A 225,538-nucleotide genomic window follows, 5' to 3' on the forward strand; every position below is an offset into this window, starting at 1 on the left:
ATCAGCGGGTCCGGGGTTCGAGTCCCTGGCGGCGCACCGACAGTGAAGGCCTCTCGCAAGCGCGGGGGGCCTTCGCATTTTGGGATGGCTTCCCCGACGCCACAGCGGCGGCTGGGGGTCCGGGGGTCACCCCCCGGAAGATGCAGCATCAGCGGGTCCGGGGTTCGAGTCCCTGGCGGCGCACCGACAGTGAAGGCCTCTCGCAAGCGCGGGGGGCCTTCGCATTTTGGGATGGCTTCCCCGGCGCCACAGCGGCGGCTGGGGGTCTGCGCGGCTGCGCCGCGCGTTGCGGGGGCTCCGCCACCCACACCCCCGTCGGACCGGAAGCCCCTCGTGCAAGCGAGGGGCTTCCGGCGTGTTTGGCCGGATACTCTCTGGCCATGGCAGCTCGTGACCTGCAGGAGCGGATCAAGAAGCTCATCATCGACCGGCGGCTGGCCTCGGGGGCCCCGCTGCCGACGGAGCCGGAGCTGATGGCGCACCTCGGTGCCAGCCGGAACTCCGTGCGCGAGGCGCTCAAGGGGCTGCAGGCGATGGGCATCGTCGAGATACGGCACGGGTTCGGGACCTACGTCGGCACGATGTCGCTCGCGCCGATGGTCGAGGGCCTCGCCTTCCGCACGGTCGCCGGGCACCACCGGGGCGAGGACACCCTGCTCCAACTGCTGCAGCTGCGGGAGGCCGTGGAGACCGGGCTGGTGTCGCGGCTCGCGGGGCGAATACCGGACGCCGACCTCGTTGAACTCGACGCGCTCGTCGGCCGTATGGAAGAGCAGGCCGCGCGAGGCGGCGACGGGATCGCCGAGACCGACCGGGCGTTTCACGCCACCCTCTACCGGGGGCTGGACAACGCGCTGCTGGGCGAGGTGATGGAGGCGTTCTGGGACGCCTTCCACCGCGTCCACACCGATCTCGGCGGCGCGCCACAGGATCCACTGGTCACCTGCCGGCAGCACCGGGAGATCGTGGACGCGGTGCGGTCGGGCGACGCGGTACGGGCGGAGGAGGCCATAAGCGAGCACTTCGGCAACATCCGCGCCCGCGTGTCCACAACGGGTACACAACACCCCCACAGGTGCCACAATGAGCGCGTATGACCGGTAAACACCTCGTTTCGCATCTTGCGATCATGTGGAACGACGGAGACCCTGGTGATTGGTTTTTCAAGATGCTGCGGATTCGCGGCAGTTGGGGGGCAAGGAGCCGGTTGCCGGTTTTCGACGGGGAGTAGGGGGCCCTGTTCATGGCCGCATGCCGAGGGGGGCATGATGCAACCGGAAGGTCGCTGTTCCATGTCTAAGGTGGAGAAGATGTGGTGACTGCGGCCCACCACTGATACGGCCGTGAAGGTCGAGGGGGACCGGAGCGGCCGTAAAGGAACCGACAGACACGCGGTTGAACCGCGTGTGGGGGGATGACTCATGACGTCGACGCCGACGGGCGCCCGGCAGAACTTCGACCCGTCTCAGACCGCCCAGTTGAGGGTGCCTTCGCTGACCCGGACCGGGGCCTTCCGCCGGATAAAGAAGACGCTGCCGAAGTACGACTACGAGCACTACAGCCGGCTGGCCGGCCCCCTCACCCAGCCCGACCCGAACAAGCCGTACCGGGTCGAGTACCGCTCGCTGATCTCCCAGGAGCCGCACCGCATCAGGGTCGCACTGATGCTGGCCGCCGCCCCGGTGCTCTCCCTGGTCCTGCTGTTCTGGCTGCTGCAGCCCGAGCACTGGACCGAACGGGACTATCCCGCCTATGACTTCCTGCCGGCGCTCGACATGGTGATGCTCGTCTCGATCGGTCTGATCGAGTTCTTCCGCTGCATGAACGTGGTGTCCAACGCGCACGCCACGCTGGTCGCCCGCGACCCGATCCCGGTGGTGCCGGAGACGGGCACGAGAGTGGCCTTCCTCACCTCCTTCGTGCCCGGCAAGGAGCCGCTGGAGATGGTGACGAAGACCCTGGAGGCGGCCGTCAAGCTGCGCCACCGGGGCCTTCTGCACGTATGGCTGCTCGACGAGGGCGACGACCCCGAGGTCAAGGAGGTGTGCGCGCGGCTCGGCGTGCACCACTTCTCCCGCAAGGGCGTCGCCAAGTGGAACCAGGCCAAGGGCCCGCACCGCGCCAAGACCAAGCACGGCAACTACAACGCCTGGCTCGACGCCCACGGCGACGACTACGACTTCTTCGCCTCGGTCGACACCGACCACGTGCCGCTGCCGAACTACCTGGAGCGGATGCTCGGCTTCTTCCGCGACCCGAACGTCGGCTTCGTCATCGGCCCGCAGGTGTACGGCAACTACGACAACTTCGTCACCAAGGCCGCCGAGTCCCAGCAGTTCCTCTTCCACGCCCTCATCCAGCGCGCGGGCAACCGCTACGGCGCGCCGATGTTCGTGGGTACGTCGAACGCCGTACGCATCAAGGCGCTCAAGCAGATCGGCGGTCTGTACGACTCGATCACCGAGGACATGGCGACCGGCTTCGAGATCCACCGCCACAAGAACCCGGCCACGGGCAAGAAGTGGCGGTCCGTGTACACGCCGGACGTGCTCGCCGTCGGTGAGGGGCCGAGCGCCTGGACGGACTTCTTCACCCAGCAGATGCGCTGGTCGCGAGGGACGTACGAGACGATCCTCAAGCAGTACTGGAAGGGCTGGTACTCGCTGCCGCCGAGCAAGCTCTTCAACTACACGATGATGATCATCTTCTATCCGATGTCCGCCCTCAACTGGATCCTGGCCGCGCTGAGTTGTGCGCTGTTCCTGGGCCTGGGCGCCTCGGGTGTGAACATCGACCCCACGATCTGGCTGATGCTGTACGGCAACGCCTCCGCGCTCCAGATCGGCCTCTACGTCTGGAACCGCCGCCACAACGTCTCGCCGCACGAGCCGGAGGGCTCCGGTGGTGTGGCCGGCATGGTGATGTCCGCGCTGTCGGCGCCGCTGTACGCGAAGGCGCTGATCGACTCGGTGCTGCGCAAGAAGAGCAAGTTCGTGGTGACGCCCAAGGGCGATTCGGCCAGCCCCGACAGGTGGTTCGGGACCTTCCGGTACCACTGGTACTTCATCGTGATCTTCGGTGCGTCGATCGCCGCCGGGTTCGTGTACGGTCACTCGCACCCCGCGATGATCATCTGGGCGACCTTCGCCATGCTGATCACCGCGACGCCGATCTTCGCCTGGCGCTACATGCTGCGGCAGGACAAGAAGAGGTCGGCCGCGACGGTGCCTGCGCAACCGGCGTCGTACCAGCCGACGTCGTACCAGCCGACGTCGCACCAGCCGGAACCGCAGCCGCTGCCCACGCAGCAGGCGCCCACGCCGCACGCGCACGCGCCGCACGCCCGGCACGCGCCGCAGCACAAGCCGAGTTGGGCCGCCGCGTCGAACAGCGGCGGTGGCGGTGGCGATGGCGGTGGCACCGGAGGCAACGACCAGACCATGCAGATCGCCCTTGGTGGACTTGGGGGACGTAAGGAATGAACGACCGTGCAGGCCGCCGCCGCGCCCGTCGACTCGCGATAGGTACGGCGGTGGTACTCGCGCTGGCCGGAATGAACGGGCCGTGGCTCTATCGCGTCGGCACCGAGAAATACCACCAGTACCAAATCAACAGACCCGAGTACAAAGCCGAGAACGGCAAGTGGGAGATCGTCGAATTCCCCGAGGAGTACCGCCAGAACACCATCCACGCGGCGCTCCTGCACACCGGCAAGGTGCTGTTGATCGCGGGCTCGGGAAACAATCAGGACAACTTCGACGCGAAGAAGTACGACACGCGGATCTGGGACCCGGTCAAGGGCACGATCAAGAAGGTGCCGACGCCGAACGACCTGTTCTGCACCGGCCACACCCAGCTGGCCAGCGGCAATCTGCTGATCGCGGGCGGCACGAAGCGGTACGAGAAGCTCAAGGGTGATGTGAAGAAGGCCGGCGGCCTGATGATCATCCACAACGAGAACCCGGACAAGCCGATCACCCTGCCCGCGGGCACCAAGTTCACGGGCAAGGAGAACGGCAAGACCTTCGTGTCGAAGGACTCGGCGCTGGTGCCGCGCGCCAAGAAGAAGTTCGACCCGGAGACCGGCAAGTTCCTGGGCAACACCCCCGGTATCTACCGGGTGTACGTCGAGGCGCAGAAGGAAGGCGCCAAGTACGAGACCGGCACCCAGGACAACTACCGCGTCCAGGGCCTGACGGGTGCCGACGCGCGCAACACGTACGGCATCGCGCAGAAGCTCGCCCTCGACAAGAAGGACTTCCAGGGCATCCGGGACGCCTACGAGTTCGATCCGGTCGCCGAGAAGTACATCAAGGTCGACCCGATGAAGGAGGCCCGCTGGTACCCGACGCTCACCACCCTGAGCGACGGCAGGATCCTCAGCGTCTCCGGCCTCGACGACATCGGCCAGCTGGTGCCGGGCAAGAACGAGGTGTACGACCCGAAGACCAAGACGTGGACCTACACGGCGAAGGAGCGGCAGTTCCCGACGTACCCGGCGCTGTTCCCGATGCAGAACGGCAAGATCTTCTACTCGGGTTCCAACGCGGGCTACGGCCCTGACGACGTGGGGCGCGACCCGGGCATCTGGGACGTCGACACCGACAAGTTCACCAAGCTGCCCGGGCTGAGCGATCCCAAGCTGATGGAGACCTCGGGCACGGTGCTGCTGCCGCCGGCGCAGGACGAGAAGTACATGGTGATCGGTGGTGGCGGCGTCGGCGAGTCCAAGGAGTCCAGCGAGAAGACGCGGATCATCGACCTGAAGGCGGACGACCCGAGGTTCGTGGACGGGCCGTCGCTGGAGAAGGGCACGCGGTATCCGCAGGCGTCGGTGCTGCCGGACGATTCCGTGCTGGTGTCGGGCGGTTCCGAGGACTACCGGGGGCGCGGCGACTCCAACATCCTGCAGGCGCACCTCTACCACCCGGACTCGAAGGAGCTCGACCGGGTCGCCGACCCGCTGGTGGGCCGCAACTACCACTCCGGGTCGATCCTGCTGCCCGACGGCCGGGTGATGTTCTTCGGCTCCGACTCGCTGTTCAGCGACAAGGCCAACACCAAGCCGGGCAAGTTCGAGCAGCGGATCGAGATCTACACGCCGCCGTATCTCTACGGGGACGCGCAGCCGACGCTGTCGGGCGGCCCGCAGACCATCAAGCGCGGCGGGACGGGCACGTTCACCTCGCAGCACGCCTCGTCCATCGAGAACGTACGGCTGATCCGGCCGAGTGCGTCGACGCACGTCACGGATGTGGATCAGCGGTCGGTGGCGCTGGACTTCAAGAAGTCCGGCGACAAGATCACGGTGACGGTGCCGACGAACCGGAATCTGGTTCCGTCGGGGTGGTACATGCTGTTCGTGACGGACGATCAGGGGACGCCGAGCAAGGCGCAGTGGGTCAAGGTCCCGTAGGGCCTGTCCGGCGGACATGCGATCGGGGGTGCCCTTCGTCATGAAGGGCACCCCCGATGCGCGCAAGAGCTACTTGCTGGCCTTCGCCAGGTTCAGGGCGTACTCCGCCCACCACTCCCCCGCCTTCGGACCGCCCTTGCACTCGCCGTCCGACTCACCGGGGCGCTTGACCCAAACATACGCGTCGACCAGCGGGTCCGGCGTCTTCGTCGTCGGGGTCTCGCCCAGCGCGCGGCCGGGCGGGTTGCACCAGCGCTCGTCCGGGTTGCCCTCGGTGTAGGGGCCGTTGCCGTTGCGGCTGGTGTCGATCACGAACGGCTTGTTGCCCACCTTGGCGGAGAGCTCCTTGCCGTAGGCGATCGAGTCCTGGGTCGTGTAGAAGTTGGAGACGTTGACCGAGAAGCCGTCGGCCTGGTCGATGCCGGCGCGCTTCAGGGGCTCGAAGATCTGGTCGGGGTGACCCCAGCCGGCGTTGCCGGCGTCCAGGTAGACCTTGGTGTTCTTCAGGGACTTGAGCTTGCTGACGGCGCCCTTGAGGAGGTCGTAGCGCTCCTCGTGGTACTCCGGGGCCGTGCAGTTGTCCACCATGTGCAGCACCGCGTCCGGCTCCAGGATGACCGTCGCCGCACGGTCGCCGATGCCCTTGGCGACGCCGTCGACGAACGCCCGGTACGCGTTGCCGTCCGCGGCGCCGCCCTCGGAGAACTGGCCGCAGTCGCGGTGCGGGATGTTGTAGAGGACGAGCAGCGCCGTGCGGCCCGCCTTGTCGGCGGCCTCGGTGAAGCCGCGTGCCTGTTCCTCCGGGCTCTCGGGGCTGATCCACTCGCCCGTCGGCTGCTGAGCTATCTTGCGGATCTGCTCGGCGTCCTCCTTCTGGCCGGCCTTCTGGTAGGCCACGACCTGCTGCGCCGCGTTCCCGTCCGGGTTCACCCAGAACGGGTCGGTGTCCTTGGGCTGCTGACTGATCCCGGCACCTGCGCCGTCCTCCGGCTCTTCGCCGCCCCCGTCGGACGAACAACCCGCGACCAGCAGTGCCGCCCCAAGCACCACCGCGGACGTCCGAGCGCGAGCCCCCCTCCGGGCCCCCCTCTTCAGGTACATCCAACTCCCCCTTGGGTGCACTGTTCCAAGGCTCAATCCTGACATACCCGCCGTGGGGCACACGAGGTCGCCGAGCCTTGTCGGGGACCTGTTACAGCCGCCCTTACCGCTCCGATGAGCAGAATGGGTTTGCGCGTCCGTAAAGCTCGGTCGACAGGGGACACAGGGGAAGGGGCGTGCGGTCATGCACCGGTCCACCCGGGACATACGGCTGGCGGAGGCGTTGGTGGAGACGGCGGACACCCTCGTCGACGGGTTCGAAGCCGTGCACTACTTACCTCGCGTCGCGGATCACTGTGTGCGGTTACTGGCCGCGCGGGCGGCCGGGTTCATGCTGATCGACGAGGACGGGACGGTGTCGCTGACGGCGAGCGGCACGCATCGGGAGGTCGCGCTCGATCTGCTGCGGGCCCAGCGGGGCGGGGGACCGTGCCTGGACAGCTACAGCTCCGGCCGGCCGGTGCCGCCGGTCTCGATCGGGGCGGCCCGGGCCGCCGCGCGCTGGCCGGAGTTCACGGAGCGGGCGCTGGCCCACGACATCGCCGGCACCTTCGCGGTCCCACTGCGCCGCCACGAGCGGCTGCTCGGCGCGCTCAACGTCTTCGTGGCCACGCTGCCCCCCGAGACCGCCTCGCCCGACGACGCCGCTTCCGACGACGGCACCGAACTGCGCCTGGCCCAGCTCATCGCCGACTGCGCCGCCCTCGGACTGCAGAACCACACGGCGTACGTCCAATGCCGCACCCTCGCCGGTCAGTTGCAGCAGGCGCTGTCCAGCAGGGTGCGCATCGAGCAGGCCAAGGGCATGCTCGCCGAGCGCTGGAACACCCCGGCCGACCACGCCTTCGTGGCGCTGCGCCAGTACGCGCGCCGCCACCAACTGCCCCTGGACCGGGTCGCGCAGGCGGTCATCGACCGGGTCGCGGACGACGCCGAGCTGCGCCGGGGGGCGAGGGGCGGGGACGACGGGGGACGCGCGTAACACGCCGTCGCGCGGTGGGTGCGCCCCCCTGCCACCTGGCCCTCTAGGCCCCGGCGGCCATCCGTTCTAGAGTCGTTTCCGGACGACCCCAGCCCCCGGTCGGACCATCCCCACTGGTCACACCAGACCTCCCGCGCCGGTCGCCGGGTTACTCCCGCAGCCCGTGCGCGCGCGGTTGAGGACCAGCCCGGTCGGCGACTTCGGGGGAGCGAGTCGTCGACCGGGCCAGGTGAGCTCGCGCAGTCCCCACCGCGTGTCACGTCACCAGGTCACATGGCGACCACGTCACAGCCCCGTGCCCGTGAGGTACGCCGACACGATCACGTTCGCCGTGTAGCTGCGCGTCGTGCGGTCGAAGGTGCCGCCGCAGGTGATGAGGCGGAGTTCGGACCGGCCGAAGTGGCGGGCGCCGTACGCCTGGTGGGCGTCGAAGCGGTCGCGGGCCACGACGCGTACGTTCTCCACGGTGAACTCGGCGACCCTGCCGTCGTCGCGGAGCACCCGGACCGTGGCGCCCGGCCGCAGTGCGCCGATCCGGTGGAAGACGGCCGGCCGGGTCTCGGTGTCGAGGTGCCCCACCATCAGCGCTGCCCCGGCGGCCCCCGGTTTCACCCCGGCCGCGTACCAGCCGACGGCGTCGGCCCGGTCGTAGGGCGGCGGATCGACGGCGCCCCGCGCGTCGAGCCCCCGGGCGACGACCGGTGCCCGCACGCCGAGCCCCGGGATGTCGAGGCGCTGTGGCAGCGCGTCCCCCATCGGTGGTGCGGCGATCGGCAGCCGCACCTGCTGGGGCCGGCCGACCGCGGCGACGTCGCCGGACACCGGCGCGGACACGGCCTGCCGTACGTCGGTGATCTCCCGCCCCCACAGCCACAGCCCGACCAGCAGCAGTGCCCAGGTCACGCCCATGAGGAGGCGGCCGCCGTGGGAGGTGCGTTCTTGGCCGGACATGGTCAGCGCGACCCGTCTCGCGATCGAGCGTCCTTCACCGCTGCCCACCCGCCTCCCGGCTGAACGCCTCGCGCTGCTGCCGGCTCCGGCGTGCGCTCCTGAGCGCCACGGCCGTGGCCGCGACGCCCGCGAGGACCAGGCCGGTCACGGTGTGCGCGGTGCCGGGGCCGGCCGCGCGGGCGTCCACGACGGCGAGTTGTGCGGTGCCGCCGCCGCCCGCCCGGACCGGGGCCACGGGAGAGGCCGGCGCCGACGGCTGCGACCCGTGCCGCCCGGACCGTTCCGGCCCCTTCCGTACGACGGTGACGGCGCCCTCGGCGGCCGTGTCCCCGCAGGCGACCCGCACCTCGTACGTCCCCGCCGTCAGCGTGGAGCGGACGCGGCTCTCGCCGGCGAGCGTGCCGTCGTCGGCGACCGTGAGGCGGGCGTCGGCGACGAACGCCGCGGAGACGGCCGTCGCGGTCTTCCCCGGACACCCGCTCACCCGCAGCGCGATGTCGCTGCCGGGGTGCGGGGACGACGGACTGACCGAGACACCCCCGTCCGCCGCGTATGCCGCCGGGGTGACGGCCACCGCCCCCAGAGCGGCGATCGCACAGAGAGTGACTCGCAGTGATCCCATCGTGAACCTCCAGATATCTGGAGATTCCCTCCGGAGCACCGGACCTGCACCTCAAACTGGTCCGTAATGCTCCGTATGGGTCGTTTTTCGGGCATATGAGGTTTCGAAACCGGTCAGATCCGGTCGACGAGGTCCGCGATCGAGTCCACGACCTTGGACGGCCGGTACGGGAAGTTCTCCACCTGCTCGGGACGGGTCAGGCCGGTGAGCACCAGGAACGTCTGCATGCCGGCCTCCATGCCGGCCAGCACGTCGGTGTCCATACGGTCGCCGATCATCGCGCTGGTCTCGGAGTGGGCGCCGATCGCGTTCAGGCCGGTCCGCATCATCAGCGGGTTCGGCTTGCCCGCGAAGTACGGCTGCTTGCCGGTCGCCTTGGTGATCAGCGCGGCGACGGCGCCGGTCGCGGGCAGCGGGCCCTCGGCGGAGGGGCCGGTCTCGTCGGGGTTGGTGCAGATGAAGCGGGCGCCGTCGTTGATGAGGCGGACCGCCTTGGTCATGGCCTCGAAGGAGTAGGTGCGGGTCTCGCCGAGGACGACGTAGTCCGGGTCGTGGTCGGTGAGGATGTAGCCGATGTCGTGCAGCGCGGTGGTCAGGCCCGCCTCGCCGATGACGTACGCCGAGCCGCCCGGGCGCTGGTCGCCCAGGAACTGCGCGGTGGCCAGCGCCGACGTCCAGATGTTCTCGATCGGCACCTCCAGGCCCATGCGGTTCAGCCGGGCGTGCAGGTCGCGCGGGGTGTAGATCGAGTTGTTGGTGAGGACGAGGAAGGGCTTGCCGGAATCGCGCAGCTTCTTGATGAAGGCATCGGCGCCGGGGATGGGAATGCCCTCGTGGATGAGCACACCGTCCATGTCGGTGAGCCATGACTCGATGGGCTTGCGGTCTGCCATGGTGCTGGGTCTCTCCTGGCCTGCGTACGGGATGAGCGGGAGGGCGCCGGAACCACGCCGTGCCGACGCCCCCAGGGTAGTCAGGAGAGGCTGATTCCGACCCCGTCGATCACCCAGTACCAGTTGTTGGACCCGGTGTAGCGGAACCGGAAGTGAACGGTGGTGGCCCCGGAGGGGACGTCGACGGTCAGCGACTGCGGCTGCGAGACGACGTCGGAGGTGTAGCTCCTGACGACCGAGGGGGTGCCGCCGTTGAAGGACGCGAGGACCTGGGCACTCTGGGAGCCCTCCTGCCGGTAGAGGGTCGTGAAGTCCAGCCGGACCTTCGCCTTCCCCGTGACGTCGTACGCGGGCGTGACCAGCGTCGAGTCGTACGTACCGGAGAAGGACCTGTCCGCCCACTCGTCGGAGTCGGCGACCGCGAAGACGCCCCGCGCGCGGACGTTGAGCTCACGCCACTGGTCGCGTTGGGTGCGGGACCAGAACTCGTCGGTGGCGAAGGCCCAGCCGCGCCATTCGGTCATCCCGCCGCTGCCCATGGCGTCGTTGATGACGGACCAGCCGCTGGGCGGGGTGTGGGTGTGGCCGAGGACGGTCGACGGGATGCCCGTCTCGTCCGTGCGGGCGGACAGGGTGAGCGCGTCGAAGGGGTCGGCGGACCGCTCCTGGATCGGCTTGCCGTCCAGTCCCCAGGCGGGGTCGACGGGGATGCCGAGCTGCTTGAGGACCGTGGGGACGACGTCGACGAGGCGGGTGTCGAGGGGACGCGCGCCCGCGGCGATCCCGGGACCGGTGGCCAGGACGAAGGTGCGCCGTTCCTCGATCGCCGAACCGCCGTGGCCGCCCGCGTCGAGGTGGCCGTGGTCGGTGGCGACGATGACCGTCCAGCGCTCCGTGGCATAGCTCGGCCGGGCCCTGATCGCGGCGCGCAGCCGGCCGAGGTAGTCGTCCTGGACGGCGATCTGGTCGAGGTAGGCCTGGCTCCCGGCACCGGAGCTGTGGCCGACGATGTCGGACTGGCCGAAGTAGACGAACAGGACGTCCGGGTTCTGGTCGCGGATGATCGTCTCGGCGTCGGCGGCGATGGTGGCGTCGTGCCTGGTGTAGCCGTCGGCGTCACCGTCGAGGACGAGCTTCGCGTCGGCGCCCGGGGTGACGGTGCCCTCGGTGTCCAGCGGCTTCCAGTCGACGGCGGCGTAGGTGGCCAGCGCGGGCCGGAGCTGGGCGAGACGGGCGAGGAAGCCGGGATACCGGTCGTACCTCTTGCCGGCGAAGGTGTTGTCCCTGACGCCGTGTTTGTCGGGCCAGACCCCGGTGGAGATCGTGGACCAGCCGGGGCCCGAGGAGGTGGCGGCCATCGGGCTCGCGTACAGCAGCGAGGTGCCGTATGTGCCCTCGCGCATCATGGCCTTCAGGTGCGGGGCGTTCGCCGCGTCGATGCGGTCGTGGCGGAGCCCGTCCATGCCGATGACCAGCACCTTGTCCTTGCTGGTGCCGTTAGGGAGGGTGGGGACGGCATGGGCGCCGGGGGCGGTGGAGGCGCCCAGTGCCATGGTGGCGGCGGTCGCCGCGGTGGTGGTGAGGACGGTGCGGCGGGACGGGTGTGACGTCACGTGATCCTCCTGGGACAGGTGGGCGCGGGCATGGCAGGCGCCCCCGGTTGTGCTGCCCAGGGGCGTTGCTCATGGGAGAAGCGGGGGAGTTGCTCGAGGGAAGAGAGGGAGAAGTCCCGCGGCTCCCGCGGGTGCCGGCTGCCGGTCGCGGGGTGTCAGCTGCCGGTGGCCGACTTCCAGGCGTCGACGTACGACGTCAGGTTCTCGTCGATGTCGTCCCAGTCGGGCTCGAAGACCTCGACGCCCTCCATGGTCTTCGTGAGGGCGATGGCGTTGGCGTCGGTGGCCTTGACGTCCTGTCGGGAGCTGAAGCCGCCGCCGATCTCGCTGACCTGCTGCTGGGCGCCCTGGCTCAGCATGAAGTCGAGGAGCTTCCTGCCGTTCTCGCTGTGCGGGGCGCCGGTGACGAGGCCGGCTGCGTAGGGCAGGGCGAAGGTGGTGGGCCTGCCGCCTTCGCGGGCGGGGAACCAGATGCCGAGGTTCGGCATGGTCTTGGACTGGGCGTAGTTCATCTGGACATCGCCGTTGGCGACGAGCAGTTCGCCCTTGTCGACCTTGGGGGCGAGCTTGCCGGTGGAGGCGGAGGGGCCGACGTTGTTGGACTGGAGCCTGCCGAGGTAGTCCATGGCCGGCTGCTCGCCGCCGAAGTCGTGCATCGCCTTGATGAGGACGGCGGTTCCGTCGCCGGCGACGCCCGGGGTGGAGTACTGCAGCCTGTTCCGGTACGAGTCGTCCAGCAGCTCCTCCCACGTCGTGGGCGCCTGCTTCAGCTCCCGCTTGTTGTAGATGAACCCGAAGTAGTTGTTCACCACGGACGTCCAGGTGCCGTCGGCTGCCTTGTCGGCGCCGCTGACCTGGTCGGAGCCCTTCGGGGCGTACTTCTGGAGCAGGCCCTTGCCGTCGGCCTGCTGGATGAACGGCGGGAGCGTGACGAGCAGGTCGGCCTGCGGGTTGCTCTTCTCGCGGGCGGCACGCTGCACCATCTCGCCGGAGCCGCCCTCGACGTACTCGACCTTGATACCGGTCTGCTTCTCGAAGTCCTTGAAGATCCGGTCGTACCAGCCGTCGCCGTTCTCACCCTTGAGGCCGTCGGCGCTGTAGACGGTGACGGCCTTCTCGTCGGAGGCGGCGGAGTCGCCGCCGCAGGCGGACAGAAGCGGGGTGGCGAGGAGGGAGAGGGCGATCGCGAGCTGGAGGCTGTTCACGGGCTTGGTTCTGGGCATGGCGGGGTGAACTCCTTGCGGGCTGAGGGTCTCTGGCGACGTGGGCTTCGGCTTGCGGGATCAGCGGTACGAGGCTCTGGTGCGCAGGCGGGACACGACGAACAGCGCGATCAGCGTCGCCGCCATGAGGACCACCGCGAGGGCGGAGCCGGCGAAGAGGGCGCCGCGGTCGGTGGCCGCGTAGATCAGGACGGGCAGCGGGGTCCAGTCGGGCGGGTAGAGCATCATCGTGGCGCTCAACTCGCCCATGGACAGGGCGAAGCAGAGGCCGGCGGCGGCGGTGAGCGAGGGCAGGAGGAGCGGAAGCCTGACCCGCCACAGGACGTAGGCGGGCCGGGCGCCGAGGGAGGCGGCGGCCTGTTCGCAGGCCGGGTCGAGGCGGGCGAGGGCGGCGGACACGGACTGGTGGGCGAAGGCGGTGACCAGGACGGCGTGGGCGAGGATCACGATCTCCCGGGTGCCGTTGAGCAGGAACGGCGGTTGGGAGAAGGCGACGAGGATCGCGAGGCCGACGACCACGGAGGGGACGGCGACCGGGAGGACGAAGAGCGCGTCGAGCACCCGGCGATACCGCCGCTTCAGCCCGGCCGCCGCGAGGGCGGCCCAGGTCCCGGCCGCCAGGGCGAGCAGGCTCGCGGCCGCGGCCGTGAGGAGGCTGGTGGTGAGGGCCTGGAGGGCCTCGCCGCGGGTGGCGGCGCCGTAGTGGCCGGTCGTGAAGCCGGACGGCAGCACGCTGGACCAGGTGGTGGCGAGGGACGCGCCGAGGACGACGAGGAGCGGCAGCGCGAACAGCGGCAGGAACAGAACGAAGAACAGCAGCCATACGGCCCACCGCGCCCCGCGGCTATGCACCAGCACGTCGGCTCACCACCCGGTAGAGGCCGTAAAGCCCCACGGAGATCAGGACGTTGACGACGGCGACCACGCACGCGCCCGGGTAGTCGGACTCCAGGATCGCCTTGCTGTAGACGAGCATCGGCAGAGTCGTGACTCCTTTCGCGCCGGTGAACAGGACGATCCCGAACTCGTTGAGACACAGGACCAGCACGAGGCTGCCGCCCGCCGCGAGGGCCGGCAGCGCCTCGGGGAGGATCACCCGGCGGACGATGCGCGCAGGGCGCGCGCCGAGCGAACCGGCCGCCTCCAGCTGGGCGGTGTCCAGCTGGGAGAAGGCCGCGAGCAGCGGTCGTACGACGAAGGGCGTGAAGTAGGTGATCTCCGCGAGGAGCACTCCCCACGGGGTGGTGAGGAACTGGAACGGGCCGTCCGGGGCTCCGGTGACGTCGGTCCACAGGCCGTTGGCCATGCCGACCGAGCCGTAGATGAAGAGGAGGGCCAGTGTGATCAGGAAGGACGGGAAGGACAGGAAGACGTCGATGAAGCGGGCCACCGCGCGTGCTCCGGGGAACGGCACGAAGGCGATGACCAGCGCGATCACGAACCCGAGGACCAGGCATCCGGCGGTCGATCCGGCCGCCAGCCAGACGGTGGTCCACAACGCGTCGCGGAAGGCGTCGGAGGCGAAGACGTCGGCGTAGGGCTTCAGGGACGTGCCGCCGGTGTCGGGCTGGAGGGACTGCTGGACGACGAGGGCGAGCGGGTAGAGGAAGACGAGCGCGAGGAGGGCGACGGGCGGGCAGGCCCACAGCAGCCTGCTGGTCGTGCCTCTAGTCATGGGTGACTCCGGCGGTCAGCAGCACGGCGTCCTCGGGGGCGAAGTGCAGGGTCACCTCGTCGCCGTGAGCGGGCGGCGCCTTCAGTTCCCGCAGGTCGGCGATGACCCGGTGGCCGTCGACCTCGACGTACAGCCGGTGTGTGGCGCCGCGCCACTGGATCTCCCGTACGGTCCCGGAGAGCCGGTTGGGCCCGTCGCCGAGGCCGACGAGGTGGGGCCGTACGCACAGCGTGGCCTTCGCGCCCGGTGCCGCGCCCTCCGTGTCCACCTTGATCTCGCCGCCCCCGAAGGCCACACCGCCACCGGAACCGACCGTCACCGGCAGCAGGTTGGCGTTGCCGACGAAGGACGCCGTGAACTCGTCGGCCGGGGACCGGTACAACTCCCTCGGCGTCCCGCAGGCCTGGAGCCGGGCGCTGTCCATCACCGCGACGCGGTCGGCGAGGGTGAGCGCCTCGACCTGGTCGTGGGTGACGTAGAGGATCGTCATGTCGGGCAACTCGCGGTGCAGTCGAGCGAGTTCCGCGAGCATGCCGGAACGGAGCCGGGCGTCGAGGGCGGAGAGCGGTTCGTCGAGGAGGAGGACGCCGGGGCGGATGGCGAGCGCACGGGCGATGGCGACGCGCTGCTGCTGGCCGCCGGACAGCTCGCGCGGATAGCGGCGGGCGTAGCCGGCCATGCCGGTCATCTCCAGGGCCTCGGCGACCCGCGTGCGGATCTCGGTCCTGGAGACCTTGGGGGCCTTTCGCGCCCGGTCCGCCCGCTGCGCCTTCAGCCCGAAGGCGACGTTCTCCTCGACCCGCATGTGCGGGAACAGGGCGTACTGCTGGACGACCATCCCGATGCCCCGCCGGTACGGCGGCAGGTCCGTCACATCCAGCCCGCCGAGGAACACCCGCCCGGAGACGGGCCGCGCGAACCCGGCGACCGCCCGCAGCGCGGTGGTCTTGCCGGAGCCCGACGGCCCGAGCAGCGCCATGACTTCGCCGGGTTCGACGGTGAGGTCGAGGGCGTCGAGGACGACGTTGCCGTCGTGGGCGACGGTGACGGAGTCGAAGCGGATGCCACCACTCATGCGAGCACTCCGGGCAACTCCGCGACGGAGCCAAGGACATGGGTCGCGCCGGCCGCCCGCAGCGCGTCCGCGTCGTGCGCGCCGGTCAGGACGCCGGCGACGACGCCCGCGCCCGCGCGGACCCCGCTGAGCATGTCGTACGAGGTGTCGCCCACGACGACGATCTCCCGGACGTCGTCGGCGGCCGCCGTACGCAGTAGGGCGGTGAGGACCATGTCCGGGTACGGCCGCCCCCGGCCCCCGGCGTCGGCGGGGCACAGGGTGAGGGGCACCAGGTCGCGCCAGCCGAGCGCGGCCAGGATCGCGTCCTGGGTGGGGCGGGCGAAGCCGGTGGTCAGCACGACCGTACGGCCTTGGGAGGTCAGTTCCTCGATGGTCTCGCGCGCGCCGGGCAGGGCCGCGACCCGGCCGCCGTCGACGAGTTCGGCGTACGCCGCCTCGAAGGCCTTGTTGGCCTCCTGGGCCCTCGCCTCCTCCCCGAACAGCTGACGGAAGACGGAGATCTTGGACTCGCCCATGGTGGCTCGGACGTAGTCCAGCATCGAGTCGGGGTCGGCGCCGAGGTGGCGTGCGGCCGCCGCGAAGGCGCTCTCGACGAGGCCGCCGTCGGCGACGGTCGTACCGGCCATGTCGAGCACGACCAGCCTCGACGGCGGTTTGTTCTGCTGACCGGGACATTCCTGCGGATGGGGACTGCCCTGCTGACTGCTCGTCATTTTCCTCACCAGCCCAGTTCGTTCGCGGTCGTCTCGGCTATCGCGGGCGAGCAGGTCATGCCGCGCCCGCCGGGCCCGGTGACCAGCCACACCCCGTCGCGCACCTGCTGGCGGTGCACGACCCGTCCCGGGTCGGCGCACTGCGCGTACACCCCCGCCCAGCGGCGCCTGATCTTCGGCAGCGGGCGGCCGAGGAGCGACTCGACGACCTCGGTGAGGTGGTCGTAGGGGCCCTCGGCGGTGTCGAAGGCGAAGGGGTGCTCGTACTCGTGGGTGTCGCCGATGGTCAGGCCGCCGTCGGCGCGCTGCACCATGAGCAGTTGCATGCGGTGCGCCGCCGCGGTCTCGGACTGCGGCTGACCGGCGTTGAGCTCGTCCAGGGCGGCGGAGGCGTACGCCGGGTAGTAGCGGAAGCTGTCCGCGTCGGCGACCGACGTGGTGAGCGGTTCGCCGAGCGGGTCGGTCTGCATCATCTGGAGGCGTACGCGGCGGACGGGGAGTTCGGGCCCGGCCAGCTCGCGGACCAGGCCGCCGAGCCAGGCGCCGGTGCACAGGACGACGACGTCCCCGCTGTGCACGTCGCCGTGGTCGTCGCGGACGGCGCTGCGGCCGATGACCTCGCGGACCTCGCGGCCGGGCTGGAAGGTGTAGTTCGGGGACTTCAGGAGCTCCTCGCGCAGGGCGAGCTGTGCGGTGCGCGGCTCGACGGCCGCGTCGCGCTCGCAGTACAGGGCGGCGGTGAACTCGCCGCGCAGGGCGGGGTTCAGGGCACGCGCCTCGTCGCGGGTCAGCAGTTTGTGGCCGCGGGCTGCGGCATCCTCCCGGGCCAGCGCGGTCTCGGCGACTGCGAGTTCGAGGTCGCCGCGCACGGGGGTGAGGGAGCCGTTCGCCCGGAAGCCGAGACCCGGCACGCGGGCCCCGATCTCCTCCCACAGCTGCCGCGCCCGCAGCGCGGCCTGAAGTTCCTCACCACCGGCCCGGCCACTCACCCAGATCTGGCCGAAGTTGCGCAGCGAGGCGCCGCGAGCCTCCGTCTCGCGCTCGATCTGTACGACCTCGTGGCCGCGTTCCACTGCCTGCCAGGCGTGCATGGTGCCCACCACGCCGGCTCCGACGACTATCACTCTCACGACGGCCACGCTCCTCGGGATCGGGGAACCGGAAAGGTCCGACTGCCAACGAGAGCGTGAACTGGCCATCACGTTTGGGCTAGACCCGTTATCTGTTCGTGATGCACGAGCAGGCACAAAGTGGGTGCATTTCTGGACTTTTCAGCCGCCCAGATGCGTGGTGAACGAGAACCTGTCCCCGCGGTAGAGGGACCGCACGCGCTCCAGCGGAACCCCCTCCGAGTCCCTCGACACCCGGTGGATCAGCAGCATCGGGAGGGCCGGCGGGGTGCCGATGAGGAGGGCCTCGCGCGGGGTGGCGAGGACGGTCTCGATGCGCTCGTCCGCGTCGCCGAAGGTGATGCCCTGACCGTGCAGGTAGGCGTAGAAGGAGGAGTCGGGTTCGAAGTCGGCGTCCAGGCGCGGCACCCTGGTCACGGCGACGTACGTGCTCTCCAGGCCGACCCGCTCGTCGTCGGCGAGCAGGACGCGCTCCATGTGCCAGACGGGCTCGCCGCGTTCGAGGCCGGTCTCGGCGGCGAGGGCGGCGGGGCAGGGGAAGCGGTCGAGGGTGACGAGGTTACGGCCGGGCGTGCGCCCCTGGCGGCGTACGCCCTCGGTGTAGCTGGCGAGGGAGAGGGGCTGTTCGAGCTTGGGCCCGGCCACGACCGTGCCCCGCCCCTGCCGCCGTAGCTTGCCCTCCAGCACCAGCTCGCGGATCGCCTGCCGGACGGTCTCGCGGGCGACCTCGTACTGCTCGGAGAGGTCCCGTTCGGTGGGGAGCGCGTCACCCTCGCCGAGTTCACCGATGAGGCCGTCGAGCCGGGCCTTCACCGCGTAGTACTTGGGGATACGGCCGTGCTCGGGGATGCCGTGGCGCACGGGGGCGCCGGGGGCCTGGTCGTTCGGGTAGTCCACGCAGGGATCGTCGCAGACGGGGCTGGGGGTGTGGCGGCGCCTACCGATGACTGTCCCGACAGCCCCGCCTCAGCGACGCCGCCGGGCGAGCAGGAACCCCGCGCCGATCAGGAGGAGGGAGATGGTGGCGGCGAGGGCGGCGCCGGGGGTCGAGGTGAGGCCGGTGCGGGCGAGTTCGTCGGCGAGGGTGAGGTGGTTGCGGGCGGTGTCGGTGCCGGGCGAGGCGTTCGGGTCCGCCGTGGCGTTCTGGTCGGCGGGGGCGTTCGGGGCTGCCGTGCCGGAGGGGTCGGCGTCGATGGTGAAGCGGTAGTCGTTGGACTGGCCGACCCAGTCGCCGTCGCCTTCGTGGCGCTGGACGACGGCCGCGTTGGCGATGACCTCGTTCGGTACGGCGTCCGAGGTGATGGCGAGCCGTACCTTCACGGTGACGGTCCCGCGGGGGCCGACGGTGAAGCCGGGGAAACCGTCGATGGCGCCGAAGGCACCGACGAGTTCGTGCTGGTCGGTGGTCTCGAAGCGGACCGCGTGGGGACGGGTGTCGTTCCGGGCGCCGTAGAACTCCAGGCGGGGCTGGGACGGCTTGAGGGTGCGTTCGGAATCGACGAGGACGACCACGGGGTGGATGCCGGTGCAGGTCCGCCCGGTCGTATTGGTGAGCTCCAGGTACCAGGTGCCGAAGCCGCCACCGGCCACGTAGGAGTCGGGGCCGCCGTGGAGACGGGTGGCGAGGGGGAAGTCCCGGTCGCCGGTGGCGCAGCTGGGCAGCTCCGCCGGGGGTTCCGCACGCACCGGGGGCGCTGCGGCGAGGAGGGCGGCTGCTGCGAGGCAGAGGGCGGCAGGTGAATGCGGTCGCATAATCACATGACCATGCCGGGTGGCTACGGCTTCCTCAGGACGCCATTCCGTACGGCGCCGCAAGTCCCCTCGATCAGCGGACGCCGGGCAGCCCACCCGGAGCACGCTCGCGGGCGGGGGCGCCTGTCGCGTGGGGCCGGCTGCCACGGCGGGGGGCGCCTCTCACGCGGGGGGGGCCGCCTGTCGCGTGGGGCCCCACCTGTCACGCCGCGGGTCCGCCACTCATTGCGCGGGCCCACCCCTCAACGCGCCGACCCACCTCCCCTGGCCCGGCACATCTGTCACGCGCCGGCCCACCCTCTACGCGCCGACCCACCCCTCACGCCTCGGCCCGCCCGAACAGCGGCGCCAGCAGCAGCTGGGCCGCCCCTTCGGCAACCCCGTACTCCCCCTGCTCGCCACGCTTCCCGCACTCCCCCGGTCCCCCGCCGGAGGCAACCCGCACCGGCACCGCGTCCCCGCCCGCGCGCCGGGCACGTTCCTCGAGGACGGCGGCGACCCCGCGTACGAAGGTGTCCGGGGCCGCGGCGACCGTACGGCCGCCCAGCAGCACCAGATCGACGTCGAGCAGCGCGACCAGGTTGCCGGCCGCGGTGCCGAGCACCCGGGCCGCCTCCGCCAGGTCGCCCCGCGCCACGGCGGCCAGGCACAGCGCCTCGACACAGCCACGGTTGCCGCACCCGCAGGGCGGACCGTCCAGCTGGACGACCTGGTGCCCGAACTCTCCCGCGCCCGTACGGGTCCCCCGGTGCACCGCTCCCCCGATCACGAGCCCCCCGCCGAGCCCCGCCCCGAAGTGCAGGTACGCGAAGGACGAGACGGGCGCGACCGCTCCCCCGACCGCGAGTCCGAGGGCGGCGGCGTTGGTGTCCTTGTCGACGACGACCGGCAGCGAGAGCCGCCGCGCGAGCACGTCCCGCAGCGGGAAACCGTTCCACTCCGGGAATCCGGTGACCCGGTGCAGTACCCCGCGCCGATGGTCGAGCGGGCCGGGCAGCGCCACGCCGACGCCGAGCAAGGCCCCGGGCCGATCTCGCCGGCCACCTCGACCGCCCCCGGCCACCAGCTCCCCCACCTCACGCACAGCCCGCTCGACGACCGTCTGCGCACCGGCCCCGAGATCCAGCGGAGTCCTGCGCAGGGCCACCACGGCACCCGTCAGATCGCAGAGCACGGCCGTCAGCTCGTCCCGGTCCAGATGTACCCCCACCGCATGCCCGGCCTCCGGCACCAGCCGCAGCACGGTACGCGGCTTGCCCCCGGTCGACGCCCGCCGCCCAGCCTCCGCCACCAGGCCGTCCTCGCGCAGCCGCGCGGTGATCTTGCTGACCGCCTGCGGGGTGAGACCGGTGCGCTCGGCGAGTTCGAGCCGACTGATGCCCTCGGGACCGGCGGTGCGCAGCAGGTCGAGCACGAGCGCGGTGTTGTGACTGCGCAGGGCACCCAGATTCACACCCCCACCGGCACCGCCCCCGACACCGCTGCCGGCACCAACCGCGACACCGCTGCCGGCACCAACCGCGACGCTTCCGCCGGCACCACCCGCGACACTGCCGTCCGCACCACCGGTCACGGCACCGGCCACGGCACCGGCCACGGCACCCGTCACCCCATCGCCACCACGGCCCTTCGCCCTGCTCACACCACCGTCCACACCATCCACCCGGCCATTCTCCCCCGCGCTTGCACTTTGGCAACAGCGTTGCGAAAGTGGGAGGCATGACTGCTGCTCCCCTCCGCGTCGGCCTGATCGGCTACGGCCTCGCAGGCTCCGTCTTCCACGCCCCGCTGATCGCCACCACCGAGGGGCTCACCCTGGACACGGTGGTCACGTCCAACCTCGAACGGCAGAAGCAGGCCCGCGCCGAGCACCCGGACGCACACCTCGCCGCCACCCCCGAGGACCTCTTCGCCCGCGCCGCCGACCTCGACCTGGTCGTCATCGCGTCCCCCAACAAGACGCACGTCCCGCTCGCCACCGCCGCCCTGAAGGCGGGCCTCCCGGTCGTCGTGGACAAGCCGATCGCCGGCACGGCGACCGAGGCGCGCGAGCTGGCGGCGCTGGCCGAGGAGCGCGGCCTGCTCCTCTCCGTCTTCCAGAACCGCCGCTGGGACAACGACTTCCTGACGCTCCGCCGGCTCCTGGCCGAGGGCGAGCTGGGCGACGTATGGCGCTTCGAGTCCCGCTTCGAACGCTGGCGGCCGCAACTCAAGGGCGGCTGGCGGGAGTCCGGCGCCCCGGAAGAGATCGGAGGTCTGCTGTACGACCTCGGCAGCCATGTCGTCGACCAGGCGCTGGTCCTCTTCGGCCCCGTCACACAGGTGTACGCCGAGGCCGACACTCGCCGCCCCGGCGCCGAGACGGACGACGACACCTTCATCGCCCTCACCCACGCCGGCGGCGTCCGCTCCCACCTCTACGTCTCGGCGACGACCGCCCAACTCGGCCCCCGCTTCCGGGTGCTGGGCTCGAAGGCGGGCTACGTCAAGTACGGCCTCGACCCGCAGGAGGCGGCACTGCGGGAGGGACAGCGCCCGGGTACGGCGGCGGCCGACTGGGGCACGGAACCCGAGTCGATGTGGGGCCGAGTGGGCTCCGGAGAGTCCCCCCTGACGGGCGGCGGCCGCGCCGAACCGACCCTCCCCGGCGACTACCCCGCCTACTATGCGGCCGTGGCAAAGGCACTGCTGGACGGCGGCCCCAACCCGGTGACGGCCCTGGAGGCCGCCGCCGCCCTCGACGTACTGGAGGCGGCGCGCCGTTCGGCACATGACGGATCGGCGGTGAAGCTGTGATGACGCACAAGACTCACAACCCGGAGATCACCCCGAAGTTCCACCCGGAGCTCACCCCGCCCCTGGAGGAGCTGGAGGCCCAGGAACGCCGGCTGGTCTTCCGCCAGTTCACCCACGACGACGCCTGGGCCCTCGGCTCGCTGCTGGTCGAGATGGCCCGCGAGCGCCAGGCCCCGGTCGCCATCGACATCCACCGCGCCGGCCAGCAGCTCTTCCACGCCGCCCTCCCCGGCTCCACCCCCGACAACGACGCCTGGATCGAGCGCAAGCGCCGGGTGGTGGAGCGCTACGCCACCTCCTCGTACGTCGTCGGCGCCCGCTTCCGGGCCAAGGGCACGACGTTCGAGGACTCGTCGCGCCTGGACCCCGACACATACGCGGCGCACGGGGGCTCGTTCCCGATCAACGTGGAGGGGGTCGGGGTCATCGGATCGGTGACGGTGAGCGGGCTTCCGCAGCTGGAGGACCACAGGTTCGTGGTGGAGGCGCTGGAGACCTTCTTGAGCAAGCATTAAGGGCAACGCCCTGCTTTTAGGGGCGCGGGGAACTGCGCGAGCAACCACGACCCACCCGCGGTCGCGGAACAAGCGCAGTCCCCCACCCTTCAGGCGTCTTTGAATTCCTGTCGCTGACGACCAAGTCCAGCGATCTCCAGCTCAACAACATCCCCGGCCCGCAGGAACGGCTTGGGCTCAGGCTGCCCGAGCGCAACCCCCGCCGGCGTACCCGTGTTGATCACGTCCCCGGGATACAGCGTCATGAACTGACTGACGTACCGCACGACCTCCCCCACCGGAAAGATCTGCTCCGCGGTCGTACCGTCCTGCTTCAGCTCACCGTTGACCCACAGCTTCAGCGCGAGGTTCTGCGGATCCGGCACCTCGTCCGCCGTCACCAGCCACGGCCCCAGCGGATTGAACGTCTCGCAGTTCTTGCCCTTGTCCCAGGTCCCGCCCCGCTCGATCTGGAACTCCCGCTCGGACACGTCGTGCGCCACCGCGTACCCGGCGACATGCGCGAGCGCCTCCTCGGCGGAGTCCACATAACGAGCCGTACGCCCGATGACGACCGCGAGCTCGACCTCCCAGTCGGTCTTCACCGAGCCGCGAGGAACGAGCACCGTGTCGTTCGGCCCGACGACCGTGTCCGCGGCCTTGAAGAAGATGACCGGCTCGGCGGGCGGCTCGGCGCCGGTCTCGCGGGCGTGGTCGTGGTAGTTCAGCCCGATGCACACGATCTTGCCGATGCGTGCGAGGGGCGGCCCGATCCGCAGCCCGGTGGCGTCCAGCGCGGGCAGCTCACCGGCGTCCGCGGCGGCACGGATCCGCCCCAGCGCCGCACCGTCGGCGAGCAGCGCTCCATCGATGTCCGGCACAACACCGGAGAGGTCCCGCAAGACCCCCTCGGTGTCGAGCAGCGCAGGCGTCTCCGCTCCCGCCGTACCGACTCGCAGCAGCTTCATGATCACAATCTCCCTCGATCGCGGGGCGCCCGCCGATGTGTGCAGCCATCGGAGGACTGGTCGATCCTCCAAGGTCCACGGCCAGTCCGCAATACCCGGTTCACGTACTGGACCGTAGGAGCGCGCCCGGACCCGTACCACTCAGCGCCGGAGCACAGCCGATGGTGCTCGAACAGAGCCGTCAGCGATACAGCACAGCCCGCTCGACCGCGCTCCACGTCGTGCTGGTCACCACGTACAGGGCGGCGGCCAGCGGCACCACCGCCACGGTGAAGAGCGTGAAGAAGGACATGAACGGCATGACCTTGGTCATGGCCCCCATCCCCGGCACCGGCTCCCCGTCGACCACCGGTACCGCCGGATTCGCGGCCATCATCCGCTTCGTACGGCGGTAGTTGAACGCGGCGACGCAGGCGACGACCACGAACAGCCCGACGTACACGAGCCCCGCGCCACCGAACGCACCGCCGTCACCGAGCGCGTCCGCCCAGCGGTCGCCGAGGGGCGCGTCGAGCAACCGGTGCGTGAGCAGTTCGTTGGCCTGCCCGCCGATCGTCGTGTTCGAGAACAGGTGGTAGAGGAGGAAGAACGCGGGCAACTGGAACAGGCTGGGCAGACACCCGGACAGCGGCGACACCTTCTCCTCGGCGTGCAGTTCCATGACGGCCCGCTGGAGCTTCTCGGGGTTCTTGCCGTGCTTCTTGCGCAGCTCGGCGATCTTCGGCTGCAGCTCGGCCCGCGCCTTCTGGCCGCGCGCGGCCGCCCGGGACAGCGGATGCACGAGCAGTCGTACGAACGCGGTGAACAGGACGATCGCGGCGGCGGCCGCGGAGGCGCCGAACAGCGGGGCGAGCAGATCGGCCAGCCGCTGAACAAGGTCGGCGAAAACGGACATGGGTGAGCCCTCCGAGGGTCTCGTCGTGCCGGAGTGATGAGGAGAGATGAGGAGAGATGCCGGGACGGGAAGTTCCGGCATGGCGGCATGACGACACGCGCGGGGTCACACGCTTTTGCAGGGAGGGGTCACACGCTTTGCGCGAACGTACCCGAGTTTCGGTGTGTGCCCTACGCGAAGGTCGCCGGGAGGGCGTGACCAGGCGCCCTGGGCCGTGGCCGGCCCGAGGCGTCGGGATCGCGTTGGGGCAGGAAGGCCGTACGGCGGGCCCGGTCGCGGATGGCCGTACGCACCCGGGTGGGCGCCACGGCGGGCGCGGCACGCGAGGCGAGCAGCGAGCAGACGGCGAACGCGGAGCTCGCGGCGGCGGTCGCGGCGAGCGCGACGGTCGCGGAGAGGCTGCCGGTGTCGAGCAGCGCGATCTCGAGGAAGAGCAGCACCATCACGGCGGTGGGACGCAGACTCGCCCGACTCCGCATCATCGGCGCCCCCTCCCCTCGTACGGCTCGTTCATCGCGCACGGCGCTCGACCTGAGGTTCACGATGTTACCCGGGCGGCACGGCGGCCACCGGGGCGGCACGGCGGCTACCGGGCCGCATGGAGGCTACCGGGGCCGCATGGAAACGAGCTTGCCCCACACCACCAGCCGGTACTTCGACGTGTACTCCGGCGTGCAGGTGGTGAGCGTGAGGTAGTAGCCGGGTTCGGTGTAGCCGTGGCCGGGCCTGACCGTGGAGCGCGGGACCGGTCCGATGACGCTCCCGTCGTGGGCCGCGGTCCGCGCCAGGGTTCTGTCGACGGCGTACGTGTACGTCGCGCTCCGCGTCTCGACCCGGACGGTGTCCCCGCGCGCGAGCCGGTTGATGTACCGGAAGGGCTCGCCGTGGGTGTTGCGGTGCCCGGCGAGCGCGAAGTTGCCCGCCTGGCCCGGCTGTTGGGTGCCGGGGTAGTGACCGACGTAGCCCTTGTCGAGCACACCGCTCTTGCTGACGCCCTCGGCGACGGGGACGCGGAGGTGGAGGCGGGGGATGGTGAGGATGGCGTAGGCCTGCGACCAGTCTGCGGAGGGGGCGGCCGCGGACTGTCGCCGGGAGCCGGCGGCTCGCTCGGTGGACCGGGGCTGGGGCTCGGCCCCGGGCTCGGGCGTAGCGGTCGCCGCTTGTACGGCCGTACGGGCGTCACCGCCTCCCTCGTCCCAGGTCCGCTCCAGCGCGCGGACCTCCCGCTCGGCGCCCTCCCTGGCCTCCCGGTTGGTCCACCACACCTGATGAACGACCAGCAGCAGAAGCACCACCCCGACGGTGGCGAGCACCTCCCCGCCGCCCCACAGCACTCGCCGCCGCAGGGCACGCCGCCGAAGCCCGCTGTGCTGCACGACGCGAACCCGCACCATCCGCAAGCCTCCTCCACCGGGCCGCCCGCACGATAGGGGCGGGGGCGCGAGGTCTCCAGACCCGTGCGCGCCCAGCCCGCCGGAACCGCCCCTGTCCGGCACCCGAAGCCGTCCCTGTCCGGCACCCGAAGCCGCCCCTGTCCGGCCCCGGAACCGCCCCTGTCCGGCCCTCCGAACACTTCCTCCCACTTCCTCCGCTCCCACTTCCTCCACAGGTTTGAGAAAGGGCTGTCGGAACCCTCGACAACCTCATACGCCACACCTGATGCTTCCTGTCGGCATGTACGGGACAGGCCACGACGCCGGTTCGACGACGACCGGCCGTTGAGCGAAGCGGAGAAGTCATGATCCGACGCAGAACTCTGCTGGCGGCGACAGGCGGCGCACTCCTCGGCAGCGCCCTGGCGACGGGCACCGCACACGCGGACGCGACCATCGCCGTCAACCCCGGCACGTCGTACGGCACCTGGGAGGGCTGGGGCACCTCCCTGGCCTGGTGGGCCAACGTCTTCGGCAACCGGAACGACTTCGCCGCCCTCTTCTTCACCACCAACTCGGTGACCTACAACGGCACGACACTGCCCGGCCTCGGCCTCAACATCGCCCGCTACAACCTCGGCGCGTGCAGCTGGAACAGCGTGAACGGCGAATCGATGGTCGCGTCGCCGAACATCCCCGGCTTCAAGCAGATCGAGGGCTTCTGGCAGGACTGGAACAACGAGGACCCCACGTCCTCGGCCTGGGACTGGACGGCGGACGCGAACCAGCGCGCGATGCTGCAGAAGGCGACGGCGCGCGGCGCGACGACCGAACTCTTCGCCAACTCCCCCATGTGGTGGATGTGCAGCAACCACAACCCGTCGGGCGCGGCGGGCGGCGGCAACAACCTCCAGACCTGGAACTACCGCCAGCACGCCTCCCACCTGGCGGCCACGGCCCTCTACGCCAGGAACAACTGGGGCGTGAACTTCGCGACGGTCGACCCCTTCAACGAGCCGGCCTCCACCTGGTGGACCGCCACCGGCACCCAGGAGGGCTGCCACATGGACCCGGCGGTCCAGGCGGCCGTACTCCCGTACATGCGCAGCGAGTTGGACAAGCGCGGCCTGACGGGAATCCGCATCTCGGCGTCGGACGAGACGAACTACGACACGGCCCGCTCGACGTGGTCCTCCTTCAACTCCTCCACCAAGGCCCTGGTCAGCCAGGTCAACGTGCACGGCTACCAGGGCTCGGGCGGCCGCCGCGACCTCCTCTACACGGACGTGGTCACCACCTCCGGCAAGAAGCTGTGGAACTCGGAGACGGGCGACGGCGACGGCACCGGCCTCACCATGGCCTCCAACCTCTGCTACGACTTCCGCTGGCTGCACCCGACGGCCTGGTGCTACTGGCAGGTCATGGACCCGACGGCGGGCTGGGCGCTGATCGCGTACGACGCGAACACCCTCCAGCCGACGACGATCCAGACCAAGTACTACGTAATGGCCCAATTCAGCCGCCACATCCGCCCAGGGATGCGCATCCTGGACACGGGCGTGAGCTACGCGGCGGCGGCGTACGACGCGTCGGCACGCCGCCTGGTGATCGTGGCGGTGAACACCTCCACATCCGCCCAGACCTTCACCTTCGACCTGTCCCGTTTCACCACGGTCTCCGGCGGCTCGGGCGGCGTCGTCCCGCGCTGGAACACGGTGACGACGGGCGGCGACCAATACCGGTCGTACTCGAACACGTTCCTGAGCGGAAAGTCGGTGGCGGTGCCGTTCGCGGCGAAGGCGGTGCAGACGCTGCAGATCGACGGGGTGGTGATCTGACACCACGCACGTGAACGCAACCGGAGGTGATTCCGGTACGTCCTGTGCCACGTGACGAAATCAGTCGTAGAAGCGGCGGCAGAAGGAGAAGGAGAAGGAGAAGGAGCGGGAGGGGGAGGGGGAGGGGGAGGGGGAGGGGGAGGGGGAGAAGGAGCGGGAGCGGGAGAGCACGGGCGCCGAGCCGGGCACCGACAGGGCCTGCTGGCTCCCGCGCTGGCGAACCTGGCCCTCGGGGTGCCCGCGATCATCCCCTCCTACCTGGCGTACTGGCTGCTGACCAAGTACCTGCCCATGGACTGCAGGGACATCAAGGACATGGCCCGGCCGGACGTGCGGAACTGCGACTTCCACACGCTCGACCACGCGGGCCCGGTGATGTTCCTCCTGGCGCTGACGGGGTCGCTGCTGCTGGCGCTCGTGGTGGCGGTGGACGTACTGCGCCCACTCGCCCGCGACGACGACCGCCCGGCCCGGTGGCTGGCCATGGCGACGCTGATCCCGGTCCCGTTCCTGGTGCTGCTGTGCCTGGCGAAGGCGTGAGGCCAACGACCGGACGCTTCCGCGACGGCCTCGACTCCGTGACGTCCTCGACTCCGTGACGTCCTCGACTCCGTGACGTCTTCGACCAGGCAATATCTGCACCCTCTTCTCCCCTCTGTTCTCTCCTCCGTCAGCCATGGGCAGTACGGTGTCCCCCATGCGCCCCGACACGCCTGCCGAAAACGTCGACCACCCCGCCGAAGCGGCACGCCTGGAGCGAACCGCCGGCCTCTACCCAGAGGACGCCGAGGCCCTGCTCCTCCAGGCCGCGGCCCACCTGGAACTGGCCGGCGACCGCCCCGCCGCGACAGCGCTCTACGACCGCCTGCTGTCGTCCTCCCTCACCTTGGAGAACCCGTACCTGGTACGGGCCCTCAAGGCGTCGAACCTCTGGGAGTACGGCCACGAGGCGGAGGCGAGGGCGATCATCGAGGGCGTCCGCGCGGCCTCCCCGAGGGACCCGGCGCCGTGGGTGATCGTCGCGGAGGCCCTGGAGTCCCACGACGAACTGGAACAGGCGCAGGAGACCTTCACCGAGGGAGCCCGCCTCCTCCTGACGGACGTGCCGGAACCCCCGTACTCCACGCACCCGCTGCTGATCGGCCGCCACCGGGTGAGGCGCATGCTGGGCGTGGCCCACGACGAGTGGGACACCCTGGCCGACACCCTCCACTCCATGCCGATCTCCCTGGACGAACTCCACGACCCCAAGCGCGTCTGGTCCCTGGGCTCGGACAACCCGGCGGAACTGGAGGCGGAAATCTCGCGGCTCCGGGCAGAACTGGGCGCCTATCGCGAGGCCCTGTCCCGCCCGTTCCCGGTGGCGGTACTGCACTGGACGGCGGACGAACTGACGGAACTGGTGGCCGCGTACCCGTCGCTGGCGCTGGAGTACCCCTCCCATGAGGAGCACCTCGCGACGATAGAGGGGTCGCTGCGGGAGCTGTCGACGTCCGGCACCCCGAACCTGGGGATCGTGACGGGGACGGTCCCGTCGTACGAGGCCTTCGCGGCCTCGGAGGGCGCGTCGCCGGAGGACGCGACGCTGCTGCCGCAGTACGCGACGACGCTGGCGGCGAGGGGGCGGGCTGTGGCTTGGCCGCCGCAGCGGGGGGCGGTGTGCTGGTGTGGGTCGGGGCTGGCTTACGAGGAGTGCCACGGGGTGGCGTCACAGTTCTGACGACACGAGCCCGACAACCCCACGCATGACTTGAAGCGAGGCAGTCCGAAGACAGGTTGTCACACTGATCCGGACTCCCTCGCCCTCATGAGCTCGCCGACCGTCTACAACTACGGACTCCCCGCATCGCTCACCTTCAGGTGACAGACGCCGACGTCGACCTCCGACGCCCAGAGGCACGTAACGGCGGATCCGTCGACGTGCGGGTAGCACTGCAGCACCCGGGTGCCCTCAGGCGCTCCGGTGCCGTCGATAAGGGCCTGGCCGCGGGAAAGCGCGGTCTCCAGGTTCAAGATCTTGTGCTGGACCACGACGTACATGGGGTCCTCCTTGGATGGGGACAGTGCGGCAAGGGCACCTGCGCGCAACCTCGCCCACCCCACAGCCGACCCAGCCCCCACTCCACCTGGGCCACCCGTCTCCCCTGGGCCGTCCGCTCGCTTCTCCCCCGTGGAAGCAAGACACTGCCAAAGAAGCGGGCGGCCCAGCGGCACTTCCAATGAAACTGAAGTAGTCCATGAGGATTGCCACTGTCACCTGCTAAAACAGAGCCACTGCTGTGTGTCAGGGATTGGGGAAGCAGCGTGGCTCAGCCGGGGGATCTGTCGCAACCTGTCGCGGGTGTTTACGAGGAACTCGTCACCCAACGCATGCAGGAGCAAATGGGGCAATTGAGCGCAGCAGGCTGGAAGGCCATCGACGACGAGGTCAGCGAAGAATCGTCACCCCATGTTCTCGCCCGACACATCAGTCAGGCCGTAAGCCGGCGGCTCAGTCAACTGCCGCATGACAAGCGCGTCGCTGTAGCCAACCAGATCATCGAGTCCCTCTCATCCGAATCAGCCGACCTCGATGGCAGCGTCCCGTCCGACCTCATCGCCGAGGGTCCTCGCCAACTCCTCGCTCTGGCTGAGAAGGAAGCCCCCGGCGTCTACGCGATGCGCCCGCTGACCCCTCTGTCGGAGACTGCTCTCATAACCAACTCCCCCGAGGACCCAAGTCTGGGCAGTGAGCTCCGCGCTGAGCTAGCCACAGCGGATCGCATTGACCTGCTCTGTGCCTTTGTGAAGTGGTACGGCATTCGCGTCCTCGAAGACTCTCTTCGCGCTGCCAGGGATCGCGGCGTCCCGATCAGAGTCATCACAACCACCTACATTGGCGCAACCGACCGCCATGCACTCGACCGACTCGTCCGCGACTTCGGCGCCGAGGTGAAGGTCAACTACGAGACTCGCTCGACTCGCCTCCACGCAAAGGCCTGGCTGTTCCGACGCAATAGCGGTTTCGACACGGCGTACGTCGGCAGTTCCAACCTCTCTAAGGCCGCCCTACTCGACGGCCTGGAGTGGAACGTACGCCTGTCATCAGTGGCCACTCCGGTAGTGCTCAACAAGTTCGAGGCCACCTTCGACGCATACTGGAACGACATCGCTTTTGAGCGTTACGACCCCGATCGTGACGCCCACAAACTGGACGAAGCGCTGACCGTGGCGGGCGGTTCGCCATCCCATCACGACTCCAAGATCAGTCTCTCTGGTCTTGAGGTTCGCCCGCATCCGCACCAGGCCGACATGCTCGAGCGACTGCGAGTCGAGCGTGAGGTACGTGGTCACCAGCAGAACCTGCTGGTCGCAGCAACCGGTACGGGCAAAACAGTCATGGCCGCCCTTGATTACCGCAACCTGCACAAAGAATGGGGCGGGAAGCGGTACCCACGGCTGCTCTTCGTGGCACACCGCAAGGAGATCTTGAGGCAGTCGCTCCGCATGTACCGCGAAGTACTCGACGACGCGTCCTTCGGCGAAGCGCTCTTCAGTGGCGAGCTACCGCGCGACTGGGAGCACGTATTCGCCAGCGTTCAGTCACTCACCGACCAGCGACTCGACCAGTTCGACCCGGAACACTTCGACATCATCGTCATCGACGAGTTCCACCACGCTACGGCGACGACATATCGCCGCGTTCTCGACCACTTCAAGCCGAAACAGCTCCTCGGTCTGACGGCCACTCCCGAGCGCGCAGATGGCCTAAATGTGCAGGACGAGTTCTTCGGAGGCCGGATCGCCGCCGAGATGCGGCTGTGGGAAGCCCTCGACAACGACCTCCTCTGTCCGTTCCACTACTTCGGAGTGCCCGACGGCACGGACCTCACCCGCCTCAACTGGCGCTCGGGGACGTACGACCAGAGCCAGCTCGGCGACTTGTTCTCCGCCGACCATGCACGTGCCCGTATCGTCATCAAGCAAGTGCGGGACAAAGTGTCCGACCCAATGAACATGCGGGCGCTTGGCTTCTGCGTCAGCAGGAAACACGCTCACTTCATGGCGAAGTGCTTCCAAGATGCAGGCTTCAAGGCTGCGGCCTTGGACAGCGCCTCAAAGCCCGAGCTTCGTGACCAGGTACTGTCACAGCTCAAGTCCGGAGACATCCAAGTCATCTTCTCCGTGGACCTCTTCAACGAGGGCCTGGACATCCCCGACGTCGACACGCTGCTCCTGCTGCGCCCCACGAACAGCGCCACCGTCTTCCTTCAGCAACTTGGTCGGGGTTTGCGCCGCACGCCAGACAAGCCGGTGCTCACTGTGCTCGACTTCATCGGCCAGCATCGTGCCGAGTTCCGGTTCGAGGAGCAGTTCCGCGCGATGACCAACCTGTCGCGAAACCGTCTCCTTGACCACGCGGAGCACGACTTCCCTCTGCTTCCGTCCGGCTGCCAGATCATCCTTGAAGGCAAGTCCAAGGACCTCGTCCTGGACAACATCCGCACCCAGATCAAGGCGACCGTGCAGACCCTCGCCAAGGAAGTGAAAGCCTTCGACACGCCGCTCCTCGCCGACTATCTCAAGGAGAGTCGCCGTGAAGTCCGGGAGCTGTACAAGTCAAGCAACTCGTGGACGACAGTCCTACGCCGCGCTGGCCTGGCCGATCTACCTGAACAAGCCGGCGAGCAAGACCTACTGAAGCGCGTACACGCGTTCCTGCACATAGACGACCGCGAACGCGCAAACGCATACGCGCGCTTGTTGAGCGATGACGCACCGACTTACGGGGCGCTCAGCCCGAAGGATCAAACGTACGCGCGCATGCTTTTCTTCAACCTCTGGGACAAGGCTGGCGGGTTCAACTCCTACGAGGAGGGGCTTGAATCGCTCCGCGAGCAGCGAGCCTTCCGTAGCGAACTGCGACAGGTGCTCGACCACGTGATGGGACAAGCCGACCACTTCCCCATCCCTCTGGAAGGTCCGCACAGCCACATCCCCCTGAAGATCCACAGTGCTTACAACCGTTCGGAGATCCTGGCCGCGCTGGGTGTCGCCCGCCTCGGCGGCCAGATGCCCGGATCCTTTGCACAGGGCGTTCTGTGGGACGAGCAGAACCAGACGGACGCGCTACTGATCACCCTTGAAAAGAACGAGAAGGACTTCTCCCCCACGGTCCGGTACAAGGACTACGCGTTGAGCCCCTCACTCTTCCACTGGGAGTCACAAAGCACGACCGCAGCCGCTTCTCCCACAGGTCTGCGCTACCAGCAGCACAAGCAACGTGGGAGCCATGTCCTGCTGTTCATGCGGCGCTACAAGGACACCGACATCGGCAAAGCCCAACCTTGGATGCTGCTCGGCCCAGCTACCTATGTCCGGCATGAAGGCAGCAAGCCCATGGCCATCACCTGGCAGCTACATCATGAGCTGCCTGCGGATGTGTGGTCTTTCTCGGGTATCACCGCCGGGTAGCCACCTCAACGCTCAGATCCGCAATGTTCTACCAGGAAAGCAGCGTTAACTAACCGACTGCATAGGGTCGCGAATTATCTCTCCGGCCCTCTGAAGGAAGGTGGCATAGGCCTCGGTCATGCCACCCCTTTCCTCGTCATAGTTCGACCATTCCGGGATGCGCCCTTCGGAAGTTGCCCGCTCCACTTGAAGCAGTGCGCTGACCGCCGCAACCGCCTTCCGCGTCAAGGCGTATGCCAGCGCCCTTGCCTCATCTGGGCCCCACAACGCCAAGAGGCTTGTCTTGTCTTGCAGGGCAAGCGCAGCGCGCCGCAGTTCATCTCTAGTTGCTACGTCAAGTGGGACTGCGCCCCTGACCTCAGGCGTGATGCGCGCGAGCACTTCATCAAGAGCTGTGTAGGCCGCGAGGAGAGAAGCAATGGACTGGTATCGCTGGCTACGCACCCACTGCCAGTGCTCCGCCGCAGCTTGCCCCTGAACCTGGGTGAGCGCAGCCTCAACCGCCTTGCGCCCACCGGCCTTTGCTCCCCGCTCCGCATACCTCCCCGCGATCACAGCCCCGATGACTGCTGCCATGAGACCGATGCCACCAGCTATGACCGTCGCCGTCGCGTCACCCATGGCGCCATCCTCACCTGCGCTGTGCACTCATCACAACGTCATCGCAAGGAACCTGCGTCAGATCTGTCACTCTGTGCCCACTGAAACCACTAGTCTCGGATCATGACGACCCACGCTTCCGGGTTTCGCCCCGGCCAGATCCTCACACGCGCAGAAATACATCCTGTACTCGGCGGCGCCGGCTACGCCGGAATCTGCCCAGCAGTTGAGAAGAAGAACATCATCATCTTCTCTGACAGCAAGGTCGGCGAGCGCTTCGGATACCGCGACGGATGGCTCGCCGAGGATGACGACATCGGCCCAATATTCACCTATACCGGCGCTGGGAAGCGCGGCGATCAAGCCTTAGAAGGCGGCAACAAGTCGATCCTGGAGCACGTCGACAAGGGTCGCACCCTGCACCTATTTATCGCCGTGGGCAAGGTTCCTGGCAGCGACACCCGGACACACATATACATAGGGGAATTCAAGCTCGACGAGCGCAAGTCGTTCGAAATTCGGGAGGCCAGGGATGAACTAGGCGCAGATCGCAATGTAATCGTCTTTCGCCTGCGCCCCACCGGCCCGCACATCCGACGTGAAGAAGACACTCTCCCGCGCGCCACGAATGCCCGCTCACGGTTCAACCGCACCGCGGCCAAGCTCACCCGCACCTATCGACGCCAGAGGCGACAGCAGACGCAACTGTCTGACGCCGACCGAGTTGCCGCTGCTCGCGATGACTTGGCGGATACCTTCGAAGAGAGCTCCCTCGCTGCAGGAGAAACGATCGGCCAGCTTGAGGTGTCGATGCGTGATGCAACGGCTCAACTCATGGTCGAGCTCTACAACCCAGCGAACAACACGGTCTATGAGCCGACAGGGAGTGCAGCCAACGAGTCGATCGCCGAGGCAATGACTCAACTCCTGATAGCTCGCCACTACTTACGAAACATCGCTCACAGCCAACCGCTCCACCTGATGGTTCTCACCCCCGAGCTTCCCCGCGAGGATCTCCGTAACCTGCTGGCCGAACACGGGATTGGCGTGGTGTATCGCAACGAGAGCGGAGGCTTCTCTGAGTTCGAGGCAAGCACCACCTCAGGCAGCGCCTCTCGAGCCTTCCGCTGCTTGGATTGCCCCGTGCCCGCCTAGAGCCTGAGGCGTCCGTTCGGCATCTCCAGTCTCAGCCAGCTTCGCGCCGGAGGATCAACGCGTCATACAACGGGGCATCAGGGAACGGCACCACCTCGCCAAACCACTCGTACCCCCACGCCTCGTACAGCACCCGAACTTTGGGATGGTTCCGCTCGACCAGCAGCGTGACGCGTTCCTCCGGGCGGTCACGCAGCAACTCGTCGTGAATCTGGCGAGCCACGCCCGCGCCGCGCATCTTCTCGATGACCATGAGCTCCGAGAGCGCGAAGGTTCGGGTGCCTGTCTCTGTTGCGTCGCCGTTGGGCACTGGAGTGCGCAGGCCGTTCCACCATCGTGTCGTCGGCTGAAGTGTGCAGCCGTACGCGTAGCCGACAGGAGTGTCGTCGACGTAGCCCACGACTGCGGCGAACCCGGGTACTTCGGTGTTCCAGCCGAGCCGTTCGTCGAACCGCTCGACGCTGTGGAAATCCTCGCTCAACCTGTCCGCATAGATCTCCGCGTAGACGTCGAGAAGCTGCTGTCGGATGTCGCCGAGACCGGCCGCATCCCGTCGTTCCAGCCGCAACCCTTCCACTCTCATGCTCCCGTCTGTCGAGTCAGTTCCAGGAAGTCTGCAGCTGCCGGAACATGCGCGAATCGCTGGAGGTGCTGCCGCAGGTCACCAAGCTTGTCTTGGATGCGCTCGCTCTGAACGCGCCCTGCTATGGCGGCGGCTCGGCAGGCTTGATTAGCGGCGTGCTCGATCTCCTCGCCGTCGAGGAGTGCCTGAGCATGTTGGATCGTGTAGTAGACCCGGTTGCGTTCAAAGCGCGGCTCAAGCATCTGGAGTGCGGAGGCGGTGAGTTGTTCGGCTCGTCGGTGTTGTCCGAGGGCCTGGTGCGCTGCGCCCGCTAAACCCGTCAGCTCTGCAGGGGTGAGAAACGACAGCCAGGCTGCGGGCTGCCCTTGGGTTCGCTCGTAGGCGGTCTCGGCTCGGGCGAGGGAGCGCTGGGCACGCGCGCGGTCTCCGGTCCTTGCGTGGCCCACAGCCTGGCGGCAGTGGAGCAGCGCCATCAGCCATGGGTCGCTCTTCGCATGGCGTGTTTCGACGGCCGCGCGACCGATACGCAGGGCCTCCTTGTCGCGGTTGAGGAGGCGGGCCTGCATCGCAAGGTTGGACCAGACCCGGGCCTGCAGCATCCCGTCCTTGGAGAGCATGCCGGCCTGCAGGGCATCGTTGTACAGCGCAGTCGCGTCTCGCTGTCGTCCCGCGTCGTATGCGAACCATCCGGCAGAGGCCGCCAGATCCCCCATTGCTGAGTACAGGAGACGCTCAACACGCTCCCCATAGGTGCAGTGGTTGAGGGCGCTCTGCACGCGGCGAAGCGCTTCGGTCGCCGCGTCGTGCAGGGCGCCGCCGCCCAAGGAGTGGTCGTACTTGTACAGCGTAGGAATGATGGCCCGAATTCGCTCGATATCGCTGGTGCCGAGGCGGCCGACCGAGGGAATGCGGTCCAGGCCGAGCGTTGCAACAAGTCCGACCGCAATGAACTCCCTGCGTGGCATGACGTGTCGGGCATGTTGATCTCTCGCAAGCGTCGGCCTACGAGGTGGAGGCGGAACGGGTGAAGACTGGCGCGGCTTGAATCCCATGTCCTCCGGGCTTCGCCCGAAGATGTGCTGAAGGGGCAGAAGGTACCGCTGCCAGGGCCACTGCACATCGCCTGCGATCCATCGGCGCACATGGCGGTCGGTGCAGTTGGCGGGCCTGCCCAACAGCTCCTCCGCTGCCCTGTTCACTTCTTGCGCAAGTTGTTCGTGGGTGTAGCCGAACTCAGCTAACAGGCCTTCGAGCTGGGTGTTTCTCCTGTTGCCCACTGCCTCCCCCTCGCACGCGTGGTCCCTCGACGGTAGTCCTACCGGCGTCCGTCGCTGGATAAAACTGTCCGGACGGCGGCGAGTAACTCCCCAAGATCTGTCCTGATGGCCGGTAGGTCACCTCCGGTTTCCTCGTGGATGTGAACAGCGCACTCGACCGAGGAGCTACGGTGCTGACGCCGACCGACATGGACAGACTGATCTCCGAGTGGCTCGCCCAGGCAAACCCGGCACCACAACAGGCGTTCACGGAATGGACAGACCAGGGCGTCGCCTTACTCCCACTCGGCAAGTTGTTCGCCGCGATCCGCATCCCCGGTGACCTCGTGTACGCCGCTGTCGGCGGCGAGGAGTCAGAGCAGGTTGCCGACATCCTGAGGATGTGGCTGCGCGGCCCCGTCATCCACGACCACCGAAGCATGGGACCGACGTACTACGCCCTCATCCAGTGGCATGCCGGCCTTGTCTGGGACTACGGCGAGGTTGCGCCATGTCTGCACGGCGACACGTATCTGGGAGTGCCGCGTATCGACCGGCGTGAGCCTCCAGGCACCTACTGGGCGGTTCCGCCGCGCTTTGAGGGCAACCTGTGCAGACCTCAAGCGGTACGCGAGCTGATCGACGCCGGACGTCGGCAACTCGCCTTGCCCGCCTCGGCTTGACGCCGTTGCCGCCGGCCCCCGCCGCCACGAGCCGTCGCTCGTCGCGTGGCAGGCCACGAAATCCCCCTCCCCGAGCACACGACTGGCATTCGGCACTCCGGGAGAGGGCTACCCGAAGGTCCTCCAACTGTGAGGTGAAACCGTGCACTGCACAACCCTGTTCGGCCTGGCCCGGCACCTGATCCCGACGCCGCCCGTCAGCGGCCCTGTCGCCCAGGAGGTCGCGCGATGACAACCGCTGTCGCCCCCGACACCCGCTCCGGCCGTTCCCTGGTCACCGACGCCGACTTCGAGATGCTCACCGCGTTCTGCGCCGACGAATAGGGCCTGGAGCGGTGCATCGCCGACCGAGTGATCGACCAAGCGCTCGCCTTGGTCCACGTGATGGGAACGACGGGCGAGGGAGCGTCCATGGCACCCTCCCAGCTGGTCGACCCCGGCTGGCACACGCTCATCCTGCACACCGGCTGGTACGCCGACTGGTGTCAGCAGCACTTCGGTTACTTCCTGCACCACCAGCCCAACTCCAAGGTCCGCACCCGCGGCCTGATGACGGACGTCGTCGCCAAGATCCGGGCCGCCGGCTTCGAGGTCGACGACCGCCTGTGGGGCACCGCCGCCGACTGCAACCCACCCGCCTGCTGCGGCGACGGCCCCTGCTGCTGAATCGGCCTCCCAGATCTCCCCCTGCAGGGCGGGTCGGCCTTCAGCGGGCCGACCCGCCCCACGCGCCCTGCGCCAGAACGGAACCCGCCCCGTGCCACTCACCGCGCTGACCGGGACCAGCCGCGTGACCGTCTTCCCCCTCGAAAACCTCACGGTCGCCTATACGACGCAGTCCACCGACCGGCGTGGCCTGGGTGACATCGCCCTCGTCACCGTCGTCGACGCACAGAGCGACGGAGAAGAATTGTGGAAGCTGGCCGCGGAACTCGGCGGCCGTACCGCCGACCAGGACCGGGCTCGGTGGATCCTCACCCAGGCAAGCCGTGCCCGAATGGTCAACGCCTATACGAACCTGTCCGACGCATCTTGGAAAGCGCACGTACGTCGACGCTTCGAACTCGACGCCCTCTTCGCGAACCACGACGTCCTCATGACCGGCCGGATCGACCCGGGGGTGCTGTGAGCAAGTGTGCTGCCTCTGCGAGCACTTGGCCTGGCCATCGACAGTGGGCCCGACGAGGTCAACGCGATCTTCAAGCAGTGGCAGTCGAAGGGCGTCACGATCCTGCAGGAGCCTTACGATGCGGGGTTCGGACTGACCTTCCTCGCAGCCGATCCTGACGGGAACCGTATCCGCGTCGCACCGCAGGACTGAAAGGCCGTAATGCGGCAGGCGCGCACGACAGGTGGCGCGCCTGCCGCCGTCTGATTTCGAGAGGACTACGAGTGCCCCACGCGAATGCGCCCCTGAGCGTCGAGGGCCGTAGGCGGCTCGTGAAGCGGTACCAGACACGTCCCATCGCCCACGTCGCCGCTGAGCTGGGTATGTCGCGCATGCGCCGGCAAGTGGTAAATCGTCGGCGGCTTCTTCGCGTACTCGCTCAGATCGGTCAACGGCGCACCCGATAACGCAGGTGAAGCACCCGGTTGCCCTGAATCACCACGTCAGGATCCTCCAACAGGTGCTGCGCGTCGACCGACCCGAAGTAGCGCTTGCCGGACCCGAACACGACGGGTACGACGTCCATGCGCACCTCGTCGACCAGACCCGCGGCAAGCACCTGGCCACCGACGTCGCCGGCGGCGACCTCGACCAGGCGGTCACCCGCAAGCTCCTGCGCCTTGGCCACGGCTGCCTCGACGCCGTCGACGAAGTGAAACGGCGCCTCGGGGTCCCAGCCCTCGGGCATCGGCCGGTGCGTCACGACGACCACGTGGTCGATCCCGCTCGGAGGCTTTCCGTCCCAGCCGTCCGTGATGTCGAAGACGTGGCGGCCGGCGATTGTCGCCCCGATCTGGTCCCAGTACGGCCGCGTGTAGTCGTAGGACGTCTGTGACACCTTCAGCTCGCCGCTCTCGTCCAACGGCACGTCACCGCTGAGCAACCAGTCGAACAGCGGTCCGGGCTGGTCGTTCTCGTCCGCGATGAAGCCGTCGACCGACACCGAGCTGTACATGACCACTTTGCCCACGAGGCTCTCCTCTGCTTTGGGGTGCGCCCAAGCTAGCGTGTCGTGAGCTGTCGCTCTTGTAAGAAATCAATCGGCCGGCAGCGGCCAGCTGTCCAACACGTGGCCGGGATGTTCGCGCAGGAACCGCCGCCGGACTTCGACGTACCGGGTCGGCGTGAACCCGGTGAACGCCCGGAACTCGTGGCCGAAGTGGGCCTGGTCGAAGTAGCCTGCGCTACCGGCGAGGTCGGCCCAGTCGATCGGTTCGGCGAAGTTGATCGCGAACACGGTGGCGGCGAAGCGGTAGGTGCGGGCCAGCCGCTTCGGCGTGACGCCGATGAGCTCCTTGAACCGCTGTGCCAGATGAGTGCTGCTGACACCGGCTGCCATGCTCAGGTCGCCGATCGCCACCGCCCCCCTGGTCGCCGCGATGGTGCTGCTCGTACAGCGGACCAGCCCCAGGCCGGCGGTCTCGCACAGCCGTCGCATCAGCTCCTCCTCGAGCAGCGTCAGCATCTCCTGCGGCCGGTCCGCCGTGGCCAGCCGGTCTCGCAGCTCAGCGATGGCGGGCCGCCCCCAAACCTGCTCTATGGTCACCGGCCGGTCTCGCAGCTCGGCCGCGGGCATCGGCAGGAACGGCGCCAGCCCCCACGGCTTGAAGTGCACGCCGACGGACCGGGTCCGGAGCGGGTAGCCGAACTCCCACGCGCGGGTGGGCATGGTGACCACGCAGCCGTCGGCGTACTCGGCCGCCTCGATGTCGGTGCCGGCGCGGATGCGGAACGGCGCCCCGAGGTTGACGATGAGCAATGCCGACGGCGGCGGCAGCGTCAGCCGGGCGTACGGCGGCGCACCCTCCAGGTAGTAGAGGTCGTCGATCAGCCCGTCCAGGGGCGGTCGCGGCACTCTGGACACGTACTCCATGCCCACAGCATCGCCGATGCCCCGCCGACATCGCGCGAAGGAAGGGTCCAGCCGCGCTGCCGCCGGCATCGAGCCGGCGCCGATCCCGGCCGAGCGCCCGGCCGCGGACATTTGCGTGGGTCGAACACGTCCGGCGGGATGCGGAGTTCGTCGGTTGCGTAGGCGCCGGACGGAGAATGTGGGAGGTCAGGTAGGGCGAGAGCTGGGCCAGATCTCAGCGGTCACCTGCCGTCCCTCGGCAACCAGCTGCCGGATGACCTCCCGGAACGCCTTGTAGTTCTGGTTTTTGCGCGAGTTCGACGACGATCGGCGCATCAGCGTCACCGACGACACTTCGCATTGCGAAGAGCCGGACATCTGTTATCTGACGCGTGTTCAGGCGCGGAATTGCCTCTGCTGGACTGTGACTTCTGGCTCTTCGACTTCAAGATTCTCACCGCCCGTGGGCGTGTACGTCACCCATGACCGGGCCGAGGTCCTCGCCTGCATCCGTTCAACACTTCACCCGGTACCGGCTACGAACGGGTCTTCGACCACTTTTCCGGGCGCACGTGTGCGGGGAGCTCGGTGAGAGAGTCGCTCGTCTAATGGGCTGACTTTTTCAGGTCCGTCACTGACTGGTTGTCAGCAGTTTCTGAACGCGGAAACAGCCGCCACCTCTCGTGATCTGGGCCACACAGGGCGCTCGTAAGTTCCTGATATGTTCACGGCGACCAAACACCCGGAAGGATGCCTTCCGGTTATCTCTGTGCATTCGCACAAGGGGGAAAACCGAAATGTTCGCGAGGAAACTCGCTGTGCTCACCTTGGGCGCCTGCGCTGTCGCGGGCCTCGTCAATGTGCCTGTTTCGCAGGCGGCGACGGGGGATCCGGTGGCCTTCACCGGGGAGATCGATTCGGAGATACCGCTGGACAGGGCGCTGTTCACGCTGCGTGCCGATCTTCCTGCCACGCAGACGGCCGACCTTGCCGACGGTGAGGAGGTCGAGATGCTGAAGCTGCCCACCGCGGGGATCAGCACCAGTGGCAAGACGTTCAGCGTCGCGGTCGATCCGGACGATGTGCCTGCCCGCTACGTCGGGTCCAACGGCCTGGTGTCGCTGGAGCTGGAGATCTACGACCCGACGACCGACAGCTACGCGTGGACCACGCAGTCCGTGCGTCTCGTCGGCGAGGCAGGCGCAGGGGTCGCCCAGACCGCCCGGTCCGCGTCGGCCAAGAGCTGGGCGAACCCGCTCGCCGGCGGGCAGGCCGGGGCCGTTCGCTCCGCCATGAGCGGGGCGCCGAAAGTCACGGTGCGCCTGGACAAGGCTCCCAAGGGCGTGAAGAACGCCTTCGTCTCCCGTGCCGACACCTGCCGTACGACGAAGATCGGGCAGAACGACGCCTGGGCCACCATCGGCGAGGGCTACCCGGCGGCCCCCGGCTACGGCACCACGCGCGGCAAGGCATGGATGACCCATCGAAACGGTGCCGAGGTCACATACGGCGCGGCGATCAGCAAGGACGGGCACAAGTGGTCCGCGTCCGGCAGCGCCGCGGTGGCCAACACCAAGAGCTTCGACTTCACGTGGGATCCCGACAGCCACCCGATGATGTCGTACCGGACCGAGGTTCGTTACTACAAGTACCAGTACGACTGCGGTGGCGTGATCATCAACCGGAAGCTGAAGGCAGTGTCGGAGACCGGCGGTGTGAAGACCGTCCGCGCAACCTCCGGCCTTCCGCCGCGCTGGCTGTCCCGCACGAAGTGCACGTTCGACATGCCCGCCGGAACGTGGACCAAGACCACCGGCAAGACCTACTCCAACTCCGGCGGCGTGAAGATCAGCACCGTGATCGGTATCGAGCTGAGCACCGCTCGGGCCTACACCACAGGCTCCACGCTCAGCTACAAGATGGACGCGGGGCACGACTCCCTGTGCGGCAACACGGACAAGCCGAACTACGCGTCCAAGGTGCAGCAGTACTACAACCGCATTCAAGAGGAACTGTGACCAGCGGTACGAGGAGTGAGGAGGCCGCCGAGCCCGCGCGGCGGTCCCTCCGCCCACGCAACGGACGCAAGGGAAGAGTCACGCTGATCCTGACCGCCGCGGCGGCAGCGCTGGCTCTTGTGGCCGGTTGGCTCTACTACAACGACAACTCTCGCGTGGAACACATCAACGGCGAGGGTCCGCTTCAGTCCGACACCGCCCAGGGCACCACGTCGGTGTACGCGCCGAAAGACGTGCCGTGGGCAGTGACCTTCGGCAGTTATCTGCTCTGCTCGACCAGCGGTGAGCCGATCGTTCTCGACGGCGTCCGCTACGACACCGCGGTCGAGCCGCGGTCCGTCTCCGTCAAGCTGCGGACGGTCACCCCGCAGATGTGGAAGGCCGACGTCGACGCGGGCTACATCGGCGCCGCGCTCGGTGAACCCCCGCATTTCCAGAACCGGAAGGCGCCTGGCCGTTACGCGGACGTCCGCGCCGGCAGCCGAATCACGCAGAGCTGCGCCGAACAGGACCGGGAAGGGGCCGGGTACACCGAGCTGTTGTTCGTCCTGGACGTCGGTGAGCAGGGTGGGTTCATCGATGCCGCGTGGATCGACTACCACGTGGGCGGGAAGCCGTACACGCTGCGGCTGGACTGGAAGATGGTCGCCTGCGGGGCGAAGGTTCCGCGCACGGTCGACGGGACCGTCGTGTGTGACGGGGAGCAGGCATAGCGGCGCCGACGAGATTCGGGCGCGGTCAACTCCGCTTCGATCGCGGACGACTCGCGTCTTGTTGATCAACAGTGAACCACCGTTGTCGGCACGGTTGTTGAGTGCCGCTTCGATTCGGCGGTGGTTCTCTTCTCGGTTTGCGGCTCGGCGAGTGCGATGCGGCTGTGGTGTAACCGTCTTGATGGCGTGCGCCGAATCGCTTTCCTTTCCCCTGTGCCGGTGGGCAGCCCGTCGTGGCGCGGGGGTGGGACTGTGATTTCGGTTCGTGCTGCGGGAGGAGTACGTAACCGGTTCGGCCCACGGCCCCGGATGGCGGCTCCGATGAGCGGTGTGGGAGATATCGGCATAGCCTCCGAAATGAGCGCGATGTGGATCTTTGGTGGTGCGCGCTCTACTCAACTAAGGAGGAGAAATGCGTAAGCTTCAGAAGGCCGCTGTCGCGGCCGCCATGATCGGTGGTCTGACCCTCATAGCCAGCGGCACCGCCACCGCCCAGCCGTCGGGTGGCCACGGCCACGGAGGCGGTCACTGCAAGTCTCACGACTTCAACATCGACATCCTCGGCCAGGTCGGCATCCTCAACGGCCTTCTGGGCAATGCGCTCAACGGCGAGGGCAATGCCGGTGGGCAAGTCACCGATTTCGGCGGCACCTGCTGAGACCGATCAACAGGAATTGTGTGAGGTAGCTCGCCGATATGGGTCTCGGCGCCCGGGTCTTCGACTCGGGCGCCGGGCCCTGTCTTCGTTTGCGGGCGGACAACCAAAGTTGCAGGTGCCGTAGACCATCGGCCGATGACAGTGGGCGGGGGCCTGCCTGGAGAATTGGCGCCGGAAGCCGAGACGGCAAGCGTAGGCCGGAAGCATGGGCATGGGGGACATGAGGGGTACGGGGGATCTTTCGGGGCAGGGCCGCAGGGAGGGCCGTCCGTCGGCCGGTGCGTCGCAGCACGACGCCGCCGTCGTGATCGCGGAGTCGGCCTGGGTTCTGGTGCTCTTCTGGGTTGGGTGCGGGGCCGTGGTCGGCGGGCTGGCCCCGCTGCTCGCGGACTGGCTCGTGACTCTGCCCTGGGCGCCCTTGGACGGGCCGGCCGAGTTGCTGAACTCCATCCCGGAGCCGGGGCGCACCATCGGGGCCCTTGGAGTGGGGGTGCTGCTGGGGCTGGCCGTCGGGTTCATCGTGGTGCATGAGTCGTTGGCGGTCAGCGTCTCCCGTGGTCGCGTGGTTCTCACCGTCAGGGACACCTCGCAGGAGTTCGGGTGCGATGAGGTCGGCCTGGTGGTACGGGACGGGAAGCAGCTCGTGCTGCTCGGTCCGGACGGTATGGAGATCGCGCGGGAGGACTGTCATCTGACGTGGCAGCGGCTTTCCGACGCCTTCGTCGGGCATGGGTATCGCTGGGCGGGCGAGGATCCGCACCGGGAGGAGTTCCGGCGCTGGGTTCCCGGGATGCCTGGGCTGCCCGAAGGGGCGGACGCGCTGCTCAGGGCTCGTGCGGCGGCGCGGGAGAAGGATGCAGGCGGCGAGGACGCCCGGGAGCTGCGCGGGGAGCTGCTGCGGCTCGGTGTCGTCGTACGGGATGAGAAGAAGCGGCAGTACTGGCGTATGCATCGGCGGCCGTCCTGACGTTGCTCCGGATCCGCTCTCCTGATTGCTCCGGTTAGCTGACGGCAAGGAAGCTGACAGGCCAGCAGCTGACGTGTCGATACCTGACATGTCGACACCTGATGGAGTGGCACCTGACGGAGGGGCACATGACGGGCCGAAGCCTGTCGTCCCTCTGCGGGGGGCAGGTGACGCCTCCTCTCACCTGTTCGGTCGAGCAGGTCGTCGGTGGTCTCGCGGTCTCCCCCGAGCTCGACCTGCCGCTTGCCGGGTCCCGCCTGGAGCGAGGTGCGGTTCGAGGAACTGTTGTGCGGGCTGAGAGGATTGCGCGGACCTGAAAGAAGGGGGGACGGGCATGTTCGAGCTTGTCGTTCTGTCGTGCGTTCTCGCGCTCGTCGTGGGCGGGTGTGTCTGCGTCGTGTGGGCGGCGCGGGGCGGGCCGCGCTGGGTGCGAGGGGTGGCCGCTGTGACCATCGGACTCGGCCAGGTGGTGCGCGCGCTGGCGCGTTCGAGTCGCTCGTCGAGGTCGGGCTCGGGGTCGAACTCGGACGGGGACGGCTGACGACGCGGAACTCCGCAACCTGCGGCTGCCCCTTCCGGCTCTTCGGCACGTAGGCCGCGGGCCGCGGGCCGCGGGCCGCGCCGAGAAGGAGACGTTCCTCGGGGCGGCCCGCGTGGACCTTGCCTGTGGTGGTGCGCGGAGGTCCGCGGCGGCCGTCAGCGGGCCGCCGTGCCTCGGGTCAGCCGGTCGTCTTCGCGGGGCTCGTTGTCGCCGATCCCTCTCCGGCCGACAGCAGCCACTCTCGATGCAGTGCGCCCAACGGGATCTTCTTCTGGAGTACGGGCGTGCCGAAGATGGTCAATTGGAGCTGGAGTGAGCCGGTCAGGTCCACTCCGCCGTAGAGGGCGTAGGCGCCGGTCGCTGTTCCGGTGCCGTCGGCGGAGCCCTCGGCCGACGCGTCCGCGTGGGCGCGGACATAGGGGGCGAGGTCGGCGGTGACGCCCACCGTGCCGTAGAGGCCGACGGTGGCCTCGGCGCCCAAAGCCGCCTTGACGTCACCGGCCGCCGTGACGCGGGCCTTCAGCGGCTCGCCCGTCATGTCGGACTCGCTGACCGGGGTCCAGCCCTCGGCCCAGGAGAAGGTACCGCCGACGCGGAAGTCGCCCTTGAGGTCCTGTTCGACGTCGACGGTGACCCGGCCGTCCGCGTTCACCTGGATGTAGCAGGTCAGGTCCAGATTTACGACGACGGGGACGGGGCCTACCTGGATCACCGGGTCGGCGTGGAGCTCGGCGAACGGGATGCGGATCGGCTGTCCCTCGGTCGAGCCTGCCGCGCGGCCCTTCAGGGACCACTGGGAGGCCCAGTCGCCGGACAGGCCCAGGAAGGCGGCTCCCGGCGATGAGCCCGTGCCGCCCGCACCGTCGTATGAGAACGCGACCTCGGGGGCCAGCTGGACGAAGCCCTGCACGGACGCCGACGCCGACGCCGGGGAACCCTCGGCCGTGGCGATCGCCGCGCCCACGTCGATACGCAGGCTGCCGAGCGGGAGCTTCGCGCCCTCGGGGCCGAAGCGGACGTCGCCCGCCTTGGCCCAGGAGACCTTCACTCCCTGGACGAGCGGCTCGACCTCCATGGCCGACGGGTCCACGGGCACGGTGCCCTGGGCCCTGCTCTCGCCGAGGACGGAGTTGAGCTTCGCCGGTTCGGTCGTGACGGTCGTGTCGCCGTCCGCCGTGGTGCCCACCACCTGGGTGACCTCGGCCAGTACGCCGTCGGGGGCACCGGGGGCGGGAGCGCTGGCGATGATGTCGCCGACGGCCACCGACGGGTGCTTCGACGGGTCGCCCGCGGGGCCGTCCGAGGGACCGCCCGAGGGACCGCCCGAGGGACCGTCCGACGCGCCGGGTGAGGGAGTCGGCGAAGGGGCCGTGGTCGGGTTCGCGGCCGAGGGCTCGACCGAGGGTGCGACCGAGGGCGCCTTTATGACGGCCCGTCCGCTCTTCCGGTCGTACGAGGCGACCTTGAGGGAGGACTTTCTCGCCGTTGCTCTCTCAGCTCCGTCGGCCACCGCCGTGGGGGTGGCCGTACCGGAGGGAGCCGACACGACGGCGAGTTGTTCCTGGACCACGGCGGTCCCTGACGGCTCGGCCGCCGTCGCCGCCGGTGTTCCGGTGGGGGTGGTCGGGGGGCTGGTGGAGCAGCCGGTGGACAGCAGGGCCGCGATGGCTACTGCCGGCAGTAAGGCATGGCTCTTGAGCCTGGGTCGGTGCACGCTTGTTCCTCGGGAGCGGTGTATGGGGGTGCGCTGCATGAGGTGACAGGTGGGGAGCAGGCGTGCTGCGGCGCGCGGGCGGGCGTATCGGGGCATGCCGAGGTCAGCCTTCGAGGCTTTCAAGGTGTGCTGGTACGGCCGGTCCCGCGCTGTGCGCAGACGGTGGTTACCCCCCAGTAGTCATGCATGAGCATGCCAGCACCGCCTGCACAGCATCCGCTTTCTTTGTCGCGTGATCCCGGTGACGTGAGTCACACCGATGTCCATCAGGGACACGCGGTGGAGGCAGGGCCGGGCGGGTGATTTTTCCGCCCGGTCTCTGGGGTCAGTTGCCGCAGCCGTGTCCCGGATCTCCCGGTGTGGGCTGCGGGGCCGGGGCGGGGACGGGTGCGGGGTCGGGGGTTGGTGCGGGGTCGGGAGCGGGTGCCGGGTCGGGAGCGGGTGCCGGGTCCGGGGCGGGTGCCGGGTCCGGGGCGGGTGCCGGGTCCGGGGCGGGCTCGGGCGTGCCCGGCGCCTCCTCAACCGGCGTCGGTTCTGCGGGAGTTGAGGTCGGCGGTTCGGGCGTCGTGTTCCCCTGGCCCGGCTCCTCCTGTCCGGGCTCCTCCTGCCCCGGCTCCTCGTACCCGGGATTCTCCGGCGTGGGCTCCCCCGGCTGTTCGCCCACCGGATCGGCCGGCGCTGGCGCAGGCGCTGGAACCGGCACAGGCGCAGGCACAGGTCCAGGCGCAGGCGCGGACGGTGACGGCTCATCACCTCCCGGCGCCGGCTCCTCCTGCGAGGGCGGCTCGACAGCCGGAGGCTCAGGCGCCGGCTCGGCGACGGGCGGTACGGGCTCGTTGACGTCGGGCGTCTCCACCTCCGCCTGCGCGTCCGCCCCCGCGTCCGCGCCCGTCTCCACCTCCGCCACCGGCCCGCTCACCGCCGTATCAGAACCCGGGGCATCGGCAGCGAAAGCCTCATCGCCGACCCCGTCGACCCCGTCGCCCGCGCCGCCCCCCTCACCAGCACCGCCGTCCATCCCGCGCGGCCCGTCCTGCTTCGCCCGGGCCTCCACCGCGGCCACGTCCCCCGGCTCCCCCGGCCCGCCCGGAGCCTGCGCCGCCGCGACAGGACCCTCCGACGGCCGTGCGGCCACCGGCGACTCCGCGAGCGGTACGCGCGGTGAAAGCGGCGTCGCAGAGGGGTCGTTCACGCCCAGCGCGATCATCATCGCGAGGGCCGCGCCGGCGACCGTCGCGCCCGCCGCGATCGCCGTCGGCACCTTCGCGCCGCCCCCGCCGGTCACCGCCTGGCGGGCCGTGTGCAGCGCGCTGCCCAGCTGGCCGCCCAGGGTGGTCGTGGCGGCGGCGGACCCGGCGACGAAGGGCAGCAGGAGCTTGCCCGCGCCGCCGACGGCGAAGACCAGCAGGGCCGGGCCGACCAGTGCGGGCAGGCGGTCGTTGGCGCGCATGAGCACCGCGAGCCGGCCGCGGCAGTCGTCGCAGGCGTCCACGTGGGCGAGCAGGCGTTCCGACTGGCGGGGCGTCGCACTGCCGCGCACGTACGCCGGCATGCGCACCCAGTGGACCTCGCAGGCGGGGTCGTCGGGGGCGCCGGTCTGGTTGCGCAGGAAGGCCTGGCGCATGCCCTCGCGGGCCCGGTGCAGGAGTACGGCCGTCGCTCCCTGCTTGGCGCCGATGCGCCGGCCGACCGTCTCCAGCGGCTGCCCCTCGGCCTCCGCGAGCCACAGGGCCTGCACCCAGCGCTCGGGGAGTTGGCCCAGTACGCGCACCAACAGGTCGACGGAGGAGACCTGTTCGGCCGGGTCCGCCGAGTCCTCCGCGTGCGCGGCGATCTCCGTGCGCTCGGCGGAGCTCGGGTCGTGCGGGGTCTCGCGCGCCTCGCCCACGGCCGACGCCGCCAGATGCCGCACCGTCGTCATCAGGTACGCCGGCACGTTCTCGATCTCGTGCCCCTCCGACAGCCGCCGCCAGACACGGAAGTGCGCCTCGGCGACGAGGTCCTCGGCGGCCCAGGAGTTGTTGCGCGTGAGCGAGCGAGCGAAGGCGACCAGGCGCGGCTGCTGTTCCTCGTAGATACGGGCGTACGAGGCAGTGGCAGACGCACTCACGGAAGCGGTCGCGGACGCGGACGCGGGAGGTGACGCCTGGGCGGGCACCTTGGGGAAACCGTCGGACATGGCAGGAACGCTCCAGTTGCCTGCGGGGCTGATGGGACTGGTGGGGCTGAGGGGGCCGAGCGAGTTTGTCAGCGTAGATGACTAAAATCTCAACTAAATGGTTCGAGTGAGTTAGATCACAGGCAGTGGGTTCCGGTTCGGCGTAATCGGAGGGGGCGCCGCCGGGTCGAGAACACACGTTGTCCCCTGTACTGGAGAAGACCGACCATGCGCCTCAGCACCCTCGAACAGCCCGTCCGCGCCCGCCTCGTCACCCCCGGCTACGCGGAGCTGCCGGTACGCCCCACCCTGCGTTACGCCGCCGCCGAGCCCTTCGCCGTGCACATCGGCTTCCCCGCCCACGTCTCTGACGACGGGCTGGGGGTCACATGGACCTTCGCCCGCTCACTCCTGGCGGAGGGGCTCGACGGCGCGGCCGCCGGGATCGGGGACGTCCGGATCGTGCCGTGCGGGCGGTCCCGTACGGTCGTGGAGTTCCACGCGCCGCACGGCATGGCCGCGGTGCGGTTCGGTACGGCCCCTCTCCGGCGGTTTCTGCAACGGTCGTACGCCGTCGTCGAGCCGGGGAGAGAGGACCTCGGACCGGAACTGGACCACGGCCTCACGTCCCTACTGGGCGGAGTCTGAGGCTCAGTCGGCCTCCGCGTTCATCGGTGCCAGTACGCGCGTCCCCGACTGCCGGTAGATCACCGAGCTGCGGAAGCTCACCACCTCGCGGCGGGCGCTGAAGCGGTCCATGAGGAAGGCGTGCAGGTGCTCGATGTCCGGGACGGCCACATGGACGAGGAAGTCGTCGTCGCCGGAGACCACGAAGACCGAGACGACCTCGGGGAGTTGGGTCAGATAGCTCTCGAAGTCGTAGATCACCTCCCGGCTGAGCGGGCGCAGTCGGGCGAAGACCAGCGCCTGGAGCGAGCGGCCCAGCAGGCGTGGCTGTACGGCCGCGTGGTAGCCGGTGATCACGCCGCGGGCGCGCAGGGCGCGGACCCGTTCCAGGCAGGTGGAGGGTGCGATGCCGATCCTGCGGGCGAGTTCGCGGTTGGTGAGCCGCGCATCGCGCTGGAGATGGGTGAGGATCGCCGAATCAATGTCGTCCATGGCCGTCATCTTTCCCAGGGCGCCGAATTTAGTTCGGGTCGGCCGCTCAACTCCCGTACCACGTCCTACATTTCCCTCGTCCTCCGGACCGAAGGGAGCCATCGCCCCATGACGACCGCCACCGCTGCCACTGCCACCGCCACCGAAGCTGCCGCTGCCGCTGCCGCTGTCGGGCTGTCCGTGGACCAGGCCGTCCACCACTACGACCGCTTCCTAGCCGAGCACTACACCTGGATGCTCGGCGGCGATCTAGACGCGCTCGCCGCCGTGCAGCGTGCCTCCCTGTCGGCGTGGGGCGTGACCGCGGAGTCGGCGGCCGGGCCGGCGGGCGGGGCGCTCGCCGTGGATCTGGGGTGCGGGCCGGGGCACGCCAGCCTCGCGCTGGCCGGGCTGGGCTTCGACTCCGTCCTCGCGGTCGACCTGAGCCGACCGTTGCTGGACGAACTCGCCGCACACGCCGCCGACTTGCCCGGGGTACGGCCCGTGCGGGCGGATGTGCGGACGGCTCTGCGGGAGCTGGTGCGGCCGGGGTCGGCGGCAGCCGTCGTATGTCTGGGGGACACGTTGACGCATCTGCCGACGCGCGGTGACGTGGCCGCGCTCTTCGCCGATGCCGCCGCCGCGCTGGCGCCCGGCGGGACGGCCGTGTTCGGCTACCGCGACCTGACCGTTCCGCTCACCGGCACCGACCGCTTCCTCCCGGTCCGGGCCACCGAGGACCGGATCATGACCTGCTTCCTGGAGTACCCGGACGACTACAACGACTACACGGTCGTCGTGCACGACCTGATCCACACCCGGGACCGTACCGACGCCGACTGGACTCTCACCGCCCACAGTTACCGCAAACTGCGGCTCTCCCACGCCTGGGTGCTGGAGCAACTCCGCATCGCCGGGCTGCGCGTCCGGCAGGAGGAGAGCGGGCCCGGGGGCATGCGGACGGTCGTACTCGAACGGGCCAGCGCGCGGCCGGGGGCGTGACGACAGCCGGCCACGGTCGGCGAAAGCCCAGGCCGGAAGGCATACGGCTGCCGTCCGGCCTGGGCTTTCTCATGTCACGGGAAGGTCAGGCGTCGTACCAGTAGACGCCGTTGAGGCCGTCCTGGGCGATGGTCTTGGCCATGACGTTGCCGTCCAGCGCGTAGCGCCGGTGGACGTCGGTGAGGAAGAAGTCGAGGGCGGCCACGGGCGTCGTGGCGTCGCAGGCGAGGTCACCGCGGATGCAGAAGCGGGCGACCGGGATGCCCGGGAACTCCCTCGGGCCGGGCCCGGTGGAGGTGAAGCCGAGGGCGCCCAGGCCCTGGGGGACCTTGGCCCACATGCCGGTGTCGGGCTGCTTCGGGTCGGCGTACAGCTTGCCGTCGACCTGCTCGCGCGGGATGTCGGTGCCGCCGTTCGCGATCGTCTCCAGTACGGCGTCGGCGGCCTGTGCGCCCTGGGAGTAGCCGACGATCGTCAGACGTGCGGCGGGGTCCTTGCGGTGGGTCTCCTCGGCGGCGGCCAGGAGGTTCCGGTAGCCCTGCGCGACGCTGCTGTCGTAGCTCGGCGCGGTGAGGTCCGGCGCGTTCTGGCCGTTGAGCCAGGGGCCGGCGCTGGCCGGGTAGCAGACCGGGACGACCTCGGCGCCCGGCTCCAGGTACTGGTTGGCGTAGCCGTAGGTCTTGGTGCAGTGGGGCGCGGGCAGCGCGGAGCCGGTGCCGCCGATCTCGATGTAGTAGTGGCGCGGGGCGTCGTCGGCCTGCGCGGCGGTGGGTGTGAGTGCGGCGACGGCGGCCGTCATCGCCGCCGTGAGGGCGACGGTCTTGGCGCGGCGCAGGAGTCGGTTCTTGTACGGCATGGGTGTTTCCCCCTGGGTCCGGTGGTGCCTATGACGACGCCGGTGACGCCCATGACGCCCGGGACGCTTGTGACGCCCAGGACGCTCATGGCGCCTGTGACACCGATGACGTGCAGGCACGCTCTGGTCTGTTGCTGTGGTTCGGGACGCTAGGGAGGAGCGATGAAATCGTCGTGAAAGCCGGAGGGGCGCTCCTGCCGCGGGACTCGGCGGCTCCCGTGGTGCCGGGCGAGATGGTGCTGCAGTCGGGCGTGGCGGAACTGGTAGACCGCGCCGGCCTGGCGCAGTACCCCGCGCTGGTAGGCGTCCTCCAGGAAGGTGACGACGGCCCAGGGCAGGCGTCCCGTCAACGGCAGCCAGATCCGGGCGAGGACCAGCCACTGGCCCCAGGCGGTCAGCGTGAGGGCGTAGCCGAGGGCGCCGCCCAGGCCGCTGATGACGCCGAGCAGCAGGCTGGCGCCGGAGGGCCAGGTGAGGGGGCCCAGCGGTCCCTGCAGCAGGTCGACCGCCACTCCGCTGCCGACACCTACCACGACCCCGAAAGTGGGCGCCCAGACGAGCAGTTGGGTGGTCACGGTACGGCGGTTGGTTGTCAGGAGGGTGCGTGGGTTGACCGCGGAGCCGAGGTCGAGGGGGGTTTCGAGGAGGCCGAGGAGGCAGAAGGTCAGGCCGGCACCGGCGCTGAAGACCAGGCCGTAGACGAGCCCGTCGACGAACCCGATGCGCAGCATGGCCGTGGTGTCGTCCGTCCAGGCGTACGACTTGACCAAGCCGACCAGGAACCCGTACGCGAACCCGAACATCGCCCCGCCGAAGGTGCCGATCACCAGGCGGGGGCCGGCCGTCCATGCGGTGCTCTCCGGCCTGCCCCGGATCCGCAGACGTACCGCGGACGGGGTGATGTCCTTGCCCTTGGCCGTGTACGTCAGCCAGTGCACGAGCCCGAACATGAGCCCGGCGAGGAGCCCGACGAGGAGCCCGTCCACGAGGGAGCCGGCGAGCCGGCCGTGGAAGGCGACACTCGCCGCGCCGTCGATGAGGCCGATGGCGAGTCCCGTCACGAGGGCGGTGACGAACGCGCGTGCCGTGCGGCTCGGTCCGTTGCCCAGTCGCCACCACGCGAGGTCGGGTGTCCTGTGCCGGGTCAGATGAACGGCGAGGTAGCCGAGCCAGTGGCGGGCGCGGTCCGGGTCGCGGTCGCGGGGACCGTTGCGGGGGCGGTGACGGTAGACGGTGGGGATGAAGTTGTCGAGGAGGTGGTCCTCCAGCTCCTCGGGGGTGCCGAAGCGTCGGGTGTCGAGGAGGTCGGACGGGTCGCGGTCGGGGGTGTCGCTGTAGATGGTGCGGGCGAGCGACACCATCAGGGGGGTCGTGAGGACCGTGGCGAGCGGGGACGCGGGGTCGGCCGCCGGCTGCTCCCGCTCCCGCTCCGCCGAGTTACCCGGTTCCCTCAGCTCGCCCTGTGCACTCTGCTCGGCCAGTTCGGCCAGTTCGCCCTGTGCACTCTGCTCGGCCAGTTCGGCCAGTACGGGGTCCCACGCGCCCTGGGTGGGGTTCGCGCGGGCGGGCTTGCGGGTGGTGCGGGGCAGGTACGCGGCCAGGTCGTCGAGGGTGAGGTCGGTGAGTTCGAGCGCGGCCGCTGCGGTCAGTACGTCGGTCTCCTTGACCGCGGCGGCGTACTGGCCGGGGCGGCTGGTGAGCACCAGGGGCAGGGTGGTGGCGTTGAGGGCCTCCAGCGCGGGGCGGCGCAGGCGGTCGGCGATCTCGTCGAAGCCGTCCAGTACCGGGAGGACACGGCCGGAGTCGACCAGTGCGGAGGCCAGGTTCGCGCTGCCGGGGGCCCGGGCGGCCGTACCGGGGTGGTCGCGCATCAGCTGTTCGGTCAGCCAGTCGCGCAGGGTAATGGCGGTGGGGTCCCAGGCGCCGATGCTGAAGATGACCGGGACGGGCTCGTCGGGAGTGCGCGTCCTCACGTGGTCGAGGACGAAGCGCAGGGTCAGGATCGTCTTGCCGGAGCCCGAGCGGCCGAGCACCACCAGCCGTCGGGAGGGGATGTCCCGGTACTTCTCCGCGATCTGCTCCAGCCGCCCGCTCAGGTCCAGGGGGTCGTTCGCGGCTCCCGGCGGGAGGCGGCGGATGTTGGTCCAGTGGTCGATGAGTCCCTCGTCCGCCACCTTCCAGCGGACGGGCAGGGGGTACGGGTCCTGGATCTGCCGTTGCTCCTCCTCGCGCCGCCAGCGGGCGGCCACCGCCTTCGCGAGTTGTTCGGTCGCGTCCGCGAGGGGGTCGTGGGTGGGCGACGGCGGCTTTCCCGGGGTGGGCTCCGGCTTTTCCGGGATGGGCTCCGGTTGTTCCGGGATGGGCTCCGGTTGTTCCTGGATGGGCTCCGGTTGTTCCTGGATTGGCTCCGGCTGTTCCGGGATGGGCTCCGGCTGTTCCCGGGCTGGTTCCTGCGGGCCGGGAACAGCGGCGCGTATCAACTCCTCGCGGTCCTCCGGCCCCAGGCCGAGCGCGTCGGCCAGCGACTGGACGGTCGTCATGCGCGGGTTGGACCGCTTGCCGGTCTCCAGGCCGCGGATGGTGCTCACGCTGACGTCGGAACGCCGCTCCAGCTCGTCCTGTGTCAGCCCCTGCCGGACGCGTAACCGCCGCAGGACCGTGCCGAACTCACTGGCCACAAGTCACGGCCCTTCCCCTTCAGTTGTGGTCTTTCCGCAGGTGAGGGACTTTAGCCGGGTCACCGGTCACATATGACCGGTTCAATGCCCTGTCCACGTTTCCTCCACGTCGGCCAGCTTCGAAGCCATCGAGGTGATCGACCGGGACGACCTGCGCGACCGGTCCGGAGAACGGGGAACATCATGCCGACGACCACAGCACCCCAACGACGCCGGGACCGCCAAGACGGCACAGACGGCCAAGACGGCCAGGGACTCACGGGTGCCGCCGCCCTCACCCCTCAGGAACGCGAGGTGCTCGCCGCGCTCGGCTGCGGTATGGAGGACGCCGAGATCGCCGAGGCCCTCGCGCTGCCCGAGCGGGAGGTGGCCGGGCAACTGGAGTGCATCCTGGCGAAGTTGGGGCTGCGTGACCGCGCGGCGGCCATCGTGCACGCCTTCGACTGCGGTCTGGTCGTGCCGGGACAGGGGCCGCGCAGGCAGGCCGCGTCCTTGGTGACCACCGTCCACGGGCCGACCGGCCCCGCGCCCGGCGCACGGCTCCGGGTCTCCCTGCTCGGCCCGTTGCGGGCCCGGCTCGACGGGCGCCCCATGGACGTCGGACCGGTCCGGCAGCAGGCGGTGCTGGCGGCACTGGCGCTGAGCCGGGAGCGGTCGGTCAGCCGGCAGGAACTGCTGGACGGTGTATGGGGGATGGAGTCACCCGGCGCGAACGTCGTACCGGTCTATGTCTACCGGCTGCGCAAGTGCCTGCCGCTCGGGGAGTGCCCGGAGTCGGTGATCGGGCGGGACCGGTACGGCTATCGGCTGGTGCCCGGCGTGGTCGAGGTCGACGTCACGTACATGGAGGAACTCGTCACCGCGGCCGGTGCCGCCGAGCGGGCCGGGGATCCGGCCGAGGCGGTACGGCTGTGCGCGCGGGCGCTGAAGCTGTTCCGTGGTGAGCCGCTGGCCGGACTGCCCGGTCCCTTGGCCGAGTTGGAGCGGCTGCGGCTGGTGGAGCGGCGGGTCGCCCTGGCGCAGCGGAAGGCGCAGTGGCAGCTGCGGCTGGGCCGGATCGCCGAGGCGGCCACGGACCTGTCCGCCCTCGCCCTGGAGCAGCCCCTGAACGAACCGGTCGCCGCACTGCTGATGCACGCACTGCACCGCTGCGGGCGGCGGGCCGAGGCACTGGCCGTGTTCGAGCGCACCGCCAGGCGGCTCGACGACGACCTGGGCGTGGCTCCGGGCGAACTGCTGCGCCGGGCACGGTGGTCGGTCCTTCGCGGCGAGGACGCGGGTGGCGACCGCGAGCAGATCAAAGGTCGCGAACGCGTCCGCGGTCGCGAACAGGTACGTGGTCGCCAACAGGTGCGTGGTCGCGAACAGGTGCGTGGTCGCGAACAGGTACCCGGTCGCGAACGCGTCCACGGTCGCGGGCCCGGTCGGGCGGGTGCGGCGTGAGCGACGGTAGTCACCGGGAGGGCCGCGCCGACGAGTTGCTGTTGGCGAAGGTCTCCGAAGCCGCGGGCCGGGCACGGCTGGGCAGGCGGCGTGCCACGTATCCGGCCCCTGTCGCCGAAACCGGGGTGTGGCGGGCCGCCGTGGCAGGCGTACGTCGTCTGCTGCGGGCCGGCGGACGATCGGGGACGGGCACGGGTCGCGCACGGCTGGACCTGTACGAACACGGGCTGACGGCCGCCGGCGCCGGGCGGATCCGTGTCGTCCGCTACGACACGACGGTGGTGCGCCGACGCCGGGTGCTGTCCCCGCAGGGCATCGTCCGCGCCCTTGAGCTCGTCGATGTCGACGATGAGCGGATCGTGCTGCGCTGCGGCGACTTCGCCCGAGCCGAGGTGTGGGGAGCCGAGATCCGCCGGGCCGTCACCGCCGCCCAGCTGCCGCGGGCCCTGGCCGCGCTGGCCGAGGGGGCGCGGCTCGACTTCGGCCCCGTGTGGATCACCCGGGACGAGATCGGCTCCCGGGGGACGTCCCTGCGGTGGGCGCGGGTCCAGCGGATCGAGGTCCTCAACGGCTCCGTCGCCGTCCGCTCCGCCGACCGCTGGCAGGTGTGGGGAACCGTCGCGTCCGGGATCCCGAACCTCGGTGTCCTCCATGCCCTCGCGGAGCGGCTGACGGCTGCCGAGCGGGACGAGGGCTGACGTACGGCGCCGGGTTCGACGGACCGGCGTACCACTCCACCCATCACTGAGCACAACACCCACTGAGCCAACCCACTGACCACAGAAGGAGACTCCGACATGGCCGACAGCTACCGATTCCGCTGCGGCGAGTGCGGGCACCGCACCGCCTGGGCGAGCGAGTCCCAGGGCGAGCAGTCGATCGAGAACCACTACGCCCGACGCCATCCGCGCATCGCCCCCGGCGGGATGGTCGAGTTCCGCAAGGGCTCCTCCGGCGGCGGCACCGGATGCCTGATCGCCCTGGCCATCGTGGTCCTGCTGCTGATCATCGCTTCCCGCAACTGACGAACCCCTTCAACGCCCCCGACCCCGAGGGCCGTCGGCCGTCGTGGGAAATGGTTTGTCCCGCGAAGTCGGCTCGTCCTACAGTGAGCCGACTTCGAAGAGACGTTCCCCCGGAAACACGCCGCAGAGCGGGAGCGTCCCACCTCGCAGAGGTGCCGGAGGGGCGGCAACTGTCCTTGTCGACCCCTCATTTCGGAGGTCCCCTCCATGAACGTCCCCACGAACGTGGGCCTCGGCCTGCCCATCGGCGATCCGGCCGCCCTGCTCACCTGGGCCCGGCGCGCCGACGCCGGTCCCTTCAGCGCGCTCGGCCTGCTCGACCGGCTCGTGTACGACAACCCCGAGCCGCTGGTCGCCCTGTCCGTCCTCGCGGGCGCCACCACCCGCATCCGCGTCCAGACCGAGGTGCTGCTCGCCCCGCTGCGTGACACCGCCCTGCTGGCCAAGCAGGCCGCCACCCTGGACCGGATGACCGGTGGCCGCCTCACCCTCGGTCTGGGCATCGGCGGCCGCGACGACGACCACCGGGCCACGGGCACCGACCTGCGCACCCGGGGCCGCCGCCTGGACGAGCAGATGGCGACGATGTGCCGCCTGTGGCAAGGCGAGCCCTATGACGACGGCGACGGCGGCGATGACGGCGACGGCGACTGCGTCCGCGTCGGTCCCATCGGCCCCGTGCCCGCCCGACTCGGCGGCCCGGAGATCCTCTTCGGCGGCTTCAAGCCCGCCGCGCTCGAACGCGTCGCCCGCTGGGGTGACGGCTTCCTCGCGGCGGCGGCGCCCTCCTGGGCGGGAGGCCTCTTCGACACCGTCCGCGGCTTCTGGAAGGAGTACGGCCGCGACGGCGAGCCCCGTCTGGTGGCCCAGGTGAACGTCGCGCTGGGTCCGCGGCACGTGCTCGACGACGCGCGGGCCCGCATGCACGCGTACTACGCCTTCACCGGCATGCCCGACCGCATGGTGGCCGGCATGCTCACCACCCCGGCCGAGATCCGCGCCGCGCTCACCGCGTTCGCCGATCTGGGCGCCGACGAGGTCATGCTCTACTGCTACGGCCTCGATCCGGACCAGGTGTACCGCCTCGCGGACGTGCTGTGAGAATGGTCGGCCGACCTGCGTGGAGCTTGGAGGCAGACATGGCGAAGATCCCCAGCGCGGCCGTCGCGGCAGGCGGCCTCGTCGGTGGCTACTGTGTGGCCCGCTGGACGAAGAAGCGGCAGCTCGGCGGGGCCGTACTGGCCGTCGCGGGGGCCGCGGCCGCCAAGCAGTGGCGGCAGCAGGCGGGCGGCGGGGCCGCCGGGGCGCTGACCGCCGCGTATGTCGCCGCCTTCGCCGGGTCGCATCCGCTGGCCAAGAAGGTGGGCGCCTGGCCCGCCGTGTTCGGGGTGGCGGGGGCGGTGGCCCTGGCGTCCTGGGCGGTGGCGGACCGGCGGGGGTGAGCTACGCCGGGCGGTGGGTCAGGACATTCACCACCCGCCCGTTCGGGTCCCGTACGAAGAACCGCCGTACGCCCCACTCCTCGTCCCGAAGCTCCCGTACGACCTCCGCGCCCGATGCCACCACCCGCGCGTACACGGCGTCGACGTCCTCGACCTCCACACTCAGGTCGGGGACGACGGGCGCGGTGCGTTCCTCGGTGAAGAAGCTGATCTGGGCGGTGGGGTTGACGGGGGACGCCATGGTCGTCACCCAGCCCATGCCCATCACCTCCTCGAAGCCGAGCAGGCCGTAGAAGTCCCTGTTCGTCCCCATCCCCTCCGCCGACTCGACATGGACGTTGGGGACGATCCTGCGGATGGTCATGGGCACGGCTCCTGATCGACTGACCGGCATCCTGAGGTTTTTGTTATCCCCGGCAGTGTTCCCCCGTCTCCTCACCGTCCCCAGCCGCAGGCACGCGAGGAATTGACGACGTGACACGACAGATCAGCCGCCGGAGCATGCTCAAGGCCGCGGGCGTGGCAGCCGGAGCCGTCGGAATCGGTACGGCCGTGCTGCCCGCCGCCCCTGCCTTGGCGGCCGGCGCCCACGCGCACCCCGGCCTTCTGCACACCCGCGCCGACCTGGACCGTATGGCCGCCAAGGTGAAGGCCGGCGCCGCTCCCTACACGGCCGGGTTCGCCAAGCTGACCGCCAACCGGCACGCGCAGAGCGGTTGGACGGCCAACCCGCAGACGACCGTCATCCGGGGAGGCGACGGCCAGAACTACGGGATCCTCTTCCGGGACGTGCACGCCGCCTACCAGAACGCCCTGCGCGGACACGTCAGCGGTGAGGACGCGCATCTCGACACCGCCGTGGCGATCCTCAACGCCTGGTCGGCCAAGCTGACCACGATCGGCGGCAACGCCGACCGGTTCCTCTGCGCCGGCCTGCAGGGCTACCAGATCGCCAACGCCGCCGAGCTCGTCCGCGACCACCCGGACTTCGAGCTCGGCCGGTTCCAGGAGATGCTGACCAAGGTCTTCGCGTCGGTCAGCGACGACTTCCTGGTCAGGCACAACGGCGCCGTCGTCTCCAACTACTGGACCAACTGGGACCTCGCCGCGATGTGCTGTGTCCTGGCGACCGGCATCTTCTGCGACGACAGGGACCAGGTCGCCCGTGCCGTGGAGTACTTCAAGCACGGCGAGGGGCTGGGCTCCATCAGGAACGCCATCCCCGTCGTGCACGAGGACGGGCTCGCCGAGTGGCTGGAGGCCGGCCGCGACCAGGGGCACGCCCTGCTCGGCGTCGGTCTGATGGGCACGTTCTGCGAGATGGCCTGGAACCAGGGCGTCGACCTGTACGGCTACGACGACAGCCGCTTCCTCAAGGGCGCCCAGTACGTCGCCAAGTGGGCCATGGGCGGCGACGTGCCGTTCACCGCGAACACCCGGAAGAAGGGCGCGATCAACGGCTGGTCGGGGTCGGAGACCGTGACCGAGGCGGCGCCCGTGGACCCGGCGATGACCCGCCCGATCTGGGCGATGATCGCCAACCACTACACCAAGCGCCGGGGCCTGCCGGCGTCGTACCTCACCCGGATCGCCGCGAAGTCCGCGCCGGAGGGCGGCGGCGGGGACTACGGCCCGAACAGCGGCGGCTACGACCAGCTGGGCTTCGGCACGCTGGCGTTCACGCGGGACAAGGCCACGGGGACGGGCACGGGCGGCTCGCCCGGTCCGGCGGCGTCGGGGGCGGCATCCACGGCGGCCGGTTCGGGGGCGGGGTCGGCGTCGGGGTCGGATGCCCGGCCGCAGCCGGCGACCCCCTCTTCCCCCTCCGCGTCCGCCTCCCCCGCCACGGGCGACCTCGCCGCCACCGGCTCCAGCGAGATCCTCGGCTGGACCGCCGCGACCGGCGTCACCGCCCTCGCGGGCGGCCTGCTCCTGCTGCGCCGCCGCGGCCGGGTCCGGGGCGAGTCCCGGTAGGGCCGCGCGAAGGGGAATGATCTCCGGTCCCGGCGCCCGCCACGAGGGGCGCCGGGACCGGTCCGCCCCGTGGGCCGCCTACGCCCCGAGCGCCCGCGACACGGTGTAGATCAGCAGCCCGGCCAGCGAGCCGACCACCGTGCCGTTGATCCGGATGAACTGCAGGTCGCGCCCGATGTGCGCCTCGATCTTCCGCGTCGTGTGCGAGGGGTCCCAGCTCGCCACGGTGTCGGTGATCAGCAAGGTGATCTCCTTGCGGTACGTCGTCACGACGTGCACCGCCGCGTCCTCGACCCAGCGGTCCACCTTGTTCTGCATCGCGGTCTCGGCGGCCATGCGGGCACCCAGGGACAGCAGGGAGGACCGCACGCGCAGCCGCAGCTCGCTGCGCTCGTCCTCGGCCGCCGACACGATCATGGCGCGGACGGCGGTCCAGGCGGACGCGATCAGGTCCTGAACCTCGCCCCGGGCCAGCACCTCGCCCTTGAGCCGCTCCACGCGCGCGCGTGTGTCGGTGTCGGACTGCAGGTCGGAGGCGAAGTCGATGAGGAACCGGTCGAGGGCGCCACGGGCCGGGTGGGAGGGCATGTCGCGCATCTCGGCGCAGAAGCGGACCAGCTCCTTGTAGACCCGCTCGCCGACCTTCCGGTCGACGAACTTCGGCGTCCAGCCGGGCGCGCCGCCCTGGACCGCGCCCATGATCTCGTCGTCGTGCAGGATCAGCCAGTCGTGCGCCTTGGTCACGATCAGGTCGACGGCCCGCTTGTGGCCGCCGTCGGCGACGATCCCCTCCAGCATCTTGCCTATGCCGGGCGCGATCTCGCGGGCGTCGGCCCGCCGGGTGATCGCCTCGCCGACCACGGCCTGGACGTCGGAGTCGCGCAGCACCGTCAGGGCGCCCCTGAGCGCCGTCGCCAGTTCGGCGGTCACCCGGTCGGCGTGCTCCGGTTCCGCCAGCCAGGCGCCGAGCCTGCTGCCGATGCCGACGGAGCGCAGCCGCTGCCGTACGACGTCCTCGGAGAGGAAGTTCTCGCCGACGAACTCGCCCAGGGAGACGCCCAGCTGGTCCTTCTTGTTCGGGATGATCGCGGTGTGCGGGATGGGGATGCCCAGCGGATGGCGGAACAGGGCCGTGACCGCGAACCAGTCGGCGAGCGCGCCGACCATGCCGGCCTCGGCGGCCGCGGCCACATAGTTCGCCCACGCGCCGGCGCCCTGGTTCGACGCCACCTTGGCGAGGACGTACACCAGCGCCACGAACAGCAGCAGCCCGGTCGCGGTGATCTTCATCCGCCGTACGCCGCGCTGCTTCTCCTCGTCGGCGGCGCTGAACGTCGTCATCGCACGTACGGCCGACGCGGGGACGCCCCGGTTATCGGCGGCGTCGGGCCGGGCATGCTGATCTACGACACTCGCACCCGTTTCATCCGGATTCGTACGTTCCATCCGCTCCACCCGTCCAGGATCCCCCGCACACATTGTCCCTACCTGACCGACTCCTGGAACGAACCAGGAGTTCCCGGCGTCTGTCCGGTGGGGGAGGTCGACGGTGAACTCCGAACTGCGAACTCCGGATGAACTTCGGCGGCCCAACGGGGGGTCTGTGCAACTCCCCTCCGCCTTATGACGCATCATGAGGTGATCACATCGGAGCCTCGGGCTCCCATCCGCCCGAGGAGACACGCACCGCATGACCAGGCGAAACGGTTATGCCCTGCTATCTGGGATCATCGCCCTGATCGTGGCGGTTTCGGCCGCAATCTACGTCGGAGTCGCCTCCGACGACGGAACGACCACCGCGCAGAGCACCCTCGACCGGGAAGGCCCCCAGCGCGGCCCCGCCGCCCCGGCCTCCACCGGCATCTGGGTCGGCGCCTGGTCCGCCTCCCCCGTCGGTGCCGAGCCCGGCACCGAGGTCGGGGGCCTGGCGGGCCGCTCGGTGCGCAACGTCGTGCACACCAGTGTCGGCGGTACGAGTGCCCGGGTCACGCTGTCCAACCTGTACGGCCAGTCGCCGCTGACGATCACGCACGCGTCGATCGCCGTGGCCGCCGGAACCGGCACCGCGGCCGCCGTCGCGGACACCATGCGGCGGCTGACCTTCGGCGGCAACCCCACGGTCGTCATCCCGCCGGGGCAGCAGGTGCTGAGCGACGCCGTGCGCCTGGCGATCCAGGCGGAGGCCGACGTCCTGGTCACCACCTACTCCCCCACGCCGTCCGGCCCGGTGACCTACCACCCCCACTCACGCCAGACCAGCTACGTGGCCGAGGGCGACCTCACCGAGGACGCGACCGGCGTGGCGTACACCGGGCAGGTCGAGTCCTGGCGGTACCTGACCGCGCTGGACGTGCTCAGCAACGAGTCCGACGGCACCGTCGTGGTCTTCGGCGACTCGCTGACCGACGGCATCACGTCCACCGAGAACGCCAACCGCCGCTGGACGGACTTCCTGTCGCGCCGACTGCGCGAGGCGGTCGCGGCCGGCGAGGACGTGCCGCGCTACAGCGTCGTCAACCAGGGGATCAGCGGCAACCAGATCCTCGCCAGCGGCTCCGGGCGCCCCGCGGACAACCAGGCGGGCGTCGGCCGCTTCCACCGCGACGTGCTCTCCCGCACGAACGTCAAGGTCGTCGTCATCGACCTCGGCGTCAACGACATCCTGCGCAACCCGAACCTGGCCGACCCGAACCGCATCCTCGACGGCCTGCGCACCCTGGTCCGCCAGGCCCACGCCCGCGGCCTGAAGGTCGTCGGCGCGACCCTGATGCCGTTCCAGGGCCACCGCGGCTACACCGACGCCCGCGAGGGCGTACGCCAGCAGATCAACGCCGAGATCCGCGCGGGCGAGGTCTTCGACGCGGTCGCCGACTTCGACAAGGCCGTCCGCGACCCGTACAACCCCCGCAAGTTCCGCCCCGACTACGACTCGGGCGACCACCTCCACCCGAGCGACAAGGGCTACGAACAGATGGCCCGGTCCTTCAACCTGGAGGACCTGAAGGGCGCGGCTCCGGCGGAGCTGTGACGGGCTCGGCCTGCGGGCAGTCGTGCCGCTGGGGCGGACGGCCAACGGCGGCTCAGTCCAGCTCCCGCCGCTCAGCCCTCCGCTCCAGCTTCTCCCGCCGCCGCTCCTCCCGGAGCTCCTGCCGCTGGGCCCGCGTCATCTTCCGCTCGACCCCGACCCCGCCCCAGAAGGCGAACCCGGTCACGATCACCCGAGGCGCCCCGGGATCCCCCGGCACCCCGTCCTCACGCTGGTCGAAGCCCCCCATGATCCCGATCCCCCGCACCACGACCTCGACCCCGGGCGGCACGATCACTTGCACCCCGCCCATGATCGCGACGCAGTTGATCTCGATCTCCCGGTCCGCGAAGTTCGCCTCCCGCAGATCGATCTCCCCGCCGCCCCAGAAGGCGAAGCAGTTGAACCGCCTCGGCGCGGTCCACCGCCCCTTGCGCTGGAACCCCGCCATGACGGCGACACCCCACGTCGACGACCCCTCGCCGCCGACGATCCGGTCGGCCCAACTCCCCTTCAGGGACCCGGGCTTCTTCAGCATGTCGACCTTCGGGGCGGCCACCGTCCCGACCGGCAGATCCCGGGTGATCGGCGCCAGCTCACCGTACGTACGAGCCTTGTACGTCGCGTCGAGCCGTTCCTCGAACTCCTCCATGTCCAGCCGCCCCTCCGCGAGGGCGTCCTGCAGGACCTCGGCGACTCGTTCACGATCGGCGTCGGAAGCGCGCAGCTCCGGGGCATCGTCGGTCATGTACAGCAGCCTACGAGCAACCCCGGCCCGGTGCTACGAGACCGCTCTTTCCGCCTGCTCGGCGTACATCTTCGCGATCACGGCCTCGATGTCCGGCTCCCGCACCGACAGATCCACCAGCGGATACTCCGCCGCGATCCGCGCCACCAGCACCGCCGCCGACTCGGCCGCCGGGAACGCCAGCCACTGCCGCGGTCCCTCCACCTTCACCACGCGCGCGGGCGCCGCCTCGATCGGCGGCAGCTCGCGCTCCAGGTCCACCACGAGGATGCGCTCGCTCTCCCCCACCTCGTGCAGCCCGGCGAGCGGACCGTCGTACATCAACCGCCCGTGGTCGATGACCATCACCCGTGAGCACAACTGCTCGATGTCCTGCAGGTCGTGCGTGGTCAGCAGGACCGTCGTGCCGCGCTCGGCGTTCACCTCCCGCAGGAACTCCCGCACCTTCGCCTTGGAGATGACGTCGAGCCCGATCGTCGGCTCGTCCAGGTACAGCACCTCGGGATCGTGCAGCAGCGCCGCCGCGATGTCGCCGCGCATCCGCTGGCCGAGGGAGAGCTGGCGCACGGGGACGTCCAACAGTGCGCCCAGGTCCAGGAGTTCCACCAGGCGGTCGAGGTTCTCTCGGTAACGCCCGTCCGGGATGCGGTACATGCGGTGCATCAGCTTGTACGAGTCGATCAGCGGCAGGTCCCACCACAGCGTCGTACGCTGCCCGAACACCACCCCGATGCGGTGCGCCAGGCGTTTGCGCTCGCGGGAGGGGTCGATGCCCGCCACGCGGAGCCGTCCGCCGCTCGGTGTCAGGATCCCCGTCAGCATCTTGATCGTGGTCGACTTGCCCGCGCCGTTCGGGCCGATGTAGCCGACCATCTCGCCGCGCGCCACGGTGAAGGAGATCGAGTCGACGGCCCGCACCTGGCGCCGCTCCCGCTTCAGAAAGCCCGTCTTCTTGCGTACGTCGAAGACCTTCTCGACGCCGTCGAGTTCGATGAACGCCTCGTCCCTGTCCGCCATCGCCTGCCCCTAACTCCCCGTACTCCGATACGACCGCAGCCCGCCCCGCCACGCCAGACCGGCCAGCGCACAGCACACCCCCGCCACCAGCGGCGAGGCGAAGGCCGTCCACTCGGGCAGGCCGATCGGGTACGGCCGTCCCAACACGTAGGCGGCGGGCACCCAGTTGACGAAGGCGAGCGGCAGCATGAAGGTCACCCCGCGCACCAGGTCCTTGCCGAACACGGTCGGCGGATACTGCAGCAGCGTGGTCCCGCCGTACGTGAAGGCGTTCTGCACCTCGGCGGCGTCCTGCGCGAAGATCTGGAAGGCCGCGCCCGCCACGAACACCGCCGAGAAGATCGCCGCGCCGCTGACCACCATCACCGGCACGAGCAGCACCTTCGGCACGCTCCAGTCGACGTCGACCGCGACCAGCGCGTACCCGAGGACGACCGCGCCCTGGGTGATCCGGCCCAGGCGGCGCAGCGCGAAGTGGTCCGCGCCGACCTGGGCGAGCACCGGCGCGGGACGCACCAGCAGCGTGTCGAACGAGCCGTCGCGCATCCGGGCGCCCAGGACGTCCATCGAGCCGAGCACCAGGTCGGCGATCCCGAACGCCGTCGCCGACAGCCCGTACAGGAAGGCGACTTCGGGCAGCGACCAGCCGCCGAGGGAGTCGACCTGCGAGAACATCAGCAGGATCGCCACGAAGTCCAGGCCGGTCACCAGCAGGTTGCCCAACACCGTGACCACGAAGGAGGTGCGGTAGGTCATGCTGGACCGCACCCACATCCCGGCGATCAGCCGGTAGGCCCGCAGCCCCTCGAGCACAGCGCTCCGCTCAGCCACCCTGCACCACCACCCGCCGTGTCGCCGCCGACTGCAGCAGCCGCCCCGCCGCCAGCAGCACCACCGCCCACGCCGCCTGGAAGGCGAACGCCGCGAGCGGATCGGTCTCCCCCATCAGCACGTCGGCCGGCATCTGGATCTGGGCCGCCCAGGGCAGCACCCGCACGATGTCGCCGAAGACGCCGGGGAAGGCGTTCAGGGGCAGCACCATGCCCGAGAAGAAGATGCCGGTGATCATCAGGACCTGGTTGACGCCCATGCCGTCCAGCAGCCAGAACACGCTCAGCGCCGCCAGATAGCGGATCGCGAAGCTGACGATCATCGCGAGCAGGAGGGCGACCAGACAGGCCGGCCAGGCGGCAGGCTCCGTGGGCAGCGCCATCGGGAAGAACAGCGCGCCGAACCCGAACGGGATCACGCCCCGCCCCAGCAGCTGGAACAGTGCCCGCCCCATGTCGCCCGCCAGCCACCACAGTTGGAGATCGGCCGGCCGGTACAGGTCGACGGCGATCTCCCCGGTGCGGATACGCCCCATCAGGTCCTTTTCCGCACCGCCGCCCTGGATGGCCAGCGTGGCGTAGAGGCACTGCCCCAGCCACACATAAGTGACCGCCTGCGCCTGGTCGTAGCCCCCGAGGTGCGGCTTCTCGTCCCACAGCGCCAGATACGTGTAGACGAGGATCACGCCGAAGACGGTGTTGGTGAACACCCCGGCCGCCGTAGCCGCCCGATATGTCGCGTATCGTCTGAACCCGCCCACCGCGACGGCTAAGTACAACCGCCCCGATCCCACATCCACGGCCCTCCTCGCCCGCGCCCGGCACCGAAGCGCAGGAGCCTAGTGCGCGGACGAGTAGAGCTGCCAGCGGATTTCGGGCGGGTTTTCCGGGGACGCCGGCGGGAGAGTCTGCTCACTTTCGGCTGACGCCCGCCGGTTTCCGGGAACGGAACGACCGGTGCGAGAGTCTTCAATGGGGGCGCAGTAGGCGTACGAGGCGTACGGGAACGTACGACGCGAAACAGGAGTCCGTGCACGACATGAGCGACGAGCAGCAGCCGCCACAGCAGCCGACCCAGCGATCGGGGCGGCCGAGACGGACGGGCTGGCGGCGGATCATCCCGACCTGGCGGACGGTGCTCGGCACCTTCGTCATCGGCGCGCTGCTGCTGTTCGGGTTGTTCTTCCTCGGCTACTCCATGGTCAAGATCCCGCCGGCCAACGCCCTCGCCACCAAGCAGGCCAACGTCTATCTGTACGCGGACGGCTCAGTGATCGCCCGCGACGGCCAGGTCAACCGGGAGAACGTCACCATCGGGCAGATCTCCAAGGACGGCCGGCACGCGATCCTGGCCGCCGAGGACCGTGACTTCTACACCGAGTCCGCGGTCGACCCCAAGGCGATGCTCCGCGCCGCGTGGAACACGGCCACCGGCAAGGGCAAGCAGTCCGGCTCCACGATCACCCAGCAGTACGTGAAGAACTACTACCTGCGCCAGGAGCAGACCGTCACCCGCAAGGTGAAGGAGTTCTTCATCTCGATCAAGCTGGACCGCGAGAAGAGCAAGGACGAGATCCTCGAGGGCTACCTCAACACCAGCTTCTTCGGCCGCAACGCCTACGGCATCCAGGCCGCCGCGCAGGCCTACTACGGCATCGACGCGGCGGACCTCGACCCGGCCCGCGCCGCCTATCTGGCCGCACTGGTCAACGCGCCCAGCGAGTACGACGTCGTCGCCCACCCGGAGAACAAGGGCGCGGCCGTGGCCCGCTGGAACTACGTCCTGGACGGCATGGTGACCAAGGGCTGGCTGTCCGAGAAGGACCGGGCGGGCATGAAGTTCCCGATGCCCAAGGAGGCCACGGTCTCCACCAACCTCTCCGGGCAGCGCGGGTACATCGTGCGGATCGTGAAGGACTACCTGATCAAGAACAAGATCGCCACCGAGGCGGATCTGGAGGCCGGCGGCTACCGCATCACCACCACGCTGCAGAAGGACAAGCAGGACGCCTTCGTCGACGCCGTCAACGACCAGCTGATGTCCAAGCTGGACAAGAAGAACAACAAGGTCGACACCTACGTCCGCGCGGGCGGCGCCTCCGTCGACCCGAAGACCGGCAAGGTCGTGGCGATGTACAACGGCATCGACTACGTGAAGCAGTACACCCCGAACGCCACCCGCCGGGACTACCAGGTCGGCTCCACCTTCAAGCCGTTCGTGCTCACCTCGGCCGTGGAGAACGACTCGATCACGCAGGACGGCCGCCCGATCACCCCGAACACGATCTACGACGGCACCAACAAGCGCCCTGTGCAGGGCTGGTCGGGCGGCGGCTACGCCCCCGAGAACGAGGACCAGATCTCCTACGGCGACATCAGCGTGCGTACGGCCACCGACAAGTCCGTCAACTCGGTGTACGCGCAGATGGCCGTGGACGTGGGCCCGGAAAAGGTGAAGGACACCGCGATCGAGCTCGGCCTGCCCGCCGACACCCCCGAACTCCAGGGCGTCCCGTCGGTCGCGCTCGGCACCGCCACCGCCAGCGTCCTGGACATGGCGGAGGCCTACGCGACCCTCGCCAACCACGGCAAGCACGGCACGTACACCATGATCGAGCGGGTCACCAAGGACGGCGCCGACGTCATCGAGCTGCCGAAGCGCAAGACCACCCAGGTCATCAGCCGCGAGGCCGCCGACACCACCACCTCGGTCCTGCAGAGCGTCGTCGAGAACGGCACCGGCACGCCCGCCCAGGCCGCGGGCCGTCCGGCGGCGGGCAAGACCGGCACGGCGGAGAACGACAAGGCCGCCTGGTTCGCCGGGTACACCCCCGAACTCGCCACCGTCGTCGCCGTCATGGGCCAGGACCCCGACACGGCCGAACAGAAGCCCCTGTACGGCGCGCTGGGCGCAGAGCGCATGAACGGCAGCGGCCCGCCCACCGCGATCTGGGCCCAGTTCACCGAGGAGGCCCTGAAGGGCAAGCCGGTCACCGACTTCGACCTGGAACTCCAGGAGGGCGCGGAGGTGCCCCAGTACCCGACGACCGACCCGACCAAGGGCGACCCCGGCACCGGCGGCCAGGACAACGGCGGCGCCACCGGGGACACGACCACGGGCGGCCAGGACAGCGAGGGCCAGACCGGCGGCGAGACCCCGGGCCAGACGGACGGCGGCGCCACCGGCGACACGACGACCGGCGGCACCACCGACGGAGGCACCACCTCCGACGGCGGCACCACGGGCGACACGACGACCGGCGGCAGCGACGACGGGGGCACGACCTCCGGCGGCGCGACCGGCGAGATCATCGGCGGGATGGACACCGGCGGCAGTACGGGCGGCGACACCTCCTCCGGCGGCACGGACACCGGCGCAGGAGGGTCCTCGGCAAGCGGGGGCGGGGAGGATCAGTGACCGCCGGCCGGCCGCGTCAGTGACCGCTGGTCGCCTTCAGCCCCACCACGGCGACCAGCAGCAGACAGACGAAGAAGATCCGCGCGGCGGTGACCGGCTCGCCCAGCACCGCCATCCCGACCACCGCCGCGCCGGCCGCGCCGATGCCCACCCAGACGCCGTAGGCGGTACCGATGGGCAGGGACTTCGCGGCGTACGACAGCAGCAGCATGCTGGCGACGATGCCGGCGCCGGTGAACAGGCTGGGGACGAGCCGGGTGAAGCCGTCGGTGTACTTCATGCCGATCGACCAGCCGACCTCGAGCAGACCGGCGACGACGAGCAGAACCCAGGCCATGACAGGCACCTCCGAGACGTGACGACGTTGAGCGGGGGTGCGTCGTCTTTGCCTGCTTCCCTGCGGGGATCCCGGTACGGCGCGTCTCGTCGGGCTCCTTCAAAGCTAGCAAAAGGCAAGGAAAAGGGGCTGGTGACGATGGTCACCAGCCCCTGCAACCACTGATTCAGAGGTAGAGCCCCGTGGAGTCCTCCGACCCCTCGAACCGGTCGGCGGCCACGGCGTGCAGATCGCGCTCGCGCATGAGCACGTACGCGACTCCGCGCACCTCGACCTCGGCGCGGTCCTCGGGGTCGTACAGGACCCGGTCGCCGGGCTCCACCGTCCGTACGTTCTGCCCCACCGCGACGACCTCGGCCCAGGCCAGCCGACGGCCGACCGCCGCCGTGGCGGGGATCAGGATGCCGCCACCGGAACGCCGCTCACCCTCGTTGGTGTCCTGCCGCACGAGTACACGGTCGTGCAGCATCCGGATGGGCAGCTTGTCGTGGTGGGTGCTGTGCTCGTTTCTGTTGGCGCTCACGCCTTGAACCTACCTGCCTTTGCCGCGTTCGTACGCCGCCGGGTCCGCCGTCGCTCAGCCCTTGCGGCGCCGGGTGCCGAGCGCCAGCAGCCCCACGAGGCCGACGGCGACGAGTGCGACGGGCACGATCCGCTCCAGGCGGGGCGCCCCGTCCTCGTGGGTGAACTTGCCCTTGACGTCGCTCACGGCCCGGTTGACCCCGACGTAGGCCCGTCCGAGCGTGTGGTCGATGTTCGACACGACCTTGGCCTTGGCGTCGCCGACGATCGTCTTCGGGTGCACCCGCACCCCGATCTCGTCGAGCGTCTCGGCCAGCGCTGCGCGGCGGGCCCTGATGTCCGCCTCGATCTGCGCCGGTGTTCTGGTGTCCGACGTGTCCGCCACCGTACGGCCTCCGAAGTGAAGCTGATGCTGTTTCCGGACAGTCTGTCAGCTCCACGCCGAACCGCACCGTCAGGCTCCCCGGTTACGCTGGTCCGATGAGCGAGCGACTCCAAGCGGGGGACGTGGCCCCCGCCTTCACCCTGCCCGACGCCGACGGCAACGAGGTGTCCCTGTCGGACCACAAGGGCCGCAAGGTCATCGTCTACTTCTACCCGGCCGCCCTGACGCCCGGCTGCACCAAGCAGGCCTGCGACTTCACGGACAACCTGGAACTGCTGGCCGGCGCCGGCTACGACGTGATCGGCGTCTCCCCCGACAAGCCGGAGAAGCTCGCCAAGTTCCGCGACCAGGAGTCCCTGAAGGTCACCCTGGTGGCGGACCCGGACAAGAAGGTCCTGGAGGCATACGGCGCCTTCGGCGAGAAGAAGCTCTACGGCAAGACCGTCGTGGGCGTCATCCGCTCGACGGTGGTCGTCGACGAGGACGGCAAGGTCGAGCGGGCCCTGTACAACGTCAAGGCGACCGGTCACGTGGCGAAGATCATCAAGGACCTGGGGATCTGAGCACCCGGCCCGGCCAGTAGCATGGCCGGGCAAGGTCACGCGGCCGTGGTGGAATTGGCAGTCACGCTGGGTTTAGGTCCCAGTGGGGTAACACCCGTGAGGGTTCGAGTCCCTCCGGCCGCACCGATCACTGCGTGAGCAGTTCCCGTACGACCGGCACCAATGCCCGGAACGCCTTGCCCCGGTGGCTGATCGCGTTCTTCTCCTCGGGACTCAGCTCGGCGCAGGTCCGGCTCTCGCCCTCCGGCTGGAGGATCGGGTCGTACCCGAAGCCGTTGGTGCCGACGGGAGCCTGCCGCAGGGTGCCCCGCAGCTGCCCCTCGACCACGCGCTCCGTGCCGTCCGGCAGGGCGAGCGCCGCCGCGCACGCGAAGTGCGCCCCCCGGTGCGCGTCGTCGATGTCGGACAGCTGGGCCAGCAGCAGCTCCAGGTTGGCCCGGTCGTCCCCGTGCTTGCCCGCCCAGCGGGCGGAGAAGATGCCGGGTGCGCCGTTCAGGACGTCGACGCACAGGCCGGAGTCGTCGGCGACCGCCGGCAGCCCCGTCGCCCGGGCCAGGGCGTGGGCCTTCAGCAGGGCGTTCTCGGCGAAGGTGACGCCGGTCTCCTTGACGTCGGGGATGTCCGGGTAGGCGTCGGCGCCGACGAGTTCGTGGTGCAGCCCCGCGTCGGCGAGGATCGCCCGGAGCTCGGTGATCTTTCCGGCGTTGCGGGTGGCGAGGATGAGGCGGGTCATGGGGTCCAGTATCCCGGGGGTGCGAGACGCGCCCCAAAGGGGCGCGGGGCTGTATCGACATGCGGCTCCGCCGCGTGGGCGCGACCAGCCAGACTCAGCCGGCAGCCTGCATGACCCGGCAGACGAGTAGCACCCGCCCAGCCGGCGGCAGCTACGACGTGCAGACCTTGGTCAGTTCACCGGCCGCGTCCGTGACCCCGCTGATGTCAGGGGTCTTGTCGCCGTTCTCGATGTCCCCCTGGAACTGGACCAGGGCCGCGCGCATGTCCTCGGTGGCCTTGTCGAGGTCGGCGTTGTCCGTCTTGTCGCCGATCTTGTCGAGGTTCTCACCGATGGTGTCGATGGACTCCTGGAGCTGCGTCGGGTCGTTCGACGCGTTCTCCACGGCCTGCTGGAGTTCGGTCACGCTGTCGGCGATGGTCTCGGCCGTCTGGACGCAGTCCAGCGCCTTGTTGACGGCGTCACAGCCGGTGGTCAGCCCGACCGTCAGCCCGACTGCCGCGACGGCTGCGGCGACTGTGGCGATACGGCTCCGGCGGCGTCGGCTCGTGGCCATGGTTGACGTTCCCTCCCTGCCTCAGGCCTCGCGGGCCCCCGTTGTGCGTTGGCCGGGCGTACAGCGGTGTGCCGTACGCCCGTACCCCTAGTGACGCCGGGAACGGCGGCGCGGTTGCCCGAAGCTGCGGCTGTTCTTGGTGTGGCCTTTACTTTTCGAGGACCGTATCAAGTGCCTTGCGCTGGAGGTCCGCCAGCTCCCCGCATCCGGAAACGGCGAGGTCCAGAAGGGAGTTGAGCTCCTCGCGGGCGAAGGGCTCGGCCTCGGCGGTGCCCTGGACCTCGACGAAGCGGCCGTCGCCGGTGCAGACGACGTTCATGTCGGTGTCGGCCTTCACGTCCTCCTCGTAGCAGAGGTCGAGGAGCGGAACGCCGCCGACGATGCCGACCGAGACGGCGCTGACCGTGCCGGTGAGCGGCTTGCGGCCGGGCTTGATCAGCTTCCTGCCCTGGGCCCAGGCGACGGCGTCGGCCAACGCCACATACGCGCCGGTGATGGCCGCCGTACGCGTCCCGCCGTCGGCCTGGAGGACGTCGCAGTCGAGGACGATGGTGTTCTCGCCGAGCGCCTTGTAGTCGATGACCGCGCGCAGGGAGCGGCCGATGAGGCGGCTGATCTCGTGGGTGCGGCCGCCGATCTTGCCGCGCACGGACTCGCGGTCGCCGCGGGTGTTGGTGGCGCGGGGCAGCATGGCGTACTCCGCGGTGACCCAGCCCTCACCACTGCCCTTGCGCCAGCGCGGGACGCCTTCGGTGAAGGAGGCGGTGCACAGGACCTTCGTGTCGCCGAAGGAGACGAGGACGGAGCCCTCTGCGTGCTTGCTCCAGGCGCGTTCGATGGTGATGGGGCGGAGCTGTTCGGGGGTGCGGCCGTCGAATCGAGACATGCCGAGAGCCTAGCCGCAGTCACGGATACGGAAGGGGCCGCTCCCCTGGCGGGAACGGCCCCTGCGGTGAGTCCGCAGGCTCACATCATGTCTTCGATCTCCGCCGCGATCGGGTCGGCGTCGGTGCCGATGACGACCTGGATGGCGGTGCCCATCTTCACGACGCCGTGGGCGCCGGCGGCCTTCAGGGCGGTCTCGTCGACCAGCGAGGCGTCGCTGACCTCGGTGCGGAGCCGGGTGATGCAGCCCTCGATCTCCTCGATGTTGTCGATGCCGCCGAGCCCGGCGACGATCTTCTCAGCCTTGCTGGCCATTTCGGTCTCCTCACGCACTGTTGGCCCAACTTCACGAGCGGTTGCGTCGTGCGTACCGAAGGATGACGTCACAGCAACCCAATCGTCGATAACTGGTCTACACCACCCGACAGGCGGCCGCCAACCCATGACTGCCGAGACCGAGATCTCCCCCGCACGCCGGCGGTGGCAGGCGGCGTTTCAGGGCCTGCAGAAGATGGGCCGCAGCCTTCAGCTGCCCATCGCCGTACTGCCCGCCGCCGGCATCCTCAACCGGCTCGGGCAGCCGGATGTGTTCGGGGACGAGGGGCTGGGCTGGGACAACGTCTCGAAGGTGATGGACGGCGCGGGCGGGGCGCTGCTGGACGGTTCGCTCGGGCTGCCGCTGCTGTTCTGCGTCGGCGTGGCCATCGGCATGGCGAAGAAGGCGGACGGTTCGACCGCGCTCGCGGCGGTGGCGGGGTTCCTCGTCTACTACAGCGTGCTGCGCGGGTTCCCGGAGGACTGCCCGGAGGGGACCAAGGAGATCCCCGACATCGGCTGCGCCGCGGCCGAAGGGGCGGTGAGCGCGTACACGTACCAGAACCCGGGTGTCTTCGGCGGTATCGTCATCGGCCTGCTGGCGGCCTTCTTCTGGCAGCGCTACCACCGGACGAAGCTGGTGGACTGGCTGGGCTTCTTCAACGGCCGGCGTCTCGTGCCGATCATCATGGCGTTCGTGGCGACCGCCTTCGCGGTGCTGTGCCTGTGGATCTGGCCGCCGATCGGTGACGCGCTGGAGAGCTTCAGCGACTGGATGGACGGCCTGGACGCCTGGGGTGCGGGCGTGTTCGGCGTCGCCAACCGCGCCCTGCTGGTCGTGGGGTTGCACCAGTTCCTCAACGTGCCCATCTGGTTCCAGTTCGGCAGCTACACCAAGCCGGACGGCGAGGTGGTGCACGGCGACATCAACATGTTCCTCGCGGGCGACCCCGACGCCGGCCAGTTCACCTCCGGTTTCTTCCCGATCATGATGTTCGCCCTGCCCGCGGCGGCCCTCGCGATCACGCACTGCGCCAGGCCGAGCCGGCGCAAGGAGGTCGGCGGCCTGATGCTGTCGGTGGCGCTGACGTCCTTCGTCACCGGCATCACGGAACCGATCGAGTACTCGTTCCTGTTCATCGCGCCCGCGCTGTACGCGGTGCACGCGCTGCTGACGGGTGTCTCGATGGCGGTGACGTGGGGGCTGGGGGTGCACGACGGGTTCAGCTTCTCGGCCGGGCTGATCGACTACATCATCAACTGGAACCTGGCGACGAGACCCTGGGCGATCATTCCCATCGGCCTGAGCTTCGCCGTCGTCTATTACGCGATCTTCCGTTTCGCGATCACGAAGTTCGATCTCAAGACCCCGGGAAGGGAGCCGGAGGAGGAGATCGAGGACGTCACAAAGGTCTGAGGACGGCAGAAGGCCCCAGGAGATACGGCCCTGGAAGATCCGGAAAATCCCGCGGGAATCGCGGGTTCCTTATCTCGCCTTCATCGTGCTACAACAGGTCTACACCACTGAGTGGTTTAGACCAGAGACGTTGCCGTCCCCCTCCCAGTCCCCGGGCGGCGCCTTGCCCAATGGAGGAAGTTGTGACCACGGCTAGCGCCGCTCCCGCGGCCGACAAGAAGAAGGGCGCCGGCGCGATGGCTGTTCTGCAGCGTATCGGCCGCAGCCTGATGCTGCCGGTGGCGGTCCTGCCCGCCGCCGCCCTCCTGGTGCGCTTCGGCAACAACGACATGCTGGGAGACCCGTCCTACCCCGCGTTCCTCACCAAGATCGCGGGCTTCATGGCGGCCGGCGGCAACGCGATCCTCGACAACATGGCGCTGCTGTTCGCCGTGGGCATCGCGATCGGCTTCGCCAAGAAGTCGGACGGCTCGACGGCCCTGGCGGCCGTGGTCGGCTACCTGGTCTTCAAGAACGTGCTGGCCACGTTCACCGACAAGAACCTGCCGCAGGTGGAGAAGGCCGTCGAAGGCAAGGTCGTGATGGTCGACGCCCCCGTGGACGCCAAGGTCCTCGGCGGCGTGGTGATGGGCATCGTCGTGGCCCTGCTCTACCAGCGCTTCTACCGCACCAAGCTGCCGGACTGGGCGGGCTTCTTCGGCGGCCGTCGGCTGGTCCCGATCCTGTCGGCCTTCGCGGGCCTGGTCATCGGCATAGTCTTCGGCTACATCTGGCCGGTCCTCGGCACGGCTCTGCACAACTTCGGCGAGTGGCTGGTCGGCTCCGGGGCCGTCGGTGCCGGCATCTTCGGTGTCGCCAACCGTGCGCTGATCCCGATCGGCATGCACCACCTGCTGAACTCCTTCCCCTGGTTCCAGGCCGGTGAGTACGAGGGCAAGAGCGGCGACATCGCCCGGTTCCTGGCCGGCGACCCGACGGCGGGCCAGTTCATGACCGGCTTCTTCCCGATCATGATGTTCGCGCTGCCCGCCGCCTGCCTCGCGATCGTCCACTGCGCCCGCCCCGAGCGCCGCAAGGTCGTCGGCGGCATGATGTTCTCGCTCGCGCTGACCTCGTTCGTCACGGGCGTCACCGAGCCGATCGAGTTCACCTTCATGTTCATCGCCCCGGTGCTGTACGCCATCCACGCCGTGCTCACGGGTGTCTCGATGGCGCTGACCTGGGCCCTGGGGATGAGGGACGGCTTCGGTTTCTCGGCCGGCGCGGTCGACTTCGGCCTGAACCTGGGCATCGCGACCAACCCGTGGGGCCTGGCCCTGGTGGGCCTGTGCTTCGCCGCGGTCTACTACGTGATCTTCCGGTTCGCGATCACCAAGTTCAACCTGCCGACGCCGGGCCGCGAGTCCGACGAGGAACTCGCCGAACTGCAGAAGGCGGAGGCGAAGTAGGCCGACGGCCCCGCAAAGAACGACGAAGGCCCCGGAACCGGGAAGGTTCCGGGGCCTTCGCGCGCATACGGGCCTGAACCCCGTACAGGCTGTTTCGGCCGAGCGGTCAGATCTCGTACGTCTGCCTCGGCGCCGCGAGCTCCACCGGACCGTCGTAGACCGCGCGCGCGTCGGCCACGTTGACCTGCGGGTCGGTCCACGGCGGGATGTGGGTGAGGACCAGGCGGCGGGCGTTCGCGCGGGCCGCCGTCTGGCCCGCCTCGCGGCCGTTGAGGTGCAGGTCGGGGATGTTCTCCTTGCCGTGCGTGAAGGCCGCCTCGCACAGGAACAGGTCGGCGTCCAGGGCGAGTTCGTCCAGGGCCGTGCTGATGCCCGTGTCGCCCGAGTAGGTCAGGACCTTGCCCCCGTGCTCGATCCGGATGCCGTACGCCTCCACCGGATGGGCCACGCGCTCCGTGTGCACCGTGAACGGGCCGATCTCGAAGGTGGACGGCTTGACCGTGTGGAAGTCGAAGACCTCGCTCATGGACGAGGCGGTGGGGGTGTCGGCGTAGGCGGTGGTCAGGCGCTGTTCCGTGCCCTCGGGTCCGTAGACCGGGAGCGGGTCGCACCGGCCGCCGTCGTGCCGGTAGTAGCGCGCCACGAAGTACGCGCACATGTCGATGCAGTGGTCGGCGTGCAGATGGCTGAGGAAGATCGCGTCGAGGTCGTAGAGACCGCAGTGGCGCTGCAGCTCGCCCAGGGCGCCGTTGCCCATGTCGAGGAGCAGCCGGAAGCCGTCGGCCTCTACGAGGTAGCTCGAGCAGGCCGATTCCGCGGACGGGAACGACCCCGAGCAGCCGACGACGGTGAGCTTCATGAAACAGAAACCTCCGCTGGCGGATATCCAGAGAATCCAGAAGATCGGGAATGGGGCGTCGGGGGTCGTGCGGTTTGTCGAGCGTAAGGCGCAAAACCTCCGGTCGCTCCTCCGCCAGGGGCTGTTGTGGGCGAACTCACCTGTGGTGTCAGCCGTTCGGCTGCCGACCCTGTCCAGGTGTTCGGTGTGCGGCCATCTCCACTCGCTACCACACAAAAGTGGACGTAACGTCGGAAACAGGTGTCGCCTTCTGTGAATCGAGGGATCCGAACATGGCCGTGTTGGTCGTCAACCAGGGCGCCGAGTGGACCCAGGAGCTCTACCAGGCAACGTTCGACCGGGCGATCCCGGACCGCACGAATCCGCCCGCCGGTATGGTCGCCCACTACGCGGCGCCGAGCGAGGGCGGAGGGTGGCAGGTCATCGACGTATGGGAGTCGGAGGAGGCGTTCCGGCGCTTCCTGGAGGAGTCGGTCGTCCCGGCCGCGAAGGAGCTCGGAGCGCCCCCGTTCGAGAGCCATGTGACCGAGCTGTACAACTCCCTGGTCGCGTAAGGCGCCGTGGGGCCGGAGGCCGGTAACGTCATCCCATGGACACGTCATGGTGGCTGGCGCTCGCGGCGGTGGTACTGCTCGCGCTAGTTGCCGCACTCGTGGACGGGTGGGGGCGCGGGCGGCGTCCCGAGGGGCGGCGGACGCGGCCGCCGGGGCGGCCCCGGGGGCGGGCGCGCGGGCCCGCTTCGGCTCGTCCGGAGCCTGCGGAGATCTGGTGGGCGAGGGTGCCGTACGAGGACGGGCCGGGCGCCAAGGACCGGCCCTGTCTGGTGCTCGCGGTGCGGGGACAGCAGGTCACCGTCGCGAAGATCACCAGTAAGTACCGCGACGAGCGGCGCGGGGTGATTCCGTTGCCGCCGGGCTCGGTCGGGGACACCCGCGGGCGGGCGAGCTTTCTGGAGACGGGTGAGCTGCGGGACGTACCGGTGTGGGAGTTCCGGCGGCGGGTCGGGGTGATGGACCCGGTCGTGTGGGACCAGGTCCGTCACCTGTCGAACTGAGGCCGCCCGGCGGTCAGGCCCAGAGCTGGCCCTGCAGGGTCTCGATCGCTTCCTCTGTCGTGGCCGCCGTGTAGACGCCGGTCGAGAGGTACTTCCAGCCGCCGTCGGCGACGACGAACACGATGTCGGCGGGCTCTCCCGCCTTCAGCGCCTTCTTGCCGACCCCGATCGCGGCGTGCAGCGCGGCGCCCGTGGAGATGCCCGCGAAGATGCCCTCCTGCTGGAGGAGTTCGCGGGTGCGGGTGACCGCGTCGGCCGAACCGACCGAGAAGCGGGTGGTCAGGACGGAGGCGTCGTACAGCTCGGGGACGAAGCCCTCGTCGAGGTTGCGCAGGCCGTAGACGAGGTCGTCGTAGCGCGGTTCCGCGGCGACGATCTTGACGTCCGGCTTGTGCTCGCGCAGGTAGCGGCCGACGCCCATCAGGGTGCCCGTGGTGCCGAGGCCGGCGACGAAGTGGGTGATGGAGGGGAGGTCGGCGAGGATCTCCGGGCCGGTCGTGGCGTAGTGGGCGCCGGCGTTGTCCGGGTTGCCGTACTGGTAGAGCATCACCCAGTCGGGGTGTTCGGCCGCCAGTTCCTTGGCGACGCGTACGGCGGTGTTGGAGCCGCCCGCGGCCGGGGACGAGATGATCTCCGCGCCCCACATGGCGAGCAGGTCCCGGCGCTCCTGCGAGGTGTTCTCGGGCATCACGCACACGATGCGGTAGCCCTTGAGCTTGGCCGCCATGGCGAGGGAGATGCCGGTGTTGCCGCTGGTCGGCTCCAGGATCGTGCAGCCCGGGGTCAGCCGGCCGTCCTTCTCCGCCTGCTCGATCATGTGCAGGGCGGGGCGGTCCTTGACCGAGCCGGTGGGGTTGCGGTCCTCCAGCTTGGCCCAGATGCGGACGTCCTCGGACGGCGACAACCGCGGCAGGCACACCAGGGGGGTGTTGCCGACCGCGGCGAGCGGGGAGTCGTAGCGCATCCGGATCAGGCCATACCGCCGGCCACGGCCGGCAGGATCGTGACGTTGTCGCCGTCGGAGAGCTTGGTGTTGATGCCGTCGAGGAAGCGGACGTCCTCGTCGTTCAGGTAGACGTTGACGAAGCGGCGCAGCTCGCCACCGTCCACGATGCGGGCCTGGATGCCCGTGTGCCGGGTCTCGAGGTCGGCGAACAGCTCGGCGAGGGTGTCACCGCTGCCCTCCACCGCCTTCTGACCGTCGGTGTACTGGCGGAGGATGGTCGGGATGCGGACCTCGATGGCCATGGCTCAGGGCTCCTGTCGGGAGTAGTCAGTCGGGGCGCGCGGCAGCGCAAGTACAGCATGTGGTGGTGCGTGAGTGCAGCGCCGCGGCTCACGGCCGTACGGCGGCAGGTGTCGCGTCAACAGATGGCGCTGGCGAGCCTGCACAGATCGACGTGCAGCCGCGCCACGAGCAGCATGCCCGGCGTCTTTTCGCTCACGTCGTGGAAAACCATGGGCTCATCGTATCGATTCCCGGTCCGGCTTTTGGAATGTGATCCCACATCGCGGACGGTTGAGGGCCGGGGAGTGAGACCGCGCTGTTCAGGCGGACGCTCGCACCACGAGGTGGGTCGGCGTGACGACGGACGGGACCTGCGGGCCTTCGCACAGCAGCCGGGCCATATCGCGTCCAGGTCGGGACACCGCGCGAGCAGCGCCGCCATGGCCGCGGCGCCGCCCTGCTGCGTGTAGTCGCCCTTCTCGATCAGCTCGGGTGGGCTGTCGAGCAGGATCCCGGTAGCCGTCGAGGCGGTCGACGGCGGAGGCCTCCTGGTCGTACGGGCCGGCGCTGGTGGCGATGCGCTCGCGGCCGAGGGAGACCAGGTGGCGTACGGCCTGGCGGGCGCCGCCGCGGTTGTCGACGTCGACGTGGACATGGCCGGGCACGGGGCTCGCCCTCGCGCAGCATCGGACGGTCGCCGAAGACCGCGGGCAGGCCCGGGCGCCGGATCATCGCGGGCAGCGGGTCGTCGGCGCGCGGGGAGAACAGCAGGGCCCCGTCGACATGGCCGCCGCCCAGGAAGTCGGCGACGCGCGGGTAGTCGTCGGGCTCCTCCAGGAACAGCAGGACGGGCTGGACCCCGTGCCCCACCAGGTTCTTGCGGATGCCGCGCAGGTGGCGGTCGAAGAACGGGTCGATGAACAGCCGGTCCTGCGACTGGGTGGCGACGACCGCGACGGCGTTGTTCCGGCGGGTGACCCTGACGTGCGGCGTGTTTGGGGACTTCCACGCTCGAACAACCTCGCGCGGGGCCACCCCCATCGCGTCGCCCGCCGCGGAAGCGGCCGATCGACACGGCTCCTCCGCCTTGCAACTGCACGCTCCCCATCGCCCCCCGCTCGGGTCGGCTGAAGGGCAGCACGCCTCACAGCCGGCCTGATCCGAACGACAGGGCCTGGCCGAGCTCGGCGATCACCTCGCGGACGCGGTCGGCGACCTCCGCGCGCACCCTGGGCTCGCCGTTGATCACCCGTGACACCGTGGACTTCGAGACCTTGGACCGGCCGGCGACGTCCTCCAGTGTGGGCGCCGCCCGTTCGACTGCTGCGTCAACACCATCTCTGTTACGGCGAGTTGTTCGCGTACGCCTAGGCGAAACGGTATCTCCGGCGGCCCCTTCGCGCCCCGGAGTCGTGGATCAGTAGGCCTCGACGATCTTGACCTCCTCCTCGGTCACCTCGCCCTCGACGATCCGGAAGGAGCGGAACTGGAACTCGCCGAGGCCGTCGGTGTCGGCGGTGGAGACCAGGACGTAGTGCGCGCCGGGCTCGTTGGCGTAGGAGATGTCGGTGCGGGAGGGGTAGGCCTCGGTGGCGGTGTGGGAGTGGTAGATGACCACCGGGTCCTCGTCGCGGTCGTCCAGCTCGCGGTACAGCTTGAGGAGATCACCGGAGTCGAACTCGTAGAACGTGGGCGACATGGCCGCGTTCAGCATCGGGATGAAGCGCTCGGGGCGGTCCGAGCCGGCCGGCCCCGCCACGACGCCGCACGCTTCGTCGGGGTGGTCCTTGCGCGCGTGGGCGACGATCTGGTCGACGAGGGCCTGGGTGATGGTCAGCATGCTCGTCAGGATAAGCAGAGGGCCGTCCCGTACCGAAGGGTGGTACGGGACGGCCCATATGCCGGACGCCCTGAGCGGCAGCGGCAGGGGGCGCCACGAGAGCTCCCTGCCGCTGGACGTCCGGCCTTTCGGCGAAGTGTCTAACCGACCTTCTCGAACTCCGGCTCGTCACCGCGCTCGGCGACCTGCGGGTTGCGGCTCTTGAGGACCGCCCAGCCGATGCCGAGGGCGGCGGCCCAGCCGGCCATGACGTAGAGGCAGACGCGGGCGTCGGCGTCGTACGCGATCAGACCGGTCACGAAGAGCAGGAACACGATGGCGATCCAGCTGCACACCGAGCCGCCCGGCGCCGGGAAGGACGAGGCGGGCAGGCGGCCCGCGACGACCTGGCGGCGGTAGAGGACGTGGCTGATCAGGATCATCAGCCAGGTCCAGATGCCGGCCGCGGTGGCGATGGAGGTGACGTAGCCGAACGCCTTCTCCGGGACGACGTAGTTGAGGACCACGCCGATGCCCATGAACAGCACCGAGACGAAGATGCCGAAGGCCGGGGTCTTGGTGGCGGACAGCCGGGAGAAGACCTTGGGGGCCTCGCCGCTCTCGGCCAGGTTCCGCAGCATGCGGCCCGTGGAGTACATGCCGGAGTTGCAGGACGACAGGGCGGCCGTGAGCACCACGAAGTTGACGATGCCGGCGGCGGCCGGGATGCCGATCACCGCGAACGCCTTCACGAACGGGCTGACGCCCTCGGCGAACTCGGTCCACTTCACGACGCAGAGGATGACGGTGAGCGCGCCGACGTAGAACAGCGCGATGCGCCACGGGAGCGTGTTGATCGCCTTGGGGAGGGTCTTCTCCGGGTTCTCCGACTCACCGGCCGTGACACCCACCAGCTCGACCGCGAGGTAGGCGAACATGACGCCCTGCAGGGTCATCAGGGACGAGCCGATGCCCTTGGGGAAGAAGCCGTCGAAGGCCCAGAGGTTGGAGACGGCGGCGGTGTCACCGGCGGCGCTGAAGCCGAAGGTGAGGACACCGAGGCCGATGACGATCATGCCGATGAGGGCGGTGACCTTGACCATCGAGAACCAGAACTCCAGCTCACCGAAGAGCTTCACGGAGATCAGGTTGACACCGAAGAGGATCACCAGGAAGACCAGCGCGGTGACCCACCGCGGGATCTCCGGGAACCAGTAGTTGACGTAGATCGCGGCGGCCGTGAGCTCGGCCATGCCGGTGACGACCCACATCAGCCAGTACGTCCAGCCGGTGAAGTAGCCGAAGAACGGGCCGAGGAACTCCCGGGAGTACTCGGCGAACGAGCCCGAGACCGGGCGGTAGAGCAGGAGCTCACCGAGCGCCCGCATGATGAAGAAGACGATGACGCCGGCGAGGGCGTACATCACGATGAGGCTGGGACCGGCCTTGGCGATGTTCGCGCCGGCGCCCAGGAACAGGCCGACGCCGATGGCGCCGCCGATCGCGATCATCTGTACCTGACGGCTGCCGAGGCCGCGCTCGTAGCCCTCTTCGGGAGCGTCCGCGGCCTTCGTGTCAGTGACCTTCGAAGAGGTCATGTGTAGTGCGCCTTTCTCCATGCCGACCCGGGCCTTTCGTCGGCCTCGGATCGGGTCTCGATCCCCCCGGATTGCTGGAGTTGAGCGAACTCGCGAGCCCGCTCGTGCCTGACCGGCGATCCGCCGGCCGCATGGCGCACCCGGCCGAACATTCGGGTGGTGTTCGCCGGGCGTCGTGAAGATTTATCACGGCCGTCACAGTGATCGGGCAGGGGACATGTGGCGCATCGCACAGGAAGAACCGGACAAACGAACCGCCGGCACCCAGAGCGGGCGACGGCGGTGACACGATCGTTATCCGGATTTGAGCGTCCGCTGAGCGAACACAAAACCGTCACATACAGACACAGGATGGTCGCAGGGACGGTCGCGAGCTACGGCATCAGCGTCGCGACCAGCGTCTCCTGGAGCCCGCCCAGCCACAGATACGCCATCACCATCGGCTTGCGCGGGTCCTCGTCCGGGAGCCGGTAGAGCAGGTCGGTGTCGTCCTCGTCGGTGATGTCCAGGCGGGAGCCGATGGCCAGACGCAGATCGTTGAGGGCGCGCAGCCACTGCTGGGACTGCTCGGCGGAGAGCTTGAGCACCGCGCCGCCCTCCCCGGCCGAGGCGGCGCTGAGTTCGTCCAGGGAGCGGACCACCGCGAGCGCGTTGTCCCGCTTGCCGGCGCGCAGGTCGTTCTCGGTGTAGCGCCGGAACTCCGCGGAGTACGCCCGCTGCTCCTCGGCCTCCTTGGCCTGCGGGGCGCCCTCGGGGTCGCTGTAGGCGTCCGGGAACAGGCGCTTGAGCACCGGGTCGGCCGGCGGTTCACTGGGGCCCTCGGCGAAGAGCTCGGCGAGCGGGTCGTCGGGGGCGTCCTCGGCGGGTCCGGGGCCGATGAGCTCCAGGAGCTGGACGGCCAGCGACCGGATGATGGAGATCTCGACGTCGTCGAGGGCGACGGCCGCGCCGCCGCCGGGGAGCGGTTCGAAGGTTCCTGGCATGGAGACGGTTCGCTACTTCCGGTCCTGTTGGAGGGTGGCCCACAGCCCGTAGCCGTGCATCGCCTGCACGTCGCGCTCCATCTCCTCGCGAGTACCGCTGGAGACGACCGCCCGGCCCTTGTGGTGGACATCGAGCATGAGCTTGGTGGCCTTGTCCTTGCTGTACCCGAAGTACGCCTGGAAGACATAGGTCACATAGCTCATGAGGTTGACCGGGTCGTTGTGAACGATCGTGACCCAGGGGACGTCCGGCTCAGGTACGGCGAAGACTTCCTCCGCCGACTCGGTGCGTTCGATCTCTACGGGAGCGGGTGACGTCACAGTGCCCATGCTGCCACCCGAGGGGGGTGGTCGCACAAATCCTCGTCGAACCCCGGAGCAAGCCGTCGGAGCAAATCGTCAAACTGACGAAATGGGGGTAGCATTCATTGCCATGCTGCATACACCGGGGGACAACCCCCGGACCCCCGGCCGGTCTCGGGGGACCCGGAGAGTCACGGCTAGGAGAGCTTTCGTGGATGTAGCGGACCTTGGGCTGCCGGTGGACGTTCCCTCGACGGCGCTCTTCACGGACCAGTACGAGCTGACGATGCTGCAGGCCGCCCTGAAGGCGGGCACCGCCGAGCGGCGGAGCGTGTTCGAGGTCTTCACGCGCCGGCTGCCGAACGGGCGCCGGTACGGCGTGGTCGCGGGCACCGGCCGGGTGCTGGACGCCGTCGAGAACTTCCGCTTCGACGCGGGCGTCCTCGGCTTCCTGCGCGAGCGGAAGATCGTCGACGAGGACACCCTTCAGTGGCTCGCCGGCTACCGCTTCTCCGGCGACGTCTGGGGCTACCCCGAGGGCGAGGTCTACTTCCCGGGCTCGCCGATCATGCGGGTCGAGGGCACCTTCGCCGAGTGCGTGCTGCTGGAGACCGTGATCCTCTCCATCCTCAACCACGACTCCGCGATCGCCGCGGCCGCCTCCCGTATGTCCTCGGCCGCCGGGGGGCGCCCGCTCATCGAGATGGGCGCCCGGCGCACCCACGAGCTGGCCGCGGTGGCCGCCTCCAGGGCCGCGTACGTCGGCGGCTTCGCCTCCACCTCCGACCTGGCGGCCGGCTTCCGTTACGGCATCCCCACCGTCGGCACCAGCGCCCACGCCTTCACCCTCCTGCACGACCGCGAGCGGGACGCCTTCCAGGCCCAGGTGGCCACCATGGGCCGCGGCACCACGCTGCTCGTGGACACCTACGACGTCGCCGAGGCGGTCCGTACGGCCGTGGAGGTCGCCGGGCCCGAGCTGGGCGCCGTCCGGATCGACTCCGGCGACCTGCTGCTGGTCGCGCACCGGGTGCGGCAGCAGCTGGACGAGCTGGGCGCGACGGGCACGAGGATCATCGTGACCTCCGACCTGGACGAGTACGCCATCGCCTCCCTCGCGGCGGCGCCGGTGGACGCGTACGGCGTCGGCACCCAGCTGGTGACCGGGTCCGGGCACCCCACCTGCTCGATGGTCTACAAGCTGGTCGCCCGCGCCGAGTCCGCCGACCCGCAGGCCCCGCTGGTGCCGGTGGCCAAGAAGTCCAGCGGCGGCAAGACCTCCATCGGCGGCCGCAAGTGGGCCGCGCGGCGCCTCGACGAGTACGGCGTCGCGGAGGCCGAGGTCGTCGGCACGGGGGCGGTTCCGGACGAACTCGCCGACCGGCAGCTGCTGGTCGAGCTGGTCAAGGGCGGTGACGTGGTGGCCCGTGAGCCGCTGGACGTCGTACGGGACCGGCACACGGCCGCCCGGGCGGGCCTGCCGATGTCCGCGACCCAGCTCTCGCGGGGGGAACCGGTCATTCCGACGGAGTATGTCAACGGGCGCTCGGAGAGCCGGACGGGGTCGTGAAGCGAGTGCGCCCGGCGCGCTCACTCCATGCCCCCTCCCGTACCGCACGCGAAGTCTCTAGGCTCGGAAGTTCACGGCCGGGCCCGCACGCTTTCACCGTCCCGACCTCAGCGTCCATAACCGAAGGACACCGACCATGCGCCGCGCCTTGATCGTCGTAGACGTGCAGAACGACTTCTGCGAGGGGGGCAGCCTCGCGGTGGCCGGCGGTGCCGATGTGGCCGCCGCCGTCACCGAGCTGATCGGGCAGGCGGCCGGCTCCGGCTACCAGCACGTGGTAGCCACCCGCGACCACCACATCGCCCCCGGCGGCCACTTCTCCACACACCCCGACTTCGCCCACTCCTGGCCCGCGCACTGCGTCGCCGGCACGGAGGGCGTCGGCTTCCACCCGAACTTCGCCCCGGCGGTCGCCTCGGGCGCGATCGACGCCGTGTTCGACAAGGGGGCGTACGCGGCGGCGTACAGCGGGTTCGAGGGGGCCGACGAGAACGGGGTGAAGCTGGCCGACTGGCTGCGGGCGAGGGAGGTCTCGGAGGTGGACGTGGTGGGCATCGCCACGGACCACTGCGTGCGGGCGACCGCGCTGGACGCGGTGCGGGAGGGGTTCCGTACGCAGGTCCTGCTGGACCTGACCGCGGGTGTGGCCACGGAGACCACCGAGCGGGCGCTGGAGGAGATGCGGGACGCGGGGGTCGAGCTGTCCGGGAAGCCGGTCGTCGCGTAGGTCTGTGGGCTACCCGGCCTGTCGGCTACGCCGGTGCCGCCGGGCGTCTCAGCAGAGCCCTGATCGGGTGCCACAGCTCCTGCGCCGGCTCGGGGCCCAGGGCGACACCGTTGTCGGGTGCTGTTCGCCATATCAGGCCGTCCGGGTGGTGCAGGACCGCCGTGATCTCGTCCGGGGTGGGCGGGGCGGCGTTGCCGCGCAGGTAGACGGCGCGCATGCCCAGGTTGCGGAGCCTGGTCAGGGCTCGGGCGCGGTTCTGGGCGTGGACGAGGACACGGACGCAGCCCGTGCGGTCGGCGGTGGGTCTGGGCAGGTTCAGCGCCACCACCACGCTGCCGGTCGGCAGCTTGCAGAAACCTCCTGCGGCCATGCGGTCACACCCCCGTGCGAGTCGGTGTCAGGGTCGGGGCCGGTGCCTGCGCCGGCTCCGGTGTCAATAACGGAAGCACAGGGTGCACCTAAACACGACCGGCGGCAACCCCGCCAGGGGGTTGCCGCCGGTAGCGCTCTGACCTGCGAAAACGCGAGCTACTTCACAGCGGGGCCGACCTCGACGGTGATCGTCGAGCCGTTCTCGGCCTCTTTGAGGATCTTGATCTTCGTGTTGGTGTCAGTGATCTTGACACCGGCCGCCGGGGTCGCCGCGTCGTAGTACGTGTTGGTGTGGTCGTTGAAGACCGGCACCCCCGCACGCGACGGGATCCGCATCGCGACGTCCGCGTTGTGCAGCGTCATACCGTCCGTGCGGTACCGGCTGAACGGCGCGTCGTAGGACTGGATGCGGTTGCGCATCAGCGTGCCGTCGGCCCACTTCAGCGGGGTCGGGTGGGAGTCCACCGGGAGGACCAGGCCGACACCGGGGTGCTTGCTGGTGTTGTTGTCCGCCTGGGAGGTGTCCCACTTCCAGATCAACAGGCCGTTCTGGTACGCGTAGTGCTCCACCCAGTCCGGACGGGTCCCCGAGAAGCCGAAGTTGTACGGGCCGGTCTTCAGGACCTTGTCGTACGACACGTACTGGCGGTTCTCGGCGATGTAGTACTGCGCGTAGTCGTCCGTGATGGACGCGCCGATGCGGGAGAAGCCCTTGGCCGTCCAAGCGGCGTCCGCGCTCTCGGCGTTGTCCGAGAACACGGCCGTGCCGTCGGCGGTCACGGTGATCTGGTCGGCCGCGAAGCCCTTCTGGGCCACGCCGCCGTCCGTCTGGTAGCGGAACCGCAGGTCGATCTTCTTGCCGGCGTAGGCGTCGAGCGGGAAGACCAGCTTCTTGTACGCGTCCACCGTGCCGGTCAGCGCCGGCTTGCCGCTGGCGTCCTTCGGGAGCGCCGCGCCGTCGACGGTGCCGTCGACGGCGGTCCAGTTGGCGCCGCCGTCGGTGGAGACCTCGGTGTAGAGGTAGTCGTACTCGGCCTCGATGTCGTACCAGCCGTCGAGGGTCAGCGACGCCTTGGACTTGCCGGTGAGGTCCACGGAACGGGTCAGCGTGTTGGCGAGGTTGTCGCCGCTGCCGCTCCACCACTGGTTCGCGCCCTGGGCCGGTACCACGATCTCGGTGGTGACCTTCTTCTTGGGCAGCTCGACCACGAGGGCCTGCTTGTGCCGGGTGTTGTACTCGGCGACGCCCAGCTTGTGCTCGGACTCCGTCGCGGCCTTGGCCCGGTCGTAGTTCAGCCAGCCCAGCTGCAGCTTGTCCCAGGCGGTCATGTCGCCGGGCAGGTCGCCGATCTCGCCCTTGCCGGTGCCGAGCCAGGAGCCGGACGACATCAGGGTCCAGAAGCCGGTGGAGTTCTCGCCGCCGGCGGTGTCGTAGTGGTCCGGCAGACCGAGGTCGTGGCCGTACTCGTGGGCGAAGACGCCGAGTCCGCCGTTCTCCGGCTGGACGGTGTAGTCGCCGACCCAGATTCCGGTGGAGCCGATCTGCGCGCCGCCCAGCTTGTTGCCGTCGGGGCCGGTGGCACCCGCGTCGGTGCCGAACGCGTACCAGCGGTGGGCCCAGATCGCGTCGGTGCCCTGGGCGCCGCCGCCCGCGGACTCGTCCTCACCGGCGTGCACGACCTGGAAGTGGTCGATGTAGCCGTCGGCCTCGTTGAAGTCGCCGTCGCCGTCGAAGTCGTAGCGGTCCCACTGGTCGTACTGGGTGACGGCGGCCTTGATCTCGGCGTCGGTCTTCCCAGCTGCCTTCTGCTGGGCGACCCACGCGTTCAGACCGTCGCTGACGACGTTCCAGACGCTGGAGCAGTTGGTCTGGCCGCAGGCGTTGTTGCCGTAGCGGGCCTCGTTGTAGGGGACCTTGACCCAGTCGGTGACCTCGCCCTCGACCGAGTAGCGGCCCGAGGACTGCTTCTCGTAGTACTTCTTCAGCGACTCGGTCTTGCTGCCGGTGCCGAAGTAGAGGTCCTGGTAGTGCTTGCGGTCGTAGTCCGCCTGCCAGGCCGTGGAGTTGTCCTTGCTGCGGTCGGGCTCGGCTATCTGGTTGTGGGCCGGGCCGGGTGTGCCGCCGAACTCGCTGATCTGGTCGCCGAACTCGACCAGGATCGTGAATATCTTGTCGGTCTTCTCGCGGCCCAGCTCGACGTACTTGCTGTCGCCCTTCTTGCTCTTGAGCTCGACGACCTGCGAGCCCTCGCGCTCCTTCACCTTGGTCTTGCCGGATATGACCTGGTTCAGGGCTTCTTCGCGCTGAGCCTCCTGGGTCTTGCTCAGGGGGCCTTCCAGGTCGTGGTCGACGTGAGTGTGCTCCGCCGGGTCGTGTCGCTCGACGGACACCGCCGACTCGCCCTCGTCGGCCTGAGCCACCGCGAAGGTCGAGAACGTCGCCGCCGCCGTCGCGAGCGCGACGGTGGTCGCCGCCGCTCTGAACGTCCAGGGTCTACTGGTCACTTGCTTCCTCCCCCGCGTCCGGGCGCGCGGAATGAAGGGTCCTGGTCATGGAGGGTCCGCGCGCGCCTGATCAACGCGTGTAGTCAAGTGACGACATTTGACTAGAGGTTAACCAGAAAAAACAGACCTTGACTTGAACAGGTCAAGTGCACTATGCGGAGTCGATGTTCATTTAGCGGACAACCACTCTCCCTCAACAGGCGCGTGCCCCTGTCCACTTGGTGGACGGTATGAACCAGTGCGCCCCCCGTGCTCCGGCACTGTTGGTTAGGTCACGCTTACGGTTTGTTCCCCTCGGGCATGCACGCGGTTAGAGTCGGATGGCGGAACGCCCGGACGTCGGCGGAAAGCCAGGCCGAAGCCCCCCGTGCACCCCCGAATCCGAGGACACGATGATCATGCCTCGTCCGACTGCCGCACAGCTCGCCTACGGCTCGTGCACCGTGATCTTCTCCACGCTCGCCATGCTGCTGCTGTCACAGACGAGTTCGGGCGCGGGGATCGCGGTCATCGCCGTCGCGGCGCTCCTGCTCGGGCTGCTGGTCGCCATGACGGTGCCCATGCCGAAGAGGTCCCGCGTGGTGACGGTGCGCAAGCCCGCCGTCGACCGGGAACAGACCGAGGAACCTGTGCTGACCCAGTCCTGACGCACCTCCTCACCGCACTCCCGGCGGGCGTCAGCCGCTGGTGCTGACCACCACCGTCTTCGCCGACTTGTCGTGCAGCCCCTGCTTGTAGGGCTTGTCGAAGAAGCTCCAGCCGCCGCAGATCGCGGTCCAGATACAGGCGCAGCAGAACGCGAACGGGATCCACAGCACCGCCGCCCGGATCAGCGAGGTCTGCACGGACGGTGTGGCGCCGTTGTCGAGGTTGGCCACCCGCATGTTGAGCAGCTTCTTGCCGAGCGTCTGCCCCGTCCTGGCGGTCAGGACGGTGTCGTAGCCCATGAAGAGCACGGCGGCGACCACCGACTGCACGACGGACTTGCTGTACTCCACCTCGTCGGTGTTCACGTCGTACTCGGTGACGCCGAACCCCCAGGTGAGCAGCCAGACGACGACGCCCACGAGGATCATGTCGATGATGCGCGCCAGCGTGCGCTTGCCGCTGTCGGCGAGCGGCGGCATCCCGGCGAGCGGGTCGGTGGGATAACCGCCGCCGCCGTACGGATCACCGCCACCTCCGTAGGGCGGTGGCGGCTGGCTGCCGTACGGCGGCTGATCGCCGTACGGCGAACCCGAGCCCCCGGGCGGCGGGGGCTGCTTCCTGAACGGGTCGTCTTCCGGGGGCGGCTGACCGGAGCCGGGAGGCGGTTCACTGCTCATGGCCCGAGTCGACCGCGAACCCCGCGGCTTCGCATCCGGCGCGGGGCCGTCCGGAGTACGGAATCCTCCCGGCCGTTCGCCTCATGGGGTGACCCCATGACAGGCGTAGGACGGACGTACGGCAGCCCTCGGGACGCCGTCGGCCGACCGCTCAGCCTGCGACGAACGTGCGTGCCGCCTTGTCGTGCAGGCACTGGTGCCAGGGCCGGTCGAACAGGCACCAGGCCACGCCGACCACGCCGACGACGAGCAGGTTGGGGACGGTGAAGACGAGCCAGCGGCGCAGGGCCGCGCCGAACTCCGGCGGCTCGTGGGCCTCGATGTCCCGCACCTCCAGGCCGAGCAGCTTCTTGCCCAGCGTGCGGCCCCACTTGGCGGTGGGCAGGACCTCGTAGACGAGCCCGACCACCAGCAGGACGGCCAGGATGATGCCCAGGTACACCGACGTCGTGCCGTCCAGCAGCCACACGGTGACCGTCTCGCCGGACAGCTTGGCTTCGTCGATCTTCCCGTTGACATGGTCGATCGCCTTGATGCCGAACGGCACGGCGACGGCCGAGGTGACGGCGGCCACCACGAAGTTGTCGAGCATCCGGGCCGCCAGCCGCTTGCCGAGGTTCGCCGGACGGGCGGCGGCCTGACGCCGCGCGGCGGCCTGGAAAAGGTCCTCGACCGGCGGCTTCCAGGGGGCGACCGGCTGGTCCTCACCGGCGAGCCGGTGGACCTGCTGGGCCCAGGACGACTGGCCGCCACCGGGCCCGGCCGTCATGGGGGCCTGGGACGCGGCGACCGCGGGCTGCGGGCCGCCCTGCTGGGGGACGCCCGGGGAGGCCTGCTGCGGGCCCGAGGGAGCATTCGCGGGGGCGGCCGCGGACGGGGTGCCGGCGGCGGCCTGAGCGCCCGCCTGAGCCTGTGCCTGGGCCCCCGCGGCGCGCTCGGCGGCGGCCTTCCCGGCGCCGAAGCCGGGGCCTTGCGGGGCGCCGGCCGCCGGGGGGTGGCCCGCGTCCGGACGTGCGGCGCCCGGGCCGGCGGACGCGCCCGTGCTTCCGGCCTGCGCCCCGGCCGCCCCGCCCTGCTGCCCCGTGCGCGGGGACAGCGCGCGGATGGCCATGGTGCCGTCGACGGGCGCGGGGCCCGCGGGGTTCGGGATGTGCGGAGCGGCCTGCCCGGACGGGCCGGCGGACGGTGCTCCCGCGGCCCCGGCGACGGGCCGGCGGATCATGAACGTGTCGCCGGAGGCGAGGCCCGCGGCGTCCGCGTCCGGCTCGGCAGGGGCGTTCGTCGCCGTGCCGTCCGTACGGGCGGCGTGACCTTCCGGCTGGGCCGCGCGCGGGTCGGCGCCCTGCTGGGCGCCCCAGGAGACGCGGTGGTCCTGGTCGCCGCCGAAGCCGGACTGGCGCGAGGGGTCGGCGCCCCAGGCGGACGCCGGCTCGGGGCGGTTGCCGTGCTGGGCGCCGTCCGACGCGGGTTCCTGGGCCGGCTCCTCGTCGAAGAAGTGCGGGCCGGTCTCCTCGACCGCGGCGGCCGGGGTCGCGGGGTTGGCCGGCGTGGCAGGGGTGGCCGCGGCGGCCGCGGGCCGGTCCGGCCGCACGCCCGGCGGCGGGGCGAGCGTTTCGCCGTCCGTCGGTGCCGGACGGCTGGTGCCCGGCACCCAGGAGGCGCCGTTCCAGTACCGGACATATCCAGGAATGGACGGGTCCGGGTAATACCCTTCGCGGGGCCTGTCGTCACCGGGGGCCGGGGTTGGGGCGCTCATGTCCGTCGTCCGGTATCTGCTCGAGGGTCTATTGGGGGCCTCCACATCTATCAGACGCACGCAACAAGCACCGCCGGTCCCGCAGGACCCACCCCTTTCCGGGCAACCTCGTACACGGACTTCACAACGATCGGAAGCGTGCGGGAACAGGCCCGGAAAAAATCTTCGCGAACCCGCGTAATGATCCGCCGCCCCACGCCCTCTCCACTCGTACGGGCCCGTCCTCAGGGTCCGCACACGACACGGGAGAGGACATCCACGCCATGCACTACACCGTCATCGAGCGCGAACTGGAGCTGAGGCTCGTCCTGTCGCCGGAGCGCGGGGTCGCCGTGCCGGCTCGGCTGAGTTATCACAGCGACGATCCGTACGCGGTGCACATCACGTTCCACATCAACTCCGAGAACCCCGTGTACTGGACCTTCTCCCGCGATCTGCTCGTCGAGGGCGTGTTCCGGCCGTGCGGGCACGGCGACGTGCGGGTGTGGCCGACGAAGGTCGAGGGGCGCGGCGTCGTGCTGATGGCGCTGAGTTCGCCGGACGGGGACGCCCTGCTGGAGGCGCCGGCGGCCCCGCTGTCGGCCTGGCTGGAGCGGACGCTGCGGGTGGTGCCCCCGGGGACCGAGGGCGAGCAGCTGGGGATCGACGACGCGCTCGCCGAGCTGCTCGCCCCCTCCAGTGAGTGAGCCGCAACCATCAATTGAGGAACCACAACGGCGATCAGCCACGTCCGCGAGAGCGGCGGCGGTTCAGCCGCAAGGAGGGGTCAGAACAGCTTGCCCGGGTTGAGGATGCCCAGCGGGTCGAAGACCTGCTTGATGCCCCGCTGCAGCTCGATCCCGACCGGGCCGATCTCGCGCGCCAGCCACTCCTTCTTCAGCACGCCCACGCCGTGCTCGCCGGTGATCGTGCCGCCGAGTTCCAGGCCGAGGGCCATGATCTCGTCGAAGGACTCGCGGGCGCGCCGGGACTCGTCGGGGTCGGCCGCGTCGAAGCACACGGTCGGGTGGGTGTTGCCGTCACCGGCGTGCGCGACGACGCCGATGGTCAGCTGGTGCTTCTCGGCGATCCGCTCGACGCCCTCGATCAGATCGCCGAGGCGCGAGCGGGGCACGCACACGTCGTCGATCATCGTCACGCCGCGCACCGCCTCCAGCGCGGTCAGGGACAACCGCCGCGCCTGGAGCAGGAGTTCGGACTCGGCCGCGTCGTCCGCCGGGACCACCTGGGTGGCGCCGGCCGCCTCGCACAGCGCACCGACGGCGGCGAGGTCGGCGGCCGGGTCCGGGGTGTCGAAGGCGGCCAGGAGCAGGGCCTCGGTCGACTCCGGCAGTCCCATGTTCGCCATGTCGTTGACGGCCTTGACCGTCGTACGGTCCATCAGTTCGAGCAGTGACGGGACGTGCCCGCCGGCCATGATCCGGCACACCGCGTCGCAGGCTTCGGCCGCGGACGCGAACTCGGCGGCGAGGACCAGTTGCTGCGGCGGCTGCGGCTTGAGCGCCAGGACGGCCCGTACGACGATGCCGAGCGAGCCCTCGGAGCCGACGAAGAGGCGGGTCATGTCGTATCCGGCGACGCCCTTGGCGGTACGGCGGCCGGTGGACATCAGGCGTCCGTCGGCGAGGACGACGTCGAGGCCGAGGACGTACTCCGCCGTCACCCCGTACTTCACACAGCACAGGCCGCCGGATGCGGTGCCGATGTTGCCGCCGATCGTGCACATCTCCCAGCTGGACGGGTCCGGCGGGTAGTACAGGCCCAGTTCGTTCACCGCGCGGGACAGGGCCGCGTTGATCACGCCGGGTTCGACGACCGCGATGCGGTCGACCGGGTTGATCTCCAGGATGCGGTCCATCTTGGTCAGGGACAGCACGATGCAGCCGTCGGAGGCGTTGGCGCCGCCCGACAGGCCCGTGCGGGCGCCCTGCGGGACGACCGGGACACGCAGCTCGGTGGCGGTGCGCATGACGTGCTGGACCTCTTCGACGGTCCGCGGCAGCACGACCACGGCGGGGGCGCCGGCCGGGCAGAAGCTGGCCATGTCGTTGGCGTAGGAGGCGGTGACGTCGGGATCGGTCAGGACGGCCTCGGCGGGCAGACCCGCGAGCAGCCGCTCGGTGAGGTCACCCCGGGCCTGGTCGGGTGCGGCTTCGATACGGCTCATGATCACAGCGTGACACCCGGGGCCATCGGTGTGAACCCCGTGTACGGCAGCCGACGTAAGGCGGGTGTGGTCGTCGTATTGACGCCGCCTTTCACGCACAGTGAGCGCCATGGAGAACGACGCCTCGCAGATCGAACAGGGCACGCCGAGCCGCCGCCCGCGCGTCCGGCGACGGGTGCTGATCGCCTCGGTGGCGGGGTGTGCCGTGCTCGGCGGGCTGCTGACGCTGCTGTGGGGGCCGGGCGGGACTCGGGCGCCCGGGCCGGCACCGGGGTCGCAGGCGCTCACCGCGGTGACGACGGGGGTGCCGGCCGCGCTGCCCGAGCTGGCGGTGCTGATCGACGAGCGCGAGGCCCATCTGCGGACCCATCCCCGGGACGCGAAGGCGTGGGCGGTGCTGGGGGCGGCGTATGTGGAGCAGGGGCGGCGGACCGCGCAGCCGGAGAACTACCCGAAGGCGGAGAGGGCGTTGCGTATGTCGCTGAGGGTGCGGTCGAAGAACGCCGCGGCGCTGGACGGGATGGCGGCGCTGGCGAACGCGCGGCGGGACTTCCTGGCGGCGCGGACCTGGGGCGAGGCGGCGCTGGCGCTGGACCGCAAGCGGTGGACGACGTATCCGCAGCTGATCGACGCGTACACGGGGCTGGGTGACCACAAGGCGGCCAAGCGGACCCTGGAGCGGCTGCTCGAGCTGAACTCGGGGCCTGCGGTGCGGGCGCGGGCGGCGGCCGTCTACCGGGACCGGGGCCGGCGAGAGGACGCGGCGGCCGCGCTGTCCGACGCGGCGGCGGCAGCGCAGGCCCCCGCCGAGCGGGCGGCGTATCTCGAACGTGCCGGGCAACTCGCCTGGGAACGCGGCGACCTGGGGGTCGCCCTGCGGTACTTCCAGGAGGCCGTACGCCTCGATCCCGACCAGCGGGCCGCGCTCGCCGGGCAGGGGCGGACGCTGGCCGCGCTGGGCCGCACGACGGAGGCGCTGAACGCGTACCGGGTGGCCCTCGCCAAGCAGCCGCGTCCCGAGTACGCCCTGGAACTGGGCGAGTTGTACGAGTCGCTGGGGCTGGGGCAGGCGGCGCGGGTGCAGTACGACCTGCTGCGGGAGCGGGTGGCGCGGGCCGCGTCGGCCGGCGTCGACGAGGAGCTCGTCCTGGGCCTCTTCGAGGCCGACCACGGCGACGCGGCGTCCGCCGTACGGCGGCTGCGGGCCGAGTGGCGCCGCCAGCCGGGCATCGCGGTGGCCGACGCGCTGGGCTGGGCGCTGCACCGGGCCGGGAAGGACGAGGAGGCCCTGAAGTTCGCCAGGGTGGCGACCGACCGGGAGCGTGGGGGGAAGGTGCGCAGCGCGCTGTACGCGTACCACCGGGGCATGATCGAGCGGGAGTTGGGGATGGTGTGGCCCGCGCGACGCCATCTGCAGGAGGCGCTGCGGATCAACCCGTATTTCTCGCCGGTGCGGGTGCCGGTGGCCGAGGCGGTGTTGCGGGGGCTGGGAGAGCCGCCGGCGGTGGGGGTGCCGGAGGCGGACGCCAAGGCCGGCCGGGAGTGACTCCGGTCCGGGCGCGGGCCGGGCTCCTGTCCGGGGGCGGTCCGGGGAGGCGGACCGGGGTCGCCCTGGGGCGGAGGTGAGCTCTACAGCACCGCCGTACCGATCAGCGCGTTGCGTGTCACCAGCCCCGCCAGCTCCTCCTCACCCATCCCCTCCGTGCCCTCCGGCCTGCGCGGCAGCACCATGTAGCGGGTCTCCGCGCTGGAGTCCCAGACCGTGATCCGGGTGCCGGCCGGCAGGTGGAGGCCGAACTCGGCGAGGACCTCGCGGGGTTCGCGGACCACGCGGGAGCGGTAGGCCTCGGACTTGTACCAGCTGGGCGAGGGGCCGAGGAGGCGCAGGGGGTAGCAGGAGCAGAGGGTGCAGACGACGACGTTGTGGGTCGTCGCCGTGTTCTCCACCACCCGCAGGCGCTGGTACGAGCCCTCCATGCAGCCGAGTTCCCGGACGGCCGCCGTCCCGTCCCGCAGCAGACGGGACCGGAACGCCGCGTCGGTCCAGGCACGTGCCACGACCCGCGCCCCGTTCGCCGGAGAGGCCCCCGCGAGGAAAGCGTCGATCGCCTCGTCGAGCTCCCCGCCCGTGAGCACGCCCTTCTCCTCCAGCAGGGTCTCCAGGCGCCGCACCCGGCGGGCGATCGTCGCGTCGGAGTGGTGGTCACCGCTCATCGTCACGGTCCTCTTCCAAGTAGCTCTCCCACAGGTCCAGTACGACCTGGTGGTCGCCTTCACCCCACAGGTCACGCGCCTCGAACCGCACCGCGTACACCTGCTCCACCGGCGCGTCCGCACTCCCCCGCGCGCTGACGTCGGCCAGTTCGGCCGGCCCCTCCGGCTCGACCACGACGCCCCGCTTGCCCCGCGCGTACCGGGGCAGCCGGGTGTGGTGCGGCGGGTCGTGGAGGTACGTCACCACGCGCGACCCCGGTGCGAAGCGGTCAGTCATCCAGCTCACCCGGCTCGATCACGCCCTTGCGCTCCAGGAGGGCGCAGATCGCCACGAACCAGCGCTCGTAGTACGACGCCGCCAGGTACTCCCGCGGCGGCATCGACTCGATGACATCCCGGAACTCGTTGAGGTTGAAGATCTCCTGCGCGCGCAGGGCGTTCCAGATCCCGAAGACGCGCGCTTCCCAGTCCGCGTGGAAGGGCTCGGAGTCGTCGGCGGTGTCGACGGGTCCGAAGCCCTCGACGCCGCCGACGTCGTTGATCCTGGCCATGCGGTCAGACTACGGCTCGTCCCGGTCCTTGTCCTTGACAAAGATCGAGAAGCGGCGGGCTCCCAGCGGTCCGGACGCGAACCCGAGGTACACCCGCGGTTCGGCTCCGCCGCGCACGGCCACTCCCTCCGGCTCACGGTGCTCGAGGGTGTGCCCGGCCTCAGTGCGTTCCTGCTGAAGCAGCTCGCCGGTGCGGATGTCGAGGCAGGAGACGTAGGCGTTGCCCCGCCCGCCGGGCGGGTTGTTCTTCGGGTCGTACGCCGTGCCCGCCAGCTGGTACACGCAGTCACGGTGCAGGGCGTAGCCCTGGAAGGGGATCTTCGGGTCGGGGTGGGCGCCGGTCTGGGCGAAGTCCGCGAGGGGGTCGCCGTAGTCGCGGGCGACGAAGGCGTCGAGGTCCCAGACGCGGTAGCGGGGCCGGCCGGCGGCGTCACGGTAGCGGACGGCCATGCGCCCCGACGCCATGCAGACCGAGGGCTGGTTGTTGGTGGAGTCCGCCATGGGGTGGCGGATCTTGACGTCGGCGTTGGTGCGGACGGCCCCGTTCCTGAAGTGGAAGCGGGTGACGCCCCGGCCGTAGCCGTTCCTGGCGTCGGCCTCGGTCCAGATCCAGGTGCTGCCGTCGGACGGGTCGCGCTGCACACCCATGCTGACCCCGTGGCCGAAGCCCTTGAGGTACATGTGGCCGAGCCGGTTGCCCTGGTGGTCGAGCTTGTTCAGGCACAGGTCGCCGGCCGCGTGGCCGTGTGCGGTGACCTGGAGGACGTACAGGTGCTTGTTCGCCTCGTCGAAGGCGAACGACTGCAGGACCGTCGGCTCCTTGAGGGTGTTCTTCCGCCACAGCCAACGGGCCGACCGCACGGCGAGGTCGATGCTGCTCGTGGTCACTGTCTCCCCCGAGTCCTGTGGGTGCCCCCGTGGCACCCACAGGACATGAGAGCGTCAACCGCCGCCCGTTGGTTGCATGTTCTACAAATTCACAGGCGTCCCACAGGCCTCAGGTCCCGTACCGGCCTCAGAGGTTGCCGCGCTTCGCCTGCTCCCGCTCGATCGCCTCGAACAGCGCCTTGAAGTTGCCCTTGCCGAAGCCCATCGAGCCGTGCCGCTCGATGAGTTCGAAGAACACGGTCGGGCGGTCCTGGACCGGCTTGGTGAAGATCTGCAGCAGATAGCCGTCCTCGTCGCGGTCGGCGAGGATCTTCAGCTCGCGCAGGGTCTCGACGGGCACGCGGGTGTCGCCGACCCACTCGCCGAGGGTGTCGTAGTACGAGTCGGGGGTGTCGAGGAACTGGACGCCGGCCGCGCGCATGGTGCGGACCGTGGCCACGATGTCGTTGGTGTTCAGCGCGATGTGCTGGACGCCGGCGCCGCCGTAGAACTCCAGGTACTCGTCGATCTGGGACTTCTTCTTGGCGATGGCGGGCTCGTTGATCGGGAACTTGACCTTGAGCGTGCCGTCGGCCACGACCTTCGACATCAGCGCGCTGTACTCGGTCGCGATGTCGTCGCCCACGAACTCCTTCATGTTCGTGAAGCCCATGACCTTGTTGTAGAAGCCGACCCATTCGTTCATGCGGCCGAGCTCGACGTTGCCGACGCAGTGGTCGATGGCCTGGAAGGTGCGCTGGGCGGGCGGCTCGACCATCGGCGCGGCGGCGACGTAGCCGGGCAGGTACGGGCCCTCGTAGCCGGTGCGCTCGACGAGGGTGTGGCGGGTCTCGCCGTAGGTCGCGATGGCGGCCAGGACGACGGTGCCGTGCTCGTCCTTCAGTTCGTACGGCTCGGTCACCGAGCGGGCGCCGTGCTCGAGGGCGTAGGCGTACGCGCGGCGCGCGTCCGGGACCTCGATGGCGAGGTCGATGACGCCGTCGCCGTGCTCGGCCACGTGCTGGGCGAGGAAGTGGCCCCAGGTGGTGGCTGGCTTGATCACCGAGGTGAGGACGAACCGGGCGGAGCCGTTCTCCAGCACGTAGCTCGCGGTCTCGCGGCTGCCGTTCTCCGGTCCGGAGTAGGCGACGAGCCGCATGCCGAAGGCGGTCGAGTAGTAGTGCGCGGCCTGCTTGGCGTTGCCCACGGCGAAGACGACCGCGTCCATTCCCTTGACCGGGAAGGGGTCGGCCTGCCGGGCGGTGTCGGGAGTGTGGTGTGTGGTCTGCGTCATAGGCGCAGCCTCACTCCGATGCGGCAAGGTGCGCAATAGTTGGCTTTTTCACTGGGCAATATGTTCAGTGGAGTGTCCGTTTCTGCGGGCTGTCTGTACAGGATGACCACCCCACCAGGGAGGCTGCCGTGGCGATCGATCATCTGGACGGGCGGATCATCGTGCTGCTGGCGCGCGAGCCCCGGATCGGGGTGCTGGAGATGTCCCGGCGGCTGGGGGTGGCCCGGGGGACGGTGCAGGCGCGGCTGGACCGTCTTCAGTCGAACGGAGTCATCCGGGGATTCGGCCCGGAGGTGGATCCGGCGGCCCTCGGGTATCCGGTCACCGCCTTCGCCACCCTGCAGATCCGGCAGGGGCAAGGCGCCGACGTGCGGGCGCACTTGGCGACGGTGCCGGAGGTGCTGGAGCTGCACACGACCACCGGGACCGGGGACATGATGTGCCGTCTCGTGGCGCGTTCCAACGCCGATCTCCAGCGTGTGATCGACCGGGTTGTCGGTTTCGATGGGATCGTCCGGGCCTCCACCGCGATCGTGATGGAGAACCCCGTCCCGCTGCGGATCATCCCGCTGGTGGAGCAGGCGGCGGAGGACCGGGAAGGGCGACCTGGCGGACCTGGGTGAGCGGGTGAGCGGATGTGAGCTTCTGGGAGTACCTGGGCAACCGCCACCAGCAGCTGCTCACCGACGCCTACCAGCACGCCAGTGCCGTCTTCCAGTGCATGGTCGTGGCCACCCTGCTCGGGGTGCTGATCGGGGTCGCCACCTATCAGAGCGGGTGGGCCGGCAATCTCGCCACCCTGTCCACCTCGACCATTCTGACCATTCCCTCGCTCGCCATGATCGGTCTGCTCATCCCGGTCGTGGGGCTCGGCGTGCCGCCCACGGTGATCGCGCTGACGCTGTACGGGCTGCTGCCGATCGTGCGCAACGCGATCGTCGGCCTGCGCGGGGTCGATCCGTCGCTGGTGGACGCCGCCCGGGGCATCGGGATGTCCCGGCTCGCCCGGCTGCTGCGGGTGGAGCTGCCGCTGGCCTGGCCGCCGATCCTGACCGGGATCCGGGTCTCGACGCAGATGCTGATGGGCATCGCGGCGATCGCGGCGTACGCCTCCGGACCCGGCCTCGGCAATGTGATCTTCCGCGGCCTCGCCTCGCTGGGCAGCGCGAACGCGCTCAACCAGGTGCTCGCGGGCACGCTCGGGATCATCGCCTTGGCGCTGCTGTTCGACGCTGCGTACGTCCTGCTCGGCCGGCTGACCATTCCCAGGGGGATCCGTGGCTGAGACGAGCCATGCCGACGGCGATCACGGCGCCTCCATCGAGCTGGAGAACCTGACCAAGCGGTATCCCGGCAATCCGCAGCCGGCCGTGGACAACGTGAGCATGGAGATCAAGGCGGGCGAGGTGGTCATCTTCGTCGGACCGTCGGGCTGCGGGAAGTCGACCACGCTCAAGATGATCAACCGGCTGATCGAACCGACCGGCGGCCGCATCCGCATCGGCGGCGAGGACGTCACCGACATCGACCCGGTGAAGCTGCGCCGCAAGGTCGGCTACGCGATCCAGTCCGCCGGGCTCTTCCCGCACATGACGGTCGCGCAGAACATCGCCCTCGTACCGAAGATGATCGGCTGGCCGAAGCCGCGTATCGGCTCGCGGGTGGAGGAGCTGCTCGACCTGGTCGGCCTCGATCCGGGTGAGTTCCACGGCCGCTATCCGCGCGCGCTCTCCGGCGGTCAGCAGCAACGGGTGGGCGTGGCCCGGGCGTTGGCGGCGGATCCCCCGGTGCTGCTGATGGACGAGCCGTTCGGCGCGGTCGACCCGATCACCCGCGACCACCTCCAGGACGAGTTGATCAGGCTGCAGCACGAGCTGCACAAGACGATCGTCTTCGTCACGCACGACTTCGACGAGGCGATCAAGCTCGGCGACCGTATCGCCGTGCTGCGCGAACGGTCGCACATCGCCCAGTTCGACACCCCGGAGGCGATCCTCACCAACCCGGCCGACGACTTCGTCTCGGGCTTCGTCGGAGCCGGCGCGGCACTCAAGCGGCTGAATCTCACCCGCGTACGCGATGTGGCGATCACCGACTACCCGACGGCGGGCGTCGACGACCCGCTCCAGGAGATCTTCAACCGGCTGCGGGCGAGCGGCACGAACGAGGTCCTGCTGCTCGACCGGCGCCGACGGCCGTACAAGTGGCTCAGGCGCGGCGACATGATGCGGGCCAAGGGTTCGCTGGCGCGGGCGGGCACGCTCGTGCACGACACGGTGACCCGGGACGCGACCCTGCGGGACGCGCTGGAGGCGGTGCTGACGGACAGTGCCGGCCGGGTGGCGGTGACCGGGCGGCGCGGCGAGTACACGGGTGTCGTCGACATGGAGACGCTCATGAACTCCGTGCACGAGCTGCTGGAGGCCGACCGGCTGGAGGCCCTGGAGGCCCAGCACGAGCTGGAGGTCGCCCGGTCCGACCGCACGCACGCCGAGCAGGAGGGCGAGGGAGGGGGGAGGAAGGCGTGAGCGCTCCCGAGGCCCCCGACCTGGCGGAAACGGCGGAGGGGACGCAGGAGGGAGGGGCGGAGGAGGCCGCGCGTGCCCCCGCTCCGCCGAAACCGGCTGCCCGCAGGGTGACCTGGCAGAAGCTGACCTTCGTGCCGGCCTTCCTGGTCGCCATGCTGCTCGCCACCTGGCTGTGGTTCCAGCAGGCCGACCTCGACCCGGTCTCGGAGAACGCGCTGTCGAACGGGCAGGTCTCCCAGGCGCTGTGGGAGCACATCGAACTGACGGCGATCTCCACGTTCTTCGTGCTGATCATCGCGATCCCGCTGGGCGTCCTGCTCACCAGGCGGGCGTTCCGGAAGGCCACCCCCGTGGCCATGGCGGTCGCCAACATGGGCCAGGCGACCCCCGCGATCGGCCTGCTCGCCCTGCTGGTGATCTGGCTGGGCATCGGCCGCAGGGCCGCCTTGATCGGCATGGTCGCGTACGCCGTGCTGCCCGTGCTGTCCAACACCATCGCCGGCCTCAAGGCGAACGACCCGAGCCTGCTGGAGGCGGCGCGCGGCATCGGTATGTCCCCGGCGGGGGCGCTGACGCGGGTGGAGCTGCCGCTGGCGGTCCCGCTCATCCTCGCGGGCGTCCGTACGGCCCTGGTCCTGAACGTCGGTACGGCGACCCTGGCGGTCTTCGGCGGGGGCGGCGGCCTGGGCGTGCTGATCACGGCCGGCATCACCAACCAGCGCATGCCGGTGCTGGTGCTGGGCTCGATCCTCACGGTCGCGCTCGCCCTGCTGGTGGACTGGCTGGCGTCGCTGGCCGAAGTGCTGCTGCGGCCGCGGGGGTTGGAGACGTGAGGCGGGGTGCGGCTGCGGCCCTGCTGGCCGCGGGGCTGCTGGTGGTGGCCCCGGGGTGCGGCCTGACGAGCGGCTCCCCCATGGTCGACGACGTACGGCCCGGCACGATCGGACGGGGGGAACCCCTGGAGGGCGCCGAACTGACGGTGACGTCGAAGTCGTTCACCGAGCAGCTCATCCTCGGGGCGATCATGGGCATCGCCTTCGAGGCGGCCGGCGCGGAGGTGCTCGACCGCACCGGCATCCAGGGCTCCATCGGCAGCCGCGAGGCGGTCAGGAAGGGCGACGCGGACGCCGGGTACGAGTACACGGGCACGGCCTGGATCACATACCTGGGGCACAGCGATCCGATCACCGACCCGCACGAGCAGTGGGAGGCGGTGCGCAAGGAGGACGCGAAGAACGGCCTGACCTGGCTCGCGCCGTCCGCGCTGGACAACACCTACGCCCTGGCGATGAACCAGGAGAACCACCGGAAGTACCGCACGAACGACCTCTCCGAGGTCGCCGCCCTGTCGAAGTCCGACCCCGCCGCGGTGACGCTGTGCGTGGAAGTCGAGTTCGCCAACCGGGCGGACGGGCTGCCGGGCATGCAGAAGGCGTACGGGATGAACGTGCCGACCGGGAACATCACCCAGATGGACACCGGGATCATCTACACGCAGGTGGCGAAGGGGAGTTGCGCCTACGGAGAGGTCTTCACGACCGACGGCCGCATCAAGTCCATGAACCTCGTGGTCATGGACGACGACAAGCACTTCTTCCCCAACTACAACGCCGCCCCGGTGATCAACACCAGGACGCTGGAGAAATGGCCGGCCATCCGCGAGGTCCTCGACCCGATCACCAGGAAGCTGAACAACGCGGTGGCGCAGGACCTGAACGCGAAGGTGGATGTGGACGGAGAGGATCCGCATCAGGTGGCGCTGGACTGGATGAAGGAGGAGGGGTTCGTGAAGTAGGCGGACTTGCAAAGAAGTGCTTGCAAAGCATTCTTTGCAACGCTACCTTTGCATGCATGACGGAGCCCGACCAGCCCAAGGTTCACGACCTCGACGCCCGCTCCCTGCGCGGACTCGCCCATCCCCTGCGTATGCGGTTGCTCGATGCGCTGCGCTTCGGCGGACCGGCCACGGCCTCTCAACTCGCCGAGAAACTGGGCGAGTCCAGCGGGGCCACCAGCTATCACCTACGGCAACTCGCGGCACACGGGTTCGTCGAGGACGACCCCGAGCGGGGCAAGGGGCGGGAGCGGTGGTGGAAGGCTGCGGTGCAGGGCCTGCGGTTCGACGACGCGCTTCTGCGCGATCCCAGCCCTGATGTGCGCGGTGCCGCCGACCTGTATCTGCACGAGGTCGCCACCGCGCAGACCCAGGAGCTGTCGACCTGGCTCGGTACCCGCGCGGAGTGGTCGGACGCATGGAACCGCAGCACGGACATGAGCAGCTTCACGCTCCGCCTCACCCCGCAGCTGGCCAGCGAACTGGCCCACAAAATGCACGAGTTGGTCGACAGCTACCGGGACCGGACCGACGTCGAGGACGACCCGGAGGCGAGCACCGTTCGCGTACAGAGCCGCACCTTCCCCATCAGCACGGACTGAAAGGCAGCAACCGATGCAGCACCCCGAGACCCGCCTCGCCCTGCACCACGCCCGCGCCGCCGACCTCCGCGCCCAGGCCTCGGCCCACCGCCTCACCACAGAGGCCAGGCAGCCGTACGACATCCGGACCCGCCTCGGCTGGACCCTCATCGAAGTGGGCCTGCGCCTCACCGCCCCGAGGCCGGTGCTCAACGCCTAGCAGCTCGGAACGGAGCCCTTCCCACTCTCCAGCGCCTCCAGCGCGCTCACCGCGCCCTTGAGCGTGGTCACCGGGATCAGTCGCAGTCCCTTCGGCAGTTCCGCCTCCGCGTCGGAGCACTCCGCCTTGGGCACCAGGAAGACCGTCGCCCCGTCCCGCTTGGCCGCCTGGGTCTTCAGGGACACGCCGCCCACCGCGCCGACCTTGCCGGCGGCGTCGATCGTGCCCGTGCCGGCGATGGTGCGGCCGCCGGTGAGGTCGCCGCCCTCGCCGTCCCCCTCCAGCTTGTCGATGATCCCCAGGGAGAAGAGCAGGCCGGCGCTGGGGCCGCCCACGTCCGCGAGCTTCAGGGTGACCTTGATGTCCTTGTCGGTCGCGTCCAGGTAGTTCAGCGCGGCCTGCGTCGCGTCGTCCTGGGACTCCTTCATCTGCTCGGTGTTGTACTCCTGGATCTCCTTGGTGCTGCGGCCGCTCGGATAGACCGAGTCGCGCGGCATGACCGCCTTGTCCGTACGGAACCAGGCGTCGATCACGTCGCCGAGCCGCACGTCCGTGTCCGGGGAGGTGGCCTCGATGGTCGTCATGCGCAGCTCGCCGCTGGTGTCCCGGGTCGGCGCACCGGAGATGGTGATCACCGGGTCGCCCTTGTCCTCGCCCAGTACGTCCGTGGTCTGGCCGGGCTGCGTCAGCGAGAACGGCAGCGGCGCGAAGGCCGCCGTGGCGAGCAGGGCCACGACCGGCAGGGCGCAGACGGCGACGGCCCGGGGGCGCGTGAGACGAGAGAACACGGGATCAATCTAACGTGACGGCGAGTTCCGGCCAGGCGCAGGTCGGAGCTGCCCAGGTTGCCCCATTCAGGTCACGTACGAGATCTCGTCAGGTCACGTGGAGGTCTCGCCGGGGGCACAGGCATGGGCGGCACAGGCGTGGCGGCTCAGCCCAGGCCGCACGCCCAGACGGCGTAGACCAGACGGCATGGACCAGACGGCACAGCCCCGGCCGCACAGCCCAGGCGGCACGCGCCCCGCCTGCTCAGGCCGGGTAGAGGTCTCGCCGTTCCTTGGTGAAGCGGCGCAGCACCTCCGGGAGCGGCTCCACCCCGATCCCCGGCGACCGCGGGACCGGAAGGTGGCCGTCGACCAGCACGAACGGCTCCGTGATGTCCTCGGCGAAGTAGCGGCCGGACGCCGAGGTGTCCCCGGGCAGCGTGAAACCGGGCAGGGCGGCGAGTGCCAGGTTCGCGGCCCGGCCGATGCCCGTCTCCAGCATGCCGCCGCACCACACCGGCACCCCGTGCGCGTGCGCCACGTCATGCACCCGCCGTGCCTCCAGGTATCCCCCGACCCGTGCGGGCTTCACGTTCACCACCCGGCACGCGTCCATCGCGATCGCCGACGCGGTGTCGCGGGCGTTGTGCAGGGACTCGTCGAGGCAGACGGGGGTCGCCAGGCGCTGCTGGAGGCGGGCGTGGGCGTACAGGTCGTTCTCCGCGAGCGGCTCCTCGATCAGCAGCAGCCCGAACTCGTCCAGCCGCCGCAGGTGCTCGGCGTCCGCGAGGGTGTACGCCGTGTTGGCGTCGACCTGGAGCGGCAGATCGGGCCCGAAGCGCTCGCGCACGGCCCGTACGGGTTCCAGATCCCAGCCGGGCTCGATCTTCAGCTTGATCCGGACGTACCCGTCGGCGAGATACCCCTCCACGTCGTCCAGCAACTCGGCGAGCGTCGGCCGGATGCCCACGGACACCCCGGCCGGCACCCGCTCCCGCACCGCCCCGAGATACGTGGCCAGCGGCATCCCGTACGACCGCAGCTCCGCGTCGAGGACGGCCGTCTCCAGCGCCGCCTTCGCCAGCTCGTGCCCCTTGATCTTCCGCGTCGCCGGGGCGAGGTGGGCCGTACCGAGCACGGGGAGCGCGGCGATCCGGGGCACCAGGTGGTCGCGCAGCACGATCTCGGCGGCGGCCACGAACTCCGGGCAGTACAGCGGCTCGGGGTCGCCGGCGAACTCCGACCAGCCCTCGGCCGAGTCCGTGACGACGTGCAGCAGGAAGGTGTCCTTCGTCGTCATCGTGCCGAAGGAGGTCCGGAAGGGGGTGACCAGGGGGATCGCGAGGTGCACGATCTCGACGCGTTCGAGCTTCATACGGAGGCCTCCTGGCGGGTGAGTGTGTACCACCCGTCCCGGGACATGTCCGTCGCCGTGAACCCGTCGGCGAAGGCCTTGGTGAACACGTCCCGTACGGCCCGCCGCCAGGCCAGCGCCAGCGCGGGATCGGCGGCCCGCAGCGCCACGATGTCGTCCGGGACGCGGCACCAGACGTACCGGCCTCGCGGGTCCCGTCTGGCGAGCGGTCCGCCGTCGGGAGCGGCGTCCGTGGTGGGCGCGGCGTCGCGATCGCGGGTGTCTGCGCTGTCGTGGGCGCTCCCCGGCGCGATCAGGTCCCAGGTCACCGCCAGCCGGTCCGTCTCGTCGCCGTCGTTCACGCCGTCCGCCATGGGGCCGTAGAAGTCGACGAGGTACTCGCTGCCCACGGCGCCCAGCTTGACGAGGTTGAACCGGGCGTTGCGGCCCACCAGCGGGTCGAAGGTCCAGCGCATGGTGCGCGCCCCGTGCTCCACCGCCCAGGCCCGCTGGGCCTGCTTGAGCCGCACCCCGAGCCCCTGCTCGGCGGCGGCCAGCACGGAGTAGATCTCTCTCGACGCGGGCGGCCCGAACACGGCGACGCAGGCCCCGGCGAGCCGTTCCCCGTCGTACGCCGCGTGCACCGCCCCGCCCGCGTGGGCGAGGCTGTGCAGCGTCTCCGGCAGTAACGGCGGCGCGGTGCGGGGCGTCTGCCATACGTCACTGAAGTAGTCGGCGACCGCGGCGAACCCGGCGACGTCGTGGACGGTGCGGATGCTGAGTGAGGTCATGTACCGAGTGTCGGAGCCGGTGCCCGCCCTGCCTAGGGTGCCGCACCGCCACCGGCCCACCCACGTCAGCGCACGACCACCGGCCCGCCCACGTCAGCGCAGCGCGTCCGCGACCTCCCGCGCCGCGTCGACCACCCGCGGCCCCACCCGCTCCGGCACCGCGTCCGCCAGCATCACCACGCCCACGCTGCCCTCGACGCCCGTGACGCCGATCAACGGCGCGGCCGCCCCGCTGGCCCCCGCCTCCAACTCCCCGTGGGTCAGGGTGTACCCGGGCTCCTCCAACGTCTGCTGCCGGGCGGCGAGGATCGCCCGCCCCGCGGCACCACGGTCCAAGGGGTGCCGGAACCCCGCCCGGTAGGCCACGTGATAGTCGGTCCACGTCGGCTCGACGACGGCGACGGCCAGCGCCTCGGTGCCGTCCACCAGCGTCAGATGTGCCGTCGCACCTATGTCCTCGGCCAGCGAACGCAGCGCCGGCAGCGCGGCCTCGCGGACCAGGGGGTGCACCTGCCGCCCCAGTCGCAGCACCCCGAGCCCCACCCGGGCGCGGCCGCCCAGGTCCCGGCGTACGAGTGCGTGCTGTTCGAGCGTGGCGAGCAGCCGGTACACGACGGTCCGGTTCACGCCCAGTTTGTTGGAAAGCTCGGTGACGGTCAGCCCGTGGTCCGTATCGGCCAGCAGCTTGAGGACGCGCAGTCCTCGGTCGAGCGTCTGAGAGGTCTCCGCGGTCACGACGCCCACTCCTTAAGTGGTGAGGTCAGCGGCCCCCTCGCGGCGGGTGCGTCACCGAGTCCCGTCGGTGACGCGCTTCAGAGGCCGCCGATCGGCCGGCGGCCCGGCCTGTACCGGACCGCGTCGCTTCACGGCTGCGCTCCGCGGCGGCGCTGCCACGGGGCGTGTGCGTAGCGGGACTTTAGCGATGCCGGTTCGCTGAGCGGAAGGCTCCGTCCAGAATCCGGGCAAGGGCGGGTCTCTACGACGCCCGTTTGCCCTGATACGCACGGGGCGTGAAGGGCCCCTTCAGGGGCGCGGGGCTGTGTCGATATGCCGCTCCGCCGCGCGGGCGCGACAAGCCCCCGCCGCCCGCAGCCAAAACACGACAGGCCTCCCAAAAAGCCGGCTAAGGCACAGCGCCAGCGTCCGTCACCGCATCCGGGTGGCCCACTCCTGCACCTTCGCGATCCGCTGCCGCAGCTGCCCCGCCGTGGCCTCCGCGCTCGGCGGCCCGCCGCACACGCGCCGCAGCTCGGTGTGGATCACACCGTGCGGCTTGCCGCTCTGATGGACGTACGCGCTGACCATCGTGTTGAGCTGCTTACGGAGCTCCATCATCTCCTTGTGCGAGACGACGGGCCGCCGCTCGGCAGGCAGCTCCAGCAGGTCGGCCTCGGAGTCCGGCTTCTTGCGGCTGTGCGCGATCTGCCGCGCCTGCCGCTTCTGCAGCAGCAACTGGACCTGCTCGGGCTCGAGAAGACCGGGAATCCCGAGGTAGTCCTGCTCCTCCTCGCTGCCCGGGTGGGCCTGCATGCCGAACTCTGCGCCGTCGTAGAGGACCCGGTCGAAGACGGCGTCGGACTCCAGCGCCTCGAACGGCAGCATGTCCTGCTCGCCGGTGTCCTCGTCCTGCTCCTTGTTCGCCTCCTCCATCTCCTTCTCGGACTCGGCGTACGGGTCCTCCTCGCCCTCCTTCTTCGGCTTGTCGAGGGCGTGGTCGCGCTCGACCTCCATCTCGTTGGCGAAGGTGAGCAGGTCGGGGATGGTCGGCAGGAAGACGGACGCGGTCTCGCCGCGCCGCCGGGACCGTACGAAACGGCCGACGGCCTGGGCGAAGAAGAGGGGGGTGGAGATGGTGGTGGCGTAGACGCCGACGGCCAGCCGCGGGACGTCCACCCCCTCGGACACCATCCGGACGGCGACCATCCACCGGTCGTTGTTGTTGCTGAACTCGTCGATACGGCCGGACGCGCCCGCGTCGTCGGAGAGCACGAGGGTGGCCTTGCTGCCGGTGATCTCACGGATGAGCTTGGCGTAGGCGCGCGCGGAGTCCTGGTCGGAGGCGATGACGAGGGCCCCGGCATCCGGAATGGCTTTCCTGACCTCGGTCAGCCGCTGGTCGGCGGCGCGCAGCACGCTCGGCATCCAGTCGCCGCGCGGGTCGAGGGCGGTACGCCAGGCCTGGCTGACCGCGTCCTTGGTCATCGGCTCACCGAGCCGGGCGGCGATCTCGTCCCCCGCCTTGGTCCGCCAGCGCATGTTGCCGCTGTAGGAGAGGAAGATGACCGGCCGCACGACCCCGTCGGAGAGCGCGGACCCGTACCCGTAGGTGTAGTCGGCGGCGGACCGCCGAATCCCGGCGTTGTCCTCCTCGTACGTCACGAAGGGGATGGGGTTGGTGTCGGACCGGAAGGGCGTACCGGTGAGCGCGAGCCGGCGCGTGGCGGGCTCGAATGCCTCCAGACAGGCCTCGCCCCAGGACTTGGAGTCACCGGCGTGATGGATCTCGTCGAGGATGACGAGGGTCTTGCGCTGCTCGACCCGGTTGCGGTGCAGCATCGGCCGTACGCCGACACCCGCGTACGTCACGGCGACGCCCTGGTACTCCTTGCTGAGCGGACCGGCGCTGTACTCGGGATCGAGCCGGATGCCTATCCTTCCGGCCGCCTCGGCCCACTGCTTCTTCAGATGCTCGGTCGGCGCGACCACGGTGACCTGCTGCACGACATGGTGGTGCAGCAGCCAGGAGGCCAGGGTGAGCGCGAACGTCGTCTTCCCGGCGCCGGGCGTGGCGACCGCGAGGAAGTCACGCGGCTGCTCCTGGATGTACTTCTCCATCGCCCCCTGCTGCCAGGCACGCAGCTTGCTGGCGGTGCCCCAGGGGGCGCGGCCGGGGAAGGCGGGCGACAGGTGGTGGGAGTGGGAGGCAGAACTGGAGCTGGCGGCGGTGGTAGTCACGGTCTCCGGAGAGGGGTCGGGCGGCTCGGCGAACGGCGGTGGGCGGCTCGGCTGGGTATGACAACCGGGCCACCCTACCGGCGGGGCGGTGGTGACAAGGGGCCTACGAGGCCGGGTCACGCCCGGGTGGGATCCACGTCACAGCCGCCGCAACCGCCCCGCAATCGCGCCGACATCCCCCTCCGCACCAGAGGCCACGTCGATGACCAGCGCGTACGCCGTGTCCTGGTCGACGTCCGCCAGATCGACGCCGTTGAGCGCGAGGAAGGACGCGGTGGCGAGCCACGCGGTGCGCTTGTTGCCGTCCACGAGGGGATGGTTGGTGGCGATGGCGTGGAGAAGAGCCGCGGCCTGCTCGTGCAGGTCCTGGTAAGCCGCCGTACCGGACATGCGGGCACGGGGCCGGTGCACCGCCGACGCGAGCAGCCCCGGCTCCCGCGCCTCGGGCGCACGGCCGCCGAAGGCGACCTCGGCGAGGGCGGTGACCTCGGCGACGGTGAGGTGACGGGTCATTCGCCGAGCCTCCTCAGCAGGTCGGCGTGCGCGGCGGCGAGGCGTTCGGCGACGGAGCGTACGCGGCCGGCCTCCTCGTCCAGATGGCTGCGTACGGCTTCCTCGGCCAGGTCCTCAACGGTGCGGCCCTGCGCGTCGGCGAGGTCGTCGAGGGACCGCCGGACGGCGGGGGTGAGGCGGAGGGTGAGCTCGTGCATGGCGCGAGGGCAAGGCTCGGGATCACTCGCCTACGACTGGTTTACGACGCTCGCCCGCTCTGCGGCCACCCGCTCCGCGGGCACCCGGCTCACCGCTCCGGTACTCACCGCTGCCGTACTCGCCCTTCCTGCACTCACCGCTCCCGCAACCGCGTGGTCACCCAGGCCCCCACCAACGCCACCCCCGCCATCGGCAGGAACACCGCCGCGAACGCCGCCGGATGCGACCCCGTGCCGGACGCCTCCGTGGCCGCATGACTCACCGCGCCACCACCCAGGGCCGCGAACGCAGCACCACCCACCGCCAGCAGGATCACGTTGGACAGGGCATCGGAGATCTGCAGCGCGGCGGAGTTGGTGCCGGCCTCCTCGGGGGCGGAGAGCTGGAGCAGGAGCACGCTGCTGGAGGAGATCACCAGCCCCATCCCGAAGCAACCGAACGCCCACACCACCGCCACGATCCAGGCGGGCACGGAGTCGATCAGCACGCTCGGCGCGGCGGCGATGGAGGCCGCCACCAGCACCATCCCCACCGTCATCAGACGTTCCCGGTACGGCTCCACCCGCGGCCGCGACTGCACCCACGATCCCAGCGCCCAGGTCACCCCGCCCGCCGCGAGCGAGAACCCGGCGAGCGTCGGCGACAGCCCCCGCTGGGTGACCAGCATCAGCGGCACGAAGGACTCGGCGGCGATGAAGGACCCGGCGGCGACCCCGCGCAACAGCACCACGGAGGGCAGCCCCCGCGCCGCCCGGTACGTGCCGCGCGGGAGCAGCCCGAGCACGGCCGGCACGAGGAGCGCGGCGCCGGCGACGCCGGGGACGAGGGAGAGCCACCGCAGGTCCTGGGCGGCGTACTGGAGCAACCCGGCGCCGAGGGAGATACCGAGGGCGAGCCGGATGCGGCGCCGGTCGAAGGACCCCCTGCCGACCGAGTCTCCGCCGCCGGCCGGGTCGCCGCTGCCGACCGAGTCTCCGCCGCCTGCCGAGTCACGGCTGCCGGCCGGGTCATCGACCGGTCCGCCCGCCCGGCGCCGTATCTGCGGCAGCGCGAGCGCGAGCGGAAAGACGACGAGTACCGGAATCCCGACGAACACCCAGCGCCACCCCAGATGCTCGGTCACCGCCCCGGAGGCCAGCGGCCCCACGATCGACGGCACGACCCAGCTCGCCGCGAACGCCGCCATGATCGCCGGCCGGAGCCGCTCGGGGTAGGCCCGCCCGACGACGACGTACAACGCGACGATGACCAGCCCGCCCCCGAACCCCTGCACGGCCCGCCCGAGGATGAACAGCCACATGACCCCGGCGGTCCCGGCCAGCAGCAACCCGGCGCCGAAGGCGGCGATCCCGCACGTCAGCGCCCCCAGCGGCCCCCGCCGGTCCGACCACTGCCCCGAGAGCACCATCCCGAACAGGCTGGTGGTGAAGTAGCCCGAGAACGCGAAAGCGTAGAGCGACACCCCGTCCAGCTCCCGCGCGGCGACCGGCATGGCCGTCCCGACGGCGGTCGCCTCGAAGGCGATGAGCAGCACGACGGAGACGATCCCGACACTGAGGGCCCGATAGGACCTGCTCAGCACACTCTCCTCGGGCCCCTCACCCGAGGAGACATCGGTTCTCTTCGCCACATCGGCGTCACGCGGCTCAAGGACACTCATGCCCGCCAGCGTAAGGGCCACAACCGACCTTGACCCCTGTCGAGAGACGGCCCCGCGCTGGGACCTTGGTCGTACGACCGCGCGTTTCATGAACGCGGTGTGGCAGTCCCATTGCAGGGCCGCCGATTCCCTTGAGCGGCCCGCATGCCCGCCCGTACGTTCAATGCACCGACCAAGCCCGACCCGACCGGACTTGTCGACGGCCGTGTGCCCGAGTGGTTCAGGGGCTCGCCTGCAAAGCGAGTTACGTGGGTTCGAATCCCGCCACGGCCTCTACCAGCTTGACCAGGCAAAACGAAAGGGTGGCACCCGTCCGGGGGTGCCGCCCTTTCGGTCGTCCGTCTCAGTTCCCGTCTCAGTTTGGGATGCTTCCGCTCCTCCTCCACCATGAAGCACGCGAAACACCCCCCACGAGGGGCGCGAGGTAGCACAATCGACATCGTGGCGCTGTTGGTACACAGCAATACGAGGTCATTGGGGAGGGTGGGGGATGGATCCGGGGTGGTTCTCACTCATAACAGCGTTCGGGGCCTCCGCCGCTGCCCTGTTGATCAGCCAGAAGTTGCGCAGCATCCTGCGAACGATTTTCCAGAGACCGAGAGAGACCTCTCTGCTCGTGAAAGGGCCCGATGGAACGAAAGTCATCGAGATCAGGGGACCAGCGAATCTGAGCCCTGAAGAGGCGGACGCACTCTTCAAGGCGTGGCGCGAGGCTACGGGGAGAGCTGCGTCACTAGATGACACTCAGACGTCGTCCGGTGAGAGCGCCCAGCATGTTGTGGGGGCCGACTCGGATGAGTGAAGGCATGGTCAACCCGGGCACAAGCGTCGACACGACCCAGACGCCACCAGCGGCTACGCCTACCGATGCCGCAACAGTCACCACAGTGAGCGCCCATTTCAAGTTGGTCTTCATCAGCGTGACGGTGATAACCGTGCTTACCCTCGCGGCCAGCCTGTACATAGGAATCTTCGTAGAGAAGCCCACAGAGGCTGCGAAGTCTGCGATGGACACCTGTTCCACGCTCGCCAACCTCGGCTTCGGTGCCATGGTCGGTCTCTTGGGCGGTAAGGCCGTGAACTAGCGAGGGCAGGCTCGAAAGCCTGCCCCTGCGCTCACCGATCCGACACCAGCGCCCCAGTAAGGCCGTCATCGTCGTCGTCCGGGCTAGTTCCGTCTGCGGACGACCGCCAAATCAGCCCGTCTACCTGCTTCGCGATGTCCGTCCGCACCGCATCCACCATGTGCTGATAGCGGGCGGCCATGGCCGTGGTCGACCACCCCATGAGGCCCATGACGGCCCGCTCAGGGACACGTAGGATGAGCAGGACCGTCGCGGCCGTGTGGCGCGCGTCGTGCAGTCGCCCACCCCTCACCTTCGCCTCTGCCAGAAGAGCCTTCCACTCGGACCAGTCCCGGCGGTGGGACGGGCTACGGCCGTGCTCGTCCGGGAAGACCAGACTGTTCTCCTCCCAACGCTTCCCGGCCGCTGCCCGCTCTTCCTCCTGCGCCTTGAGGTGGGCACGCAGCAGGTCAACGAGTTGTTCGGGGAGACCGACGGCGCGGCGGCCTGCCCGCGACTTGGTGGTGGCCAACTCTGGGTTCGTGCGACGCCTCTGCGGGCAGTATCCGGCGGCTTTGCGCCCGCAGGGGTCCACGCACCCGTGGGCGTACTGCGGCCGGTGGCGGCTACGCCGGACCACCAGGAAGCCACCGTCAAGGTCCACGTCCTCCCACCTTAGACCGAGCACTTCCCCTTGGCGCAGCCCGAGGGCGAGGGCGACGGCCCAGCGAGCGGAGTTGCGGTGCCGGTCAGCGGCCTTGAGCAACCGCTGTACCTCTTCGACGCTGTAGGGCTCCACCTCGTGCTCGCCCGTCTTCGGCGCCTTGGCCAACTGAACGGGGTTCCTGCCGAGATGACCGTGCCGCACGGCCTCATTGAGGGCGGTGCGGAGAGTTCGGTGCACCTGGTGAGCGGTCGCGGGCTTACTGCCGTTTACCTGCACCTTGGCGTAGAACGCCTCGATGTGCTCGGGCTTGAGCCTGTCTAGGCGGTGAGCCCCCAAACCCGGGATCAGGTGCTTCCGCACGGCGACGCCGTACCCGACCATCGTGTTGTCGTTGACGGCGAGAGGCGCGACGTTCTCAATCCAGTGCGTCAGCCACGCCTTGACCGTCCACGCCTTGCCGGGCTTCTTCACCGTCTTGGCGTCGCGCTGCTTCTCCAACTCGCGTACAGCGGCAGTTACTTCAGCACGAGTCTTGCGCTCGACATGGCGCCGGTCCGGCGTGCCGTCGTCGCGAGTGCCGACGGTGACGCGGCCGTGCCATTTGCCGTCCTTGCCGAAATAGATCGAGCTGCGACCGTTGGTCTGGCGGGTGCGCTTCTTCTTTTCCTCTGCCGCAGGCAGGCTCCTGTTTCTTGGTGTCGGGATGGAGACCGGGGCGGCGGGCTGTCCTGTCCGGGAGTGCCGCCGCCCCAGGCGTCGTCAAGCTGCTTGGCGGGCGGCGCGGAGTCGAGTCACGTATGCGGCCGGGGCGTCGGCAGGGACGCGGCGGAGACCGCCGACCATGACGGACTCCAGTTCGCCGGTGCGGATGAGGGCGAAGCATGTAGTCCGGCCGATGTGGAGGCGACGCACAGCCTCTTCAACGGTGAGGAGAACCAGGCTCGGGTCTTCGGCGGGGGCGAGGGAGAGGGTTGCGGGTTCGTCCACGGCTCACTCCTGTAGGGCTGAGTTCATGGGCAGGTGCCGCCGCACAAACCGCAAAATCCGCAGAAAAGCCGGGGGAGGTCGTTGACCTGCGGTGATGTGGTTCGGGGGCGGTGGTGGGTGGTGCTCCGCAGAAAACCGCGATATTGCGCAAAAATCAGAGGGCGGCCGGCGGCCGGTCCGCTCGCGGGGTGGTGCTCGGTTTTTTGCGGAATATCGCGGGATTGTGCGACGGGCCCCCGGCCAGGATTGGGCGAGGGTCCCGCCGCAGGTCAGCGGGGGGTCCGGGGTTTTTGCGGATTTCGCGGTTTGTGCGGGAGGGCTTGTAAGCGCGGAACGCGTCACCGGCCGCCCTGGCGCAGGGCAGGGTGGACCTGGAGGCGGGGTGCCGGTGGGCGTCCGCGCTTGCCGGTGCGCTCGGGTTGGTAGGACCGCAGGTATCCGTGGTCTTCCAGCAGGGCGAGCGCGGGTTCGAGGTCGGCGACTGTGGGGACCTCGCTGCGGGACAGGACGGTGAAGACGTCCCGTCGGCTGACGTCCTGCCATCCGTTGTCCCGCAGCGCTTCCAGCACACTGCGGGCGCGGGACAGGACGGGATCGGCGCCCATGACGTCGAACACGGCGAGGGCATGGGCGGTGTAGTACTCCCCCAGCTCGATGGCCGCGCGCATGGTGGCCTCGGTGACGGGGTGGGCGTAGCCACTGCCGCCGTGTTCGGCGAGATGCAGCAGCGCGGCCATGCGGGCGGTCGCCCCGGTCAGCTTTCCGGCCCAGTTGGAGATGTGTCCCAGCTTGCCCCCAGGTGCCTTGAGCTGCGGTTCGATGTGCTTCTGATAGGTGATCAGCGCCGCGTCCGCTTCCGGGGTGAGTTGGATGACGGCCGGGTCGGTCCATTCCGCCAGGGACAGGGCGAGGTCGATGACCCGGGTGGTGTAGGTGGCGGCCGTCTGTTCGGGGACCGGGTCGGTGATGATCTCGCGGTCTCCGACCGTGGACACCGGCAGGGAGTACAGGAAGCGGGCCAGCAGTCCGCGCCCCTCGAACCCCTTCACCTTCCCGATGTCACGCAGCACGTCCGGCTGCACGGCCAGACCGATAGTCAAGGCGGGGGCGTCGATGTACTCGCGGCGGGTCTGCCGGTTGACCCTCAGCCGGTCCCCGGCGTGCCCCTTGAGGAACACTTCCATGTTGGGGGCGCCGGAGTAGCGGCCAGCGATGATGTCGAAGATGCCGCCCTCAGCGCTCATCACCGAGAGCCGCCCGCCCTGTTCGGCCATGAGCGAGGTGACCGCCTCGGGTGTCGAGTCGTCCGCCAACAGCACCGGTTCGGCGGGGACGGCGAGCGTGTCGGCCGTCTGCGCGAGGCCCACGGCGGTCGCCACCATCTCCCCTCGTTTGTCGCCGTCGGCCGACGCAGCCTTGGCTGCGGCCTTGTCCGCCGCTTCCTTGGCCAACCTCGCCGTCAACTCCGCTTCCACGATCACGGGCTTCATAGCCGTCTTGAGTTGCTTCTCAGCCTCATAGAGGGTTGGTCAGCAGCGCGAAGACAGCCGACTTGCGGTTCGCGGGCGGGAGCGCCACCACCGTGTAGAGGTTGGTGGGCTCACGCCAGTTGCCGCGCACGTGGACCACCGACCGGCCGCCGGCCGCCGTGGCGAGCACGGCAAGGGCGATCGAACCGGCAAGGTCCACCGGGGTCTGCGTCTCCTCCGAGACCGCCGCCACGAACTCCCCCAACCAGGCGGGAGGACGTGGGCGGGGAACGGCGGACGCTCACGGCGGCCGGTGAAGGGAATGGGGTCCTCCCACACGTCCGGTGCCGCGTCATCCTCGCCGGGCGGTTCTTCCAGGGCGGGCAGTCCGGTCGGCTCACTGGGACCCCACACCCGCAGTTCAGCGGGCCGTGACGCCGGGCGTGACGGGGGCCGTCACACTCGTCAGCGCCCTGCCCGTGCCCTCACCCTGACGTGCCGTCTCCAGCGTCGACCACGCCTCCGCGAGGGTTGGGAGCCCCCCGGCGGGGTTCTTGAGCTGGACGAACGCCCGGAGGACGGTGCCGTGCGGGAGGTGCTGGAAGAGACGGGTATCCGCGTCTCGGTGGAGCGCCTGACCGGCGTCTACAAGAACATGGCCCGAGGCATTGTGGCCCTCGTCTTTCGGTGCCGGCCAGTGGACGGCGTCGAACGCACGTCGAGCGAATCGACGGCCGTCGAGTGGTTGACTCCCGATGAGGTCGAAAAGTGGATGGGCGAGGTCTACGCAGTGCGCGTACTAGATCCCCTAGCCGCCACAACCACGCCACACATTCGCGCACACGACGGTCGCCGCTTGCTTGAGTCGCCCTAAGCCAAGCAGTGGCAACACCCGCCCTCCAATCCGGCAAGCAGTACGCGAACGCGCTCCGCGAGATTCCGGTTACTGTGCGCAATACGTGGCCGACCCAAGACTTCCTGCATGTTCGGCGCAGAGCCAGCACTCCTGCCCGTTCGATGATCTTCAGGAGACGGGCCACGAGGGGAGTCGGGGGAAACTTCCACAAAAGCCTGCACGGTCACATTCGAGCCTGAGATGATAAGCACCTAAGCCTTCCTGCGAACGAAAGCACTGGCGCGCCCAATGACCACTCCCCCTGTCGACACATTCGACTTCGATGTTGCCCTCTCTTACGCCACAGAGGATCGTGAGTATGTTCAGCACGTTGCTCGCCTACTCCAGGAAAGGAGCGTTCGAATCTTCTATGACGAATACGCCACTGCCGACCTGTGGGGGCGCGATCTATATACCGTCCTAGATGAGGTATACAGGAAGCGCGCACGATTCGCCATCGTCTTCGTATCTTGCCACTATGTCAGTAAGCCCTGGGCGCAGCATGAGCGAATGAGCGCACAGGCGCGGGCACTGACCGAGACAGATCCATACTTCCTTCCCGTGAGACTCGATGATAGCGAACTTCCCGGATTGCGTCCTACTATTGGGTACATCGATGCTCGAAATACTACCCAGGACCAGCTAGTCGCCCTGATTAGCCAAAAGCTTTCGGGTGCCCCTGGAGCAACCAAGCCAGAACCGACAACTCTCCGCGCTCCTCGTACCCCTGATCAGCAACGGGAGCTCCTCGCTCAACGTCCCCCGGCGTGGGAGTACCTTCTCTACGGCGGCGTACTTTGGCAGCGTCGCAACGCATTGGAAGCAAAGTGGCGAGACCATGAATTGGGGTACGCCAGCCGCACGGGCCAACATTACGACACCGCCCAAGCATTTACGTTCCTCCAGAACTCGCTAAGCGACCTTGCGGCTTGCCCCCAAAACCTTCTCAAGATGCTGAGCCCCCAAGCTCAGCAGCGCGCTTTCGGGGCCCGAGGTGAATCCGGAAACGCAGAGCTGATCGAGCACATTGCCACCCGCTTCGTAGGAATCTATGAGCAGATGATGGATGTCGCTTCGGCACTGCGAGGCGCAGGTGTCCCAGAAGAGCTCAGCGAAGTAATGGAGGCAACAGCGCGATTGGCGGACCAGCCCCTGAAAGAGGTTCGCGATTTCATCGATCAATTCGTAGCAGAGGTGGATACCGTTCCAGAACGAATCGCCGATGGTAAACACCTGGAGATTACGATGGAACTAATCATGACAATTGACGATGAAGCGCTGAGGGAACAATCCGAAGCGATGGATCGGGCTAGGCGTCGCTTCGGATTGTAGGGGTCAGCGTCCGGCCCTAGCCTGTTCCTCATCTGCGCAGTCAGCGAGCAACGTTCCTTGTCCTGGTCTTCGTCCAGTGCGCTCGGTTTGCCGAAATCATCGGTCACATGGGCCTGGCCTGGTCGACGCGGTAGAGGTAGGCGGCGAGCGAGTCACGCCGGCGTCGTGGTCACAACACCTCACAACATCGGTGCCGCGACTGCCCGCAGGCCGCAGCCCACGCACCCGGGCTGCCGGAGACATCTGGCTGCGTTTCGCGGAATGGCCAGGTAGACAGCGGTGGTTACTGCACCGAGGCCATCACCGCGTCCCACAGCGACATCCGGCAGTGCGCGAGGGGCCTCCGCGTGCCTACATCCCATATCTGTACGCCATCGGATGACCAAGTCACAAGGCGGCGACGGTCAGGGGCCCACCCGGCTGGGGTGATGTCCTCGTCGTGGACGGTCAGCTCGCGTTTCGTGCCGTCGCCGAGGGACCAAAGACGCAAGGCGCCTCCGGTAGATGCAAGCCATCGGCCGTCGGGAGACCACGCTACCCGAGGTTCGAAGGGGGAGAGAGAACCGTAGGAGAAGCTGCGCTCAGGGGTGCCGTCTATACGCCATACCAGGGCGCGCTTACCCCACCAAGAGGCAGTGGCTAAGCGGCGACCATCCGGGGACCATTGGAGATCGTCAACGAGACCCTGCCAGCCTGGGGAGAGCCGTACGACGCCGCCCTCCTCAAGACGATGAATTAGAAGCGGTGGGTCTTCTTCGTTCAGGCTGGTGATGGCCAGCATTTCACCGTGTGGGGACCAAGCAAGCAAGTCGGCGGAGTGCTGTTCTTGGAAGATACGCAAGGTGTGCAACCGCTCGGACCCGGCACTGACCACTATGGCGTTGTGCATCAGTCTGCCGACGGCCAGACGGTTGCCGTCTGGCGACCAAGACAGGGCGCTCACAGATGAGTTGAAAATCCTGTCACCCACAAGTGCTCCGGTACGAGTGTCCCACACGTGCAGGGTCCCCATGTAGGCACCAGCAGCGATACGCTCTCCGGAGCGCGACCACTCAAGACTATCGATCATGCCTTGGCCTCCGGAGAGGGTACGTAACGGCGTCAGCGTCGCAGGGTTCCATAGGCGTACGTTCCCGTCGGATTGTCCGGTGGCGATCCGACGTCCGTCGGGCGACCAGCGCAGGATCCATACGATCGGGCCGCTGGACTCGGTGCGGGAAGCCAGTTGCGAGCCGCTCCGTGTGTCCCAGAGTCGAATCGTGGTGGCGGTGCCCCAGCCTTGGCCGTGGGCCGATACCGCGTACCGCCCGTCGGGCGAAAGCGCGACGTCGTTGACGACCCGCGCGTCAGCGGCGAATGCCACAAGCCCAACCCAGACGAACGGCAATAGGACAGCCGCTGTGAACGCGGCTACGCCGACCCTGTGTCGTAGCCGCGCAGGGGGCGTCTCGATCAGCTTCGACCGTTCGAGCCGGAAAGAGTCCTCGAACCGCTCTAGAAGCGTATTCAGGTCTTTGCCGAAGTCGGGGCCCGGCCGTAAATGTGTCGCCTGCAAGAAGGGAAACACCTTAAGGGAGTTGGGAAGCTGATCGGCGGCCGGGAGGCCAGCCCCACCGACCAGGACAGGAATTACAGCGATTTTGGCGGCGATCGCTGTTTCGATTTCTGTCCGGACGGGATCGTTCGGCTGGCCGAGCCGCAGCTCGCCTCTCGCGTCGCGGGTTTCGAGCCAGCTCTCTCCGATCAGGGCCAGCATGCAGTCACAGCGCCTGATCAGTGTGGGAAGGTTCTTTGCCCCCAGGGCGTGCAGAAAATTTCTACCGGGGGGCAGCGTCTCCGAATCCTTAAAAACTCGGGTGCGACCATATCGTTTCGACAGAGCGTCGTAGATTTCTTGACACTCACTCAGTGAGTCGCTTTGGCGGTAGTTGATGAAGAACCTCGGTTTGCGTCGCAGTTGGGAGAGATCGCCAAACCATAGCGAAAGTGGGCAACTTAGACCTCCAATGAGTAACCCTGCTGCGGACCCGGTTCCCTCCTCGCCGCGCGCGGAAATACCGCAGGCAAGGCCGAGGATAGTTAACGAAACGAGGTTGAAAATGCAGACTGACGGACGGGTCAACTTTCCGCGAAGAAAGGTCACCTGTACAACTTGCACAAGTCCCGCGCCTGCCAGAAGGAAGCCTAGGATCCCCGCCGCATCACTGCCAGCAAGGCCAGCAAGAAACGTCAACCAGAGCGCCGCTAAATACAGCGGAACAACTAGAAACAAGCGCATACGGGTGGTCACTTCCGCCCCCTCGACCCTCTGTACCGGTTCCCTAGATCGAGATGATAGTCACATCGGGGGGAAGGAAATGGAGTTTTAGGCGAGATAGTAATCCGGGTGGCTCACGAGGCCAGAGCTATCCTGTAATGATCTAGAAGCGTTAGCTAAGCATCGCGAAACCAGTTGCGGGACGATGTGCTGTTCGGTGGCTGACCTCCCCTCTAGCCATGATCTTGCACTTCCGAGCAAATCTCGCCGGTTTTGTCAGTCCCACACGTCCAGCTCCATAACGGTGGCTGACCTGCCCGCAGGCGCCTTAAACCCACTCCGCCCAGACACGGTCTGCCATGGCTGACGGAGACCGAGTCCGCTGCAGCTGCCATCCCTGCCTCCACCTTCAAGGTCACCCGACATGACGCGGCCCTCATGACCCCCCGTATACGGTGGCAGCAGGTGTGAATCGTCGATATCGCAGCAGTCCAGGCAAGGGGGCAAGAGATGGTGCGGGCGCCGAGGAGCGTAGAGGTCAAGCTGAACTTGCGCGTGCTGGAGATCTCCGGCACATGGGAACCGAACGACGCCGAGCGGCGGGCTGCTTGGGAGCTGTACGTCGAGCTGGTGACCCGGGTGTCGGTGGTGCCACTTCGTGAGGAGGAGGGGCTACTGCGGGAAGCCCTCAGCAGCCTGTACTCCCTGTTCACCACGACCCGGGAGGTGCTGCGCAAGTACGGTCCGGAAGTCGCCGAGCCCAAGAAGAACGGCCAGTACAACTTCGGTTACCTGGCCGTCGCGATGCTCAACTACGGCATCCGCCCATTGCTCGCAAGCTGGCACCCCGCGTTGGAGGACTGGGAGACCCACCGCCCCGCAGACCGCTCGCGTCGCGACCACGAACTTGCCTGGTCCCGCGCCAGCGAACTGCGGACCGCGCTGCGCGACACCCGCAACATCCTCACCGCCTACGCTGGTCTCCTTGCCGGCGCCTGCGGTGTCCCCAACCTCCTCGCGGCCGTCCCCACCGGAGATCACTAGGCAGTCTCCAAATCGCCTGTGCTAACGAGCAAGCCGCCCTGTCGACATCCGGCGTCCTCGGGACCTCTGGGAGCCACGTTTCGCTCTGGTGAGGACACAGGGACAACAGCCAGAGGAACTTGCCGCGCCACTGGTCCTCGGCTCCGATCCCCCACCACCGGTGCTGCACAATCACGGCTCAGGTCTCGTTGTCCTGGTCTTTGTCCAGTGCACCGACGGACGCCACCGTTCACCGCCGTACGCACACCACGTCTGACCTGCCCCGTGAACCCCCACGGACGCCTCCGAACGGCCACGCGGACAGTTGGAAAGCGTGTTGGGCACAACCCCTTGCGACGTGCGTACAAGAGCGAAGGTTTCCAGATCAAGCGCTGACCAGCGCGGACGGTCCGGGAGGCGGGGTTCCTGACTGCCAGTCTGCCTGCCACCGTGGGAGCATGACGGACGAGTTACCGGTTCGCATAGTCGATGGACGTGTAGTCAGGGCACCCGGGGTCGGGCCAGTGGCGATGGTGTGGCTCCCCCTGGACGGGCAGGTCATCGCCAAGATCCCGCCCCGCAAAGGCAACCGCCACTGGCTGCATGAGACGGTGGGCATCCGTTCCCCGGAGTTCGATGACGACCGATGGAAGCTGCCACGGAGCAGTCTTGTGCGGCTGGTGACGGCGGCCATCGACCGGTACGGGTTCATCGTGCTCTGGCGTGACATGTCGAGGCTGTCGCAGTGCACCAGGGCATGTCTGGAAGCGACGGGCGTTGAATGCCAGTGCTCGTGCCTCGGGGCGCACCATGGACAGGATGCTGCCGGTTGGTTCGAACGCGTCGGAGACGCGGTGGTGGCCGACCGGGGCGAGTTCACTCGCACCGCGGTCGTCTACGGAGCGAGAGGTAGTGACGCCGATGCTGTGGTGTATGAAGGCAAGCTCGCGGGTGAACGCTACCGCGTGGATCGCGCCGGCCGACGGGACTGGCCCGCCGCCGCACAGTTCATGTGCGCGAGCTGCATGACCGTGAAGGCAGCCGTGTGGGACCACTGCCACACGCATGGCTTCGTACGCGCGCCGCTGTGCAACCGCTGCAACACCCGTTACTGGCGAGGGTGGCGGCCCCAGCACGGCCGGGCAACGCACAACCGCAACTTCGACGACAGCTACTACCGCTGGTGCCCCGAGCACTCCAACGCACGTAGAAGGTGCAGCGCGTAGCAAGCCCGAGGCTGGTGGTTGGTAGGCGGCCTATGCTCCGTCTCAGTTTCCGTCTCGTTCATTGTCGTCCGTCGCGGTCCGGACCGGTTCACACTGCCTCGACGAGCACAGCCTCCGTACGGCGGTGAACGCATGCGAACCCGGCGGGATCACGCTCCAACGAGCGTGACAAACCTGCAAAGCGAGTTACGTGGGTTCGAATCCCGCCACGGCCTCCAGCGCATCGACCTGCCGTTCGCCCGTCCCAGGTTCTTGATCGTTGTGGTGTGACGTCGTCATGCGGCACGCGCATGGAGGCGGGCTCAGCCCAGTCCACGGAGACCCTCTTCCCGACCAATGAACTGCGGCAGCGGGGCGGCGGCCCACCGGCTTCGGCAAGACGGCCCATAAGCGCAGAAACGAAGTCGAGCGGACGATTGATGCCCTCAAGATCTTCCGGGTTGTGGCCGCGAGGTTCGACAAGCGTGCCTATGTCTCCCAGTGCACCGTGACCGTCCCAGCGATCCGGCTCTGGCTTCGGGGGTAGATCCATTATCCCCACGCAGGGAAGCGTCTGTCACCGTTCTCCGGAATGATCTTTACACCCGATTTGCACCTCTAGGCTTGCGGGCGGATACAAAACACAGATGTGACCCGGGAGTTGAAAGTGACGCACGACGCTGCCGCGCTGGCGATGGAACTCACGGACATGGCCGCGACCGATCACCAGTCCGCGGTCCGCGCGAACAGCGATGACCCCGCCGAGCAATTGGCCTGGCGGCGACTGACCGCCCGGCACGGTGACCGGCTCGGTGAGATCATGGACGAGTACGGCTGGCCGACGGCGGAACTCGTCGGCGAGGAGGCCGCACGCGCGGCATGGCTGATCGCCCAGCACGCCGACCGACAGCTCGACGTTCAGCGTCGGGCCCTCCAATTGATGCAGCAAGCGGTGTCGGCAGGCTCGGCCAGCCCCCGAGAACTGGCCTTCCTGCGCGACCGCACGCTGGTCAACGAAGGCCATAAACAGGTCTATGGCACTCAGATCGCCGGCGTGAAGGACGGGGCACCCGTTCCGTGGCCCTGCGAAGAGCCCGAGCGCATGGACGAACTCCGCGCGGAAGCAGGCATCGAGCCCTTCGACGAGTACGTCGCCAAGTTCCCCGTGGCCTGACGCCGGTTCTGCGGCTGCGGTGCAAGCATCCGCACGGAGCTGAACGCCGATGGACGAGACCGGATCACGCCTCGATCAACCGGGACAAACCCGCAAAAAGGCGAGTTACGCGGGTTCGAGTCCCGCCACGACCTCCCCCTCCAACCCCCCTTCCAAGACACGCTTCTGAGTATCTCGACTCATCCCCTGTGCTCACATGCCCGCTAACATGATCGCGTTCAGCTGATGATCAGCTATATAAGTTCAAATCGGTCATATCGGGAGAGTTGGCGTGGCGTCAGATTTCGCACGCTTGATGAAGCAGGACTTTTCGGACTTCGAGGGCGCGGCCAAGGCATGGGAGAAACTCGGCGGCACGATGGAGTCCCTGCAGCAGCGACACCGGCGTAATGTCACGGGTCCGCTGCACGGCCAGTGGACGGGCGAGGACGCGAATTCCGCGCTCTTCTATCTCGAGGACGTCGAGTCCCGTATCGGCATCGCCCGCACCGAGGCCGTGACCATCGCGGAGGTCATGGACGAGACCCGCTTCCGGATGGAGCAGGCGCAGAACGCTCTGCGCAACGCGGTCCGCAGGGCCGAGGAGAACGGCTACGCGGTCGACGACGAGGGCAACGTCACCGACGCCAGCCTCCCCACCGATCAGGGGGCGCGGCACGACCCGGACTACCAGGACCTCGTGCGCGAGCGCAGCGGCCCGCTCGGTGAGTACCGGCAGTGGATAGACCAGGCGCTCAAGGACGCCCGTGAGGCCAGCGACCAGGGGACCAGGGCCCTGTCCGGGCTGAACGGCGACATCATGGACCGCTTCCGCCACGGGGCGGTGGACGAGTCCGGCGACGACGCGAAGGCCGCCATGAAGGCCCTCGGAAACCAGGGGCCGCAGATACCGGACAAGCCCCAGGACGCCGCCGACTGGTGGAAGGCGCTGAGCCCGACGGAACAGCGCGAGTACATGACCATGTACCCGAAGGAGATCGGGTCGACGAACGGCCTCCCCTCCGACGTGCGGAACGAGGCCAACCGCATCGCTCTGGACCAGCAGTACGACGCGCTGGCCAATGGCGACGCCCGCGCGGAGAACCCCGGCGCGAGCAACGACGAGCTCAACAACCGGCAGAACCAACTGGCGTTGCTCCGCGAGGAGCTGGAAAAGAATGACGGCCAGACCGAGGAGCGCAAGCAGCTCTATCTGCTCGACTTCGACGGCAGCGGCAACGGCAGGGCTGTTATCGCGATGGGCAACCCGGACACGGCCGAGCACACCGCCATCCAGGTGCCGGGCACCGACACCACGATGAACAGCGTGCCCGGCCAGTTGGGCCGCATCGGGGACCTGCAGAATTCCGCGTACGCCTACGGCGATCCGAACGGAGACGTCTCCACCATCATCTGGCTGGGCTACGACGCCCCCGAGTTCGAGAACGGCAACCAACTGGTCGGCGGTGGCGTGTACGACGAGGGACGGGCCGAGGAAGCCGCTCCGAGGCTGCGGGACTTCGTCCAGGGCGTCCGGGCCTCGCACGAGGGAGAGCCCTCTCACCTGACCGTGCTAGGACACAGCTACGGATCCACCGTGGTCGGTAACGCGGCGTCCCTGGACGGGGGTCTGGGCGCGGACGACATCGTGGCTGTCGGAAGTCCCGGTATGCACGTCAACAAGGCCGAGGACCTCAACATCGATCCTGACCACGTCTGGATCGGAAAATCCGACAGCGACAACGTCGCCGACGCGTTCTCCGACTTCAACCTCGGCGACAACCCAGCTGAGGAGCCCTTCGGCGGCAACAACTTCAAGGTGGACCACAACGGCGGGCACAGCGATTACTGGAAGGGCGACGCCCTGACGAACCAAGGCCTGATCATCGCTGGCAGACAGCCGGAAACAGAGCCCAAGCAGGACAACGACGTACCACTGCTGCCCTGGTAGACCACAATGAGGAAGACGATGATGATCGCCAAGCGCACGGCTCTTTGCGCACTCAGCGCCGTGCTGCTGTTCTCGGCCACGGCCTGCACATCCGACGGCGCCAGGGACATCAACGACCCACTGCCCCGCAAGGCACGGGACGCCACGCTCGGTCTCGCCCGCGATTTCACCGAGCGAATGGCGAACGATGCCAATGTTGAGCTCAAGCCCAGCGAAGAAATCGTCCACTTCTACGACTGTGTCGGCGAGCATGACGAAGTGGCAGACGACGGCCGCTTCTACCTCAAGTACCACGCGCGAGCGGACCTTCCGCGCGATCAGCACATCCAGATAGTGAGGAAGCTCCGCAAATCCCTCAAGAAGCAGGGATTCAAAGATCTCGGCGGCAACGAGCGCCCGGGCGACGAGCGCCCCATCATCTGGAACTTCGAGGCCGAGGACGGAGGCGAGTGGTACGACCTCGATGTGCACAGCCTGGACGGTCGGCAGGGCAAGGAACCTGACGAGCTGCAATTCAGCGTCAACACCACCTGCTTCCTTCCACCCGGCGCGAAACAGCAGAAGTTCTAGCGCCGAAGACGATGACGATCACTAAGCGCACAGCCCTGGGCGCACTCACCGCCCTGCTGCTGTTCTCGGTCACCGCCTGCGGATCCGACGGTGGCCGGGACATCAACGATCCGCTGCCCCGCCAGACGCGGGACGCCGTGCTGGGTCTCGCCCGCGATTTCACCGAGCAAATGGCGGCTCCTGCCGGCGTGAAGCTCAAGCCCAAGGAAGAAATCATCCGCTTCTACGACTGTGTCGGCGAGCATGACGAAGTCGCGGACGACGGCCGTTTCTACCTCAGGTACCGCGTGAGGGCTGACCTTCCGCGCGATCAGCACATCCAGACCGTGAGAAAGCTCCGCAAGGCCCTCAAGAAGCAGGGATTCAAGGATCTCGGTGGCAACGAGCGGCCGGACGACGAGCGCCCCGTCATCTGGAACTTCGAGGCCGAGGACGGAGGCGAGTGGTACGACCTCGATGTGGACAGCCTCAATGATCTCAAGGGCAAGGAACCTGACGAGCTGCAGTTCAGAGTCAGCACCACCTGCTTCCTCCCACCCGGCGCGAAACAGCAGAAGTTCTAGCCCCGAAGCGATCCCATATCTCCCTCAGGAAGGAAACCGCCTCCATGGCTGGGAATTTGACGGTAAGCCCCAACGAGCTGCGCGGCTCGGCGGGCGCCGCCGACGGCATAGCCGACGACATGAAGGAGCCGTCGGACAAGGCGGTCAGGGAGGCGGCGACGGCCGGCTCCACGATGACGGGATGGTCGATCGGGCCGGCCCTCCAGGAAATCTCCAGCAGTTGGGGCAAGGCTCTGCAGGGGCTCCACGCCCGTACGAAGGCGGGCGCGACCAACCTGCGCAAGTCCGCGGACGGGCACGAGTGGAACGACGACCTGGTCACCCAGGACTTCGAGAAGCTGGACGTGCAGACCGCGTCGGCGAGCGGAGTCGGGGTCGGGGTGATGTCGGCTCCCATGGCGGGCGGCGGCGCGGTGGGGTCGGGTCCGTACCCGAACACCGGCCTCGACCCGAGGTTCCCGGGCAACGGCGGCGGTGACGTGCGACCGCTGGGACCGCATCCGGTCGACAACGGCATCACCCCGTTCGACCGGGGATTCCAGCCACCCGTCGCGAGCGATCCGGGCTTCGCGTCCCCGTTCCCGGGAGAGGACATCCAGGGCGGGCCCCATCTGCTTCCGGACGGCCAGCGCACTCCGATCGACGAGTCGCCGACCCACCAGTTCCCCGAGCCCGACTCGACTGATCTGCCGGCTCCCGGGGAGCAGCGTCCGGCGGGACCCACGGTCGGACAGGAGGGCAGGACTTCGGGCGAGCCGGAAATAGGGACGCGGCCGACTCCCGGGGCGAATCCGTTCGGCTGAGCCCCCAGGCCGCTTCGTGCGGTGCGGTGCGGTGCGGTCACAGGATCTCCCCAAACAGCAGCACAACCCTGGGCACCTTCCGGCTGTCCAGAACATGACTGGAAGGCAAACTCCGGTCGCCGTGCTTCTGTCCCGACGAGGAGACCCATCCGTGCGCCAGCGCATCCGCCCCTCGCACATCCGTCACTCGGCGGCCCTCGTGGCCGCCGCCGCGGCCGTCGCGGCCGTTCCCGTGGCCGTCGCGCCCTCGGCGTACGCCGAGGGGGGCGAGCCCTCCCTGGTGATCTCGAATCTGCCGCGTACGTCTCCCAAGCCCGGCGAGGTGTACGACGAGTCCGTCGTCGTCACCAACAAGGGCACCACGGCCGCGGACGGCGTCACCTTCCGGATCCGGCTGACCCGGGGGCTCGACTTCCCGGAGGCGGTGCAGGGCTGCACCTACTCGACCGTCGAGGACCAGGTCAGGCAGGCGCTCTGCGAACTCGACACGGTCATCGAACCCGGCGCGTCCATCGAGACGCCCGTGCGGTTCAAGGCGCTGCCCAACGCGCTGATGGAGGCCGTCGAGTACGGCACCGGCCCGACCGGCGAGGCCCCGGGCGAGGGATTCGGCGACAGTCACCGGCGACTGACCCTGACCGCCGACAGCTCCGCCGACCTCGTCGCCGTCGGTGATGACACCGAGGCGCTCGCGGGCGACAAGCAGTCCGTCACGGCGACGCTCCGCAACGACGGACCCGGCTGGATCCGGAACCAGGAGAGCGACGACCAGACGGCGCTCATGGTGCAGATCCCGCCGGGCACGGTCGCCGCCGAAGTACCCGAGGAGTGCGCGCCGTTCGGGATCGACGGTCCGTCCGGGCCCGGTGGGACGCCGCGCAAGTCCAAGTACGTCTGCTGGCCCGCCGACCACACCATCGACGTCGGCGAGTCCCTCTCCTTCACCTTCATGCTGGAGATCAAGGACGACGCGAAGACCACCACAGGTGAGGTGAAGGCGACCTCCGTCTACGACATCCGCCCGGCCTTCGACAAGAACCCCGCCAACGACAAGGCGCAGATCCGTATCGCCATCCCCACCGACTACGAACCCGGCCCCTCCCCCTCCGGCGGCTCCGGCAACGGCGGCGGCTCGACGGACGGCGGCTCCACCAACGGCGGGAACGGCAACGACCCCGACGGCCAGTCCACCGGCGGCACGGGCAGCACCGGCTCCACCTCGTCCGGCACCTCGACGGGCGCCACGACCGGCGGCTCCGGCAACTCCGTCGGCGGCAACCTCGCCAGCACCGGCTCCAACGGCACCCCGCTCCTGGCCGGCGCCGCCGCCACCGCGGCGGCCCTCGGCAGCGCCCTGGTCATCGCCGTACGCCGTCGCCGCCGCGCGACCGCCGAGTCCTCCTGACGACACGCGTCCCTGAGGCCGGTGCAGCGGCTCCTCGGCCGGAGGTGCCCGGCCGGTCTCAGGGACGCGGCGTCGCCCTCGCGAGATGCGTCTGGAGCAGGCGCGGCGAGTTTTCGAAGCCCTGACGGGCATACGCCGGGACGGCCCGGGGTGAGGAGTGGACGGTGACCCGCTCCAGTCCGAGGTCCTTCGCCCTGGCCAGCGTCTCGCTGATCAGCCGACCGCCCAGCCCCGCGTCGCGAGCCTCCGGGACCACGTACACGCACTGGAGATCACCGGACGCCCGGTGCAGGGCGTAGGGCGTCGGTACCCGGTGGACGACGGCCAGCCACGCCATGCCGATGATCCCCAGATCACCGCTGACGAGGACCATGCAGCGGTGCGAGGAGACGTTCCGCTCGGCCCAGGCGACGAAATGGCGGACGAAGTCCTCGCGGTCGAGGGCCGTCGGTGCGGTGCCGTCGTGCTCGAGGATCCACCGCCACCGCAGTCCCGCGACAGTCGCCAACTCCCCCGGTTCGGCTGGGCGGACGATCACCTGGTCCATACGCGCACCGTCGATCAGGCCCACCGCCCGGCGCCCACCGACTCCAGCACCCCACTCGCCGTGTCCTGGAACACCTCCGTCCAGTAGTGCCGGCCGTCCCTGCCCGCCGCGGCCACGCCGGTCGGGTCGACCGTCGACAGGACCTGGAGCATCGTCATGGCCAATTGGTCGTAGGTGTCGGTCGTCAGCTCGTGGCCCGACTCCTCGTCGATCGCCTGCTCGCGGTGGAGCAGCCAGAGCGTGAAGGCGAGGGTCGAGACGTCGGTGTTGAGGGGGAACAGCCTCGCCTCGGGCTCGTTCCAGTTCAGGACCGCGCCCGTCGCGCCGTCGACGACCAGGCTGTTGTCCTCGTCGAGGCGGCCGAGGCGTATCAAGTGGTCGGCGCGGTAGGGGAGTTCGGCCGCAGGGTGAACGTCGGCGTAGTGCTCGGTCAGCGTCGGCAGGGGGACGTCCGTGTCGAGGTCGAGGGAGAACAGGTGGGCGCCCTCCGGCAGGCCGATCTCGCGCAGGAAGCGGCGGGTCGGCTCGTGGGTGAGCGTGGCGGGGAAGTCGACCTCCTCGAAGCGCACCACCTTGCGCGGGCCGAACTCCTGGTCCAGGAGGCGCCGCGGCAGGTCCAGGGCGAGGCCCGACTCTCCGGCCCGGCCCGCCACGAGCGCGAGCGGGCGGATCAGGGCCGCCATCTTCCAGAACGGCGCCGGCTCGCCGTCCGTGCCTTCCTCGAAGACCGCCAGCAGGTGCCGGGACGCCTCCGCGACCGCCTTCGGGCCGTAGCGGCCGACGTAGGAGGCGAACTGGCCGCGCAGCCCTGCCAGTTCGTCCGTGGCCTCCGCGAAGCGGACCAGTGTGCGCAGTGACGGGGCGAGCGGACGGCGGTCCATCAGGTCGGGGCGGTCGTGCAGGAAGTGCGTCGTCGAGATCTCGCCCGTCGCCCCGTCCAGCAGGACCGACTCCGTCGGCAGGGCACCGGGGCCCAGCAGTCCGCCTATCACCAGCTGGTCCCGCAGCTCGGCGGCCAGCCGGTCGACCGGGCCGCCCGTGGAGTCCGCCACCGTCCGCAGGCCCTCGCGGCACAGCTCGGCGAAGCTCAACACTCCGCTCTCGCAGGGCAGGCCGGGTCCCGTCAGCCATCGCCGCGTCGACGCGTGCGTGATGTAGGGATCCAGCTCGGTCTCGGTCAGGACGATCGCCGTGTCACCGGCGTAGGTCGTAATGGTCGTGCTCATGGACTCCCCCGCATGTGCTCGCTCACAGCCCCCGGGCAGGACACGGCCGATCGGCCCGCCCGCCGGGTTCGGCGGCCGTCCCACTGCTCAGAACACTACGCGCCACCACTGACAACGCCCCTGGATTTGCACGCCCGCAGACAGCGCTTCACATCGGTAGACGCTCAGCCCACCCTCGCGCGTTCCCGCCCCGCCAGAATCGCCTCCACGGTCTCCCCCACGGTCAGCTCCGAGGAGTCCACCCACAGCCCGATCCGCGGCGTCCGAGCCCGCAGCTCCGCGTCCAACCGCTCGACCGTCCAGGCCCCGTAACCCGTCTTCGCCCGCCCGGCCTCCCGTGCCGCCACGGCCGCGGCGCTCGGCGCCAGCACGACCACGTACAGCGGACGTGTGCGCACCAGCCGTACGTACGCCGCCAGCTCCGGGCCCAGCACCACGTCCTGCACGACGGCCGTGAACCCGGCCTCCGCGTACCCGTCCGCCGCTGCCACCGACAGGCGGTACCGCAGCCGCAGTTGGGCCTCGCCCTCGTCGCCGTCGGCGCCCTCGGCCCCGGGGTCGTACTCCACGCGCCCCGAGACGATCATCCGGCGGAAGGCATCACCGCGGACATGCGCCGCCCTCGGCAACCTCTCCGCCAGCGCCTGCGCGACCGTCGACTTCCCGGCCGCCATCACGCCGGTGACAAGGACAACCCCGCCCATCGGAGACGTAAGGGACATCAGAACGTTCGGCGGGCCGGCCGGAACGCGCTCACTGCCCCGTCACCACCGCCGCCTGCGGCCGGATCGGCAGCCGGTTCACCGGGCGGCCCGTCGCCGCGCGTACGGCCGACGCGATCGCGGCCGGCGAGGTGACCACCGGCACCGCGCTCACCGCCTTCGCGCCGAACGGCGCGACCACGTCCCGCTCCTCGACCAGCTTCACGATCCGGATGTCGGGGGCGTCCAGGGCCGTCGGCAGGGAGTAGCCCGTCAGGTCCGGGTGGCGGATCAGGCCGCGCGCGGAGCGCAGGTTCTCCGTGAGCGCTATGCCCACGCCCTGCGTGACGCCCGCCTCGATCCGCGCCTCCAGCTGGGCCGGGTTCAGCACCCGGCCGACGTCCTGGGCGAGCGCCAGCTCGACCACACGCACGGAGCCCAGCTCGATGTCGACGTCCACCACCGCGCGGATGGCGCAGAAGGCCACGCCGACGAAGGCGTCGCCCTGGCCGGCCTCGTTCAGCGGCTCGGTCGGGTGCGGGCGGCACTGGGCGGTCGCCCACAGCTCCTTGCCGTCCATCGCCTCGGTGACGGTGGTCGACAGGACACCGTCGTACGACGTGATCTTGCCGTCGGTGATCTGAAGCAGCTCCGTGGACATGCCGAACTTGTGCGCCAGGGGCTGCAGCAGTTGCGTACGGACCATCTTGGCGGCCCGTTCCACCGCGCCGCCGGACACCCAGGTGTGGCGGCCGCGGCAGCCCGCGCCCGCGGGGGGCTGGTCGGTGTCGACGGGCGCCACGTGCACCTCGTCGATGCCGAGCGTCTCCTGGACGATCTGCCGGGCGAGGGTGGTGAAGCCCTGGCCCGTCTCGACGGCCGCGCAGAGCACCGTCGCCACGCCGTCGTGGACCTTCACCGTCGCCGTGGAGACCTCGTCCGCGCCCTCGGCGCCGAGCATGTGCACCATGCCCAGGCCGTAGCCGACGCCCCGCCGCACGGCGCCCGGTTCGCCCGCGCCCTCGGGGCCGCCGGGCAGCAGCCACTCGTCCTCGGGCGTGTCCTTGGGGAGGGCGGGCAGGGGGTAGTCCCGCACGGCCTGCAGCAGCTCCGCGACGGGGGCCGGGCAGGTCACCGTCTGGCCGGTCGGGAGTACGTCGCCCGTCGCCATGGCGTTGCGCAGGCGCAGCTCCGCCGGGTCCATGCCGAGCTTCTTGGCCAGCTTGTCCATCTGCGCCTCGTAGGCGGCGCAGACCTGCATGGCGCCCTCGCCGCGGACATGGCCGGAGGGCGGGTTGTTGGTGCGTACGGCCCAGCCCTCGATGAAGGCGTTCGGGACGACGTACGGGCCGCAGGCGAAGGCGACGGCGGCGGCCAGGGCGTCGGAGGACGTGTCGGCGTAGGCGCCCGCGTCGAGCAGGATCTGCGCCTCGACCTTGACCAGCTTGCCCTCGGCGTCCGCGTGGTGGCGGTACCGGAGCAGGGTGGGGTGCCGGTGGGTGTGGCCGAGGAAGGACTCCTCGCGCGTGGCCGTCAGTTTCACCGGGCAGCCGGTCTTGAGCGCCAGCAGGCCGAGCGGGAGCTGGAAGCCCTGGTCCTCGCGGTCGGCGGTGGCGCCGGGGACGCCGGTGACGACGACTTTGACGCGCTCGGGTTCCAGGCCGTAGCAGGCGGCGGCCCGGTCCCGGTCGGTGTGCGGATCGGTCGAGGCCAGGTAGAGCTCGACGCCGCCGTCGGGGCGGGGGACGGCGAGGCCCGCCTCGGCGCCGATGGGGGCCGGGTCCTGGCGGCCGATGCGGTACAGGCCCTCGACGACGATGTCGCCGGCCGCGTCGGGGTCGCCGTGGCGCAGCGGGATGTGGCGGATCAGGTTGCCGTCGGGGTGCAGCGGCTCGGCCTCGAACGCCTGCTCGGGGTCGGTGACCGGGTCGAGCACCTCGTACTCGACGATGACGGCCGCGGCGGCCAGGCGCGCGGTGTCGGGGTGGTCGGCGGCGACGGCGGCGATGGGTTCGCCGTGGTGGCGTACGACCTCGGAGGCGAAGACCGGGCGGTCGGCCTTGCCGCGGCCGAACAGCGGGCTGCCGGGCACGTCCTCGTGGGTGACGACGGCCCGTACGCCGGGCATCTCGCGCGCGTGGGAGGTGTCGATGGACGTGATGCGCGCGTGCGGGTGCGGCGAGCGCAGTACGGCCGCCCACAGCAGGCCCTCGGCCCACAGGTCGGCCGCGTACGGGAACGTGCCCTCGGTCTTGGCGCGGGCGTCGGCGGCCGGCAGGGAGGCGCCGAGGCCGTGCGGGATCGGCTCGGGGGCGGGTGCTGCCTCCGCGGCTGTGGTCGCGGTGGCGGCTTCGTTGCTCACGCCTGGCCTCCGTCCTGGCCGTACGCCTGGTCATGCGGTCCCGCAGGCCTCGGGTTCATGGCCCCGGGCGCCTCGAACGCCGACGGATTGACCCCGCCGGCCCCCGGGCCCGCCTGGTGAGGAATACGCGGCTCGTCGCCGTCGTGTTCGGGCTCGTCGGCCGCCGTGGGGGGGGGGGGGGGGGGGGGGGGGGGGGGGGGGGGGGGGGGGGCCCCGCCGGGGCCGCGCGGGGGGGGGGGGGGGGGGGGGGGGCCGGGGGGGGCGGGGGGGGGGGGGGGGGGGGGGGGGGGGCGGGGGGGGGGGGGGGGGGGGGGGGGGCCCGCCCCCGGCCCCCCCCGCCCCCCCCCCCCCCCCCCCCCCCCCCCCCCCCCCCCCCCCCCCCCCCCCCCCCCCCCCCCCCCCCCCCCCCCCCCGACCCACAACCCACCCGCAGGCGCTACGCGAACCCCCATCCCACCCGCACAGGCGCCGCAGGCATCAAGGCGAACCCCCACCGAACACCAGCAGGCCGCCGCAGGCACCCCCGCCCAACCGCCGGAGGCACCCGCGCGTATTTGGCCCCCACGCGCGCGTGCCCCACCACCAACCCCCACCACGCTCCCTAGCATCGGCGCCATGCCCGCCACCACCTCCACGGCCACGAACCTCCCATCCCCCCTCCGCACCTGGTGGTCGCAACGTCCCCTCACAGCCGGCGCGGCCGTCATGGCAACCGGCATCCTCTCGGTGGCCCTGCACCAGACGAACCACGAGACACTGTCGCGCATCGCCCTCACCCTGGCCGGCGCAGCCTGGCTCGCGCTCGCCGGCGACTTCGTCGCACGGCTCCTGTGGGACCGCACCAGATGGACGAAGGAGGCAGCCACCCCCGCCGCACTGACCGCCATCGCCGCGACAACGGTCCTGGGCACCCGTTTCGCCACCCTCGGCTGGGAAACCCTCGCCAAGGCCCTCCTCGCCCTCGCGGCCCTCCTGTGGCCCGGCCTGCTGATCACCGTCGTACGCCACTGGCACCACCGCATGCCCGGCGCGGTGTTCCTCGGCTGTGTGGCCACCCAGGGCCTCGCCGTCCTGGCCGCGACACTCGCCGCGACCGAGACCTCGGCCTGGCTCGCCCACACGGCACTCGCGTTCTTCTGGCTCGGCCTGCTGCTCTACGCCGTCGCCCTGACCCGCTTCGACCTGCGCGAAGTGGCCCACGGTGCAGGCGACCACTGGGTGGCGGGCGGCGCCCTCGCCATCTCCGCACTCGCCGGCTCGAAACTCATCGCCGCCGACAGCGCCGACCTCTACCTCTGGAACGACGACGACAGCGGCGTCCTGCGCTCCGTGACCGTCGCCCTCCTGGTACTCGACCTGGCCTGGTACGCCGTCCTGCTCATCGCCGAGATCGCATGGCCTCGGCCGCGCTACGACGTCCGCCGCTGGGCAACCGTGTTCCCGATGGGCATGACGGCGGCGGCGACCCTCTCCGTCGCCACCGCCCTCGACATCCCGTGGCTCGAGACCCCCGGCGACGCACTGCTGTGGATCACGGTGGCGGCTTGGCTGGCGGTCACCGCGGGCGCGGTGTCGGCCTACACCCGCCCCTCGTCCGGAGAGGTCACGTCCACAAAACGGCGATGAAGATGTTCGCCGTGGTCAGCAGCCCCACCACCCCGAACAGACTCTTGTCCACCTTCTCCTCGTCCCGCTTCACATACACGAGCCCGAGGATCACGACCAGCAGCGCCAGCTTCACGCCGATCTTGAGGTTGTCGACGGGCTGATCGTCCGCCTGGTTGAGCCCGACGAGGATCACCCCGGTGACCAGCATGGTCAGCGCGCCGTGCAGCATGGCGGGGACGAACCGGGCGGTGCCCTGGCCCATCGCCTTCATCTGGGTGAGGAAACCCCCGAGCAACGCGGCGATGCCGATGATGTGCAGGCCGACGAAGAGATGGATGAGTACGTCCATGGAGCCGGAGCCTAATCACCACCGAACGCCCACCCGACACCACCCCACTCCAAGCCCACAGCGCCGCCCCTCCGATCCCACCACCCCACCCCGCCTCCCGATCTTGCATATATGCGGCCCATAGCACCCTGCTGCCCCGCCGACCCCCGAAACCGCCACATCGGTCATCACCCCGCGTTGACCAGACGCCCGTATCCCGGGATCACGCTCACTTACGGTCATCCCCCGGTCCGCTCCCGGCACTTCCGCACAACGCGTTACCGACCCGACACACCGAGGTTTAGCGTCCTCCACCAGGTGACCGGCTCCCCACCGCCGCCCGGGCCAGGGGCGGCAGTCGGACACCACCGCCGAGAAAGGTCCGGCGGCGGCCCGCTCCCCCTGTGTGGACCGCCGCCGGACGCGTAACCCGCCCGGTGCGGCCGTACCTCCGCTCCCCCGGGCGCTCATACGTCCGCCGCTCTCCCGAGGCGGTCATACGTCCGTCGCCCGACGGACGTGGCAGGACGAGGCGGTCGTACGAAAGGACGTGCAGTCCACATGGCAGCGCACCGAAAGCCCCGTCAGCGTTCGGTCCCCGGCAATACGGCCCGCACGGCATGGACGATCGCGCTGGCGGGCGCGGCGAGCGCGACGGGCTTCGACGGCACCGGACACGCCGAGCCGCAGCTGACACCGGCTCAGGTCAAGGCGAAGGTGGACAAGCTGTACCAGGAGGCCGAGGTCGCCACCGAGAAGTACAACGGCGCCAAGGAGAAGGCGGAGACGGCCCAGCGGCGGATCAGGACACTGCAGGACGAGACCGCGCGCAGGACCGAACGGCTCAACGCGGCGCGGGAGGCGCTGGGTTCGATGGCCGCGGCACAGTACCGCGACGGCGGCGTCGACCCGTCCCTCCAGCTCGCGCTCTCGAACGACCCCGACCGCTATCTCGATGCGGCGGAGTTCGCCGAACGCGCCGGCAACCGCCAGGCGGCGTCCGTCGCCGGCGTCCGCGAGCAGCTACGGGAGATCGAGCAGCTGCGCGGCGCCGCACGCGTCGAACTGGCCTCGCTGCAGTCCCGCCAGGCCGAACTTCGACGGCACAAGAACACGATCACCGGCAAGCTGGGCGCGGCCAGGAGCCTGCTCGCCCGGCTGACCGCCGAGGAGCGCGCCCGCCTCCAGGACAGCGGGGACCGCGCCGCACGCTCCTCGGCGGGCACCCGCGACGCGCTCACGGGCCCCGGTTCCGCTGCCGCACAAGCACCCAACTCCCGTGCGGCGGCCGCTGTTTCCTACGCCCACTCCAAGCTCGGCAGCCCTTATGTCTGGGGCGCGACCGGCCCGGACGCCTTCGACTGCTCCGGCCTCACTCAGGCCGCCTACCGCTCGGCGGGCCTCTCCCTGCCCCGCACCACCTACGCCCAGATCGACGCGGGCCGCCACGTCTCCCGCTCCGAACTGCTGCCGGGCGACCTGGTGTTCTTCTACTCCAGCATCAGCCACGTGGGCCTCTACATCGGCAACGGCCAGATGATCCACGCCCCGAACCCGTCGGCACCGGTCCGGGTCGCGCCGCTCGACGAGATGCCGTTCGCCGGGGCCACGCGGGTGGTGTGAACGAGCGAGCCCTGACCGCAGGGCCCGTCCCTCACGGGTGGACCCTCATGGGTGGACCCTCACTGCTAGACCAGGCGCCGTGCCGTAGCCCACCGCGTCAGCTCGTGCCGGTTGGACAGCTGGAGCTTCCTCAGCACCGCCGAGACATGGGACTCGACCGTCTTCACGGAGATGAAGAGCTGCTTGGCGATCTCCTTGTAGGCATAACCACGGGCGATCAGCCGCAGCACCTCCCGCTCGCGCTGGGTGAGCCGGTCGAGGTCCTCGTCGACCGGCGGCGCGTCGGTCGACGCGAACGCGTCCAGGACGAACCCGGCGAGGCGCGGCGAGAACACCGCGTCGCCGTCCTGGACGCGGAAGATGGAGTCGACCAGGTCGGTGCCGGTGATCGTCTTCGTCACGTATCCGCGCGCACCGCCCCGGATCACGCCGATGACATCCTCCGCCGCGTCCGAGACGGAGAGCGCCAGGAAGCGGACGGGCTGCTCGGTGTCCGCCATCAACGCGGCGCAACGGCGCAGGACTTCGACCCCGCCGCCGCCCGGGAGGTGCACATCGAGGAGGACGACCTCGGGCCGGGTCGCGGTGATGACCGTGACCGCCTGGTCGACGTCCGCGGCCTCGCCCGCCACTTCGACGCCCGTCTGCTCGGTCCGGCCGATCTCGGCCTGGACTCCCGTACGGAACATGCGGTGGTCGTCGACGAGGACCACGCGCACGTGCCGCTCGCCCGCGCTGCCGCCGGTCGACTCCACGGGCTCGTTCGCCTCGGTCGGGTCGCTCATGACGTCTTCTCCGCCCTCTCCATCTCCAACTCGACCTCCGTACCGCCGCCGGGTACCGCCCGGAGCCGGGCCGTACCGCCGTTGCGCTCCATGCGGCCGATGATCGATTCTCTGACACCCATGCGGTCGGCGGGTATCGAATCGAGGTCGAAGCCCGGACCGCGGTCCCGGACGGAGACGAACACGGTCTTCCCCTCCACCTCGGCGTAGACCTGCACGGCGCCGCCCTCGCCACCGTACTTGGCGGCGTTGACCATCGCCTCGCGCGCGGCCTGCATCTGTGCGCCGATCTTCTCGTCGAGCGGGCAGTCGCCGACGACCACGACCTCTATGGGGACGCCGTGCTTGTCCTCGATCTCGGCGGCGTTGCGCCGGACCGCGTCGGCGAGGTTGGTGGGTTCGTCGGCCTCATCCTTGCCGGTGCCCTCGGGTTTGTAGAGCCAGGTGCGCAGGTCGCGCTCCTGGGCGCGGGCGAGACGGCGGACCTCTCCGGCGTTCTCCGCGTTGCGCTGGATCAGGGTCAGGGTGTGCAGCACGGAGTCATGGACGTGCGCGGCGACCTCGGCGCGCTCCTGCGCGCGGATGCGCATCAGGCGCTCCTCGGAGAGGTCCTGCGTCATCCGCACCAGATACGGCCCCGCGAGGAGCGTTATGCCGACGAGGACCGCGAGGGCCGCCTGCAGGACGGAGCCGAGGTGGGCGGCGGAGCCCTGCAGGACGAAGATGCCGGAGACGCCGGCCGTGACCAGGACGACGCCGCCCGCGGCGCGCAGCAGGGTGAGGGTGCGCCGACGCCGGCCGACCTCCATCCAGCGGGCCCGGCGGGCGTTGTCCGCCTGGCGCCAGACCAGGGCGACGCCCGCGCCGACGAGCACGGCGGGCAGGAGGTAGGCCTTGGCTCCGTTGCCCAGGTCGACGCTGCCGACGAAGATCATCGCCACGACGACCATGAGGAGCAGCGCGACGATCTGGCCCTTGTCCGGCTTGCGGGCGACGAGTCTGCGGCGGCCGTCGGCGGCGGTCTCGGTGGCGAAGGGAGAGGGCCGCTGCGCGTCGACACCGCCGACGCCGAGCGGGACGAAGAACCAGAACGCGGCATACAGAAGCGCGCCCAGGCCGTCCGCCATGAACAGGCCGACGAAGACGAGCCGAACCCAGATGACGGGCAGCCCGAGATGCCCGGCGAGCCCCCGCGCCACGCCTCCGAGCCAGCGTCCGTCGCTGCTGCGGTAGAGCTTGCGCGGCGGCCGCGGTTCGACGAGTGGCGCTGCTGCGGCTTCCGGCATGCCATCGATACTCACACGGCCGGAGGACAGGGGCATCAGGGTCGACCCCCGAGACTCCCCTGATCTTCGAAGCCCGCCGCCTCGAACGCTTCCCCGGCCCTCGCCTCAGGGCCGATATCAGGGTCCGACCAGGGTCGTTCCGACTCCCGCTGAGCCGACCCGCCCGTCACCATGGACACATGACTGATCACCAGCACGCCGCGGACTCCGTGCCCGGGCCGGACCCGGTGCCCTCCGCGGGCATCCCGTCCGGCCCGGCATCCGCGAGCGCCGCGGGTGAGGAACCGCGCGCATACGCGGGCGCGGAAACAGAGGCGTCCGCGGAAGCGGGCGTACCCGACCCGCCGCACAGGTTCCGGCGCGACCGGCGGCACAAGCTGCTGGCCGGAGTGTGTGCCGGGCTCGGGCGGCAGTGCGACATGGACCCGGTGATCTTCCGGATCACCCTCGCCGTGCTCTCCGCGACCGGCGGCATCGGCCTCATCTTCTACGGCTTCGCCTGGCTCTTCGTCCCGTACGACGACGAGGAGAACGAGGTCCGCAAACTTCTGACCGGCCGAGTGGACGGCCAGGCGCTGACGGCCGTGCTGTTCGCGCTCGTCGGCTGCGGCGTGTTCCTGACCCTCCTGACCAACGGCGGCGTGCTGGCCTTCGCCGTAGTCCTCTCCCTCCTCCTCGCGGGCGCAGGTTACTGGTCCCGGCACCGCGGCGCCCCCGACGCCGACCTGCTCGCCGCCCAGGCCGTCGCCGACGCCCCGCCGGAGGCCCAGGCACCGCCGGTCCCCGCCGCCTACGGCTCCTGGTGGCGCGACCCCATCGTCAAGGACGGCACCCACGAGGGCGGCACCGGTTATCTCTGGGGCCCCCGCGACTCCCGCGACCGCGACATCGCCGCGGCCGTCAACATCAGCCTCGGCACCACCTGGCACAGCCGCGAGGACATTCGGGCCCGCAGTCCCCGTCCACCGAAGCAGCGCGGTCCCCGCTGGATCGGCGGCTGGGTGTTCCTGCTCGCCCTGCTCGCCGGTGCGCTCGGCACGAGCGCGACCTGGGAGGACCACGCCCTCGGCACCAGCCTGCAGACCGGCCTGTCCTGCGCACTGCTCGTCCTCGGCCTGGGCATAGCGGTGAGCGCGTTCCTGGGCCGCACGGGAGCGGGCTCCATTTTCCTGGCGATCATCACGGCGGGGCTGCTGGCCGCCTCGGCGGCACTGCCGAAGGACATCACCACCCACTGGATCGAGAGGAACTGGCGGCCGGCGGCAGTGGCCGACGTCGAGCCGCAGTACGACCTGGGCACCGGCGTCGGCACTCTGGACCTGACCCGCGTGACGTTCACCGAGGACCGGACCGTGACCACCAGAGCCGATGTGGGCGTGGGCGAGCTGAAGGTGATCGTCCCCAAGGACGTGACCGTCAAGGTGAGCATCGACGTAGGAGTGGGGGACATCCAGTTGCCGGGTGACGACGAACAGGATGTGGATGTGGCACCGGGCAAGCACAAGGAGCTGACCCTGACACCAGCCACAGGCACCAAGTCGGCGGGCACGCTCGACCTCGACCTCAGTGTCGGCGTAGGACAGGCGGAGGTGAGCCGTGCTGCGTCATGAGTTCCAGCCCGGCAGGCTGGTCGCCGGCGCCTTCCTGGCCCTCGCGGGCATCATCTACGCCGGCGACGCGGGCGGCTCCTGGGAGACGCCCTGGTTCGTGGTGATACCACTGGTCGTGGGCGGCCTGTGTCTGGCGGGCATAGCGGCGGCGACGACCCGAGGCATACGCAGACGCCGCCGATCGCACCAGGGAACCGCCACGACACCCCCGGATCCCCAACCGTAGGCACCCCACTGACGTCGCGATGAAGGCATCCCTGACCCCGAACCGAAGACACGCCACTGACCCGAACCGGAGTGATTCCTGCCCGACCAATGGCTCCCCAACGGCCGCGCTCCCGCCCCGCCTCTCCCCCGCACGCCATCGCCCGAAGACCGCACGCGCACCCGACAACCCCCGCACGCGCCACCGGTAGCCCTGCCGGCTGGGGCTACCGGTAGCCTCCCGCCCGCTGTCGTCGCCGGTTGCGCAGGGCGGCGTCCACGGAGTAGAGGGGGGCGCCGGCGAGTACGAGGGGCAGCCACGCCATCAGGTAGGCGAGGTCGTTGCCGTAGTAGTACGGATCGGTGGCCCAGCTCACCGTCAACCACAGGCTCAGCGAGATGAGCGCGCCGCCGAGTGCCGCCAGACGGGCGAGGAGTCCGATGAGCGTGCCGATGCCGACGGCCAGTTCACCGAAGGCGATCGTGTAGCCGAAGCCGACGGGGCTCTCCAGTGCCAGGTCGACCAGGTCCGGGATGGCCGCGGAGTCACGAACGGCACGCATCAGGTCGCCGATCGAGCCCGAACCGGAGTCCTTCAGGAAGGCGCTGTCGGTGAGTTTGTCGAGACCGGCGTAGATGAAGGTGATGCCGAGGAAGACGCGGAGAGGGAGGAGTGCGTATCGGCCGGCGGTGTCCCGCCAGTCCCGGCCGCCGTCGAGATAAGGGGAGTGCGTGTCCGTGTGCATACCGTGAGTCATCGCCGTAGCCGCCTCTCGCCCGCCGTGGGTGACCCCTCAGGGAACGATACGTACGCGGTGACCGCGCCGCTCATTCCGATGCCGCCCCGTATTTTCCGACGCACCGGCGGCTGGAGGAAACCCCGCGTCGACACAGAGACCCTGCACAAGCCACCACAGCAGTGCCGACCCCCGACCGCCGTCACTCACTCAGTCACTCAGTCACTCAGTCACATCAACCACGTACCGATTCGTCTCCACGCCCGCCGCGGTAACGACCTGCACCTCCACCCGCCCCGGCTCCACATCCGCGGGAACCGGCACCGTCAGCACCGCATCCGTCGGATTGCTGAAGCCGCCGGCCACCGGCACCAACGGCACATGGACATGCACCGCCCCGATCCGCACCACCATCCGCGCCAGCCGGTCCGCGCCCTGCGCCCCTGGCGGCACGAAGCCGGCGCCCCGGATCTCGATGTCGTCCCCCGTACGGATCGGCGCGTCCAGATCCCCGGCCTCCCGTGCCCGCACCACCGAGAGAATCACCGGCCGACCCCCCTCCGCGTACTTACCGGCGAGATACGTCGCCGCCGACACCAGCACCACCACCGCCAGCCCCCACGGCAGATCCGGCAGCTGATCCGGACGGCGAGCCAGCCGCACCGCCGCGAACAGCAACGCGACCCCGCCGATCACGACGTACTGGATGTCCGCGAACGTCCCCCGTCCCGCGTCATCCGTCAGCAGGTCCGACGCCCGCGGCCGATCCGCGCGCACCTTCTGCAGCCGCTGCCCGAGCACCCGCACCCCGACCACCCGCCGCACCAGCACCGCGATCGCGCACACCACGGCGAGCACGGTCACCACACCCGCACCCCGCCCGAGTTCGAGTCCGGCGATCAGTGCGTCGCGCTCCCGGTGCCCGGACGCCCCCGCGAGCCGCCCCACCAGCACGAGCACGGCGTACACCACGAACAGCACCCACGCCCCGGCCACCGCGCGGGACGTGGACAGTCGGTTGTCCTCACCGATGACCGGTGCCAGCGCGCCACCCCGCGCCCGGTGGAACCACGACGCCGCGGTGAGTGCCCCGGCCGTGAGCAGCGCCGCCAGGAGCCCGGCCGTACGCGCCGACGTCCACCCCGCGCCGATCGCCGTGAGCGCCTGCACGAGCAGCAGCACCACGACCAGGGCCCAGACCACCGACGCCGTACGAATCCACAGCCGTGCCAGCCAGGCCTGGCCCTCGGCCCGCCCCCGCTCGGCGACCAGTTCCGCGGACTGCGTCAACTCCGTGGAGACCCACTGCCGGGAGGCCGAGGGAGAATGAGCCACGGCGGCCGGCAGCCCCTGCCCCGCGGCGAACCCGTCCCGCTTCAGCAGAAATTCGGCGACCGCCCGCCGATGCCCCGCACGCGCCCCGTGCGGACAGTCCCCACAGGTGCAGCCACCCCCGTGCACGCCCGCTACCGAGCCGCCCTGCCCAGCCTCCTGCACCGCCACGCCCGACGCCCGCCTTCCCAACGACCTCACGACCCAGTGGCCCCACGACCAGTGGCCCCACGACCAGTGGCCCCACGACCAGTGGCCCCACGACCAGTGGCCCCACGACCAGTGATCGGAATGAGTGACCAGTGACCCGAATGACCAATCACCTCATGGCCTTATAGCCTCACGGCCCCACCACCGGCAGCCCGTCTCAGATACCGGCCACCCCGCCGGGCCGAGACGGATTCCGGCCACCTTGCGGACCGGCGCCCGCACCACCGGCAACTCCCTTGCGACGAAAGCGAATTGTGCCCTAACGCCCCCACTCCGCGCCCGGCGGGTCCGGCAGGCGCGGGTGACGTCCGGACCTGCGTGTTGACCCGGCTGCGAGAATTTCCCCATGGCCGAGATCATCCAGCGCGACGGGACCTGGGCCTTCGACGGCACAACGGTCCGGATCACGCCGGGACTCCACCGCTCCGTGCCGCTGTTCCGGCAGACGTACGGAGAGATCGCCGTACCCCTCGAGGCCGTGGCGAGCATCGTCTTCGAACCCGAGCGCAAGCGCGGACGGCTGCGGATGCGGCTGCGCGAGGGCGCGGACCCGCTGCTGCAGGCGACCGGCGGCAGGCTGCCGGACGCGGCGGATCCGTACCGGCTGACGGTGGAGGTCGACCGTGCCGGGGTCGCCGAGTACGTCGCCGAGGAGATCCGCCACGCTCTGCTCCTGGACCAGATCCCGAAGGAACCGACCAAGACCTATCTCCTCCCCGGCCCACCGGTCCCGGTCTCGGTCCGTTCCTCCGACGGCACGGTCTCCTTCGACGGCTCCCAGGTGCGGATCGACTGGTCCGACACCTCCGACCGGGTCAAACGGGCGACCGGCCCGCGGATCATCAGCCTTAGCGACCTCGTCCAGATCGAGTGGCTGCCCAACTCCGGCTACGAGGACGGCTTCCTGCGCTTCGTGACCCGGGAGACGCTGTTCTCCAAACTGCCGCCGGACAAGGACCCGTACGCCCTGGACCTGTGGGGCAGCGCCCGCCGCGATCTGCTCACCGCGCTGGTGGCCACCGCGGTCACGGCCCGCATGCCCCACCCTTCCACCCGCACAGCGGTCGACCGCGCCGACCGCCCCGACCGCCCCCAGCCGGTGGCGTCCGTCCCGCCCCCGGTCGACCATCACGACGTACTGCTGCGCAGGCTGCGGGAGTTGGGGGAACTGCACCGGGACGGCGTCCTCACGGACGAGGAGTTCGCGATGACCAAGGCGGTGGTCCTGCGGGGCTTCTGATACGGCTCAGCTCAACAGGTCGGGCTCACTGCGGCTGATGTCCTGCCACAACGGCTGATAGTTGATCCACGCCACCAGATCCCCGCCCAGCTGCTCCCGCGTGGACACCGCCGGCCGATGCTCGATCAGCACCGGACGCCCCGCCGCCTTCGCGGTCAGCTGCACCTGGCAGGACCGTTCCATCGACAGGAACCACCAGGCGGCTGCGTCCACCGAGTCCCCGACGGTCAGCAGGCCGTGGTTGCGCAGGACGAGGGCCTTGCGGGAGCCGAGCGCGGCCGCGATCCTGCGGCCCTCCTCGGCGTCGACGACGACCCCCGAGTAAGCGTCGTAGAGCGCGTGGTCCTCGTAGAAGGCGCAGCTCTCCTGGGTGATCGGGTCCAGCAGCTCGCCCAGCGCCGCGAGCGCGCGCCCGTGCACCGAGTGGCAGTGGGCGACCGCGACGACGTCGGGGCGGGCGGCGTGGACCTGGGAGTGCACGGTGAAGGCGGCCTGGTTCACGTGGTAGCGGCCGTCGATCACCTGGCCCTCGGAGTTGGCGAGGACGAGGTCGCTGACGGTGACGTGCTTGAACGGCATCCCGAACGGGTTCACCCAGAAGCAGTCGCTGAACTCGGGATCGCGCGCGGTGATGTGCCCGGAGACCCCGTCCTCGAACCCGAGCCGCCCGAAGATCCTGAGCGCCCCCGCGAGCCGTTCCTTGCGGTGCCGGCGCTCGTCCTCGACGGATTCGTGCATCGGCGGCATCGCGAACTGCAGCTGATCGGTCGGCAGCGGCGAGGGCGGAATGGGCCCGAGGGGCGTCCCGTGCATGTGTCCTCCAGCACTGGGTTGCTTACGGGGCGGAAGTTACCGTCGGTCAGCGCAGGAGAACAGAGATGTTCTGTAAAGATCCGACGCCCGGGTCGGCGTAAACCGGACAGCAGCTGTCGGGTATCAGCGCCACACTCACCGTATGGCAGCGAACTGGGCAACCTTCATGGCGGCGCAGCCGGACCTGGCCCGCACCGCGGAACAGCGTTTCGGCGCCTACACCCACCACGTCCTGGCCACCCTCCGCAAGGACGGCTCTCCGCGCACCACCGGCCTGGAGGTCCGCTTCCTGAACGGCGAGCTGTGGCTCGGCATGATGCCGGACTCGCTCAAGGCCCTCGACCTGCGCCGCGACCCGCGCTTCGCGCTCCAGGCGAACCCGGGGGACGGTACCGGAATGGGCGGCGGGGACGTGCGGATCAGCGGACGGGCGGTCGAGGTCGAGGACCCCGAGACCAAGAAGGCGTATACACAAGAGGTGGAACCGCCGGAGCCGTTCCACCTCTTCCGCACCGAGCTGACGGAGGTCGTGCGGACCTACGTGGAGGACGACAAGTACCTCGTCGTCCAGATCTGGAAGCCCGGAGAGCCGGTGCGCACTCTCAAGCGGACCTGACCGGCGGGACTACTCCCACTCGATGGTGCCCGGCGGCTTCGACGTCACGTCGAGCACGACCCGGTTGACGTCCCGCACCTCGTTGGTGATGCGGGTCGAGATCCGCGCCAGCACGTCGTACGGCAGCCGCGACCAGTCGGCGGTCATCGCGTCCTCGGACGAGACGGGGCGCAGGACGATCGGGTGGCCGTAGGTCCGCCCGTCACCCTGCACACCCACGCTGCGGACGTCCGCGAGCAGGACCACCGGGCACTGCCAGATGTCCCGGTCGAGGCCGGCCGCCGTGAGCTCCTCACGGGCGATGGCGTCGGCCTCGCGGAGCAGGTCGAGCCGCTCCTTGGTCACCTCGCCGACGATCCGGATGCCCAGACCAGGGCCCGGGAACGGCTGGCGCTGGACGATCTCCTCCGGCAGTCCGAGCTCCTGGCCGACCATCCGGACCTCGTCCTTGAACAGCTTGCGCAGCGGTTCGATCAGCTGGAACTCGAGGTCCTCGGGCAGGCCGCCCACGTTGTGGTGGGACTTGATGTTCGCCGTGCCGGTGCCGCCACCGGACTCGACCACGTCGGGGTAGAGGGTGCCCTGGACGAGGAACTCCACCGCCGGACCCTCGTCCGCGATGATCTCCGCCTGCGCCTGCTCGAAGACCCGGATGAACTCGCGGCCGATGATCTTCCGCTTCTCCTCGGGGTCCGAGACACCCTTCAGGGCGGTCAGGAACCGCTCCTCCGCGTCGACGACCTTCAGCTGCACGCCGGTCGCGGCCACGAAGTCCTTCTCGACCTGCTCGGTCTCGCCCTTGCGCATCAGGCCGTGGTCGACGTACACGCAGGTCAGCTGGGAGCCGATGGCCTTCTGGACGAGGGCGGCGGCGACGGCGGAGTCCACGCCTCCGGACAGACCGCAGATGGCGCGCTTGTCGCCGACCTGCTCGCGGATGGCCGCGACCTGTTCTTCGATGACGTTCCCGGTGGTCCAGGACGGCGTGAGCCCGGCACCGCGGTACAGGAAGTGCTCAAGCACCTGCTGGCCGTGCGTGGAGTGCATGACCTCGGGGTGGTACTGGACGCCGTAGAGCTTCTTCTCGTCGTTCTCGAAGGCGGCGACCGGGACGACATCGGTGGAGGCCGTCACGGAGAAGCCCTCGGGGGCGGCGGAGCAGGCGTCGCCGTGCGACATCCACACGTGCTGCTCGGCCGGGGTGCCCTCGAAGAGCGTGGAGGACGACTTCGACACGTGGAGATCGGTACGGCCGTACTCGCGCGCACCGGTGTTGTCGACCGTCCCGCCCAGGCTCTGCGCCATGAGCTGGAAGCCATAGCACATGCCGAAGACGGGGACGCCGGCCTCGAAGAGGGCGCGGTCGAGGCGGGGGGCGCCCTCCTCGTACACGGAGGAGGGGCCACCGGAGAGGATGATCGCCGCCGGGTCCTTGGCGAGCATCTCCTCGACGGGCATGGTGCTCGGCACGATCTCGCTGTAGACCCGGGCCTCGCGGACGCGACGGGCGATGAGCTGGGCGTACTGCGCACCGAAGTCGACGACCAGGACGGTGTCGGGGGCGGCGGGGTTCGCTGATGACACGGGTTGCCTTCCGGCGGTGAGCGAGGTGTGGGTGTGAGGCCGAGTCTACCGGGATCCGCGGGAGCACCCCTGGGGCAAGCCCCGTCTCAGGATCCGAACCTGGTTGGACACCTCCACGGGGCCAGGCATACTGACCCCATGCTCACGCACCCGACCTTCCTCTTTACCTATGGCATCCGGCCCGCCGGCTGCCATGGTCGTGCTGCTTGAGCAACTGACAAGCGACTTCCCAGGCGCCCCGGGCCGACAAGGTCCGGGGCGTCTGTCGTTTCCGGGCCCTGTCGCTCCGGGGCACCGCCCCTTCGACTTCGACGAGGAGCCCCGCATGACCGCCATCGACGTGACCGGCGCCCGCACCACCGAGGCCGCGGACGTGATCACCGGTGCCCGTGAACGCATCGACGCCCTGGACGACCGGATCATCGGGCTGATCCAGGAACGCATGGCCGTCTCGGCCGTCATCCAGGAGGCGCGGATCACCTCCGGCGGCCGGCGGGTGAACCTGTCCCGCGAGATGGAGATCCTCAGCCACTACAGCGAGGCGCTGGGCAAGCCGGGCACGTCGCTCGCCATGACGCTGCTCGAACTGTGCCGCGGTCGCATCTGAGTTCGGGGCCCGTCTCACCCGTACGGTGCGTGACGCCTCCCCCAGCCCTTCGTTGGTACCGGTGTCCGTGCCAGCCAGGGGCGGGCCCGAAAGAAACCACGCGTGGCTCACTGGAGCGATGAGGCGTACGGATCACGCCGTATGCCGTGGGACCTCGCTCCAGGTAGGTGACCGGACGGCAGGGGACAGCAGCCCGGTCACCCAGGAAGGTCGGCTCCGGGGACGCCCGGGGCCGGCCGGCGGAAGTGCGAGAAGACCTAACGGAACGCAAGAAGGCGTACAAGACCGGGTCAAGCGGTTGCGGCGGCCGGATCCATCCAGCACGATGCGTAGAAACCGCCGGGTCCCGCCGACCCGGCCCCCGGACAACTGCATTGCCAGAGGTCGAGACCATCCGTGACCAGCGGCGCAACCCCCCGGCGCCGCTCCCCAGGCACCGACGCTGCCCTGACGTCGGTGCTGACGAAAGAAGGGCCCCGCGGCTACAGCCCGCGGGGCCCTTCTCATCCCGTACGGACGATCCCCGACGGTGCTAAGTGCGCGAGAGCGTGCCGCACTCCGCTCCCGCCCCCGCCTTCGCCCCGTCCAGCTCCCTGCTCCGGTCGTACGGATCCACCACCTCACCGGACGGCTCGGGGCTGGCGTCCAGGTCGGCCCGGAACCTCGGATGGATGAAGCCGTCACCCTGCCGGCAGGCGTCGTTGCCGATTTGGCTGCTGTGGTCGAGCAGCCAGATGCGCCCCTCGGTCGCCTGGTACCTGGCGGGGTCGACGACCTCCACCTCGATGGCGCGGCGGACGATCGTGCGCGTGACCTCCTGGCCGCCGCCGGCCCGCGCCACCGGGTACACGAAGGTGTAGTCGGCCCGGATCAGCGCCTTTCCGCTGCCCTCGCCGGGTTCGACCGTCATGCGCCCGCGCACCTTCACCTCCGTGCCCACGAGCTCGATCTCGTCCGGGTCGAAGCGGGTGAACTTCCACTTCGGATCGTTCTGGGCGGTGGGACGGCGCAGGCCCGCACGCAGACGATCGAGGAACTCCTCGGCCAACGGGTCGATGAGCGCCAGCGCCTGCTTCGGCTGGGCGCCGTAGAGCACGTCACGGTCGAGGTTGGAGGCGACGAGGAACTGTTTCGTGAGCCGCAGCGCCGTTTCGATCCGCGCGGCGGAGACTCCCCTGACGGCCTTGGCCTTCGGCACCTCGATGGCGTCCGCGCCTTCCGCCCACCGCTCGGCCGGGGAGCCGGCGAACGGCCGCTTGCGGGTGGGCTGACCTGCCACGTCGGCGGGCGCCCCGCTGGGCCGGGTCGTCTCCGCGCCCAACGGCGAGGCCGACGGAGCGTCCACGTCGACACCCGAGCCGCCGGGCAGCCAGGACAGCGCGGCGGACGGCTTGAGGGCGATCACGGCAACGGCGACGGCGAGCAGCACGCCGAGCACGCTCCACACCTTCCGGCGCCGCGCGGCCCGGCCGTTCATCTCCTGCCATGCCGGGCCGGTACGCCACCCTGCGGGCACTTCTCCCCGCTCGTCCTGTCGGCGCAGGCGCTCGGTGACCATGCGGGCGCGGGCGGAGGGTTCCTTCGGGGCGGCGGAGGCGTGGTCGCGTTCGGCGTCCCGGACGAACTTCTCCCATTCCTCGTCCGGTATGGACGAGGGCTCGGACGGCTTGTCGGTCACGGCGGTTCGCGCTTCCTCTCGGTGGGCTGTCGGCCGGCTGAGCGTACGTCAGCTCCGGGCCTCCGCAAGGGCCGCTCCTGAAGCCATGCAGGTGTGATGCAGGCCACATAAGAAATCCGTCAGGGCAGGCACAACCATTCACAACCTTCACGGATCAAACCCTGCGTACCAACGGCCACACCCGCGCCCCACACGCGGAGGCCTCCCTCCCATACGCGTGTTGCGACGTCGCAGCACTACGGACTTTCGAGGTCTTCATGAAGCTTCGCCGCGCCCTGGCCGCCGCAGCCACGACGGCTGTCATAGCGCCGATCGCGCTGCTGTCCGCGCCGGCCGCGTTCGCCACGGACGACCCGACGTCGGCGCCCACCGAGACGGTGACCGAGGCGCCGACCGACACGCCCACCGAGGACGCGACCACGCCGGCCACCGAGGAGCCGACGCCCACCGAGGACGCGACCACGCCGGGTACCGAGGAGCCGACGCCCACCGAGGACGCGACCACGCCGGCCACCGAAGAGCCGACGCCCACCGAGGAGCCGACGACCTCCGTCTCCCCGTCCCCCTCGGAGAGCACCCCGTCGGAGGACGAGGAGCCCTGGAACCCCTACGAGGACTGCGAGACCTTCGACCTCGACGACAACCTCACGGCCGAGATCTCCGGTCTGCCGAGCAAGATCGTCGCGGGTTCGGGCTGGCACAACTTCGAGTTCGTCGCCACGAACAACTCCGACGACGACCTGGAGAACGTCTGGATCGAGGCGTTCACCGAGTACGCCGGTGTGAACGAGGGGCACTCGCTGTCCGAGGACCTGGCCGAGATCCAGGTCAAGGAGGACGGCGAGTGGACCAGCGCCTACCAGGACCGCTGGGAGTCCGAGGACGGCGAGATCCACTTCACCGGTAGCTTCGTCGCCTCCCTCGACAAGCTGGAGGCGAACTCCTCCGCATCGCTGGACCTCCGCGTCCGCGTGAAGTCCTCGGCCCCGGCCGGCGCGTCCTTCGCGCTGAGCCAGGCGATCTACGCCGGTGAGGACGCCGCGTGCTACGGCAACGGTGAGTTCTACGAGTTCACCGTCCTCGCGGCGGGCAGCGACCCGGGCAACCCCGGCGACGCCAAGCCGAACGGTGAGAAGCCCTCGGGCATCGACGGCAAGAAGCCGCAGGGCGAGGTCCAGGAGATCACCGGCAACCTGGCCGAGACCGGTTCCAGCTCCAACCTCCCGGTCATCGCGACCATCGGTGGCGTCGCCGTTCTCGCGGGTGCGGGCGTCGTGTTCGCCATGAAGCGCCGCAAGGTGGGTGCGGAGGCGTAAGCCTCGGCAGAGCTTGACGCAAGACAGAGAAGGACCTGCGCTCGGAGGGGGGCGCAGGTCCTTCTCTGTTTCCGTCTGTCGCCGCTCGGCTGCTACTTCTTCGGCGGCACGGCCGGCATCCCCAGGAACGGCAGCCTCAGCGCCCCGAACGCCTCCGCCGGTACCGCCGGCGACTTCGGCTCGACCGGCTTCAGGCGTTCGTACGCCGCTCCCTGCGCCGGCCGCGGGTCGGCGTCGCCCTTGTTGGGCCAGTACGACATCGCCCGCTCGGCCTGCGCCGTGATCGTCAGGGACGGGTTGACGCCCAGATTGGCCGAGACCGCCGCGCCGTCGACGACCGAGATGCCGGGGTGGCCGTACAGACGGTGGTACGGGTCGATCACGCCGGTCTCGGGTGAGTCGCCGATCGGGCAGCCGCCCAGGAAGTGGGCGGTGAGGGGGGTGCCCATCAGCTCGCCGACGTTGGAGCCGGCGAAGCCGTTGATGTCGGCGGCGATCGCGGAGGCGGCTTCCGAGGCGGCCTTGATCTGCTTGGGGTTGGGGGCGCCGTGGCCCTGGCGGGCGGTCAGCAGGCCCTTGCCGACGCCGTCCGGCTTCAGATACGTCGTCAGCGAGTTGTCCAGCGACTGCATCACCAGGCCGATGATGGTCCGCTCCGACCAGCGGCGGTTGGAGAGGGAGCGGAGGACGAGGAGGGGGTGGCGGGCGGCGTTGGCCAGCCAGGCCGCGACCCGCGACGAGCCCTCCGCGTAGGGGACCTGGAGGATCGACAGGCCGCCCATCGAGTTGGAGCCCTTGCCGTAGCGGACGGGCTCTATGTGGGTGTTCTCGTCCGGGTGGATGGACGACGTGATGGCGACTCCGCGTGTGAAGTCGACCTTCGGCTCGCCCGTCGCCTTGCGGTAGCGCCGGTTGTCGGTCTGCGCGCCGACCAGGGCCTCGGAGTTGGTGCGGGTCAGCTCGCCCAGCTTCGGGGAGAGGTACGGCAGTTGGCCGCCCGCCTTCATACGGTGCAGGAGGGTCTGGGTGCCGTACGTGCCCGCCGCGATCACCACTCGGCGGGCCTTGAAGAGCCTGCCCTCGCCCTTCTTCCTCCGGTCGGTCGGCAGCGTCGCCACCGCGTAGCCGCCCTGGGAGTCGTCCGTGACGGAGACCACCGTGGTCAGGGGGTGGACGACCGCGCCCGCCTTCTCGGCGAGGTAGAGGTAGTTCTCGTTGAGGGTGTTCTTCGCGCCGTGCCGGCAGCCCGTCATGCACTCACCGCACTCGGTGCACGCCTTGCGGGCCGGGCCCGCCCCGCCGAAGTAGGGGTCGGCGACCTCCTGCCCGGGCCCCGCCTTCGCCTCCCCGTCGGCGTCCTTGCCGTCGCCGAAGAACACGCCGACCGGCGCCATATGGAAGGTGTCGCCGACGCCCATCCGCTCGGCGGCCGCCTTCAGATGGACGTCGGACGGGGTCATCGTCGGGTTGAGCCGTACGCCGAGCATGCGCTGCGCCTGGTCGTAGTACGGCTTCAACTCCTCCTGCCAGTCGGTGATGTCCCGCCACTGGGGGTCGTCGAAGAAGGCCTTCGGCGGTACGTAGAGGGTGTTGGCGTAGTTGAGGGAGCCGCCGCCGACACCCGCGCCGGCCAGGACCATGACGTTGCCCAGCAGGTGGATGCGCTGGATGCCGTACATACCGAGTTTGGGAGCCCAGAGGTAGTTCTTCAGGTCCCAGGAGTTCCTCGGGAGGCTCTCGCGAGTCCAGCGGCGGCCCGCCTCCAGGACGCCGACGCGGTAGCCCTTCTCGGTCAGGCGGAGCGCGGTGACGGAGCCGCCGAAACCCGACCCGACGACGATGACGTCATAGTCGTACCCGGAGCCGTCGTCCTGTTTCTGGGCGGAGTTCTCCTGTGACACGTGCTCTCCTCGTTGAAAGCGGTGGTGCGGGCGGGCTCGACAGCGGCCCTAGCGGAAACGGAACGCCTTCATCACTCGCAGGCTCCGGCTCATGAACTGCGCGTACTTCTCGTCGTCCATGCCCAGCGACGGCGCCATCGGCAGCAGCCGCTGCTGGGCGACCGTCTGGGCCTCCGTGTACTTGAGGATGCCCTCGGAGCCGTGGCGGCGGCCGAGGCCGGAGTCCTTCATGCCGCCCATGGGCGACTGGACGCTGCCGTACGCCGGGGCGTAGCCCTCGTTGACGTTGACGGTGCCGGTGCGCAGACGGGCGGCGACCTCGCGGCCGCGGCGGCCGTCCTTCGTCCAGACCGAGGAGTTGAGGCCGTACGGCGTGGAGTTGGCGAGCTCGATCGCCTCGTCCTCGCTCTTGAAGCGGTAGATGGAGACGACCGGGCCGAAGGTCTCCTCGGTGCACACGGTCATCTCGGGCTCGACGCCGTCGAGGATCGTCGGCTCGAAGAAGTACGGGCCGATGTCGGGGCGGGCCGTGCCGCCGGCGACGAGCTTCGCGCCCTTGGCGACGGCCTCCTCCACGTGCCGGGTCACCGTCTCCAGCTGGCGCTCGCCGACCAGGGAGCCCATGTCTGCGCCGTAGGCGAGGGACTTGCCCAGCCGCATCGACCTGGTGCGGGCGGCGAAGCGCTCGACGAAGGCGTCGGCGATGGCTTCGTGGACGTACAGCCGCTCGATGGAGATGCAGAGTTGACCGGCGGAGGAGAAGCAGGCGCGGACGGCGCCCGCGGCGGCCTTCTCCACATCCGCGTCCTCCAGGACCAGCATGGCGTTCTTGCCGCCGAGTTCGAGGGAGACGCCGACCAGACGGGCGGCGGCGCCCTGGGCGACCTCGCGGCCGGTGCGGGTGGAGCCCGTGAAGGAGACGTAGTCGGCGTGCCGGACGACCTCGGGGCCGACGACCGGGCCCTCGCCGAGCACGACCTGGAACACATCGGCGGGCAGACCGGCCTCTATGAGCAGGTCACGGGCCCAGAGGGCGGTGAGGCAGGTCTCCGTGTCCGGCTTCATGACGACCGCGTTGCCCGCGACGAAAGCCGGGAGCGCGTCCCCGACGGACAGCTCCAGGGGGTAGTTCCAGGGGGCGATCTGGCCTACGACGCCACGCGGGTGGCGCAGTTCGGTGACGCGGGTGAGCGTGGGCATGGCGCCCGCGTGCCGCTTGGGCCTGAGGTAGGCGGGTGCCTTACGGCCGTAATGGCGGGCCGCGACGGCTACGGCCTGCACCTCCTCGTGGGCGTGCAGCCGGGCCTTGCCGGTCTCCAGCTGGATGAGGTCGAGGACCTCGGCCTGGCGTTCGAGCACCAGGTCGTGGAAGCGGAGCAGGACGGCGGCGCGCTGCCGCACCGGAACCTGGGCCCAGACGACCTGTGCCCTGCGGGCCGCCTCGAAGGCCTTCCGCACGTCCTCGGGCGTGGATTCCGGCAGGTCGGCCAGCTTCTCGCCGGTGAACGGCGTGTGGTTGGCGGTACGACCGGAGCCGACCACGCCCTTGGTGAGCTGGGCCACCAGCTCGGGGGTGACCACGTCGGCGGCGGTACGAGCGCCCTCCGGGGCGGGGGCGAGGGGGTTGGTGCCGGTCTTGGCCGGGGCCTGCGCGTCCGTCATGAGCCGCAGGGTATGCCGGAGCGGGGGCTTTGTGTACCCGTCGGTAACGCGGATTCACCGAGTGCTCACATGCCGCCAGTGACCACTGGCAACAAACGCGCTGATCAGGGCGTTGCCGAGTCGGTGCCGAATCGGTGCGGAGTCATCCGATCTCGAGTCGGTCACGGGCGCCCTTGAAGACCGCGGTGCCCTTCTTCTCGTCGGGGGTGCCCTTGGGCATGTCGACGCGGAGTTCGTACATGCGGCTGTCGTCGGTGAGGACGAACAGCTCCAGGGTGCGGGTCAGACTGCCCGAGTCGTCGTAGGTGGTGTCGGCGAGGACGGCGTCGTAGCCCTGGAGGCTGGTGTCGGTGAACTGGGTACTGGCCTTTCCGTACAGCGCCCAGTCCTTCGCGTGCTGCTCCGCCTGGCCCTTCGCGGAAGCCGGCGCCTTGTCCCACTGGGTGAGGCGGACATGGATCTCGCCCTTGGCGTAGATCACGATGCGGGGCTGGTAGCTCGCGGTGCCCTGCCGGGCGAACTCCTTGTAGTCCTTCGGGACCGAGAACACCGCGTTCATGGCCTTCTCGTGGTGCTCGGTCCAGGTGTCGGTGGTGGGGGTGGGGGTGGGGGTTGAGGTCGTGGACGGCCGGGGGGCCAGGGGGGCCGAGGTGTTTGCTGGGTTCATCTCCTTCAGGTCGTCGCCCTTGTCGACGAGGAAGGAGGAGGTGGCGAACCAGGTGCCCGCCACCAGGAGAACACCGAGGACGGCTACGGGCACGGGGCGGAGCAGCCAGGCGCGGCGCCTGGGGTTCGAGGGGGTGGCCGTCGAGGTGGTCGTCGGTTCGGGGGCAGCTTCGGCGGCCGGTACGGGGGGAGCTTCAGGGGTCGGTTCGGATTCGGGCTCTGGCTCTGGCTCGGGCTCGGGTTCGGGTTCGGGCTCCGGCTCGGGTTCGGACTCGGGGGCGGGCTCCGGCGGGGGTTCGGACGCGGGCCTCGGTTCGGGGTCGGGCTCGAGCGCCGGCTCACCCGCCGCTGCCGACGCCGCCCCGCCTCCCAGCCGTACCGTCCCCTCGTCCTCCGCGAACTCCCGCAGTCCAGAGGCGTCCTGGGGCTCCGTGCCGGCCTCTCCCCCGGCGGGCTCCGGCACCGGCCACCCCTCCGACACCGCCTCCAGAACCGCCCCGGCCTCCTCCGCGCCGGGCCGCAGCTCGGGGTCCTTCGCCAGCAGCCGTACGATCAACGGCCCCAGCGGCCCGGCCTGTTTCGGCTCGGGCGGATCGGCGGCGATGATCGCGGCGAGCGTGGACTCCAGAGTCGTACGGCGAAAGGGCGACCAGCCCTCCACGGCGGCGTACAGGAGCACGCCCAGCGACCACAGATCGGAGGCCGGGCCGGCGCCCCGGCCGGACATCCGCTCGGGGGCGATGAACTCCAGGGAGCCGATGAACTCGCCGCTGACGGTGAGGGATTCCTCGCCCTGGATCTGGGCGATGCCGAAGTCGGTGAGGACGACGCGGCGCTGCGGGTGCCCCCGCTTGAGCGAGGTCGAGAGTGAGGGAGGGCCGAGCAGGACGTTGGCGGGCTTGACGTCTCGGTGCACGATGCCGACGTCGTGCGCGGCGCGCAGGGCGCCGAGGACGGCGAGGCCGATGTAGGCGGTCTCGGCGGGACGGAGCGGGCCGCGCTGGAGGACCTCGTGCAGGGATTCGCCGCGGACCAGCTCCATGACGATCCAGGGCAGTCCGTCCTCGACGACGACGTCGTGGATGGAGACGGCGGCCGGATGGTCGACGCGGGCGGCGGCGCGGGCCTCACGGTGGAGCCGGTGGGCGGCGCGCTGATGGGCCGCGTCCTCCGGGTCACCGGGCAACCTCGGCTGTTTGACGGCGACTTCGCGCTCAACCAGTTGGTCGAGCGCCCGCCACACGGTGCCCATGCCGCCGGAGCCGATGCGCTCGACCAGCCGGTAACGCCCGCCGATCACACGCCCCTTGTGGCCGGAGCCTCCCCCGTCGTTGGTCATGTGCCATGCCTACCTTGCGGGGTGGGGACTTGGCCAGTTCAGAGATTGCCGATGTCCACGTTCTCGATCACGGTCCTCGCCACCTCACGTCCGCGGTCGGTGAAGTCGCCCTTGCCCGGATAGCTGATCGTCACCCTGTACATGTCGCCCGTCTTGGTCTTGTAGTAGAAGATCTTCAGCTCATGAGGGCGCGGGTTCTGGCTGTCGGTCGTTTTGTACACGACCGTGTTCTCGGCCGACTGTCTGCCCTGGTACTGGGTCACCTTCGGGTCCGTCTGGGGACCTTCGGGCATGGAGAAGTCGTAGCTGCCCTGTTCCTTGAACTCCTCGTTCTCGGCGTACATCTCGGCCGCGGCGGAGTTCTTGATCTCGTTCGAGGTGTCCTCGGACTTCCTGGTCAGGTTCACGCCGATCCGGATGGCGCCGCTCCAGTCCGAGTAGGTGACCCAGTTCTTGTCGGTGTCGTCGGCGTCCGGCTTGCCGACCTGGTAGGTGGCGGGCACCTGCAGTGTCACACCCAGCCTCGGGTGCGCCCGTTCCGTCCAGCCGTCGGGCAGGGGCCCCGCGAACGGATCCGCGATCACCAGATACGCCGCCACCGCGCCCGCGACGACCGCCGTACCGATCCCGAGCAGCGCCTTGCGGCCGAGCCGGACACCGCCCTTGCCGCCGTCCTCGGCGATCCGCACGACCTGGGTGGCGACCGGCTCCGGCGGGTTGGCCGCCTGTTCCAGCAGCGCACGCGTCTGCGCGGCGTTCGGGCGGCGTGCCGGGTCCTTCTGGAGCAGGCCGTTGATGGCCTCGGCGAGCGGGCCCTGCGCGGCGGCGGGCGGCGCGGGCACGGCGTTCAGGACCGACTGGAGCGTGGCGGGGGTGTTGGTGCGGCGGAACGGGGAGACCCCCTCCGTCGCCGCGTACAGGACGACGCCCAGCGACCACAGGTCGCTCGCGGGTCCCGGCCGCTGGCCCAGCACCCGCTCGGGCGCGATGTACTCGGGCGAGCCGACGAAGCCGCCGGTGTCGGTGAGGTTGGTCTCGCCCTCGATCTGGGCGATGCCGAAGTCGGTGAGGACGACCCGGTCATGGCGGCCGAGGAGGACGTTGTCCGGCTTCACGTCGCGGTGCAGGATGCCCGCCGCGTGGGCGGCCTCCAGCGCACCGAGCACCTCCAGGCCGATTCTCGCCGCTTCACGGGCCCCGAGCGTGCCCTCCTGCAGGGCGTTGCCCAGCGAACGGCCCTGCACCAGCTCCATCACGATCCACGGCCGGTCGTCCACGACGGCCACGTCATGCACGTTCACGACCGCCGGATGATCGAGTCTGGCCGCCGCGCGTGCCTCGCGGCGCATCCGCTCAAAGGCGTTGGCACGTTCGCGTTCGGGAAGATGATCAGGTACGCGGGGCTCCTTGACGGCGACCTCGCGGTCCACCGTCTCGTCCTTCGCCCGCCAGACCGTGCCCATGCCACCGTGCCCGAGCTTGGCGAGCAGCCGGTAGCGGCCGGCTATCAGGCGACCGGTGCCGGGGTCCGGGTCCGGGTCCGGGGGCTGGGAGGGCGTGCCCTGCTGAGGTAGTACGACCTGGGTGGGGGCCGCGTACGGGTTGCCGGGATGCGGCACGGGTGCCGGCGGGTTCGGCTGCGGTGGTTGCAGGCCAAAACTCGTCGGCTCGTCGGACCGGTAAGGGGCTCCCCCGTTGCTGCTCATGCGTCCATCCATATCGCGGCAAGCGCTTCGGCAGCCAGCGGCAACGCTTTCCGGTCACAGAGCCGTGACTCAGGCCGCAACTTATCTCCGCTTTATCCAGGGTTGGCGGGCGTGGGGGTGGGGGTGGAGGTGGAGGTGAGCGTCGGGGTGGGTGTCGGGCGTCGGCTGGGCGAGGCGGATGGGGATGGGGATGGGGATGGGGATGGGGATGGGGATGGGGATGGGCAAGGGGAAGGGGAAGGGGAAGGGGAAGGGGAGGCGCTGGAAGGGCGGGCCGTACCGGAGGAAGTCCCCGGTGACGCCGAACTCGTCGGCACGACACCCCCGTCCCCACCCCCGTTCATCAGCAGAGCCGCCGCCGACACCCCCGCCACCGCCATCGCGGCGACCAGCACCGCGGTGGCCAGCATGCTGCGCGGCGAGTACTGCCGCTCCGCCCTGCCGAACCGTTTCGGCACAGGCGTCCGAAGGGGCACGCCCCCCGACTCCAGGAACTCCCGCAGCATCCGCTCGGCCTCGGCCGCCTCCAGCCGCCGCCCCGGATCGCGCTCCAACAGCCCCTGAACGACGGGCAGTATCGGCGCCGCCTGCGCGGGCGGCCGTATATCGTCCGAGACCACGGCGAGCACGATGCCGCTCAACGAGTCGCGCCGGAACGGCGATTCACCGCTCAGCGCCTCGCACAGCAACGCGCCCAGCGACCACAGATCGGAGGCGGGCCCGGTCCTGGCCCCGGACATCCGCTCGGGCGCGGTGTACTCGGGCGAGCCGACGAAGGCCCCGGACTCGGTGAGCGTGCTGGCGCCCGGCACATGGGCGATGCCGAAGTCGGTGAGGACGACCCGGTCGGTGCCGTTCTCGATGAGCACGTTGTCCGGTTTGATGTCGCGGTGCAGCACCCCGGCCGCGTGGGCCGTGCGCAGCGCGCTCAGCAGATCGACGCCGATCCGGGCGGCCTCCCGCGCGTCGACGGGCCCGCGTGTCGCGATCCGGTCGGCGAGGGAGACGCCGTCGATCAACTCCATGACGATGTACGGGCGTTCGTCGTCCTCCACGACATCGTGCACGACCATGACATGCGGGTGGCTGAGCTGCGCGACCGCCTGTGCCTCGCGGAACGTGCGCTCGCGCTGGCGCCGGGCGTCGGCCGCGGTGAGCGTCTCGTCGAGGGGCAGCTCCTTGACGGCCACCCGCCGTCCGAGCAACTGGTCTGTCGCCCGCCACACGACGCCCATGCCGCCGCGACCGAGCCTCGCCTCGAGGCGGTAACGCCCCGCGATCACACGGAAGTTGGCCCCCTCGGTCCCCATGCGCCCCATCATGCCGCGCCGGACTGATCGACTCCGGGGCGCCGATCGGCCAACTTTGCAAACCGGCAAAGGCTCCGCAACGCGGCAAAGGGCGTCAGGAACCGCTCGCCTGCCAGCCCTTCAGCACCGCCGTGAACTGCTCGCGCGTTTCGGTCCAGTCCGACGCGGGCGAGGACATGTAGATCGCGTACTCCGTGCCGTCCCGGTCGATGTACGCCTGGTCGATGGCGCGCCGCGGCCCGGCGACGTAGGGCTCGTCCTTGGCGAGCGCGTTCCACGTGTACTCCCACAGGGAGCCCTCGCGGTCACGGTAGAGGTTCTTCTCCAGGGACACCGTCTTGTAGTCGACCAGCTTCCGCCCTACCTGGTACTCCAGGTCGCGCTGGTGGTCGTAGGCGTTCGCGAACTGGGGCGAGGTGTCGACGGCGATGCGGATGAAGTGCACGCCGCCGTCGGGTGTGTAGTCGACCTGCTGGAGGCCGTCGAACTCCTTGCCGACCACCTCCCGCTTCCAGTTCTTGCCGGGCAGATAGAGGCTGAAGCCGAGCGGGTCCTCGACGCGGACCCAGGAGGCGGGCACGCCGCCCTGGGGCCTTTCGTCGTCCGTCGCCGAGGGACTCGGGGACGGCGTGGTCGTCGAGCCGGACGCGCCGGGACTGCCCGGCCCCCACTGCTGCAGCACGACCGCGGTGCCTCCGCCGACGATCGCGGCGAGCGCGACGACGAGGGCGAGCATGCGCAGCCGACGACGCTTGGACGGCCGGGCGGGGGCGGCGCCGGCGCCCGTCATGTCGAACGGCCGCCCGAACGTCGTGGGACCGGTCATCGGGGGATACGGCGTGCCCGTCGGCGTCGCCTGCCCGGTGTGCGCCGTCGTTCCGATCGGCGTGGCGCCGGCGTACTCGGGCCCGGTGTGGGTCTCCGCCTCGTACCGGGTGTGCTGCGTCGGCACGAACGCCTGCGCCGCGGTCGGGCTGCGCCCCTCCGCCGCCTCGGCGAGCATCTGCTCCGCCTCGGCCGCGCCGGGCCGGATGGCCGGATCCTTGCGCAGCAGGGCGGTGATCACGGGCCCGAGCGGGCCGGCGTGCCGCGGCTCGGCGACGTCCTCCTCGACCACCGCCTGCATGGTGCTGAGCGGCGAGGTGCGGCGGAACGGCGAGCGGCCCTCCACCGCCGTGTACAGCGTCGCACCGAGCGCCCACAGGTCGGAGGCGGGGCCCGGGTCGTGGCCGCGGACCCGCTCGGGGGCGAGATAGTCGACCGAGCCGACGACCTCTCCGGTGCGGGTGATGGTGGTGTCGCCCTCGATCTGGGCGATGCCGAAGTCGGTCAGCAGGACCCGGCCGTCCTCGGAGAGCAGGACGTTGCCGGGCTTGACGTCGCGGTGCAGGACGCCGGCGGAGTGCGCGGCGCGCAGCGCCCGCAGCACCCACAGGCCGATGCGGGCGGCCTCGGCCGGCTCGACCCGGCCGCGCTCCTTGACCGCGTCGGCCAGCGAGTAGCCCTCCACCAGCTCCATCACGATCCACGGCCGCCCGTCGTGCTCCAGCACGTCATGCACGGTGACCACGGCGGAGTGGTTGATCCGCGCGGCGGCGCGCGCCTCGGCTCGGGTACGGGCGAGCAGCCGCTCCTGGTCGCTCTCGGAGACGTAGAGCGCGGCGGTCAGCTCCTTGATCGCGACGGCCCGGTGCAGCACCTCGTCGTGGGCACGCCAGACCCGGCCCATACCGCCGCTGCCGATCGCGTCGGCGAGCCGGTAGCGCCCCGAAACGAGCTGGCCCTGCATCTGATCCACGTCGCCCCGCAATGCTCTTGACAGGGTCAGACTAAGGACCGGCTGACGGGACCGGAACCACGGGGGTGCCAAGGAGACCGCACTGTGATGGTTGTCGCTTTCGGCATACGGACGCAACCGTCACGCAGGGTTCACCGGCCGAGCCGGCGGGTGACGCTGAATCCGTTGCCCGGGATCAGCCCGTGACCTGGTACGTCACCGAGGCCTGCTCGAACAGCCGCGTCACCTCGTCCCGCTCGGCCTCCGGCCCCCGCAGCTGCACCACGTGGTACCGCCCGTCGATCAGGATCGCGAGGTTGCGCACGAACAGCTCGCGCCCCTGGTCGTCGGTCCAGGTGAACTGCCCCTCGGCCATGACCCGCTCGCCGACCTGGATGGTCTTGAGTCCGCTGGAGGAGGCCCAGCTGGAGTCGCGGTACGGCTGCAGCTCCCGCTCGTGCTCGCGCTGGTAGACCATCGGGTCGCTGCCGTACTCGTCGGCGGTGTCCCGTCCGGGTACGACGATGAGGTCGAAGTCGCCGTGCGCGTACACCACCTGTCCGCGCCCGTTCTCCGGCGTGCGGTTCCACCCGTTGGCGACGGCGACCTGGAACCCGGCCGCGTCCTCGCGCAGGGTGAAACCGTCGGGAACCTCGGGGCCGCCCGCCTGGGTCTCGGTGGAACCGGCCGACTGCGAGGGGCTGTTGCCGGAGTCGGGGGAGGTCTGGTCGGGCCGTGGCTCGCTGCTCGCGTCGGCGGACTGCTCGGGCGCCGCCGGATCGGCCTGGCCCGCGGCGCCGGTGCGATCGGCGTCGGCCGTGGCGCCGTTGCCCTGGTCGGCCTTCGGCATGAACAGCATGGCGTACGCGATCGCCGCCGCCATGCCCAGCAGGACGAGCAACAGCAGCGTACGGCCGAGCCGCCGCGGCGAACGCGCCTCCTGCTTGGCCCGCTTGTGCCGCCCGTGATGCGCGGGCAGCCCCGCCCGCCGCCGGCGCACCAGCTCGCCCCGCCGCCGCACGATCGGCAGCCGGTTGGGGTCGGCCGGCGGGACGGCGACGACATGCGCACCGGCTTCCGGCTCGGGCGCGGACCGCACGAGGGACCGCAGCCAGCCCCTCAACTCCTCGAAGTCGAGCCGTTCGGTGGGGTCCTGACGCAGCAACGACTCCACGACCGGCCGCAGCGGCCCGCACTCCTCGGCGAAGGCGGGCGGCTCCGCGCACACCAGCTGCACCAGCTCGGCCGTCGACTCCTCCGGATACGGCGCGTGTCCCTGCACGGCCCGGAAGAGCAGCGCCCCGAGCGCCCACAGGTCGGTCGCGGGCCCGATGGGCGCGGCCAACTGCCAGTTCTCGTGCACGGGTCCGGCCTGCTCGGGCGCCCACCGCTCGGTCACCGGCCCGACGACAGCCATACGCGCCTGCCGGGCCCGCTCGGCGGCGAGCGCCGTGGTGGGGCCGCGGTGGGTGGGGGTACGGGAGACGAGGTCGTCCCAGCGGGCTGGGGCGTGGGGGGAGTTGGGGGACTCAGGGGCGGGTGGCTGTGCGCCCGGGGTGGCCGAGACGGCCGGATTGGTGGCGGCGGGGGCGGGGAACCCCGGGGTGTTGGAGCCCAATGCGCTGGGGGCGGAACCGGTGGCTCCGGGCCCGGAGCCCGCAGCTCCGTGAGTGAAGCCCTGCGCGGGGACACCGCCCAGGCCCGGGGCGCCGCCCAAGCCGGGGGCGCCGCCCAAGCCGGGCTGGGCAGTCGGGCCCGTCGGCGGAAGTGCCGTACGGCGGTCACGGTCCTCGTCCGTCTGCGCACCGCCGACCGCCCCGCTTCGGGGCGCGGCGCCGTGCCAGGGCGTGGCCTGCACGCCGTACGGGTCGGCGATCTGACCCGGTGGCGTGGCGACGCCGTTGCCGGAGGGGTACGGCTGCTGCGCCGATCCGTTGGTCAGGGCGGCGGGGCCGCCTTCGGGCGCCGATCGGGCCCCGGGCAGCGCCGGCCGTCCGTTCTGCTGTGACTCCTGTACGCGGGCCGCCGCACGGGCCCCCGCCCGATACGCGGCGATCGCTCCGGCCCGCGCGGCCCTGATGTCCCCACCGGTCTCCAGGGTGCCGCGCGGTGCCGCACCAGCTCCCCCGGCCCGTTGGCCCGCATCGGCCCCGGGCACCGGCAGCCCGCCGGCAGCCCGTGCCTCGATCGCGGCACGCCGGGCAGCCTCGGGATCCGCGCCAGCACCGGTTCCGCCACCGGCACCGGGACCACCACCAGCACCGAGTCCACCGGCCCCGCTGAGGGCACCGGAACCGCCGCCCGCACCCTCACCCCCGAATCGGCCGGAACCACCCGGGCCACCCGGGCCACCCGCGCCGCCGAACCCGCCGCCCGACGCCGGGTCGGCGCCGAACGCCCCCGCCTCGCCGTCGCCGTCCTCGACCGGCACCGGGTCATAGCCGCACAGCGCCTCCTCCGCGGCACCGACCGCGAGCCCGGTCAGCATCACCCGGCCGTCGTCGCAGACCAGGACCGTGCGCGCGGTGATGTTCCGGTGGACCCAGCCATGGGCGTGCAGCACCCGCAGCGCCATGAGGACGTCGGAGGCGACCTCGGCCGCCCGGTAGGGAGTCAACGGTTTCTCGGCGAGCAGCGCGGCCAGCGGACGCGCGGCCACCAACTCGCTCACTATCCACAGCGACCCGCCGTCGGCGAACACGTCGAAGACCTGGTCCAGCCGCGGATGGTCGGGGATCCGCGCCGCGGCCTGCGCCGCCTCCACCGCCCGCCGCACGGCGGGATCGCTCGGCCGGCGCGTACTCGAACGCCCCGCAGACCGTCGCCCGGCCCCGCGGTTCCTGGTGTCCCGTGCGGTGAACCCGTCGGGCAGCCCCTCGGCGTCGAGCACCTCCGCCTCGACGACCTCCGGCAACGGCACCTGCCGGACCAGGACTTCCTGACCGCTGTAGGTGTCGAAGGCCCGGCTCTCGGTGAGTTCGTACTCGTCGGAAGGCGGCAACGGCAGGCGGTAGCGGTCGGCGAGAACCCGACCCGCATAGTCGTCCACGTTGCCTCCCCCGGCCGCCCGGTTGGTCATTCCCGCTCGCCCTGCGTCGCATTCCGGGCGCACGACTGGATGCGTTCGGTCCGCAATCATTCACGATACGTGCCGGAGGCAACCCGCAAAGAGGGGTTGCCGTATCTGACGGCTCAAACCCGGCCGTGGCACCCGAACCGAGACACGCTCACTTCACGACTTCGGCTGGAACGAATCCGCCAGCGTCCGCCATGTCCCCTTGCGCAGATCACTGTCCCAGTTCGCACTCTTCGCGGTGTACATCAACGCATATCCGAGTTGGTCGTTCACGACGAACCCCCGGTCGATCGTGCGGTACTTCGTGCCGCCCTCGACATAGGTGAACTCCCAGTCGGCCGTGTTCCAACCGCGGTAGTCCACCGCCGCTATCCGGATCCTCTTGTACTGGGAGCGCTCCATGTACCCTTCCTGGTTCTCCCAGTCCGCCACCGGGTCGTCCTGCGGCGTGGTCGTCCAGGCGACGAGCAGCTTCTGTCCGTCGGGCCCGGTGAACCGGTCGCCCGCCGACCCCGTGGACTGGTACTTCCATCCCGTGGGCAGACCGATCGAGTACCCCTGGCTCCCCTTGTGGGTCGACGTGACCGCGCCGTCGCTCCCGGATCCCGCCTCGGCCCCACTCCCACCGGTCGCGCTCGGCGTACTCCCGGCCCCGGAACCGGACCCCTTCCCCGGGGTCGCGGACGCGGACGCGGCACCGTCCGTGTGCGTACCGCCCTTGTCATCCTGCTTGGTGTCGGCCTTCGCGCTCGCACTGGCCGAAGCCTTGGCGGCCCCGCCGCCCTTCGCCGACGCCTTCGAGTCGCCGTCGTCACCGAAGACGAGGGCCAGCACCACGCCGATCACGGCGACCGCCACGACCACCGCGATGATCACCAGCGTCCGCTTCGGCACCACATCGGTCAGCGGCGCCCTCGGCACGGGCCGCGGCGGCAGATCCGGCGGCGTCATCACGGGCCAGCCCGAACTCCGCCCCTCACTCTGCCCGTTGGCCGCCTTCCCGTCCCGCGCACCGACACCGGCACCGCCGCCGGAGCTGACGGCACTGGCACTGGCAGCAGAACCGGCAGCCGACTTGGACCCGGCAACGGACGGCCCGCCGGAAGTCCCGGCCCCCGCCGACGCCTTGCCGCCTCCCACTCCTGTGGCCGACCCACCGGCCGCGCCCCCGCGACCCTGCGCGCCGGTCTCCGGAACAGCCGTCTCACTCCCGGACTTGCTCCCGGACTTGGCACGAGCCGCGGCCGCCCCGGACGCCCCCGCGCCCACGGCGGCCTTCCGCACGGACCGCAGCGCCCCGAGCAACCGCTCCCCGGCCTCCTCGCCCCGCTTGGCCCCGGACCCGGAACGCCCCTTGTCCTCGGGCGCATCGGGCTGCGGCGGCAACGGCACGACCTTCGTCGCGTCCACCGGCTCCGGCTCGTCCTTGGGCTCGGGCGCATGGATGACGGCGTTGAGCATCGCCCGCGCACCGGCGTCGTCGAGCCGCTTGGCGGGGTCCTTGGTGAGCAGGCCGTAGATGACGTCCTTGAGCGGTCCCGCGTTCTTCGGCTCCTCCATCGGCTCGGTCATCACCGCCGTGAGCGTGGCGATCGCGGAGCCCTTGTCGTACGGCGGCACACCCTCGACCGCCGCGTACAACAGCCCGCCCAGCGACCAGAGGTCGGCCGCCGGGCCCGGCTTGTGGCCGCGGGCCCGCTCCGGGGAGATGTAGGAGGGCGCGCCGACGAGCATGCCGGTCGAGGTGATGGACGGGTCGCCCTCGACCTGGGCGATGCCGAAGTCGGTGAGCACGACGCGGTCGGTGTCGGATTCCAGCAGGACGTTCGACGGCTTCACGTCACGGTGCAGGATGCCCTCGCGATGCGCGGAGCGCAGCACGTCGAGGATGGCCAGACCGACCTCGGCCGCCCGCTTGGGCTCCAGAAGGCCGTCCTCACGAATGACCTCGGCGAGCGACTTGCCCTCGACGAGCTCCATCACGATCCAGGGCCGGTCGTCCTCCTCGACGACATCGAACACCGTCACCGCGCTGTTGTTGCGGATCCGGGCGATCGCCTTGGCCTCACGCAACGTGCGTGTGATCAGCCGCCGCTTCTCCTCCTCGTCGATGTTCGACGGGAACCGCAGTTCCTTGACGGCGACCGTCCGCCCCAGGGTCTCGTCCTCGGCACGCCACACCGTGCCCATGCCGCCCCGGCCGAGCACGCCGCCCAGCCGGTACCGCCCCGCGAGGAGACGCTCGCGGTTGTCCTGACGAGTGTCCTGACGAGATGTCCCCGCCCGCTCCGCCTCCGACATGCGTCCCCTCATACAACCCGCCCTGACAGAGGCTCCATTGTCTCTCACCCGACAAGTGCCCCACGCCCAGGGTGCCCCTCGTACCGCGACACCGCCGCACGGCCCGAACCGCCCGCCCCCGGCGCACCCGAGCCCCGCTGAATCGCACGTTCCACTAACCGGCATGATGGGCCCCGGCAAGGGAAGGAACCCGCAATGGCACGACCGGCGAGGCCGCTGTTCCGGACACTACTGGGCGTTTGCGTCTCCCTGTCCCTGCTCGGCCTGGTGTCCACCGCGCTCCTCGGTCTGGCCCCGATGGCCTCGTCGGCCCCCGCGACACGGGCGACGAGCGCCCTGCTCCCGCTACTCCTCACCCGGGGCAAGGCCCCCGACGCGGCCCTGCTGGCCCGCGAGGAGACCGGCACCCGCTACGCCCAGGCCGGACAGGGCATCGCCGTCACCGACCACTTCCGCGCCGGCAGCATCACGAAGAGCTTCATCGCGACCGTCGTCCTGCAACTCGCCGCCGAAGGCCGGCTGTCCCTCGCCGACACGGTGGAGCGGCATCTGCCGGGGCTGGTGCGGGGGGCGGCAAACGACGGGCGCGCGCTGACCCTCCGTTCCCTGCTGACCCACACCAGTGGCCTGTACGACTTCACCGCCGATACCGGAGGCACCGTCCCCGTCACACCGCTTCAGGCCGTACGCATCGCACTCACCCACCCCCCTGCCGAACACGGCGGATATTCCTACTCGAACACCAACTACGTCCTGCTCGGCCTGGTCATCGAGCAGGTCACCGGCCGCTCCTACGCCACCGAGGCCGAGCACCGCATCATCGCTCCACTGGGCCTGACCGGCACCTCCTTCCCTGGGTCCCGCACCGCTCTTCCCTTCCCGCACGGCCGCGCCTACGCCACCGACGGAACCGACGTCACCGATCTCGACCCGCGGGTGGCCGGCGCCGCGGGCGAGCTGGTGACCACGCTCGCCGACCTCGACCGCTTCTACTCCGCGCTGCTCGGCGGCCGGCTGCTGCCCTCGCACTGGCTGCGCGAGATGCTCGACGCCCGTACCGCACACGGCTCGTACGGCATGGGGCTCATTCCCGTGAAGTTGCCGTGCGGCACCGTCGTCTGGGGGCACAACGGGCGCATTTCCGGCAGCTACGTGCGCTCCGCGGCCACCGTCGGCGGTCGTCGTGTCCTGACCTTCCGGGTGAACACGACGGCGATCGCAGACCCCGGTCTCGAACCCCGGCTGCTCGCCGCCGAGTTCTGCCCTCGCACCTGATAAACGGCCGGGGTTCGAGCAGAGATCCCACCTTGCGCCACCCGTTCGAGTGACGTTCCGTCGCCCCGGCCGGACCGGCTCACGCGACCGATCCGCGCGCGCCGTGGCACCGCATCCCGGCCCACCGCAGCGAGGGGCGCTACGGCGACGCACCACAACCCGGCCCACCGCAACAAACGGCGCTACGGCGACGCACCACAACCCGGCCCACCGCAACAAACGGCGCTACGGCGACGCACCACAACCCGGCCCACCGCAACAAACGGTGCTACGGCGACGCACCGCCACCGGCGGCGCGCTACAGCGGCACGATGTCCGGCGCCCCCAACCGCGCCGCGTCCGCCGTCAGGTCGTCCGGCTGCCGCTGCGACTCCCGCTCGGCCTCCACCCGCTTCTCGTAGTGCTGAACCTCGCGCTCGATCTGGTCCTTGTCCCAGCCCAGCACCGGCGCCATCAGCTCGGCCGCCTCGCGGGCGCACCGGGTTCCCCGGTCGAACGTCTCGATCGAGATGCGCGTCCGTCGCGTCAGCACGTCGTCCAGGTGCCGCGCCCCTTCGTGCGAGGCGGCGTACACGATCTCGGCGCGCAGATAGTCGTCGGCGGAGTGCAGCGGCTCGCCCAGTCCGGGATCGGCGGCGATGAGTTCGAGCACCTCCTCGGCGAGCGACCCGTACCGGTTCAACAGGTGCTCCACTCGCACGACATGAATCCCCGTCCGCACCGCGGTCCGCGCCCGGGCGTTCCACAACGCGCGGTATCCCTCGGCGCCCAGCAGCGGGATGTCCTCCGTCACGCACTCGGCGACCCGCATGTCGAGCCCGTGCACCGCGGCGTCCACCGCGTCCTTGGCCATCACCCGGTACGTCGTGTACTTGCCGCCGGCCACGACGACGAGCCCGGGCACGGGGTGTGCCACGGTGTGCTCGCGCGACAGCTTGCTGGTGGCGTCCGACTCGCCCGCGAGCAGGGGCCGCAGCCCGGCGTACACGCCCTCCACGTCGTCGCGGGTCAGCGGCACCGCGAGCACCGAGTTCACGTGTTCCAGCAGGTAGTCGATGTCGGCGCTGGACGCGGCCGGGTGGGCCTTGTCGAGGTCCCAGTCGGTGTCGGTCGTGCCGACGATCCAGTGCCGGCCCCAGGGGATGACGAACAGCACGGACTTCTCGGTGCGCAGGATCAGGCCCGTCGTGGAGTGGATGCGGTCCTTGGGGACGACCAGGTGGATGCCCTTGGAGGCGCGCACGTGGAACTGCCCGCGCTCACCCACCATCGACTGGGTGTCGTCGGTCCACACACCGGTCGCGTTGACGATCTGCTTGGCGCGGATCTCGTACTCCCCGCCCGCCTCGACGTCCTGCACCCGAGCGCCGACGACCCGCTCGCCCTCGCGCAGGAACCCGGTCACCCGCGCACGGTTCGCCGCTTTCGCGCCGTAGGCCGCCGCCGTACGGACGAGGGTGGCCACATAGCGGGCGTCGTCCATCTGTGCGTCGTAGTACTGCAGGGCGCCGACCAGCGCGTCCTTCTTCAGGGCGGGGGCGACCCGCAGGGCGTGACGGCGGCTCAGGTGGCGGTGCAGGGGCAGGCCGCGGCCGTGGGTGCGGGCCATGGACATGACGTCGTAGAGCAGGACACCGCAGCCCGCGTAGAGGCGCTCCCAGCCCTTGTACTGCAGCGGGTACAGGAAGGGAACCGGCTTCACCAGATGCGGAGCCAGCCGCTCCACCAGCAGCCCGCGCTCCTTCAGCGCCTCCCGCACGAGCGCGAAGTCGAGCATCTCCAGATAGCGCAGGCCGCCGTGGATCAGTTTGCTGGACCTGCTGGACGTGCCCGAAGCCCAGTCACGGGCCTCGACCAGGCCGGTGGACAGTCCGCGGGTCACCGCGTCGAGGGCGGTGCCCGCGCCCACGACGCCGCCGCCCACGACCAGTAGGTCCAGCTCGCGCTCGGCCATTGCCGCCAGTGACTCGGCGCGCTCCACCGGCCCCAGTGTCGCTGTCCTCACCGCTGCCTCCCGCTCATCGGTCGGTCAGGCCGCACCCGTCGGGCGTAGCCCGGTTCGTACCCCCCATGCCCAAATTCTGACCGGCTTGCCCGACTTCAGCCACCACTCGCCCTCAGCCTGTGGACAACACTCAAGAAAACGCGATCATTCAATCCCGCAAATCGGTCATATTTACTCCTAGTCTGACATTGCGCCCCCTCGTTCTGTCCACAGGGCTTGCGCACCTGCATCACTTCGGTTATTGGGAAGGACGGCCCACGCCATGCCCGCAGATCTCGCCGTCATCGGACTGGGCCCGTACGGCCTGCCGCTGGCCAAGGCCGCCGTCGCCGCCGGCATCCACACGCTCGGCTACCGGATCGGATCCGAGGCCGCCTCCCTCAGCCCCGCCGAACTGCGCCGGATGCTCTCGGGGGGCTTCCGGCACGCCACCAACCCCGCCGAGCTCGGCCGCGTGCGCACCGCCGTCATCTGCCCGCCGACCCCGCGCGGCGCGGACGGCGGCCTCGACCTGAGCCGGCTGGAGACCGCCGCCCGCAGCCTGGCCGCGCAGCTGCGCCCGCACACCACCGTCATCCTGGAGTCGCCCGTACCGCCGGGCACCACCGAGAACGTCCTGCGCCCGCTCCTCGAAGACGGCTCGGGGCTGCGCGCGGGCCGCGACTTCCACCTGGCCTACTCCCCCAGCCGCGTCGACCCCGGCAACCGCCACTTCACGCCCGCCAACACCCCCAAGGTGATCGGCGGCCTCACCCCCGCGTGCACCGAGTCGGCCGCCGCCTTCTACGGCCGTCTCACCGACAAGGTGGTACGCGCGCGTGGCCTGCGCGAGGCGGAGACCGTGCAGGTCCTCGAGACCAACTTCCGGCACGTCAACATCGCCCTCGTCAACGAAATGGCCGTCCTCTGCCACGACTTGGGCGTCGACTTCTGGGACGTCATCCGCTGCGCGGAGACCAAGCCGTTCGGCTTCCAGGCCTTCCGCCCCGGCCCCGGCGTCGGCGGCCACGCCGTCCCGCAGGACCTCACCGGCCCGGCCGGGCGCACCCTGCGCATGGTCGAACTGGCTGAGCAGGTCAACAGCCAGATGCCGCGCTACGTCGTCCAGCGCGCCGCCGCCCTCCTCAACGAGCACGGCAAGTCCGTGCGCGCCGCCCGCATCCTCCTCCTCGGCGTCACCTACAAGCCCGATCTCGCCGACCAGCAGTCCACACCCGCCCACGAGGTCGCGATCCGCCTGCTGGAGCTGGGCGCCTGCATCAGCTTCCACGACCCGTACGTCCCGTCCTGGAGCGTCCTGGACCGGCCGGTGCCGCGCGCGGACGCGCTGTACGAGGCTGTGGCGGAGGCCGATCTGACGATTCTGCTTCAGCAGCATCGGACGTATGACTTGCAGGGGCTGTCGGTGAAGGCGCAGCTGTTGCTGGATACGCGGGGGGCGGCGCCTACGGGGGCGGCGCATCGGTTGTGATGGGGGGCGCGTGGGGTGCGTGAGCCGCCGGGGTTGGTGGCGTGGGGGATGCTGCGCCGGTACCGTGTGGAGAGGTGGGGCCCACGCAGCCGGTAATGCAGTACTGCGGAGGCTCCCGGGCGATTCACGGAATGTCCACCCCTAGTTGCTGTAGGGGTGGCCGCTCGCCACTGAAAGGGTGGAGCCCACCGCAGGGGGCACTGCAGCGGGCTCCTGGCCGTTAAGCAGAGTGTCCACCCCTAGTTCTCATAGGGGTGGCCGCTCAGCGGCCGTAAATCCACAAGATGCACCTCCTCCGGAACTTCACCAGCCGAAGCCAAGTGCGATCCCAGCGGGTGGGCTTGCGGTGACGGCCCATGGGCGCGCCCCCTTCCACGATGCCGCCCATATGCCCGGTAGGCGGTCCGTCTGGAGCTCGGGCCGGGCCCCGAGGGCCGGAGTCCGGAACATCTCCTTGGAAGGGGGCGCCCCAGAGAGCTTGGGTCGCCGATCAAGGACACTACCGCCCCCTACGCCCGTTCAGCCCACATTCGCCCCAAACGCAACCACGCGCCCCCGCCCAGCCCCACTTGGGCACACAAAAGGGCGGGCCGGTCACCCCACCCGGGGTGACCGGCCCTTCCCTGACGTCTGACGCCTGACGCGACGAAAACGGCGTAACCGCGTAACGCCTACCGCGTGTGCTGCGAATCCGCCACCGCAACCTCGACCCGCTGGAACTCCTTCAGCTCGCTGTACCCGGTCGTGGCCATGGCCCGCCGCAGCGCCCCGAAGAAGTTCATCGAGCCGTCCGGCGTGTGCGACGGCCCCGTCAGCACCTCCTCGATGGTGCCGACCGTGCCCAGGTGCACCTTCTTGCCGCGCGGCAGCTCCTCGTTCACGGCCTCCATGCCCCAGTGGTGGCCCCGGCCCGGCGCGTCCGTGGCACGCGCGAGCGGCGAGCCCATCATCACGGCGTCCGCACCGCAGGCGATCGCCTTGGGCAGGTCGCCGGACCAGCCGACTCCACCGTCCGCGATCACGTGCACGTACCGGCCACCGGACTCGTCCATGTAGTCCCGGCGGGCCGCCGCGACGTCCGCGACCGCCGTGGCCATCGGCACCCGGATGCCGAGCACGTTGCGCGTGGTGTGCGCGGCGCCGCCGCCGAAGCCGACGAGCACGCCCGCGGCACCCGTCCGCATCAGGTGCAGGGCCGCCGTGTACGTGGCGCAGCCGCCGACGATCACCGGGACGTCGAGCTCGTAGATGAACTGCTTCAGGTTCAGCGGCTCGTGCGAGGACGAGACGTGCTCCGCCGAGACCGTCGTGCCGCGGATGACGAAGATGTCCACGCCCGCGTCGACGACCGCCTTGGAGAACTGGGCCGTGCGCTGCGGGGAGAGCGCGGCGGCCGTGACCACGCCCGAGTCGCGCACCTCCTTGATGCGCTGCCCGATCAGCTCCTCCTTGATCGGAGCGGCGTAGATCTCCTGGAGACGGCGCGTCGCGGCCTCCGTGGGCAGCTCGGCGATCTCGTCGAGCAGCGGCTGCGGGTCCTCGTACCGCGTCCACAGGCCCTCGAGGTTCAGCACGCCGAGGCCGCCGAGCTCGCCGATGCGGATCGCGGTGGCCGGGGAGACGACCGAGTCCATGGGGGCGGCCAGGAAGGGCAGCTCGAAGCGGTAGGCGTCGATCTGCCAGGCGATCGAGACCTCCTTCGGGTCCCGCGTACGGCGGCTGGGGACGACGGCGATGTCGTCGAAGGCGTACGCCCGGCGGCCGCGCTTGCCGCGCCCGATCTCGATCTCAGTCACGTCTGTGGCCTTTCCCTGATGCGTTTCAGCGTCTTCCAGTATCGCCGACGGGTACGACAAGGGCGGCCCCGGTGCTTCCGGGACCGCCCTTGATCAAGCCTCACGCGCGCGTGCGCCTCACTTACGGCTGTAGTTCGGCGCCTCGACCGTCATCTGGATGTCGTGCGGGTGGCTCTCCTTGAGGCCCGCCGAGGTGATCCGGACGAAGCGGCCCTTGGACTCCATCTCGTCGATGGTGGCCGCGCCCACGTAGCCCATGGTCTGGCGCAGACCGCCGACGAGCTGGTGCAGGACGTTGGCCAGCGGGCCGCGGTAGGGCACCTGGCCCTCGACGCCCTCGGGCACGAGCTTGTCGTCGGAGGAGACCTCACCCTGGAAGTAGCGGTCCTTCGAGTACGACTTGGCCTGGCCGCGGGACTGCATGGCGCCCAGCGAGCCCATGCCGCGGTACGACTTGAACTGCTTGCCGTTGATGAAGAGCAGCTCGCCCGGCGACTCCTCGCAGCCCGCGAGCAGGCTGCCCAGCATGACGGTGTCGGCGCCGGCGGCCAGCGCCTTGCCGATGTCGCCGGAGTACTGCAGACCGCCGTCGCCGATCAGCGGGATGCCCGCCGGACGGGCGGCGAGGGAGGCCTCGTAGATGGCGGTGACCTGCGGGACGCCGATGCCGGCGACCACACGGGTCGTACAGATGGAACCGGGGCCCACACCGACCTTGATGCCGTCGACACCGGCGTCGATGAGGGCCTGCGCGCCGTCGCGCGTGGCGACGTTGCCGCCGATCACGTCGACGGAGACGCTGGACTTGATCTTCGCCATCCAGCTGAGGGCGTTGCTGTTGTGACCGTGCGAGGTGTCGACGACCAGGAAGTCCACACCGGCCTCGGCGAGCGCCTGGGCGCGCTCCAGGGCCTCGGGGCTGGCGCCCACGGCGGCGCCGACGAGCAGGCGGCCCTCGGAGTCCTTGGCGGCGTTCGGGTACTTCTCCGCCTTGACGAAGTCCTTGACGGTGATCAGGCCCTTGAGGACGCCCGCCTCGTCGACCAGGGGAAGCTTCTCGATCTTGTGGCGGCGCAGCAGCTCCATGGCGTCACTGCCGGAGATGCCGACCTTGCCGGTGACCAGCGGCATCGGCGTCATGACCTCGCGCACCTGGCGGCTGCGGTCGGTCTCGAAGGCCATGTCGCGGTTGGTCACGATGCCCAGCAGCTTGCCGGCCGGGTCGGTGACGGGGACACCGCTGATCCGGAACTTGGCGCACAGGGCGTCGGCCTCGGCGAGCGTCGCCTCGGGGTGCACCGTGATGGGGTCCGTGACCATGCCGGACTCGGACCGCTTGACCAGGTCGACCTGGTTGACCTGGTCCTCGACGGAGAGGTTGCGGTGCAGCACGCCGACGCCGCCCAGCCGGGCCATCGCGATCGCCATGCGGGACTCGGTCACCTTGTCCATCGCCGCCGAGAGGAGCGGGATGTTGACCCGGACGTTGCGGGAGATTCGGGACGAGGTGTCGACCGCGTTGGGGAGCACCTCGGATGCGCCCGGCAGCAGCAGCACGTCGTCGTAGGTCAGCCCGAGTGTCGCGAATTTACCGGGCACTCCGTCGACGTTGGCAGTCATGACACCTTCCCCAAATGGCCTTGATCGGTGCGGATGTCCATGCTAACGGGAAGCACAGCCAGCAAATTCCACGGTTCTGCATGGCTTGCGGCTTCGTATGTTCGTACGGAATCGAAGAGAAGCCTGTTCATTTGGGGGCGCACTCAAGGGAGTACTGCGCGAGCACTACTGCTCGGCCAGCGCTCGCAGCCTGCTCAGCGCCCTGTGCTGGGCCACCCGGACCGCGCCGGGTGACATTCCCAACATCTGACCCGTCTCCTCCGCGGTCAAGCCCACCGCGATCCTCAGCAGCAACAGCTCCCGCTGGTTCTCGGGCAGGTTGGCCAGCAGCTTCTTGGCCCATTCGGCGTCGCTGCTCAGCAGCGCGCGCTCCTCCGGGCCGAGGGAGTCGTCCGGGCGCTCCGGCATCTCGTCCGACGGAACCGCCGTGGACCCCGGGTGCCGCATCGCGGCCCGCTGCAGGTCGGCCACCTTGTGGGCGGCGATGGCGAAGACGAACGCCTCGAAGGGCCGGCCGGTGTCCTTGTAGCGCGGCAGCGCGAGCAGGACGGCGACGCAGACCTCCTGGGCGAGGTCCTCGACGAAGTGCCGGGCGTCGCCCGGCAGGCGGGACAGGCGGGTGCGGCAGTAGCGCAGCGCCAGGGGGTGGACATGCGCGAGCAGATCGTGCGTGGCCTGCTCGTCCCCGTCCACGGCGCGATGGACGAGTGCACCGATCGCCCCTGCGGCTTTGGCCGCCTCGTCGTCGCGCATCGGTCCATGGTGCCTTGCGGCCGTACGGTCCGTGGCATCGCGCCCGATGTTGTGCACCGAAGCGTTATGAGCAGGTGCGCCGGCACTCATCCCCTGCGCCCTCCCCTTCCGCTCGACCGACTCGTCCCCGAGAGACTCCACACCTCAAGGATGCGGCATCCGCGCCGAAACGAGCAGCGGGCACCGACAGCACCTGTTGACAGGCCTCGCAGCCGCGCCCCGATAGGGGCGCGGGGCTGCATCGATGTGCGACTACCGTCGCGCGGGCGCGACCAGCCACGAACGGCCCGCACCGAAGCGACGGCCCGGGCGCCGGGCTCTTTAACGAACCAGACCCCACCGGAAGCCGAGCGCCACCGCGTGTGCCCGGTCCGACGCACCGAGCTTCTTGAACAACCGCCGGGCATGCGTCTTCACAGTGTCCTCGGAGAGGAACAGCTCGCGACCGATCTCGGCGTTCGAGCGCCCGTGGCTCATGCCCTCCAGCACCTGGATCTCACGAGCCGTGAGCGTCGGCGCCGCACCCATCTCGGCGGACCGCAGCCGCCGCGGGGCCAGCCGCCAGGTCGGGTCGGCAAGGGCCTGCGTGACGGTCGCTCGCAACTCCGCTCGCGATGCGTCCTTGTGAAGGTAGCCCCGCGCGCCCGCGGCGACCGCGAGGGCCACGCCGTCCAGGTCCTCGGCGACGGTGAGCATGATGATGCGCGCACCGGGGTCGGCGGACAGCAGCCGCCGCACGGTCTCGACGCCGCCCAGACCGGGCATGCGTACGTCCATCAGAATCAGGTCCGAGCGGTCGGCGCCCCAGCGGCGGAGGACTTCCTCGCCGTTGGCCGCCGTCGTCACGCGCTCGACGCCGGGCACGGTCGCGACCGCGCGGCGGAGCGCCTCTCGGGCAAGCGGGGAGTCGTCGCAGACGAGGACGGATGTCATGGCCGCCCTCCGCAGCTGATGCACGTCACCTTGAGCCTCCAGGCTGGTACGAAATCGTCACCTGTGCGGTCGACGCCCTCGGACGCCTGCCCGAGCGCTTGTTACTTCAACCGCCTCCGCCCTCTCAACGACGGTCACTCGAAAGAGTTACGGGGCCATATGCCGTCTTCGGCACTCTACGTGAGGGGGCGGACACGGTGCAGACATGAAGGGCGGACCCACAACGTTTCATCACAACCCATGCCCCATTCAGCCCTTTTTCTTCCCGTTTCTTGGCGTTTGGGGCTAGATTCGCAATGAGTCATATTTTCATCTCCTTAGATCGTAGATGTACGGTCGTGGACACCGTATCCGCCAAGAACGGCTACAAGGGGTCACGCAATGGCAGATTTCTCCCGCCTTCCCGGACCGAACGCGGACCTGTGGGACTGGCAGCTCCTGGCCGCCTGTCGCGGGGTGGACAGCTCGCTCTTCTTTCATCCGGAGGGTGAGCGCGGTGCGGCTCGGAGTGCTCGCGAGAACTCGGCCAAGGAGGTCTGCATGAGGTGCCCGGTGCGCGCGCAGTGCGCGGCGCATGCGCTGGCGGTGCGCGAACCGTACGGCGTTTGGGGCGGCTTGACCGAGGACGAGCGCGAAGAGCTCATGGGGCGGGCGCGCAACCGGCTGGTCTCGGCGTCGACGACCAGCTGCGAGACCGGCCCGAACAGCTGAAGGAACGTTTCTGCAACCAGGGCACGCGCACGCGTGCCCTTCTCTTCGTCACACGCTTCCGACTCTCCGTCACGCGCGCGTGGCCTTCTCTCCGCCTTTTGACCACGCGTTGCCGCCCCTTCCCCACGCCGGCGTGGCCTTCTCTCGGCGCTGCCCGGCTATCGCGCGGCGGCCCGCGCCAGTTGCTCCAGCGTCGCCGCCACGGCCGGCACCTGTGCCAGGTCGGGCAGGGTGAGCGCGACGATCTCCCGCCGGACCGCCGGTTCCAGCGTCACCATGCGTGCCCCTCGCGGCCGTACGGACTCGACGGCGAGCTGGGGCAGGACGGCCACGCCCAGGCCGGCGCCCACCAGGCCCACGACCGCCGGATAGTCGTCCGTGGCGAAGTCGATACGGGGCGTGAAGCCGGCGCCCTCGCACACCTCGATCAACTGGCCCCGGCAGCGTGGGCACCCGGCGATCCACGGCTCGGCGGCGAGCTCGCCGATGGCGATGGCACCCGAGGGTGCGGTGCGGGCGAGCCGGTGGCGTTCGGGGACGAGGGCCACGAGCCGGTCGGTCAGCAGCGGGCGTACGACGAGGTCGTCCCACTCCTCTTCCTGGGCCGCACCCTCGTACCGGAAGGCGAGGGCCACGTCGCAGTCGCCCTCGCGCAGCAGTTCGACGGACTGTGGGGGCTCGGCCTCCTCCAGGGAGACGCGGGTGCCGGGGTGTGCGGCGCGCAGGGCGGCGAGGGCGGTCGGGACCAGGGTGGAGCTGCCGCTGGGGAAGGAGACGAGGCGGACCCGCCCGGCGCGCAGCCCGGCGATGGCGGCGACCTCCTCCTCGGCGGCGGTGAGCCCCGCCAGGATTCCGGCGGCGTGCCGGACCAGCGCCTCGCCGGCCTGGGTCAGCCGCATCTCCCGGCCGCTGCGGATGAGCAGGGGTGTGCCGACGGACGCCTCCAGGGCCTTCATCTGCTGGCTGACGGCGGGCTGGGTGCAGCCCAGTTCGCGCCCCGCCGCGGAGAAGGAACCGGTGGCGGCGACGGCGCGCAGCACACGGAGATGTCGGGCCTCGATCACAGCCTGAGCATAAGCGAACCTTGGACATGTCGCCGAATAGCGCATGGACGCTTTGACACCGGTCGCTTACCGTGCGGCTATGAAGCTTCTGTCTGTGAACCTGGGTCGCCGGAAGTACGTGCCGTACACGGACCACCCGGAAGGCGTGACCGGGATAGACAAGCGCCCCGTGGAGGGGCCGGTGCGGATCGCGGCGCCCGGGCCCAAGGGGATCGGGGCGAGCGGGGTGGCCGGGGACGAGGTGTGCAGCACGCTCCATCACGGCGGCGACGACCAGGCGGTGTACGCGGTGGCGCGTGAGGACCTCGACGACTGGGAGCGCGAGCTGGGGCGGCCGCTGGCGAACGGCGGGTTCGGCGAGAACCTCACGACGGAGGGCGTGGACGTCTCCAACGCGCTGATCGGCGAACGCTGGCGGATCGGTGCCGAGGTGGTGCTGGAGGTCACCTGCGGGCGGATTCCCTGTCGCACCTTCCAGGGCCACCTGGGTGAGCGGCAGTGGGTGAAGCGGTTCACCGCGAAGGGGGCGCCGGGTGCGTATCTGCGCGTGATCGAGCCGGGGGAGGTCCGGGCGGGCGACGCTCTGGAGATCGTCCACCGCCCGGATCACGACGTGACGGTGGCGCTGCAGTTCCGGGCGGTCACGACGGAGCGGACGCTGCTGCCGCGGCTGCTGGCGGCGGGGGGCGCGTTGCATCCGGAGTCGTTGGAGGCGGCTCGTGAGTACGCGGCGAAGTACGGGGGCTGACGAGCAGTCAGTCCGGGGACATGACGGGTGCTCATGTCAGAGGTGTCTTCGCCGGGGCTTCACTGATCGGCGGGGCCTGCGCAGTAAGCGGATGCTCCCGGTCCGGGTCACTAATCTTGCGCCATGACAACGGCATTGATTACGGGATCGACCGCGGGCATCGGCGCCGCGTTCGCGCGGCGGCTGGCGGCTGACGGGCACGACCTCGTCCTGGTGGCCCGGGACACCAAGCGGCTGCGGGAGCAGGCGACCGAGCTGCACGACCGGCACGGCATCGAGGCGGAGGTCCTGACGGCCGACCTCGCGGAGGACACCGGCATCGAGACCGTCGCCACCCGCCTCGGCGACCGCCGCAACCCCGTCGACCTGCTGATCAACAACGCCGGTTTCGGCAACAAGGGCCGCTATCTCGAGGTGCCCATGGCCGACGAGCTGAAGATGCTCAAGGTGCACTGCGAGGCGGTTCTGCGGCTGACGTCGGCCGCGACCGAGGCGATGCGGGAGCGCGGTCGGGGCGGTGTCGTGAACGTGGCCTCCGTGGCCGCCTTCGTGCCGCGCGGGACGTACGGCGCGTCCAAGGCGTGGGTCGTGCAGTTCAGCCAGGGGGCGGCACGTGACCTGGCCGGGACCGGGGTGCGGTTGATGGCGCTGTGCCCGGGGTTCGTGCGGACCGAGTTCCATGAGCGGGCCGGGATGGGGACGGACAACATCCCCGGGTGGATGTGGCTCGACGCGGACAAGCTGGTGGCGGCGGCGCTCGACGACCTGGCGCGCGGGAAGGCCGTGTCGATTCCGGATCCCCGGTACAAGGCGTTGATGGGGCTGGTGAAAGTGGTGCCGAGGGGGCTGCTCGGGGGGATCAGTTCCAAGACGGGGCGGAAGTACGGGCCGCAGTGAGCCGCCGCGCGATGCGATTCGGCCGCGCGCAGGCAGCGAGGGTTCTCAACTCGCTGCCGCAGCGGGGTGGTTCAAGGGGCGCGAAACGCGGCGTACCCGTCCCGGGCAGGCCGGGCGCTGCACCGGCGCCCGCCTGACCCGGCTGGGTTTGGGCGCCGTAGCCCCAACAGGCACGGTGTCCCTCCCGCGAGCACAATGGTGCTGTCCGGCCGCACCCAGGAAAGCCGGGAGGCGACGACGTCATGACCTTCGTGCAGCTCATCGATTGCAGGACCAGCCGCTTCGACGAGATGAACCGGCTGATGGACAGGTGGGTCGAGCAGACCAAAGGCAAGCGGACCGCGACGCACGACATCATCGGGAAGGACCGGTCCGACTCGGCGCACTTCATCGAGATCGTGGAGTTTCCGTCGTACGAGGAGGCGATGCGGAACTCCAACCTGCCCGAGACCAACCGGATCTTCGAGGAGATGGTCGCGCTCTGTGACGAGACGCCGACCTTCACCGATCTCGACGTCGTGCGGGACGAGCAGCTGAACATCCTGGCCGCGCAGGCCTTCTTCAGGGACATGGGCAGGATGGAGCCGGATCGGATCGGCGAGCACCTCACGGACGACTACGTGGATCACGATCCGTCGTATCCGCGGCCCGTGCAGGGCATCGACGGGGTGCGCGAGCAGTACGCGGGGTGGCGCAACGCCTTCGACTTCACGTTCCGGATCGACGATCAGCTGGCCCAGGGCGACCAGGTGTGCACGCGGTGGAACTGGACCGCACGGCACAAGGGCGAGTTCCTCGGGATTCCGGCGACCGGACAGGACGTGACCATGCAGGGCATGACCTGGCAGCGGTTCCGGGACGGGAAGATCTGCGAGAGCCACTGGCTCTACGACCGGGCGGGGCTGCTGGAGCAGCTGGGGGTACTCGGTCAGTGACGCCCGCGAAGGGAGAAGCCCCCCGCTGACAGCAGCGGGGGGCTTCTTCAGGTGGTGCGTGAGGTGGTGCGTGCCTCAGTGGGCGTGCCCGTGGCCGTGGCCACCGGCGGCCGCCGGCTCTTCCTCTTCCTTCTTCTCGACGACCAGGGTCTCGGTCGTCAGGAGCAGGGAGGCGATGGAGGCGGCGTTCTCCAGGGCGGAGCGGGTGACCTTGACCGGGTCGATGACGCCGGCCTTGACCAGGTCGCCGTACTCGCCGGTCGCGGCGTTGTAGCCGCTGCCCTTCTCCAGCTCGGCCACCTTGGAGACGATGACGTAGCCCTCGAGGCCGGCGTTCTCGGCGATCCAGCGCAGCGGCTCGACGGCGGCCTTGCGGACCACGGAGACACCCGTCGCCTCGTCGCCGGTCTTGTCGAGGTTGCCCTCGAGGACCTTCACGGCGTGGACGAGCGCGGAGCCACCACCGGAGACGATGCCCTCCTCGACCGCGGCGCGGGTCGCGGAGATGGCGTCCTCCAGACGGTGCTTCTTCTCCTTCAGCTCCACCTCGGTGGCGGCGCCGACCTTGATCACGCACACGCCGCCGGCCAGCTTCGCGAGGCGCTCCTGGAGCTTCTCGCGGTCCCAGTCGGAGTCGGTGTTCTCGATCTCGGCCTTGATCTGGGCGACGCGGCCCTGGACGTCGTCGGACTTGCCGGCGCCGTCGACGATGGTCGTGTCGTCCTTGGTGACCGTCACGCGGCGGGCGGTGCCCAGTACGTCCAGACCGGCCTGGTCGAGCTTGAGGCCGACCTCCTCGGAGATGACCGTGGCGCCGGTGAGGACCGCCATGTCCTGCAGCATCGCCTTGCGGCGGTCACCGAAGCCGGGGGCCTTGACCGCGACCGCGTTGAAGGTGCCGCGGATCTTGTTGACGACCAGGGTCGACAGGGCCTCGCCCTCGACGTCCTCGGCGATGATCAGCAGCGGCTTGGAGGCACCCGCCTGGATGACCTTCTCCAGCAGCGGCAGCAGGTCCTGGATGGAGGAGATCTTGCCCTGGTTGATGAGGATGTACGGGTCCTCCAGGACGGCCTCCATGCGCTCCTGGTCCGTCACGAAGTACGGCGACAGGTAGCCCTTGTCGAAGGCCATGCCCTCGGTGAAGTCCAGCTCCAGACCGAAGGTGTTGGACTCCTCGACGGTGATGACACCGTCCTTGCCGACCTTGTCCATCGCCTCGGCGATGAGCTCGCCGACCTGCTGGTCCTGGGCGGACAGCGCGGCCACGGCGGCGATGTCGGACTTCTCGTCGATCGGGCGGGCCGAGGCCAGGAGGTCCTCGGAGACGGCGGCGACGGCCGCGTCGATGCCCTTCTTCAGCAGCGCCGGGGAGGCACCGGCGGCGACGTTCTTCAGGCCCTCACGCACCAGCGCCTGGGCGAGCACGGTCGCGGTGGTCGTACCGTCACCCGCGATGTCGTTGGTCTTGGTCGCCACCTCCTTCACCAGCTGCGCGCCGAGGTTCTCGTACGGGTCCTCGATCTCGACCTCACGGGCGATCGTGACACCGTCGTTGGTGATGGTGGGGGCGCCGAACTTCTTGTCGATGACGACGTTGCGGCCCTTGGGGCCGATCGTCACCTTGACCGTGTCGGCCAGCTTGTTGACGCCGCGCTCGAGGGCGCGACGGGCGTCCTCGTCGAACTTCAGGATCTTCGCCATGACAGCGGGAGCCCTCTCGGAAATCTGTGGGTGTAAACGGCACTGCGCCCCGGGCGCCCGGCTTCTTATGTGGTCGCGGGGGCCAGGGGCGCAGCGTCAAGCATCAAAAGTGCTCGAGGTGTCTTACTTCTCGATGATCGCGAGGACGTCGCGAGCCGAGAGGACGAGGTACTCCTCGCCGTTGTACTTCACCTCGGTGCCGCCGTACTTGCTGTACAGCACGATGTCGCCGGTCTTGACGTCGAGCGGAAGGCGCTCGCCGTTCTCGAAGCGGCCCGGGCCCACGGCCAGGACGACGCCCTCCTGGGGCTTCTCCTTGGCAGTGTCCGGGATGACCAGGCCAGAGGCCGTGGTCTGCTCGGCGTCCAGCGGCTGGACCACGATGCGGTCCTCGAGCGGCTTGATGGCAACCTTGGAGCTGGCGGTCGTCACGATCCGACCTCCCCCTTCGGAGATCTCACGGGGTTAACTGTCTGAGGTGGCGACCAGGTCGATCCGTCGTCGCGGGTGCCGGACCTGCCCGTCGCGTTGTTGGCACTCTCCAGGGGGGAGTGCCAGACCTGAGACTATGACCGTGATTAGCACTCGGTCAAGCGGACTGCTAATCAGCGGCGGCGCGGCGCACGGCGGCGGCGCCTTCGCAGGCCCGCACTACAGGTAGTCCTCCAGGCGCCCCACCGTCAGCCCACGCCCCTGGATCTCCCGCAGCAGCCGGGTCGTCCGCTCTCTCAGGCTCAGCCCGGCCGGCTCACCCGAAGGGACGGAGACGATGTCACCCGGGCGGAGGCGGCCGGGGCCCTTCGCGTACGTCAGTTCGCCGTCGCCCTCCATCGCCGCGCGCCACAGCACCACGGCCGTCACGCCGCAGTCGGCCGCCGCGCGGAGGGTGGTGGCGTCGTACGTGCCGTAGGGCGGGCGGAAGAGGCGGGGGCGGATGCCGAAGCGGGCGCGCAGCTTGTTCTGCTGGCCGCAGATCTCGGCGCGCTGGCCCGCGTACGGCAGTCCGCGCAGGGCGGCGTGGTCGAGGGTGTGGTTCTGGATCGACGCGCCCACCGAGCGCAGGCGCGCGAAGTGGCCGTAGCCCGGGCCGACCACGCTGTCCGTGAGGAACATGCTGACGGGCAGCCGCAGTTCACGGACCATGTCGACGAAGCGGGGGTCCTTCTCGGCGCCGTCGTCGTAGGTGAGGAAGACGACCTGGTCGCGGGTGGGGACGCGGTCCACGACAGGCAGCGGGCCGCCCGCGCGGGGCACCGGGCGCCGGGCGGGCGGGGCCGGGGGTGCGGGCAGTGGGGCGGTCAGGCCCCAGCGGCGGTACGGCTGTGCCGGGGTCGTCGGGTCCTTCGCCGGCCGTGCGTCGTGCGCCGACGTTCCGCTCGCCCGTGCGTCGTGTGGCGACCACGTTCCGCTCGGCCGTGCGGCCCTGTCGGGGGCGACCCGGTCGGCCGCCTGGGCGCAGCCGGTGAGCAGGGCGTACGCCGTGACGAGGGACGCCAGTGCCCGCACCCCCGGAACCCGCCCCGACCTCACAGGTAGTCCTCCAACCGGGCCACCGCATACCCCTCGGCCGTCACCTTGTTCAGGAATCGGCGGATCATGTCGGGCATTGTGCCTTTCCAGTCCTCCCTGCCCCGGAAGTGACTGAGGACGATGTCACCCGGACGGATCCTCCGGTCCCACTCGCGGTAGTCCCAGCGGTCGACGAAGACCTCCTCGTTCCACAGGGGGACGTACCGGATGCCGCAGCGCTTCGCGGCGCGCAGGGTGTTCCGGTCGTAGTTGCCGAAGGGCGGGCGGAAGAGCAGCGGGCGCTTGCCGTAGCGCTCCTCGATCACCTGCTGCATGCCGCAGATCTCGTGCTTCTGGCGGAGGTAGGACAGGGCGGGGAGGTAGGGGTGGTGAAGGGTGTGGTTGTTCAGGACCACGCCGTTGGCCTGCATCCGCTCGAAGTAGCCGTAGTCCTCCTTGATCAGGTAGTCGCTGAGGAAGGCGGTGTACGGCACCTGCAGGTCGCTCATCATCCGCAGGAACGCCGGGTCCTTCTCGGCGCCGTCGTCGATGGTGAGGAAGACGACCCTCTGCTTGGTGGGGACGGTGGTGAAGACGGGCGGGAGGCCGAGCTCCTCGTGCCCGGCGACCTCGAAGCCCGCGCGGGTGGTGATCGCCGGCTTCCTGGCCGGGGGCGGCGGGGGCGTGAGCGGCACTTCGGCCAGGCGCCAGCGTCTGGCGGCGGCGACTCGGGCGGCGCGGGCGGCCTGGGCGGACCGGAACTTCTCGGGCGGGGCGTCTTTGGCGTGCGGACCCTCGGCGTGCGGGCCCTTGGCGTGCGGGTCCCGGGTGTGCGGGCCCATGGACTGCGGCTCCTTGACGTGGAGGTCCCTGGCGTGGGGTTCCCTCGTGGCCGCACCTGCGGTGCCCCCGTCCGCGGTTCCGGCCGGAGGCGGGGCTTCGAGGGGCTGCCGGCCCCGGGTCGGGAGTCCGGCCTGCGAGCCGGCGTCGCCGGGCGGCGCACAGCCCGCGGCGATGGCGGCGACGGCGAGGAAGGCGATACCGGCACACACTCGCGAACGCCCGGCCGCCCGCTGCCCACGCCCCGCATCGCCGCGTCCTGCGTCGTCACGCTGTGCATCGCCACGCTGCACATCGCCACGCTGCACATCGCCACGCGCCGCATCGCGCGCATCACCACGCCACACATCGCCACGCCACACGTCGCCACGCACTGCACGGCCACGCGTCGCATCGCCACGACCAGCATCGCCACACAACGCGTCGCCACGTCCTGCATCGCCACGCTGCGCATCGCCACGCGCCGCCCGACCACGCGAACCCGCATCGCCACCTCCAGCGTCGCCACGCCCCGCAGCGCCACGCTGCGCATCGCCACGCACTGCACGACCACGCGCCGCATCGCCACCTCCAGCGTCGCCACGCCCCGCGTCGCCACGACCCGCATCGCCACACAACGCGTCGCCACGTCCTGCATCGCCACGCAGCGCATCGCCACGCGCCGCACGACCACGCGCCGCATCGCCACCTCCAGCGTCGCCACGCCCCACGCCGCCACACGCCGCATCGCCACCTCCAGCGTCGCCACGCCCCACGTCGCCACACGCCGCACGGCCACACCCCGCATCGCCCCGCCCCACGACTGCCCCATTGCGGCGACTTTTGTCATTTTGTCCTACTACTCGCATGGAGCCGGATCCTCGCAGCCACCCGCCCCGAAGCCGGGCCGACACCGCCGCCGGGCGACGGACCATCCACCGACTGGCCCACAGGGAGCGGACGAGCGAGCGTGAGCGAACAGCCCACCGGCTGGCCGACAATGACCCGGTGAACGACCTCGCCTCCTTCTCCTCCCTCCTCACGCCCGAGGGCCGCGCGCTACTCGACGCCGTGCGCGACACCGAACCCGCCGACGAACTCGCCGTCGCCACCCGGCTGCGCCGCGAACACCCCGCCGAGCTGGTGTCCGCGGCGCTCGGGCAGGCGCGGTTGCGGCAGCGGGCGGTGGCGAAGTTCGGGGCGGCGGACGCGGGCCGGATGTTCTTCACGCCGAACGGGGTCGAGCAGTCGACGCGGGCGAGCGTCGCGGCGTACCGGGCCGGGCGGATGACGGAGCTGGGGATCGGCTCGGTCGCCGACCTGTGCTGCGGGATCGGGGGCGACGCGATCGCGCTCGCGCGGGCCGGGGTACGGGTGCTGGCCGTGGACCGGGATCCGGTGACGGTGGCGGTGGCGCGGGCGAATGTCGAGGCGCTGGGGCTCGGGGATCTGGTCGAGGTGCGGGAGGCGGACGTCGTCGGAGTGGACACCGGTGGCTACGACGCCGTGTTCGTCGACCCGGCGCGGCGGGGTGGACGCGGCAGGATCTTCGACCCCGAGGCCTACTCACCGCCGCTGTCGTGGGCCGTGGAGGCGGCTCGCAAGGCGCCGCGGGCCGCGCTGAAGATCGCCCCCGGCATTCCCCACGAGGCGATCCCGGACGACGCCGAGGCCGAGTGGATCTCGGACGGCGGCGATGTGAAGGAGGCGGTGCTGTGGTTCGGGACGGAGCCCGGGGCGGTGCGGGCGACGCTGTTGCCGGGACCGCGCACGCTGCTCTCCGAAGGGCTTCCCGACCCTGAGGTCCGGCCCGTCGGACGGTACTTGTACGAGCCGGACGGCGCCGTCATCCGCGCCCATCTGGTCGCCGAGGTCGCCCGGCAGCTCGACGGCGGGCTGATCGACGCGACCATCGCCTACGTCACGGCGGACGAGCCGCGGCCGACGCCGTACGCGACGGCGTACGAGATCACCGACCGACTGCCCTTCAACGTCAAGAAGCTGAAGGCCCTGCTGCGCGAGCGGGAGGTCGGCACGCTGACCGTGAAGAAGCGGGGGTCGGCCGTCGAGCCGGAGGAACTGCGCAAGAAGGTCAGGCCTCAGGGGCCGAACTCGGCGACGGTGTTCCTGACGAGGGTGGCCGGGGCGCCGACGATGCTGGTGGGCCGGCCGGCCTGAGTCACGAGGTCTCGGCGGCCCGGCGCAGCAGCAGCTCCCGCTCCCGCTCGTTCCGCGTCAGTTCCGCCGCCCGCTCGAACTCCGCCCGCGCCTCGGTCGTACGGCCCAGGCGGGCGAGCAGATCCCCGCGCACGCTCGGCAGCAGGTGGTAGTCCCGCAGGGCGGGTTCGGAGGCGAGCGCGTCGACGATCCGCAGGGCGGGCTCCGGGCCCTTGGCCATCGACACGGCGACCGCCCGGTTCAACTCGACCACGGGGGACGGGGATCGGACGGCGAGGAGGCCGTACAGGGTGGCGATCGTCTTCCAGTCCGTCTCCTCGTACGTGTACGCGTGCGCGTGGCACGCGGCGATGGCCGCCTGGAGGGCGTACGGGCCGGGGGCGCCGGTGGCCGTGGCGTCCGCGCGGGACAGCGCCCTGATGCCGCGGGCGATCAGCATGCGGTTCCAGCGGGTGCGGTTCTGGTCCTTGAGGAGGATCGGTTCCCCGGACGGGCCGGTGCGGGCCGCCGTGCGGGACGCCTGGAATTCGAGGAGGGCGGTCAGACCGTGCACCTCCGGCTCCTTCGGCATCAGTCCCGACAGCACGCGGGCCAGGCGCAGCGCGTCCTCGCACAGGGCCGGGCGCAGCCAGTCGTCGCCGGCCGTGGCGGCGTAACCCTCGTTGAAGATCAGGTAGATGACGTCGAGGACCGAGCCGAGGCGGGCCTCGCGGTCGGGGCCGTACGGGACCTCGAAGGCGATGTTCTTCGTGGCGAGCGTGCGCTTGGCGCGGACGATGCGCTGGGCGACGGTCGGTTCCGGGGTCAGGAACGCCCGGGCGATCTCCGGCGTCGACAGGCCGCCGAGCAGACGGAGGGTGAGGGCGATGCGGGCGTCCGGCGACAGGACCGGATGGCAGGTGGTGAAGACGAGGCGGAGCAGGTCGTCGTCGATGTCCTCGGGATCATGGAGGGCGGACGGCTCCTCGGGCGGGGCCGTCGTCTCCAGGTCGCGGCCGATCTCCGCCAGCTTGCGGGCGTAGTTCTCGCGGCGCCGGATCAGGTCGACGGCACGGTGCTTGGCGGTGGCCATGAGCCAGGCGCCGGGATTGTCGGGGACTCCGTCCCGCGGCCACTGCTCCAGCGCGGCGACCAGCGCGTCCTGTGCGAGTTCCTCGGCGATGCCGACGTCGCGGACCATGCGGGCGACGGCGGCGATGACGCGGGGGGACTCGATGCGGAAGACGGTCTCGACGGTCGCCGTCGCGTCCGCGGCTCCGCGCCGGTCCTGGGTGGGCTGCGAGGTCACAGCCCACCATGCAACACCCGTACGGCCGTGGATCCAAGGAGGGCGGGTCAGCCCTCGGCGATCTCCCGGACCTCGCAGGTGACCTGCCATTCCTCCCCGTGGACCTTCAGGAACCGCGAGGCCCACTCCAGCGCCTCGGCCTTGTCCTTGCACTGCATGATCGCGTAGCCGCCGATGACTTCCTTGGACTCGGTGAAGGGACCGTCGGTGACGGAGGTCTTCGCCCCGTCCCAGTGCACGCGGGTGCCCTGCGCCGACGGCGTGAGCCCGGCGGTGTCCAGCATCACGCCGGCCTTGGTGATCTCCTCCAGCAACTCCCCCATGCGCTGCATCAGCTCGGGGCTGGGGCCCTCGGCGGGCGCGGTGGACTCGTCGATCCGGACCAGCGACAGGTAGCGCGGCATGGTGACTCCTCAGGGTCGGTGACCGGGTCCTTCCCGGCCTCTCACACCTTGCGTCGATCGACGGACCCGTGGATCGACACGCCCTCAGGAGTTCTTCGAAGATTTTTTCTCAGCGGCTTTTTCTCAGCGGCTCTTTCTCAGCGGCTCTTTCTCAGCGCAGGGACTCCCACAGCTCCTCCGCCTCCGGCTCCTCGGCGACCACCCGGTTGCGGTCCGACGGCGCCGGCACCACCGGCATCGTCACCGTCCGCACCGCGTCCGACGACAGGCCGCCCAGACTCTGCCCGAGGCTCGTCAGCTCGCCGAGCGAGTCCAGTCCCGTGTCCGTGGTGAGGCTGCCCGTCACCGCGTCGGCGACTCGGTAGAGCCGGGCCGGGTCGGTGAGGAGGGAGGTGGCGGAGATCTGGTCCAGGAGGGCCTTCACCAGCTTCTGCTGCAGGCCGATGCGGCCCAGGTCGCTGCCGTCGCCGATGCCGTGCCGGGTGCGGGCCAGCGCGAGGGCCCGCTCCCCGTCCAGGTGGTGCGTGCCTGCCTCCAGCCGGAGGTGGCTGTCCTCGTCGTCGATGTCCTCGTCCGTGGTGACCGTGACGCCGCCCAGCGCGTCCACCAGCTTCGCGAAGCCCGAGAAGTCGATCTCGATGTAGTGGTCCATGCGGATGTCCGTGATCGACTCGACCGTCTTCACCGCGCAGACGGGGCCGCCGACCGCGTACGCGCTGTTGAACATCGAGTTGTACGCCGCCTCCGTCGAGCCACCCGACGACAGGGGGCAGGACGGCCGGGTGACGAGGGTGTCGCGCGGAATGCTGACGACCGTCGCCTCGCTGCGGCCGGCGTCCAGGTGGACCACCATCGCCGTGTCCGAGCGGGCACCCGTACTGCTGCCGCCGCCCAGCTCCTGGTTCTCCTCGCCACTGCGCGAGTCCGACCCCAGGACCAGGATGTTCAGGGACCCGGTGGGCAGGGGCGACGCGGACGCCGCGGACTGCGGTGCCGTCATCGCCCTGGGCGGGCGGTTGTCGCCGAGGGCACTGTCGATGTCGACGCTCGTGATGTTGTCGTTCAGGCGCCAGTAGGCCCAGCCCGCCGTCCCCACGCCCAGCACCAGGGCTCCCGCCAGGACGAAGCCGGCGGTCTTCAGCATCCTCGACCGCCGGCCCGTCCGTCTGCCGTCGTCCCCGTTCTCGTCTCGTCCAGTCACAGGGAGGAACGTAAGTCCGAATTATTACGGGCAGGAACGTCAGACCAGGTTTTCTTCGGAAAATCTCAGACTTCTCCGGCCCGTCTCAGCCCAGCGTCACCGTCGGCACCGGATTGCTCCCGTTCCACGACCCGTTGAACCCGAACGTCACCGAACCGCCGTCGGGACCGTACCGTTGTACGAGGCGTTGGAACAGGTGACGGTCGCTCCCGACTGCGTGCAGTTCGCGTAGGCCGCGGTGCACGCGTCCGTGGGCGGCGGTGTCGTCGTGCCGCCGCCGAGCGACTCGGCGATCGCGTGGTACGCCGGTTTCGGCGCGTAGTTCTCGTCGTACGGCGTCGCCGCGCCCTGCCCCGGGAAGGTGTCCGGGATCCAGGAGTCGGAGTCGGTGAAGCCCCAGACGGTGACGCCGACGCACCGGGACACGGCGAGGCAGGCGTTCATGACGGCCTTGTAGTCGGCGGCCTGCCGGGTCAGCTTGGCGCCGTCCGCGGGCAGTTGCATACGGATGTCCAGCTCCGTGATGGCCACGTCGACGCCGAGATCGGCGAACCGCTGGATGTTCTGCCGCATGGTCGAGGGCACCTGACCGAGGATCAGATGGGCTTGGAGCCCGACGCCGTCGATCGGTACGCCCCGCTCCTTCAGCGACCTGACCAGGTTGTACAGGGCGGTGCTCTTCGCGTTGACGCCCTCGACGTTGTAGTCGTTGATGTACAGCTTGGCGCTCGGGTCGGCGGCGCGGGCCGCGGTGAGGGCCTGGGCGATGCAGTCGGCGTCGAGGCCGTTGTACCAGAGGGTCTGCCGGTAGGTGCCGTCCTCGTTGAACGGCTCGTTCACCACGTCCCAGGTGGCCAGCCTGCCCTTGTAGCGGCCGACCTCGGTGGCGATGTGGTCGGTCGTCAACCGGCCCAGCTCGGCCCATGACCTTGCCCTTGGCGGCGGCGAGGTCTCGCATGGGTGGGTCGGCGCGCAGGTGACGAGTGCCGCCAGGGACACGCCGGCTCTCAGAGATCTCACAGCGGGCGCCTTCGAAAGTTTCGATTGAACAACCGACTGGCTTCGGTGCAGTGTGCGGCGGTACGAAACACCCGTCAACACAACAACACGCCTCCCCTGCTAAACCGCCGGAGGCTCCCCCGTGCTGCTGCGCACCACCAGACTCGTCGCCAGCTCCACCCGCGTCGCCACCGGCGCCCCCTCCTCCCGCGCCAGGTCGAGGACGAGCTTCGCCGCCGCCTCCGCCATCTCCGTCAGCGGCTGCCGTACGGTCGTCAGCGGCGGCCCCACCAGGCGGGTGACCGGCAGATCGTCGAAGCCGACCACGCTCAGGTCCTCCGGGACCCGCAGCCCCAGTTCGCGCGCGGCCTCGTACAGCCCGAGCGCCTGCAGGTCGTTGCCGGCGAAGACGGCGGTCGGCCGGTCCGGGCGGCGCAGCAGCTCCAGGCCCTGCCGGTAGCCGGTCTCGTGGTGGAAGTCGCCGGGCCGGATCAGGTCCTGGTCGACCGGCAGCCCCGCCGTCTCCAGGGCCGCGCGATAGCCGTCGATGCGGGCGCGGCTGCACATCATCCGGGACGGTCCGGTGATCGCGCCGATCCTGCGATGGCCCAGCTCGACCAGGTGCCGGGTGGCGGCGAGGCCGCCCTGCCAGTTGGTCGCCCCGATGGACGGCACGTCGGCGCCCGGGTCGCCCGCCGGGTCCATCACCACGAACGGGATCGAGCGGCTGGTCAGCAGGGCGCGCTGGGACTCGTCGAGGCCGGACAGCACGAGGACCACGCCGTGCGGGCGGCGGGCGGCGACCTGGTCGGCCCAGGTCCGCCCGGGGGTCAGCCGCCCCGCGCTCTCGCTCAGCACCACGCTCAGCCCGGCGTCCCGGGCGACGTTCTCCACGCCCCGGATGACCTCCATCGCCCAGGCGCTCTCCAACTCGTGGAAGACCAGGTCGATCAGGGGCGAGCGGCTCGCCTCGGCGCGGCGGCGCCGGTAGCCGTGGGCGCGCAGCAGGTCCTCGACGCGGCTGCGGGTGGCCGGGGCGACGTCGGCGCGGCCGTTGAGGACTTTCGAAACGGTCGGCGCGGAGACGCCGGCCTCGCGGGCGATCTCGGCGAGCGTCGCGGTCTGCGCGGACCGGCCGGTCGTCGACGCCGCGGTCGTGGTCGTGGTCGTCCGGGATACCGACGTCACCGACCGGTTCTCCGATTCGGTCGACCGGCTTTCCGACTCTGCCGTCCGGGTTTCAGCGGGCTCACGGGCTGTCATGGCGGCGATCGTATCCCTGCACGCCCCCTTGACGAACCCTTCTTACCGCCCCTAAGTTCCCGGAACATTCGAGGTGAACAACGAAACATTCGCGAGTGGGCCATCGCCCCGACAGGAGTTTCATGACCACCGCCCCCTGGCGCGACCCCGCCCTGCCCGCCGCCGCCCGCGTCGACGACCTCCTCTCCCGGATGACCCTTCAGGAGAAGACCGCCCAGCTATACGGCGTGTGGGTGGGCGCCGCCACGGACGGCGAGGCACGGGCCGAGGGAGTCGCACCGCACCAGCACGACATGACCGCCGACTACGACTGGGCCGAGCTGATCACCCACGGCCTGGGCCAGCTCACCCGCTCCTTCGGCACCGCCCCGGTGGACCCGGCGCTGGGCGCGCAGGCATTGGCCCGCGCCCAGCGCCGTATCGCCGACGCCGGCCGCTTCGGCATCCCGGCGGTGGCCCACGAGGAGTGCCTGGCGGGCTTCACGGCCTGGCAGGCGACGGCCTATCCGGTACCGCTGGCCTGGGGAGCGAGCTTCGACCCGCCACTCGTCGAGGAGATGGCCCGGCACATCGGCCGGGACCTGCGCTCGGTCGGCGTCCACCAGGGCCTCGCGCCGGTCCTGGACGTCGTACGCGATCCGCGCTGGGGCCGGGTGGAGGAGACCATCGGCGAGGACCCGTATCTGACCGGCACCATCGGCGCGGCCTACGTCCGGGGCCTGGAGTCGGCCGGGGTCGTCGCGACGCTCAAGCACTTCGCCGGGTACGCGTCCTCGGCGGGCGCGCGCAACCTGGCGCCGGTCCGGGCGGGCGTCCGGGAGTTCGCGGACATCACCCTCCCGCCGTTCGAGATGGCGCTGCGCGAGGGCGGGGCGCGCTCGGTGATGGCGGCGTACAACGAGACGGACGGCGTGCCGGCCTCGGCGGACCCGGCCCTGCTGACCGAACTCCTCCGCGAACAGTGGGGTTTCACCGGAACCGTCGTGGCCGACTACTTCGGCATCGGCTTCCTCCAGACGCTGCACCGCGTGGCGGGCAGCCCGGCACAGGCGGCGCACGCGGCGCTGGCGGCCGGTATCGACGTGGAGCTCCCGACCGTGAAGTGCTACGGGAAACCGCTGGTGGAGGCGGTACGGGCGGGCGAGGTCCCGGAGGAGCTGGTGGACCGGGCGGCCCGCCGGGTGCTGCTCCAGAAGTGCGAGCTGGGCCTCCTGGACGAGGACTGGAACCCGGAGCCGCCTGCGGAGCGCCTCGACCTGGACTCCCCCGCGAACCGCGCCCTGGCCCGCCGGGTGGCCGAGGAGTCGGTGGTCCTGCTGGACAACCCCGACGGTGCGCTGCCGTTGCCCCCCGACTCCCGTATCGCGGTCGTCGGCCCGCGCGCGGCGGACGCCCTGGCGATGCTGGGCTGCTACTCCTTCCCCTCCCACGTCCTCACGCACCACCCCGAGGTGCCCATGGGCATCGAGATCCCGACGGTCCTGGAGGCGCTGCGCACCGAACTTCCGGACGCCAAGGTCACGTTCGCGGAGGGCTGCGGGGTCTCGGACCCGGACACGGCGGGCTTCGAGGAGGCGGTGGCGCGGGCCTCGGAGGCGGATGTGTGCCTGGCGGTACTGGGCGACCGGGCGGGGCTGTTCGGGCGGGGCACGTCGGGCGAGGGCTGCGATGTGACGGACCTCCAACTGCCGGGAGCGCAGGGCGAGTTGCTGGACCGGCTGGTGGCGACCGGCGTCCCGGTGGTCCTGGTCCTCCTCACCGGCCGCCCGTACGCGCTGGGCCGCTGGCACGGGCGCCTGGCCGCCGTCGTCCAGGCGTTCTTCCCGGGGGAGGAGGGCGGCCCAGCGGTCGCGGGAGTGCTGTCGGGCCGCGTCAACCCGTCGGGGCGCCTGCCGGTGAGCGTGCCGCGGGTGCCCGGCGGGCAGCCGTGGACGTATCTCCAGCCGCCGCTGGGGCTGGCGGGGGAGGTCAGCAACCTGGACCCGACGCCGTTGTACGCGTTCGGGCACGGGCGGTCGTACTCGTCGTTCGCGTGGGAGGCCACGGGGGCCGGGGATGCGGAGATCGGCACGGACGGCTCGTACGACATGGCGGTGACCGTCCGCAACACGGGCGATCGCGCGGGCGCGGAGGTCGTCCAGCTGTACCTGCACGACCCGGTGGCCTCCGTGACCCGCCCGGACGTACGGCTGATCGGCTATCAGCGCGTGGAGCTGGCACCCGGCGAGGCGAGCCGGGTGACCTTCCATTTCCATGCGGATCTGTCGTCGTTCACCGACCGTTCGGGCCGCAGGGTGGTCGAACCCGGCATGCTGGAACTGCGGTTGGCGGCATCCAGCGCGGACGTGCGGCACACCACGCGACTGACGCTGACGGGGCCGACGCGGGTGCTGGGGACGGACCGCCGGCTCATGTGCGGGACGGAGGTGTCCGCGGCGGAGTGAACCGGCCGCTCCCGCGCACGGGGAGCAACGGGGGGACACGATGGACAGGTTGGTGCACCACGAGCTGCGGGCTGCCCTGGCCGCGCTGCTCGCCTTCGTCATCTGCGCGGTGGCGGTGGCCGTCGTGCGGGGGATCCCGACCGCGCCGTTCGGCAGGGCGGCGCTGTACCTCGGAGGCCTGGTCGCCCTCCTGGCGGTGTTCACGCTCCTGGAGGCCACCCGTATCAAGGGGGTCAGCGAGGTGCGCTACTTCGACGCCGCGGTGCCGGTCGACCCCGAGCGCGCCCTGCCTCCCGAGGACTTCTGGCACGACCAGCCCGTCAGCCGGCGCATGTTCTGGTTCATCCTGGTGCCGACGCTGCCCGTGGCCCTCCTCTGGGAGCCGTGGGTCATCGTGTTCCCGCTCGGGTCCGCCTTGAGCTGGGCGGGAAAGGCCGCACTGGTCGCCCACTGGGAGCGCAGGCACGGCCGGTTGCTGTGGCGGGGCCACATCGCGAGCAGGCCCTGGGAGCTGTCGTACTCCCCGCTCAGTCCTCCCCCACCTGCTCGAACCGCCACCGATGCACCGCCCGGGTGACCAGCTCGCCGTCCGGCTCGGGCAGTTCCGGCAGCTCGGCGTCGAGTCCGGCGTCCCACCACGTGATGACGAGCACCCGGTCCTGCGGCGCCCGGAACGTCTCCCGGCGCAGGGGCCGGGCAGCCAGCTCCTGCCTCCGCGCCCAGCCGAGCAGCTCCTCGCCCCGCCCGGGAACCGCCCGCGCCTCCCACATCAACGCGACCGTCACGAGTACAGGTTCTCCTTGCTGACCTCGTGCACATGGTCGTGACCGTGCCCGTGGCTGTGCCCCTGCCCGTGTTCCCGGCCCTCGTCCCCGAAGTCCCCTGGCACATGAGGATCCGTCACCGGCAACGACGAGTCCGCCGACAGGTCCCAGCTGGACGCCGGCCGGCCCCGCGCCACCATCTCCGCGCCCAGCGCCGCCACCATCGCCCCGTTGTCCGTGCACAGCTTCGGCCGGGGCACCCGCAGTCGGATACCGGCCGCCTCGCACCGCTCCTGGGCCAGCGCCCGCAGCCGGGAGTTCGCGGCCACACCGCCGCCGATCATCAGGTGGTCGACACCCTCGTCCTTGCAGGCGCGGACGGCCTTGCGGGTCAGCACGTCCACGACCGCCTCCTGGAAGGAGGCCGCGACATCGCGCACCGGAACCTCCTCGCCCGCCGCCCGCTTGGCCTCGATCCAGCGGGCGACCGCCGTCTTCAGACCGGAGAAGGAGAAGTCGTACGCCGGGTCGCGCGGCCCGGTCAGACCGCGCGGGAACGCGATCGCGTCCGGGTCGCCCTCGCGCGCGTACCGGTCGATGACCGGACCGCCGGGGAAGCCGAGGTTCAGCACCCGGGCGATCTTGTCGAAGGCCTCGCCCGCCGCGTCGTCGATCGTCGCACCCATCGGGCGGACGTCGGAGGTGATGTCGGAGGACAGCAGCAGCGAGCTGTGCCCGCCGGACACCAGCAGCGCCATCGTCGGCTCCGGCAGCGCCCCGTGCTCCAGCTGGTCCACGCAGATGTGCGAGGCCAGGTGGTTGACGCCGTAGAGCGGCTTGCCGAGCGCGTAGGCGTACGCCTTCGCCGCCGATACGCCCACCAGCAGCGCGCCGGCCAGACCGGGACCGGCGGTCACCGCGATGCCGTCCAGGTCGCGGGCGCTCACCCCGGCCTCCTTCAGCGCGCGGTCGATGGTCGGGACCATCGCCTCCAGGTGCGCCCGGGAGGCGACCTCCGGCACGACGCCGCCGAAGCGGGCGTGCTCGTCGACGCTGGAGGCGACGGCGTCGGCGAGCAGCGTGGTGCCTCGGACGATGCCGACGCCGGTCTCGTCGCAGGACGTCTCGATGCCGAGGACGAGGGGTTCGTCAGTCATTGGTCTCGGTTCCTTGTACGGAAGGTGAACCCGCGGCGGAGCCGCTGTCGGATTTGGTGGTCAGTCGCATCACCAGCGCGTCGACGTTCCCCGGCTGGTAGTAGCCGCGCCGGAAGCCGATCGCCTCGAAGCCGTAGCGCTCGTAGAGCTTCTGCGCGCGGACGTTGTCCACGCGGCACTCCAGCATCACCTCGGCGCACTCGAAGTCGGTCGCGGCGCGCAGCAGTTCGGTGAGGAGACGGCCGCCCAGCCCCGTGCCCCAGTGGTCACGGGCGACGGCGATGGTCTGGATGTCGGCGAGGTCCCCCGACGACGCGAGGCCGGCGTAGCCCACGACCCGTTCGGGCGCCTCGGCGACGACATAGCGCCGGGTCGCCTCGGGCCCGCGCGCATGGGCCAGTTCGGACCAGAACATGCCCCGGGACCAGGCGTCCTCGGGGAACAGGTCCTTCTCCAGCTCCAGCACGGAGTCGATGTCCCACCAGCGCATCTCGCGCAGCACGGGACCGGACGGAGTGACGGAAGGGGTCACGGACTCGGTCACTTGGGGGTGACCACCTTGTAGTTCTTGGGGACTTGGGCGTCGGGCCGGCGCAGGTAGAGCGGCCGGGGCGCGGGGAGTTCCTCGCCCGCCGCGAGCTTCTCGGCGGCCAGAGCGGCGAGCGCGGCCGCCGACACGTGCTCGGGCTCGTGGGCGCCCGGGAAGGTGTCGGGGTACAGCAGCGCGCCCGCGCCGACGGCGGGCAGTCCTGCCACCTGGTCGGCGATGTCGGCGGGCCGGTCGACGGCCGGGTCGGTCAGGCGGGTGCGGGAGTCGGCGTACCGCGCCCAGTAGACCTCCTTGCGCCGGGCGTCGGTCGCGACGACGAAGGGACCCTTCTCGATGTCGGCGGCGTAGGCGAGTCCGTCCAGCGTGCACACGCCGTGCACGGGGACGCCGAGGACGAGCCCGAAGGTGTCGGCGGTCATCAGACCGACGCGAAGTCCGGTGTAGGGACCGGGGCCGATGCCTACGACGACGCCGGTGACGGCCTCGAGTTTCACACCGGCCTCGGCGAGGACCCGGTCGACGGCCGGCAGCAACAGCTCACCGTGCCGGCGCGCGTCCACCTGGCTCGACGAGGCGATGACGTCCGTGCCGTCGTGCAGCGCGACGGTGACGGCGGGGGTGGCGGTATCCAGAGCGAGCAAGAGCACGCAAACAGCCTACGGCGCTCGCGCCCCGGGAAGCGCCGCCCCGTTCCGGCGCCGGGTGACTGCTACGGTCGAGCGAAAGCACGACATACGACCGAACAACCGAGGTGGGCGACGGTGGCAAGCGGCAGCGCCGGATTCGTGGCTGGGCTCACCCTGGCGGCCCTCGCGTCCGTCGGCTTCCTCGCATACCAGGCCTCGGCGACCGCCCCGGAAGGACTGGGCGGGCCGCATGCGAAGAGCTCACCCATTGCGGGTACCGCCACGCCCGACGGCCGCAAGGACCCCACCGCGCTGCCCGCCGGTTCCGGTACGGGTGTGCGGGTCGTGTACTCGGTGGGCGGCGACCGGGTGTGGCTGGTCGGTGAGGGCGACACGGTCAAGCGCACGTTCCGCGTCTCCCCCGGATCGGTCGACCCCGCGCCGGGCGTCTACTCGGTGACGTCCCGCTCCAACTCGATCACCGGCACCGACGGCACCCCCGTCGAGCACGTCGTCCGCTTCACCGAGGTGGAGGACATCACCATCGGCTTCAGCGCGGCCGTGGACGGCTCGACCCCGCTGCCCGACCCGACGGTGAAGACGGGCGGCATCCGCGAGTCCCGCGCGGACGGCAACGCGATGTGGGAGTTCGCGACGATCGGCAGACTGGTGGCAGTGATCCCGTAACAGCCCAGCAGACGGTTCGGCAACGCCCTGAAGGGGGCGCGGGGCTGTACTGAATATGCGGCTCCGCCGCGTGGGCGCGACCAGCCACAACGGCGCCGCAGACAACCATCGACACCATCCCGGCACTACCGCAGCGGCCCCACCAGCGGAGCTAAGCCGCTTCGCGATGCCCGTGCCCCGCAGCCCCCCGCTCCGCCTCCGGCTCAGGAGCACGCGGTGGCGTAGAGATCACCTTCGCGGCGACACCGGCCGCCAGCAGATCACGCATGGACACCCCGGCGACGACCTGCGGCCGCTGCTGGACCTTGTTCTCCGAAGCCGACATGGACGCCTCCTGGGGCCGGGGGCGGACGTAGTTAGGTACACCTAACTACGGACTGGATACCATGTGACCACGCGCAAGACCACAAACGCAATATCTTGCCGACGCCTTGTCGGAATGTTCATCCGGTTCAGGCGGACAGCACGCTCAGATCCACCGCGGCCCAGCGCTCCCCGAGCCCGGTCACGGTCACGTGCCGCACCTCGTCGGTCGTGTCCCCCATCGCCCGGTGGATCACGACCTGCAACCGCTCCTCGGTCAGCTCCTCGACCTTGCCCTCGCCCCACTCCACGACGATCACCGACTCGGGCAGCGAGACGTCGAGGTCAAGGTCCTCCATCTCGTCCAGGCCGCCGGACAGCCGATAGGCGTCGACGTGCACGAGCGGCGGCCCGTCGCCGAGGGAGGGGTGCACACGGGCGATCACGAAGGTCGGGGACGTGACCGCGCCCCTCACACCCATGCCCTCGCCGAGCCCCCGGGTCAGTGTCGTCTTGCCCGCGCCGAGCTCCCCGCTGAGCATCAGGAGGTCGCCCGCGCGCAGCAGCTTGGCGAGGCGGCGGCCCAGCTCCCGCATCTGGTCGGGAGAAGTGACGGTGAGCTCGATGTCACCCGCGTTGCGCGGTGCTGCTGGTGCTTCCATAACCACTTACGGTAGCCCCTGCGGGCACGGCACCCGCCCGGGTGAGCAGGTCGGCCAGACGGTCGGTGACCACTTCCGGGTGCTCCAGCATCACCAGGTGCCCGGCGTCCGGCACCAGGACCAGCTCGGCCTCCGGCAGCAGATCGGCGATCGCCTCGCTGTGCTCGCTCGGCGTGACGAGGTCGCCCACCCCGGCCAGGACGAGCACCGGCATGTCGGTGAAGAGGGCGAGCGCCTCGGTCTTGTCGTGGTCGGCGAAGGCCGGGTAGAACTCCGCGACCACGTCGATCGGCGTCCCCTCGATCATCCGCTCGGCGAACCGGGCGACGGCCGGGTCGACGTCCCGGGACGAGAACGAGTACCGCTTGATGATCCCCGCGAACAGGTCGGCGGTGGCCCGGCGCCCCTTCTCCACCAGCTCGGCCCGCTGCCCCAGTGCCCTGAGCACACCCGGCAGCACCCGCCGGATGGCGTTCACTCCGGCGACGGGCAGCCCGAAGTTGACCTCGCCGAGATTCCCGGACGACGTACCGACGAAGGCGGTGGCGACGACGCGGTCGCGGATCAGCTCCGGGTACTGGTCGGCCAGCGCCATGATGGTCATGCCGCCCATGGAGTGCCCGACCAGCACGAGCGGCCCCTCGGGTGCGGCCGCGTCGATGACGGCCTTCAGGTCGCGCCCGAGCTGCTCGATGTCGACGTGCTTGCCCTCCTGCGTCTGGGCGACGCCCCGCCCGGAGCGGCCGTGGCTGCGCTGGTCCCAGTGCACGGTGCGGACGACGCCCCTGAGCGCGGCGCGCTGGAAGTGCCAGGAGTCCTGGCTGAGGCAGTAGCCGTGGCTGAAGACGACGGTGACGGGGGCGGGGGCCTTGCGGCCGAAGAGCCGTCGGCGGCGCGGGGTGAGGGCGGGGGCGGCCTCGGGGTCGATGTCGTCGACCTCGTAGTACAGCTCCGTGCCGTCGTCGGCCTGCGCCTTGCCGGGCGTGCCGCGCAGCGATCCGTACGGTCCCGCCGAATCGAGGGCGAGCCGGGCCTTCTGCCGCATGCCGCGGCCCACCGTCATCCGCTCTATGGCGACGCCGGCCGCCGCGCCCGCCGCGATCACGCCTATCGCCGCACCGGCGATACCGGTCGCCCTGCGCCAGTTCGCGGCCGCCCCCGTGGCGGAGGCGACGGCCGCGACGGCGGCCTCCGCACTGCTCTCGCTCACGTACCGCTCCTCTTCGCTGGGTCTGGTGATGCCTTGTGTGACGTGGATGATGCTGTGTGGCGTGGATGATGCTGTGTCGCGTAGGTGATCGATGGTGCCGGTGTTCGGTTCGGTGTGCCCTACGGGTTACCCGTCTCGTTCCTCATTCACATAGACGCTCTCCTATGGACGCATGCCCGCGCACGCATTCCTAGGACCACAATCACGTAGACATACCGCGTGGCAGCATCACAGGGCCGTGTCACCTGACCGCATCACAGCGAACGCATCACATGGACGCATCCCTGTAGACGCGGGGAACGCGCGTTCCGATCCGGGTGACGATTTCGTACGCGATGGTCCCCGCGGCCTGCGCCCAGTCCTCGGCGGTGGGCTCACCGCGGTCGCCGGGCCCGAACAGGACGGCCTCGGCGCCCGCCTCGGGCTCGTCGCCGCCCAGGTCGACGACGAACTGGTCCATCGCGATCCGTCCCGCGACCGTCCGCCACTTCCCGCCGACCAGGACGGGCCCGGCGCCGGAGGCGTGCCGCGGGATGCCGTCGGCGTAGCCGAGGGGGACGAGGCCGAGGGTGGTCTCGCCGGGGGTGGTGTAGCGGTGCCCGTAACTGACGCCGTGGCCCCCCGGCACGTGCTTGACCAGCGCCAGGGACGCCGACAGCGTCATCACGGGCCGCAGCCCGAAGTCGGCGGGGCTGCCGAGCTCGGGGCTGGGCGAGATGCCGTAGGTCGCGATCCCGGTGCGCACCAGGTCGAAGTGGCTGTCCGGGAGGGTGAGCGTGGCGGGCGAGTTGGCGATGTGCCGCACCTCGGGGCGCACGCCCTGCTCCTCGGCGTACGACACCATCTCCCGGAAGCGGTCCAACTGGGCGGCGATGGAGGGATGCCCGGGCTCGTCGGCGCACGCGAAGTGCGACCAGAGCCCGGTGATCCGGATCAGTCCGTCGGCCTCGGCCCGCAGGGCCTCGCGGACCAGCTCGGCCCAGTCGTCACCCGGCTGGCAGCCGCCCCGCCCGAGCCCGGTGTCGGCCTTGAGCTGCACGCGCGCGGCGGCGCCGGCCTGCCCGGCGGCCTCGGTGACCTCCCGAAGGGCCCACATCCCGCTCACCGAAACGTCCAGATCGGCCTCGATGGCCTCCCGCCAGGGCCCGCCCGGCGTCCACAGCCAGCACATGATCCGTACGCCGTCCAGCCCGGCGGCCCGCAGCACCAGGGCCTCCTCGGGCGTGGCCGTACCCAGCCACTGGGCGCCCGCCTCGACGGCCGCGCGGGCGCACCGCACCGCCCCGTGGCCGTACGCGTCCGACTTGACGACGGCCATCAGGGCCGCGCCGGGCGCGAGGGCGCGCAGGGTCCGCACATTGGCCCGCAGGGCGGCCAGATCGATCTCGGCGCGGGCGCGCAGCGGGGCGGTTCGCAGGGCTGTTGTTTCTGTCATCGCGCCCCCAGTGTCTCAGAGGGGTCCGACAGCGCCGCCGCGCCGGACCCATGAGCTACGTCTGGACGCCGGCCCCGTGCCCTACTCCTGCCCCTACTCCTGCTCCTCCAGGCGATGGCCCCACACGAACACCCGGTCGCCGTTCCGCAACAGCCCCCACAGCTTCCGGGCGTCGTCCAGGGTCATGTTGACGCAGCCCATGGAGCCGACAGCGGTGTGGAGGTTGCCGTAGACCCCGTGGAAGGCCTGGCCGCCGCTGAAGAACTGGGAGTAGGGCATGGGGCTGTGGTACAGCGACGAGACATGGTTCTTGTGCCGCCAGTAGATCGCGTGCCACCCGGTCCGCGTCCCGTACCCCTCCCGTCCGCTCCGGATGGGCACCGGCCCGAACACGACCCCCTTGCCCTTCTGCACCCAGGTCAGCTGCCGGTCGAGATCGACACAGGCGACCCGGTACATCCGCACCGGGCACTTCTTCTCGGCGTTGGGGTTCTTCCGGGCGGAGACGAGCTGCATGGTGGCCCATGTCACAGGCCCGGCGAACCCGCTGGCGGGCTCGATCTTGTGCTTGGTCTGGAAGGCGCGGATGGCCCGGCAGTCGGCGGCCGACTGCTCCCCGTCCGCCTCCAGCTTCAGCCACCGCTCGACCCGCCGCTGATGCGGCCCCGTCCGCTCAGTGCACTCCACGTCCTCGGCGGCCTCCTCGCGAGGGACGTACTCGACGCGGTCGAACGCCCCGTCCGCCGCGTCCTGCGGCTCGACGGCGTCCTCCTCGGGGGTGGGTGTGTACACCTCGGGCGGCAGCGCCTGGTCGGGTGTGTCGGTCTGCCGTGGCGCGAGCGGGTTCAGGGGGATGCCGGGCACGAGTTCGGCCTGCGGGCCGAAAACCGGAGGCGTGGGGTCGGCCTGCGGGTCGGAAGCCGGAGGTGCGGGGTCGGCCTGCTGGCCGGAGGCCAGGGGCGCGGGGTCGGCCTGCGGGCCGGGAGCCGAGGGTGCGGGGTCGGCCTGCGGGCCGGAAGCCGGCGGCGCCGGGTCTTCCAGCGGGCCGGAAGCCGAGGGGGCGAGGTCGGCCTGCGGGTCGGAAGCCAGGGCTTCCGGGTCGACCCGTGGTCCGGAGACCGGGGGCGCCGGGTCGGCCTGGGCGCTGCCGACGGGCAGCAAGGTGGCCGCAGCGAGCACCAAGGCGATGCTCCGACATGCGATACGTCCGCTCATCATGCGCACAGGGAAGCGTGGGGGCCTGCGGTGCGAGGGGTGCCGCGCGGCGGGGTCACTCTTTTGAGCACCCTGTTCCGAGGCCCCATAGGGTGCTCGGCATGAGCATCATCGGGGTCGGAATCGACGTGGCCGAGATCGACAGGTTCGAGGCGGCACTGCAGCGCACCCCCGGGCTGGCCGAACGGCTGTTCCTGGAGAGCGAGTTGCTGCTGCCCAGCGGCGAACGCCGGGGCGTCGCCTCGCTCGCGGCCCGCTTCGCGGCGAAGGAGGCCCTCGCGAAGGCGCTGGGCGCGCCCGCGGGCCTGCTCTGGACGGACGCGGAGGTCTTCGTCGAGGACAGCGGCCGGCCCCGCCTGCGGGTCACGGGGACGGTGGCGGCCCGGGCGGCCGAACTGGGCGTACGGTCCTGGCATGTCTCGCTGAGCCATGACGCCGGGGTGGCGTCGGCGGTGGTGGTGGCGGAGGGCTGAGCCGAGAGGGCCGAGGGCTGAGCCCCCGCCACCGGGCGGGCCGCGTCAGCAGATGGTCTGGCTGGTGTTCACCCGCGTGATGTTCCGGAACGTGGTGTTCTCACCACACGGACTCTCCCTGATGGCCGAGTTGGTCACGGTCAGGTTCTGCACGGTGATGTCCCGGTTGTTCGGGAACTCCGACCGGGCCGCGAGCCGAAGCTCACCGCCGCCGCTGATGGTCCCGCTCTGCGCGGCGAGGTTGACATTGTAGCAGTTCTCGATCAACACCGAGTTGTTGCCGGTGTTGTTGAGGGTCACCCGGTCGATGACGGCGCCGCCGCTCTCGGACACGCAGAACACTCCGCGCCCGCCGCCGCGCGCGACGACCTCGCCGACCCGGATGTTGGTCGGGTAGGAACCGCCGACCCGTCCGTTGCGGTTGGCCATGCGGAAGGCGGCGTACCCGGTACCGGTCCCGGCGTTCTCGGCGTCGACCTTGGTGACGGTGGCGTTGATGGTCTGGTTGAACAACAACCCCGACTCGCCGACGTTCCGCGCGGTGACCGTCCCGATGCTGATGCCGTCGACGCCGTACGTCTCCACGGCGTGGCTGGAGGCCCCGGAGACGTACACGTTGTCGATCCGGACGTTCCGCGTCCACTGGCTGGTGTCCCCGCGGTTGTCGATCCGCACCCCCAGCCCGCCGGACAGCCGCATGTCGATCTGCCCGAGGACGACGTTCTGCACATTCCGCATGAAGACGCCGTACAGCGGACTGCCGGTGAGGTTCAGGTGCTGGACCTCCACGTCCCGGGTGCCGCGCGAGTAGACGGGCGCCTGGTCGCCGGAACCGCTGCCGGTGACGTTGATGGTGCCGCAGACGTCGAGCACGGTGTAGCTGGGCAGCGAGATGCGCGACCCGGCGGACATGGCTCCCGAACCCCGCACCACCACCCGCTCCTTGGCGGTACGCCCCGCGGTGAGGCTGTTCACGGCGGCCTGAACGGCGGCCCGCATGTCACCGCCGGTGTAGACGGTGCTGTTGCCGCGCCGAGCGGTCCAGGTGCTGCCGCTGAGGACGGCTTCGGCCTGGTAGGAGCCTTCGCCGCAGGCGGCGGCCGCGGCCGGGGCGGGCGCGGTGAGGGTTCCGGCGGTGGCGAGGAGAGCGGTGGCGCCGACGGCGGTGAGGAGTGCGGCTCTGCGTCCCATGGGGCCTTCCTCTCATCGAACCGATGACGTCGACCGATGACGTCGACAGGTGACGTCGAACAGGTGACGTCGAACAGGTGACGTCGAACAGATTCGACTGAATCGATTCATCCTGTGGGGGTCGGTGAGTTTGGCAAAGGGACGGCAAAGCGTCAATGGATGCGACGCGCTTCGCCGCGTACGGGAGACTCGGTCGCATGCGGACTGCGTACGGCGTGGAGACGGTAAGGGCGGCCGAACGGGAGCTGATGGCACGGCTTCCGGACGGGGCGCTGATGCAGCGGGCGGCGGCCGGACTCGCCGCCGCCTGCGCGGATCTGCTGGGCCGGGTGTACGGCAGCCGGGTCGTCCTGCTGGTCGGCAGCGGCGACAACGGCGGCGACGCCCTGTACGCCGGGGCCCGACTGGCCAGGCGCGGGGCGGGAGTCACGGCGGTGCTGCTGACGCCGGAGCGGGCGCACGCCGGAGGACTGGCGGCGCTGCGGCGCGCGGGCGGCCGGACTGCCGGCATCGACCGGGCTGAGGAGTTGATCGAGCGGGCGGACCTGGTGGTCGACGGAATCGTCGGCATCGGCGGCAAGGGCGGGCTGCGTCCGCAGGCGGCCCCGCTGGCGGGCGCGGCCGCTCGCTCCCGGGCCGCCGTGGTCGCCGTCGACCTGCCGAGCGGCGTCGACGTGGACACGGGCGAGGTACGCGGCACGGCGATGCGCGCCGACCTGACGGTCACCTTCGGCACGCACAAGCCGGGGCTGCTGATCGATCCGGCACGGGAGTACGCCGGGGTGGTGCGGTTGGTGGACATCGGGCTGGCGCTGCCGGACGACGCGGTCGAGCTGGAGGCGCTGCAACACGCGGACGTGGCACGGCTGTTGCCACTGCCGGCGGCGGAGACGGACAAGTACCGGCGAGGCGTCGTGGGGATCGCGGCCGGTTCGTCGAGGTACCCCGGCGCCGCCGTGCTCGCGGTCGCGGGGGCGTTGCGGGGCGGGGCGGGGGCCGTACGGTACGTCGGCCCGGCCGGGGACGCGGTGATCGCCCGGTTCCCGGAGACGCTGGTGTCGGACCGGGGACCGAAGAAGGCGGGCCGCGTGCAGGCCTGGGTCGTCGGCCCGGGCGCCGGGGACGACGCGGCGACGGTGGCGGAGGTGCTGGCGACGGACGTACCGGTGCTGCTCGACGCGGACGGGCTGCGGCTGGCGGACCCCGAGTCGGTGCGTGAGCGTACGGCACCGACCCTGATGACCCCTCATGCCGGGGAGGCGGCGGCGCTGCTCGGGGTGGCGCGGGAGGAGGTCGAGGGAGCTCGGCTGGCCGCCGTACGGGAGTTGGCGGGTCGCTATGCGGCGACGGTGTTGCTGAAGGGGTCGACGACGCTGGTGGCGCGGGCGGGCGGCGCCGGGGCGGTACGGGTGAATCCCACGGGCACCGGGTGGCTGGCCACGGCCGGCAGCGGGGACGTCCTGTCGGGATTGGCGGGATCACTGCTGGCGGCGGGGCTCGACACGGTGGACGCCGCGAGCGTCGCGGCGTATCTCCATGGCCTGTCGGCGAGGTTCGCGGCGGACGGGGCGCCGGTGGGGGCACATGATGTTGCCGAGGGGATTCCGGGGGCTTGGCGGGATGTACGGGGCTGAGGCGAGGCCGATACGACGACGGGCCTTACGGCGTCAGGTCGAGGGCATGGCATGAGGGCGATCGTCGTAGGAGCGGGCATCGGAGGACTGGCCGCGACCTTGAGCCTGCGCCGGGCGGGCTGCGAGGTCACGCTCCTCGAACAGGCCCCCCACTTCACCGAGGTCGGCGCCGGAATCCAGCTCGCGCCCAACGCCACGCGGGAGCTGCGCCGGCTGGACGTGCTGGACGCGGTCGCCGCCCGGGCCGCCCGCCCCTCGCACGTGAGCTTCCGCACCTGGTCGGAGGGGTCGGAGATCTGCCGCTACGCGCTGGGCCGCGAGGCCGAGGAGGAGTTCGGGGCGCCGTACCTCACGCTCCACCGGGCGGACCTGCACGGCGCCATGTCGGCGGCGGTACCGCCCGAGTCGGTCCGCCTGGGCACAACGGTCGTGGGAATCGACCAGGACGACGACTCCGCCCACGTGAGGACGTCGACGGGTGAGCGCCTGACCGCGGACTTGGTGGTGGCGGCGGACGGGATCCGCTCAGCGGCCCGCGAGTGGCTGTTCGGCAAGGACGAGGCGGCGTTCTCCGGAACCGCCGCGTACCGAGCCCTGCTCCCGTCCGCCGAGGCGGCCGACCTGAACCTGCCGCCGCTCGCCGCCTGGCTCGGCCCGGACCGCCACTTCGTCCACTACTGGGTGCGGCGGGGCGAACTCCTCAACGTCGTGGCCGTGTTCAGCACGCAGGCGGCGGCGCAGGAGTCCTGGACGGCCAAGGCGGAACCCGGAGAGCAACTGCGCGAATTCGCCGACTGGGACCCCCGGGTACGGAACGTCCTGGAACGCGCGGGCCAGGTGTACCGCTACGGCATCCACACCCGCACCCCGCTCATCCGCTGGAACGTCGGCCGGGCAACCCTGCTGGGCGACAGCGCCCACGCCATGGTGCCGTTCCAGGCCCAGGGCGCGGCTCAGGCGATCCTGGACGCGGCGGTACTGGGCGACGTGCTGACGGACGCGACACCCGCCGAGGTTCCCGAAGCCCTCGACCGCTACGTCCACCGCCGCCTCGCCGCCGCCACCGGCATGCAGGCCCGTTCCGCCCGGGCGGGCAGCGACTTCCACCTCCCGGACGGCCCGCAGGCCGAGGCACGCAACGCCCGCATGGCGGCATACGCGGCCGAGCACCGGTTCATGCCTCAGGCCATGGCGTGGAGGGGGGAGGTGACGGCCGATCAGCCGGAACCGTAAGAGTCCCTCACAAGCCGTTGCGCCCGGTCCACCACCAGCCGGCCGGTAAGGAGGGTGAGCGGACACGTGGACCCGTCGTGGCAGTCCGTGCTCCCGGTCGCGGGATCAGACTCCGTCGTCAACGAACAGGTCGTCTGCGGTCGTCGCGCGAACGGCACGCTGGGCCCACACTTCCAGCTGGTCCAGGTCGGCGCAGCCCTTCACCCGGCTGCGCGCGGAGATCGGCACCGAGATACCACGTCACTCGAGGATCCTGAGAACCATCGCCGCGCGTTCCTGCTCCACGCCCAGCTCGATGCCTTCTTCACGGCCCTCTTCACGACCCTCATCCCGCACCCTCTCGGCGACGGGTTTCTTGAAGGATTGGTTCACAGGCGCCATCAGATCCCTCCAAATCGACCGAATCCCCGAACTCACAGAAGACGAGATCGAGTTGCGCGTCCGCCACCGAATGAGGCGGCAGGCGGTCGCAGCCTTCCCGTACGAGAGGGTGATCCATGAAACGGCGCTGCGCATCAGGGTCGGCGACCGCGCGACGTCACGCGCCCAGCTCACCCGCGTCCTGGAGCTGTCCGAAGCGGATCGCAAAACAGTGCGCGTGATCCCCTTCGACCTGGATGGCTTCGGTCTGGCCGCGAGCACCATGACGTACGTGAGTGGCCCTGTCCCCAAGCTGGACACAGTGGTTCGCGACGCTCCACATGGCACCGTCTTCGTCGATTCCGAAGCTCAACTCGGCTCTTTCCGTTGGCCAAAGAGCTGTGAGGTTTCCGTGATCACCCCTGAGAACTGGCGGAAGTCGTCCTACTCCGGCGGTGGCGACGGAAATGACTGCGTGGAAGTCGCGACATCCCCCACCCACACCGCCGTCCGCGACTCGAAGGCCGCCACAACGGCCACCCTCACCTTCCGAACCGCAACCTTCACCCTCTTAATACAAGCCCTCAGCACCCCGACGATCACCACGACCCCCCTCCCCCAGTAATCTTCCCGCTGACCAGTGATCCGCGTCTCCACGCGGAGCGCTATGCACGAAACGGGAGGACACAGCTTTGAAGCTGAAGTCTCTGGGCACCGCGCTGACCACCGCGGCCCTCATAGGTACGGCCCTCACCGGCGCCGTCGCCACCGCCGGTACCGCCGCCGCGGCGACGAAGCCGGACTGCAGCAGCTCGCTCGTCAACGTCAAGCCCAAGGAATCCGTCAACCTGCGCAGCCAGCCGAAGACGAGCGCGACGGCCCTCGGTGTCTGGGGCAAGGGCAAGCCGGGCGGGGTCTGCTTCGGCGACCGCAAGCCCGTCAAGGGCGGCTCCTACACGGCCTGCGGCAAGACGAGCGACAAGTGGTACTACGGCGGCCCCAACAGCACCAGCGTGGAGGGCTGGGTCCCGGCGACCTGCCTGCCCATCTGATCGCTGACCGCCTGACCGGCGCACCGCCGCCGGCCGGCTGATCAAGAGGGGCGAACGGCACCCGGCCGTTCGCCCCTTTCATGCGCCGAGGCCCTGGGCTCAGCTCACTCCACCGTCACCGACTTCGCCAGGTTCCGAGGCTGATCCACCTCGTTGCCACGAGCCGTAGCCAGCTCACACGCGAACACCTGAAGCGGCACCGTGGCCACCAACGGCTGCAGCAAGGTCGGCGTGGCCGGGATCCGGATCAGGTGATCCGCATACGGCACCACCGCCTCGTCCCCCTCCTCCGCGATGACGATGGTCCGCGCACCGCGAGCCCGGATCTCCTGGATGTTGGACACGATCTTGTCGTGCAGAACGGACCGCCCCCGCGGCGAAGGCACCACCACGACCACCGGCAGATCGTCCTCGATCAATGCGATCGGCCCGTGCTTCAACTCCCCCGCCGCAAACCCCTCGGCATGCATATAGGCGAGCTCCTTCAGCTTGAGCGCACCCTCGAGGGCGACCGGATACCCCACATGCCGCCCCAGGAACAGCACCGTGTTCTTCGAGGCCAGCGACCGTGCCAGCTCCCGCACCGGCTCCATGGTCTCCAGCACCCGCTCGACCTCGCGCGAGATCCGCGACAGATCGCGGATGACCGCCCCGATCTCGTCGCCCCACTTGGTGCCCCGCACCTGGCCCAGGTAGAGCGCCACGAGATAACAGGCCACCAACTGCGTCAGGAACGCCTTCGTCGAAGCGACCGCGACCTCCGGCCCGGCATGCGTGTAGAGCACCGCATCCGACTCGCGCGGAATCGTCGAGCCGTTCGTGTTGCAGATCGCCAGCACCCTGGCGCCCTGCTCACGGGCATGCCGTAGCGCCATGAGCGTGTCCATGGTCTCGCCGGACTGGGAGATGGCGATGACGAGGGTCTGCTGATCGAGGATCGGATCCCGGTACCGGAACTCGCTTGCCAGCTCGACCTCGCACGGAATCCGCGTCCAGTGCTCGATGGCGTACTTGGCGATGAGGCCGGCGTGAAAGGCCGTACCGCAGGCGACGATGACGACCTTGTCGACTTCCCGCAGTTGGGAGGCGCTGATCCGCACCTCGTCCAGCGTCAGGGAGCCGGCGGCGTCGATGCGCCCCAGCAACGTATCGGCGACCGCCTTGGGCTGCTCGGCGATCTCCTTGAGCATGAAGTAGTCATAGCCCCCCTTTTCCGCGGCCGACGCATCCCAGTCGACGTGATACGACCGCACATCCGCCGGCCGCCCGTCGAACCCGGTGACGGTCACCCCGTCCCGCCGCAGCTCGACGACCTGGTCCTGCCCCAGCTCGATCGCCGACCGCGTGTGGGCGATGAACGCGGCGACGTCCGAGGCGAGAAAGGCCTCACCCTCCCCAACGCCCACCACCAGCGGCGAGTTCCGCCGCGCCCCGACGACCACATCGGGCTCGTCGGCATGCGCGGCGACCAGGGTGAACGCCCCCTCCAGCCGCCGGCACACCAGCCGCATCGCCTCCGCCAGATCGGCGCAGGCCGAGAACTCCTCGGCCAGCAGATGCGCCACGACCTCGGTATCGGTCTCGGAGGCCAGCTCATGCCCCCGCTCCTCCAACTCGGCCCGCAGCCCGGCGAAGTTCTCGATGATGCCGTTGTGCACGACGGCAACCCGCCCGGCGTTGTCGAGATGCGGATGGGCGTTGGCATCCGTGGGCCCGCCGTGCGTGGCCCACCGCGTGTGCCCGATCCCCGTGGTCCCGGTCGGCAACGGCCGCTCGGCCAGCTCCTTCTCCAGATTCCCCAGCTTCCCGGCCTTCTTGGCCGCCGCCAGCCCCCCGTCCGCCAGCACGGCGACGCCCGCCGAGTCGTACCCCCGGTACTCCAGCCGCTTCAGCCCGGCGGTCACGATCTCGAGCGCCGACTGCGACCCCACGTATCCCACGATTCCGCACATGCGCGGCAGCCTACGACCGAAACGGTGCTCGAAAGGGCCATAGCGTGCCCGAATTCGGAAATCCTGCTTCCCGTTCGGCGCATTCTGACGGGAAGCACGTTCCTATACGGTCAGGGACAGTCATGAGCTACAGCCTGAGCCTGTACCGGTTCGTTGACGGCGAGTTCGCCGCTCCGGTCATCGACTTGGCAACCGGATCGGTTCGGTTCGGTCCTCGTCCCGGATGGGACTCTCCTGTGCCGGGAGGAGATGCGGGAGCATCTCCCGGGCGGCATGGTCGATGACGCGGTGTTCGTTCCAGAGATCAATCTCAAGGCATTCGAGACAGTTGCGGGACCACTCTCCGACCCGCTGACCTGACCAGCGAATTCGGCCCGCCGACGCCCGCGGATGCGTCAGGTCTTCGCCCGATAAGCCCGCATGGCCAACGGATAGAACACCAACGCGATCCCCGCGGCCCAGACCAACGACCACAACACCGGCTCAGCCACAGGACCACCCAGCAGCAACCCCCGGAACGCATCCGACAGATGCGTCACCGGATTCACGTCACTCCACGCCTGCAACCACCCCGGCATCGTGTCCACCATCACGAACGCACTGCTGGTGAAGGTGATCGGGAAGATGATCGTGAACGCGAAGGCCTGCACCTTCTCCGCGTCCCCGGCGAGCATTCCGATCAGCACCGCGCTCCACGACACCGCGGCGGCGAACACCACGACGAGCAGTGTCCCGAGCAGGAAGCCGTCGAGGCCGCCGGTGACCCGAAAGCCGAGCAGCAGGCCGAGGCCGATCATCAGCAGGAGGGCCCACACGTGCTTGGCGAGGTCCGCGGTGATGCGGCCGATGAGCGGGGCGGAGCGGGCTATCGGCAGGCTGCGCAGCCGGTCGAAGACGCCCTTGGTGAGGTCGGTGTTGAGTGCCATGGCCGTGTACATGGTCATGAACAGGGTGTTCTGGACGATGATCCCGGGCAGCGCGTACTTCAGGTACGCCTCCGGCGATCCGGCCATCTGCCCGCCCAGCACATACGTGAAGAGGAACACGAACATGATGGGCGTGATGCTGTAGTCCACCAGCTCCAGCGGGTTGTGCTTGACGGCCACCAGGCTCCGCCACGCCATCGTGAACGTCTGCCGCAGCCCGTCGAGCGGCCGCACCCGGCCCGACTTGGTGATCGGGGCCGTGATGGTCGTCGTCGTGGCGGTCATGACCGGCTCACCGCCTCCTCCAGATCGCTCTCCTCCCCGGGCCGCTCTCCTCCCCGGAGCGCCGCGCCACCGTTCCCCTCGGGCGCACCCGGCTCGGCGCGATGGCCGGTCAGGGCGAGGAAGACCTCGTCCAGCGACGAACGGCGCAGCGCGAGCTCGCCCACCGCTATCCCCTCCCGGTCCAGCGCCCGCACGACGGCCGGCATCAGCTCGGGGTCCTTCACCGGGGCGGTGACCATCTCCCCCTCGATCCGCGCCTCCTCCCCGGCCGCCCCGGCGACCAGCACGTGCGCCCGCGCGAGATCCTGCTCCGCGACCGGCCGCAGCTCCAGCACCTGCCCGCCGACCTGCGACTTCAGCTGGTCGGGCGTGCCCTCGGCGATCACCCGGCCTTTGTCGATCACCACGATGTCGTCGGCGAGCACATCGGCTTCGTTCAGATACTGCGTGGTCAGCAGGGCCGTCGCCCCGTCCGCGACCAGGCCCCGCAGGAGGTCCCACAGCTCACCGCGGCTGTGCGGATCGAGGCCGGTCGTCGGCTCGTCGAGGAAGAGGATGCTGGGCCGGCCCACCAGGCTGGCCGCGAGGTCCAGCCGCCTGCGCATGCCCCCGGAGAAGGTCTTCACGGCCCGGCCGGCCGCGAACGTCAGCTGAAACCGCTCCAGCAGCTCGGCCGCCCGCGCCTTCGCCTCCCGCCGAGGCAGCCCCAGCAGTCGCCCGATGAGCAGCAGGTTCTCCGTACCGGTCAGGTTCTCGTCCACCGCCGCGTACTGCCCGGTCAGGCCGACCATGGCACGTACGACCCCGGCCTCCCGGACCACATCGTGCCCCGCCACATGGGCCCGGCCGCCGTCCGGCCTGAGCAGCGTCGCGAAGATCCGCACCGCGGTCGTCTTCCCCGCGCCGTTGGGCCCGAGCAGCCCGAGCACCGAGCCCTTACGGGCCCCCAGGTCGACCCCTGCCAGTGCCTCGGTCTCCTTGAACCGCTTGACCAGGCCTTCCGCCTCGATCGCATACGTCATGGGTGACCCCCTAGGGGTTGGTGGACCCCGGGCTGGGCCCACCCTTCCCACAACTGTGACGCACGCCACTGACATTCCCCGCCTTGCCCGGATTTCTCCCGGAAACGTCAGCGCGTGACCGATCCCACGCCGCCGCCTGTTCGTACTGCCGTAACAATGGACTGTGATCTCTCCGGTCTCCTCGATGCCCCGGAGCGCCCACCGGCAGCGGCCGGAGGCGACTCCCTACGTCGACCTCACCCGCGCCGAGTGGAGCGCGCTGCGCGACAAGACCCCGCTGCCGCTCACCGCGGAGGAGGTCGAGAAGCTGCGTGGCCTCGGTGACGTCATCGACCTCGACGAGGTCCGCGACATCTACCTCCCGCTCTCCCGGCTCCTCAACCTCTACGTCGGCGCCACGGACGGCCTCAGAGGCGCACTGAACACCTTCCTCGGCGAACAGGGCTCCCAGTCCGGCACGCCGTTCGTCATAGGAGTGGCCGGCTCGGTCGCCGTGGGAAAGTCCACGGTCGCCCGTCTCCTGCAGGCCCTGCTCTCCCGCTGGCCCGAGCACCCGCGCGTCGAACTGGTCACCACGGACGGTTTCCTGCTCCCCACCAGGGAGCTCCAGGCCCGCGGCCTGATGTCGCGGAAGGGTTTCCCCGAGTCCTACGACCGCCGCGCGCTCACCCGTTTCGTCGCCGACATCAAGGCCGGCAAGGACGAGGTCACGGCCCCCGTCTACTCCCACCTGATCTACGACATCGTCCCGGACAAGAGGCTCACCGTCCGCCGACCCGACATCCTGATCGTCGAGGGCCTGAACGTGCTGCAGCCCGCCCTCCCCGGCAACGACGGCCGCACCCGCGTCGGCCTCGCCGACTACTTCGACTTCAGCGTGTACGTCGACGCCCGCACCGAGGACATCGAGCACTGGTACCTCAACCGCTTCAAGCGGCTGCGCGAGACCGCCTTCCAGAACCCGTCGTCCTACTTCCGCAAGTACACGCAGGTCTCCGAGGAGGAGGCCCTCGACTACGCCCGCACGATGTGGCGCACCATCAACAAGCCCAACCTGGTCGAGAACATCGCCCCCACCCGCGGCCGGGCCACCCTCGTCCTCCGCAAGGGCCCCGACCACAAGGTGCAGCGGCTGAGCCTGCGCAAGCTGTAGGCCGTAACGCGCGTCTGTTAGAAAGCCGTCATGCTGCATCTGCGCCTGATCACGCCAACCCACAAGACGGACGACGTGGTCCGCCTGATCGAGAAGACGGTCGGCACCACGCACCTGGTCGTGCTGCCGGGCGCCGCCCGCAACCCCTCCGGGGACGTCGTCCTGTGCGACGTGGCCCGCGAGGCTGGCGATGAACTCATCGGCTCGCTACGGCAGTTGGACCTCGACGAGATCGGCTCGATCGCCGTCGAGAACATCGACCTGTCGCTGTCCAAGCGGGCTGAGAAGGCCGAGGAAGAGGCCCCGGGCGAGGGCGCTGACGCAGTGCTGTGGGAGCACCTCGCGGACGCCACCCACGAGGAGTCGACCTTCTCCATCACCTACGTCGCCTTCATCACGCTCGCCACGATGATCGCGGCCTGCGGCGTCGTACTCGACAACGCGATCCTGATCGTGGGCGCGATGGCGGTCGGACCGGAGTTCGGCCCCCTCGCCGGCCTCAGCACGGCCCTGGTCCAGCGGGCACCCCGACTCGCGCTGCGCTCCCTGATCGCGCTCATCGCCGGTTTCGCCGTCGCCATGGCGGTGACGGTCGGCTTCAGCTGGTTCATGGACGGGCTCGAGTTGTTCTCGAAGGAGCAACTGGACGCCGACCGGCCCAACACCGCGTTCGTCTACGCCCCTGACGAGTTCTCGTTCATCGTCGCGGTCCTCGCCGGCATCGCCGGCACGCTCTCCCTCACGTCCGCCAAGTCCGGCGCCCTGGTCGGCGTGGCCATCTCCGTGACGACCGTCCCGGCCGCCGCCAACGCGGCCGTCGCCCTGAGCTACGGCGACACCAAGCAGACCTGGGGCTCCACGGAACAGCTCCTGCTGAACCTGCTCGGCATCATCCTCGCCGGCACGCTCACGCTGCTTGCCCAGAAGTGGCTGTGGGCCAGGCAGCGCGAGCGTACGGCGAACGCGAGCGGTCTCTAGGCCTCCGGGCCCCTAGTACTGCACTTCACAGTTCTGGACGATGTCGCCGGCGTCGCGGAACACCACGTCGCGGTTGAGGCCACAGTTCACCCTGTCGCCGCCCTCGTCGTCGCTCACGCCGATCGTGTCGGCGCCGGCGCCGGTCACCACACTGTCGGTGCCGGTGCCGGCATCGACGGTGGTACGGAGCGAGATGGTGCCTCCACGGAACGTGTCGTTCAGGTCACCCATTCCGACCGCGAGCCGGGTGAGAGAGCTGACGCTGCCACAGTCGGCACTGGTGGGGGACACCCGAGTGCACCCCGGCCCCAGCGCGACCCCCGTCAGGTCCGAGAGGATCAGACGGCCGGCGGGGGAAACGGTGGCGGACATCTGATTCTCCCGGCCCTCAGCCGCACTGAGGGCCGCGGTACCGAAGATACGGAACGCGACGGAACCCGGGGTCTGGGCCGAGGCGGGCGTGGCGAGCGCGGTGACGAGGAGACCGGCGGCCACCGCCGGACCCACCGCACGCTTCAGAGTGCTGCTCACGATCTTCATGCTGCGTTTCTCACTTTCGTCGAGGCAGGCGTCAAGCAGAGCCCCCCTCGACGAAGTGAAACAACCAGTGATCAGATATGCACTCCGTGTTGCCTATTCGAGTGACCTGGCCCTATCCGAGGGCCGACTTCACCGCATCCGCCAGCCGCCCGGCAACGGACCGGGCCTGATCGATGTCGGCGGCCTCGACCATCACCCGTACCAACGGCTCGGTCCCCGACGGCCGCAGCAACACCCGCCCCGTCGAGCCGAGTTCGCGCTCGGCCTCGGCGACCGCCGCCGTCAGCTCAGCCGACGTCCCGACCCGCGACTTGTCCACGTCCGGCACATTGATCAGCACCTGCGGCAGCCGCTCCATGACCGAGGCGAGGTCCTTGAGCGTACGGCCGGTCTCGGCGACCCGGGCGGCCAGCAGCAACCCGGTCAGCGTGCCGTCACCGGTCGTGGCGTGATCGAGGATGATGACGTGCCCGGACTGCTCGCCGCCCAGGGCGAAGCCGTGCTCCTTCATCTCCTCCAGCACATACCGGTCACCGACCGCGGTCTGCACCAGCGCGATGCCCTCACGCTCCATGGCCAGCTTGAAGCCGAGGTTGGACATCACGGTCGCCACCACGGTGTCGGCCCGCAGCGCGGACCGCTCCCGCATGGCCAGCGCGAGCACGGCCAGGATCTGGTCCCCGTCCACCTCCGCGCCGCTGTGGTCCACGGCGAGGCAACGGTCGGCGTCCCCGTCGTGCGCGATGCCGAGAGCGGCACCGTGCTCGACGACGGCGGCCTTCAACTTCTCCAGGTGGGTGGACCCGCAGCCGTCGTTGATGTTGAGCCCGTCCGGCTCGGCCCCGATGGTGACGACCTCGGCGCCGGCCCGCGAGAAGGCCTCGGGCGAGACGCCCGCCGCGGCGCCGTGCGCCTCGTCGAGGACGATCTTCAGCCCGTCCAGCCGGTTGGGCAGGACGCCGAGAAGGTGGCGGACGTACTCCTCGAACCCCTCCTCGTACGACCGCACCCGCCCGACGGCCGCACCGGTCGGCCGCTCCCACGGCTCACCGTGCCGATGCTCGTCGTAGACCGCCTCGATACGGTCCTCCAGCTCGTCGGCGAGCTTGTGGCCGCCGCGGGCGAAGAACTTGATGCCGTTGTCGGGCATGGCGTTGTGGCTGGCGGAGAGCATGACGCCGAGGTCGGCGCCGAGCGAGCCGGTGAGATGCGCGACGGCGGGCGTCGGCAGCACACCGACCCGCAGCACATCGACACCCGCGCTCGCCAGGCCGGCCACCACGGCGGCCTCCAGGAACTCCCCGGACGCGCGCGGGTCCCGTCCGACCACCGCTGTCGGCCGGTGGCCCTCGAAGGTGCCCGCCTCGGCCAGTACGTGCGCCGCCGCCACGGACAGGCCGAGCGCCATCTCGGCCGTCAGATCCGCGTTGGCGACGCCGCGCACGCCGTCCGTGCCGAAGAGTCGTCCCACTTGTCCTCCTGAGGAAACATCAGTTCCGAAAGCGGAGCCGGCGCGCGCTGTGTCGCTGTGTCGCCGGGGGCTCCCGCCTCCAGGCATTCCATGCCTGGGCATCGGATCACACAAGCCTTTGAACGTCTTGTGCCGTTATACGCCCGAGCCCGGGGATAAAACGAACGCCCCGGCGGCACTGTGCGTGCCGCCGGGGCGTTCGGAGTACCGGAGTACGAGCAGAGGCAGCCTGCGCTTAGCGCTTGCTGTACTGCGGGGCCTTGCGGGCCTTCTTCAGACCGGCCTTCTTGCGCTCGACCGCACGGTCGTCGCGGCGGAGGAAGCCGGCCTTCTTCAGCGGGCCGCGGTTGTTGTCGACGTCGGCCTCGTTCAGCGCGCGGGCGACACCGAGACGGAGCGCACCGGCCTGACCGGAGACACCGCCACCGGCGATGCGGGCGACGACGTCGTAACGGCCCTCGAGCTCGAGAACCTTGAACGGCTCGTTGACTTCCTGCTGGTGCACCTTGTTCGGGAAGTAGTCCTCGAGCGTACGCCCGTTGATCTTCCACTTGCCGGTGCCCGGCACGATGCGAACGCGCGCGATGGCGTTCTTGCGGCGACCCAGGCCGGCGGCGGGCTGGGGCTCACCGAAGCGCGAGGCGAGGGACTCGGAGGTGTACTCACCCTCCACCGGAACCTCGGACTCGGTGGTGTAGCTGTCGATGTCAAGCTCTTCGAGCGGCTGCTCGGCAGTGGTCTCGGCCACGATTCTCCTCAGATTCTCTTCAGTCTTAGGGGGTGGCCGGACTTACTGCGCGACCTGGGTGATCTCGTACGGCTGCGGCTGCTGCGCGCCGTGCGGGTGCTGGTCACCCTTGTAGACCTTCAGCTTCGAGAGCATCTGACGGCCCAGAGTGTTCTTGGGGAGCATGCCCTTGACGGCCTTCTCGATGGCCTTCTCGGGGTTCTTGTCGAGGAGCTCGTCGTAGCGGACGGAGCGCAGACCACCCGGGTAGCCGGAGTGGCGGTACGCCATCTTCTGGGTCCGCTTGTTGCCGGACAGGTGCACCTTGTCGGCGTTGATGATGATGACGAAGTCACCAGCGTCGACGTGCGGCGCGTAGATCGGCTTGTGCTTGCCCCGGAGAAGGGTCGCTGCGGTGGAGGCGAGACGGCCCAGGACGACGTCCTGAGCGTCAATGACGTGCCACTGGCGCGTCACATCGCCGGGCTTGGGGCTGTACGTACGCACGGTTCGTAGCCTTCGCTTCGAGTGAATGGTCCTGAACAGGTCACCGAAACGATCACGACAGCCCTGACCGCACAGCGGCGACGCATACCGCGTAGTGGGGTCGCTGGTCATCGGCCCGGTGGACCGGTGTAAGGGCCCGTCCCGTGAGAATGAGCAAGCCAATACACAACGAACATGCAGGATACCTGCGGCGCCTCGGCCGGGTCAAAACGGGTTGCCTGCGGCGCCTCGGCCGGGTCGAGGACGGCTGCCTGCGGGCGCCCCGGCTGTCCGGCCCCAGCGTAGCCACCCCGCCCGGGGGGCTGCCGCCCCCAGACCCCCCGCTTCGGCCCTCGATGGTCCTCGTCCTCGAACGCCGGACAGACTGGAAGGCCGTGACCAGCACCGATACGGAACGGAAAGAGCGCGCGATCGACGCCGGAGCGTCACCGCGGATCGCCGGACACGGGTGAGCTGCCCTGGAGAGGGGCGCCCGGAGCCACACGAGAAGCGTGACCCGCCGCACCGACCGACGAATGCCCCCCACCCATCACTCCCCGCCCCGCGCTCCCACCCGGCCGCCAGAACCCCGAGGAACGGCGACCACCAACCCGACCGACGAACACCCCCACCGATCACTCCCCGGCCCAGCATCCCCTCCCCCTCCACACCGGAACCCCCTCCCCCCGCCCCCCTTCAATCCCCCACCCCGCCTACCCCCGACGGCCCCGACGCCTCCCCCGACTCCAGGCTCCTGGCCGACCGAGCCGGGTCGGCGGGTGGGCGAAACGCCCGGGGGTCCGGGGGCGGAGCCCCCGGCGGGGTCGAAGGGGCCGCGCCCCTGGAGGACGGGAAGGGCAGGGGCGGCGGGGGCGCGACAACCCGGCCGGACCGAACGCAGTGAACGGCCACCGCCACCGCCAGCCCACACAACGTCGCCGCGTCCCGGAAGGCCCGCCGCTGCACCGCCTCCAGATAAGGCCAGCTCACCCCGGGAACCTGCGGAACCATCGCCACCCAGAACCACACCCCCCGGCCAACCGCCCTCTCACAAGGCACCCCCGCCAGCACCACCGGCACGACAACCAGCAGGTAGTGGTCGTACGACGGCCTGGAGACCAGAAACGCCGAGAGCATCAGCATCGCCCCCGTCTCCACCAGCCGCAGCGAGTCCACACCCCCGCCCCGCCACCGCCGATACGCACACCCCACCCCCACCCCCGCCGCCACCGACGCGACCCCGGCCGCCACCACCCACGGCACCCCCACCCGCGGCAGCACAGCAACCGGCGAGGCCTCATAAAGCCGTACGAAACCGTCGTCCCCGCGCAGCAGAAACGGCAGCGTGCGAGTGAAGAACCCCGCCGGATCCGGCAGCAACGCCGCCGCCCCCGCCGACGCCGCCACCGGCACGACGACCATCACTCCCAACCCCCGCCACCGCCCCGCGAACACGAACAGCAACGCCATCGGCGCCAGCAACGGCTTCAACGCGACCGCCGCCCCGAACACCGCCCCGGCCGAAACCCACCGCCCCCGCCCCGCCAGCAACAGCCCCAACGGCAGCGCGAGCACGGCCGTAGCCGTCCAGTTCCCCAGCAGCACAAGGTGGGCGAACGGCGCGAACCCCACCGCGAGCCCGATCAGTCCGAGCGCCGCGAAGCGGCTGCGCAACGCGACACCGTGCAGACGCAGGGCGCACCCCCAGCCCCCCGCCAGACATCCGACGACCCCCACCGGCACCAGCACACCCAGCACATCCCGCGGAATCAGCACCTGCGGAACCGCCGCCAGCACCGCGCTCGGCAAATAGAGGAAGTGGGAGTCGTCATACGGCGACCCCCCGGCCAGCCAGACCCGCGCAGCCCGCACGACGATGGCGTTGTCCATCCCTCCGTCCGAGGTCACACGAGCCGTACGCACCACGAGTGCCGCCAGCACGGCCCCGAGCACCACCCACAGATGCCACGTCGCCCGTCGTACCAACCACCCGGAGATGTCGCTTTTGTGCTCACTCACCGTGTGAACGCTAGGTGCGCATGCGCCTCTTGGGGCGGAGCGGCACACCCGCGACCCGTCTAAGATGCGCCCCATGAGCTACGGGCAGCAGGGGGGACCCCAGTCCCAGTGGGATCCCTGGAAACCGCATTCCCAGCAGCCGTGGAACGGCGGCGGCGCCGACCAGACCCCGGACTGGGCCGCGCTCGCCGAGGCCTCCGAGTCGCGCAACAAGCGGCGCCGGATGCTGTTCATCGGCGGCGGCGCGTTCGCGACCATCGCGGTCGGCACCGCCGTCGCCGTGGCCGTGGTGTCCGCGAACGACAACGGCTCCTCGAACCAACCGACTTCGGGGCTGTCCGGGGCGGGGAACCTGCCGGGCTCGACCACGCAGCCCCCGTCGTTCGCGTCGACGAGCGCTCCGCCGCCGCTGGACCCGAAGGACTTCGTCTCCGACAAGAGCAAGGACACCGCTCCCCTCGGCGCGCAGATCCTCTTCCCGGGCACGCAGTACACCGTGGGCGAGACGGTGTACAAGAAGGGCCCGACGGACGACACCAAGAGCTGCTCCGCGGCCGCCAAGGGCGGACTGCCGAAGATCCTCACCGACAACGACTGCACCCGCCTCCTGCGTGTCTCCTACGTCAGGGGCGGCATCGCGGTGACGGTCGGCGTGGCCGTCTTCGACACCGAGGCACAGGCCACCAAGGCCGCGAAGAAGGTCGACCCGCAGAAGGACTTCCTCAGGTCGCTCTCCGGCCAGGGCGTCAAGGGCTTCTGCAACTCCACCGTCTGTCTGATGTCCGCCAACTCCTACGGCCGTTACGCCTACTTCACCATCACCGGCTTCACCAGCGGCAAGGACGTGACGGACAAGGACACCGAGGTCTACAAGACCAGCAACAACCTGAACAGCCTCACGTACGAACAGATCCGCAGGCGGGGCGAGACGCAGGCGTCGGCGGCGGCCAACGAGTAGGGCGGCCGGCCGGCCGACGGTAAGGCGAGCGAGACAAGCAACAAGTGAGCCGCGGCGCCGGCCGGCACACAGTCGACCGCCGCCGCGGCTCAGTCGTACTCCCCCGCCCTCACCGGTGCTTGAGGCGCAGCCGAATCGGCACGACGGCCGACTCCAGCTGCGTCCTGAGCGTCATCTTGGACACCCCCTCCGTCCGCTCCTCGAAGCGGATCGGGATCTCCACGGCACTGTGCCCGGCGCGGACGGCCTTGTACTTCAGCTCCACCTGGAAGCTGTAGCCGGCGCTGTCGAGCGTGGCCAGGTCGATGTCCCGCAGGGTCGCCGCCGACCACAGGTTGAAGCCGGCCGTGATGTCCCGGATCTTCGTGCCGAGCACGGCCCGGGCGTAGCGGTTGGCGAACCGGGACAGCAGAACGCGGTGCATTCCCCAGTCCTCGTCCAGCGAGCCGCCCTCGACGTACCGGCTGCCGACGACCAGGCCCACCCCGGAGGCCACCGCCGTACCCAGCATCCGCGGCACCGCCTCCGCCGGGTGGCTGCCGTCGGCGTCCATCTGGACGACGTACTCGGCGCCCTCCTCGAGCGCGGCGCTCATGCCCGCGACGTACGCCCGCCCCAGCCCGTCCTTCTCGGTGCGGTGCAGCACGCTCATCCGGCGCCGCCCGGCCGGCTGGTCGGCGTTGTACTTCTCGGCGAGTTCCTCGGCGAGCCGCCCGGTGCCGTCCGGGCTGGAGTCGTCGACGATCTTCAGGTGCAGTCCGTCGATCGGCAGGCCCAGCACCAGCTCGGCCATCCGCGGCAGATTGGCCGCCTCGTTGTAGGTCGGCATGACCACGGTGACCGGCACACCAGGGTGTCTGTCGAGTTCCGGCATGGCTTTCTCTTTCCCTCCCCTAGGAGCCCCTACCGGGGCCCCTCCCCAACGGACGCGGGCCTCCCCAGCGCCCGGAACTGCCAGCCCGCCGCGGTCCAGCGGTCCGCGTCGAGCACCCCCCGCCCGTCCACGATCCGCGGACGGGAAACCAGCGACCGGGCCCGTGCCGGGTCGATCTCCCGGAACTGCGGCCACTCGGTCAGATGCAGCACGAGATCGGCGCCCCCCAGCGCCTCCTCGGCCGACAGCGCGTACCCGAGCAGCGGGAACGCCTTGCGGGCGTTGTCCATGGCCTCGGGGTCGTAGACGGTGACGTCGGCACCGTCGAGGCGCAGCCGGGCGGCGACGTTGAGCGCGGGTGAGTCCCGGATGTCGTCCGAGTCCGGCTTGAAGGCCGCGCCCAGTACGGCGACACGGGCGCCCAGCACCGCACCGCCGCACAGCTCCCTCGCCAGCTCGACAACCTTGTCGCGGCGCCGCATGTTGATCGCGTCGACCTCGCGCAGGAACGCCAGCGAGACGCCCAGCTCGTCGGCGCGGTGCGCGAAGGCGCGGATGTCCTTGGGCAGACAGCCCCCGCCGAAGCCGACGCCGGCCCGCAGGAACTTGCGGCCGATCCGGTCGTCGTACCCGATCGCCTCGGCGAGCACGCCGACGTCGCCGCCGGCCGCCTCGCAGACCTCCGCCATCGCGTTGATGAAGGAGATCTTGGTGGCGAGGAAGGCGTTGGCGGCCGTCTT

At 70.1% G+C, this 225,538-nt stretch carries 210 protein-coding genes, 2 tRNA genes and 10 pseudogenes (1 of these 222 running past the window's edge); 90 read left to right on the forward strand and 132 right to left on the reverse strand.

Going from position 1 to position 225,538, the window contains the following annotated elements; translation table 11 throughout:
* Positions 1-380: 380 nt before the first annotated feature.
* The 3 genes from ACIBAG_RS21625 to ACIBAG_RS21635 all read left to right on the forward strand — a co-directional run bounded on the left by ACIBAG_RS21625 (position 381) and on the right by ACIBAG_RS21635 (position 5,416).
* The gene (locus ACIBAG_RS21625) at positions 381-1,097 is read left to right on the forward strand and encodes a FadR/GntR family transcriptional regulator (RefSeq protein WP_399107130.1); all 717 of its coding nucleotides are present in this window, start codon (positions 381-383) and stop codon (positions 1,095-1,097) included.
* 324 nt (positions 1,098-1,421) lie between these two features.
* Positions 1,422-3,482 (forward strand): glycosyltransferase family 2 protein, encoded by a 2,061-nt coding sequence (locus ACIBAG_RS21630; protein WP_399107131.1) that lies wholly within the window; start codon positions 1,422-1,424, stop codon positions 3,480-3,482.
* Positions 3,479-5,416, forward strand: a complete 1,938-nt coding sequence (locus tag ACIBAG_RS21635; protein WP_399107132.1) for a galactose oxidase-like domain-containing protein — start codon at positions 3,479-3,481, stop codon at positions 5,414-5,416. Before ACIBAG_RS21630 ends, ACIBAG_RS21635 begins: the two co-directional genes overlap by 4 nt.
* A gap of 69 nt (positions 5,417-5,485) precedes the next feature.
* Here the strand turns inward: ACIBAG_RS21635 and ACIBAG_RS21640 are convergent, their stop codons facing one another.
* Positions 5,486-6,517, reverse strand: coding sequence for a glycoside hydrolase family 6 protein (locus ACIBAG_RS21640; RefSeq protein ID WP_399107133.1), 1,032 nt, complete (start codon positions 6,515-6,517; stop codon positions 5,486-5,488).
* A 184-nt stretch (positions 6,518-6,701) separates the two neighbouring features.
* Between ACIBAG_RS21640 and ACIBAG_RS21645 the strand changes: the two genes are divergently transcribed.
* Positions 6,702-7,499, forward strand: a complete 798-nt coding sequence (locus ACIBAG_RS21645; protein ID WP_399107134.1) for a GAF and ANTAR domain-containing protein — start codon at positions 6,702-6,704, stop codon at positions 7,497-7,499.
* A gap of 285 nt (positions 7,500-7,784) precedes the next feature.
* On the opposite strand, the gene ACIBAG_RS21650 is transcribed toward ACIBAG_RS21645, so the two are convergent.
* The 13 genes from ACIBAG_RS21650 to ACIBAG_RS21710 form a co-directional block, all read right to left on the reverse strand.
* Entirely contained in the window at positions 7,785-8,450 is a 666-nt protein-coding gene (locus ACIBAG_RS21650) for a class F sortase (protein WP_399107135.1), read from the reverse strand.
* Positions 8,451-8,484: 34 nt separating this feature from the next.
* Positions 8,485-9,072, reverse strand: a complete 588-nt coding sequence (locus ACIBAG_RS21655) for a hypothetical protein (RefSeq protein ID WP_399107136.1) — start codon at positions 9,070-9,072, stop codon at positions 8,485-8,487.
* Positions 9,073-9,185: 113 nt separating this feature from the next.
* Positions 9,186-9,965: an HAD-IIA family hydrolase gene (locus tag ACIBAG_RS21660; RefSeq protein WP_399107137.1), complete on the reverse strand. Its 780-nt coding sequence runs from the start codon at positions 9,963-9,965 to the stop codon at positions 9,186-9,188.
* Between the two features lie 80 nt (positions 9,966-10,045).
* Positions 10,046-11,518, reverse strand: a complete 1,473-nt coding sequence (locus tag ACIBAG_RS21665; RefSeq protein WP_399107363.1) for an alkaline phosphatase family protein — start codon at positions 11,516-11,518, stop codon at positions 10,046-10,048.
* 215 nt (positions 11,519-11,733) lie between these two features.
* Positions 11,734-12,801 (reverse strand): 2-aminoethylphosphonate ABC transporter substrate-binding protein, encoded by a 1,068-nt coding sequence (locus ACIBAG_RS21670; RefSeq protein ID WP_399107138.1) that lies wholly within the window; start codon positions 12,799-12,801, stop codon positions 11,734-11,736.
* Between the two features lie 60 nt (positions 12,802-12,861).
* Complete coding sequence (locus ACIBAG_RS21675; RefSeq protein ID WP_399107139.1) at positions 12,862-13,659, reverse strand: ABC transporter permease; 798 nt, start codon at positions 13,657-13,659, stop codon at positions 12,862-12,864.
* Positions 13,646-14,476, reverse strand: a complete 831-nt coding sequence (locus tag ACIBAG_RS21680; protein WP_399107140.1) for a 2-aminoethylphosphonate ABC transporter permease subunit — start codon at positions 14,474-14,476, stop codon at positions 13,646-13,648. The genes ACIBAG_RS21675 and ACIBAG_RS21680 overlap by 14 nt, the downstream gene beginning before the upstream one ends.
* On the reverse strand, positions 14,469-15,551 hold the full coding sequence (locus ACIBAG_RS21685; RefSeq protein WP_399107141.1) for an ABC transporter ATP-binding protein: 1,083 nt from the start codon (positions 15,549-15,551) through the stop codon (positions 14,469-14,471). The genes ACIBAG_RS21680 and ACIBAG_RS21685 overlap by 8 nt, the downstream gene beginning before the upstream one ends.
* Positions 15,548-16,267, reverse strand: a complete 720-nt coding sequence (locus ACIBAG_RS21690; protein WP_399107142.1) for a phosphonatase-like hydrolase — start codon at positions 16,265-16,267, stop codon at positions 15,548-15,550. Before ACIBAG_RS21690 ends, ACIBAG_RS21685 begins: the two co-directional genes overlap by 4 nt.
* A gap of 5 nt (positions 16,268-16,272) precedes the next feature.
* Positions 16,273-17,397 (reverse strand): TIGR03364 family FAD-dependent oxidoreductase, encoded by a 1,125-nt coding sequence (locus ACIBAG_RS21695; RefSeq protein ID WP_399107143.1) that lies wholly within the window; start codon positions 17,395-17,397, stop codon positions 16,273-16,275.
* Between the two features lie 141 nt (positions 17,398-17,538).
* Complete coding sequence (locus ACIBAG_RS21700; RefSeq protein WP_399107144.1) at positions 17,539-18,294, reverse strand: GntR family transcriptional regulator; 756 nt, start codon at positions 18,292-18,294, stop codon at positions 17,539-17,541.
* A gap of 69 nt (positions 18,295-18,363) precedes the next feature.
* The gene (locus tag ACIBAG_RS21705; RefSeq protein ID WP_399107145.1) at positions 18,364-19,155 is read right to left on the reverse strand and encodes a hypothetical protein; all 792 of its coding nucleotides are present in this window, start codon (positions 19,153-19,155) and stop codon (positions 18,364-18,366) included.
* Between the two features lie 313 nt (positions 19,156-19,468).
* Positions 19,469-20,602, reverse strand: coding sequence for an ROK family protein (locus ACIBAG_RS21710; RefSeq protein WP_399107364.1), 1,134 nt, complete (start codon positions 20,600-20,602; stop codon positions 19,469-19,471).
* Positions 20,603-20,868: 266 nt separating this feature from the next.
* Here ACIBAG_RS21710 and ACIBAG_RS21715 point away from each other — a divergent pair, with 266 nt between their 5' ends.
* Positions 20,869-21,945 (forward strand): Gfo/Idh/MocA family oxidoreductase, encoded by a 1,077-nt coding sequence (locus ACIBAG_RS21715; RefSeq protein WP_399107146.1) that lies wholly within the window; start codon positions 20,869-20,871, stop codon positions 21,943-21,945.
* The gene (locus ACIBAG_RS21720) at positions 21,945-22,460 is read left to right on the forward strand and encodes a heme-degrading domain-containing protein (protein WP_399107147.1); all 516 of its coding nucleotides are present in this window, start codon (positions 21,945-21,947) and stop codon (positions 22,458-22,460) included. Before ACIBAG_RS21715 ends, ACIBAG_RS21720 begins: the two co-directional genes overlap by 1 nt.
* A gap of 89 nt (positions 22,461-22,549) precedes the next feature.
* On the opposite strand, the gene ACIBAG_RS21725 is transcribed toward ACIBAG_RS21720, so the two are convergent.
* From ACIBAG_RS21725 to ACIBAG_RS21740, 4 genes are all read right to left on the reverse strand, one after another.
* A complete protein-coding gene (locus tag ACIBAG_RS21725; RefSeq protein ID WP_399107148.1) occupies positions 22,550-23,407 on the reverse strand; it encodes a fumarylacetoacetate hydrolase family protein in 858 nt (285 codons plus the stop codon).
* A gap of 181 nt (positions 23,408-23,588) precedes the next feature.
* Entirely contained in the window at positions 23,589-24,302 is a 714-nt protein-coding gene (locus ACIBAG_RS21730) for a YidC/Oxa1 family membrane protein insertase (RefSeq protein WP_399107149.1), read from the reverse strand.
* Positions 24,303-24,472: 170 nt separating this feature from the next.
* Positions 24,473-24,784, reverse strand: a complete 312-nt coding sequence (locus ACIBAG_RS21735; protein ID WP_399107150.1) for a DUF6412 domain-containing protein — start codon at positions 24,782-24,784, stop codon at positions 24,473-24,475.
* Between the two features lie 123 nt (positions 24,785-24,907).
* Positions 24,908-25,696, reverse strand: a complete 789-nt coding sequence (locus ACIBAG_RS21740; RefSeq protein ID WP_399107151.1) for a class E sortase — start codon at positions 25,694-25,696, stop codon at positions 24,908-24,910.
* A 344-nt stretch (positions 25,697-26,040) separates the two neighbouring features.
* On the opposite strand from ACIBAG_RS21740, the gene ACIBAG_RS21745 reads away from it, so the two are divergent.
* On the forward strand, positions 26,041-27,513 hold the full coding sequence (locus ACIBAG_RS21745) for a glycoside hydrolase (protein WP_399107152.1): 1,473 nt from the start codon (positions 26,041-26,043) through the stop codon (positions 27,511-27,513).
* Positions 27,514-27,573: 60 nt separating this feature from the next.
* Here ACIBAG_RS21745 and ACIBAG_RS21750 read toward each other — a convergent pair whose 3' ends face one another.
* Positions 27,574-27,702: a hypothetical protein gene (locus ACIBAG_RS21750; RefSeq protein WP_399107153.1), complete on the reverse strand. Its 129-nt coding sequence runs from the start codon at positions 27,700-27,702 to the stop codon at positions 27,574-27,576.
* 45 nt (positions 27,703-27,747) lie between these two features.
* Here ACIBAG_RS21750 and ACIBAG_RS21755 point away from each other — a divergent pair, with 45 nt between their 5' ends.
* Together ACIBAG_RS21755 and ACIBAG_RS21760 are read left to right on the forward strand one after the other, a co-directional pair.
* Positions 27,748-28,053 carry a hypothetical protein gene (locus tag ACIBAG_RS21755; RefSeq protein WP_399107154.1) on the forward strand — a complete coding sequence of 102 codons (306 nt, stop codon included), beginning with the start codon at positions 27,748-27,750 and terminating at the stop codon, positions 28,051-28,053.
* Between the two features lie 157 nt (positions 28,054-28,210).
* The gene (locus ACIBAG_RS21760) at positions 28,211-29,233 is read left to right on the forward strand and encodes an SEC-C metal-binding domain-containing protein (protein WP_399107155.1); all 1,023 of its coding nucleotides are present in this window, start codon (positions 28,211-28,213) and stop codon (positions 29,231-29,233) included.
* Positions 29,234-29,343: 110 nt separating this feature from the next.
* On the opposite strand, the gene ACIBAG_RS21765 is transcribed toward ACIBAG_RS21760, so the two are convergent.
* Positions 29,344-29,553 carry a hypothetical protein gene (locus tag ACIBAG_RS21765; RefSeq protein WP_399107156.1) on the reverse strand — a complete coding sequence of 70 codons (210 nt, stop codon included), beginning with the start codon at positions 29,551-29,553 and terminating at the stop codon, positions 29,344-29,346.
* Positions 29,554-29,817: 264 nt separating this feature from the next.
* Between ACIBAG_RS21765 and ACIBAG_RS21770 the strand changes: the two genes are divergently transcribed.
* Positions 29,818-32,967, forward strand: a complete 3,150-nt coding sequence (locus tag ACIBAG_RS21770) for a DUF3427 domain-containing protein (protein WP_399107157.1) — start codon at positions 29,818-29,820, stop codon at positions 32,965-32,967.
* Between the two features lie 45 nt (positions 32,968-33,012).
* On the opposite strand, the gene ACIBAG_RS21775 is transcribed toward ACIBAG_RS21770, so the two are convergent.
* Positions 33,013-33,588 (reverse strand): hypothetical protein, encoded by a 576-nt coding sequence (locus ACIBAG_RS21775; RefSeq protein WP_399107158.1) that lies wholly within the window; start codon positions 33,586-33,588, stop codon positions 33,013-33,015.
* 102 nt (positions 33,589-33,690) lie between these two features.
* Between ACIBAG_RS21775 and ACIBAG_RS21780 the strand changes: the two genes are divergently transcribed.
* Entirely contained in the window at positions 33,691-34,722 is a 1,032-nt protein-coding gene (locus tag ACIBAG_RS21780; protein ID WP_399107159.1) for a hypothetical protein, read from the forward strand.
* Positions 34,723-34,753: 31 nt separating this feature from the next.
* Here the strand turns inward: ACIBAG_RS21780 and ACIBAG_RS21785 are convergent, their stop codons facing one another.
* The gene (locus ACIBAG_RS21785; RefSeq protein WP_399107160.1) at positions 34,754-35,305 is read right to left on the reverse strand and encodes a GNAT family N-acetyltransferase; all 552 of its coding nucleotides are present in this window, start codon (positions 35,303-35,305) and stop codon (positions 34,754-34,756) included.
* On the reverse strand, positions 35,302-36,582 hold the full coding sequence (locus ACIBAG_RS21790) for a hypothetical protein (protein WP_399107161.1): 1,281 nt from the start codon (positions 36,580-36,582) through the stop codon (positions 35,302-35,304). Before ACIBAG_RS21790 ends, ACIBAG_RS21785 begins: the two co-directional genes overlap by 4 nt.
* A gap of 170 nt (positions 36,583-36,752) precedes the next feature.
* On the opposite strand from ACIBAG_RS21790, the gene ACIBAG_RS21795 reads away from it, so the two are divergent.
* From ACIBAG_RS21795 to ACIBAG_RS21815, 5 genes and pseudogenes are all read left to right on the forward strand, one after another.
* Positions 36,753-37,244, forward strand: a complete 492-nt coding sequence (locus tag ACIBAG_RS21795; RefSeq protein ID WP_399107162.1) for a hypothetical protein — start codon at positions 36,753-36,755, stop codon at positions 37,242-37,244.
* A 411-nt stretch (positions 37,245-37,655) separates the two neighbouring features.
* On the forward strand, positions 37,656-37,910 hold the full coding sequence (locus ACIBAG_RS21800) for a hypothetical protein (RefSeq protein ID WP_399107163.1): 255 nt from the start codon (positions 37,656-37,658) through the stop codon (positions 37,908-37,910).
* 91 nt (positions 37,911-38,001) lie between these two features.
* Positions 38,002-38,373, forward strand: a complete 372-nt coding sequence (locus ACIBAG_RS21805) for a hypothetical protein (RefSeq protein ID WP_399107164.1) — start codon at positions 38,002-38,004, stop codon at positions 38,371-38,373.
* Between the two features lie 30 nt (positions 38,374-38,403).
* Positions 38,404-38,565: pseudogene (locus tag ACIBAG_RS21810) on the forward strand (VOC family protein); the annotation flags it as partial.
* 71 nt (positions 38,566-38,636) lie between these two features.
* Positions 38,637-38,760, forward strand: a pseudogene (locus ACIBAG_RS21815) (IS481 family transposase); the annotation flags it as partial.
* A gap of 40 nt (positions 38,761-38,800) precedes the next feature.
* Here ACIBAG_RS21815 and ACIBAG_RS21820 read toward each other — a convergent pair.
* Together ACIBAG_RS21820 and ACIBAG_RS21825 are read right to left on the reverse strand one after the other, a co-directional pair.
* Positions 38,801-39,382 (reverse strand): dihydrofolate reductase family protein, encoded by a 582-nt coding sequence (locus tag ACIBAG_RS21820; protein WP_399107165.1) that lies wholly within the window; start codon positions 39,380-39,382, stop codon positions 38,801-38,803.
* A 66-nt stretch (positions 39,383-39,448) separates the two neighbouring features.
* Positions 39,449-40,285 carry a helix-turn-helix domain-containing protein gene (locus tag ACIBAG_RS21825; protein WP_399107166.1) on the reverse strand — a complete coding sequence of 279 codons (837 nt, stop codon included), beginning with the start codon at positions 40,283-40,285 and terminating at the stop codon, positions 39,449-39,451.
* Positions 40,286-41,082: 797 nt separating this feature from the next.
* On the opposite strand from ACIBAG_RS21825, the gene ACIBAG_RS21830 reads away from it, so the two are divergent.
* From ACIBAG_RS21830 to ACIBAG_RS21850, 5 genes are all read left to right on the forward strand, one after another.
* Positions 41,083-42,282 (forward strand): hypothetical protein, encoded by a 1,200-nt coding sequence (locus tag ACIBAG_RS21830; protein ID WP_399107167.1) that lies wholly within the window; start codon positions 41,083-41,085, stop codon positions 42,280-42,282.
* The gene (locus tag ACIBAG_RS21835; RefSeq protein WP_399107168.1) at positions 42,279-42,995 is read left to right on the forward strand and encodes a hypothetical protein; all 717 of its coding nucleotides are present in this window, start codon (positions 42,279-42,281) and stop codon (positions 42,993-42,995) included. The genes ACIBAG_RS21830 and ACIBAG_RS21835 overlap by 4 nt, the downstream gene beginning before the upstream one ends.
* Positions 42,996-43,407: 412 nt before the next feature.
* The gene (locus tag ACIBAG_RS21840; RefSeq protein ID WP_399107169.1) at positions 43,408-43,653 is read left to right on the forward strand and encodes a hypothetical protein; all 246 of its coding nucleotides are present in this window, start codon (positions 43,408-43,410) and stop codon (positions 43,651-43,653) included.
* A gap of 211 nt (positions 43,654-43,864) precedes the next feature.
* On the forward strand, positions 43,865-44,620 hold the full coding sequence (locus tag ACIBAG_RS21845; RefSeq protein WP_399107170.1) for a hypothetical protein: 756 nt from the start codon (positions 43,865-43,867) through the stop codon (positions 44,618-44,620).
* Positions 44,621-44,954: 334 nt separating this feature from the next.
* On the forward strand, positions 44,955-45,161 hold the full coding sequence (locus tag ACIBAG_RS21850; protein WP_399107171.1) for a hypothetical protein: 207 nt from the start codon (positions 44,955-44,957) through the stop codon (positions 45,159-45,161).
* A gap of 178 nt (positions 45,162-45,339) precedes the next feature.
* Here ACIBAG_RS21850 and ACIBAG_RS21855 read toward each other — a convergent pair whose 3' ends face one another.
* Together ACIBAG_RS21855 and ACIBAG_RS21860 are read right to left on the reverse strand one after the other, a co-directional pair.
* Positions 45,340-46,875, reverse strand: a complete 1,536-nt coding sequence (locus ACIBAG_RS21855; protein ID WP_399107172.1) for a hypothetical protein — start codon at positions 46,873-46,875, stop codon at positions 45,340-45,342.
* 325 nt (positions 46,876-47,200) lie between these two features.
* Positions 47,201-49,054 (reverse strand): sigma-70 family RNA polymerase sigma factor, encoded by a 1,854-nt coding sequence (locus tag ACIBAG_RS21860; RefSeq protein ID WP_399107173.1) that lies wholly within the window; start codon positions 49,052-49,054, stop codon positions 47,201-47,203.
* A 207-nt stretch (positions 49,055-49,261) separates the two neighbouring features.
* Between ACIBAG_RS21860 and ACIBAG_RS21865 the strand changes: the two genes are divergently transcribed.
* The gene (locus tag ACIBAG_RS21865) at positions 49,262-49,681 is read left to right on the forward strand and encodes an SsgA family sporulation/cell division regulator (RefSeq protein WP_399107174.1); all 420 of its coding nucleotides are present in this window, start codon (positions 49,262-49,264) and stop codon (positions 49,679-49,681) included.
* A gap of 3 nt (positions 49,682-49,684) precedes the next feature.
* Here the strand turns inward: ACIBAG_RS21865 and ACIBAG_RS21870 are convergent, their stop codons facing one another.
* Positions 49,685-50,152, reverse strand: coding sequence for an Lrp/AsnC family transcriptional regulator (locus ACIBAG_RS21870; RefSeq protein ID WP_399107175.1), 468 nt, complete (start codon positions 50,150-50,152; stop codon positions 49,685-49,687).
* Positions 50,153-50,260: 108 nt separating this feature from the next.
* Here ACIBAG_RS21870 and ACIBAG_RS21875 point away from each other — a divergent pair, with 108 nt between their 5' ends.
* A complete protein-coding gene (locus ACIBAG_RS21875) occupies positions 50,261-51,133 on the forward strand; it encodes a class I SAM-dependent methyltransferase (RefSeq protein WP_399107176.1) in 873 nt (290 codons plus the stop codon).
* Positions 51,134-51,218: 85 nt separating this feature from the next.
* Here ACIBAG_RS21875 and ACIBAG_RS21880 read toward each other — a convergent pair whose 3' ends face one another.
* Entirely contained in the window at positions 51,219-51,989 is a 771-nt protein-coding gene (locus ACIBAG_RS21880) for a PE-PPE domain-containing protein (RefSeq protein ID WP_399107177.1), read from the reverse strand.
* 149 nt (positions 51,990-52,138) lie between these two features.
* On the reverse strand, positions 52,139-54,667 hold the full coding sequence (locus ACIBAG_RS21885; protein WP_399107178.1) for a helix-turn-helix domain-containing protein: 2,529 nt from the start codon (positions 54,665-54,667) through the stop codon (positions 52,139-52,141).
* Positions 54,668-54,850: 183 nt separating this feature from the next.
* Between ACIBAG_RS21885 and ACIBAG_RS21890 the strand changes: the two genes are divergently transcribed.
* The 5 genes from ACIBAG_RS21890 to ACIBAG_RS21910 all read left to right on the forward strand — a co-directional run bounded on the left by ACIBAG_RS21890 (position 54,851) and on the right by ACIBAG_RS21910 (position 58,577).
* Positions 54,851-56,110 (forward strand): BTAD domain-containing putative transcriptional regulator, encoded by a 1,260-nt coding sequence (locus ACIBAG_RS21890; RefSeq protein WP_399107179.1) that lies wholly within the window; start codon positions 54,851-54,853, stop codon positions 56,108-56,110.
* On the forward strand, positions 56,107-56,808 hold the full coding sequence (locus tag ACIBAG_RS21895; RefSeq protein ID WP_399107180.1) for a DUF6585 family protein: 702 nt from the start codon (positions 56,107-56,109) through the stop codon (positions 56,806-56,808). Before ACIBAG_RS21890 ends, ACIBAG_RS21895 begins: the two co-directional genes overlap by 4 nt.
* A 99-nt stretch (positions 56,809-56,907) precedes the next feature.
* Complete coding sequence (locus ACIBAG_RS21900; protein ID WP_031478395.1) at positions 56,908-57,135, forward strand: hypothetical protein; 228 nt, start codon at positions 56,908-56,910, stop codon at positions 57,133-57,135.
* A 207-nt stretch (positions 57,136-57,342) separates the two neighbouring features.
* Complete coding sequence (locus ACIBAG_RS21905) at positions 57,343-58,236, forward strand: LLM class flavin-dependent oxidoreductase (protein ID WP_399107181.1); 894 nt, start codon at positions 57,343-57,345, stop codon at positions 58,234-58,236.
* Between the two features lie 38 nt (positions 58,237-58,274).
* The gene (locus ACIBAG_RS21910) at positions 58,275-58,577 is read left to right on the forward strand and encodes a hypothetical protein (protein ID WP_399107182.1); all 303 of its coding nucleotides are present in this window, start codon (positions 58,275-58,277) and stop codon (positions 58,575-58,577) included.
* 1 nt (position 58,578) lies between these two features.
* On the opposite strand, the gene ACIBAG_RS21915 is transcribed toward ACIBAG_RS21910, so the two are convergent.
* Positions 58,579-58,941 (reverse strand): VOC family protein, encoded by a 363-nt coding sequence (locus ACIBAG_RS21915; RefSeq protein ID WP_399107183.1) that lies wholly within the window; start codon positions 58,939-58,941, stop codon positions 58,579-58,581.
* Positions 58,942-59,078: 137 nt separating this feature from the next.
* Here ACIBAG_RS21915 and ACIBAG_RS21920 point away from each other — a divergent pair, with 137 nt between their 5' ends.
* The gene (locus ACIBAG_RS21920; protein ID WP_399107365.1) at positions 59,079-60,551 is read left to right on the forward strand and encodes an alginate lyase family protein; all 1,473 of its coding nucleotides are present in this window, start codon (positions 59,079-59,081) and stop codon (positions 60,549-60,551) included.
* 78 nt (positions 60,552-60,629) lie between these two features.
* On the opposite strand, the gene ACIBAG_RS21925 is transcribed toward ACIBAG_RS21920, so the two are convergent.
* Entirely contained in the window at positions 60,630-62,030 is a 1,401-nt protein-coding gene (locus tag ACIBAG_RS21925; protein WP_399107184.1) for a DUF445 domain-containing protein, read from the reverse strand.
* Between the two features lie 211 nt (positions 62,031-62,241).
* Here ACIBAG_RS21925 and ACIBAG_RS21930 point away from each other — a divergent pair, with 211 nt between their 5' ends.
* Positions 62,242-63,579, forward strand: coding sequence for an SGNH/GDSL hydrolase family protein (locus ACIBAG_RS21930; protein ID WP_399107185.1), 1,338 nt, complete (start codon positions 62,242-62,244; stop codon positions 63,577-63,579).
* A gap of 52 nt (positions 63,580-63,631) precedes the next feature.
* Here ACIBAG_RS21930 and ACIBAG_RS21935 read toward each other — a convergent pair whose 3' ends face one another.
* From ACIBAG_RS21935 to ACIBAG_RS21950, 4 genes are read right to left on the reverse strand one after another with little or no spacing between them, the layout of a single operon-like run.
* Entirely contained in the window at positions 63,632-64,324 is a 693-nt protein-coding gene (locus ACIBAG_RS21935; RefSeq protein WP_399107186.1) for a DUF1707 domain-containing protein, read from the reverse strand.
* A 33-nt stretch (positions 64,325-64,357) separates the two neighbouring features.
* Positions 64,358-65,341 carry an ATP-binding cassette domain-containing protein gene (locus ACIBAG_RS21940; RefSeq protein ID WP_399107187.1) on the reverse strand — a complete coding sequence of 328 codons (984 nt, stop codon included), beginning with the start codon at positions 65,339-65,341 and terminating at the stop codon, positions 64,358-64,360.
* A gap of 9 nt (positions 65,342-65,350) precedes the next feature.
* Complete coding sequence (locus ACIBAG_RS21945) at positions 65,351-66,172, reverse strand: ABC transporter permease (protein ID WP_399107188.1); 822 nt, start codon at positions 66,170-66,172, stop codon at positions 65,351-65,353.
* The gene (locus ACIBAG_RS21950) at positions 66,165-66,965 is read right to left on the reverse strand and encodes an ABC transporter permease (RefSeq protein ID WP_399107366.1); all 801 of its coding nucleotides are present in this window, start codon (positions 66,963-66,965) and stop codon (positions 66,165-66,167) included. Before ACIBAG_RS21950 ends, ACIBAG_RS21945 begins: the two co-directional genes overlap by 8 nt.
* A gap of 245 nt (positions 66,966-67,210) precedes the next feature.
* Here ACIBAG_RS21950 and ACIBAG_RS21955 point away from each other — a divergent pair, with 245 nt between their 5' ends.
* Positions 67,211-69,589 carry a transglycosylase domain-containing protein gene (locus tag ACIBAG_RS21955; RefSeq protein ID WP_399107189.1) on the forward strand — a complete coding sequence of 793 codons (2,379 nt, stop codon included), beginning with the start codon at positions 67,211-67,213 and terminating at the stop codon, positions 69,587-69,589.
* Between the two features lie 16 nt (positions 69,590-69,605).
* Here ACIBAG_RS21955 and ACIBAG_RS21960 read toward each other — a convergent pair whose 3' ends face one another.
* The 3 genes from ACIBAG_RS21960 to ACIBAG_RS21970 all read right to left on the reverse strand — a co-directional run bounded on the left by ACIBAG_RS21960 (position 69,606) and on the right by ACIBAG_RS21970 (position 70,833).
* Complete coding sequence (locus tag ACIBAG_RS21960) at positions 69,606-69,926, reverse strand: DMT family transporter (protein WP_399107190.1); 321 nt, start codon at positions 69,924-69,926, stop codon at positions 69,606-69,608.
* A 166-nt stretch (positions 69,927-70,092) separates the two neighbouring features.
* Positions 70,093-70,449: a co-chaperone GroES gene (locus tag ACIBAG_RS21965; RefSeq protein ID WP_004000934.1), complete on the reverse strand. Its 357-nt coding sequence runs from the start codon at positions 70,447-70,449 to the stop codon at positions 70,093-70,095.
* Positions 70,450-70,503: 54 nt separating this feature from the next.
* The gene (locus tag ACIBAG_RS21970) at positions 70,504-70,833 is read right to left on the reverse strand and encodes a DUF3618 domain-containing protein (protein WP_399107191.1); all 330 of its coding nucleotides are present in this window, start codon (positions 70,831-70,833) and stop codon (positions 70,504-70,506) included.
* 95 nt (positions 70,834-70,928) lie between these two features.
* Between ACIBAG_RS21970 and bcp the strand changes: the two genes are divergently transcribed.
* Positions 70,929-71,396, forward strand: a complete 468-nt coding sequence (gene bcp / locus ACIBAG_RS21975) for a thioredoxin-dependent thiol peroxidase (protein WP_399107192.1) — start codon at positions 70,929-70,931, stop codon at positions 71,394-71,396.
* Between the two features lie 39 nt (positions 71,397-71,435).
* A tRNA-Leu gene (locus ACIBAG_RS21980) sits at positions 71,436-71,519 on the forward strand.
* Between the two features lie 4 nt (positions 71,520-71,523).
* Here ACIBAG_RS21980 and rdgB read toward each other — a convergent pair.
* From rdgB to ACIBAG_RS22000, 4 genes are all read right to left on the reverse strand, one after another.
* Entirely contained in the window at positions 71,524-72,129 is a 606-nt protein-coding gene (rdgB, locus tag ACIBAG_RS21985) for an RdgB/HAM1 family non-canonical purine NTP pyrophosphatase (protein WP_399107193.1), read from the reverse strand.
* Positions 72,130-72,280: 151 nt separating this feature from the next.
* Complete coding sequence (locus ACIBAG_RS21990; RefSeq protein ID WP_399107194.1) at positions 72,281-72,685, reverse strand: hypothetical protein; 405 nt, start codon at positions 72,683-72,685, stop codon at positions 72,281-72,283.
* A gap of 148 nt (positions 72,686-72,833) precedes the next feature.
* Entirely contained in the window at positions 72,834-73,571 is a 738-nt protein-coding gene (rph, locus tag ACIBAG_RS21995) for a ribonuclease PH (RefSeq protein ID WP_399107195.1), read from the reverse strand.
* A gap of 80 nt (positions 73,572-73,651) precedes the next feature.
* Positions 73,652-73,885, reverse strand: a complete 234-nt coding sequence (locus tag ACIBAG_RS22000) for a glucose PTS transporter subunit EIIB (protein ID WP_030943649.1) — start codon at positions 73,883-73,885, stop codon at positions 73,652-73,654.
* A gap of 127 nt (positions 73,886-74,012) precedes the next feature.
* On the opposite strand from ACIBAG_RS22000, the gene ACIBAG_RS22005 reads away from it, so the two are divergent.
* Positions 74,013-75,302, forward strand: coding sequence for a PTS transporter subunit EIIC (locus ACIBAG_RS22005; protein WP_399107196.1), 1,290 nt, complete (start codon positions 74,013-74,015; stop codon positions 75,300-75,302).
* 182 nt (positions 75,303-75,484) lie between these two features.
* Positions 75,485-76,750, forward strand: a complete 1,266-nt coding sequence (locus ACIBAG_RS22010; RefSeq protein ID WP_399107197.1) for a PTS transporter subunit EIIC — start codon at positions 75,485-75,487, stop codon at positions 76,748-76,750.
* A 106-nt stretch (positions 76,751-76,856) separates the two neighbouring features.
* On the opposite strand, the gene ACIBAG_RS22015 is transcribed toward ACIBAG_RS22010, so the two are convergent.
* Positions 76,857-77,609, reverse strand: a complete 753-nt coding sequence (locus ACIBAG_RS22015; protein ID WP_399107198.1) for an MBL fold metallo-hydrolase — start codon at positions 77,607-77,609, stop codon at positions 76,857-76,859.
* A 272-nt stretch (positions 77,610-77,881) separates the two neighbouring features.
* On the opposite strand from ACIBAG_RS22015, the gene ACIBAG_RS22020 reads away from it, so the two are divergent.
* Both ACIBAG_RS22020 and ACIBAG_RS22025 read left to right on the forward strand, forming a co-directional pair.
* On the forward strand, positions 77,882-78,163 hold the full coding sequence (locus ACIBAG_RS22020; protein WP_399107199.1) for a hypothetical protein: 282 nt from the start codon (positions 77,882-77,884) through the stop codon (positions 78,161-78,163).
* Between the two features lie 35 nt (positions 78,164-78,198).
* Positions 78,199-78,663: a type II toxin-antitoxin system PemK/MazF family toxin gene (locus ACIBAG_RS22025; protein ID WP_399107200.1), complete on the forward strand. Its 465-nt coding sequence runs from the start codon at positions 78,199-78,201 to the stop codon at positions 78,661-78,663.
* A gap of 13 nt (positions 78,664-78,676) precedes the next feature.
* Here the strand turns inward: ACIBAG_RS22025 and ACIBAG_RS22030 are convergent, their stop codons facing one another.
* The 9 genes and pseudogenes from ACIBAG_RS22030 to clpS all read right to left on the reverse strand — a co-directional run bounded on the left by ACIBAG_RS22030 (position 78,677) and on the right by clpS (position 84,621).
* The gene (locus tag ACIBAG_RS22030) at positions 78,677-79,627 is read right to left on the reverse strand and encodes a PLP-dependent cysteine synthase family protein (protein WP_399107201.1); all 951 of its coding nucleotides are present in this window, start codon (positions 79,625-79,627) and stop codon (positions 78,677-78,679) included.
* Positions 79,628-79,632: 5 nt separating this feature from the next.
* The gene (locus ACIBAG_RS22035) at positions 79,633-79,911 is read right to left on the reverse strand and encodes a MoaD/ThiS family protein (RefSeq protein WP_399107202.1); all 279 of its coding nucleotides are present in this window, start codon (positions 79,909-79,911) and stop codon (positions 79,633-79,635) included.
* 116 nt (positions 79,912-80,027) lie between these two features.
* Positions 80,028-80,123, reverse strand: a complete 96-nt coding sequence (locus tag ACIBAG_RS22040; RefSeq protein WP_316959376.1) for a putative leader peptide — start codon at positions 80,121-80,123, stop codon at positions 80,028-80,030.
* A 165-nt stretch (positions 80,124-80,288) separates the two neighbouring features.
* A pseudogene (locus ACIBAG_RS22045) lies at positions 80,289-80,894 on the reverse strand (LacI family transcriptional regulator); the annotation flags it as partial.
* A 141-nt stretch (positions 80,895-81,035) separates the two neighbouring features.
* Positions 81,036-81,140, reverse strand: coding sequence for a hypothetical protein (locus ACIBAG_RS22050; protein WP_399107203.1), 105 nt, complete (start codon positions 81,138-81,140; stop codon positions 81,036-81,038).
* Positions 81,141-81,308: 168 nt separating this feature from the next.
* Positions 81,309-81,731, reverse strand: a complete 423-nt coding sequence (locus ACIBAG_RS22055; protein WP_399107204.1) for a Mov34/MPN/PAD-1 family protein — start codon at positions 81,729-81,731, stop codon at positions 81,309-81,311.
* A gap of 140 nt (positions 81,732-81,871) precedes the next feature.
* The gene (locus tag ACIBAG_RS22060; RefSeq protein ID WP_399107205.1) at positions 81,872-83,308 is read right to left on the reverse strand and encodes an amino acid permease; all 1,437 of its coding nucleotides are present in this window, start codon (positions 83,306-83,308) and stop codon (positions 81,872-81,874) included.
* Positions 83,309-83,682: 374 nt separating this feature from the next.
* Positions 83,683-84,291, reverse strand: coding sequence for a DUF2017 domain-containing protein (locus ACIBAG_RS22065; RefSeq protein WP_399107206.1), 609 nt, complete (start codon positions 84,289-84,291; stop codon positions 83,683-83,685).
* A 12-nt stretch (positions 84,292-84,303) separates the two neighbouring features.
* On the reverse strand, positions 84,304-84,621 hold the full coding sequence (gene clpS, locus ACIBAG_RS22070) for an ATP-dependent Clp protease adapter ClpS (protein WP_362125120.1): 318 nt from the start codon (positions 84,619-84,621) through the stop codon (positions 84,304-84,306).
* 184 nt (positions 84,622-84,805) lie between these two features.
* On the opposite strand from clpS, the gene ACIBAG_RS22075 reads away from it, so the two are divergent.
* Together ACIBAG_RS22075 and ACIBAG_RS22080 are read left to right on the forward strand one after the other, a co-directional pair.
* Complete coding sequence (locus ACIBAG_RS22075) at positions 84,806-86,164, forward strand: nicotinate phosphoribosyltransferase (RefSeq protein WP_399107207.1); 1,359 nt, start codon at positions 84,806-84,808, stop codon at positions 86,162-86,164.
* Positions 86,165-86,300: 136 nt separating this feature from the next.
* Positions 86,301-86,891, forward strand: coding sequence for an isochorismatase family protein (locus tag ACIBAG_RS22080; RefSeq protein WP_399107208.1), 591 nt, complete (start codon positions 86,301-86,303; stop codon positions 86,889-86,891).
* A 25-nt stretch (positions 86,892-86,916) separates the two neighbouring features.
* Here the strand turns inward: ACIBAG_RS22080 and ACIBAG_RS22085 are convergent, their stop codons facing one another.
* Together ACIBAG_RS22085 and ACIBAG_RS22090 are read right to left on the reverse strand one after the other, a co-directional pair.
* Positions 86,917-87,261 carry a hypothetical protein gene (locus ACIBAG_RS22085; protein WP_399107209.1) on the reverse strand — a complete coding sequence of 115 codons (345 nt, stop codon included), beginning with the start codon at positions 87,259-87,261 and terminating at the stop codon, positions 86,917-86,919.
* 158 nt (positions 87,262-87,419) lie between these two features.
* Positions 87,420-89,768, reverse strand: coding sequence for an immune inhibitor A domain-containing protein (locus tag ACIBAG_RS22090; RefSeq protein ID WP_399107210.1), 2,349 nt, complete (start codon positions 89,766-89,768; stop codon positions 87,420-87,422).
* Positions 89,769-90,160: 392 nt separating this feature from the next.
* Here ACIBAG_RS22090 and ACIBAG_RS22095 point away from each other — a divergent pair, with 392 nt between their 5' ends.
* The gene (locus tag ACIBAG_RS22095; protein WP_399107211.1) at positions 90,161-90,415 is read left to right on the forward strand and encodes a hypothetical protein; all 255 of its coding nucleotides are present in this window, start codon (positions 90,161-90,163) and stop codon (positions 90,413-90,415) included.
* A gap of 30 nt (positions 90,416-90,445) precedes the next feature.
* Here ACIBAG_RS22095 and ACIBAG_RS22100 read toward each other — a convergent pair whose 3' ends face one another.
* Complete coding sequence (locus tag ACIBAG_RS22100) at positions 90,446-91,093, reverse strand: RDD family protein (RefSeq protein WP_399107212.1); 648 nt, start codon at positions 91,091-91,093, stop codon at positions 90,446-90,448.
* Positions 91,094-91,244: 151 nt separating this feature from the next.
* A complete protein-coding gene (locus ACIBAG_RS22105) occupies positions 91,245-92,849 on the reverse strand; it encodes an RDD family protein (protein ID WP_399107213.1) in 1,605 nt (534 codons plus the stop codon).
* 263 nt (positions 92,850-93,112) lie between these two features.
* Between ACIBAG_RS22105 and ACIBAG_RS22110 the strand changes: the two genes are divergently transcribed.
* Positions 93,113-93,535: an SsgA family sporulation/cell division regulator gene (locus ACIBAG_RS22110; RefSeq protein ID WP_399107214.1), complete on the forward strand. Its 423-nt coding sequence runs from the start codon at positions 93,113-93,115 to the stop codon at positions 93,533-93,535.
* A gap of 80 nt (positions 93,536-93,615) precedes the next feature.
* Here the strand turns inward: ACIBAG_RS22110 and ACIBAG_RS22115 are convergent, their stop codons facing one another.
* Positions 93,616-95,022, reverse strand: coding sequence for an FAD-binding oxidoreductase (locus ACIBAG_RS22115; protein ID WP_399107215.1), 1,407 nt, complete (start codon positions 95,020-95,022; stop codon positions 93,616-93,618).
* Positions 95,023-95,125: 103 nt separating this feature from the next.
* On the opposite strand from ACIBAG_RS22115, the gene ACIBAG_RS22120 reads away from it, so the two are divergent.
* Positions 95,126-96,562 (forward strand): tetratricopeptide repeat protein, encoded by a 1,437-nt coding sequence (locus ACIBAG_RS22120; protein ID WP_399107216.1) that lies wholly within the window; start codon positions 95,126-95,128, stop codon positions 96,560-96,562.
* A gap of 83 nt (positions 96,563-96,645) precedes the next feature.
* Here the strand turns inward: ACIBAG_RS22120 and nthA are convergent, their stop codons facing one another.
* The 5 genes from nthA to hppD all read right to left on the reverse strand — a co-directional run bounded on the left by nthA (position 96,646) and on the right by hppD (position 99,942).
* Entirely contained in the window at positions 96,646-97,230 is a 585-nt protein-coding gene (gene nthA / locus ACIBAG_RS22125) for a nitrile hydratase subunit alpha (RefSeq protein ID WP_399107217.1), read from the reverse strand.
* A complete protein-coding gene (locus tag ACIBAG_RS22130; protein WP_399107218.1) occupies positions 97,220-97,507 on the reverse strand; it encodes an SH3-like domain-containing protein in 288 nt (95 codons plus the stop codon). The genes nthA and ACIBAG_RS22130 overlap by 11 nt, the downstream gene beginning before the upstream one ends.
* Positions 97,500-97,781 (reverse strand): hypothetical protein, encoded by a 282-nt coding sequence (locus ACIBAG_RS22135; protein ID WP_399107219.1) that lies wholly within the window; start codon positions 97,779-97,781, stop codon positions 97,500-97,502. The genes ACIBAG_RS22130 and ACIBAG_RS22135 overlap by 8 nt, the downstream gene beginning before the upstream one ends.
* Positions 97,782-97,790: 9 nt before the next feature.
* Positions 97,791-98,669, reverse strand: a complete 879-nt coding sequence (locus tag ACIBAG_RS22140; protein ID WP_399107220.1) for a Teichoic acid biosynthesis protein C (Precursor) — start codon at positions 98,667-98,669, stop codon at positions 97,791-97,793.
* A 127-nt stretch (positions 98,670-98,796) separates the two neighbouring features.
* Positions 98,797-99,942: a 4-hydroxyphenylpyruvate dioxygenase gene (hppD, locus tag ACIBAG_RS22145; RefSeq protein ID WP_399107221.1), complete on the reverse strand. Its 1,146-nt coding sequence runs from the start codon at positions 99,940-99,942 to the stop codon at positions 98,797-98,799.
* 128 nt (positions 99,943-100,070) lie between these two features.
* On the opposite strand from hppD, the gene ACIBAG_RS22150 reads away from it, so the two are divergent.
* The 7 genes from ACIBAG_RS22150 to ACIBAG_RS22180 are packed head-to-tail and all read left to right on the forward strand — an operon-like array spanning position 100,071 to position 105,105.
* Entirely contained in the window at positions 100,071-100,565 is a 495-nt protein-coding gene (locus tag ACIBAG_RS22150) for an Lrp/AsnC family transcriptional regulator (protein ID WP_399107222.1), read from the forward strand.
* A gap of 14 nt (positions 100,566-100,579) precedes the next feature.
* Complete coding sequence (locus ACIBAG_RS22155; RefSeq protein WP_399107223.1) at positions 100,580-101,227, forward strand: ABC transporter permease; 648 nt, start codon at positions 100,580-100,582, stop codon at positions 101,225-101,227.
* Positions 101,220-102,470, forward strand: coding sequence for a betaine/proline/choline family ABC transporter ATP-binding protein (locus ACIBAG_RS22160; protein ID WP_399107224.1), 1,251 nt, complete (start codon positions 101,220-101,222; stop codon positions 102,468-102,470). Before ACIBAG_RS22155 ends, ACIBAG_RS22160 begins: the two co-directional genes overlap by 8 nt.
* Complete coding sequence (locus tag ACIBAG_RS22165; protein ID WP_399107225.1) at positions 102,467-103,303, forward strand: ABC transporter permease; 837 nt, start codon at positions 102,467-102,469, stop codon at positions 103,301-103,303. The genes ACIBAG_RS22160 and ACIBAG_RS22165 overlap by 4 nt, the downstream gene beginning before the upstream one ends.
* Entirely contained in the window at positions 103,300-104,265 is a 966-nt protein-coding gene (locus tag ACIBAG_RS22170; RefSeq protein ID WP_399107226.1) for a glycine betaine ABC transporter substrate-binding protein, read from the forward strand. Before ACIBAG_RS22165 ends, ACIBAG_RS22170 begins: the two co-directional genes overlap by 4 nt.
* Before the next feature lie 56 nt (positions 104,266-104,321).
* Positions 104,322-104,906, forward strand: a complete 585-nt coding sequence (locus ACIBAG_RS22175; RefSeq protein WP_399107227.1) for an ArsR/SmtB family transcription factor — start codon at positions 104,322-104,324, stop codon at positions 104,904-104,906.
* Between the two features lie 13 nt (positions 104,907-104,919).
* Positions 104,920-105,105, forward strand: a complete 186-nt coding sequence (locus tag ACIBAG_RS22180; RefSeq protein ID WP_399107228.1) for a hypothetical protein — start codon at positions 104,920-104,922, stop codon at positions 105,103-105,105.
* Here ACIBAG_RS22180 and ACIBAG_RS22185 read toward each other — a convergent pair.
* From ACIBAG_RS22185 to ACIBAG_RS22220, 8 genes are all read right to left on the reverse strand, one after another.
* Positions 105,102-105,893, reverse strand: coding sequence for a PDZ domain-containing protein (locus ACIBAG_RS22185; protein WP_399107229.1), 792 nt, complete (start codon positions 105,891-105,893; stop codon positions 105,102-105,104). The two genes, ACIBAG_RS22180 and ACIBAG_RS22185, sit on opposite strands and share 4 nt — an antisense overlap.
* A gap of 244 nt (positions 105,894-106,137) precedes the next feature.
* Entirely contained in the window at positions 106,138-107,247 is a 1,110-nt protein-coding gene (menC, locus tag ACIBAG_RS22190; protein WP_399107230.1) for an o-succinylbenzoate synthase, read from the reverse strand.
* The gene (locus tag ACIBAG_RS22195) at positions 107,244-108,017 is read right to left on the reverse strand and encodes a chorismate synthase (RefSeq protein WP_399107231.1); all 774 of its coding nucleotides are present in this window, start codon (positions 108,015-108,017) and stop codon (positions 107,244-107,246) included. Before ACIBAG_RS22195 ends, menC begins: the two co-directional genes overlap by 4 nt.
* A 93-nt stretch (positions 108,018-108,110) precedes the next feature.
* Positions 108,111-108,752, reverse strand: a complete 642-nt coding sequence (locus ACIBAG_RS22200) for an IclR family transcriptional regulator (RefSeq protein ID WP_399107232.1) — start codon at positions 108,750-108,752, stop codon at positions 108,111-108,113.
* 411 nt (positions 108,753-109,163) lie between these two features.
* Positions 109,164-110,972: a DEAD/DEAH box helicase gene (locus ACIBAG_RS22205; protein ID WP_399107233.1), complete on the reverse strand. Its 1,809-nt coding sequence runs from the start codon at positions 110,970-110,972 to the stop codon at positions 109,164-109,166.
* Positions 110,973-111,110: 138 nt separating this feature from the next.
* On the reverse strand, positions 111,111-111,485 hold the full coding sequence (locus tag ACIBAG_RS22210) for a type II toxin-antitoxin system death-on-curing family toxin (RefSeq protein ID WP_399107234.1): 375 nt from the start codon (positions 111,483-111,485) through the stop codon (positions 111,111-111,113).
* On the reverse strand, positions 111,482-111,682 hold the full coding sequence (locus tag ACIBAG_RS22215; RefSeq protein WP_399107235.1) for a hypothetical protein: 201 nt from the start codon (positions 111,680-111,682) through the stop codon (positions 111,482-111,484). Before ACIBAG_RS22215 ends, ACIBAG_RS22210 begins: the two co-directional genes overlap by 4 nt.
* Positions 111,683-111,816: 134 nt before the next feature.
* On the reverse strand, positions 111,817-113,343 hold the full coding sequence (locus tag ACIBAG_RS22220; protein WP_399107236.1) for an MFS transporter: 1,527 nt from the start codon (positions 113,341-113,343) through the stop codon (positions 111,817-111,819).
* Between the two features lie 201 nt (positions 113,344-113,544).
* Here ACIBAG_RS22220 and ACIBAG_RS22225 point away from each other — a divergent pair.
* A tRNA-Cys gene (locus ACIBAG_RS22225) sits at positions 113,545-113,616 on the forward strand.
* Between the two features lie 533 nt (positions 113,617-114,149).
* Complete coding sequence (locus ACIBAG_RS22230; RefSeq protein ID WP_399107237.1) at positions 114,150-114,428, forward strand: hypothetical protein; 279 nt, start codon at positions 114,150-114,152, stop codon at positions 114,426-114,428.
* 31 nt (positions 114,429-114,459) lie between these two features.
* Here the strand turns inward: ACIBAG_RS22230 and ACIBAG_RS22235 are convergent, their stop codons facing one another.
* The 4 genes and pseudogenes from ACIBAG_RS22235 to ACIBAG_RS22250 all read right to left on the reverse strand — a co-directional run.
* Complete coding sequence (locus ACIBAG_RS22235; protein WP_399107367.1) at positions 114,460-115,755, reverse strand: tyrosine-type recombinase/integrase; 1,296 nt, start codon at positions 115,753-115,755, stop codon at positions 114,460-114,462.
* 78 nt (positions 115,756-115,833) lie between these two features.
* On the reverse strand, positions 115,834-116,061 hold the full coding sequence (locus tag ACIBAG_RS22240; protein ID WP_399107238.1) for an excisionase family DNA-binding protein: 228 nt from the start codon (positions 116,059-116,061) through the stop codon (positions 115,834-115,836).
* Between the two features lie 338 nt (positions 116,062-116,399).
* Positions 116,400-117,869, reverse strand: a pseudogene (locus ACIBAG_RS22245) (YfjI family protein).
* Positions 117,852-118,062 (reverse strand): annotated as a pseudogene (locus tag ACIBAG_RS22250) (protein spdB); the annotation flags it as partial. The pseudogenes ACIBAG_RS22250 and ACIBAG_RS22245, both read right to left, overlap by 18 nt.
* On the opposite strand from ACIBAG_RS22250, the gene ACIBAG_RS22255 reads away from it, so the two are divergent.
* Both ACIBAG_RS22255 and ACIBAG_RS22260 read left to right on the forward strand, forming a co-directional pair.
* On the forward strand, positions 118,021-118,404 hold the full coding sequence (locus ACIBAG_RS22255; protein ID WP_399107368.1) for an NUDIX hydrolase: 384 nt from the start codon (positions 118,021-118,023) through the stop codon (positions 118,402-118,404). The pseudogene ACIBAG_RS22250 and the gene ACIBAG_RS22255 overlap by 42 nt on opposite strands.
* Before the next feature lie 270 nt (positions 118,405-118,674).
* Positions 118,675-119,757, forward strand: coding sequence for a toll/interleukin-1 receptor domain-containing protein (locus ACIBAG_RS22260; protein WP_399107239.1), 1,083 nt, complete (start codon positions 118,675-118,677; stop codon positions 119,755-119,757).
* Between the two features lie 283 nt (positions 119,758-120,040).
* Here ACIBAG_RS22260 and ACIBAG_RS22265 read toward each other — a convergent pair whose 3' ends face one another.
* A complete protein-coding gene (locus tag ACIBAG_RS22265) occupies positions 120,041-122,047 on the reverse strand; it encodes a toll/interleukin-1 receptor domain-containing protein (protein WP_399107240.1) in 2,007 nt (668 codons plus the stop codon).
* Positions 122,048-122,569: 522 nt separating this feature from the next.
* Between ACIBAG_RS22265 and ACIBAG_RS22270 the strand changes: the two genes are divergently transcribed.
* The 9 genes and pseudogenes from ACIBAG_RS22270 to ACIBAG_RS22310 all read left to right on the forward strand — a co-directional run bounded on the left by ACIBAG_RS22270 (position 122,570) and on the right by ACIBAG_RS22310 (position 130,687).
* A complete protein-coding gene (locus tag ACIBAG_RS22270; RefSeq protein WP_399107241.1) occupies positions 122,570-123,058 on the forward strand; it encodes a hypothetical protein in 489 nt (162 codons plus the stop codon).
* Positions 123,059-123,495: 437 nt separating this feature from the next.
* Positions 123,496-124,263, forward strand: coding sequence for an endonuclease domain-containing protein (locus ACIBAG_RS22275; RefSeq protein ID WP_399107242.1), 768 nt, complete (start codon positions 123,496-123,498; stop codon positions 124,261-124,263).
* Between the two features lie 352 nt (positions 124,264-124,615).
* Positions 124,616-124,789: pseudogene (locus ACIBAG_RS22280) on the forward strand (IS5/IS1182 family transposase); the annotation flags it as partial.
* A gap of 120 nt (positions 124,790-124,909) precedes the next feature.
* Entirely contained in the window at positions 124,910-125,416 is a 507-nt protein-coding gene (locus ACIBAG_RS22285; protein WP_399107369.1) for a DUF6624 domain-containing protein, read from the forward strand.
* 295 nt (positions 125,417-125,711) lie between these two features.
* Positions 125,712-127,346, forward strand: coding sequence for an alpha/beta hydrolase (locus tag ACIBAG_RS22290; protein ID WP_399107243.1), 1,635 nt, complete (start codon positions 125,712-125,714; stop codon positions 127,344-127,346).
* Between the two features lie 18 nt (positions 127,347-127,364).
* Positions 127,365-127,916, forward strand: a complete 552-nt coding sequence (locus ACIBAG_RS22295; protein ID WP_399107244.1) for a hypothetical protein — start codon at positions 127,365-127,367, stop codon at positions 127,914-127,916.
* An 11-nt stretch (positions 127,917-127,927) separates the two neighbouring features.
* Positions 127,928-128,479 (forward strand): hypothetical protein, encoded by a 552-nt coding sequence (locus tag ACIBAG_RS22300; protein ID WP_399107245.1) that lies wholly within the window; start codon positions 127,928-127,930, stop codon positions 128,477-128,479.
* 44 nt (positions 128,480-128,523) lie between these two features.
* Positions 128,524-129,282 (forward strand): hypothetical protein, encoded by a 759-nt coding sequence (locus tag ACIBAG_RS22305; RefSeq protein ID WP_399107246.1) that lies wholly within the window; start codon positions 128,524-128,526, stop codon positions 129,280-129,282.
* Between the two features lie 151 nt (positions 129,283-129,433).
* Positions 129,434-130,687 carry an LPXTG cell wall anchor domain-containing protein gene (locus tag ACIBAG_RS22310; RefSeq protein WP_399107247.1) on the forward strand — a complete coding sequence of 418 codons (1,254 nt, stop codon included), beginning with the start codon at positions 129,434-129,436 and terminating at the stop codon, positions 130,685-130,687.
* A gap of 58 nt (positions 130,688-130,745) precedes the next feature.
* On the opposite strand, the gene ACIBAG_RS22315 is transcribed toward ACIBAG_RS22310, so the two are convergent.
* The 4 genes from ACIBAG_RS22315 to ACIBAG_RS22330 form a co-directional block, all read right to left on the reverse strand.
* Positions 130,746-131,234 (reverse strand): GNAT family N-acetyltransferase, encoded by a 489-nt coding sequence (locus ACIBAG_RS22315; RefSeq protein WP_399107248.1) that lies wholly within the window; start codon positions 131,232-131,234, stop codon positions 130,746-130,748.
* 14 nt (positions 131,235-131,248) lie between these two features.
* Positions 131,249-132,460, reverse strand: coding sequence for an SUKH-4 family immunity protein (locus ACIBAG_RS22320; RefSeq protein WP_399107249.1), 1,212 nt, complete (start codon positions 132,458-132,460; stop codon positions 131,249-131,251).
* Positions 132,461-132,624: 164 nt separating this feature from the next.
* Positions 132,625-133,164 (reverse strand): AAA family ATPase, encoded by a 540-nt coding sequence (locus ACIBAG_RS22325; RefSeq protein ID WP_399107370.1) that lies wholly within the window; start codon positions 133,162-133,164, stop codon positions 132,625-132,627.
* 49 nt (positions 133,165-133,213) lie between these two features.
* Entirely contained in the window at positions 133,214-135,523 is a 2,310-nt protein-coding gene (locus ACIBAG_RS22330) for a xanthine dehydrogenase family protein molybdopterin-binding subunit (RefSeq protein ID WP_399107250.1), read from the reverse strand.
* Positions 135,524-136,138: 615 nt separating this feature from the next.
* Between ACIBAG_RS22330 and ACIBAG_RS22335 the strand changes: the two genes are divergently transcribed.
* Positions 136,139-137,149, forward strand: coding sequence for a tellurite resistance/C4-dicarboxylate transporter family protein (locus ACIBAG_RS22335; RefSeq protein WP_399107251.1), 1,011 nt, complete (start codon positions 136,139-136,141; stop codon positions 137,147-137,149).
* Here ACIBAG_RS22335 and ACIBAG_RS22340 read toward each other — a convergent pair.
* The gene (locus tag ACIBAG_RS22340) at positions 137,127-137,480 is read right to left on the reverse strand and encodes a hypothetical protein (RefSeq protein WP_399107252.1); all 354 of its coding nucleotides are present in this window, start codon (positions 137,478-137,480) and stop codon (positions 137,127-137,129) included. The two genes, ACIBAG_RS22335 and ACIBAG_RS22340, sit on opposite strands and share 23 nt — an antisense overlap.
* A gap of 540 nt (positions 137,481-138,020) precedes the next feature.
* Here ACIBAG_RS22340 and ACIBAG_RS22345 point away from each other — a divergent pair.
* Positions 138,021-139,082 (forward strand): NlpC/P60 family protein, encoded by a 1,062-nt coding sequence (locus ACIBAG_RS22345; protein WP_399107253.1) that lies wholly within the window; start codon positions 138,021-138,023, stop codon positions 139,080-139,082.
* A 65-nt stretch (positions 139,083-139,147) separates the two neighbouring features.
* Here ACIBAG_RS22345 and ACIBAG_RS22350 read toward each other — a convergent pair whose 3' ends face one another.
* On the reverse strand, positions 139,148-139,867 hold the full coding sequence (locus ACIBAG_RS22350; protein WP_399107254.1) for a LuxR C-terminal-related transcriptional regulator: 720 nt from the start codon (positions 139,865-139,867) through the stop codon (positions 139,148-139,150).
* Positions 139,864-141,189: a PspC domain-containing protein gene (locus ACIBAG_RS22355; RefSeq protein WP_399107255.1), complete on the reverse strand. Its 1,326-nt coding sequence runs from the start codon at positions 141,187-141,189 to the stop codon at positions 139,864-139,866. Before ACIBAG_RS22355 ends, ACIBAG_RS22350 begins: the two co-directional genes overlap by 4 nt.
* Before the next feature lie 143 nt (positions 141,190-141,332).
* Between ACIBAG_RS22355 and ACIBAG_RS22360 the strand changes: the two genes are divergently transcribed.
* Positions 141,333-142,763 (forward strand): PspC domain-containing protein, encoded by a 1,431-nt coding sequence (locus ACIBAG_RS22360; RefSeq protein WP_399107256.1) that lies wholly within the window; start codon positions 141,333-141,335, stop codon positions 142,761-142,763.
* Positions 142,750-142,989, forward strand: a complete 240-nt coding sequence (locus tag ACIBAG_RS22365; protein ID WP_399107257.1) for a hypothetical protein — start codon at positions 142,750-142,752, stop codon at positions 142,987-142,989. The genes ACIBAG_RS22360 and ACIBAG_RS22365 overlap by 14 nt, the downstream gene beginning before the upstream one ends.
* Positions 142,990-143,194: 205 nt before the next feature.
* Here the strand turns inward: ACIBAG_RS22365 and ACIBAG_RS22370 are convergent, their stop codons facing one another.
* Together ACIBAG_RS22370 and ACIBAG_RS22375 are read right to left on the reverse strand one after the other, a co-directional pair.
* Positions 143,195-143,725, reverse strand: coding sequence for a DoxX family protein (locus tag ACIBAG_RS22370; RefSeq protein ID WP_399107258.1), 531 nt, complete (start codon positions 143,723-143,725; stop codon positions 143,195-143,197).
* A gap of 201 nt (positions 143,726-143,926) precedes the next feature.
* Positions 143,927-145,207, reverse strand: coding sequence for a hypothetical protein (locus tag ACIBAG_RS22375; RefSeq protein WP_399107259.1), 1,281 nt, complete (start codon positions 145,205-145,207; stop codon positions 143,927-143,929).
* A gap of 385 nt (positions 145,208-145,592) precedes the next feature.
* On the opposite strand from ACIBAG_RS22375, the gene ACIBAG_RS22380 reads away from it, so the two are divergent.
* Positions 145,593-146,486, forward strand: coding sequence for a DUF4429 domain-containing protein (locus tag ACIBAG_RS22380; RefSeq protein WP_399107260.1), 894 nt, complete (start codon positions 145,593-145,595; stop codon positions 146,484-146,486).
* 6 nt (positions 146,487-146,492) lie between these two features.
* Here ACIBAG_RS22380 and ACIBAG_RS22385 read toward each other — a convergent pair whose 3' ends face one another.
* Positions 146,493-147,299, reverse strand: a complete 807-nt coding sequence (locus ACIBAG_RS22385; protein WP_399107261.1) for a class II aldolase/adducin family protein — start codon at positions 147,297-147,299, stop codon at positions 146,493-146,495.
* A gap of 142 nt (positions 147,300-147,441) precedes the next feature.
* On the opposite strand from ACIBAG_RS22385, the gene ACIBAG_RS22390 reads away from it, so the two are divergent.
* A complete protein-coding gene (locus tag ACIBAG_RS22390) occupies positions 147,442-147,915 on the forward strand; it encodes a pyridoxamine 5'-phosphate oxidase family protein (protein ID WP_399107262.1) in 474 nt (157 codons plus the stop codon).
* 9 nt (positions 147,916-147,924) lie between these two features.
* Here ACIBAG_RS22390 and guaA read toward each other — a convergent pair whose 3' ends face one another.
* On the reverse strand, positions 147,925-149,499 hold the full coding sequence (guaA, locus tag ACIBAG_RS22395) for a glutamine-hydrolyzing GMP synthase (RefSeq protein ID WP_399107263.1): 1,575 nt from the start codon (positions 149,497-149,499) through the stop codon (positions 147,925-147,927).
* Positions 149,500-149,824: 325 nt separating this feature from the next.
* Between guaA and ACIBAG_RS22400 the strand changes: the two genes are divergently transcribed.
* Positions 149,825-150,106: a chorismate mutase gene (locus tag ACIBAG_RS22400; RefSeq protein ID WP_126394339.1), complete on the forward strand. Its 282-nt coding sequence runs from the start codon at positions 149,825-149,827 to the stop codon at positions 150,104-150,106.
* A 532-nt stretch (positions 150,107-150,638) separates the two neighbouring features.
* On the opposite strand, the gene ACIBAG_RS22405 is transcribed toward ACIBAG_RS22400, so the two are convergent.
* Positions 150,639-151,784, reverse strand: coding sequence for a hypothetical protein (locus ACIBAG_RS22405; protein ID WP_399107264.1), 1,146 nt, complete (start codon positions 151,782-151,784; stop codon positions 150,639-150,641).
* A 257-nt stretch (positions 151,785-152,041) separates the two neighbouring features.
* Between ACIBAG_RS22405 and ACIBAG_RS22410 the strand changes: the two genes are divergently transcribed.
* Entirely contained in the window at positions 152,042-153,100 is a 1,059-nt protein-coding gene (locus tag ACIBAG_RS22410) for an LAETG motif-containing sortase-dependent surface protein (protein WP_399107265.1), read from the forward strand.
* Between the two features lie 92 nt (positions 153,101-153,192).
* Here the strand turns inward: ACIBAG_RS22410 and ACIBAG_RS22415 are convergent, their stop codons facing one another.
* From ACIBAG_RS22415 to ACIBAG_RS22430, 4 genes are all read right to left on the reverse strand, one after another.
* A complete protein-coding gene (locus ACIBAG_RS22415; RefSeq protein ID WP_399107266.1) occupies positions 153,193-155,001 on the reverse strand; it encodes a GMC oxidoreductase in 1,809 nt (602 codons plus the stop codon).
* Positions 155,002-155,049: 48 nt separating this feature from the next.
* On the reverse strand, positions 155,050-156,663 hold the full coding sequence (locus ACIBAG_RS22420) for a succinic semialdehyde dehydrogenase (protein WP_399107267.1): 1,614 nt from the start codon (positions 156,661-156,663) through the stop codon (positions 155,050-155,052).
* A 142-nt stretch (positions 156,664-156,805) separates the two neighbouring features.
* Positions 156,806-158,668 carry a serine/threonine-protein kinase gene (locus tag ACIBAG_RS22425; RefSeq protein WP_399107268.1) on the reverse strand — a complete coding sequence of 621 codons (1,863 nt, stop codon included), beginning with the start codon at positions 158,666-158,668 and terminating at the stop codon, positions 156,806-156,808.
* A gap of 38 nt (positions 158,669-158,706) precedes the next feature.
* Positions 158,707-160,374 carry a serine/threonine-protein kinase gene (locus ACIBAG_RS22430; RefSeq protein WP_399107269.1) on the reverse strand — a complete coding sequence of 556 codons (1,668 nt, stop codon included), beginning with the start codon at positions 160,372-160,374 and terminating at the stop codon, positions 158,707-158,709.
* Between ACIBAG_RS22430 and ACIBAG_RS22435 the strand changes: the two are divergent.
* Positions 160,279-160,581, forward strand: a pseudogene (locus tag ACIBAG_RS22435) (hypothetical protein); the annotation flags it as partial. The gene ACIBAG_RS22430 and the pseudogene ACIBAG_RS22435 overlap by 96 nt on opposite strands.
* Here ACIBAG_RS22435 and ACIBAG_RS22440 read toward each other — a convergent pair.
* The 4 genes and pseudogenes from ACIBAG_RS22440 to ACIBAG_RS22455 form a co-directional block, all read right to left on the reverse strand.
* Positions 160,485-161,684: pseudogene (locus ACIBAG_RS22440) on the reverse strand (serine/threonine-protein kinase); the annotation flags it as partial. The pseudogenes ACIBAG_RS22435 and ACIBAG_RS22440 sit on opposite strands and share 97 nt — an antisense overlap.
* Before the next feature lie 94 nt (positions 161,685-161,778).
* On the reverse strand, positions 161,779-163,473 hold the full coding sequence (locus tag ACIBAG_RS22445; protein WP_399107371.1) for a serine/threonine-protein kinase: 1,695 nt from the start codon (positions 163,471-163,473) through the stop codon (positions 161,779-161,781).
* A gap of 184 nt (positions 163,474-163,657) precedes the next feature.
* Positions 163,658-166,540 (reverse strand): protein kinase, encoded by a 2,883-nt coding sequence (locus ACIBAG_RS22450; protein WP_399107270.1) that lies wholly within the window; start codon positions 166,538-166,540, stop codon positions 163,658-163,660.
* Between the two features lie 153 nt (positions 166,541-166,693).
* Positions 166,694-168,838 carry a serine/threonine-protein kinase gene (locus tag ACIBAG_RS22455; protein WP_399107271.1) on the reverse strand — a complete coding sequence of 715 codons (2,145 nt, stop codon included), beginning with the start codon at positions 168,836-168,838 and terminating at the stop codon, positions 166,694-166,696.
* Between the two features lie 195 nt (positions 168,839-169,033).
* Here ACIBAG_RS22455 and ACIBAG_RS22460 point away from each other — a divergent pair, with 195 nt between their 5' ends.
* Positions 169,034-170,113: a serine hydrolase domain-containing protein gene (locus ACIBAG_RS22460; RefSeq protein ID WP_399107272.1), complete on the forward strand. Its 1,080-nt coding sequence runs from the start codon at positions 169,034-169,036 to the stop codon at positions 170,111-170,113.
* Positions 170,114-170,411: 298 nt separating this feature from the next.
* Here ACIBAG_RS22460 and ACIBAG_RS22465 read toward each other — a convergent pair whose 3' ends face one another.
* A complete protein-coding gene (locus tag ACIBAG_RS22465; RefSeq protein WP_399107273.1) occupies positions 170,412-172,118 on the reverse strand; it encodes a glycerol-3-phosphate dehydrogenase/oxidase in 1,707 nt (568 codons plus the stop codon).
* A gap of 262 nt (positions 172,119-172,380) precedes the next feature.
* Between ACIBAG_RS22465 and ACIBAG_RS22470 the strand changes: the two genes are divergently transcribed.
* Positions 172,381-173,589, forward strand: coding sequence for a nucleotide sugar dehydrogenase (locus ACIBAG_RS22470; protein ID WP_399107274.1), 1,209 nt, complete (start codon positions 172,381-172,383; stop codon positions 173,587-173,589).
* Between the two features lie 671 nt (positions 173,590-174,260).
* Here ACIBAG_RS22470 and ACIBAG_RS22475 read toward each other — a convergent pair.
* From ACIBAG_RS22475 to ACIBAG_RS22490, 4 genes are all read right to left on the reverse strand, one after another.
* Positions 174,261-175,385, reverse strand: a complete 1,125-nt coding sequence (locus ACIBAG_RS22475; protein WP_399107275.1) for a GuaB3 family IMP dehydrogenase-related protein — start codon at positions 175,383-175,385, stop codon at positions 174,261-174,263.
* 117 nt (positions 175,386-175,502) lie between these two features.
* On the reverse strand, positions 175,503-177,005 hold the full coding sequence (guaB, locus tag ACIBAG_RS22480; protein WP_399107276.1) for an IMP dehydrogenase: 1,503 nt from the start codon (positions 177,003-177,005) through the stop codon (positions 175,503-175,505).
* Between the two features lie 165 nt (positions 177,006-177,170).
* Positions 177,171-177,758: a sigma-70 family RNA polymerase sigma factor gene (locus ACIBAG_RS22485; protein WP_030946246.1), complete on the reverse strand. Its 588-nt coding sequence runs from the start codon at positions 177,756-177,758 to the stop codon at positions 177,171-177,173.
* Between the two features lie 321 nt (positions 177,759-178,079).
* A complete protein-coding gene (locus ACIBAG_RS22490) occupies positions 178,080-178,691 on the reverse strand; it encodes a response regulator transcription factor (RefSeq protein ID WP_003948568.1) in 612 nt (203 codons plus the stop codon).
* 381 nt (positions 178,692-179,072) lie between these two features.
* On the opposite strand from ACIBAG_RS22490, the gene ACIBAG_RS22495 reads away from it, so the two are divergent.
* A complete protein-coding gene (locus tag ACIBAG_RS22495) occupies positions 179,073-179,402 on the forward strand; it encodes a WhiB family transcriptional regulator (protein ID WP_399107277.1) in 330 nt (109 codons plus the stop codon).
* 158 nt (positions 179,403-179,560) lie between these two features.
* Here ACIBAG_RS22495 and ACIBAG_RS22500 read toward each other — a convergent pair whose 3' ends face one another.
* Positions 179,561-180,466, reverse strand: coding sequence for a LysR family transcriptional regulator (locus ACIBAG_RS22500; protein ID WP_399107278.1), 906 nt, complete (start codon positions 180,464-180,466; stop codon positions 179,561-179,563).
* A gap of 79 nt (positions 180,467-180,545) precedes the next feature.
* Between ACIBAG_RS22500 and ACIBAG_RS22505 the strand changes: the two genes are divergently transcribed.
* From ACIBAG_RS22505 to ACIBAG_RS22515, 3 genes are all read left to right on the forward strand, one after another.
* Positions 180,546-181,214, forward strand: a complete 669-nt coding sequence (locus ACIBAG_RS22505; RefSeq protein ID WP_399107279.1) for an MOSC domain-containing protein — start codon at positions 180,546-180,548, stop codon at positions 181,212-181,214.
* A gap of 123 nt (positions 181,215-181,337) precedes the next feature.
* Complete coding sequence (locus ACIBAG_RS22510) at positions 181,338-182,111, forward strand: SDR family NAD(P)-dependent oxidoreductase (RefSeq protein ID WP_399107280.1); 774 nt, start codon at positions 181,338-181,340, stop codon at positions 182,109-182,111.
* A 242-nt stretch (positions 182,112-182,353) separates the two neighbouring features.
* Positions 182,354-183,046: an ester cyclase gene (locus ACIBAG_RS22515; protein WP_399107281.1), complete on the forward strand. Its 693-nt coding sequence runs from the start codon at positions 182,354-182,356 to the stop codon at positions 183,044-183,046.
* Positions 183,047-183,121: 75 nt separating this feature from the next.
* On the opposite strand, the gene groL is transcribed toward ACIBAG_RS22515, so the two are convergent.
* From groL to ACIBAG_RS22535, 4 genes are all read right to left on the reverse strand, one after another.
* The gene (gene groL / locus ACIBAG_RS22520) at positions 183,122-184,750 is read right to left on the reverse strand and encodes a chaperonin GroEL (protein ID WP_399107282.1); all 1,629 of its coding nucleotides are present in this window, start codon (positions 184,748-184,750) and stop codon (positions 183,122-183,124) included.
* Positions 184,751-184,873: 123 nt separating this feature from the next.
* Positions 184,874-185,182 carry a co-chaperone GroES gene (groES, locus tag ACIBAG_RS22525; protein ID WP_055493212.1) on the reverse strand — a complete coding sequence of 103 codons (309 nt, stop codon included), beginning with the start codon at positions 185,180-185,182 and terminating at the stop codon, positions 184,874-184,876.
* Between the two features lie 219 nt (positions 185,183-185,401).
* The gene (locus tag ACIBAG_RS22530; protein WP_399107283.1) at positions 185,402-186,256 is read right to left on the reverse strand and encodes a polysaccharide deacetylase family protein; all 855 of its coding nucleotides are present in this window, start codon (positions 186,254-186,256) and stop codon (positions 185,402-185,404) included.
* 20 nt (positions 186,257-186,276) lie between these two features.
* A complete protein-coding gene (locus ACIBAG_RS22535) occupies positions 186,277-187,299 on the reverse strand; it encodes a polysaccharide deacetylase family protein (protein ID WP_399107372.1) in 1,023 nt (340 codons plus the stop codon).
* Between the two features lie 787 nt (positions 187,300-188,086).
* Between ACIBAG_RS22535 and ACIBAG_RS22540 the strand changes: the two genes are divergently transcribed.
* On the forward strand, positions 188,087-189,256 hold the full coding sequence (locus ACIBAG_RS22540) for a methyltransferase domain-containing protein (protein WP_399107284.1): 1,170 nt from the start codon (positions 188,087-188,089) through the stop codon (positions 189,254-189,256).
* A gap of 1 nt (position 189,257) precedes the next feature.
* On the opposite strand, the gene ACIBAG_RS22545 is transcribed toward ACIBAG_RS22540, so the two are convergent.
* The 5 genes and pseudogenes from ACIBAG_RS22545 to ACIBAG_RS22565 all read right to left on the reverse strand — a co-directional run bounded on the left by ACIBAG_RS22545 (position 189,258) and on the right by ACIBAG_RS22565 (position 194,411).
* A complete protein-coding gene (locus tag ACIBAG_RS22545) occupies positions 189,258-190,544 on the reverse strand; it encodes an RNA polymerase sigma factor (protein WP_399107285.1) in 1,287 nt (428 codons plus the stop codon).
* Positions 190,545-190,591: 47 nt separating this feature from the next.
* On the reverse strand, positions 190,592-190,948 hold the full coding sequence (locus ACIBAG_RS22550) for a YciI family protein (protein WP_126394316.1): 357 nt from the start codon (positions 190,946-190,948) through the stop codon (positions 190,592-190,594).
* A 151-nt stretch (positions 190,949-191,099) separates the two neighbouring features.
* Complete coding sequence (locus tag ACIBAG_RS22555; protein WP_399107373.1) at positions 191,100-192,092, reverse strand: LCP family protein; 993 nt, start codon at positions 192,090-192,092, stop codon at positions 191,100-191,102.
* Between the two features lie 142 nt (positions 192,093-192,234).
* Positions 192,235-193,070: pseudogene (locus ACIBAG_RS22560) on the reverse strand (endo-1,4-beta-xylanase); the annotation flags it as partial.
* Between the two features lie 198 nt (positions 193,071-193,268).
* Positions 193,269-194,411 (reverse strand): LacI family DNA-binding transcriptional regulator, encoded by a 1,143-nt coding sequence (locus tag ACIBAG_RS22565; RefSeq protein ID WP_399107286.1) that lies wholly within the window; start codon positions 194,409-194,411, stop codon positions 193,269-193,271.
* 122 nt (positions 194,412-194,533) lie between these two features.
* Between ACIBAG_RS22565 and ACIBAG_RS22570 the strand changes: the two genes are divergently transcribed.
* Together ACIBAG_RS22570 and ACIBAG_RS22575 are read left to right on the forward strand one after the other, a co-directional pair.
* On the forward strand, positions 194,534-196,855 hold the full coding sequence (locus ACIBAG_RS22570; protein ID WP_399107287.1) for a glycoside hydrolase family 3 N-terminal domain-containing protein: 2,322 nt from the start codon (positions 194,534-194,536) through the stop codon (positions 196,853-196,855).
* Between the two features lie 40 nt (positions 196,856-196,895).
* On the forward strand, positions 196,896-197,432 hold the full coding sequence (locus tag ACIBAG_RS22575; RefSeq protein WP_399107288.1) for a hypothetical protein: 537 nt from the start codon (positions 196,896-196,898) through the stop codon (positions 197,430-197,432).
* On the opposite strand, the gene ACIBAG_RS22580 is transcribed toward ACIBAG_RS22575, so the two are convergent.
* The 4 genes from ACIBAG_RS22580 to tsaB are packed head-to-tail and all read right to left on the reverse strand — an operon-like array spanning position 197,383 to position 199,973.
* Positions 197,383-197,640: a hypothetical protein gene (locus ACIBAG_RS22580; protein ID WP_399107289.1), complete on the reverse strand. Its 258-nt coding sequence runs from the start codon at positions 197,638-197,640 to the stop codon at positions 197,383-197,385. The genes ACIBAG_RS22575 and ACIBAG_RS22580 overlap by 50 nt on opposite strands.
* Positions 197,637-198,776 (reverse strand): tRNA (adenosine(37)-N6)-threonylcarbamoyltransferase complex transferase subunit TsaD, encoded by a 1,140-nt coding sequence (gene tsaD, locus ACIBAG_RS22585; protein WP_399107290.1) that lies wholly within the window; start codon positions 198,774-198,776, stop codon positions 197,637-197,639. Before tsaD ends, ACIBAG_RS22580 begins: the two co-directional genes overlap by 4 nt.
* A complete protein-coding gene (rimI, locus tag ACIBAG_RS22590) occupies positions 198,769-199,266 on the reverse strand; it encodes a ribosomal protein S18-alanine N-acetyltransferase (protein ID WP_399107374.1) in 498 nt (165 codons plus the stop codon). Before rimI ends, tsaD begins: the two co-directional genes overlap by 8 nt.
* A 50-nt stretch (positions 199,267-199,316) precedes the next feature.
* The gene (gene tsaB, locus ACIBAG_RS22595; RefSeq protein WP_399107291.1) at positions 199,317-199,973 is read right to left on the reverse strand and encodes a tRNA (adenosine(37)-N6)-threonylcarbamoyltransferase complex dimerization subunit type 1 TsaB; all 657 of its coding nucleotides are present in this window, start codon (positions 199,971-199,973) and stop codon (positions 199,317-199,319) included.
* Between the two features lie 114 nt (positions 199,974-200,087).
* Here tsaB and ACIBAG_RS22600 point away from each other — a divergent pair, with 114 nt between their 5' ends.
* Positions 200,088-200,639 (forward strand): hypothetical protein, encoded by a 552-nt coding sequence (locus tag ACIBAG_RS22600; RefSeq protein ID WP_399107292.1) that lies wholly within the window; start codon positions 200,088-200,090, stop codon positions 200,637-200,639.
* A 151-nt stretch (positions 200,640-200,790) separates the two neighbouring features.
* Here the strand turns inward: ACIBAG_RS22600 and ACIBAG_RS22605 are convergent, their stop codons facing one another.
* The 5 genes from ACIBAG_RS22605 to ACIBAG_RS22625 form a co-directional block, all read right to left on the reverse strand.
* Entirely contained in the window at positions 200,791-200,964 is a 174-nt protein-coding gene (locus ACIBAG_RS22605; protein WP_399107293.1) for a hypothetical protein, read from the reverse strand.
* 127 nt (positions 200,965-201,091) lie between these two features.
* A complete protein-coding gene (gene tsaE, locus ACIBAG_RS22610) occupies positions 201,092-201,604 on the reverse strand; it encodes a tRNA (adenosine(37)-N6)-threonylcarbamoyltransferase complex ATPase subunit type 1 TsaE (RefSeq protein ID WP_399107294.1) in 513 nt (170 codons plus the stop codon).
* On the reverse strand, positions 201,570-202,814 hold the full coding sequence (locus ACIBAG_RS22615) for an alpha/beta fold hydrolase (RefSeq protein WP_399107295.1): 1,245 nt from the start codon (positions 202,812-202,814) through the stop codon (positions 201,570-201,572). Before ACIBAG_RS22615 ends, tsaE begins: the two co-directional genes overlap by 35 nt.
* 268 nt (positions 202,815-203,082) lie before the next feature.
* Positions 203,083-204,249 (reverse strand): alanine racemase, encoded by a 1,167-nt coding sequence (gene alr / locus ACIBAG_RS22620; RefSeq protein WP_399107296.1) that lies wholly within the window; start codon positions 204,247-204,249, stop codon positions 203,083-203,085.
* A gap of 93 nt (positions 204,250-204,342) precedes the next feature.
* A complete protein-coding gene (locus ACIBAG_RS22625) occupies positions 204,343-205,428 on the reverse strand; it encodes a L,D-transpeptidase family protein (protein WP_399107297.1) in 1,086 nt (361 codons plus the stop codon).
* 137 nt (positions 205,429-205,565) lie between these two features.
* Between ACIBAG_RS22625 and ACIBAG_RS22630 the strand changes: the two genes are divergently transcribed.
* Entirely contained in the window at positions 205,566-205,937 is a 372-nt protein-coding gene (locus ACIBAG_RS22630) for a holo-ACP synthase (RefSeq protein ID WP_399107298.1), read from the forward strand.
* A gap of 45 nt (positions 205,938-205,982) precedes the next feature.
* Here the strand turns inward: ACIBAG_RS22630 and ACIBAG_RS22635 are convergent, their stop codons facing one another.
* Positions 205,983-207,128 carry a hypothetical protein gene (locus ACIBAG_RS22635; protein ID WP_399107299.1) on the reverse strand — a complete coding sequence of 382 codons (1,146 nt, stop codon included), beginning with the start codon at positions 207,126-207,128 and terminating at the stop codon, positions 205,983-205,985.
* Positions 207,129-207,325: 197 nt separating this feature from the next.
* Here ACIBAG_RS22635 and ACIBAG_RS22640 point away from each other — a divergent pair, with 197 nt between their 5' ends.
* Positions 207,326-208,762: an NAD(P)H-hydrate dehydratase gene (locus tag ACIBAG_RS22640; RefSeq protein ID WP_399107300.1), complete on the forward strand. Its 1,437-nt coding sequence runs from the start codon at positions 207,326-207,328 to the stop codon at positions 208,760-208,762.
* Between the two features lie 51 nt (positions 208,763-208,813).
* On the forward strand, positions 208,814-209,995 hold the full coding sequence (locus ACIBAG_RS22645) for an FAD-dependent monooxygenase (protein ID WP_399107301.1): 1,182 nt from the start codon (positions 208,814-208,816) through the stop codon (positions 209,993-209,995).
* 240 nt (positions 209,996-210,235) lie between these two features.
* Here ACIBAG_RS22645 and ACIBAG_RS22650 read toward each other — a convergent pair whose 3' ends face one another.
* Entirely contained in the window at positions 210,236-210,376 is a 141-nt protein-coding gene (locus tag ACIBAG_RS22650; protein WP_399107381.1) for a hypothetical protein, read from the reverse strand.
* Between the two features lie 19 nt (positions 210,377-210,395).
* Here ACIBAG_RS22650 and ACIBAG_RS22655 point away from each other — a divergent pair.
* The 3 genes and pseudogenes from ACIBAG_RS22655 to ACIBAG_RS22665 all read left to right on the forward strand — a co-directional run.
* Positions 210,396-210,743: pseudogene (locus ACIBAG_RS22655) on the forward strand (Scr1 family TA system antitoxin-like transcriptional regulator); the annotation flags it as partial.
* Positions 210,744-210,767: 24 nt separating this feature from the next.
* The gene (locus tag ACIBAG_RS22660; protein ID WP_399107375.1) at positions 210,768-210,980 is read left to right on the forward strand and encodes a DUF397 domain-containing protein; all 213 of its coding nucleotides are present in this window, start codon (positions 210,768-210,770) and stop codon (positions 210,978-210,980) included.
* A gap of 67 nt (positions 210,981-211,047) precedes the next feature.
* Positions 211,048-211,407, forward strand: coding sequence for a hypothetical protein (locus ACIBAG_RS22665; RefSeq protein WP_399107302.1), 360 nt, complete (start codon positions 211,048-211,050; stop codon positions 211,405-211,407).
* A gap of 104 nt (positions 211,408-211,511) precedes the next feature.
* Here ACIBAG_RS22665 and glmS read toward each other — a convergent pair whose 3' ends face one another.
* The 3 genes from glmS to ACIBAG_RS22680 all read right to left on the reverse strand — a co-directional run bounded on the left by glmS (position 211,512) and on the right by ACIBAG_RS22680 (position 215,592).
* Complete coding sequence (gene glmS, locus ACIBAG_RS22670) at positions 211,512-213,359, reverse strand: glutamine--fructose-6-phosphate transaminase (isomerizing) (RefSeq protein ID WP_399107303.1); 1,848 nt, start codon at positions 213,357-213,359, stop codon at positions 211,512-211,514.
* Positions 213,360-213,754: 395 nt separating this feature from the next.
* Positions 213,755-214,570 (reverse strand): ABC transporter permease, encoded by an 816-nt coding sequence (locus ACIBAG_RS22675; RefSeq protein ID WP_399107304.1) that lies wholly within the window; start codon positions 214,568-214,570, stop codon positions 213,755-213,757.
* On the reverse strand, positions 214,567-215,592 hold the full coding sequence (locus ACIBAG_RS22680) for an ATP-binding cassette domain-containing protein (RefSeq protein WP_399107305.1): 1,026 nt from the start codon (positions 215,590-215,592) through the stop codon (positions 214,567-214,569). Before ACIBAG_RS22680 ends, ACIBAG_RS22675 begins: the two co-directional genes overlap by 4 nt.
* A 184-nt stretch (positions 215,593-215,776) precedes the next feature.
* Between ACIBAG_RS22680 and coaA the strand changes: the two genes are divergently transcribed.
* Positions 215,777-216,745 (forward strand): type I pantothenate kinase, encoded by a 969-nt coding sequence (gene coaA / locus ACIBAG_RS22685; RefSeq protein WP_399107376.1) that lies wholly within the window; start codon positions 215,777-215,779, stop codon positions 216,743-216,745.
* Between the two features lie 30 nt (positions 216,746-216,775).
* The gene (locus ACIBAG_RS22690) at positions 216,776-217,723 is read left to right on the forward strand and encodes a DUF389 domain-containing protein (protein WP_399107306.1); all 948 of its coding nucleotides are present in this window, start codon (positions 216,776-216,778) and stop codon (positions 217,721-217,723) included.
* 12 nt (positions 217,724-217,735) lie between these two features.
* On the opposite strand, the gene ACIBAG_RS22695 is transcribed toward ACIBAG_RS22690, so the two are convergent.
* The 5 genes from ACIBAG_RS22695 to ACIBAG_RS22715 all read right to left on the reverse strand — a co-directional run bounded on the left by ACIBAG_RS22695 (position 217,736) and on the right by ACIBAG_RS22715 (position 222,966).
* Positions 217,736-218,254 (reverse strand): hypothetical protein, encoded by a 519-nt coding sequence (locus tag ACIBAG_RS22695; protein WP_399107307.1) that lies wholly within the window; start codon positions 218,252-218,254, stop codon positions 217,736-217,738.
* A 121-nt stretch (positions 218,255-218,375) separates the two neighbouring features.
* A complete protein-coding gene (glmM, locus tag ACIBAG_RS22700; RefSeq protein WP_399107308.1) occupies positions 218,376-219,734 on the reverse strand; it encodes a phosphoglucosamine mutase in 1,359 nt (452 codons plus the stop codon).
* A gap of 235 nt (positions 219,735-219,969) precedes the next feature.
* Positions 219,970-220,482 (reverse strand): 30S ribosomal protein S9, encoded by a 513-nt coding sequence (gene rpsI / locus ACIBAG_RS22705; protein WP_146463584.1) that lies wholly within the window; start codon positions 220,480-220,482, stop codon positions 219,970-219,972.
* A gap of 42 nt (positions 220,483-220,524) precedes the next feature.
* The gene (gene rplM, locus ACIBAG_RS22710; RefSeq protein ID WP_019754543.1) at positions 220,525-220,968 is read right to left on the reverse strand and encodes a 50S ribosomal protein L13; all 444 of its coding nucleotides are present in this window, start codon (positions 220,966-220,968) and stop codon (positions 220,525-220,527) included.
* Positions 220,969-221,643: 675 nt separating this feature from the next.
* Positions 221,644-222,966, reverse strand: coding sequence for a glycosyltransferase 87 family protein (locus ACIBAG_RS22715; protein WP_399107309.1), 1,323 nt, complete (start codon positions 222,964-222,966; stop codon positions 221,644-221,646).
* Between the two features lie 73 nt (positions 222,967-223,039).
* On the opposite strand from ACIBAG_RS22715, the gene ACIBAG_RS22720 reads away from it, so the two are divergent.
* Positions 223,040-223,924: a hypothetical protein gene (locus ACIBAG_RS22720; RefSeq protein WP_399107310.1), complete on the forward strand. Its 885-nt coding sequence runs from the start codon at positions 223,040-223,042 to the stop codon at positions 223,922-223,924.
* Between the two features lie 109 nt (positions 223,925-224,033).
* Here ACIBAG_RS22720 and ACIBAG_RS22725 read toward each other — a convergent pair whose 3' ends face one another.
* Positions 224,034-224,798: a polyprenol monophosphomannose synthase gene (locus tag ACIBAG_RS22725; protein WP_399107311.1), complete on the reverse strand. Its 765-nt coding sequence runs from the start codon at positions 224,796-224,798 to the stop codon at positions 224,034-224,036.
* A 29-nt stretch (positions 224,799-224,827) separates the two neighbouring features.
* A protein-coding gene (locus ACIBAG_RS22730) for a UDP-glucose dehydrogenase family protein (RefSeq protein WP_399107312.1) crosses the window boundary here: on the reverse strand, positions 224,828-225,538 show its 3' portion. The gene runs 600 nt beyond the window's last position; 711 of the gene's 1,311 nt are visible here — the last part of the coding sequence; its start codon lies beyond the right edge, outside the window; it ends in the stop codon at positions 224,828-224,830.

Source organism: Streptomyces sp. NPDC051243 (assembly GCF_044455405.1).
Taxonomy (GTDB): domain Bacteria; phylum Actinomycetota; class Actinomycetes; order Streptomycetales; family Streptomycetaceae; genus Streptomyces.

Coding starts and splice junctions, on each gene's coding strand:
- glmS (WP_399107303.1), bottom strand. CDS start 213,359: ATGTGCGGAATCGTGGGATACGTGGGGTCGCAGTCGGCGCTCGAGATC.
- ACIBAG_RS22515 (WP_399107281.1), top strand. CDS start 182,354: ATGACCTTCGTGCAGCTCATCGATTGCAGGACCAGCCGCTTCGACGAG.
- ACIBAG_RS22195 (WP_399107231.1), bottom strand. CDS start 108,017: ATGACCTCACTCAGCATCCGCACCGTCCACGACGTCGCCGGGTTCGCC.
- hppD (WP_399107221.1), bottom strand. CDS start 99,942: ATGACGCAGACCACACACCACACTCCCGACACCGCCCGGCAGGCCGAC.
- ACIBAG_RS22510 (WP_399107280.1), top strand. CDS start 181,338: ATGACAACGGCATTGATTACGGGATCGACCGCGGGCATCGGCGCCGCG.
- ACIBAG_RS22055 (WP_399107204.1), bottom strand. CDS start 81,731: ATGCTGACCATCACCCAGGCCCTCGTCGACCAGATCGTCGCCCACGCG.
- ACIBAG_RS21915 (WP_399107183.1), bottom strand. CDS start 58,941: ATGACCATCCGCAGGATCGTCCCCAACGTCCATGTCGAGTCGGCGGAG.
- ACIBAG_RS22425 (WP_399107268.1), bottom strand. CDS start 158,668: ATGACCAACGACGGGGGAGGCTCCGGCCACAAGGGGCGTGTGATCGGC.
- ACIBAG_RS22690 (WP_399107306.1), top strand. CDS start 216,776: ATGCTGCATCTGCGCCTGATCACGCCAACCCACAAGACGGACGACGTG.
- ACIBAG_RS21930 (WP_399107185.1), top strand. CDS start 62,242: ATGACCAGGCGAAACGGTTATGCCCTGCTATCTGGGATCATCGCCCTG.
- ACIBAG_RS22450 (WP_399107270.1), bottom strand. CDS start 166,540: ATGACCAACCGGGCGGCCGGGGGAGGCAACGTGGACGACTATGCGGGT.
- ACIBAG_RS21745 (WP_399107152.1), top strand. CDS start 26,041: ATGATCCGACGCAGAACTCTGCTGGCGGCGACAGGCGGCGCACTCCTC.
- ACIBAG_RS21900 (WP_031478395.1), top strand. CDS start 56,908: ATGGCCGACAGCTACCGATTCCGCTGCGGCGAGTGCGGGCACCGCACC.
- ACIBAG_RS22005 (WP_399107196.1), top strand. CDS start 74,013: ATGACTGCCGAGACCGAGATCTCCCCCGCACGCCGGCGGTGGCAGGCG.
- ACIBAG_RS22180 (WP_399107228.1), top strand. CDS start 104,920: ATGCAGCACCCCGAGACCCGCCTCGCCCTGCACCACGCCCGCGCCGCC.
- ACIBAG_RS21955 (WP_399107189.1), top strand. CDS start 67,211: ATGAGCGACGAGCAGCAGCCGCCACAGCAGCCGACCCAGCGATCGGGG.
- ACIBAG_RS22635 (WP_399107299.1), bottom strand. CDS start 207,128: ATGGGACGCAGAGCCGCACTCCTCACCGCCGTCGGCGCCACCGCTCTC.
- ACIBAG_RS21935 (WP_399107186.1), bottom strand. CDS start 64,324: ATGACCGACGATGCCCCGGAGCTGCGCGCTTCCGACGCCGATCGTGAA.
- ACIBAG_RS21880 (WP_399107177.1), bottom strand. CDS start 51,989: ATGCCGTACAAGAACCGACTCCTGCGCCGCGCCAAGACCGTCGCCCTC.
- rdgB (WP_399107193.1), bottom strand. CDS start 72,129: ATGACCCGCCTCATCCTCGCCACCCGCAACGCCGGAAAGATCACCGAG.
- groL (WP_399107282.1), bottom strand. CDS start 184,750: ATGGCGAAGATCCTGAAGTTCGACGAGGACGCCCGTCGCGCCCTCGAG.
- ACIBAG_RS22325 (WP_399107370.1), bottom strand. CDS start 133,164: ATGGGCGGGGTTGTCCTTGTCACCGGCGTGATGGCGGCCGGGAAGTCG.
- coaA (WP_399107376.1), top strand. CDS start 215,777: ATGCCCCGGAGCGCCCACCGGCAGCGGCCGGAGGCGACTCCCTACGTC.
- ACIBAG_RS21990 (WP_399107194.1), bottom strand. CDS start 72,685: ATGGCCACGAGCCGACGCCGCCGGAGCCGTATCGCCACAGTCGCCGCA.
- ACIBAG_RS22430 (WP_399107269.1), bottom strand. CDS start 160,374: ATGAGCAGCAACGGGGGAGCCCCTTACCGGTCCGACGAGCCGACGAGT.
- ACIBAG_RS21735 (WP_399107150.1), bottom strand. CDS start 24,784: ATGATGCGGAGTCGGGCGAGTCTGCGTCCCACCGCCGTGATGGTGCTG.
- ACIBAG_RS21860 (WP_399107173.1), bottom strand. CDS start 49,054: ATGTCCGACGGTTTCCCCAAGGTGCCCGCCCAGGCGTCACCTCCCGCG.
- guaB (WP_399107276.1), bottom strand. CDS start 177,005: ATGACTGCCAACGTCGACGGAGTGCCCGGTAAATTCGCGACACTCGGG.
- ACIBAG_RS22725 (WP_399107311.1), bottom strand. CDS start 224,798: ATGCCGGAACTCGACAGACACCCTGGTGTGCCGGTCACCGTGGTCATG.
- nthA (WP_399107217.1), bottom strand. CDS start 97,230: ATGAGCGGTGACCACCACTCCGACGCGACGATCGCCCGCCGGGTGCGG.
- ACIBAG_RS21765 (WP_399107156.1), bottom strand. CDS start 29,553: ATGTACGTCGTGGTCCAGCACAAGATCTTGAACCTGGAGACCGCGCTT.
- ACIBAG_RS22215 (WP_399107235.1), bottom strand. CDS start 111,682: ATGCACGAGCTCACCCTCCGCCTCACCCCCGCCGTCCGGCGGTCCCTC.
- ACIBAG_RS21660 (WP_399107137.1), bottom strand. CDS start 9,965: ATGGCAGACCGCAAGCCCATCGAGTCATGGCTCACCGACATGGACGGT.
- ACIBAG_RS22100 (WP_399107212.1), bottom strand. CDS start 91,093: ATGAGCAGTGAACCGCCTCCCGGCTCCGGTCAGCCGCCCCCGGAAGAC.
- ACIBAG_RS21875 (WP_399107176.1), top strand. CDS start 50,261: ATGACGACCGCCACCGCTGCCACTGCCACCGCCACCGAAGCTGCCGCT.
- ACIBAG_RS22095 (WP_399107211.1), top strand. CDS start 90,161: ATGATCATGCCTCGTCCGACTGCCGCACAGCTCGCCTACGGCTCGTGC.
- ACIBAG_RS21760 (WP_399107155.1), top strand. CDS start 28,211: ATGCGCCCCGACACGCCTGCCGAAAACGTCGACCACCCCGCCGAAGCG.
- ACIBAG_RS21665 (WP_399107363.1), bottom strand. CDS start 11,518: ATGGCACTGGGCGCCTCCACCGCCCCCGGCGCCCATGCCGTCCCCACC.
- ACIBAG_RS22575 (WP_399107288.1), top strand. CDS start 196,896: ATGGACAGGTTGGTGCACCACGAGCTGCGGGCTGCCCTGGCCGCGCTG.
- ACIBAG_RS22065 (WP_399107206.1), bottom strand. CDS start 84,291: ATGCCAGGAACCTTCGAACCGCTCCCCGGCGGCGGCGCGGCCGTCGCC.
- ACIBAG_RS21785 (WP_399107160.1), bottom strand. CDS start 35,305: ATGAGAGTGGAAGGGTTGCGGCTGGAACGACGGGATGCGGCCGGTCTC.
- ACIBAG_RS22085 (WP_399107209.1), bottom strand. CDS start 87,261: ATGGCCGCAGGAGGTTTCTGCAAGCTGCCGACCGGCAGCGTGGTGGTG.
- ACIBAG_RS21630 (WP_399107131.1), top strand. CDS start 1,422: ATGACGTCGACGCCGACGGGCGCCCGGCAGAACTTCGACCCGTCTCAG.
- ACIBAG_RS22640 (WP_399107300.1), top strand. CDS start 207,326: ATGCGGACTGCGTACGGCGTGGAGACGGTAAGGGCGGCCGAACGGGAG.
- ACIBAG_RS22385 (WP_399107261.1), bottom strand. CDS start 147,299: ATGCACGGGACGCCCCTCGGGCCCATTCCGCCCTCGCCGCTGCCGACC.
- ACIBAG_RS22295 (WP_399107244.1), top strand. CDS start 127,365: ATGATGATCGCCAAGCGCACGGCTCTTTGCGCACTCAGCGCCGTGCTG.
- ACIBAG_RS22175 (WP_399107227.1), top strand. CDS start 104,322: ATGACGGAGCCCGACCAGCCCAAGGTTCACGACCTCGACGCCCGCTCC.
- ACIBAG_RS22555 (WP_399107373.1), bottom strand. CDS start 192,092: ATGCTGAAGACCGCCGGCTTCGTCCTGGCGGGAGCCCTGGTGCTGGGC.
- ACIBAG_RS22030 (WP_399107201.1), bottom strand. CDS start 79,627: ATGCGCTACGACTCCCCGCTCGCCGCGGTCGGCAACACCCCCCTGGTG.
- ACIBAG_RS21840 (WP_399107169.1), top strand. CDS start 43,408: ATGCGTAAGCTTCAGAAGGCCGCTGTCGCGGCCGCCATGATCGGTGGT.
- tsaD (WP_399107290.1), bottom strand. CDS start 198,776: ATGACTGACGAACCCCTCGTCCTCGGCATCGAGACGTCCTGCGACGAG.
- ACIBAG_RS21650 (WP_399107135.1), bottom strand. CDS start 8,450: ATGTCCGGCCAAGAACGCACCTCCCACGGCGGCCGCCTCCTCATGGGC.
- ACIBAG_RS22105 (WP_399107213.1), bottom strand. CDS start 92,849: ATGAGCGCCCCAACCCCGGCCCCCGGTGACGACAGGCCCCGCGAAGGG.
- ACIBAG_RS21635 (WP_399107132.1), top strand. CDS start 3,479: ATGAACGACCGTGCAGGCCGCCGCCGCGCCCGTCGACTCGCGATAGGT.
- ACIBAG_RS22470 (WP_399107274.1), top strand. CDS start 172,381: ATGCCCGCAGATCTCGCCGTCATCGGACTGGGCCCGTACGGCCTGCCG.
- ACIBAG_RS21800 (WP_399107163.1), top strand. CDS start 37,656: ATGGCACCCTCCCAGCTGGTCGACCCCGGCTGGCACACGCTCATCCTG.
- ACIBAG_RS22370 (WP_399107258.1), bottom strand. CDS start 143,725: ATGACTCACGGTATGCACACGGACACGCACTCCCCTTATCTCGACGGC.
- ACIBAG_RS22485 (WP_030946246.1), bottom strand. CDS start 177,758: ATGCGCGACGACGAGGCGGCCAAAGCCGCAGGGGCGATCGGTGCACTC.
- ACIBAG_RS22305 (WP_399107246.1), top strand. CDS start 128,524: ATGGCTGGGAATTTGACGGTAAGCCCCAACGAGCTGCGCGGCTCGGCG.
- ACIBAG_RS22275 (WP_399107242.1), top strand. CDS start 123,496: ATGACGGACGAGTTACCGGTTCGCATAGTCGATGGACGTGTAGTCAGG.
- ACIBAG_RS22495 (WP_399107277.1), top strand. CDS start 179,073: ATGGCAGATTTCTCCCGCCTTCCCGGACCGAACGCGGACCTGTGGGAC.
- ACIBAG_RS22505 (WP_399107279.1), top strand. CDS start 180,546: ATGAAGCTTCTGTCTGTGAACCTGGGTCGCCGGAAGTACGTGCCGTAC.
- ACIBAG_RS22550 (WP_126394316.1), bottom strand. CDS start 190,948: ATGCCGCGCTACCTGTCGCTGGTCCGGATCGACGAGTCCACCGCGCCC.
- ACIBAG_RS22220 (WP_399107236.1), bottom strand. CDS start 113,343: ATGAGTGTCCTTGAGCCGCGTGACGCCGATGTGGCGAAGAGAACCGAT.
- ACIBAG_RS22020 (WP_399107199.1), top strand. CDS start 77,882: ATGGCCGTGTTGGTCGTCAACCAGGGCGCCGAGTGGACCCAGGAGCTC.
- ACIBAG_RS22110 (WP_399107214.1), top strand. CDS start 93,113: ATGCACTACACCGTCATCGAGCGCGAACTGGAGCTGAGGCTCGTCCTG.
- ACIBAG_RS22130 (WP_399107218.1), bottom strand. CDS start 97,507: ATGACTGACCGCTTCGCACCGGGGTCGCGCGTGGTGACGTACCTCCAC.
- ACIBAG_RS21960 (WP_399107190.1), bottom strand. CDS start 69,926: ATGGCCTGGGTTCTGCTCGTCGTCGCCGGTCTGCTCGAGGTCGGCTGG.
- ACIBAG_RS21850 (WP_399107171.1), top strand. CDS start 44,955: ATGTTCGAGCTTGTCGTTCTGTCGTGCGTTCTCGCGCTCGTCGTGGGC.
- ACIBAG_RS22260 (WP_399107239.1), top strand. CDS start 118,675: ATGACCACTCCCCCTGTCGACACATTCGACTTCGATGTTGCCCTCTCT.
- ACIBAG_RS21780 (WP_399107159.1), top strand. CDS start 33,691: ATGACGACCCACGCTTCCGGGTTTCGCCCCGGCCAGATCCTCACACGC.
- ACIBAG_RS22000 (WP_030943649.1), bottom strand. CDS start 73,885: ATGGCCAGCAAGGCTGAGAAGATCGTCGCCGGGCTCGGCGGCATCGAC.
- ACIBAG_RS22040 (WP_316959376.1), bottom strand. CDS start 80,123: ATGGTTTTCCACGACGTGAGCGAAAAGACGCCGGGCATGCTGCTCGTG.
- ACIBAG_RS22680 (WP_399107305.1), bottom strand. CDS start 215,592: ATGACGTATGCGATCGAGGCGGAAGGCCTGGTCAAGCGGTTCAAGGAG.
- ACIBAG_RS21730 (WP_399107149.1), bottom strand. CDS start 24,302: ATGTCCGTTTTCGCCGACCTTGTTCAGCGGCTGGCCGATCTGCTCGCC.
- ACIBAG_RS22080 (WP_399107208.1), top strand. CDS start 86,301: ATGCGCCGCGCCTTGATCGTCGTAGACGTGCAGAACGACTTCTGCGAG.
- ACIBAG_RS22025 (WP_399107200.1), top strand. CDS start 78,199: ATGGACACGTCATGGTGGCTGGCGCTCGCGGCGGTGGTACTGCTCGCG.
- ACIBAG_RS21645 (WP_399107134.1), top strand. CDS start 6,702: ATGCACCGGTCCACCCGGGACATACGGCTGGCGGAGGCGTTGGTGGAG.
- ACIBAG_RS22300 (WP_399107245.1), top strand. CDS start 127,928: ATGACGATCACTAAGCGCACAGCCCTGGGCGCACTCACCGCCCTGCTG.
- ACIBAG_RS22410 (WP_399107265.1), top strand. CDS start 152,042: ATGAAGCTTCGCCGCGCCCTGGCCGCCGCAGCCACGACGGCTGTCATA.
- alr (WP_399107296.1), bottom strand. CDS start 204,249: ATGACAGAAACAACAGCCCTGCGAACCGCCCCGCTGCGCGCCCGCGCC.
- ACIBAG_RS22565 (WP_399107286.1), bottom strand. CDS start 194,411: ATGACAGCCCGTGAGCCCGCTGAAACCCGGACGGCAGAGTCGGAAAGC.
- ACIBAG_RS22605 (WP_399107293.1), bottom strand. CDS start 200,964: ATGTCGGCTTCGGAGAACAAGGTCCAGCAGCGGCCGCAGGTCGTCGCC.
- ACIBAG_RS21925 (WP_399107184.1), bottom strand. CDS start 62,030: ATGTGTGCGGGGGATCCTGGACGGGTGGAGCGGATGGAACGTACGAAT.
- ACIBAG_RS21905 (WP_399107181.1), top strand. CDS start 57,343: ATGAACGTCCCCACGAACGTGGGCCTCGGCCTGCCCATCGGCGATCCG.
- ACIBAG_RS21680 (WP_399107140.1), bottom strand. CDS start 14,476: ATGACTAGAGGCACGACCAGCAGGCTGCTGTGGGCCTGCCCGCCCGTC.
- ACIBAG_RS22570 (WP_399107287.1), top strand. CDS start 194,534: ATGACCACCGCCCCCTGGCGCGACCCCGCCCTGCCCGCCGCCGCCCGC.
- ACIBAG_RS22315 (WP_399107248.1), bottom strand. CDS start 131,234: ATGGACCAGGTGATCGTCCGCCCAGCCGAACCGGGGGAGTTGGCGACT.
- ACIBAG_RS22230 (WP_399107237.1), top strand. CDS start 114,150: ATGGTCAACCCGGGCACAAGCGTCGACACGACCCAGACGCCACCAGCG.
- rimI (WP_399107374.1), bottom strand. CDS start 199,266: ATGCGCTGGTGGGACATCGACTCCGTGCTGGAGCTGGAGAAGGACCTG.
- tsaE (WP_399107294.1), bottom strand. CDS start 201,604: ATGGAAGCACCAGCAGCACCGCGCAACGCGGGTGACATCGAGCTCACC.
- ACIBAG_RS21920 (WP_399107365.1), top strand. CDS start 59,079: ATGCTCAAGGCCGCGGGCGTGGCAGCCGGAGCCGTCGGAATCGGTACG.
- ACIBAG_RS22675 (WP_399107304.1), bottom strand. CDS start 214,570: ATGACCGCCACGACGACGACCATCACGGCCCCGATCACCAAGTCGGGC.
- ACIBAG_RS22035 (WP_399107202.1), bottom strand. CDS start 79,911: ATGGCCATCGAGGTCCGCATCCCGACCATCCTCCGCCAGTACACCGAC.
- ACIBAG_RS22210 (WP_399107234.1), bottom strand. CDS start 111,485: ATGACCCGTCACCTCACCGTCGCCGAGGTCACCGCCCTCGCCGAGGTC.
- ACIBAG_RS22340 (WP_399107252.1), bottom strand. CDS start 137,480: ATGGACGTACTCATCCATCTCTTCGTCGGCCTGCACATCATCGGCATC.
- ACIBAG_RS21865 (WP_399107174.1), top strand. CDS start 49,262: ATGCGCCTCAGCACCCTCGAACAGCCCGTCCGCGCCCGCCTCGTCACC.
- ACIBAG_RS22445 (WP_399107371.1), bottom strand. CDS start 163,473: ATGCAGGGCCAGCTCGTTTCGGGGCGCTACCGGCTCGCCGACGCGATC.
- ACIBAG_RS21775 (WP_399107158.1), bottom strand. CDS start 33,588: ATGGGTGACGCGACGGCGACGGTCATAGCTGGTGGCATCGGTCTCATG.
- ACIBAG_RS22345 (WP_399107253.1), top strand. CDS start 138,021: ATGGCAGCGCACCGAAAGCCCCGTCAGCGTTCGGTCCCCGGCAATACG.
- ACIBAG_RS22645 (WP_399107301.1), top strand. CDS start 208,814: ATGAGGGCGATCGTCGTAGGAGCGGGCATCGGAGGACTGGCCGCGACC.
- ACIBAG_RS22460 (WP_399107272.1), top strand. CDS start 169,034: ATGGCACGACCGGCGAGGCCGCTGTTCCGGACACTACTGGGCGTTTGC.
- bcp (WP_399107192.1), top strand. CDS start 70,929: ATGAGCGAGCGACTCCAAGCGGGGGACGTGGCCCCCGCCTTCACCCTG.
- ACIBAG_RS21685 (WP_399107141.1), bottom strand. CDS start 15,551: ATGAGTGGTGGCATCCGCTTCGACTCCGTCACCGTCGCCCACGACGGC.
- ACIBAG_RS21725 (WP_399107148.1), bottom strand. CDS start 23,407: ATGAAGCTGCTGCGAGTCGGTACGGCGGGAGCGGAGACGCCTGCGCTG.
- ACIBAG_RS22120 (WP_399107216.1), top strand. CDS start 95,126: ATGGAGAACGACGCCTCGCAGATCGAACAGGGCACGCCGAGCCGCCGC.
- clpS (WP_362125120.1), bottom strand. CDS start 84,621: ATGGGCACTGTGACGTCACCCGCTCCCGTAGAGATCGAACGCACCGAG.
- ACIBAG_RS21845 (WP_399107170.1), top strand. CDS start 43,865: ATGGGGGACATGAGGGGTACGGGGGATCTTTCGGGGCAGGGCCGCAGG.
- menC (WP_399107230.1), bottom strand. CDS start 107,247: ATGAAGCTCGAACGCGTCGAGATCGTGCACCTCGCGATCCCCCTGGTC.
- ACIBAG_RS21670 (WP_399107138.1), bottom strand. CDS start 12,801: ATGCCCAGAACCAAGCCCGTGAACAGCCTCCAGCTCGCGATCGCCCTC.
- rph (WP_399107195.1), bottom strand. CDS start 73,571: ATGTCTCGATTCGACGGCCGCACCCCCGAACAGCTCCGCCCCATCACC.
- ACIBAG_RS21640 (WP_399107133.1), bottom strand. CDS start 6,517: ATGTACCTGAAGAGGGGGGCCCGGAGGGGGGCTCGCGCTCGGACGTCC.
- ACIBAG_RS22335 (WP_399107251.1), top strand. CDS start 136,139: ATGCCCGCCACCACCTCCACGGCCACGAACCTCCCATCCCCCCTCCGC.
- ACIBAG_RS22015 (WP_399107198.1), bottom strand. CDS start 77,609: ATGAAGCTCACCGTCGTCGGCTGCTCGGGGTCGTTCCCGTCCGCGGAA.
- ACIBAG_RS22320 (WP_399107249.1), bottom strand. CDS start 132,460: ATGAGCACGACCATTACGACCTACGCCGGTGACACGGCGATCGTCCTG.
- ACIBAG_RS22420 (WP_399107267.1), bottom strand. CDS start 156,663: ATGACGGACGCGCAGGCCCCGGCCAAGACCGGCACCAACCCCCTCGCC.
- ACIBAG_RS21655 (WP_399107136.1), bottom strand. CDS start 9,072: ATGGGATCACTGCGAGTCACTCTCTGTGCGATCGCCGCTCTGGGGGCG.
- ACIBAG_RS22490 (WP_003948568.1), bottom strand. CDS start 178,691: ATGACATCCGTCCTCGTCTGCGACGACTCCCCGCTTGCCCGAGAGGCG.
- ACIBAG_RS22060 (WP_399107205.1), bottom strand. CDS start 83,308: ATGACCTCTTCGAAGGTCACTGACACGAAGGCCGCGGACGCTCCCGAA.
- ACIBAG_RS21740 (WP_399107151.1), bottom strand. CDS start 25,696: ATGGTGCGGGTTCGCGTCGTGCAGCACAGCGGGCTTCGGCGGCGTGCC.
- ACIBAG_RS22380 (WP_399107260.1), top strand. CDS start 145,593: ATGGCCGAGATCATCCAGCGCGACGGGACCTGGGCCTTCGACGGCACA.
- ACIBAG_RS21715 (WP_399107146.1), top strand. CDS start 20,869: ATGACTGCTGCTCCCCTCCGCGTCGGCCTGATCGGCTACGGCCTCGCA.
- ACIBAG_RS21910 (WP_399107182.1), top strand. CDS start 58,275: ATGGCGAAGATCCCCAGCGCGGCCGTCGCGGCAGGCGGCCTCGTCGGT.
- ACIBAG_RS21940 (WP_399107187.1), bottom strand. CDS start 65,341: ATGGCGGACAGGGACGAGGCGTTCATCGAACTCGACGGCGTCGAGAAG.
- ACIBAG_RS21870 (WP_399107175.1), bottom strand. CDS start 50,152: ATGGACGACATTGATTCGGCGATCCTCACCCATCTCCAGCGCGATGCG.
- ACIBAG_RS22630 (WP_399107298.1), top strand. CDS start 205,566: ATGAGCATCATCGGGGTCGGAATCGACGTGGCCGAGATCGACAGGTTC.
- ACIBAG_RS22360 (WP_399107256.1), top strand. CDS start 141,333: ATGACTGATCACCAGCACGCCGCGGACTCCGTGCCCGGGCCGGACCCG.
- ACIBAG_RS21890 (WP_399107179.1), top strand. CDS start 54,851: ATGCCGACGACCACAGCACCCCAACGACGCCGGGACCGCCAAGACGGC.
- ACIBAG_RS22390 (WP_399107262.1), top strand. CDS start 147,442: ATGGCAGCGAACTGGGCAACCTTCATGGCGGCGCAGCCGGACCTGGCC.
- ACIBAG_RS21625 (WP_399107130.1), top strand. CDS start 381: ATGGCAGCTCGTGACCTGCAGGAGCGGATCAAGAAGCTCATCATCGAC.
- ACIBAG_RS22455 (WP_399107271.1), bottom strand. CDS start 168,838: ATGTCGGAGGCGGAGCGGGCGGGGACATCTCGTCAGGACACTCGTCAG.
- ACIBAG_RS22355 (WP_399107255.1), bottom strand. CDS start 141,189: ATGCCCCTGTCCTCCGGCCGTGTGAGTATCGATGGCATGCCGGAAGCC.
- ACIBAG_RS22290 (WP_399107243.1), top strand. CDS start 125,712: ATGAAGCAGGACTTTTCGGACTTCGAGGGCGCGGCCAAGGCATGGGAG.
- ACIBAG_RS22720 (WP_399107310.1), top strand. CDS start 223,040: ATGAGCTACGGGCAGCAGGGGGGACCCCAGTCCCAGTGGGATCCCTGG.
- ACIBAG_RS22350 (WP_399107254.1), bottom strand. CDS start 139,867: ATGAGCGACCCGACCGAGGCGAACGAGCCCGTGGAGTCGACCGGCGGC.
- ACIBAG_RS22650 (WP_399107381.1), bottom strand. CDS start 210,376: ATGGCGCCTGTGAACCAATCCTTCAAGAAACCCGTCGCCGAGAGGGTG.
- ACIBAG_RS22135 (WP_399107219.1), bottom strand. CDS start 97,781: ATGGCCAGGATCAACGACGTCGGCGGCGTCGAGGGCTTCGGACCCGTC.
- ACIBAG_RS22400 (WP_126394339.1), top strand. CDS start 149,825: ATGACCGCCATCGACGTGACCGGCGCCCGCACCACCGAGGCCGCGGAC.
- ACIBAG_RS21690 (WP_399107142.1), bottom strand. CDS start 16,267: ATGACGAGCAGTCAGCAGGGCAGTCCCCATCCGCAGGAATGTCCCGGT.
- ACIBAG_RS21720 (WP_399107147.1), top strand. CDS start 21,945: ATGACGCACAAGACTCACAACCCGGAGATCACCCCGAAGTTCCACCCG.
- ACIBAG_RS21825 (WP_399107166.1), bottom strand. CDS start 40,285: ATGGAGTACGTGTCCAGAGTGCCGCGACCGCCCCTGGACGGGCTGATC.